Raw genomic sequence first — 230,686 nt, forward strand, 5'->3', positions numbered from 1 at the left:
AAGGTTTGCGCATCCACAAAATGGGCACGCCGGCCGAGCAGGAAGCGGCGATTATCGCGGCACTCAAGGAAGTCGGCCTGGACCCGGACTCGCGTCACCGCTACCCCCACGAATTTTCCGGCGGCCAGCGTCAGCGGATCGCCATCGCCCGTGCGCTGGTGCTCAAACCGCGCCTGATTTTGCTCGACGAACCCACCTCGGCGCTGGACCGCACGGTGCAGCGCCAGGTGGTGGAATTGCTGCGCAGCTTGCAGGCCAAGTACAACTTGACCTACCTGTTTATCAGCCATGACCTGGCGGTGGTGAAGGCGTTGAGTCACCAGTTGATGGTGGTCAAGCATGGGCAGGTGGTGGAACAGGGGGATGCGCGGGCTATTTTTGCGGATCCGCAGCATGCCTATACGCGCCAGTTGTTGGAGGCGGCGTTTTTGGTGCCGGCGAATCAGGTTATTTGAGGTGAACCTGTGGGAGCGGGCTTGCCTGCGATGCAGGCACCTCGGTACATCAGGCATATATCCGGTTGATGCAATCGCAGCGGTGCGGCGATCCGACATGCCAGCTCCCACAGAAAAGCAGATCTGAGCAGATATCGAAGTCTGACTCGGTCAGAAATGTGGGAGCGGGCTTGCTCGCGAATGCAGTGTATCAGCCAATTAATCCATTAACTGACACACTGCATTCGCGAGCAAGCCCGCTCCCACAGTTTGGATCTCCATTTTTCTGAAGAAACGCACTCTGCTCCAGCAAAAAAAGCGCTTTTGACCCAAACACTCAGCTCTTGTAATCCGTATCCGTACGCTCCAACTGCCGAATCAACGCATTCCAATGCCTGGCCACGCCCGGCCCCTCACCATTGCTGAACACCTTGGCCTGCTGCTCCACCTTGGCCACCACCTCGGCCGGCGGGAAGATCAATTGCGCATTCCCCCCTGCCTGCGCCGCAATCTGGATGTTGCACGCGCGCTCCAACCCTTGCAGTTGCTGGAACGCGTGCTCAACGCTTACGCCAGCCGTCAGCAAGCCATGATTACGCAGGATCATCACACTCTTGTCGCCCAAGTCCGCCACCAGCCGCTCACGCTCGTCCAGGTCCAGCGCCACGCCTTCATAACCGTGATACGCCACACGCCCGGAAAACGCGATGGAGTGCTGGGAAATCGGTAACAAGCCGTCCTTCTGTGCCGACACCGCAATACCGTCGCGTGTATGGGTATGCAACACCGCTTGCAGGTCATGGCGCGCCCCGTGAATGGCGCTGTGAATCACGTAACCGGCGTAGTTGATGCCCAGCCCGGTCGGGTCATCGACGATAGTCCCGTCGAGGTCGACCTTGACGAGGTTGGAGGCGCTGATTTCATCAAACAACAGGCCAAAGGCGTTGATCAGGAAATGCTCGTCCGGCCCGGGTACGCGGGCGGAAAAGTGCGTGTAGATGTGATCGGTCCACTTGTACAAGGCCGCCAGCCGATAGGCCGCAGCCAACTTGACCCGCACTTCCCACTCTTCTGGCGTGACGCGCTGACGAACGTTGCTGGAAACACTCGATATCGAGGTGACGCTGCTCATGGCAAAACTTCCTGGATGGCCTTAAGGACTTCCAGGCAGCCTAGGGGATGCCGAAAAATAATAAAAAGCACATTTTAATCTAAGCTAATTATTATTTTTTTTCATATAAATAACAGAGACAACACAGAGCAAATGTGGGAGCGGGCTTGCTCGCGAAGGCGCAGGGTCAGTCAGCATCCATGTAGCTGATACTCCGCTTTCGCGAGCAAGCCCGCTCCCACATAAGCCTCTTTCACTGGAGTTACGCGGCGTCGCGGATCTTATGCAACGAGGCAGCGACCCGCTCGCCAAACGCATCCACCGGCGCTTGCAGGTTGCCGAGGAAATGCGGGTAGATCAGCCACAAATCCATCACCGGCTTGAAGTCCTTGAGCGGCATCACCGCCAGTTGCTCGCGATGCGCGCTGCGCTCCAGCAACGGACGCGGCACCAGACCGAGCCCCAGGCCATCCGCGACAAGGCCCAGTTGCAACTCCGTGCCGAAGGTTTCCAGGTTCACCCGCAACGCCAGGCCCTGGTCCGACAACGTGCGCTGCAACCCCGCACGGAAGCCGCAGCCATCCGGGTTCAGAACCCAGCCGTTCTGATACACATCCGCCAGCTTGCACGGCTTTTTCGGCAACTGGGATTTGGCACAGACCACCACCAGCTCCATCTTGCCGATGGACTCGCCAACGATGTTGTCCGGGAAAATTTTGCCCGCCGGGAACAGCGCCGCCGCCGCATCCAGCTCACCGCGCTCGATCTTGCCGACCAGTTGGCTGCCCCACCCTGTCGCCACTTGGGCGCGTAAATCGGGGTATTCGCTGCGCAAGTGCTTGAGCGCATCGAGCAGCACCACATCACCGATGGTCTGCGGCACGCCCAGGCGCAACAGGCCGGTAGGCGGCGCGTCAGTCGCCACCAGCTCACGCAGGGCGTCCATCTCGCGCAGGATCAGCCGGCATTGTTCATACACCCGGGTACCGATCAGCGTAGGCTTGAGAGGCTTGGTGTTGCGGTCAAACAACTCCACCCCCAGCGCCTGCTCGAAGTTCTGCACACGGCGGGTAATGGCCGGCTGGGTCAGTTGCAGCGACTCGGCGGCATGGCTGATGGACTGGCAACGAATCACTTCGACAAAGGCATCGATATCGTCAATTTTCATTTGGGCCGCACATAGAGAACAGTCATTAAGATGTGCGCCAAGCATAGTTGTCGCCACGCAGCCTGAACAGCCCGCGCTGTGATCGATAACGTCTAACGCTATTCAGACCGGTTCTAAATTACCTCCAGCTATAAGCTAATCATTAAAAAATAGCATATTAACTATAAACATTATGCTTAGATAAACCCATCAACACAGACCGATGGAATTGCCATGACCCAGGCCCGACACCCAGAAAGATTGAGAGCCTTCATAGGCGCCCTGGCGGAATTGATCGACGGCAATCCACGTGAAGGCGACCTGTTGCACCGTGGCGGCAAACTGCTCGCGCAACTGGTCAGCCATGACGACTGGCTCCCCGACGAATATGCCCAACCCAACCCCGAGCGCTACCAGCAATTCCTGTTGCATGCCGACTCGCGCCAGCGCTTCAGCATCGTCAGCTTTGTGTGGGGGCCGGGCCAGACCACGCCGATTCATGACCACCGCGTGTGGGGCCTGATCGGCATGCTGCGCGGTTCGGAGTTTTCCCAAGGCTTTGAGCGCGCGCCCGACGGCAGCCTTGTCGCCGAAGGCAAGCCGGTTCAGTTGGTGCCGGGCCAGGTCGAAGCAGTGTCGCCCAAGGTGGGGGATATCCATCAAGTCAGCAATGCCCACAACGACCAGGTGTCGATCAGCATTCATGTGTACGGCGCCAATATCGGCGCGGTACGCCGCGCGGTGTACCAGCCCGACGGCAGCGAGAAACTGTTTATCTCCGGTTATTCCAACGCCTACCTCCCGAATATCTGGGATTTGTCCAAAGAAAAGAGCCCTGCCCTATGACCACCGTATCGACTCGCCGCTTCGCGCAGATTCGCCAGGCCCTGTTGGATCATCAAGAAGTCGCCCTGGTGGACGTGCGCGAAGAAGCGCCATTTGCCGAAGCCCACCCGTTGTTCGCCGCCAATATCCCGCTCTCCAAACTGGAGCTGGAGGTGTACTCGCGTATTCCACGTCGCGACACCCCAGTCACCGTCTACGACAATGGTGAAGGCCTGGCGGCGCGTGCCGCCGAGCGTTTGCTTGAATTGGGCTACACCGACGTCAGCCTGCTCGAGGGCGGCCTCGACGGCTGGCGCCGCGCCGGTGGCGAGCTGTTTATCGATGTGAACGTGCCGAGCAAAGCCTTTGGTGAGTTGGTCGAGAGCGAGCGCCATACGCCGTCGCTGGCCGCTGAAGAAGTGCAAGCCCTGCTCGACAATCAGGCCGATGTGGTGGTGCTCGACGCCCGCCGCTTCGACGAATACCAGACCATGAGCATTCCCACCGGCATCAGCGTGCCCGGCGCCGAGCTGGTGCTGCGTGCGCGTGAACTGGCACCGGACCCGGCCACTCGCATCATCGTCAACTGCGCCGGGCGTACACGCAGCATTATCGGCACGCAGTCGCTGATCAATGCAGGGGTGGCCAACCCGGTATCCGCCCTGCGCAACGGCACCATCGGCTGGACATTGGCCGGGCAGAAACTCGCCCATGGCCAGTCGCGCCGCTTTGCGCCAACGTCTGAAGAGTACCGCCAGGTTGCCGCCGTGCAGGCGCGCGGCGTCGCCGACAAGGCCCGCGTGGGCCGCGCCACGCTCGCCGACCTGCAAGGCTGGCAGCAGGACGCGACGCGCACCACCTACCTGTTCGATGTGCGCACCCCGGAAGAATTCGAAGCCGGCCACCTCCCAGGCGCGCGCTCGACGCCGGGCGGCCAGTTGGTGCAGGAAACCGACCACGTCGCCAGCGTGCGCGGTGCGCGGCTGGTGTTGGCGGATGACGATGGCGTGCGCGCGAATATGTCCGCGTCCTGGCTGGCTCAGCTGGGCTGGGAAGTGCATGTACTGGATGATCTGCAACCGGCGAACTTCAGCGAAACAGGTGCCTGGGTCGCACCAGTGCCGGCGCCACAGCAAGCCGAACTGATCAGCCCGCACACCCTCGCCGACTGGTTGAGCCACGGCGACACGGCGGTGCTGGATTTCACCCCGAGCGTCAACTACGTCAAACGCCACATCCCCGGTGCCTACTGGGCCTTGCGCGCACAACTGCCCGACGCCCTGGCCAACGTAGCGCCCGCCGAACGCTATGTGCTGACCTGCGGCACCAGCCAGCTGGCGCGCCTGGCGGTGGCCGAAGTCGAAGCCCTGACCGGCAAGCCGGTGTTCCTGCTGCAAGGCGGCACCCTGAACTGGATCGCCGAAAAACTGCCGCTGGAAGAAGGTGAAACACACCTGGCCTCACCGCGCATCGACCGTTACCGCCGGCCGTACGAAGGCACCGACAGCCCGAAAGAGGCTATGCAGGCCTACCTGGACTGGGAGTTCGGCCTGGTCGAACAACTGGCCCGCGACGGCACCCACGGTTTTTATGTGATCTGACCCCTTTTTACAGCCCCCCCACTTTCCACCCACGGCCGACCCCTTCTCCAGGCGGAGGCGACTGAATTCAGTACCTAGCCTGGAGCTACCTTGATGCGCCTGACACTGCCCCTCTTACTGATCGCCCTTCTTTCAGGCATGGCCCACGCCGCGGACCTGCAACCGCTGCGGGTGGCCAACCAGAAGTCCACCATCAAAGCGCTGCTGGAAGTCTCCGGCGAAACCAAAAATGTGCCTTACGAAATCCAGTGGTCGGAGTTCCCCTCCGCCTCGCCGCTGGGTGAAGCCTTGAATGCCGGCGCCGTGGATGTGGGCGCCCTCGGCGACGCACCCTATGTGTTCGCCCTCGGCGCGGGGGCCTCGCTCAAGGTGGTCAGCATCATCCACGCCGAAGGGCGCAACACCACGGCGTTACTGGTGCCCAAGGACTCGCCGATCAAGACCGTGGCCGACCTCAAGGGCAAGAAAATCGTCACCGGGCGCGGCTCCATCGGCCACTACCTGGCGCTCAAGGCCCTGGCCAGCGCGGGCCTGAGCTCCAAGGACGTCGAATTTGTATTCCTGTTGCCGGCCGAGTCGCGCCTGGTGCTGGACAACGGTACCGTTGATGCCTGGGCCACCTGGGACCCCTACACCACCGTCGTCACTTCACAAAGCCAGGCCCGCGTGCTGATCAGCGGCAACAAGCTGTTGAGTAACCACCTGTATTTCGCCGCGACCAGCCAAGCCATCGCCGACAAGCGCGCGCAACTCGATGACTTTGTGGCCCGCGTCGACCGCGCCTATGCCTGGGCCAACGTGCACCCCGATGAATACGCCGCCGCCCAAGCCAGGATCACCGGCCTGCCGCTGGCCGTGCACATTGAAGTCGCCAAGGACACCCACCTGACCCCGGTCACCATCGATGACAGCGTGATCAGCGGCCTGCAAGCCACCGCCGACACCTACCAAAAAGAAGGCCTGATCACCAAACACATCGATGTGTCCCAGGGCTTTGACAAGAGCTTTAACGCCAAGCGCGTCCCGCTGTCCCAAGCCTCACGCTAACAAGGAGCAGAACATGAGCGAGCCACATCAATCAAAGCCGCGCCATTTGAAGCTGGGTGCCATGGTCCACGGTGTCGGCCACGGCTGGGGCGAATGGCGCCACCCGCAGGCGCAACCGAATGCCAGCACGAACTTTGGTTTCTACAAGCAGCAGACTGAGTTGGCCGAAGCCGCCAAATTCGACTTCGTGTTCATCGCCGACAGCCTGCACATCCACGCCAAGTCCAGCCCGCATTACCTCAACCGTTTCGAGCCGCTGACCATCCTCTCGGCCCTGGCGGCGCTGACCACGAACATCGGCCTGGTCGCCACCGTCACCGTCAGCTACACCGAGCCCTACCAGGTTGCCCGGCAGTTCGCGTCCCTGGACCATATCAGCGGCGGCCGTGCCGGCTGGAACGTGGTCACGTCCTGGCTCAGCGGCACCGCCGACAACTTCGGCAAGGCCGAGCACCCGCCGCACGCCGTGCGCTACCGCATCGCCAAGGAACACCTCAATGTGGTCAAGGGCCTGTGGGACTCCTGGGAGGACGACGCCTTTGCCTACAACAAGCAAAGCGGCGAGTTCTTCACCCCGCAAAAACTGCACGCGCTAAACCACAAGGGCGAGTTTTTCTCGGTCAAAGGCCCACTGAACATCGCCCGCTCGCGCCAGGGCCAGCCGGCGATTTTCCAGGCAGGCACCTCGGAAGACGGGCGCAACTTTGCCGCAGAACACGCCGATGCGATCTTTGTGCACGTTGAAAACATCGAAGAAGCCAAAACCTACACCGCTGACTTGAAGCGCCGCGCCAAAGGCTTTGGTCGTGACATCAACAGCCTGTCGATCCTGCCGGGCATCCGCCCGATTGTCGGGCGCGACGAGGCCGAAGTCGAAAGCCGTTATCAGCAGGCCGTGGAGCTGGTGTCCATCGAGGACGCCATCGTCGCCCTCGGTCGCCCGTTCAACGACCATGACTTCAGCCAGTACCCGCTGGACGAACCGTTCCCGGAACTCGGCGACCTGGGCTCCAACAGCCAAAAAGGCGGCTCCGAGCGCATCAAGCAACTGGCCAGGGACGAAGGCCTGACCTTGCGCGAAGTGGCCCTGCGTTTTTCGCGGCCCAAGCGTGATTTTGTCGGTACCCCGCAGCAAGTCGCCGATGCGATCCAGACCTGGTTCGAAACCGGTGCCAGCGACGGTTTCATCATCAACTCGGTACTGCCGGACGGCCTGCAATATTTCACCGAACTGGTGGTACCGGTGTTGCAACAACGCGGTCTGTTCCGCACTGAATACACCGGGCGCACCCTGCGCGACAACCTGGGGCTGGACGTGCCGGCCAACCGTTACAGCGCCGCCGCAGAGACAGAATCGGTGTTGTACGCAGTGAATTAACGCCGGCGTGCTGAGTGAGCGGCTGGATGTCAGCCCATTGCGGGACCGGCAATTCAAGTTATTGCCACCTCTATGACAACCACCCAAACCCCATGTGGGAGCGGGCTTGCTCGCGAATGCGGTGGTTCAGTTAATAAATTCGGTGACTGATACACCGCATTCGCGAGCAAGCCCGCTCCCACATTTTTGACCGAGTACATCTCCATGACTTCACACCCCCCATTACGCTCCGTGGAAGTGGCCAACTTCGAAGCCCTGCTCGAACGCCTCAGCGCCGAACTCGCCACCACTGCCCACCTGTACGACGACAGCGGCGCCTTCCCCCACGCCAACTTCAAATTGCTGCATGACCACGGTCTCGTCGCCCTCACCGTGCCCAAGGCTCTGGGCGGTGGCGGCGCGAGCCTGCCCCAGGCGCGCAAAGCCATCAGCGCGATTGCCAAAGGCGAGCCGTCCACTGCGCTGATCCTGGTCATGCAATACCTGCAACACACCCGCCTGCAAGACAGCAAGACCTGGCCCGAACACCTGCGCGTGCAAGTGGCCGAAGACGCCGTACGCCAGGGCGCGCTGATCAACGCTCTGCGCGTCGAGCCCGACCTCGGCACCCCGGCCCGTGGCGGCCTGCCGGCGACCACGGCCGTGCGCACGGCCGAAGGCTGGCGCATCAGCGGGCGCAAGATCTACTCCACCGGCAGCCACGGCCTGAGCTGGTTCAGCGTGTGGGCGCGCAGCGACGATGCCGACCCGCTGGTCGGTGCCTGGCTGGTGCCCAAAGGCAGCCCCGGCGTGAGCATCATCGACACCTGGGACCACCTGGGCATGCGCGCCACGTGCAGCCATGAAGTGGTGTTCGACAATGTGCTGGTGCCGCTGGACCACGCCGTCAGCGTCAGCCCGTGGAGCGCGCCGTCGCCGGAGCTGGATGGCGAGGGGTTCCTGTGGATGTCGGTGTTGCTGTCGTCGGTCTACGACGCGGTAGCCCAGGCTGCACGGGACTGGCTGGTGAACTGGCTGGAGACGCGCACGCCGTCCAACCTTGGCGCCGCGCTGTCCACCTTGCCACGCTTTCAGGAAACCGTCGGGCATATCGACACCTTGTTGTTCGCCAACCGCAGCCTGCTGGATGCCGCCGCCGACGGCCACACCCCAACGGCCAACGCGGCGCAGTTGAAATACCTGGTGACCGGCAACGCCATCCGCGCCGTCGAGCTGGCCATCGAAGCCTCGGGCAACCCCGGCCTGTCGCGCCACAGCCCGCTGCAACGGCACTACCGCGACGTGCTGTGCAGCCGCGTGCATACCCCGCAAAACGACGCCGTGCTGCAAGGCGTCGGCAAAGCTGTCTTCGCCCAACGTCAGAAGGAACGCACATGAGTCAGGTGATTATCGCCAGCCAGCTGGACGAAGAATTCAACCAGGTGATCCGCGAGCGCCTGGCGCCGCTGCACCCTGAAGCCCAGGTGATTGGCGTACCGGTCGGCGTGCCAAGCGACCTGCCGCCCCACGCCAACATCCTGCTGCTGCGCCCGATCAATGTGCGCGGCTACACCGCACCGCACACCCCGCCACCGGGCTGGCCATACGGCGCGCAGTGGGTGCACCTGGTGTCGTCGGGCATCGACTTCTACCCGCAATGGCTGTTCAACGGCCCGCCGGTGACCACCTCACGGGGCGCTGCCGCCGACAACCTGGCGGAGTTTGCTCTGGCGGCGATCTTTGCCGCCTCCAAGCATTTGCCGGATATCTGGGTGAAGGATGCCCAGTGGAACTTCACCGCGCTTCGCCCGCTCAAGGGCACCACCCTGGGGATTCTCGGGTTTGGCGCAATTGGCAAAAGCCTGGCGCAGAAAGCGCTGGCCTTGGGGATCAATGTGGTCGCGTTGCGGCAAAGCCAGGCGCCATTCGAGGTGGAAGGTGTGGAGGCGGCGAAGGACATTCACGACCTGTTCGCGCGCGCCGATCACCTGGTGCTGGCCGCGCCGCTGACCGAGGCCACGCGGCATATTGTTGACCGCGACGTGCTGGGCAGCGCCAAGCCGGGGCTGCACCTGATCAACATCGCGCGGGGTGGTTTGCTGGATCAGGAGGCATTACTCGAAGCACTGGAGAATGGCCGGATTGGCCTGGCTTCTCTCGATGTGACAGAACCCGAACCGCTGCCGGACGGGCACCCGTTGTACAGCCATCCGCGGGTGAGGTTGTCGCCGCATACCTCGGCAATTTCGACGAACAGCGTGCATGAGATTGCCGATACGTTCCTGGCGAATCTGGAGCGTTATCTGGAGGGTTCGACACTGGCCAACCTCGTCGAACGCTGAATCAAACACCGATCAAAACTGTGGGAGCTGGCTTGCTCGCGAATGCGGCGTGTCAGTCGCCGTATTCATCACTGATAGACCGCATTCGCGAGCAAGCCCGCTCCCACAGGGGTTATGTGTTGCGCCAGTGATTCAACAGCCACTCGCCAGGCGCTCGCGCAAAAACTCCACCAGCGCCTGCACCGGCCGCGAACTCTGGCGGTGCTGGGGATACACCGCCGACAGCGTCAGGGCTTCGGGCGCAAAGTCCTCCAGCACCGTTACCAGCCGCCCGTCTTTCAAGGCATCGGCGACGATAAAGGTCGGCAAGTACGTCACCCCCAGCCCGGCAATCGCCGTGTCGCGCAACAACTCGCCGTTATTGACGCGCATACGCCCGCTGACATTCACCGACTGCAGCTTGCCCTTGATCTGGAAACGCCATTGCACCTGACGGCCATGGCCATAAGGCAGGCAGTCATGGTCGGCCAGGTCTTCGGGTTTGAGCGGCGTGCCGCGCAGGGCCAGGTAGTCGGGGCTGGCGCAGTACACCCGTTGCACGCTGGCGATGCGCCGGGCGATCAGGGTCGAATCCTCAAGGGTGCCGATGCGCAGCACCAGGTCGTAGCCTTCGCCGATCAGGTCCACGGGGCGGTCGCTCAGGTCGACTTCCACCGAGACGTGCGGGTGCCGTTGCAGGAATAACGGCAACAGGCAGCCCAAATGGGCCATGGCAAATGACAAGGGCGCGCTGAGGCGGATAGTGCCGCGCGGCTCGCTGTTCTGGCCGGCGATGCCCTGCTCCACTTGCTCGACGTCACCGAGCAGGCGCAAGGCCGATTCGTAGTAACTCTGGCCCAGTGGCGTGACATCCAGGCGGCGCGTGGAGCGGTTGAGCAGGCGCACGCCCAGGCGGTCTTCCAGCTGGATCAGGCGGCGTCTGACAAATTGCTTGGACAGGCCCAATTGCTCGGCGGCAGCGGTGAAACTGCCGGATTCCATGACCTGGCAAAACAGGCGCATGTCTTCAAAGGGATTCATTGTCGCTACTCGGTGGACATTTGGCGGGTTTATAGCCTGTCGGCGGCCACACCACAAACCAAAATGTGGGAGCTGGCTTGCACAGGGTTGATGCGGTGTTCTGTAAAGCGAGTTATGGAAAACACCTCAAGCGGCCCGGCCATGTCGAACAGGAGGAAATCCGGAAACAGCGCCATGGCCACGGTTTTCATAGAGGGAAGCGTCCATCGGGAAGAAAGGCGGTGGGCATTGTGGCACGCCTTTAACTGTCAATCTGAAAAGGACAGTTATTCAGATTTCAGCTTCTTAATGAATATTTCAGTAACCAGTAATCTTCTTCTCAACGCAAGCGTTCTGTATCTCGCAGCCCACGCTCACTTGAGGACGAAATCATGCTGACCCTTCGCAAAGCTTCCGAACGCGGCGCCGCCAATCACGGTTGGTTGAAGTCGTTTCACACCTTCTCGTTCGCCAACTACTGGAACCCCAACGAGCAGGGTTTTTCCGACCTGCTGGTGATCAACGATGACCGCGTCGCTGCGGGCAAAGGCTTTGGCCAGCACCCGCACCGTGACATGGAGATTTTCTCCTACGTGCTCGACGGCGCCCTGGAACACAAGGACACCCTGGGCACCGGTTCGGTGATTCGCCCCGGCGATGTGCAACTGATGAGCGCCGGCAGTGGCGTGGCGCACAGCGAGTTTAACCACAGCCAGACCCGTGGCGTGCACTTCCTGCAAATCTGGATTGTGCCGAATGAGCCGGGCGCCGAACCGCGCTATCAGCAAGAGCATTTCAGCGAGGCGCAGAAACGCGGGCGCTTGCAGTTGATCATCTCGCCGGAAGGCACCGACGGTTCGCTGCAGGTTCGCCAGGACGCACGGGTGTATGCCGGGCTGTTCAACGGCGACGAAAGCGCGAGCCTGGCGCTGCCGCCCAACCGCCACGTGTACGTGCATGTGGCGCGGGGCAGCGTCGAGGTCAATGGCCAGTGTTTGCAGGAAGGTGACGGCGCCCGAGTGCGGGATGAACGCCAGATTCACCTGAGCCACGGTCAGGATGCCGAGGTGCAGGTATTCGACCTGCGCCCACAGGAACTGCCGCAGATGCCTTGACCATCACTGCGATGATCCGCCCCAAAATGGGTCATCGCTGGCGTCGATAGTCACCATCAGTGCAATGAAGTTCTCTTAAAAAACTCAGCGCGTAACATCAACTCCATACCCAGCGGCACCCAAACTAAAACACTCGGAGCACACCACCATGAAACGCCAAATCTTGCTTAGCCTTGCTTTCTCGGTACTTGCTGCAAATGCTTTTGCCCACCCCGTTGTCGCTGAAGGCGGCGCGGATCGCCTGATGGAAAGCCGTGTTGCCGAAAACGGTTCTGATCGCCTGATCGAGCGTCGTGTCGCCGAAGGTGGTGCGGATCGTCTGCAGGAACGTGGTCTGGCTGAAGGCGGTGCGGATCGTCTGCAAGAGCGTGGCCTGGCTGAAGGCGGTGCGGATCGTCTGCAGGAACGTGGCCTGGCTGAAGGCGGTGCGGATCGTCTGCAGGAACGTGGCCTGGCTGAAGGTGGTTCCGACCGTCTGCACAGCAACAACGCATAACCCTCGCAGTTGGCGAGGCACCCCAAACCGGCCTGATCAGCCGGTTTTTTTTCGCCTTCGATTAATGCAAGTCGCGGTCAACCCACAGCACCGCCTTGCCGATCTGCTGGCGCGCCTCGATGCGTTCATGCACTTGCTGCACGGTTTCCAGTGTGTAATGCCCTTCGATCTCCACGGTCAGCGAGCCTTCCAGCATCGCCGCGAACACCGCGTTGGCACGCCGTTGTACGGTCGGGCCGTCGGCCATGTGGTCGGCCAGGCGCGGACGGGTCAGGAACAACGACCCCGCCTCCCCCAGCTCAATCGGGTCCAGGTCGGTCAACGAGCCGGAAACATTGCCGTAATTGACGATCAGCCCTCGCGTGCGGCAGGCGCGAAAACTGTCGCGCAACGTGGCTTTGCCCACCGAATCGAAGACCACGTCCACGCCCTTCCCGCCCGTCGCCTCCAGGACACGCTCGGCAAACCCGCCGGCGTCATACGTCCAGGCCTGGTGAGCACCGCGTTGCAGGGCAATCGCACATTTCTCGACCGTGCTGCCCGTGGTCAATACCGTCGCGCCCAAACGACGCGCCATTTGCACCAGCAACTGGCCAATGCTGCCGGACGCCGCGTGAATCAAGCAGGTACTGCCGGCCTTTAGCCGCGCCACATCATCAATCAAATAGTGGGCGGTGCACCCTTGAAACATCGCGGCGGCGGCCTGATCGAAGGCAATGGCGTTGGGGATCTGCGCGACTTTCTCAGCCGGCACATTGGCGTACTCGGCATACGCCCCCCACGCGATGCACCAGGCTACCCGGTCGCCAACGGCCAGATGGCTGACACCCGCGCCCACTTCCACCACCACGCCCGCGCCTTCCATGCCCAAGGTGCACGGCAAGCGCACCGGGTAGGTGACCGACTGCGCGTATTTGCCCTGGCGGGTATGGATATCCATGAAATTGATGCCCGCGCAGGCCACCTTGACCAGCACGTGGCCCGGTAAAACCTGGGGTTGGGGGACATCGAGGCGCAAATGTGCGACGTCTGGTCCGCCATAAGCTTGCAAGGTGATGGCTTTCATCGGGGAACAACTCCGTTTGCACTGGGAAGCGGCCATGGTAAAAGGGCTTGCTCAGTAGGAAAATTCCCCAATACCTCCCAGACTCTGTGCGGAAACAACCCGATGTTCGATTGGCAGGACCTGTATTACTTCACCGTACTGGCACGCACGCAGTCGCTGTCAGCGGCTGCCCGCGAATTGCAGGTAGAACATGCTACCGTCGGGCGGCGTGTGGATGCGTTGGAAAAAGCCCTGGGCGTCAAGCTCGTCGACCGTCTGCCACGCAGCCGGCCCCTCACCGCACAAGGCCTGGCCTTGGCAGAACTGGCCGCGGGAATGGGTGAAATAGCCACCGAAGTGATGCGCATGTCGCGGGTAGCCTCCATTGAAATGGCCGGTACGGTTCGGGTCAGTTGCCCGCCTTCCATCGCCAACCATTGCATCGCGCCCCATGTGGCGCGGTTGCGCGCTCAATACCCGCAACTGAACCTGGTGTTGCTGCCTTCCACCCAACTGGCCGCGCTGGACAAAGGTGAAGCCGATATCGCGTTGCGCACCGTGCGCCCGGATGAAGACGCGCTGGTACGGCGCAAGGTCGGCGCGGTGCGCTTTGGCCTGTATGGCTCGCCCGAGTTACAGCAAAAGCCTGCCGCACAGTGGGCGTTTATCGCCTATGACAGCAGCCGCGATCACCTGCCCCAACAGGCTTGGCTGCATCAGTTACGCGGCCCGCGCCCAATCGTGTTTGCCGCCAGCGAACTGATCACCCAACAAATGGCCGCCCGCGCTCACGTTGGCGCGGTAGTGCTGCCCACCTTGGTGGGCGATCACGATCCTTTATTGGCCAGGCTGCCAGCCACAGGCGAGGGCCCGGTGCGCGATATCTGGCTCACGGTGTACCCGGACATGCGCCGTTCGCCATCGGTGAAGGTGGTGATGGAGTTTTTGGTGGCGTGCATAGAAGGTGAGCTTCAACTGCGCCGTTGACGTTTTTTCAGGTTGGCTTCTGCGTCTTCTCTCGCCAGGTAAAGAAACCCTTTACCTTCCTGCACCTTGAACAGCAGCTTCATGCCAACCAGTTTCTCAAGGTCCTTGCGTGCGGTATTTTCCGAAATATCGTAGTCGTGGGTGAGTTCTTTGGGCGTGAATATGCGGCCGGGGTGCTGGAGTACTTTCTTCAAAAAATGCCCCTGCCGGTAATTCAGCTCATTGTTGAGTTCAAACGTATCCAGCCAGCTCATCAGCTCCACGGATTCTCTGCGCTTGGCCTCGAAATACTCCATGAACTCATGCATGGCGCGCTCAATGACGCGTAGCTGATACGTCACGAAATAGGTCAAGTCAAAGGCGTCGGTTTGCGTGTAAATGTATGACCGCCCATATTGCATGGGCGCCTCTTTGAGCAGTGTGCTGATGGAGATGTACTCAAAAGGCCAGTAACCGCTCTTAAGCATGAACCAGTAAAACAAGCAGCGCGCAGTTCGCCCATTACCGTCTCGAAAGGGGTGCTCATAACCCATCATGAAGTGCAGGATCGTGGCCTTCACCACCGGGTGGATAAAATGCCTGCCTTCATGACCATCATGACAATCATTGGCAAACCGGCAGAGCGCCTCCAGCCTGGCAGGCAGCAGCGCCGCCTTGGGAGGCTGATGAACCACTTCATCGCCTGCCCCGCCCACGAAAATGTCATCACTGTCCCGGACCTGACCTGGGCGGGCGTCCGCTTCTTCGATGCCGGCTGTAGCGATAGCCTGAAATTCACAGATCAAGGCAACCGACAGGTTCTCGTCCTTGTTGTACTTGGCATGTTGCATCAGATGATAGTTATTCAGGATCATCCGCTCATCATCGTCCAGAGGCAGGCGCTCCTTGCCCAACATATCCTTCGCAACTTTGCGGGTGGTTGCAGCGCCCTCCAATTGAGCGCTGGAAATCGCCTCCTCCATCATCAATGAATCAACCAGGTAGCGGGTGTTGTCACGGTATTGCGGGGAAGACGCCTTTGCCCCGCCCAACCTGGATGTCACCGATTCCACAGCGTGAATAACCGCGTCGCAAAAATCTGTAGTGGACAAGAAAAAAGGGCTGTCACACTCGCTGCGAAGTTCGAGTGTCTTGCTCCCGAGGGCGCGGGACATTTTGATAGCTGCCCATGCGGCTTCTTTGTTCACGCCCGGCGATGGGTACCGGCGAAATTCGTCCCAATGCAGGTATCGGCCTTTGTCGTCGATGGCCTTGTAAGTGCGGGCCAGCTCAAAAATCTCCAAACCATATTGCTTTAGCAACACAGCGAAATCAGCGGGCTTTTGGATTCTGGCCATCGTTGAAACTCATTTTTTGAAAATTGAGCTGATGGTTGCGCGCGAACCATACAGAGTCAAGCGTTAAACCCCCAGAAACTGTGCCAACGCCTGGCCCAAACCATCAAACACCGCCGCCACCCGCGGCACCCGGCGCATGTCTTGATGCATGGCAATCCACACGTCAACGTCGAACCCCACTTCAGGCAATACCCGCACCAGGCCATGGCGCTGCGCCAATTGGCCGGGGCATGCGCCAATCCCCAGGCCGGCGCGCAAGGCCGCGAATTGCGCCAGGTGGTCGTCGCTGCGAATGACCGTGCGCGCCGCGCTGCAGTCGACACCTTGCTGCTGGAGAAACTCGATGTCTTGCCCGTTGCGGTCGGGCCCGATCAGCGGATAGTCCTGCAACTGGGCCAAACGGTCAGGCGTGCCACATTCGGCGAGCAATTGGGGGGCGGCATACAGGCCGACGCGCAGGTCGCCGACTTTGCGCGTGACCACCGCGGCCTCCGTTGGCCGGCGAATGCGCACGGCGACGTCGGCCTCCTGTTGCGCCAAGGCCTGCAGGCGATTGGAGACACTCAGCTCAATCGCCAGTGCTGGATGGTCGCGCCTCAACGTGCGCAGCATCGGCGGCAACACTTCAACACCCAGTAACTGGCCACTGGTCAGGCGCACGGTGCCACCCGCCATGGCCGCGTCTGCCGAGGCCGCGCGGTTAAAGGCGTTGGCGGCGACGGCCATTGCCTCCACGTGGCCAATCAGCTCTCGCGCCATGTCGGTGGGCAGCAAGCCTTTTGGCGAACGCACAAACAGGCTGACCCCGACGCTCTGCTCCAGCGCCTCTATACGTCGGCGCGCCGTGGCTTGGGCGATCCCCAGCAAACGCGCGGCCCCCGACAGGCTGCCGGTGCGCAGCACGGCGAGAAAGGCACGCTGGGTTTCCCATTGCAGTTGAGGGGGGTTCATACATTTCCTGTGAGCCGCTGGGCAGTTTTGGCGAATGTTCAGCGGGCACCCGCTGAGGCATGCTGGCGAGCATACCCGATGGGCCTTGCGCCCTCTTCTGCCTGAAGGATCAAATTCGATGATTTTCACCGGCCAATGCCGCTGCACCGCCGTCACATACCAACTGGATATGGACGCGTTGCCGGCGATTTACGCCTGCCATTGCAACAGCTGCCAAACCTGGAGCGGCAGTGCATTCGCCCTGCATGCCTTGCTGCCGGCGGATGCGTTGCAGGTGGCCGGCCCCGTCACTCAGTACGCTTATGCGCTTGACGGCCAACGCAGCGAGCATCAGCTTTGCGCCGTGTGCCATACCCGCATCAGCAACACCACCACCGCCGCGCCGGGGTTGCAGGTACTGCGCGTGGGCACCCTGGACAGCAGCCCGTCGCTGCAACCGCTCGCGCATATCTGGGTCTCGCGCAAACAGCCGTGGCTGACCTTGCCCGAGGGCGTCCCGACCTGGCCGCAAAGCCCCACGCCCGAAGCCTTCGCCCAGGCCCTTACGCCTCCCGCGCCTTGACCTTCAAGTGCCGCGCGTACCAAGGGCGCTGCGGCACGCGCTTGAACAGGCCTTTGAGCACACCCTCGTCCGACCCAAAGGTGATGCGCAACGCAAGCTTCATGGTTTCCGGGTCCATCTCCATGGAACGCCCCATCTGCAACCCCGGCGTGGTGCTGCAGCCATGGGTGTCCGGGCCCAGCCACGGATCACTCACTTCCACCCAACGCCCCGGCGCAAACCACTGCACGCCGTTGACTTCAAGCCGGCTGACTTCACCCGGGTTGAAGCGTTCGTGGGCGCGAAACCAGTCTTCGACACGGTCATCGATCCAGCCGTGGAAGTGCCAGAACACCGGGTTGACGTGGGATGAGAACGGGTCGCCGAGAAAATCGTTTTCCGCCGCGTACCAGCGCGCGGCAAAGTCTGCCGGGTCGCGAGCGAAGGGCACCGGCGCGCCATTGGACGGGTCACGGGGCACCGAGGCCCAGCGCATGTGCAGCCAGTCGTGCAAGCCCAGTTCCATTTCGGAGCCCAGTTGGCCGAGGGTCAGTTTGGCCAGGTAGCGCGGGTCGCGGTATTGGGATTCCCAGACCTGAAAGTTGCTGTGGTAGGTCTCGGCCGCTTTGATATCACTGACCCACTGGGTGTAGTCGGCGTCGTCCGGGGCGGACCAGGTGGGCGGCAGCGCGAACCCGTCGCGGTTGTCGAAATAGCGCAAGAAACCCAGGCGGTCGCGCTCCAGCGCTGGTTGAGGCTCAGGAAAAGCCGGCCAAGACGGCAGGTCCTGCATCGAACGCGCCGTGCCCAGCATGTGCCGGTGCATGAAGAAAAAATCGATACCCGAACCATTGCGATCCTTGCGTTTGCCACGGGCGTCACGTTCCTGGCCGCGCGGCCCGGGTTGCCAGCCGATGCCGCGCAGCGCGTCGCGCTTTTCCTCCGACAGCTTGTGCCACTGGTCACGGGTGGCGTGCCACAGTTGGTGAAACAGGCGGTGTTCCGGTGAGATCAGCCAGGCCAGCAGCGTCGGGTTGAGGCCGATGCGCTGGCGGGCTTCGGGAAACAATTGTTTGTGGGCGATAAAACGGTTGTCGCGCTCGGTCAACGCCAAGGGGCGGTCCAGGTCCAGGATCTGCCCGCTGAGGGTGCCGCTGCCGGCATTGCCGAAGTCGGCCCAGACTTCATCCACAGTCATCTTGAATTCATAGGCGGGCACGCCCGCGACCGAGTCGCGGTCGATCAGCCGCCAATACAGCACCTTGCCGTCCCCCGTGAGCAGATCACCCAGCACCCGGTAACGGGGCTCAGCTGGCGCACGCAGGTTTTCGGCGGTGTCCAGATAGCCGCGCAGACCACGGCCACGGGGGGCGATGTCGAGCAATAGCTCAAGGCCTTGCAATGGCAGGCCTTTGAGACCTGCGTCGGCGCCTTCGAAACGCAGGCTCCACACGCCCCTCAGCCGGTTTGCCAGGTGCTGGCCGGCCGTGTCGGCGAGGTCCACCGTGGCTTCACCGGGGGTGATCGGAAATTCTTCGCGCGTCAGCTCGCGATGGGCATAAAAGGCCGCCGGCACGGCAGCGCCGGTCAGCGCCAGGCCTGCGATGAACCCACGTCGAGAGATGGTCATTGTTTACCTTAGGAAACGGCTTGATCAGAGCTAGAACGTTTGCAGCCGCGCAAAATTTACCAACGCGCCCTGCCCGCCTAAATTTCCCCCGCCATCACTCGTTCTTCCCTGATAGCAAAGGCCTCAACTGACTGAGATGGCAATGACAAAACCACGTTCGAAAAAGGCGCTGTATCTGGGCCTGCCACTGGCAGTGGCGGTCTGTGCCGGGGCCGGCTGGCTGGTCTGGGATCACTGGTTCAAGGGCAATGCCGGCTATTCGCTGGAGGTGATCAAGCAGGCCAACGAGATGCAGGACCGCTTGTTGTCCTTTGACAGCCATATCACCGTGCCGCTGGATTTCGGCACCGCAGGCAATGAGGCGGACAAGGACGGCAGCGGCCAGTTCGACCTGGCCAAAGCCAGCCGTGGGCGCCTGTCGGGTGCCGCCCTGACCATTTTCGGCTGGCCGGAAATCTGGAGCGGCGCCAATGCGCCCCATAAGCCAACCGAAGGTTTTGTCGAAGAAGCGCGCCATGAGCAGGAAGTGCGCTACAAAATCATCTCCGGCATGGTGCGCGACTACCCCAACCAGGTGGGCATTGCCTACACCCCGGACGATTTCCGCCGCCTGCATGGCGAAGGCAAGTTTGCCATTTTCATCAGCATGCTCAACGCCTACCCATTGGGCGATGACCTGAACCAGCTGGACCTGTGGACTGCGCGCGGCATGCGCATGTTCGGCTTCAGTTACATCGGCAACAACGCCTGGTCCGACTCATCGCGCCCGCTGCCGTTTTTCAATGACACCCCCGATGCCCTCGAAGGCCTCTCGCCCATCGGCCAGCAGGCGGTGCACCGCCTCAATGACCTTGGGGTGATCATTGATGTGTCGCAGATGTCGACCAAGGCCGTGGAACAAGTCGCCCGGTTGAGCCGCACGCCAATGGTCGCCTCGCACTCGGCGCCGCGCGCCTCGGTGGATATCCCGCGCAACCTCAGCGACAAGGAGTTGCAACTGATCAAGAACAGTGGCGGCGTGGTTCAGGTGGTGGGTTTCCCGGCCTATCTGCGCCCGCTGAGCCAACCGACCCAGGACAAGCTCAATACCCTGCGCGCGCGCTTCGATTTGCCGCCGCTGCCCAACCTCGCCATGGCACTGATGCCGGGTGACGCGATCATCGCCGCGTGGTCCGAGCAGAAGTTCGGCCAGTACGCCAGCGCGCTGTACGCCATCCTCGAAGAGGAGCCCAAGGCAACCCTCAAGGACTTGGGCGATGCCATCGACTACACCGTGCGCAAGATCGGCATTGATCACGTGGGCATCGCGTCGGACTTCAACGACGGCGGCGGCCTCCAGGGCTGGAACGATGTCGGCGAAGTGCGCAACGTCACTGCCGAACTGATTCAGCGCGGCTACTCCGAAGCCGATATCGCCAAGCTGTGGGGAGGCAACTTCCTGCGGGTGTGGGACCAGGTACAAAAAGCCGCCAAGCCATTGGCCAACCGCTAACGACCCGTGAAGTAAGCCCATGACCGACCGCCGTACGTTTCTCAAACAGGCTGGCGTGCTCGTCGCCAGCCTGCCGCTGGGCGCCGCCCTCACCCCTCAGGCCATCGCGGCCACCCCGGCAGGCAACCCCTGGACAGCACTCAAACAGCTGTTCAACCAGGACCCGGATTACCTGCACTTCTCCAACTTTCTCGTGGCCTCGCACCCCAAGCCGGTGCGCGAAGCCATTGAGCGCTACCGTTTGCAGATCGACCGCAACCCCGGGCGCGCCATGGACTGGGACCTGCAGGAAACCTTCAAGCGTGAAGGCCAGGTGCGCGAATGGGCCGGCCGCTACCTGAATGCCAAGCCCGCACAGATAGCCCTCACCGGCAGCACGTCCGAAGGCCTGGCAATGATCTACGGCGGCATCAAGGTGCGGCCCGACCAGGAAATCCTCACCACGGTTCACGAGCACTATGCGACCGAGTTCAGCCTGAATTTCCGTGTCGCGAAGGAAGGCACGCAAGTACGCCGGATCAGCCTGTTCGAGAACGCCGCCCGGGTGTCCGTCGACGAAGTGCTCGGCAATATCAAGCGCAATATCCGCCCCACTACCCGCGTGCTGGGCATGACCTGGGTGCAGTCGGGCAGCGGTGTGAAGCTGCCCATCCGCGAAATCGGCCAACTGGTGGACGAACATAACCGCGACCGTGATGACAAGGACCGCATCCTCTACGTGGTCGACGGCGTCCACGGCTTCGGCGTGGAAAACCTCGATTTCCCGGCGATGAACTGCGACTTCTTTATCGCCGGCACCCACAAATGGATGTTTGGCCCACGGGGCACCGGGCTGGTGTGCGCCCGTGACAGCGAAAACAACTACGTCACGCCGATGGTGCCGACCTTCTCCGAAGACACCAATTTCGCCACCACCATGACCCCCGGCGGCTATCACGCGTTCGAGCATCGCTGGGCCGCCGACGAAGCCTTCAAGCTGCATTTGCAATTGGGCAAGGCGCAGGTGCAGGCACAGATCCACGCACTCAACACCGAGCTGAAAAACCAGTTGCTGGCCCACCCGCAGATTGAGCTGGTGACGCCGCGCAGCCCCGAACTGTCCGCCGGTTTTACCTTTTTCCGGGTCAAGGGCCAGGACAGCGATGACGTGGCGGCCTACATGATGAAAAACCGCGTGGTGATTGACGCGGTGGACCGCGACGTGGGCCCGGTGATTCGCACCGCGCCCGGCCTGCTCAATAGCAGCGACGAGATCCAGCGCTTCATGGCGTTGCTGACGGCGCGCCTGTGACCTTCCTTTTTCCTTTGAACGAGATGCCCGCATGAACCCATCCCGACTCAAACCGCTGACCGCCCTGGCCCTGACCGCCCTGTGCGGCGCATTGCTGCCCAACCTCGCCCACGCTGCCACGCCACAACCCGGCAAAGTGTTCAAGGATTGCAAGGACTGCCCGGAGATGGTGGTGTTGCCAGCCGGCACGTTCACCATGGGCACGCCGGAAGATGAAGTCGGCCGCGAGCCAGATGAAGGCCCGATGCACGACGTGACCTTCGCCAAACCTTTCGCCATGAGCCGCTTCCACGTCACGGCCGGTGAATGGGACAGCTACGTGCGCCAGACCGGCGTCAAGATTGCCAATGGCGATGACCGCCCTGGCCGTGAATGCATCGCCAGCAAGCCACGTTACCCGCAAGGCCCGCGCCAACCGGCGGTATGCATGGACATGGACGACATCAAGGCCTACGTGGCCTGGCTGTCGAAAAAGACCGGCCAGCACTACCACATGGTCAGCGAAGCGCAGCGCGAATACGCCGCCCGCGCCGGCTCCACCGGGCCATTCCCCTTCCCTTTTGATCAAGGCAAGGAATACAGCATCGCCGAGCACGCCAACACCTACGGGCCGGCGGACGGCTACAGCTATTCATCGCCCGTGGGCAGCTACCCGCCGAACGCGTTTGGCATGTACGACATGCACGGTAACGTCTACGAACGGGTCGCCGACTGCGAGCACCCCAACTATGTGGGCGCGCCTACCGACGGCAGCGCGTGGGTTGAGCCAAACTGCGAGTCCTACCAGATTCGCGGCAACGACTGGGGCGAAGCACCGGTGTTCTCGCGCTCGGGCAACCGCAATACCATCTACCCGCAGACACGCGGCGACTGGATTGGCTTCAGGGTGGTACGCGACCTCTGATTCGAACCGCATAAAAAACCGCCGGGTGTGAGCCCGGCGGTTTTTTTATGCCCGGAGAAAGCCGGCACATGTGCCGGCTTCCCGTGGGTCAGCCGATCAGAAGGTCCACTTGGCATTGACCATCGCGTTGCGCGGCTCGCCGTAGGAGCCCGAGTTGAAGGTGCCCATGCCGTCATAGTACTTCTGGTCAAACAGGTTGTTGACGTTCACACCCACAGTCAGGTGCTCGTCGACCTTGTATCTGGCCAACAGGCCGACCACAGCGAATGGATCCTGTGTGGCCTTGTAGTAAGGGCCCGAGTAGTTGATTTGCGACGACGCGTACATCTCGCTTTGCCAGGTCACATTGCCACCAATGGTCAGCTTGCTCCATTCGCCCGGCAGGCGGTAAGTGGTGCCGAACTTGAACAGGTTGATCGGCTGGTTGGTCTGCACGCGGCCACCGTCCTTGTCATGGGACTCGCGGTAAGTGTAGCCACCAAACACGTTCCAGCCGCTGGCCACCTCACCCGAGATCTCGGTTTCGACGCCGCGGGTGTTGGTGCCACTGATGGCCTTGTACACGGTGCGGCCCGATGAGTCCTGGCCCGACTCCTGCGGCGTGTTCTTCTGCTCGATGTCGAACACCGCAATGCTTGCGTTCAGCGCACCGTTGAAGAACTCACCCTTCAAGCCGATTTCGTAGTTGTCACCTTCAAGCGGCGCCAATGAACCGCCCGCTGCGGTTTTGTAGAAGGTCTGCGGCAGGAAGATGCTGGTGTAGCTCGCGTACGCCGAATAGGTGTCGTTCAGCTCGTAGACAATACCGGCATAAGGCGTGACAACCCCGGTCTTCTTGGTCTTGTCGGTCGCCTTGGTGCCATTGAGGTAATTGCTGACTTCGTCTTCCTGGTTCCACCAGCTCAGGCGCGTGCCGAGGATGATGGTCAGTGGGTCGAACGGCTTCAGGCGCAGGGCACCATACATGCCGGTCTGCTGCAAGGTCGTGACGGTGCCACCATCCTTGAAGTACGAACGACGCGGGTACTCATTGCCGTTCCAGTCGAACAGGTTGGCCGACCCGTAGTCGCCATCATCGTTGTGGCTGGAATAGTTGGGGAAGTTCAGGTGAGTGCGCGACGTGCTGGCACCGACGACCAGTTCATGCTCCCGACCGCCCAGGTTGAACGGGCCGGAGGCATAGGTATCGAGCGTATCCTGGGTCTGGTAGCTGTCCAGGCGGTAGATGAATACGCCAGTACCCGCACCGGTTACCGGGTCCGGGTAACCGCCACTGGCGGATGCGCCCTGGCCTTTACGGTAGGAATATTGATGGCTGTAGGCCGTCTTCAGGCTCCAGTCACTGTCCAGCTTGTGGTCAAGCATGGTCGTGAAGTTGTAGCTGGTGTTGTCCATGTAACTCGAGCGCGAAGCCGGGTTGAATGAACGGGGCATGTTGGTTTGCTTGCCATTGCTGAAAAACAGCGGGATATGCCCATAGCTGGTGCCATTGGCATCGTTGTTCTGGTAGTCGAGGCTGGTGCGCAAGGTGGTGCTGTCGTTCAGGTCGATGTCCAGCGCGCCGTACATCACGCGCTTTTCCTGGCTGTACCAGTCGACGAACGAATTCTGCTTCTGATAGGCCGCCACGAAACGCCCGCGCACATTGCCGGTTTCAGTCAACGGGCCGGAAACATCCACTTCGGAACGGTAACGGTCCCACGCCCCGGCTTCGCCGGAAACGTAGCCCTGGAAGTCCTTGGTCGGGCGCTTGCGCACCAGGTTGATGGTGGCAGACGGCGTGCCCGCCCCGCTCATCAGACCGGTAGAGCCACGCACGATTTCCACGCGGTCATAGATCGACATGTCCGAAAGCGGCCCCACGTATTGCTGGGACTCGTTGGCGACCTGCGAAGGAATACCGTCGTACTGGAAGTTCTGGATGGTGAAACCGCGAGAATTGAAATCGTACCGTTCGCTGTCGCGATGGTTGATGCTGATACCCGGGGTGAAGGCCATCACTTCGTTGAGCGTCGACAGATGCTGGTCATCCATCAACTGGCGGGTCACCACGCTCACCGACTGCGGCGTTTCACGCAAGGTCAATGGCAGCTTGGTCGCCGTGCTGGTGGCGCCTGTGGTGTAGGAACCGCTGTTTTCAGTGGTTGCCCCAAGCCCCTCGGCATTGATATTGGTCGCGCCCAGCGTCACGGCTGAGCCACTGGAAGGTGGCATCACGACATAGCTGCCATTGGCCTCGCGGCTGGCCTGCAAGCCACTGCCCGACAACAACCGGGACAGACCGTCATCCACGCTGAACTGCCCCTGCAGCCCGGGGGTGTTGCGTTGGCTGGCCAGGGCCGGGTCGTAGGAAATCGACACGCCGGCAGCCGAGCCGAACTTCATCAGCGCGTCCGATAATTTACCGGCCGGGATCGCAAAGGCCACCTTGCCCGCCTCGCTCTGGGCGAATGCGGCGCTCGGCATCAACGTGGCAGCGGCCGGTACCGCCAGCGCTGCACCCAGCATCATCAGGCGCACGGTCTGCGGCAGTTTCTTCAACGCGTAATGCTTGGGCGTGGACAACCAAAGGGGATAAGGCATCGACAGCAATCCTTGAACAATGAGGCGTGTGATTGGCAGAAATAGCGGCGTCTTTGAGCGCCTCTGGTGGATAAGACGGCTCAGCTAATGAAAACCAGACTCATTTACTTCGATTTTTTTACTTCCCTGTCGGACCGTGCAACGCCCGCCCTCAAGCCACGCAAAAGCCGAAACGCCGCATTCACAAGAAGGCACAAGAGAAAAGTAAAAAAGCAGGCCGTATCAGGAATGAAACGTTGGGGCGAAGGAAAAATTTAGGACCACACCAACAGCCCCGCCCCCGACGGCCTCCACGAACACATTTCGCAGCCGCCCACGCAGCACAACAAGGCTAAATCGCGCCACCCTCGAAACGTCTCCTACAAAAGCCCGCCAGCGACCTGATGGTTCGCCTGGGCACCCACTCGCCCCCAGCACGTAGCCACGTCGCGACCGAGGTAGTTTCATGACTGCAAAACCGCGTAGCGCCCTTCGCGAACTCTTGAGCCTGCTCAAGCCCTATCGCTACACCGTCATCCTGTCGATTCTGTTCGGCATCCTCGGAGGCCTGAGCGTCACTGCGCTGCTGGCCACGGTCAACCAGGGCCTGCACAGCGAATCCGGCCTGACCACCGCCGTGGTCCTGGCGTTTGCCGGGCTGTGCGTGCTGGCCTTGCTCAGCAGCATTGCCGCAGATATCGGCAGCAACTTTGTCGGGCAAAAAGTCATTGCCAAGCTGCGCAAGGACCTGGGCGCCAAGGTGTTGTCGGCGCCGATCGAACAGATCGAGCGCTACCGCAGCCATCGCCTGATTCCGGTGCTGACTCACGACGTCGACACCATCAGCGATTTCGCCTTTGCCTTCGCTCCACTGGCCATTTCCATCACTGTCGTTCTTGGCTGCCTGGGTTACCTGGCGAGCCTGTCGCTGCCGATTTTCCTGATGACGCTACTGGCCATCGGCATCGGCTCGGCCATCCAGTTCGTCGCGCAAGGCAAAGGCATCAAAGGCTTTTATGCCGCACGGGAATCGGAAGACAACCTGCAAAAACACTACTCGGCCATTGCCGAAGGCGCCAAGGAATTGCGCATCCATCGCAAGCGCCGTCACGCCATGCTGACGCGCAACATCCAGGCGACCGCCGACCACATCTGCGACACCCATGTGCGTTCAATCAACATTTTCGTGATCGCCAAGAGCCTGGGCTCGATGCTGTTCTTCGTGGTCATCGGCCTGGCGCTGACCCTGCAATCGTTCTGGCCCAGCAGCAACCCGGCAATGATGAGCGGCTTTGTGCTGGTGCTGCTGTACATGAAAGGCCCATTGGAAAACCTGATCGCCAACCTGCCGATCATCAGCCGCGCGCAGATCGCCTTCCGCCGCATTGCCGACCTGTCCGAACGCTTCTCCTCGCCGGAACCCCACTTGCTGCTTGATGCCGACGAAAGCCGCACCCCCACCCTGCAGCACCTGGAACTGCGCGAGGTGCAATATGCCTTTCCACCCGTGGAGGGCAGCCAGCCGTTCAAGCTGGGCCCGGTGAACCTGACCATCGAGCCTGGCGAAATCCTGTTCATCGTCGGCGAAAACGGCTGCGGCAAGACCACCCTGATCAAACTGCTGCTGGGCCTGTACACCCCGCAGCAAGGTGAAATCCGCCTCAACGGCCGCGCCGTGGATGCACGCGGCCTGGATGATTACCGCCAGATGTTCACCACGATTTTCGCCGACTACTACCTGTTCGACGAACTGGTGCAGAGCGACAAGGCCCTGCCGGACGATGCCAACGGCTACCTGGAGCGTATGGAAATCGCGCACAAGGTCAGCGTGCGCGACGGCGCTTTCACCACCACCGACCTGTCCACCGGCCAACGCAAGCGCCTGGCCTTGATCAACGCCTGGCTCGACGAACGCCCGGTGCTGGTCTTTGACGAGTGGGCGGCCGACCAGGACCCGACGTTCCGTCGTGTGTTCTACACCGAGCTGCTGCCGGACCTGAAGCGCCTGGGCAAGACCATCATCGTCATTTCCCACGACGACCGTTACTTCGATGTCGCCGACCAACTGGTGCGAATGGAAGCCGGACGCGTCATCACCGAAAAAGCCGTCGCCTGATTCCTCCCTCACGGCGAGCGCCCTGCCGCTCGCCGCCTGCCTCTGAAGTCCGCGTCACACCTAAATCTCGTCGGCCATGCTTCGTCTTTCTGACAACGCATATTTACGCAGCCGATGGCGACGAGACCCACCATGAACCCACTGAATCAACTCCCCGACGACGACCTGCTGGCCCTGTTGATGGCCGACGACGCCGGTTCAGAGCATTCCATCAAGGCTCACTCCCATCGCGGCCCCACGCCCCTGTCTTTTGCCCAGCAACGCCTGTGGTTCCTGCAACAGCTTTCGCCCCACAGCAGCGCCTACAACCTGCCCAACGCGCTGCGCCTGCGCGGCACGCTGAACGGCGCCGCGCTGGACACGGCCCTGCAGCAGATTATCGACCGGCACGATGTGCTGAAAACCGCCTTCCAGAGCGTTGATGATCAGCCCCGGCAAATACTCGACCCGCACGCCCGAATCCCGCTGCACAAGGAAGACTTGTCAGGCCTGGCGCCCGAGGCCCGTGCCATCGCCGTCGCTGAACGCCTTGCCGCCGAAGCCCGCGCGCCCTTTGATCTGAGCTGCGCGCCACTGATCCGTGCCACGCTGCTCACCCTCGCACACGATGAGCATGTGCTGCTGTTGAACATGCACCACATCGTTTCGGACGCCTGGTCCAACCCGATCCTGATGCACGACCTGACCCAGGCCTACCAGCGCGCCTGCGAGGGCGACACCACGCCACTGACGCGCCCCGCCATCCAGTACGCCGACTACGCCCGCTGGCAGCGCGAAGACTACCCGAACACGCCTGAGCAACAACGGGCTACCGACTATTGGGCGAATTACCTGGGGCGTGAAATGCCCACGCTGGACCTGCCCACCGATTTTGCGCGCAGCGCCGAACAACGGCACCACGCCGGCAACCTGCACCTGCCCTTGCCCCCAGCCCTGAGCCAACGCTTGCAAAACTTCTGCCAGCAACAGGATCTGACGCCGTTCATCGTGTTGCTGGGCGCCTGGCAACTGTTGCTCAGCCGCTACAGCGGTCAGCAGGCGTTCACCGTCGGCGTCCCAAATGCCGGCCGCAATCAGAGCGAGACCCAGGACCTGGTGGGCTTCTTCGTCAGCAGCCAGATTTACCGCGCCCAACTCACCGACGACCTGACCACCGCTGCGTTCCTCCAGGCCCTGCGCCAGCAATCGCGGGCGGCCATGGAGCACGCCGACTACCCGATTGAACTGATCATCGAGCGCTTGCAACTGCAACGCAGCAGCCAGGCCAACCCGCTGTTCCAGAGCCTGTTCAACTGGCGCGTGAACCAGAACCAACCCACTGCGCTGAAACTGGGCGAGCTGAGCCTCGAGTTCCTGCCGGTGGCGCAACAAGAGGCCAAGTTCGATCTGTCGATGGACGTGGACTACTCGCCGCAGCACATCACTGCAAACATTGAGTACAGCGCAGCGCTGTTCAACCCGGCGACCATCGAGCGCCTGGGCGCGCATTGGCTGCGTTTGCTGCAAAGCCTTATTGAAGCGCCGCAGCAGCGGCTGGGCGAGCTGGCCATGCTGGATCCTGCCGAACAACGGCGGATCACCCACGAATGGAACAACACTGCGACCGCTTACCCGCTGGACCACAGCGTTCAGCAGTTGATCGAAGCCCAGGTTGCCGCCACACCCGAGGCGCCCGCGCTGGTGTTTGCCGATCAACAACTGAGCTATCAGCAACTCAACCGCCGCGCCAACCAGCTCGCCCACCAATTGATCGAGCTGGGCGTCGGCCCGGACTCGCTGGTGGGCATCGCCACCGAACGCAGCGTGGAAATGGTCGTCGGCCTGCTGGCCGTGCTCAAGGCGGGCGGCGCCTACGTGCCGCTGGACCCCGAATACCCGCAGGACCGTCTCAGCTACATGATCGAAGACAGCGGCATCGGCCTGCTGTTGACCCAGCAGCACTTGCTCGCGTCGCTGCCAATCCCAGATGCGTTGCCGGTTTTGGCCCTCGACCAACTGGACGTCAGCCACCACCCCGACACCAACCCCAACGTGGCCGTGGACGGCGAACACCTCGCCTACGTCATCTACACCTCCGGCTCCACCGGCAAGCCCAAGGGCGCCGGCAACCGGCATTCGGCCCTGACCAACCGCCTGTGCTGGATGCAACAGGCATACGGTTTGACGGCCCGTGACACCGTGCTGCAAAAAACCCCGTTCAGCTTCGACGTGTCGGTGTGGGAGTTCTTCTGGCCACTGATGACCGGCGCCCGCCTCGCCGTGGCCGGCCCCGGTGACCATCGCGACCCGGCCACGCTGGTGAGCCTGATTCAGCGCTACCAAGTCAGCACCCTGCACTTCGTGCCGTCGATGCTGCAGGTGTTTTTGCTCGACGAAAACGTCGCCCATTGCACGAGCCTCACGCGCATCGTGTGCAGCGGCGAAGCCTTGCCCGTGGACGCGCAACAGCAGGTCTTCGCCAAGCTGCCGAACGCCGGCCTGTTCAACCTTTACGGCCCCACGGAAGCCGCCATCGACGTGACCCACTGGACTTGCCGCGAAGAAGGCAAGGCCGGTGTGCCGATTGGCCAGCCGATTGCCAACCTCACCACCTACATCCTCGATGCCGAACTGCAACCGGTGCCAGCCGGTGTGATTGGCGAGCTGTACCTGGGCGGCGCAGGCCTGGCCCGGGGTTACCACCGCCGCCCGGCCTTGACCGCCGAGCGCTTCATGACCAGCCCGTTCGGTGACGGCCAGCGCCTGTACCGCACCGGCGATTTGGCCAGTTATCGCCCTGACGGCGTGATCGAATACCGTGGGCGTATCGACCACCAGGTGAAAATCCGTGGCCTGCGCATCGAGCTGGGGGAAATCGAAACCCGCCTGATGGAACTGGACTGCGTGCGCGAAGCCGTGGTCATCGCTGCCGACGGCCAACTGGTCGCGTATGCCGTGCCAACCGAGGCCCGCGAAGCCGATGAGCTGCGCAGCGAAATCAAGCGGCGCCTGGGCGAGCACTTGCCCGACTACATGGTGCCGGCGCAGTTGATCTTCCTTGATCAGTTGCCGCTGAGCCCCAACGGCAAGCTGGAACGCAAGGCCCTGCCAAAGCCGGATGCCAGCCTGTTGCAAAAAACCTACGTGGCGCCGCAGACCCCGCTGGAACAGCAGATCGCGGCCATCTGGCAAGACGTGCTCAAGTGCGACACCGTCGGCTTGCACGATGACTTTTTCGACCTGGGTGGTCATTCATTGCTGGCCACCCAGGTCGTGTCCCGGGTGCGTCACACCCTGAACAGCGATGTGCCGCTGCGCAGCCTGTTCGAGTGCAGCACCTTGCAGGCATTTGTCGCCACCCTGGCGCAGGAACCGGTACGTCACGAGCCGCCGTTGGTGCGCGCCGGGCGCGATCAGCCGCTGCGTCTGTCCTACGCCCAGGAGCGCCAGTGGTTCCTCTGGCAACTGGACCCGCACAGCACGGCCTACCACATCCCGGCGGCCCTGCGCCTGCGGGGCCACCTGGATACCCAGGCGTTGCAACAGAGTTTTGACCGGTTGATCTGCCGTCACGAAAGCCTGCGCACCTCGTTCACTCAAGACGGCGAACGCACCGTGCAGCGGATTGCCGAGCCCACCGGGTTGACCCTCACGTTCGAGTCACGGCCCGGGGCAGATGCAGCAACGATCCAGGCGTGTGTCGAACACGAAATCCGGCAGCTGTTCGACTTGCAGCACGGCCCGTTACTGCGGGTCAAACTGCTGAAACTGGCGGAAGACGACCACGTGTTGATCATCACCCAGCACCATATCGTCTCCGACGGTTGGTCGATCAACGTGATGATCCGCGAGCTGATCTCGCTGTACGCAAGTTTCAGCCAGCAACAGGCCAACAGCCTGCCAGAGCTGCCCATCCAGTACGCCGACTATGGCGTGTGGCAACGCCAGTGGATGGAAGCCGGGGAGCGCGAGCGCCAGCTGGCCTACTGGACTGCGCAGCTGGGCGGTGAGCAGACCGTTCTGGAACTGCCCGCTGACCACGCCCGGCCGTCCGAGCAAAGCTACCGGGGTGCCCAGTTGGACCTGGCACTGGGCAGTGAACTGAATCGAGCACTCAAGCAGCTCGCCCAACAGCAAGGCGTGACCCTGTTCATGCTGTTGCTGGCCTCGTTCCAGACCCTGCTGCATCGCTACAGCGGGCAAACCGATATTCGTGTGGGCGTACCCATCGCCAACCGCAACCGCATGGAAACCGAAGGGCTGATCGGCTTTTTCGTCAACACCCAGGTGCTGCGCACAGAGGTCAACGGCCAGGCGCGGTTTGTCGATGTGCTGCAACAGGTCAAAAGGCATGCCCTGCAGGCCCAGGCCCACCAGGACTTGCCGTTCGAGCAACTGGTGGAAGCGCTGCAACCGGAGCGCAGCCTGAGCCATAGCCCGTTGTTTCAGGTGATGTACAACCATGCCAGCGTGCAGCCGCAAAACAGCGTGACCCTCCCCGGCCTGAGCCTGGAGGTGCTGGAAGGCACGCTGCCGAGCACCCAGTTCGACCTTTCGCTGGACACCAGCGAGTCCGCCGACGACCTGCTCGCCACCCTCACGTATGCCATCGACTTGTTTGAGGCCCCGACCATCCAGCGCCTGGCTGCACATTGGCAGAACCTGCTGCGGGCCATCGTGCACAACCCGCAACAACGCCTGGGTGAACTGGACATGCTTGGCCGGGACGAACGGCATTTGATGTTGCATGCCTGGAGCAGCGCCACGCTTGATTACCCCAGCGAGCAGCGAGTCCATCAGCTGTTTGAAGCGCAGGTGGCGAAGCAACCTTCTGCCCCGGCGCTGTTCTTCGAAACGCATCAATTGAGCTACGCCGAACTCAACGCCCGGGCCAACCGCCTGGCCCGTCATCTGGTCAGCCTGGGCGTTGGCCCCGACGTGCTGGTGGGGATTGCCGTGGAGCGCGGCCTGGACATGATCATCGGCCTGCTGGCGGTGCTCAAGGCCGGTGGCGCCTACGTGCCGCTGGACCCGGAGTACCCGCAGGATCGTCTGCTGTGCATGATCGAAGACAGCGGCACGCAGCTGATCCTGACCCAGAGCCACTTGCGTGAACGCCTGCCGATTCCGGCGTGTGTCGAACCGGTATGCCTGGACCTCAACCAGGCCTGGGCCGAACTGGACGACAGCAACCTGGCCAACCGCGCCCACGCCGGTAACCTGGCGTATGTCATGTTCACCTCGGGCTCCACCGGCCGGCCGAAAGGCGTGGGCATCAACCAGCTTTCGCTGACGCGCCACGCCTACGTGTCGCTGGAATTTTTCAACCTCAATGGCGACGACCGCATCCTGCAGTTTTCCACCTTCAACTTCGACGGTTTCGTCGAGCAGCTGTATCCGGCGCTTATCTGCGGCGCCTCGGTGGTGTTGCGCGGTACCGAGATCTGGGACACCGACACCTTCTACCGTGAACTGATCAAACACCAGATCAGTGTGGTCGATCTGACCACCGCCTATTGGAACCTGCTGGCCAAGGACTTTGCCGCTGCCGGCCCGCGTGATTACGGGCGCCTCAAGCAAGTCCACGCCGGTGGTGAGGCCATGCCGCCGGAAGGCCTCGCCGCATGGGCCCAGGCGGGCCTTGGCCAGGTCAAATTGCTCAACACCTACGGCCCTACCGAGGCGACGGTGACGGTCACGGCACTTGACTGCACGGACTATGTGACAGGCGCCTGCCCGACGCCCCTGACCATGCCCATCGGCAAGGTCCTGGCCGGGCGCAGCATTTACCTGCTGGACGACAGCGGCGCCCCGGCGCCGGTTGGGGTGGTGGGTGAATTAATGATTGGCGGTGAGTTGTTGGCCCGTGGCTATTTCAATCGCCCGGACCTGACCGCCGAACGCTTCATGCCCGACCCGTTCAGCCAGACCGGCGGGCGTCTGTACCGCACCGGCGACCTGGCCCGGTATAACGCCGACGGAGTGATCGAGTACGTTGGCCGGATCGACCACCAGGTGAAGATTCGCGGTTTCCGCATTGAGCTGGGTGAAATCGAAGCGCGGTTGCTGGAGCAGGACGTGGTGCGTGACGCCATTGTCCTCGCGCAACCAGCGGCCGGTGGCCTGCAACTGGTTGGGTATGTAGTGCCCCACAGCACGGCGTTGCCCGAGGCTGAATTACGCCAGTCGATCAAGACCGCCCTGGCCGCCGTGCTACCGGACTACATGGTGCCCGGCTTCCTGATGTTCCTTGATGGGCTGCCTTTGAGCCCGAACGGCAAACTGGACCGCAAGGCCCTGCCGAAGCCCGATGCCAGCCAACAGCAAAACAGCTATGTGGCGCCGCAAACGGCCCTGCAAATCCAGGTCGCCGCGATCTGGCAAAGCGTGCTCAACCTTGAGCAAGTCGGCCTCACCGATGACTTTTTCGCACTGGGTGGGCATTCGTTGCTGGCGACCCAGATCATCTCCAGGGTGCGTCAGGCCCTGAACCTTGACGTCGCCTTGCGCAGCCTGTTTGAACGCAGCGTGCTCGGGGAGTTTGTCGCCGGCCTGAATGGCCCTGCCCGCCAGCACGAACTGCCACTGATACCTGTCGAGCGCAACCACCCATTGCCGCTGTCCTACGCCCAGGAACGCCAGTGGTTCCTCTGGCAACTGGACCCGCACAGCGCCGCTTACCACCTGCCGGCCGCCTTGCGTCTCAAGGGGCCGCTGGATGTGGCAGCGCTGGAGCACGCCTTCAACCAACTGATCGCCCGTCACGAAGTGCTGCGTACCACCTTCGTGGTCGACAGCGAACAGCCCCGGCAAGTCATCGCCGATCAGGCGCCGCTGACCCTCGTGGTCGAAACACTGAACGGCACGCCGGACGATGCCACGCTCAAAGCCTTCGTGGAGCACGAAACCCGGCAACTGTTCGACCTGCAACAAGGCCCGCTGCTGCGCGTGCGGCTGCTGCGCCTGGCGGACGATGAACATGTGCTGGTCATCACCCAGCACCACATCGTGTCCGATGGCTGGTCGGTGCAGTTGATGGTTGAAGAACTGATCGCCCTGTACACCGCCGCCGAGGCCGGGCAGCCTCACGCGCTGGCACCGCTGCCGATCCAGTACGCCGACTACGCCGCCTGGCAACGGCAATGGATGCAGGCCGGTGAACGTGAACGCCAACTGGCCTACTGGACGGCACAATTGGCCGGTGAAAACAGCGTGCTGGAGTTGCCCACCGATCGCCCGCGCCCGGCCGAACAAAGCTACCGGGGTGCGCACCTGGCCCTCACTTTGGCGCCAAGCGTGAGTGACGCGGTGCAGCAGATCGCCCAGCGCCTCGGCGTCACGCCGTTCATGCTGTTGCTGGCGTCATTCCAGACGTTGCTGCACCGCTACAGTGGCCAGAACGACATCCGCGTCGGCGTGCCGATTGCCAACCGCAACCGCGTGGAAACCGAGGGTTTGATCGGCTTCTTCGTCAACACCCAGGTCATGAAGGCCGAGTTCAACGCGAACCTGAGCGGTGAAGCACTGCTGCAACAGGTCAAGCGGCATGCACTGGACGCGCAGGCCCATCAGGACTTGCCATTCGAACAATTGGTAGAGGCGCTGCAACCAGAGCGCAGCCTCAGCCACAACCCACTGTTCCAGGTGATGTTCAACCACCAGAGCGCCGACACCGAGCGCCCGCCACTGCCGTCGGCGCTACAGGTCGAAGGCCTGGACTGGGAAGGCAGCACTGCGCAATTTGACCTGACGCTGAGCACCAGCGAGTCGGCTGATGGCCTGAGTGCAACCCTGACCTACGCCACCGACCTGTTCAACGCGGCCACCGTCGAGCGCCTCGGGCAGCATTGGCAACAGCTGTTGCACGGCCTGATAGCAGACCCCCAGCAGCGGATTGCCGACCTGCCGATGCTGGACCGCGCCGAGCAACAGCAGATTGTCAGCGGGTGGAATAACACCCGAACCGACTATCCACTCGACCGCAGCGTGCAACAGTTGATCGAGGCGCAAGTGGCCGCCACGCCAGAGGCTCCGGCGCTGGTCTTTGGCGATCAACAGCTGAGCTATCAGCAACTCAACCACCGCGCCAACCAGCTCGCCCACCAATTGATCGAGCTGGGCGTCGGCCCGGACTCGCTGGTGGGCATCGCCACCGAACGCAGCCTGGAAATGGTCGTCGGCCTGCTGGCCGTGCTCAAGGCGGGCGGCGCTTACGTGCCGCTGGACCCGGAGTATCCGCAGGACCGCCTCAGCTACATGATCGAAGACAGCGGCATCGGCCTGCTGTTGACCCAGCAGCACTTGCTCGCGTCGCTGCCAATCCCAGATGCGTTGCCGGTTTTGGCCCTCGACCAACTGGACGTCAGCCACCACCCCGACACCAACCCCAACGTGGCCGTGGACGGCGAACACCTCGCCTACGTCATCTACACCTCCGGCTCCACCGGCAAGCCCAAAGGCGCCGGCAACCGGCATTCGGCCCTGACCAATCGCCTGTGCTGGATGCAGCAGGCATACGGTTTGACGGCCCGTGACACCGTGCTGCAAAAAACCCCGTTCAGCTTCGACGTGTCGGTGTGGGAGTTCTTCTGGCCACTGATGACCGGCGCCCGCCTCGCCGTGGCCGGCCCCGGTGATCACCGCGACCCGGCCACGCTGGTGAGCCTGATTCAGCGCTACCAAGTCACCACCCTGCACTTCGTGCCGTCGATGCTGCAGGTGTTTTTGCTCGACGAAAACGTCGCCCATTGCACGAGCCTCACGCGCATCGTGTGCAGCGGCGAAGCCTTGCCCGTGGACGCGCAACAGCAGGTCTTCGCCAAGCTGCCGAACGCCGGCCTGTTCAACCTTTACGGCCCCACCGAAGCCGCCATCGACGTGACCCACTGGACCTGCCGCGAAGAAGGCAAGGCCAGCGTGCCGATCGGTCAACCCATCGCCAACCTCACCACCTACATCCTCGACACCGAGCTGCAACCCGTGCCAGCCGGTGTGATCGGCGAGCTGTACCTGGGCGGCGCAGGCCTGGCCCGGGGTTACCACCGCCGCCCGGCCCTGACCGCCGAGCGCTTCATGACCAGCCCGTTCGGTGACGGCCAGCGCCTGTACCGCACCGGTGACCTGGCCAGTTATCGCGCCGACGGCGTGATCGAATACCGTGGGCGCATCGACCACCAGGTGAAAATCCGTGGCCTGCGCATCGAGCTGGGGGAAATCGAAACCCGCCTGATGGAACTGGACTGCGTGCGCGAAGCCGTGGTCATCGCTGCCGGCGGCCAACTGGTCGCGTATGCCGTGCCGACCGAGGCCCGCGAAGCCGATGAGCTGCGCAGCGAAATCAAGAGAAGGCTGGGCGAGCACCTGCCGGATTACATGGTGCCGGCGCAGCTGATTTTCCTTGATCAGTTGCCGCTGAGCCCCAACGGCAAGCTCGACCGCAAGGCATTACCCAAACCGGACGCCAGCCTGCTGCAAAAAACCTACGTGGCGCCGCAGACCCCGCTGGAACAGCAGATCGCAGCCATCTGGCAAGACGTGCTGAAACGGGAGAAAGTCGGCCTGACCGATAACTTCTTTGAACTGGGCGGTGACTCCATCATCTCCATTCAGGTGGTCAGCCGTGCGCGCCAGCAAGGCATCGCCTTTACCCCCAAGGAACTGTTCCAGCACCAGACCGTGCAAGGCCTGGCGGGCGTGGCCCGCAGCGGCGCGAGCGCCCCGGTGATCGAGCGCGGCCCTGCCACCGGCAGCCTGCCGTTGCTGCCGATTCATCAGGTGTTTTTTCAAACGCCGATCCCCGAGCGTCACCACTGGAACCAGTCGGTGCTGCTCAAAGCCTTGCAACCGCTGCAAGCAGAAGCCCTGCAACGGGCGCTGTACGCCGTGATCGAGCATCACGACGCCCTGCGCTTGAGCTTCGAACAGCAGGCCGAAGGCTGGCGCGCAGATTACCGGCCAATGGCCGACTGGCAACTGCAACAGATCGACGCCAGCGCCGAGCAACTGTCAGACCTGTGCGACCACACCCAGGCCAGCCTCGACCTGCAACACGGCCCGCTGATGCTCGCCCTGTTGATCCACCTGGCCGACGGTACCCAGCGGCTATTGCTGGTGATCCACCACCTGGCCGTGGATGGGGTGTCCTGGCGGATTCTGTTTGAAGACCTGCAAAACGCCTATCAACAGGCCGTCAACCAGCAGGCCGTGCAGTTGCCGGCCCGTACCAGTTCGCTCAAGGCCTGGGCCGAACGCCTGCAACAGCGCGCGCAAAGCCAGGCGTCGAACGAGGAACTGAACAACTGGCTGGCGCGACTCGACAGCAACGCCAGCGACCTGCCCTGCGAACGGCCTCAAGGCAGCCTGGACAACCGCCACAGCCACACACTGCACACGCACCTCGACGCGCAACAGACGCGGCAACTGCTGCAACAGGCCCCCAAGGCCTACCGTACGCAGATCAACGACCTGCTGCTGACCGCCCTGGCGCGCGTCATCAGCCGCTGGACCGGCAACGGGCATTGCCTGATCGAACTGGAAGGCCATGGCCGTGAAGACCTGTTCGAGGACATCGACCTGACCCGCACCGTGGGTTGGTTCACCAGCCTGTTCCCGGTCAAGCTGGTGCCGGCCGCAGGCCTTGGCGATTCGATCAAGCAGATCAAGGAACAACTGCGTGCCATCCCCGACAAAGGCCTGGGCTACGGTGCCCTGCGCTACCTGGGCACGCCGCAGGCACGGGCCAGCCTCGCCGCCCTGCCGACCCCACGCATCACCTTCAACTACCTCGGCCAGTTCGACGGCAGTTTCGATGCCGCACAAGGCGCGCTGCTGGCACCCGCCGCCGAAGGCAGTGGCCGTGAGCAGACCCTCGGTGCTCCGCTGGGTAACTGGCTGAGCCTCAATGGCCAAGTGTATGGCGATGAGCTGACCCTGGGCTGGCAATTCAGCCGCGAGATGTTCGACGAGGCGACCATTGCGGGTCTCGCGGATGACCTCAAACGCGAACTGCTGGCACTGATCGAGCATTGCTGCGACACCGCCAACGTCGGCGTGACGCCTTCCGACTTCCCGCTCGCGCACATCAACCAGGCGCAACTGGACCGGTTGCCGGTGCCGGTGGCGCAGGTCGAAGACCTTTACCCGTTGTCGGCGATGCAACAGGGCATGCTGTTCCACACCCTGGAAGCACCGGAAAGCGCGCTGTATGTGAACCAGATGGCCGTCTCGGTCGCGGGCCTGGACGTTGCACGTTTCACTGCGGCCTGGAATGCCGTGATTGAGCGCCATGAAATCCTGCGCACCGGCTTCTGGGCCGACAGCCAGTTGGCCGAACCGCTGCAAGTGGTGTACCGCAGCGCGAGCCTGCCGGTGCAAATCCTTGACTGGCAGGAGCGTGAGGTCAGCGCGCAAGACCTGGAAACCCTGGCGAGCCAGGAGTGTGCCCGGGGGTTCGAACTGCTGCGCGCGCCCCTCACACGCCTGACACTGGTGCAACTCGACCCGCAGACCCATTACCTGATCTGGACCAGCCACCATATCCTGATGGACGGCTGGTCCAATTCGCGGTTGCTGGGTGAAGTCTTCGCGATCTACAACGGCCAGGCTGCACCGGCCAAGCGCGGGCATTACCGCGACTACATCCGCTGGCTGCAAGAGCAGTCCCAGACGCTGCTGGAGCAGTTCTGGAAGACCAGGCTGCAGGGTTTGAACGGCACCTCGTCGCTGGCCAACAGCCTGTCGCCCAAACCGTCGATGGAACTGCAAGGCCACGCTGCGCTGTACCTCAATTGGGATGCGGTGCAAACCCGTCATCTGCGCGAACAGGCCCAGCGCCTGCGCGTCACGCCGAACACATTGATCCAGGCCACCTGGCTGCTGCTGTTGCAGCGCTACACCGGCCAGGACACCGTGTGCTTCGGCGCCACGGTGGCCGGTCGCCCGGCCAGCCTGCCGGGCTCCGAGGACATGCTCGGGCTGTTTATCAACACCTTGCCGATCATCCAGACCCCGCAGCCGCAGATGCCTGTCACCCAGTGGCTGCAAGCCTTGCAAGCCTACAACCTGGAAGTGCGCGACCACGAGCATGCCTCCCTGGCGGACGTGCAGCGCTGGTCGGGCCAGGGTGGCCAGCCACTGTTCGACAGCATTCTGGTGTTTGAAAACTACCCGGTGGACGAACGCCTGCAAGAAGCCGGGAGAGGCCACTTGAACTTCGGCGACGTCAGCAGCCGCGATGTCACCAACTTCGCCATGGACCTGGCCATCGACCTGGGCGACACCCTGAAGATCGAGTTCCTGTACCTGCGCAACCGCTTCACTGAAGCGGCGACGGCGCAAATCCGCCGCAGCTTTGAAACCCTGCTGCTGGAGCTGCTGAACAACGCCCAGGCCAATGTCGGCAGCCTGAACATGCTCGCCGACGCCGAACAGCAGTCGCTGCTGCAACGTAACGTGCTTTGCCCTGTGACCGCGCCGCGCGCTCACCTGGCGCAGGTGATCCGCCAACACGCGCTGGACCGTCCGGACGCAGTGGCGGTGGTGTGCGACGGTATCGAATTGAGCTACGCCGAACTGGATGCCCGAGCCAATCGCCTGGCCCATTACCTGATGGCCCAGGGCATCGGCGCGGAGATGTTCGTCGGGGTCGCGCTTGAACGGTCGGTGGACGTTATCGTCGCGTTCTACGCGGTGATGAAAACCGGCGCCGCCTACGTGCCGCTGGACATTGATTACCCGCAGGACCGCGTGCAGTGGATCGTCGAAGACTCGGCCATGAGCGTGCTGATCAGCCAGCACGCGCTGCGTTCACGCTTTGAGGGCGTCGGCTGCGCAACGCTGGTCGAATTGGACCGTCTGCCGCTGTCGGATTGGCCGGCGACGTGCCCGCAACCCGAGGTGCACGACGACAACCTGGCCTACCTGATCTACACCTCCGGCTCCACCGGCAAGCCCAAGGGCGTGGCCGTGGCGCATGGGCAGATCCGCATGCATTGCCAGGCGATTGCCGAGCGGTACGAGATGGACAGCAGCACCCGTGAATTGCTCTTCATGTCGTTCGCCTTTGATGGCGCCCAGGAGCGCTGGCTGTCGACCCTGCAAAGCGGCGCTCGCCTGGTGGTGCGCGGCAATCAACTGTGGACGCCGGAAGAAACCTGGCAGGCGCTGCACGCCCACCGCATCAGCATCGCCTGTTTCCCGCCGGCATATCTGCAACAGCTGGCCGAGTACGGCGACAGCCTAAACGAGGCACCACCGCCCGTGCGCATCTACTGCTTTGGCGGGGATGCGGTGGCCGAGGCCAACTTTGAGTTGGTCAAGCGCGTGCTCCAGCCGCAGTTCCTGACCAATGGCTATGGCCCCACCGAAACCGTGGTCACGCCGCTGCTGTGGAAAGTCAGTGCCGAGCAGCGCTGTGAGGCGGTGTATGCGCCGATCGGCACTCGCATCGGCGAACGCACCCTGTATGTGCTGGACGAACACCTCAACCCGGTACCGGATGGCGTGGCAGGCGAGCTGTATATCGGTGGCGAAGGCGTTGCCCGGAGCTATCACCAGCGCCCCGGCCTGAGCGCCGAGCGGTTTGTGGTCGACCCGTTCGCGGCAAACGGCACGCGCCTGTATCGCACCGGCGACCTGGTGCGCCAACGCCCGGATGGCGTCATTGACTACCTCGGCCGCTTGGACAATCAGGTAAAGATTCGTGGCTTCCGCATCGAACTGGGGGAAATTGAATCACGTTTGCGTGACCTCAGCGACGTGCAGGACGCCGTGGTGGTCGCCCGCGATATCGCGGGCGGCAAACAACTGATCGGTTACGTGGTGGCCGATGCCTCGGCCGGCCTGGGTGAGCGCTTGCGCGCCGCGTTGCAGGTGGAACTGCCCGACTACATGGTGCCCGCGCAAATCCTCGTGCTGCAGGCGTTCCCGCTCAACCCCAACGGCAAGCTCGACCGCCTGGCCCTGCCCGACCCGGACTTCAAGGGCCGCGCTTTCGTAGCACCGCGCAACCCGCTGGAAGCCCAGCTGGCGGCGATCTGGCAGGACGTACTGGAACTGGACAGCGTGGGCGTCACCGACAATTTCTTCGAATTGGGCGGTGACTCACTGCGCATTCTCAAGGTGCTGTCGAAAGTGCGCAGTACGCCCGGGATCGGTATTGAGCTGAAGCTGCGGGACATGATCGGTAAGCCGACCATCGCCGAGCTGTCCGGCTTTACCGACGACGAGGCCAGCCTAAACCCGTTGCTGTTGCTCAACAGTGAAACAGCGCACAACCCGCCGCTGTTCTGCCTGCATGCCGGTTTTGGCACGGTGTTCGACTACGAGCCCCTGGCCCGCCGCCTGGACGGGCAGCGCAGTGTCTACGGTCTGCAATGCCGGATGTTGCTGGACCGCCAGTGGGACGATGAATCCCTGGAAGCCATGGCCATTGATTACAGCCAGTACATCCGCCAACAACAGGCCAGCGGCCCGTATCACCTGATGGGCTGGTCACTGGGCGGCACCCTCGCGGTGCTGGTGGCCCAGGAACTGGAAAGCCAGGGCCAGCAGGTGGAATTCCTCGGTCTGGTCGACAGCTTTATCCCGACAGGCGAGGACGTTGTCAGCGATGACTGGAGCGAAGACTTGCGCGGCTTCCTGGCGGTGCTGTTCGGCGTGCCGTGCGAGAGCCTGCCTGCCCTTGAGGTCACAGCGACCACCGGCAGCGAGCGGCTTGAACAACTGATCGCACACGTCCAGGCCGGTGCCGCCGCGCAATCGGTGTATGCCGGGATCAGCGCCGAGGAGCTGGCCCACACCTTCCAGGTGGCGATGAAGCTCAAGGTGCTGTCGACGCGCCTCAACGGTTTGCCGGCCACCCGGGTGCAGGCCGAATGCTGGTGGGCCAAGGCGCTTGCCGGCCAGCCCGCATCGAGCCTGGGCAGCGCGCGCAGCAATGAACAGATCGCAGCCGGCCACTACGACATCCTCAACCACCCGGCCCTGCTGCACGGGTTGTTACAACACCTGGCGCTGCAACCCGTCGTCAGCTGAAACCGTCGCCGCCCCTGATGGTCAGGGGCGGCGCTCCACCCTATTTCGCAAGGAACCTGCAATGCCCCTGGACCCTGATCTCGAAGGCTTTCTGGAGTTGGCACAGATGGGCCGCCTGACCGGCAAAAGCCAACCCATGCACGTACTGAGTGTTGAACAGGCACGGCGCGAATTCGAACAGACGTCGGCCATTCTCGACCCCAGCCCACCGGGTTCGGTGGAGGTGACCGCGCTGACCGTCACGGCACGCGATGGCCATGCACTGCCCGCCCGCCTTTACCGCGCACCGGGCACCGCACCGTTGCCCGTGATTGTGTATTTCCACGGTGGCGGTTATGTGGTGGGCAGCCTCGACTCCCACGACTCCATCTGCCGCCGGCTCGCGGCCAGCGGGCAATACGCGGTCTTCGCGCCCTCCTATCGCCTGGCGCCGGAGGCCATCTTTCCCGCAGCAGTCAATGACAGCCTCGACGCCGCCAACTGGCTGGCCGAGCACGCCGGTAACCTGCAATTGGATCACGATCAAATGATTCTGGCGGGCGACAGTGTGGGGGCCACGCTGGCAACCGTGTTGGCGATCACCGCCGTCAAGGCACCGCAAACTCTGGCGTTCAAACCCCGCGCGCAGTTGCTGTTCTACCCGGTCACCGATACCTCGCGGCAACGTGATTCCCACCGCCACTACGCCGAGGATTATTTGCTGGAAACCGCCACGCTGGACTGGTTCTACCACCACTATTGTCCGCAACCCCAACAGCGCCTCGACTGGCGGGTTTCACCGCTGCTGGCCGATGGGCTGACGGCACTCGCGCCGGCCTATATCAGCCTGGCCGAGTACGACCCACTGCTTGACGAAGGGCAGGCTTACGCCCAGCGACTGGCGGCGAGTGGCACGGCGGTGAACCTGCGCGTGGAGTCAGGGCTGACTCACGACTTTTTGCGCATGAACGGGATCAGCGGTGCCATTGCCGGCATTTATGAAGGGGTGTTGAGGTGGCTGGAAGAACAGCGCCAATCAGCGGCATTTGGCTAACGCAAGAAAGTAAAAGCCGAACAAGGTCACTGTGGTGAGCCCGCTCACCACAGGTTGCTCGTTGCCTGTTCTATCTCTGACTTACGCTAGTTCGAGGCTTGGGTGCCGTTAGCCGGTGGTGAGAGAGCTTGCCCCCTCACCACAAATCATCGGTTACAGACTCGCCTGCGCCTGGCGGGCTTTTTCCATCAGCGCGGCCTTCTCCTGCGGGCTCATTGCATCCAGCCGCAAGCGCGCCTGGGCAATCTTCTCCAACTGCCCCGCGACACCTTCGCGCTCGCGCAGCACCTCTGCCAGCGCTGCAACGCTGGGGTGGTCAAACACCACACCGGGGTGGATCTCGCACTGCAGCAACTTGCGAATACCCGCCACCAGCTTGATCACCAACAGGGAATGCCCGCCGGCGGCAAAGAAGTCCTCGTCGATGCTCAGCCGCTCCAGGCCGATCAACTGCGCCATGCGCGTGGACAACAACGTTTCCAGCGCATCCCGTGGCGCCACATACGCCGCCCGCGAAACCACCGGCTGAGCCTGCTGCAACGCTTTGCGGTCAACCTTGCCGTTGGGCAGGCGCGGCATGCGTTCAAGGCTAAGGATCTGGCGGGGCACCATGGCCGCCGGCAGGCGTTGCGCCAGTTGGGCTTTCAACCCGGCCACGACCTCCTCGCCCGCCGAGGCCCGCACGACCACAAACGCTTGCGGCTCCTCCTGGACCAGCACGACCACCGCCTCACTCACTTCAGGCAATTGCAGCAGTTGCGCTTCGATCTCGCCCAGCTCAACCCGAAAACCCCGCACCTTGACCTGATGATCACGCCGGCCATACAGCTGCACGCCGCCTTCAACCCGGTAACGGGCCAGGTCGCCCGTGCGGTAAAGACGCTCGCCGCCCACCCACGGGCTAGGGATAAACGCTTCACTGTCGGCCTCGGCGTTCAGGTAGCCACGGCACAGCTGTTGGCCACCGATGAACAGCTCGCCGAGCTCGCCCGTCGCCAGCAACTGTGCGTCGGCACCCAGTACAAACACCTGATTGCCGGGCAACACTTGGGTCAACGGCACGCCATGGGCCACGTCTTCACCCGGCGCCAAGGGATGTACCATGACCCCCACGGTCGCTTCGGTCGGGCCGTAGTGGTTGAACACCCGGCAATCGGGCAGCACCTGACGAATGCGCTGCACCAGGCTTGCGCCGATGGCTTCACCGCCCAGCACCAGTGTGCCGGGCAACACGGCGCTCTCGGCTTCCAGCAACGCCGCCAGGTGCGAGGGCACGATCTTCAGGCAATCGATAGCGTGCTCACGCACAAAGCCGGCGAAGCCTTGAGGGTCTTGCAGGGTGGCATCGTCGGCGATATGCAAGGTAGCGCCGTTGTACAGCGCGCCAAACAAGGCAGTGTTGCCCAGGTCTGCCGCTACCGTGGAGCTGAACGCAAAATGGCGGCACGCGCCCAGGCCCAATTGCTGGCTGCTGCTCGCGGTGTAGTTGAGTAACGCACCCTGCTCGATCACCACGCCCTTGGGCTGCCCGGTGGAGCCGGAGGTGAACAGCACGTACGCAACGTCCGTCGCCTGCGGGGAAACCGGCGGTACCACTGGCCCGTCGAACGTCGACGCAGCCAGGTTGAGCACGTTGAACGAAGCCAGCGGGTCGCCCTGGCCCGGCGTGTGTGCGGTCAAAATCAAGCGCGCGTCGGCCTGCCGGGCGATTTGCGCCTGGCGCGCCGCCGGCCATTGCGGGTCCAACGGCACATAAGCCGCGCCCGCGCGCCAGGTGGCGAGAATAGCCACCACCAGCTCCACCGAGCGCGGCAATGCCAGGCCGACAACCGACCCCGCCCCCACGCCCTGGCGCAGCAACTCGGCACTCACGTGTGCGGCGCGGGCCTCCAGTGCGGCGTAGCTGAGCGACTCACCCGCAGCGACCAACGCCACGGCGTCCGGTGTCTGGCGGGCCCACGCGGCGATCCGTTGCGGCAACAGCGGCGCGTTCAACGCTTGCGCCGGGGGATTGAGTGCCAGTAGCCGGCTTTTTTCGTCGGCGTCCAGCAGGTTCAGGCGCGCGATGGTTTCATCCGGTTTGTCGGCAATGCTGTGCAGCAATTGCCGGTATTGGCCCAACAGGGTTTCGATGGCTTGCGGGGTGTAGTGTGCCGGGTTGAAGTCCAGTGATACGCCTTGAGGTTCGCCGGCCACAGTGACGTCCAGCTGCAGTGCCAATTCGAATTCCGGCGCGCGGGCCGGCAGGTCGCTGCCGGTCCATACCAAACCTGCTGCTGCCTGCGGCGCCGTCACCTGCCGGCGGCCAAAGCCGATGGCGGGTTTGGCCTGTTGGGGGAACGACAACGGTGCCAGGTATTCCTGCCAGGTGCAGTGCTGATCCAGCTGCGCGGCCAAAGTGTTTAACAGGTCACGGAATGGGCTGGCCGGGTCGATACGCAGTGCCAGGGGCAGGGTTTTTTCGAACAGGCCCAGGCTGTTGCTGAAGAACTCGTAATCCTGGCGGGCATCGTGGCGCCAGCCTGCGAGGAACGATTCCCGGCCACTGATGCGCGCCAGCAGTACCCACCAGGCGGCTTGCATCAGCACCTCCAGCGGTTGCCCCTGTGTGCGCAAGCGCGCCAGCAGGGACTGATCCAGCGGTACGCTCAAACGCTGCGCGGGCATAACCTCGGTGGACGCCAGGCGATAAGGCAAATCCGGCCCGGCAACCTGCGGTTCGGGGCCTTGCAAATACTGCTGCCAGTACGCCTTGGCGGTGTCGGCGTCTTCGTCGAAGATCACTTCGCCGCGCCATTCCAGGTACTGGGAAAACTGCCCCGGCTCGTCCTCGGCATAGGCTTGCCGCCCATACGCTGCCAGCAGGTCCTGCTGGATCAGGGCCAACGTACCGGCATCGGCCGCATAGCGCGCCACGCCCACCAGCAACTGCCAATGCTCCGTTTCCAGGCGCTGCAGCAACGCACCGATCAGTGGCAACGGCTGTTGCAGCCATTGCTGCTGGCGTGCACTCACTTGTTGCGGCGACGCCACGTCGAGCCATTGGGTCAAGCTCACGGCTTGCGCCTGCGCCACCCGCTGGCGCAGGCCGTGATAGCCGCTGACCGGCGCAAATTGCGCGGCCAGTGCTTCGTGGCGCAGCACCAGGCTGTCCAGCGCGTTCTGCAGGCGCAGCGGGTCCAGCTCGCCACGAATGTCCAGTTTCAGGCAGTGGGCCAGGTCACCCCAGCGTGCGCCCTGCTCGCGTGCATCCAGATGCTGTTGTTGCTCGGCCAGCAACGCCAGCCCTGCGTCCACGCTTCCCTGTTGTGCAGTACTCATGCTCCGGCCTCTTCCTTATCGGTCTCGCGGTGCGCCACGTGCAGCGCACTGCGTTCAATCATTTCGCCCATCGCCACGACAATCTTGCGCGGCCCTTCAAAGGGGTCGCGGGCGTGGGCAGCCAGCATGTTGTCCAGCAGGATTACGTCACCCTTGTGCCAGTCAAACCGCACGGCACAGGCTTCGTACAGCTCGCCCACCAGCGCCATGACCTCGTCTTCAATCGGTGAGCCGTCGCCGTAGTAAACGTGACGGGGCATGCGCTGCTCGCCGAACAGCGCCAGCAGGTCTTCGCGTACATCCGGGTCCAAACAGAAGATGTGATGCAGTTGAACCTGGTTGAAAAAGGTTTTTTCCCCGGTCACCGGGTGCCGGATGATCGCCGGGCACGGCGTGCGGATCTGCAGTTCATCGTTGTCCAGCCAGGTCCACGCGATGCCGGCCGCCAGGCAGCGCGCCTCGACGTCAGCCCGCACGTCAGTCTTGAAAAAGTGCTGCCAGGACACGTCAAGCTTGTCGGCAAAGGTGCGCACGTAAAGCAACCCCTTGTCTTCAAAACGCTGGCGAATCGCGGCCGGCAACTTGAGGTACATCTGCCGGCAGTCCACGACCGGCGTGGCGCCGCCCACCGGCGACGGCTGCTCGCAGAAGAACAGTTGCTTGCGCGGCCAGCGGTCCTGATGGGAGCTTTCGTTGTGGAACAGGATCATTTTCTTTTCGGGGTACGGCGTGGAACGGTAAGTGTTTTTGCCGCCTTCTTTTTTCGGCAAGTCACCGTATTGGCCATACAGGCCTGGCTGCACGGCCTCGGCGAAGGCTTCGAAGTCGTGGATGTCGCGCAGGGCAAACCCGCGGAACAGAATCCCCGCATGGCGCGCCAGCTTTTCTTCAACGAGCGCGCGGTTATCTTTGATCCAGGCCACCAGGTCCAGTCCCGGATCCATGGGCTCCATCAGCAGTGGAAAATCCTGCCCGGGTACCAGCAGCGATTCACGCATCAAGGCGCCGGCGGGCTTGTCGGTACGGCTTTGGTTTTTCTTCAGGAACTTGCCCAGCTTGTCGGCCTTGATGGCTGGCGGTACAGGCGCCGGGGTGGGTTCCAGGGTGTGGGTAGGCATGGTGATATCCCCTAATTGAATGTTCGGATCACACACAATCTGTTCAAGCATTCCCGTCCAGGCGTTGACGAATGACTCGATGCGTTGTTGTTCAAACAGGTCGCTGGCGTACTGCCAGGTACCGTGCAGGCCGCCTGCATCCTCGTCGAGGAACAGGGCCATATCGAATTTGGAATAACCACTGCGGCCTGGCAGCACCTCAACCTCGATCCCGTCCATTCGGCCGCTCTGCACCGGCAGGTTGTTCATCACGAACAGCACCTGTACCAGCGGGTTGAACCCACGTTGGCGCGGACGTGAGGCGGCTTCCACGATCATGTCGAACGGCAGGTCCTGATGGTCAAAGGCGTCCAGCGCGGTGCCTTGGGTGGTGGCGAGGAAAGCACTGAACGGCTGCTGCGCGGCGAAGATCGAACGCAGCGGCAAGATGTTGACGAAGAAGCCGATCAGCCCCTCCAGCTCGGGCTGTTGGCGCCCGGCAACGTCGGCGCCGATCAGCACGTCATCGCTGCCGCTGAGGCGGTGCAGCATGACCTGGAACGCGGCCAGCATCGTGCTGTACAGGGTGACGCCGGCACGCGCCGACAAGGCCTTGAGCCCTTCATGCAACGCAGACGGCAGCGTGAAACTCAGGTCCCGGCCCGCGTGGCTGGGCACTTGTGGCCGAGGCCGATCGGTGGGCAATTGCAACACGCCGCTGTGTCCGGCCAACGCCTGTTCCCAGTAACGCGCTTGCGCCGTCAGCACGCCAGCTTGTTGAAGCTGCTGCTGCCAGTGCGCGTAATCGGAATACTGGATCGGCAAGGCGGGCAGCGGCTCATTCACCCCCGCCGTCGCCCGGCCATAGAGACTCACCAGCTCGTTGACCAGCACCGCCATCGACCAGCCATCGGAGATGATGTGGTGCATCGAATACAGCAAGACGTGTTCGGTAGGCCCCAGCTTGAGCACGTGCCCGCGCAGCAACGGCGCCTGCAACAGGCTGATGGCTTGGCGGGTATTGGCTTCAACGGCGTCGGCGACGCGACGCTGCTGCTCGGCGGGGTCCAGAGACGACAGGTCCAACAGCGGCAAATCCACCTCGACGTGCGCGGCGATCACGGCGAGCGGATCACCCTCCTCATCCGTGATGTAGGCGGTGCGCAGGGTTTCGTGGCGGGCAACCACTTGCGCCAGGCTGCTGACCAGCCGTGGCACCGACAGCTCGCCGCGCAGGCGCACGGCCAGCGGCATGCCATAGGCGCCACTGGCCTGGGAAAGCTGCTCCACTACCCATAGGCGGCGCTGCACCAGCGACAGTGCCGCGCTGGTTTTTTTACCTTGGGCTACCAGTGGAATGTGGGTCGCCGAGCCACCCTGCGCGGTCCTGGCTGCCAATGCAGCCACAAAGTCCGCCAGACGGGGCGCACCGAACAGGTCACGCAAGGTCAGCTCGCAGGCCAGCACCGGCCTCAAGCGCGCGACCACTTGCGTCGCCAGCAACGAGTGCCCGCCCAGCTCGAAAAAGTGATCGTCCAGCCCGACCCGATCCAGCTCCAATACGGTTTGCCACACCTCGGCGACCTGGATTTCCAGAGCCGTTTGCGGCGCCACATAGTCGCTTTGCCGTGCACTGATATCCGGTTGTGGCAGGGCCTTACGGTCCAGCTTGCCGTTGTTGTTCAACGGCAGCGCTTCGAGCATTACCAGGTGAGCGGGCACCATATAAACCGGCAAGGATTCGCCCAACCTCGCTTTCAAAACGGACGCCTCCAGGGGATTCGCCTGTGGCACCACATACGCGACCAGTTGCGCGCCGGTCGGCCCCTGCTGCGCGATCACGGCCGCCTCGCGCACCTCGGGCATGGCTTGCAGGCACGCTTCGATTTCACCCATTTCGATCCGGAACCCGCGGATCTTCACTTGATGGTCAATACGCCCCACGTATTCCAGCGCCGCGTTTTCGTTGTACCGCGCCAGGTCGCCACTGCGGTAGAGCCGTGCCCCCGGCACGCCGGAAAACGGATCCGGCAGGAAGCGTTCAGCCGTCAGCGCCGGGCGGTCGAAATAGCCCTGGGCCAGACCGGCCGAGGCCCCAATGCACAGCTCACCGACGCCGCAGTTCGCCAAGCCTTCAAAACTGCTGTCCAGCACGTACAGCGCGCGCCCTTCGATGGCGCGCCCGATGGGTATGCCATAGGCATCATTGGCATCCGCCAGTTGGCAGTCATGCACGCTGGACACCACGGTGGCTTCGGTCGGGCCATAGGTGTTGAGCAAACGCACGCCGCCCAAACCGGCCGCGTGCCAGGCGCGCACGCCTTCCACGGCCATGGCTTCGCCACCGACATGCACCTGGCGCAGCCGGCCCAGCGTGCGGCCATGGGCGGCACACTCCTTGGCCAGCAGGTACCAATAGGCCGCAGGCAGGTCGGCCAGGGTCACGCCTTGCTCGACGATTTCACGGGCCAGCAGCCCGGCGTCCCACACCTCGTCACCGCGCATGATCAGTGCCGCGCCGACGCACAGCGGTGGGTAGCACTGCTCGACAAACCCGTCGAAGCTGAACGTCGCAAATTGCAGCACGCGGTCGGTGGGTGTCAGCGCACTGTAGTGCGCCGCCGTGTCACAGAACTGGTCGAGCGCGCCGTGGTCGATGGCCACGCCTTTGGGTTGGCCGGTGGAACCGGAGGTATAGATCACATAGGCCAGGTCGGCGGGGGTTGCGTGATTCGGCGGATTGGTCGCCGGGTAGCCCGCCAGTTCTTCGCCGTGTGCGCTGAAGTCCACACGGTTCAGGCCTGGGGGCAATGGCAGGCCCGCGAGCAACCCGGTTTCGCTGAGCAGCAGGCTCAGGCGGCTGTCCGTCAGCATGTAACCGAGGCGCTCGGCCGGGTAGGCAGGGTCCAGCGGCACATAGGCAGCACCGCTTTTGAGCACGGCCAGCAGGCTGACGATCAACTGCGACCCACGCCGCGAAGCCAGGCCCACGCGCTGCCCCGCGCCCACGCCCAGTGCCAGCAGGCGGTGCGCCAGGCGGTTGGCGCGTTGATTGAGCTGCCGATAAGTCAGGCGCTCATCGCCCGCCTGCACCGCCAGCGCATCGGGCGTAGCGTCGGCCTGGGCGGCGATGCGTTCGTGCACGCGCACTTGCCGCTCGGCTGCGCGAGGGGATTGGCTGATCGCAAGCAAGCTGGCTTGCGCGCTTTCGTCGAGCAAGCGCAGGTTGCCAAGCGGCACACGGGCGTCCGCCACCAGTTGCGCCAGTAGGTGTTGCAGGTTGGCGCTCAATTGGGCGACCTGTTGCGCGCTGAAGCGGGCGCGGTCGTAGCTGAACTCCAGGCGCAGGCTGGCACCCAACTCGATGCCCAGGGTCAGCGGGTAGTGGGTGCGCTCGTGGTTGTGCAGCCTGCCGAAGGTCAGCCCGGCGGGGGCGCCCTGTTTCAATGCCTCGGCGACCGGGAAGTTTTCGAACACCAGCAAGGTGTCGAACAGCGCTGTACCTTGCTGGCCGGCCCAGCCCTGGATGTCGTAAAGCGGCGTGTGTTCATGGTCGCGCAGGCGCAGGTTCAGGGCTTGCAGCTCACCGAGCCATTCGGCGGCCGGCCGGGCCGGCGAGGCCGCGCTGATGATCGGCAAGGTGTTGATAAACAGCCCCAGTTGCTGCTCGATTCCCGGCAGCGGCGCCGAACGCCCGGCGACGGTGGCGCCGAACGCCACGCAAGCCTGGCCGGTGTAGCGTTGCAGCAAGAGGGCCCAGGCGCCTTGCAGCACGGTGTTTAGGGTGACTTTATGGTGGCGGGCGCAATCACCGAGGGCACGGGTGAACGCGCTGTCCAGCGTCACGTGATGGTCGGCCATGCCAGTACCGCCCACCGGTGCGCGCAGCGCTTCTGCCAACAAGGTAGGCGCTTGCAACGGTGCCAGCTCGGCTTTCCAGAACGCTTCGCCAGAGGTTTGCTGTTGCAGCCACCCCAGATAATCGCGGAACTGCCCCAAGGGCGCAGGCAACGTTTGGCCTGCGTAGTGGGAGATCACTTCGCCGAGCAGTTGGGCATTGCTCCAGCCGTCCATCAAGATGTGATGGCTGGTAAAGATCAGGTGCCAGGCCGCCCCGGCGCCGCGTACCAGCATCAAGCGAAACAGCGGTGCGCTACTCAGCTCAAACCCGCGCTCACGCTCGGCATCGGCCAGGGCGTCGAAATCGGCATTCGGGTCTTCAATCACCTGCAGTTGCAGGTCCACCTGACGGTGGATGACCTGATGAGCGCTGTCCAGGCCCTGCCAGTGGAAGCTGCTGCGCAGGATGTCATGGCGGTCCAGCGCGGCCTGCCAGGCACGCCCGAAGGCCAGCAGGTCGAGGCCTTCGATGTCCAGGCGCAACTGGTTGATGTAAGCCTGGGCTTCAGGTTCGTACAGGGTGTGGAAGAGCATGCCCTGCTGCATGGGCGACAGCGGGTAAAGGTCGGCGATGGCCGGGCCGGCCACCGGCAAACGGTCCAATTGCTGTTGGCTCAGGCGTGCCAGCGGGAAGTCCGACGGCGTAACCTGCCCGGCGGGCGTGTCGCAGCAATGGCGGATCAACGCCTTGAGTTCAACCGTGTATTCATCCGCCAGGCGCTGGAGTGTCGACGCCTGGAACATCTCGCGGCTGAAGCCCCACTGCAACGCCAGCTCGCCGCCATACACCTGCCCTTCCACCGTCAGCCAGTTGGCCAAAGGCGCTTCGGCGTCCTGAGCCTGGCCGCTGCCTTGAGTGGCGGGGACAAACAGTGCCGATTCATTGAACTGGCGATCAAACTGGCCGAGGTAGTTGAAGGTGATGCGCGGCGCAGCCAGGCCTTCAAGGGTTTCACGCACCTCAGGTGCAGCCAGGTAGCGCAACAGGCCATAGCCCAGGCCCTTGTCGGGTATGGCACGCAGCTGTTCCTTGACCGACTTGATCGCGCTCGACAATTCGCCGTCCGCCTGCAGGCGTACCGGGAACAAGCTGGTGAACCAGCCGACGGTGCGCGTCAGGTCGACGTCGTGGAACAGGTCTTCACGGCCATGGCCTTCCAGCTGGATCAGCGCCGCAGCTTGCCCGCTCCAGCGGCTGATCACACGCGCCAGGGCGGTCAGCAGCAGGTCGTTGACCTGCGTGCGGTACGCTGCCGGCGCGTCTTGCAGCAACTGGCGGGTATAGGCCGCGTCGAGGCGGGTTTCAATTTTGCAGCCCAAGCGGTTTTGCAGCCCGCCTTCAGGGTTGTCGCACGGCAGCTCGGCGTCGGCGGTTTGCGCCTGCCAGTAAGGCAGTTGCTCGCTGAGCGTCAGCGCGCGGGCTTGCAACTGCCCGGCCCAGTGCTGATAGGCGCTGGTCTTGGCCGGCAGCGGCACCTGGCGGCAAGCCTGTTGCAAGTCTTCCAGCAGGATGCGCCACGACACACCGTCAACCACCAGGTGGTGCACCACCAGCAGCAAGCGTTGGGTGCCGTCAGCCATGGCGACCAGAACCGCGCGCAACAACGGGCCGTGCGCCAGGTCGAGGCTGCGCTGGGCTTCGTCACACAGCGCGGCCAACGCGCTGTCGTCTGCGGCAACGGACTGCCACAACACAGGCCCGGTGACCGGCGCGCCATGGGTTTGCTGCCACTCGCCCGCCCGCTGCACAAAGCGCAGGCGCAGGGCGTCGTGATGGTTGATCACTTGCATCAGCGCGGCTTCCAGCCGGGCCGGTTCGAGGTGCTCGCGCGGGGTCAGCAACAAGGACTGGTTCCAGTGATGACGCGCCGGGATCGCCTGGGCAAAAAAGCTGTGCTGTACCGGCGTCAGGATCACTTCGCCGCTGACCGGGCCTTGGTCAATGACACGGGCCTGCTCAAACGCGGCGACCAGCGCCAGGCTGCGGATGCTCTGGTACTGGAACAGGTCGCGCGGGCTGAGGCGAATGCCCGCCTGACGCGCACGGCTGACCACCTGGATGGAGATGATCGAGTCGCCACCCAGCTCAAAAAAGTTGTCTTCAAGGCCAACCTGTTCGACGCCAAGCACATCGACCCAAATCGCCGCCAGGGCTTTTTGCAGGTCGTTTTGCGGCGCGACAAATGCCTGTTGCGGTGCCGCATCCGGCAGTGGCAGGGCTTTGCGGTCCAGCTTGCCATTGGCGGTGACCGGGAGCCTGTCCAGGGTGATCAGGTGCGTCGGCACCATGTATTCCGGCAGGCTCTGGAGCAGCCACGCCTTGAGATCGGCGGGCGCCTGGCTTTCAAGGACCAGGTAGGCAACCAACTGCTTGCCGCCCTGTACCAGCACCACCGCTTCACGCACGCTCGGGTGCTGCATCAGCCGCGTCTCGATTTCCCCCAACTCGATGCGCAAACCGCGCAACTTGACCTGATGGTCGAGGCGCCCCAGGTATTCGATCACGCCGTCGGCACGCTGGCACACGCGGTCGCCAGTGCGGTACAGGCGCTCGCCCGCAATGAACGGGCTCGGCACAAAGCGCTCGGCAGTCAGTGCCGCACGGCGGTGGTAACTGCGGGCCAGGCCTGTGCCGCCCAGGTAGAGTTCGCCGGACACACCGGCCGGTACTGGGTTAAGTTGGGCGTCCAGCACGTAAGTGGCGAGGTTGGCAATCGGACGGCCGATGGGCACGCTGTCGGCGCCTTCGTCGACGCAGGTCCAGTGGGTCACGTCGATTGCAGCTTCGGTCGGCCCGTAGAGATTGTACAAACCGGCGTTTGGCAACTTGGCAAACACTTGCAACTGGGCGTCCAGTGGCAGGGCTTCGCCGCTGCACACGATGCGCTTGAGGCCCGCACAGGCGTGTACGCCCGGCTCGTGAATGAACGCCTGAAGCATCGACGGCACGAAGTGCAAGGTGGTGATGCCGTGGCGGCCAATGGTTTCGATGAGGCGGGCCGGCTCGCGGTGTTCGCCCGGGGCGGCCACCACAAGGCGTGCGCCGGTCATCAATGGCCAGAAAAATTCCCATACCGACACGTCGAAGCTGAACGGGGTCTTCTGCAATACCGCATCGCTCGGCGCCAGGGCGTAAGCCTGCTGCATCCAGCACAACCGGTTGACCAGCGCGCGATGGCTGTTGCCGGCGCCTTTGGGTTTGCCGGTGGAGCCGGAGGTGTAGATCACGTAAGCGAGGTTGAGTGCGTGCACAGCAACCGCTGGCGCTTCAGTGCCGTAGCCTTCAAGCCAATCGTGCGAAGCGTCCAGAGCAATCACCTGGATACCCTCGCCGGGCAAGGAGGCCTGCAGGCTTTGTTGGGTCAGCAGCAACTGAATGCCGCTGTCTTCGATCATGTAGGCGAGGCGGTCCTGGGGGTACTCCGGGTCCAAGGGGACGTAGGCCCCGCCGGCCTTGAGAATGGCCAAAAGAGCGACCACCATTTCGATCGAGCGCTCGACACAGACACCCACCAACACGTCCGGGCCAACCCCCTTTTCGCGCAAGGCGTTGGCCAACCGATTGGCGCGGATATCGAGCTGGGCATAGGTCAACGTGGTTGAGCCGAACACCAGCGCCGGCGCATCCGGCGTACGTCGAACCTGCTGCTCGATCAGTTGATGGAGCGCGCAGTGCGTCGGGTACGCTTGCGCCGTCCGGTTCCAGTCACGCACCAGCACGCGCTGTTCATCGGCATCCAGCATCGGCAATTCGCCAACGCGCCGCTCACCGTCAGCCACCATGGCGTGCAACAGGCTGATCCAGTGCCGCGCCATGCGCTCGATAGACGGCGCGTCAAACAGGTCGTTCGCGTAGGTCAGTGCAGCGTGCAGGGTGCCGGACTTCTCGTAGGTGTCCAGGGTCAGGTCGAATTGTGTGGTGCGGCCCTGCCATTCCACCAGGGCCAGCTCCAGGCCGGATGCGGTGCTGACCGCAGCAATGTCTGCCACCACCGGCTGATGGTTGTACATCACCTGGAACAGCGGCGTATGGCTGAGGCTGCGCTCGATTTTCAAGGCTTCCACCAGGCGCTCGAACGGCAATTCCTGATGAGCCTGGGCACCGAGCGCGTGCTCCTTGATACCTTGCAGCAACTCGGTGACGCGGGTCTGCCCGGTGAGTTCAGTGCGCAAGACCTGGGTGTTGACGAAGAAGCCGATCAGCCCCTCGACTTCACCGCGATTACGGTTGGCAATGGGCACGCCGATGCGGATATCGCCCTGCCCCGTGTAGCGATGCAACAGCACGTTGAACGCACCGAGCAGCAGCATGAACAACGTGACATTGTGTTTTTGCGCACAACTGCGTAGTTGCGCAGCCAGGTCCGGGTCGATGGCAAAATTGTGTCGCGTGCCCTGATAGCTCGGCATGGCCGGGCGCGGGCGGTCGGTGGGCAGTTCCAGCACCGGATGCTCGTCGCCCAGGCGGGCTTGCCAATAGTCCAGCTGGCGCGCCTGTTCCCCCGCTTCCAGCCAGCGGCGCTGCCACAAGGCGTAGTCGCTGTACTGGATCGGCAGCGCCGGCAGTTGCGGCGTGTCATTGCGCTCATGGGCATCGTAAAAACGGATGAACTCGTCGATCAGCACATTCATCGACCAGCCATCGGAGACGATGTGATGCAGCGTCAGCAGCAACACGTGCTCATGATGATCGAGCTTGAGCAATTGCACGCGCAGCAACGGCCCGTGTTCCAGGTCGAAGGGCAGCAGCGATTGGCGGGTGGCGGCCGCGCTGACGGCCTGTTCACGCTCGGCAGGCACCAAGGTGCTCAAATCCAGCGTCTCGATTGCCAGTGACGGTTCGACAGCGACCTGCACCAGGCGGTCGTCGGCCTGACGCTGGAACACGGTGCGCAAGGTTTCATGGCGCAGCACCAGGCTGGCGAACGCCTGCTCCATCGCGCCGAGGTTCAACGCACCCTTGAGCCGTACCGCTCCTGGCAAGTTATAGGCGCCGCTGGCCGGGTCCAGTTGCCAGAGAAACCACATGCGTTGCTGCGCGTAAGACAGTGCCTGGCGATCCTCGACCTCCACCCCTGCCGGAATCGGAAACCGGGAAAAATCCACACCTTCTTTCTGCAAGGCTTGCAGGAACAATTGGCGTTTTTCCAGAGGCAGCCCGATAAACCGGCGAGCAAGTTTCAAGGAGTCTTCAGCATTCATGTGTTGGAGTCCGGAGCAATAGGCAAGTAGCACAAAGGCACGTCGTCCCTATAAAACGAACCGGGGAAGGAAAAATTAGCGGGGGATGGGAGGAGAAAAGCTGGGTGTCATCAAGGGTTACATCAATCTCAGGCAAGGCATGCATGCACGCGCTAGCATTGACGCACACCACTTTTTGCAACTACATTTAGTTACAGGCAAGGAACGCCGTGTCCAAAAATGAAAAGCTGCTGGCCAAACTGCTCAATGAGCACATGGCATTTACCTGGCCTGAACTCGTAACGCTGTTGCGTCGGCTGGGCTACACACAAATTGAAGGGGCAGGAAGCCGCGTCAAATTCGACATCGGTGACCCCAGTGCAATGATCACCTTGCACAAGCCTCACCCCGGCAACGAACTGAGGCACTACATTCGGCGCCAGATCATCGAACAATTGAAATCAGGAGAACTGATTCAGTGAACAACCAACTGAAACACAACGGCTACATCGGCTCTATCGAAGCCAGCCTCGAAGACAACTGCCTGTTCGGCAAGGTTCTGTTCATCAAGGCGCTGGTCAGCTATGAAGGTAAAACCGTCGCCGAACTGGACGCCGCCTTTCGTGAAGCCGTGGACGATTACCTCGCGACGTGCCACAGCTTGGGGCAAACACCGGAAAAGCCCTGCAAAGGCTCGTTCAACGTACGGGTGGGCCATGACCTGCACTTGGCTGCGGCCCTGGCGGCGACCCGCAAGAAAGTCACGCTCAATGATCTGACGCGTCAGGCGCTGAATGAGTTTTTGCAGCACCACGGCGCCGATCCCCATCCGGCGATCGGCTGACTAACCCAGCCGTCGATAGCCCAGCAGTGCCGCCCCCAACACCACCGCGCCCGCCGTCAGCGCCACCCGGAACCCGCTGGTGGCGCCGAAGTGGTCGATCATCCAACCGGAACTGGCCGCGCCAATGGCCACGCCAATGCTCAGGCCGGTGATCAGCCAGGTCATGCCCTCGGTCAGGCGGCTGGGTGGCACGATTTGCTCCACCAGGGCCATGGACACAATCAACGTGGGGGCGAAGAACAACCCGGAGACAAAAACCGCCACGGCCAGCCCGGGGATATGGGCCACCAGCAGTAACGGCAAGGTGGTCAGTGCCGTCGCCACACCACAGAACAGAAACTGCCGGGGCAGTGGCGCCTTGAGCTTGAGCGTGCCGAAGGCCAACCCCGCCAGGCACGAACCAATGGCGTACACCGAGAGCACGATACTCGCCGCCGCCGGTTGGCCCTGATGCTGGGCGAAGGCAACACTGACCACGTCCACCACCCCCACAATCACGCCCATTGCCAGCAGCAGGATCATCAGGATCAGCACCGAAGGCGAGGCGATCAGCCAGCGGCCATGATGATCATGGTGCTCATGCACCGGCGGTTCGGTCTCGCGCTGCAGCACAAAGGTGGTCACGCCCACCGCCAGCAGCAGTGCCGCCACCAGAGGCCCTGCCTCTGGAAACAACACCACGCTCAGGCCTACGGAAATCGGCGGGCCGATGATGAAACACACCTCATCGAGCACTGACTCCAGGGCAAATGCGGTTTGCAGTTTGGGTTGCCCGCGATACAGCTCGGACCAGCGCGCCCGTACCATGGCCGACATGTTCGGCATGCACCCGGCGAGCGCCGCAAACACAAACAACAGCCAGCTCGGGGCCTGCAAGCGCGTGCACAGCAGCAACATCAACAACGCCCCGCCGCCGGTCAGCGCAGCAATCGGCAGCACCCTGCCCTGGCTGTAACGGTCGACCAGCCGTGAAACCTGCGGCGCGCAAAATGCGGTGGCCAGGGCAAACACCGCCGCCACCGCACCCGCCAGCCCATAGCCGCCATGCACTTGCGAGAGCATGGTGATCAAGCCGATCCCGGTCATGGACACCGGCATGCGTGCAAGCATGCCCGCCAGCACAAAAGCGCGTGCGCCACGGACCTGGAACAACTCGGCGTAGGGGTTTGCCATCCTGCTCTACCTCTTCCTCAAGCGCCTTGAAACTTGCTATCTCACAGTATCAAGGCAGAATACATACGACGCGTATGTTCAAATCATGCTTAACATACGCGGCGTATGTCAATCATTCACTCACCCCTGACGAGCCTTTCCCATGAGTCGAGCCCGTGCTGAACAGATCGAAGAGACCCGCGCCCGGCTGATCGCCAGCGCTCGCGAAGCCTTCGCCACGCAGGGGTATGCCCACACGTCGATGGACGACTTTACCGCCCGCGCCGGTTTGACACGGGGTGCGTTGTACCACCACTTTGGTGACAAGAAAGGCTTGTTGGCGGCAGTGGTGGCGCAACTCGACGGCGAGATGGATGCACACTTGCAACGCATCACCGATGAGGCAACCGACCTCTGGGACGGATTCCGCGAACGTTGCCGTGCCTACCTGCGCATGGCACAGGACGCGGAAATTCAGCGCGTTGTTTTACAAGATGCCCCTGCGGTTCTGGGCGCCACTGAATCAAGCCATCAGCAACACTGTGTGGATTCCCTGGCCGCCGTGCTGGAACACCTGATGCGTGAGCGTATCATCGAACCGGCTGCCAGCCAGGCGTTGGCGCGCCTGATCAATGGCAGCCTGGTCAGTACCGCCTTGTGGATCGCTGCCGATGAACACCCGGGCCAGCGGCTGGAAGAAAGCCTGCAAGGGCTGGAACTGTTCCTGCGAGGGTTGAAGCAGTAACCGCCAGCACGCCCGTGCAAAGCGTACACACTTGAGGCAGCCCTTCTCCCGGAGCCCATCATGCAGCGCATCGGTTTCATCACCTTTCCCGGTTTCGGCGTCATGAGCTTCGCTGCGCTGTCCGTCTTCGAGAGTGCCAACAGCGCCGTGGGCAAGGCTCATTACGATGTCAGGCTGCTCTCCGAACAGGGCGGGCCGGTACGCAGTTCCCTGGGCGTGGTGGTGCACACCGAACGCTTCGACGAGACTGCGTTCGACACCGTAATCATCGGTGGCGGCAGTGACCGCGAATTCACCGCACCGCTGCTGGCCTACCTGCGCCACGCCGCCAACCACACACGTCGTCTCGCGGCCACCTGCTCCGGTACGTTTTTTCTGGCACAGGCGGGGTTGCTCGACGGCGTACGGGCGACAACCCACTGGTTCTTTGCCGCAGAATTTCGCGCGCGCTATCCGAAGGTCCAGCTGGAAGAAGAGCGCTTGTTTGTAATTGACGGGTCAATCTGGACCAGCGCCGGCATGACCGCCGGCATTGATCAGGCATTGGCGATGGTTGAAGCCGATCTGGGCCCGGCAGTCGCCCGCGCCGTGTCGAAAACCTTCATTCTTCAGAGCCGCCGCGTCGCAGGCCAGCCGCAACGCTCGGTGCTGCTGGATATGGAACACAAGACCGACCGCATTCAGGCCGCCATGACGTACATGCGCAACAACCTGCATCGCGCCCTGCCGTTGAGTGAACTGGCAGACGCCGCGCACCTGAGCCTGCGCCAGTTCAGCCGCGCGTTTCACGCACAAACCGGGCTTTCACCGGCCAAGGCCGTGGAAAAGCTGCGGATCGAGGCGGCCGTGGCGTTGATCCAGGATGGGCGCCACCCGCTCGACAACATCGCCCGCCAGACCGGGTTTGGCGACAGCGAGCGCATGCGCCGGGCCTTCATTCGCCAATTCGGCGAGCCGCCACGGGTGATACGACGCACGGCGCGAAACCCTGACGAAGCGAACTCAATGTCCAGAAACGAGGGTTAAATGGCCTTTGCCGGTGTTTGAGCTGGCCTAAGCTTGACCTCAGCGACCATCCCCTGAGGAACCCTTATGAAACGTTGTGCACTGGCCGTCGGCGCCCTGTTCTCGTTACTCGCTCTTACCCCTGCTTTCGCGACCCCGCAAGAGGACGAAACCCGGGCGTTCTTCACACGATTTGTCGCGGCGCAAAACGCCCATGACCTCACCCGGATCAGGGCCATGCTCTGGGATTCACCGAAAATGCTCTGGTTTGCCCGGGGCGAAGCCAACTGGGGCCCGGATGCCGTCGTCAGCAAACTCAAGGAGTACTACAAAGGCACCTGGCAACTGCAACCCGACATGAACCACTTCAGTGTGGTGATGCTGAACGACGAGATGGCCCAACTGATGGTGCCGGTCGCCTTTACCCGAGGCCATCCAGGCGAACCCGCTCAGGTGGACACCTTCCTGATCAGCCAGACGTTATTGAAAGGCAAGGACGGCTGGCACGTCGCAAGCATCATGCCGCTGGCCGATACCCACTTCAAATAATCACACCAACCGCTTGATCTGCTTATGCCGCCACACCAGGCGGTAGTAAGCCGTCTGCAACGCCAGCATCGCCAGGTAGGTCACCGGAAACGCCATCCACACCCCTTCCAGGCCGAAATGCGCGTTGAGCAGGTAGGCCATCGGAAGTTCAACGCACAGCACACAGAAGATCGAGATCGCCACCGGCATCAGCACCACGCCGCTGGCGCGCATGATCCCGCCGACCACCGCCTGGAAACCGAAGACCAGGATGCTCCACAGCATGATATGCAGCAGGTGTTCGGCATTGAGTCGCGCGGTATCGTCGGTGATAAACAGCCCCAGCAACCAGTGCGACAACACATAGCCAAGCACAATCAAACCACCCGTGAGGCAGGTGTTGATCATCAGCCCCGTGCGCAGGATCGGCCCGATGCGCTCCAGGCGCCCGGCACCAATGGCCTGGGCCCCGAGGATCGACGCGGTGATCGCAATCGACAGCGCCGGGAACTGCACATAATTGACGATCTGGGTCACCGCGCCATAGGCCGCCGTGGCCTGGGAACCATGGCTGTTGACCAGGGCCAGGATGACCAATTCCGACAGCGACAGCACCACCATCTGCAAGCCGGTGGGCAGGCCGATGCGCAGGACCTTGCCGAGAATGGCGCGGTCCAGGCGCAAGGCGGCGAGCAACTCGCGGTCCGGCGCCATCACGTGGTGTTTATGGCGCAGGCGCAGGACCAGAAACAGCATGGCCGAGGCATTGCCCACCAAGCCTGCGTACACCGCACTCTGAATGCCCATGGGCGGCAGGCCGATCCAGCCGCGAATCAACGCCGGGGTTAACAGCAAGCCAACCAGTGTTGAAACCATCAAGGCCAGCAGCGGCGAAATCGTGTCGCTGACACCCCGCAACAACTGGGTATAGAGGATAAACACCAAAAGCAGCGGCATGATCAGCATCATGACCTGGGCGTAGCCGACTGCGTCGTCCAACACATCGATCGGCGTGCCCAGGGCCTGCAACGCCGGACGCGCAAACAGGCTGCCCAATACGGCCGCGATCAAGCCGACCAGCGCCCCGAGGGTCAGGGTTGCGCCGGTAATCACCTTCACCAGCCCGGTTTCCCGGGCGCCCCACGCCTGCCCGATCAACACCGAAGCGCCAGCGCCCAGCCCGATCACCAAGGCAATGAAAAAAAACACAATGGGGAACATCCCCGACACCGCCGCCAGCGCCTGGGTGCCGAGCATTTGCCCGACATAAATGCCATTCAGCGTGCCGGAAAAACTTTGCAGGAAGTTGGACAGCACCATCGGTGCCAAAAAGATCAGGTAGATCTGCCACAACGGCCGTTTGGGGGTGACTTCCATGGTGGTTCGGGTCCCGGGATTATTGTCAGACGGGGAAAGCATTGCGCGACAGCCAGGCCAGATAGCTGCGTACGTCGTTCGGCCAATGCGCAATCGTGCCTGAAAAAATGGCCGCATCGCTGGCAAACAGCGCCCGCGAGGCGTCTTCGAAACCCGGCAGGTCGCCAGCGATGGCGCTCATGAAACGATAGCTGGCTTCTTTGGCCAAGCGCATCTGGTCACGGGAAGCATGGGCACTGCGCGCTTCATCGACCAATCGGCGCAATGCCGCCGAGGCGCCACCGCGCTGTTGGCCAAGCCATTCCCAGTGGCGCGGCAACAAGGTGACCTCCCGCGCCACCACCCCCAGTTTTGGACGACCAACCGACGGCGCTGCCGCGGGTTCGTCTTCGATCTCGGCAGGTTCCAGTCGCTCGGGGGCATACCCCACTGGCCAGGGGTAGTCGACCTGGCTGCCGGTGGCGTCATCGAAGACCAGGAAACTGCCGGCCACCAACTCAAGGTTTGAGAGGGCGTTGGCAACGTCAGAATAGGCACCGGCTGCGACACGCTGATGACGAACAAAGGCGGTGCAGGCAGGGAGATTTTGCGTAGGCATCTTTTATTACCCGGATGTTATTTGTTTTACCCGGGTTATATTAGTCAAAACAACACCGCTTGCAAGGCTATTGCGCAGAAACTTCCAAGTGGTCCTCGCGCAGCGTCACGTGCATTGCTCGCACTGAAGGTTCACGCAGCACACAGTCGGCAATGGCGGGCTCCAACTCCACCCGCAAGCGCCGGCCCAATGCCCGCGCGCCAAACCGCGCGTCATGCTGACGGCACAGCCATGCCCGCACCGGTTTATCCACGCTCAACGACCGCTGCTGCGCGGCCAGGCGCTGATTGAGTTTGCGCAGTTCCACATCCAGCAATGCCTCCAGCCACTGGCTGTCAATCGGTTCGAACATCAGGATACGGTCAATGCGGTTGAGAAACTCCGGCTCGAAATGCCCATGCAGCGCCTCTTCCAGCACCGCCGCCTCGCCGCGAATGAAGACGCGTAACAGGCGGCGCCAGCCATACGCAAACCTTTGGCGATGGCGCCGCGCCTGCTGCGCACCGATATTGCTGGTCATGAAGATCAGGCTGTTGCGAAAGTCCAGCGTGCGCGTGCCCCCGGCCAAGGCCAGTTGGCCGTTTTCCAGAATGCCGAGCAGGCTGCGTACCACCTCCTGGCTGGCCTTTTCCAGTTCGTCGAACAACACGATCCCCGGCCGGCTGTAAGTGCCCTGGATCAACTCGCTGTTGAACAGGCTGATGCCCTCCTTGCTGCCCACATAACCCGGCGGTGCGCCGGTAAGCGCAGCGGCGTAATGCTCCTGGGCCAGGGTGTGCATGTCGATGCGGCAGAAACTGTCGGCACGGCCGTGCAGCGCCTGGGCCAACAGCCGCACTATTTCAGTCTTGCCGACGCCGGTCGGCCCCATGAACAGGTTGACGCTCAGCGGCCGGTCACGCTCGCCGATGTCGGCCTTGACCACTTTGAGCAGCCCTTCCACCTCGGCCAGCGCGGCGTCCTGCCCCACAATCCGGCTGCGCAACAACGCCATCACCTGGGCCGGTTCAAAGGTAAAACGCATGCCCTACTCCACCGTCTTTTCTTGACCGCCGTGCGGCAGCTGCCCCACCGGGCACTCGGCGACGCCGACCGTGCCGCGGGTAAACTGCTCGACGTTGTCCCGGGCCTTTTGCGCGTCCAGCACCCAGGTGCGATAGAACTCAAACGGGCAATCCGCCACGCCCTTGTCGCCATCGCCCGAGGCGTGCAGGCCGGTGTAGCCACGGTGCAGCAACTTGAACAGATGGTTCTGCGACTGATCATTGGCCCGCGCATCGCGGATCTGCGACACCGACAACTGCGCGTACTGAATGCCCATCTCCTCCTCGCCACATTCACCCAGGGTGCGCCCGTCAAAACCGATGATCGCCGAATGGCCAAAGTACGAATACACCCCGTCAAACCCGGCGGCGTTGGCCACGGCGACATAGCAGTTATTGGCCCAGGCCATGCTCTTGGACATCTGCACTTGCTGCTCCTTGGCCGGGTACATATAGCCCTGGCAGCGCACGATCAGCTCGGCGCCCTTCATCGCGCAGTCGCGCCAGATCTCCGGGTAGTTGCCGTCGTCGCAGATGATCAAGCTGATCTTCATGCCCTTGGGCCCGTCACACACGTAGGTGCGATCCCCCGGGTACCAGCCTTCAATCGGGCACCACGGAATGCACTTGCGGTAACGCTGCACGATTTCACCGAGGTTATTGATCAGCACCAGCGTGTTGTACGGCGCCTTGTGCGGATGCTCTTCGTGGCGCTCACCGGTCAGGGAAAACACGCCCCAGGTGTTGGCCTGGCGGCACGCCGCAGAAAAGATCGCCGTCTCTTCGCCCGGAATGCTCGCGGCAGTGGCCATCATCTCGTCAGGGTCGTACATGATGCCCATGGTGCTGTATTCGGGAAACACCACCAAGTCCATGCCCGGCAGGCCCTGCTTCATGCCGAGGATAATGTCGGCAATCTTTTTCGCGTTATCGATGACCTCAGCCTTGCTGTGCAGGCGCGGCATCTTGTAGTTCACCACCGCGACACCGACGGTGTCGGGGCTGCTGGAAATATCGCCATGACGCATCACAATGCTCCTGGTCTAGTGGCTGATCATCCACGGCCGTGGCCCGGTTTTGGTCTTGAGCCCCAACGGATTGGCTTTGCTGGGTTCGACTTTTTTACTCGTCCCGCAACAGCTACAGCCCGCAGGATGGCGGCGACTCTCCTGATATTCACCCACGGTTTGCGGCGCATGCGCGCTGCGCTCGTTGCCGGCGATGGCCTTGCGCTGGTTGGCTGAAAGAATGCCCAGGGCCGGCGCCGACACCAACAGTTGCCCGCCGGCCGAGGCGCAATACGGGCATTCGCTGGGGTCATGGCGCTGGGCGATGGGGCGCAACATCGTGAAAGTGCCGCAGGTGTCGCAGCTGTATTCGTAGGTCGGCATGGCTACAGGTCCGGGGCGATGGGCAGGTCGATGCTGCCGTCGAGGAATTGGGTCGAGCCGTTTGCGTTGGGGTTGATGTCGAATTCGAAGATTTCCGTAGGCAACCACAAGGTTGCGCAGGCATTTGGAATATCCACCACGCCGCTGATATGCCCCTGCACCGGCGCCGAGCCGAGCAGCGCATAACCCTGGGCGGGCGAGTAGCCGAACTTGGTCAGGTAGTTGATCGCATTCAAGCACGCCTGGCGGTACGCGACGTTGACGTCCAGGTAGTGCTGCTGGCCCTGTTCATCCACCGAGATGCCTTCGAAGATCAGGTAATTCTTGTAGTTCGGCGTGATCGGGCTTGGCTTGAACACCGGGTTCTTGATTCCGTATTTGGCCATGCCGCCCTTGATCAGCTCGACTTTCATGTGCACCCAGCCGGCCATTTCGATGGCGCCGCAAAAGGTGATTTCGCCGTCGCCCTGGCTGAAGTGCAAATCGCCCACCGACAGCCCGGCACCGTTGACGTAGACCGGAAAGAAGATCTTCGAGCCACGGGACAAATCCTTGATATCGCAGTTACCGCCGTGCTCACGCGGCGGCACGGTGCGTGCGCCGGTAGCGGCGGCGTCATCGCGGGCCTGGCCTTTGAGTTTGCCCATGTGCGCAGTGGCAGCGAGCGGTGCGTTGGCCAGCGGAGGCACACGGGTCGGGTTGGTGTCGATCAACGCCTGTTCGCGACGGTTCCAGTCAGCCAACATCACCGGGTCGGGCAGGCAACCGATCAAGCCGGGGTGAATCAGGCCGGCAAAATTCACCCCCGGGATGTGCCGCGAGCTGGTGAACATGCCCTTGAAATCCCAGATGGCTTTTTGTGCGCTGGGAAAGTGATCGGTGAGAAAGCCGCCGCCGTTCTGCCGCGAAAAGAACCCGTTGAAGCCCCACTGCGAGTCCGCCTTGGCGCCGATATCGAGCAGGTCCACCACCAGCAAATCACCCGGCTCGGCGCCGTGTACGCCCACCGGGCCCGAGAGGTAATGCACGGTGGACAGGTCCACATCGCGCACGTCGCTGGCGTCATCATTGTTCTTGATCGCACCGGCGGTCCAGTCATAGGTTTCCAGGATGAAGTCATCCCCCGGCTTCACCCAGCAGGCCATGGGAATATCCGGATGCCAGCGGTTATGAATGTTTTCGTTTTCGGTGACGGGCTGGTTGAGGTCGACTTTGATCAGCGTTTCGGTCATGGGCTGGCTCCTGGACGGATGACGTGTTGCGTTCAATCCAGTCTCAAGCGCGCAGGGCAAACGGAAAATACGTTGGATGACGTATAAAACCCGAGGGTCGCGTTTTATTCCATCAATTCGCTCGATGTCAGGGTCAGCTATTTCTGATTGGACGCACCGCCCGGGGATGGTTAGATTCCGCGAGACAGATAGCTTTTAGCCATCACTCTTAACCCTCTGATTATCGGGCCTTTCATGAAAAAACCTATCTCGTTGGCGATGCGTATCGGACTGGGCTTTGCGTCCACGCTGTCATTGCTGGTGTTGATCACCGCCGTCGGTATCCAACGCGTGGGTTTTATTGACAGCACCCTGAAGGACGTCGGGGAAAAAGCCGCGGTAGCCCAGCGTTATGCGATCAATTTCCGTGGCAGCGTGCACAACCGCGCCATCGCCATTCGCGATGCGGTGCTGGTCAAGGACGCGCCCGCGTTGAACGCGCACCTGGCTGAAATCGATCAACTCAAGCGTGACTACCAGGACTCCGCCGTGATGCTTGACCGCCTGTTCAGCACCCACGCCAGTGCCGAAGAAACCCGCCTGCTGAGCGATATCAAGGCCATCGAAGTGCAAGCCCTGGCCTCCTCCGAGCGCGTGACCACCCTACGCCGCAGCAACGACCTCAACGCCGCTCAGGACCTGTTGCTCGCGCAGACCTCGGGTTATTACACCGAGTGGCTGAAACGCGTCAACGCGCTGATCGACTACGAAGAAGCGCAAATCAAAACACGCCTGGACACGGTACAAGCCGCCGCCAGCCAGTTCGCCCTGCTGATGATCGCCGCCAGCACCGTGGCAATCATTCTGAGCGTGCTGGTGTCGTGGCTGATCATCCGCAAGGTCAAGGCCACCCTCGGCGCCGAGCCTGAGGAAGTGGCCGAGGCGATTCGTCGCTTGGCCAATGGCGATTTGAACCAGCCGATTGAAACCCGCTACCCCGACAGCGTGATGGGCATTCTGAAAAGCGCCCTGTCACGCTTGGGCGACACCATCACCGACGTGCGCGCAGCCGCCCAGGCCCTGCGCCAATCCTCGGTCACCCTGCTGTCGGTGGCCAGCGACAACCGCCAGCAAATCACCCTGCAAACCAGTGAAGCCGAGCATGTGGCCGCCGCGATCACGCAAATGGCCGCCTCGGTCAGCGAGGTCTCGGGCTACGCGTCTGCGGCATCCAAAGCCACGATCCTGGCCGACGCTGAAGTCGACAGCGGTCATCGCCTGGTGGGCGAAGTCAGCACCGCCATCGAAGAGTTGGCGACGATCCTCGACCAAGCCACCACGCGTGTTAACCAAGTGTCCAGCGACAGCGAAAACATCGAAACCGTGATCGAAGTGATCAACGCCATTGCCGCGCAAACCAACCTGCTCGCCTTGAATGCTGCGATTGAAGCGGCACGCGCCGGTGAACACGGTCGGGGCTTTGCAGTGGTGGCGGATGAAGTGCGCTCGCTCGCCACACGCACCCAGGAATCCACTCAGGAAATCCGCGACATGATCGGCAAACTGCAAAGCGGCACCCAGGACGCCGCCGACATCATGCAGCGCAGCCGTAGCCTGGCTCAGGTCACCGTGACACAGACCCGCGACTCCCAGGTGGCGCTGGGCAAGATCAGTCAGGAAGTGGGCGCCATCAACGCGATGAACGCGCAGATTGCCAGTGCCTCGGTGCAGCAGAGCGCGGCGGCTGAAGAGGTGGCGCAGAATGTCACGCGTATCCACAGCTCCACCGTGCAATCGGCGGGCGGCTCCGAAGTGGCGGAAAGCGCCAACCGTGAACTGGCGGAGCTGGCAGACCGCTTGAGCACCAAGGTGGCGTTCTTCAACGTGGCTTAGAGCTTGTCGCGCTTCATTTGCATGGTCAGGGTGAAGCGGTCGGCGGGGTAAACCGACTCCGACACGGCGATCAACGCGCCGACTTCATCACGGTACTGACGCACAATGGCCAGGCCCAGCGCACCGCTCTGGGCCTTCAGGCTCCCGGCCAGTTCGGCGGACAATTGCACCGGCCGCACCTGCTGGTCCACCACCTCAATAGGCCGTGAAAACGCCTTGCCGATCAACGCCGCGATCAACTCATCCGGGTGTTTGCGCGCCTCGGGAATCACTTCGGCAAAGGTCTGTTCGGCGTAGACATCCGTCCAGCACAACGGCGCATTGCCGGCACTGGCATCGACCTTGATGCTCGACACACAGAAGTAATGCCCGCCCGGCTCCAGCCCCAGGCGCCGCGCCAACGCGATGTCGGCGACGAATTCGCGCACGTCCTGAATATCACGGATATGGGTTTCGGCCACTTGCACCAGGTCGGCCACCGAAGCCATCGCCTGGGAATACCCCCCCTTGGGCGATGCAGCCTCGACCCGCGTGCCCACGCGCTTGCGCCGCGACACCATGCCCTGGCCCTGCAACTGGTCGATGGCCGCACGCACCGTGTGGCGGCTCACCGCGTACAGCGAACACAGCTCGAACTCAGTCGGCAACAACGACCCCACCGGGTAATGGCCGCTGCCAATCTGCTCGATCAAGTCCTTGGCCACCGCCGCATAACGCCTCTGGCTCACGCTTTCCATTCTTACCCTCGCTGTCGAGTTGACAGTGTATCAGCACAGGCGTAATCATAATGTACGGACATATTAAATATGTATGGTTTAAAAATAACAATTAGGACTTTCCCATGTCGAGTACCGTTTTTGATTCCGCCCTGTTCCGCGACATGTTCGGCACCGCCGAAATGCGCGGTGTGTTCTCCGATAAAGCCCTGATCGAACGCTACATCGAAGTGGAAGTGGCCCTGGCGCGCGCTGAAGCTCGCTGTGGCGTGATCCCGGCCGAGGCCGCCGAGCAGATCGCTGCGCTGTCCACCTATGCAGCCCTGGACCTGGCGTTGATGCAGCACGAGACCGAGATCGTCGGTTATCCGATCCTGCCGCTGGTTGAACAGTTGTCGAAGATCTGCGGCGACGCAGGCCGCTACGTGCACTGGGGCGCCACCACCCAGGACATCATGGACACCGCCGTGGTCCTGCAAGTGCGTGCCGCATTGGCCATCGTCGAGCGCGATATCCAGACAGTGCGCGGCCTGCTCGCCGGCCTCGCCGCGCGCTACCGTGACACGCCAATGGCCGGTCGCACCCATTTGCAACACGCGCTGCCGATCACGTTTGGCTACAAGTGCGCGGTGTGGCTGAGCATGTTCGACCGCCACGCCGAGCGCCTGGTGGAACTGCGCCCACGGGTAGAAATCGGCCAGTTCGCCGGGGCGGCCGGCACCCTCGCCTCGCTCGGCGACAAGGGCCTGGAAGTGCAGCAAGCGCTGATGGCCGAACTGGGCCTGGGCGTGCCGCAAGCCACCTGGCACGTGGCCCGTGACGGGCTGGCCGAAACCCTGAACTTCCTCGGCCTGGTCACCGGTTCCCTGGGCAAGATCGCCCTGGACATCATGATGATGATGACCAGCGAGCTGGGCGAAGTGTACGAACCGTTCGTCAAGGGCCGTGGCGCCAGCAGCACCATGCCGCAAAAACGCAACCCGATTTCCTGCGAGCTGATGTACGCCGCCGCCAAAGGCGTGCGCCAACACGCCGGGCTGATGCTTGACGCGATGATCCAGGACTTCGAACGCTCCACCGGCCCGTGGCAGGCCGAATGGATCGCCATCCCCGAAGCCTTCGCCCTCAGCGCCGCGTCCCTCGGCCAGGCAACCTTCATGCTCGCCGGGCTGGAAGTGCGCCCCGAGCGCATGCGCAAGAACCTCGACATGACCCAGGGCCTGATCGTTGCCGAAGCCGTGATGATGGGCCTGGCTCCGGCGCTCGGTCGCCAGGTGGCCCACGACGTGGTGTACGCCGCGTGCCGCATGGCCAACGACCAGGGCACCAGCCTGCTCGACGCCCTGCTCGCCCAAGGTGAAGCCACCGCACAACTGGACCTGGCCGAACTGCAACGCCTGACCGACCCGGCCAACTACCTGGGGCTCGCGCCGCAGATGGTGGATATCGCGCTGGCGCGTGAGGGGGCGGTTAAACGCTGACCCCAAAACCAATGGAGTCCCCCTGTGGGAGTGGGCTTGTGTGGGAGCGGGCTTGCTCGCGAATACGGTGGGTCAGCCATGAATGGGGCGGCTGACACTCCGCTTTCGCGAGCAAGCCCGCTCCCACACAAGCCCGCTCCCACAAGAGTTCTCCAACGTTTTCAGAACCATAACAACAACGAGATCACAGACATGTCATCCACCCCCGCCAAAAAACCGCTCTACAAGGACCTGACCTTTCAGGTCGTCGCCGCCATGTTCCTCGGCATTGCCTTTGGCTTTCTCGCCCCGGAACTGGCCGCCAGTTTCAAGATTCTCGGCGACATCTTCCTCAAGCTGATCAAGACCGCCGTCGCACCGCTGGTGTTTTTCACGGTGGTGCACGGCATCGCTTCAGCCGGTGATATCAAGCGCGTCGGCAAGGTTGGCCTGCGTGCGCTGATTTACTTCGAGGTGGTGTCGACCATCGCGCTGGCCATCGGTTTGTTGTGGGGCAACTTGCTGCAAATCGGCTCCGGGATGCACGACGCGCACCCCAGCAGTGCCGCCGCCGCAGCGGCCAGCGCTGCCGTCGCCAAGGGCCATGCGCCCGCCTCGACCATGGACTTCATCTACGGCATCTTCCCCGACAATTTCGTCGGTGCGTTCGCCGGCGGCCAGTTGCTGCAAGTGCTGGTGATCTCGGTGCTGTTCGGCTTCGCCCTGCTGGCGTTGAAGCCGGAGCGTCGTGCAGTGATTGAAGATGGCCTGAACCGCATCTCCGAATGCTTCTTCGAATTCATCAACCTGATCATGAAGTTCGCGCCGCTGGGCGCCTTCGGTTCGGTGGCCTACGCGGTGGGCAGCAACGGCACCGCCGTGCTGATGTCCCTGGCCAACCTGGTGTTGATGTTCTACGTCGGCATCGCCTTTTTTATCTTCGTGGTACTGGGCGCGGTGTGCCGCTTGAGCGGCTTCAGCCTGTGGCGTTTCCTCACCTATATCAAGGATGAAATCTTCATCGTGCTCGGCACGGCCTCATCGGAAAGCGCGCTGCCACGCCTGCTGCAAAAGCTGGAAAAATTCGGCTGCTCCAAACAGAGCGTTGGCCTGGTGCTGCCCACCGGCTACGCCTTCAACCTCGACGGCACCTCGATCTACATGTCGTTGTGCGTGCTGTTTATCGCCAACGCCTACGGCGTGCCGCTGAGCTGGGAGCAACAACTGGGCATCATCGCGATCATGCTCGTCACCTCCAAAGGCGCAGCAGCCGTGTCAGGTGGCAGCTTTGTGGTGTTTGCCGCCACCGTGACCGCCATCGGCGTATTGCCCGCCGAAGGCCTGGCGTTGCTGTTCGGCGTGTACCGCTTCATGTCCATGGCGATTGCCACCTGCAACACCATCGGCAACAGCGTGGCCACCGTGGTGGTGTCCAAATGGTCCGGCGAGTTCTCCCAACAGACCGCCCAGGATGAATACCAACGCGTGCTCGGCCGTGCGGCCGGCGCTGCGCTTTAAGGGGGCCACTGAATGTCCAGTACACGCATCGAACATGACGCCTTCGGCCCGGTGAACATCCCGGCCGAGCGTTACTGGGGCGCACAAACCCAGCGGGCGCTGGAGGTGTTCGGCAGTAAACAGCCGTTCCCCGCCAGCCTGATCCGCGCCTTCGGCCAGCAAAAACGCGCCTGCGCCCGTGCCAACGCACGGCTTGGCACGCTGGCGCCGAGCATCGCCCACGCCATTGAACAGGCCGCACAGGAAGTCGCCGACGGGCATTTTGACGGGCATTTCCCGCTGTCGATCTGGCAGACCGGCTCCGGCACCCAGACCAACATGAACGCCAACGAGGTGATCGCCAACCGCGCCAATCAACAATTGGGCAGTGAGCTGGGCGGCAAGTCCCCGGTGCACCCCAACGATCACGTGAACCGCTCGCAATCCTCCAACGACAGCTTCCCCACGGTGATGCACCTGACCACGGTGCTGGAACTGCGCGGGCGCCTGCTACCCGCCCTTGAGCATTTGCGTGATGAGCTGGCCGCCAGGGCCGAAGCCTGGCAGGACGTGCTGAAAATTGGCCGCACCCACCTGATGGATGCTGTGCCGATGACCCAGGGCCAGGCCTTTGACAGCTTTGCCCAGCAGATCCGGCACGGCATCGCGCGCATCGAAGCCTGCATGCCACGCCTGCGTCTGTTACCTCAAGGCGGCACGGCGGTGGGCACCGGGCTGAACACCCCAGCCGGGTTTGACGTGGCGTTCTGCGAAGAAATCAGCCAACTCACAGGCGAGCGCTTCACTCCCAACCCGTGCAAATTCGAGGGCATGGGCACCCACGATGCGTTGGTGGAAGTCAGCGGCGCGCTGAACGTACTGGCGGTGTCGCTGACCAAGATCGCCAATGACATCCGCCTGCTCGGCTCGGGCCCACGCTGCGGCCTGGGCGAATTGATCGTACCGGACGACGGCCTGACCTCCTCGATCATGCCCGGCAAACGCAACCCGACCATCGCCGAAGTGCTGGTGCAGGCGGCGATGCAGGTGATGGGCAATCACGTCACTGTCACCCTGGCGGGCGCCTCCAGCACCTTCGAGCTGAACGTGGCCAAGCCGGTGTTGATCCACAACCTGCTGCAATCAATCGAGGTGCTGACCGATTGCATCAACCTGTTCAGCCACAAGCTGCTCAACGGCCTTGACGTCAACCGGCCACAATTGGCGCGCAACGTGGAACATTCACTGTTGATGGCCACGGTGCTCAACCCGGTGCTGGGCTATGACCGCGTGGCGCAAATCACCCGCAAGGCGGCGGATGAAGGTTTGTCACCCAAGCAAGCTGCCGTGCAACTGGGCTTCATGAGCGCCGAGGAATACGCGCAACGCGTACGGCCCGAAGCGATGATCCGCCCTACCCCATAGCCGGCGGCATCTGGAACCCGCCGACCACCTCGGCCATGCACTCGGCGAACCTGATCGTGGTGCGGTCCTCAAAAGGCGCGCCAATGATCTGCACACCCACCGGCAGCCCCTGGCGGGTGAGGCCAATGGGCGCGTTGGTGGCCGGCAGGCCCATCAGCGTGGCGGGCGCGATCCATTGGTAGAGGTCGGCGTAATGGCGTTTTTTACCGTCCACCTTCAGGCTGCGCAGGCTGATGACGCTGGAGTGGTCATGGGCAAACGCCGTGGTGAAGGTGGGCGGTGCGAGGATCACGTCGAAGTCGTCGAAGGTCTTGAGGAAGGCTTCGCGCAGGTGCAGGCCGTGCTCATGGGCCAGCAACCAGTCGGCATGGCTCATGCCGGTGCCTTCATAGAACTTGTCAGCATGGCGGGGCATGTCTATTACCCCGCCCAGCACACGCAACACCGGCGCGATCAGGCCCATGAAGCGGCGGCGGGTGGCAGGCAGCGACGCACCCAACTTGGCGCCCAGCTGCAGCAGGTACGCCGCAAACAACCGCTCCAGCGACGCGCCGGCAGGCGCGCCCTGCACCACCTCTACCCCCGCCGCCTCCAATTCCAGACGCAGCTGCCTGTAGGCCTCGGTCATGTCGCTGTCCAGGGGGCAATCGGCGTCTTCGGTCCACAACAGCACGCGAAATGCCTTGAGGGTCGCGCGGCGCGGCGCAGGCAGTTGAACCTGCCCGCCGGCGATGACGTCCAGCAGCACTTGCAGGTCCGCAGCGTTGCGCGCCAACGGGCCAACGACATTCAGGTGCCCTTCTGCCAACTCACCCGGCGCCCCAGGAATATGCCCGCGTTGAGGCACGAGGCCGTACGTGGGTTTATGCCCGTACACCCCGGTGAAGTGCGCCGGGATCCGAATAGAACCGCCAATGTCGCTGCCCAGTTCCAGCGGCGTAAAACCCGCCGCCAACGCCACCGCCGCGCCCCCCGAGGAACCCCCCGGCGTCAGCGCCAGGTTCCAGGGGTTGTGGGTGGTGCCGAACAGGCGGTTGTAGGTCTGGATATCCCCGGCCATCGCCGGCACATTGGTCTTGCCGAACACGATGGCCCCGGCATCTTCCAGGCGCTTGACCGCCGCCGCCGATTTGCGCGGGCGATGGTCCCGCAGCGTCGATGCGCCGGCGGTACACGGCATGCCGAGTACTTCAAAGGTGTCCTTGATGGTCATCGGCAAGCCATGCAAAGGCCCCAACGGCAGGCCATTGCGTACCGCCGTATCGGCCAGATCGGCCTTGAGCCGTGCTTCTTCCAGGTTCAGCGCGACAATACTGTTGAGTGCCGGGTCGAGCATGTCCACGCGAGCGATGTAGCTCTCGAGCAAGGCGCGGCTGCTGAGGCGGCCGGCCGCGATGTCGGCGATCAACTCAGTGGCGCTGCGGTAGGTGCTGTCGGTGCTCACGGTGTTTCACCGCTAACGTGCAACGTGTCGAGGTGCGGCATCAGCACCACGCTTTCCTGTTCATTGGGGTCAGAGCGTGCCACCAGCACCGACACCGGCTCATCGGTATCGTTGTAAGGCTGATGAGGCATGCCTGCCGGAATGTAAAAAAAATCGCCGGGGTGAATGACCGCGTGGCTTTCCAGTTGCTGGCCATACCACACGCTGGACACGCCGCTCAGGGCATAGATCGCGGTTTCATGGCCTTCATGCATATGGGTCCTGGCCCGTGCACCGGCGGGGATGCTGACGATTTGCAGGTTGATCCCGGTGGCGCCCACCGTCTCGGTGGAAATCCCTACGGCGTTATACAGGCCTTGCTTGCCAATCACGGCAGCACGGGGGCGAAGCAGGTGGCAGGTCTTGTTGTCGGTCATCCGGGCAGGCTCGGTGTGTGATCAGGTCTATCGGTAAACACCTGAGCCCGCCGGGTTATTCCATGGTTACTGCACGTTGCGCTCCTGGAAATTAAGCCCCACAAACCTCAGCAACGGTTCGGAGCCCGGTACCCAGAAATCATAATTGTGCGCACCCGGTCGGGTCTGGAACCTGTGGGCGATACCGAGTTTGTTCATCTCCAGGTGCAGCAGCGCATTGCCGAGGAAGAATGGGTCGTTGGTGCCCACGTCGAGGTAGTACCGGGTCTTGCGCAAGTCGTCGACCGGGGTGTGTTTGAGCACATCCAGCACGTTTTTCTGGTGGTATTGCGCGTTCAGGCGCTGCTCGCCGCTCAAACCTTCGCCCCAGGCGTGGCCGTAACGGCGTTCGTAGCCGGCGGCGTCCATCTGGGTGATCTGTTCATCGGTGCGCACCGCCGCACTCATCACAGCGGCCGCGCTGAACAGGTCAGGGTATTTGAAGGCATACATCAGCGAAGCAAATCCGCCCATGGACAACCCGCCCATGGCCCGGAAACGCTTGTCATCGAGGATGCGGTAGCGCTTCTGCATGGCCGGAATGAACTCGTGAATGAACATGGTCTCCCACTGGAACTTGCCGTCAGCGTCGTTCATGAAATACGTGGCGTATTTGTTCTCGGGGTTGCGCAGGCCGTCGGGGGTGATAACGATCATCGCCGGGATGGCGCCCTCAGTGATCAGCCGGTCGAGCAAGGCGCCGAGGTTGTCCTGCACAAACCAGTCGTTGTAACGGCCGTCATCACCGCCATGCATCATGTACAGCACCGGGTAGGACCGCGTGGAATGGCTGTAATCGGGCGGCAGGTAGACCGTGTATTTCACCGCCTGGCCCAGGGTTTTGCTGGCGATCGAGGCGGTATCATCGACGCTGCCGGTTTCTGCATGCGCGGCGAGGCCTGTCAACATCAGGCTGGCAAACAGCACCAGGGCACGGCAAAGGGTATTCAAAGGCATCGCATTGGCTCCAACAGGCTGTTCAAAGGTTAGTTCACCGCACCGGGGGCCCGTATTGAATGCCACCGTGGTTCCACAAGTTGTTCAGGCCGCGGTCAATCGCCAGGGGGGTATCCGGCCCGAACGCACGCGCGAACACTTCGCCGTAATTGCCGACCTGCTTGACGATCTGCACCACCCAGTCCTTCGGCAGTTTCAGGTCCTTGCCATACTCGCCATCGGCACCGAGCAACCGCGCCACATCCGGGTTTTTCGTGGCGCTGGCCTGGGCCTCGACATTCGCCGAGGTCACCCCCGCCTCCTCCGCATTGAGCATCGCAAACAGCGTCCAGCGCACGATGCTGAACCACTCGTCATCGCCCCGGCGCACCGACGGCCCCAGCGGCTCCTTGGAAATGGTCTGCGGCAAAATCACAAAGTCGGACGGCGTGGTCATCTGGCTGCGCTGGGCGTTGAGCTGGGACTTGTCGGCGGTGATCACATCACAGCGCCCGGCCTGCAGCGCCTTGGCGGTTTCTTCGGAGGTGTCGAAGGTGATCGGCGTGTACTTGAGCCCGTGACTGCGGAAAAAATCCGAGGCGTTCAGCTCAGTGGTGGTGCCCGCCTGAATACAGATCGAGGCGCCGTCCAGCTCGTCGGCGCTGGTCACGCCGAGCTTCTTGTTAACCATGAAACCGGCGCCGTCGTAGTAGGTCACGCCGGCAAACACCAGGCCCATGCCGGCATCGCGCGAGCTGGTCCAGGTGGTGCTGCGCGAGAGAATATCGATCTCGCCCGATTGCAGCGCGGCCAAGCGCTCCTTGCCGTTGGTGGGGGTGAAACGCACCTTGTCGGCATCGCCGAAAACCGCTGCGGCCACGGCGCGGCAAAAGTCCACATCCAGGCCCTGTTGCTTGCCATTTTTGTCCGGGACCGAGAAGCCCGGAATGCCGTCAGACACGCCGCACTGGATAAAGCCCTTCTTGTGAATCGCGTCCAGCGTGGCACCGGCCTGTGCCAGGCCACTAAAACCCAGCACCGCGCTCGCGATCATCAACGACTTGAAGGTTTTCATTGCCCATCTCCGTGGTTATCGTGCAGGGAAAACGCCTGTTCGAGGTCAGCGATCAGGTCGTCGACGTGCTCAAGGCCAATGTTGAAACGCACCAGGCGGTCGCCGTACGAGCGCACGTCGCGGCTGAGGTTGAAATGCGGCGCGACCAGGCTGGTCACGCCGCCCCAGCTGTAGCCGATATGGAACAGGCTGAGCCGGTCGATGAAATCCAGCAGCGCTTCACCACTCAGGCCCGCACCGAATACCACCGAAAACACACTGGTGGAGCCCGTGAAATCGCGCTGCCACAGATCATGGCCCGGGCAATCGGGCAGCGCCGGGTGCAGGACTTTGTCAACTTCCGGCCGCCCTTTGAGCCAGTGCGCCACCTGCAGCGTGGCGCTTTGCAAATGGGCCAGGCGCACCCATAAAGTTTGCAAGCCGCGCAGGGCCAGGCTGCAGTCGTCCGGCGAAACCGCCATGCCCAACAGCGAGCGCGCCAGGCCAAGGGCTTGGTAATGGGCGGCGTTGCGGGTGGAAACCGAGCCGAGGAGCAGGTCGCTGTGACCACCGATGTACTTGGTCAACGCCTGGATCGACACGTCCACCCCGTGGGCAAAAGCGTCGAAAAACACGCCGCTGGCATAGGTGTTGTCCAGCGCCAGCACCGCACCGCAGGTGCGCGCCACGGCGGCGATAGCGGGCACGTCCTGGACTTCCATGGTGGCCGAGCCTGGGCTTTCACACCAGATCAGCCGGGTGTTGGGGCGGATCAGCGCAGCGATATCGGCGCCGAGCATCGGGTCGTAGGTCTGCACCGTGATGCCGAGTTTGGCCAACAGTTCACGGGCCAGATCATTGTTGGGGCCGTAAGCGCTTTGCGGCACCAGCACATGGTCGCCCGCCGCACAAAAGGCGAAGTACACCAGCGCAATCGCCGCCTGGCCGCCGGGGGTGATAAAGCAGTGTTCAGCGCCTTCCAGTTCGGCAACGCGCGCGGCCAGCTCAAGGCTGGTCGGCGTGCCGTGCAAGCCGTAGGCGTAGGGCACGCGTTCGGGGCACCAATCGTCACGTACGTCGCGGGCGCTGGCAAACAGCGTGGTGGAGCCGCGATGGGTGGCGGTGGCCAGTGAGCGAAAGCCGGCCGGCGCACGTACGGTGGGGTCGAGCACAGTGGTTTGTCTATGTCGGGGCATGGGGATACCTCCACGTCCAGGTGGCAGGGAAACGAATCGGGGGTGAAGTGGCGCAGCGCGCCGGCCACTTCGAAGGGCTCAAGCGACCTTGGCTTGGCCGAATGGCGCGAGCGCCCGCGCAATGGTGCCGGCCAGGCCGCGACCGCTCAGGTGGCCGGGGTCCATGTCAGGGTTGTAGATGGTGAACTGGATACCAATGGCCTGGGGTGACTGCATGGCCGTGCGCAACGTGGTCGCCAGATCGTCCCACGAGAAACCGTCCGGTTGCGGGTGGTCGCACGCCCACATGATGCCTTGGTCGAGCACGTCCACATCCACGTGAATCCAGAAACCTTCAGGGCCGTCCACCCGCGTCAAATGCGCCACCGCTTCTTCCGCCGCTGTCTCTGTGCCCAGTATGCGCACTTCATTGCGGTTGAACGCCAGCAGCGCTTCGGGGATCGGCTGGCAACGGTTGCGCGCCTGAATCGCGCCATCGCGGTAACCGAACAGCACCACATCCTCATCCCGCAGCAAGGGGCGCCGACCTTCGATATCGGCGACCACCGCCGGGCCGCGGCCCGTGGCGTAGCCCAGGTCGCTGGCCGAGGCAGCGCCGGAGATCGGGTTCTTTTCGGCTTCATAGAAGTCAGCGTGGCCGTCCAGGTAGAACAGCCCGAAACGTCCACGACGGCGCAGCCCCAGCAGTGTGCCAAGCAGGATCGAGCAGTCGCCGCCGATCACCACCGGGAACTCGCCCTTGTCCATCACCTCGCCGACCTTGTCCGCCAGGTTGATCGAGTATTCGTTGATAGCGTGGGGGTTCATGATTTGGGTTTCCGGATCGCGCTCTTCGCGCCACGGTGGCGACTCCACCCGTCCGGCAAGCCGTGCGCCCAAGCGTTGCGCCAATCCGGCCTTGAGCAACGCGTCAGGCATGCGGGCCACGCCCAGGTGAGTGGGAATATGGCCGAGCACGGACGGGGCTTCAATGATTGCGAAGTTACGCATGGAACATCCTCTCTGGTTTCTCTCGGGTTTAATCCACGGCGGCTGGTTTTTCTTTGTGCCGCTACGCCGAGGTCATCGCAGGGAGTGAGCCAATGTCTGTTTTGGATGTGGATATTGGTTTTTTAAAATCGGAATCGGTCATGAATCAATTGTCTATTGACCGAATTATCGCGCCTCTAACAACTGCCTCCCTTCGACAGTGGCTGCGCCACTTAAGCTTATTTGAAGCCTCACTAAGTAAACGCCTCACTTGAGTGCACTTGTAACGTTGAAATGCCCCACTGTGTCGCAAAGTAGCAATGAACTAAAAAGTGATAACCCACACAAAAAATCAATTAAAACCAACGTTATAGGGGATTAAGCAAACAACTATTCCATATTTGACCGACTTCAACCGGCTAAAAACAACATTCCCACACCCACTCCCTCGACTGGCACAGTCACTGCTCTTTTTATCGGCATTCAAGTTTCGTGATCGATATAAGGATCAGGCAACACCATGAACCCACTATTCTCCAACGCCACCAATAGTTATGACGTGGCAATCATCGGCGCCGGCGTCGTAGGGTGCGCCATGGCCCGGCGCTTCACCCTCGAAGGTGCACGGGTGCTGTTGCTGGAAAAAGGCACGGACATTCTTTCGGGCGCCAGCAAAGGTAACAGTGCGATCTTGCACACAGGCTTTGATGCGCCACCGGGCAGCGTCGAGCTGGCGTGCATGCAGGCGGGCTATCAGGAATACCTGGAAATCCACGGGCGCATGAACCTGCCGCTGCTCAAGACTGGCGCCATGGTGGTGGCCTGGAATGAAGACGACCTGGCCAGACTTGACGCCATCCTGCAGCAAGCCCATGCCAATGGCGTGAGCGACGCACGCTTGCTGGGCGCCGAAGACCTTCGCCGCGCAGAACCGCATTTGGCACACGGCGCACGGGGCGCGGTTTCGGTACCCGGGGAGTCCCTGATCGACCCCTGGTCCGCACCGCTCGGTTACCTGCAACAGGCCCTCGCCCATGGCGCCACCGTGCACACCGCCACTGAAGTGGAGGCCGGGCATTTCGACGGCCAGACCTGGCGGCTGTCGACCCACCGTGGCGCCTTCCTGGCCCACACCGTGATCAATTGCGCCGGCTTGTTCGGCGACCGCCTGGAACACCGCCTGCTGGGCAACAGTGCGTTCAGCATCCACCCGCGCAAAGGCCAGTTTGTAGTGTTCGACAAAGCGGCCTCGGCCCTGCTCGGCAACATCATCCTGCCGGTGCCGAATGAGCGCACCAAGGGCATCGTGATCACCCGTACGGTGTTCGGCAACCTGCTGGTCGGGCCCACCGCCGAAGAACAGGACGACCGCGATCACGCCGGGCTGACCCCAGCCGTACTCAACCAACTGATCGACGCCGCCGTAGCGCGCATTCCGGCGCTGGAGAGCATGCCGGTGACAGCGACCTACGCCGCCCTGCGCCCGGCCAGCGAGAAAAAGGAATACCGCATCCATGACAACGCCGGCCAGCACTGGATTACCGTGGGCGGCATCCGCTCCACCGGGCTGACGGCGGCGCTGGGTATCGCGCAGCATGTGTTCGAGCTGTATCGCCAACGCGCGCACCACACGCCCGTGACTCAGTGGGTTTGGCCACATATGCCGAACCTCGCCGAGCACTTGCCCCGGGACTACCAGCAGCCAGGTTTCGGTGAAATCGTCTGTCATTGCGAATGGGTGACCTCGCGGGAAATCCAGGCAGCCTTTGACAGCCCCCTGCCCCCTGGCGACCTCGGCGGTCTCAAGCGTCGCACGCGTGCCTGCATGGGCCGCTGCCAGGGTTTTTACTGCGGCGCACGGGTGGCGCAATTGAGTGCAGGACACCTCGCGCAGCCACTGGCCACGGGAGTTGCCCATGAAGCCTGACTATGTGGACGTGGCGATTATTGGCAGCGGCCCGGCCGGGTTGTCGGCCGCTGTCGAACTGCGGCGCCAGGGCGTGCAGCGTGTGGTGGTGATCGAACGCGAGAACACGCCCGGTGGCGTGCCCCGGCACTGTGGCCATCCGCCGTTTGGTTTTCGCGAGTATGGGCGGATTTACTCGGGCCCCGACTATGCCCGGCGCAACGTCGCCGAAGCCCGCTCGGCCGGGGTCGAACTGCGGCTGGGCCACACCGTGACGCACCTGGGGCAAGGCGGCTGCCTGCACCTGGTCAGCACTGCGGGTGCCGTAACGCTGCAAGCCAAACGTGTGTTGCTCGCCACCGGCGTGCGGGAAACCCCGCGCGCGGCACGCTTGATCGGCGGCGACCGGCCACTGGGCGTCATCAACACCGGCGCACTGCAAGCCTATCTCTACCTGCACAACCTCAAACCCTTTGAACGCCCGTTGATTATCGGTACCGAGCTGGTGAGCCTGTCCTCGATCCTCAGTTGCCGCCGTGCCGGTATCAAACCGGTGGCGATGATTGAGCCTAACGTTCGCGCCACCGCTCGCTGGCCGTTGTCGCTGTTCCCCAGGTTTTGCGGCGTGCCGCTGCATTTTGGCGCGCAGTTGCTGGACATCCATGGCAGCGGCCGTGTGGAAGCCGCCAGCGTGCGCCTGGCCAACGGGCAGTTGGCGCGCTTCGAATGCGATGGCGTGCTGCTCACCGGCAACTTTCTGCCGGAAGCCAGCCTGGTGCGCCAGAGCCACTTGCTGCTGGACCCCAACAGCGGTGGCCCGGTGATCGACCAATACGGGCGCTGCTCGGACCCGGCTTATTTCGCCGCCGGCAACCTGCTGCGCCCGGTGGAAACCGCCGGCTGGTCGTACCGCGAAGGCGCCAGCATCGCGCGCCTGCTCGCCAAGGACTTGCGCGGCGAGATCCCCACGGCCCACCACACCCTCGCCATCCGCTGCCGCGCACCGTTGAAACTCTGCGTGCCCCAGCGTTTCGCGCCGACCGGCGTGGCGGGCCTGGAACACCTGCAATTGCGAGTCAGCCAAGCCACTGAAGGCGAGCTGACCGTGTATGCCGACGGCGTGCCGGTCTGGAGCAAACCCATGGCCTGCCTGCCGGAGCGACGCATCCTGATTCCTGTCGCGGCCCTCAAACTCAACGCCAGCATCCAGCAACTTGATGTCGACTTTGTCGGCCATGCACACGCCACGCCGGCCCAAGGAGACACCCCATGAAAATTGCCGCCCTCGACCAAGGTACCACCAGCACCCGCGTGCTGGTGGCGAGCGATGACGGCTCGGCCGATATCCAGCTCGCCTTGCGCCATCAGCAACATCATCCGCAGCCGGGCTGGGTCGAGCATGACCCGCTGGAGCTGCTCGCCAACCTGCAACGCTGCCTGGAGGCCACCGGGCAGGTGGACGCCATTGGCCTGGCCAACCAGGGTGAAAGTTGCCTGGCGTGGGACGCCATCACCGGCAAACCGCTGTCGCCGGTGATCGTCTGGCAAGACAACCGCACCGGCCCGGCCATTGAAAAACTGCGCGCCGACGGTGGCGAACGCCTGACCCTGGCCCGCGCCGGGCTGGCGCTGGACGCGTATTTTTCCGCGAGCAAACTGGCCTGGATCCTCAACCACTTGCCCGCCGCACAACAGGCGCACACAGCCGGGCGCTTGCGCCTGGGTACGACTGACGCGTGGTTTCTCGACCGCCTGACCGGGGTGTTTGCCACCGACGTCACCACCGCCTCGCGCACCTCGTTGATGAACCTCGCCACCGGGCAATGGGACCCGGACCTGTGCGAGCTGTTTGGCGTGCCCATCGAAACCTTGCCGCCGATTTTCGACACCGTGGGCCATTTCGGTGAAATCGGTGCCACGCCGGTGACGGCCTCGGTGGTCGACCAGCAGGCCTCGCTGTATGGCCACGGCTGCCGCCAACCGGGTGACGCAAAAATCACGTTCGGCACCGGCGCCTTTGCGCTGACCCTGACCGGCGACGAAATCATCCGCGCCCCGGAAAAGGGCTTGCTCGCCACCCTCGCCTGGCAAATCGACGGCAAGCCGGTGTACGCCATGGACGGTGGTGTCTACGACGCCAGTGCCGCCGTGGAATGGGCCGGTCGCCTGGGGTTGTTCACCGACTTTTCCGAGTTGGCCGGCTTCGACCAACCGCCTGCAATCGGCCGCCAATTGGCTTTCGTCCCGGCGCTGTCGGGCCTGGCGTGCCCGCACTGGGACCGCAGCGCCGCAGCATTGTGGGTGGGCATGCACGGCGGCACCACGCGCCACGACATGTGCCAGGCCCTACTCGAAGGCGTGGCCCTGCGCAGCGTTGAAGTGATCAGCGCGATGGACCAGTTCCTCAGTGTCACCGACCGCCTGTCCATCGACGGCGGCCTGGCGCGCAGCCCGTATTTCGCGCAGTTCCTCGCCGACGCGCTGCAACGTTGCATCGTCACCCAACGCTTCGACGAACTCACCGCATTTGGCTGCGCAGCCCTGGCCGCGCGCGGTTTGGGCAAGACCCTGGTCGCGCCGCGCAATACCTGTACCGAGTTCCACCCACGGGTCAGTGCGGCCACCGCCCGGGCCTGGAGGGACACCTTCAGCGATGCCGTCAGCCGCTGTCGCACCTGGAGATAAACCACAGGGAAGTGCATCACCCCGTTAAGCCTCAGGTTTCGCTGGTTGCTCCGCCAACCCGTGCGCCGAGCCTTGTCCTCTGCTTTTTTGAAGGAGACATTCCAATGTCTGACACCCTTTCGAGTCCGCAAGCCGTTTTACCCGATAAAAACGCTGAGAGTGGTACCGGCTACAAGGAACAATTCGAACGTTCCCTGGGCAAGTTCGAATCCTTCGCCGTCGCGTTTTCGTTTATCTCCATCACCACCGGGCTGTTTTCCACCTACGGTTCGGTGCTGGTCTCCAGTGGGCCCATCGGCATGTGGACCTGGCCCATCGCGACCCTCGGCACGCTGTTGGTGGCGCTGGTGTTTGGCTTGCTGGCAAGCAAGATCCCGTTGTCCGGTTTCAGCTACCAGTGGGCCAGTCGCCTGGTCAACCCGGTGCTGGGCTGGTGGTTTGGCTGGATGAGTTTTGCGTTTATCGCCGTGGTGTTGCTGGCGGTGGATTACGGGCTGGCCCAGGTGGCGCTCTTTCCCCTGCTGGGGCTGGATTACTCCCCTGCCGCCGGGGCCATCACCACGGTGGTGGTGCTGTTTATCCAGATGCTGCTGATCATCTGGTCCACGCCGATCCTCACCAAAATCAACAACATGGCGGTGGGCGCGGAAGTGATCGCGATGATCGGCTTGATCGTCGGCATAGGCATCGCCGTGACGGTGTTCGGCAAAGGCCATGCGTCGAATTTGCTGTCCACCGGCATCGCCCCCACAGAGCACTACTACGGCTGGCTCGGCCCGTTCATGCTGTCGGGCTTGCTCGGTGCCTTCACCCTGGTGGGCTGGGAAGCCGCCGCCAACCTGGCCGAAGAAACCCTTAACCCCAAGCAAGTGGTGCCTCGGGCGATGGTCCATGCGGTGCTGGCCAGCGGGGTGATGGGCACGTTGTTCCTGATGGTGATCGGCATGGGCCTGGGCGATCAGGTAGCGGAACTGAGCAAAAGCTCGGCGCCGGTGGCCGACGTGATCCGCATGACCCTGGGTGAAACCCTGAGCAAGATCATTCTGGTGGTGGTGTGCATTGCGATCTTTGCCTGCGGCCTGGTGATCATGACCAGCAACAGCCGCCTGGTCCACGCCATGGCCCGGGACGGGCGCCTGCCGTTTTCCGACGCCCTGAGCTACGTGCCACGCCCCACCGGCGGCCCGCTGTGGGCAACCATCGTGGCCGCGCTGATCCCGATGATCATCGTGCTGAGCTTCTACAGTGACGCCGATGCCCTCACCCAAATCCTCGGCGCCGCGACCCTGTTGCCCGCCCTGCTCTACAGCGCCACGGTGTTGCTGTACATCGGCACTCGCCATAAACAGCTGCACCACGCCGATGACTTCACCCTGGGCAAGTGGGAATGGCCCGTGGTGGCCGGCGCGTGCCTGTGGCTGTTTGTGGAGCTGTGCGTGTTCATGATTCCGGCAGATTTTCGCGTAGCGCAGTTGTATGTGCTGGGCCTGATCGGTGTTGGCGCGGTGGTATTCGCCTGTGTCTGGGTCACCCGGCGCAAGCAGCTGGAACAGATGCCGCCCATGCAGCATTACCTGTAGCTACCACTGCGGTTTAGGGCTGGCAGGCGCCTCATGCACCTCCACATTGGCCCGGGCCAACGCGCTGCCCAGTTCCCCCACGGGCTTTCGATCAATGATCAAACGGTCGATGCGCTCCAGCGGGAACACCTGGAACAAGGCGCTGCGCCCGAGCTTGGACGAGTCGGCAACCACCGTGAGGTAACGCGCGCGGGCAATCATCGCGCGGGCGATTTCAGCCTCTTCGATGGAGAAGTCAAACGCGCCATCCACGCTCAATGCGCCAATGGTGACCACGGCGTGCTCGGCGTTGAACCGCGCGATTTGCTCAAGGGCCAGGGGGCCGCTGTTCTGGTTGGATTCGGGGCGGTACTCACCACCGATCATGAACACCCGATTGCCGCTGGCGCCCATGCTGTCGGCGATTTGCAGGGAGTTGGTGATCACCGTGATGCGGTTCAGGCGCGCCAGTTCGCGGGCGAAAAACAGCGTGGTGGTGCCGGTGTCGATGAGGATGCTGTCGCCGGGCGAATACAGGCCCGCGGCATAACGCGCCACGGCGCGTTTCTCCTGGGAGAACTCGTTCATGCGGGTCTGGAACGCGTTCTCATGCTCGCCGCGCGGGGGCAGCGAAGCACCGCCATGAAACTTGGTGACCTGGCCGCTATCCGCCAGGTCGGCAAGGTCACGGCGAATGGTTTCGTGGGAGGCGCTGAGGGTGCGCGCCAGTTCGTCAACGGAGATGCGTTCACGTTGGCGGAGCAGTTCGAGGATGGAGTGGCGTCGCTCGTTGGGGCGCATGGCGGGCTCTGAAGGTGAGTGGGGACAGCGTCAAAACTAGGTGGGTTCGGTCACCAAATCAACAAATAAACCACACAACCATTTCCATTCATTCAAAAAAACGAGGTATTTATGCGAAAAATCTTTCTCGCCTGCCCTTACAGCCATGCGGACGCGGCGGTGGTTCAAGAGCGGTTTATCGCCTGCAATGCGGTAGCGGCCGGGATTATCGAGGCGGGGCATGCAGTGTTCAGCCAGGTCTCGATGTCACACCCGATCAATCAGGCGTTTGCGGGCAAGGACAGCACCGCGGTTGGCAAGCTGTGGGCGCCGGTGGATGCGGTGTTTATGGAGCTGTTGGAAGAGCTGATCGTGCTGGATTTGCCGGGGTGGGAATTGAGCGGGGGGATCAAGCGCGAGATTGCGTTTTTTGAAGCGAGGGGTCGCCGGGTAAGCTTGTGGTCGCAGGTTGATCAGGAATTCATCTGAGACACCGAGATCAAAATGTGGGAGCAGGCTTGCCTGCTCCCACGCCGGTTAGACCGACAGGTAGCGGCTGATCGTCGCCTCATCCACCCGGTCGCGGGTCTCTTCGATCACGAAACAGCCCTTCTCGATCACCAGGAAGCGGTCGGCGATTTCCAGGGTGAATGACAGCACCTGCTCAGATACGACGATGGTCAGGTCCCGAAGGGTGCGAATCTCTTTGAGGGTGCGCGCGATGTCCTTGATGATCGACGGCTGGATGCCTTCAGTGGGCTCATCGAGCAGCAACACCTTGGGGTTGGTCGCCAATGCGCGAGCAATCGCCAGTTGCTGCTGCTGCCCGCCGGAGAGGTTGCCGCCCTTGCGTGACTGCATGTCATGCAACACCGGAAACAGCGCATACAGATCCTCCGGCACCTTACCCCGCGCGGAAGCAGGCAAACCGGTCTGGATATTTTCCAGCACCGTCATGCTCGGAAAAATCATCCGCCCCTGCGGCACATAAGCGATCCCGCGCGCCACCCGCTCATGGGTTTCCAGCGCCGACACGTCGTGCCCGTCCACACTCACCTGGCCTTTCCACTGCGGCAAAATCCCCATCAGGCTTTTGAACAGCGTGGTCTTGCCCATGCCGTTGCGGCCCATCACCGCGACAATCTCACGCTTGGCCACGTTCAGGTCCAGGTCGTGGAGGATCTGGCTCTGCCCATAGCCGCAGGACAATTGGTCGATCTTGAACATGCCGGACTCCTCAGTGGCCCAAATACACTTCGATGACTTTAGGGTTGCTCTGCACCGACTCCATGCTGCCTTCGGCCAGCACCTTACCCTGGTGCAGCACCGTGACTTTGTGCGCGATGCTTTTGACGAATTCCATGTCGTGCTCGATCACCAGCACCGAACGACCCTGGCTGATGCGGTTGAGCAGCTCGGCCGTTTGCGCGCGCTCGTTGACGCTCATGCCCGCCACCGGTTCATCGAGCATCAGCAGTTCAGGGTCTTGCATCAGCAACATGCCGATTTCCAGCCACTGCTTTTGCCCGTGGGACAACAGGTCGGCCTGCTGTTGCAACAGGTCGCCGAGGAAGATCTCCCGCGCCACCTCTTCCACCCGTGCAACAACCTGGGCGTTGCGCTTGAAGAACAACGCGCCCCACACCTTGCGCCCGGCCGGATAGGACATCTCGAGGTTTTCGAACACCGTGAGGTTTTCGTAGATCGAGGGGTTCTGGAACTTGCGCCCCACGCCTGCCCGCACGATGTTGTACTCGCGCATGGTGGTGAGTTCCTGGCCGTCGAACTGGATGCTGCCGCTGGTGGCGCGGGTCTTGCCGCAGATCAGGTCGAGTACGGTGGTCTTGCCGGCGCCGTTGGGGCCGATCACTACGCGCACCTCGTTGCGGTCGATGTAGAGGTTGAGGTTATCGACCGCCTTGAAACCGTCGAACGATACGGTGAGGCCTTCGATGGCCAACACCGGTTTTTTCATTTCAAAGCCGACGGCGGTCATGGCTGGGTCTCCAGGATTTTGGTTTTAGCCTTGGCTTTGACCGGGGCTTTCACCACCGGTGTACGCCGCAGCAGTTTGGCCAACGCTTGGCGGCCATGGCTCTCCCACAACCCGGCCAGGCCGTTGGGGAAGTACATCACCACGGCAATAAACAGGCCGCCCATCAAATACAGCCACAGCTCGGGGAACGACTCGGAAAAGTAAGTCTTGCCGTAGTTCACCAGCAACGCGCCATACACCGCACCCAGCAGCGACATGCGCCCGCCCACGGCGGCAAAAATCACCATTTCAATCGACGGCACAATGCCCACGAACGAGGGCGACATAAAGCCCACCTGCAAGGCAAACATCGCCCCGCCAATCGCCGAAAAGGCGGCGGCCACGCAGAACACGAAGATCTTGAAACTGGCCACGTCATAGCCGGAAAACCGCACGCGTTCTTCCTTGTCGCGCATCGCCATCAGCAACCGACCGAGCTTGGAAGCAAGGATGAAGCGGCCGATAAAGATGCAGCCAAACAGTAAGCCAGCGTTGATGAAGTAGAGGATCAGCTTGGCGCTGTCGGTGCGCAGGTCCCAGCCGAGCAGGGTCTTGAGGTCGGTAATGCCGTTGACGCCGCCGGTCAGGCCCTGCTGGCCGACGATCAATACCGTAAGGATCAGCGCAATCGCCTGGGTGACGATGGAGAAATACACATCGCCCACACGCCGCTTGAACAGGGCCAGGCCGATCACGAACGCCAGCAGCACCGGCACCGCAATCACCGCCACCAGAGTAAAACTGAAGCTGTGAAACGGCTGCCACAGCCAGGGCAATTCGGTGATCTGGTTCCAGTCCATAAAGTCCGGAATGCCCGGCGTAGACTGGATTTTGGTGCTCTCAGGGTCCGACGCTTCCAGCTTGAGAAACATCGCCATGCAGTAGCCGCCGACGCCGAAAAACACGCCCTGCCCCAGGCTGAGAATGCCGCCATAACCCCAGCACAACACCAGCCCCACCGCGACGAACGCGTACGTCAGGTACTTGCCGACCATGTTCAGGCGGAACGCGTCCAGGGACAGCGGGAATACCACCAGGATCAGCAGCGCCAGCAGCACAATGCCGATCAGGTTTTGCTGGCCGCCCAGCAGCTTGTCTAAAGCCTTCATCTGCTCGCCTCTACTTGCGCACTTTGATGGAGAACAACCCTTGCGGGCGCAGCATCAGGATCAGAATCACCGAGGACAAGGTCAGCACCTTGGCCATCGAGCCACTGAGGAAAAACTCCGACAGCGATTGGGTCTGGGCGATCACAAACGCCGAAGCGATGGTGCCGAACAGGCTTTGCGCGCCGCCGAACACCACCACCAGAAAGGTGTCGACGATGTACTGCGAACCCGCCGTGGGGCCGGTGGAACCGATGGTGGTAAACGCCGCACCCGCCACCCCGGCCACGCCACAACCGAGTGCGAAGGTCATGCGGTCAACCTTGCGCGTGTTGATGCCCACCGCGCGGCTCATCAAGCGGTTCTGCACCGTAGCGCGTACCTGCAAGCCCCAGCGTGAGCGGTAGAGCATCAGGAAGATGGCGGCGGTGAGCAGCAAGGTCAGGCCCATCATGAACAGGCCGTTGCGCGGAATTTCGATGGCGTCGGTGAAGTTCACCGAGCCCATCAGCCAGGCCGGCGGTTCGGCGCTGACTTCACGGGCGCCGAATACCGAGCGGAAGGTTTGCTGCATCACCAGGGACAGCCCCCACGTGGCGAGCAAAGTGTCCAGCGGGCGCTTGTACAAACGGCTGATCATCGCCCACTCCACCAGCCAGCCGACGGCGCCGGCGACCAGGAAAGACAGGGCGATGGCGAAGAAAAAGTAATAGGGCTGAAAGCTCGGCGCAAAGTGCGCGGTGAGGCTGGAACACACGTAGGTGGTGTAGGCGCCGATCGTCAGGAACTCGCCGTGGGCCATGTTGATCACGCCCATCTGGCCAAAGATGATCGCCAGCCCCAATGCCATCAGCAACAGCACGCAGAACACGGACAAGCCGTTGAACCCCTGCATTGCCGCGATGGCTCCAAATTCCGATAGCCATTCCATGATGATGGTCTCCTACAGAGAGATGAAATGCAGACTGCTTTTGCTCTATGTGGGAGCGGGCTTGCTCGCGAATGCGGTGTATCAGTAAGTGAATCAAGTGACTGACTCACCGCATTCGCGAGCAAGCCCGCTCCCACATTTAGACTCGGGTAGGCCAGTTACTTATTGGTAGCCTTTCGGGAACGGGTTCGGCTCGATCAGATCCGACTCGTAGATCACCTTGAACTGCCCGTCAGGCTGCACTTCACCAATGCGCGACTTGCTCCACAGGTGATGGTTTTCGTGGATCTTCACATAGCCTTCCGGCGCGGTTTTCAGCTCGATGCCAGGCGACGCCGCCACGACTTTATCCACGTCGAAACTGCCGGCCTTCTCCACCGCCGCTTTCCACAACCATGGCCCGAGATAGGCGGCCTGGGTCACGTCGCCGATCACGGCATCCTTGCCGTACTTGGCCTTGAAGGCTGCGACGAAAGCTTTGTTGTTCGGGTTGTCCAGGCTTTGGAAGTACTTCATCGAGGCATAGAAACCCGCCATGTTTTCGCCGCCGATGCCGAGCAGTTCGTCTTCAGTCACCGACAGGGTCAGCAGCGTTTGTTTGGATGAGTTCACGCCCGCCGCGTTGAGCTGTTTGTAGAACGCCACGTTGGAGCCACCCACCACCGCTGCGAACACCACATCAGGCTTTTTCAACTTGACCTTGTTGATCAGCGAGCCGAACTGCGTGTTGCCCAGCGGGTAGTAGTCTTCGCCGACGACGGTACCGTGCAGCACGTTTTCAATGTGTTTACGTGCGATCTTCATCGAGGTGCGCGGCCAGATGTAGTCCGAGCCGACCAGGTAGAAGGTCTTGGCGCCCTTGGTCTTGGCGATCCAGTCAAGGCTGGCGAGGATTTGCTGGGTCGCTTCTTGCCCGGTGTAGATCACGTTTTTCGACTGCTCCAGGCCTTCGTAGAAGGTCGGGTAGTAGAGCAAGCCGTTTTCTTTTTCGAAGATCGGCAGCACGGCTTTGCGCGACGCCGAGGTCCAGCAGCCGAACACGGCGGCAACCTTGTCGTTGACCAACAGCTTCTTGGCTTTCTCGGCGAAGGTCGGCCAGTCGGAGGCGCCGTCTTCCTGGATCACCTTGATCTGGCGTCCCAGAATCCCGCCTGAGGCGTTGATCTGCTCGATGGCCAGGCGTTCGGCCTGGATCGAACCGGTCTCGGAAATCGCCATGGTGCCCGTGGCCGAGTGCAGCTGGCCGACGGTGACTTCGGTGGGGGTCACGGCCAGGCCTTCGTTGTCGGCCAGCGCGCCCTGGCTGAACAGAGCGGCGGCCAGCAGCGACAAGGCCAACAGCGGTGTGGAGCGGATCAATCGTAGTGCCATGGGGCGACTCCTCTGCAATGAGGGGGTCAGCATGGCGGCAGGAGGCCAGCGCGGGTATACGCAGCCTGACGTAAGCGAGTACGTCATTTGACGTATGCCGCCGCGCACCGTTTCAGGGCAGGATCCCGATCCCCCATGCACTGGGGATCCCCTGTGGGAGCGGGCTTGCTCGCGAATGCGGTGGATCAGTCAATGCATGTGCAAACTGATCCACCGCATTCGCGAGCAAGCCCGCTCCCACATTTGGACCCTCAGCGTCTGTGAGGGCATGGAATTTGCTCACCCATCATGCCCACCTCCCCCGGAGCCTCCCACCGTGCACCCTCCTTCCGGTACCCAGCGCATCGTCAAGATCCGCCGCGACTACAACACCTGGGTCGCCGACGAGACCATGGAAGACTACGCCCTGCGCTACACGCCCAAGTCCTTTCGCAAATGGTCGGAACTGCGCATCGCCAACACCGCCCTGGGCGCCGTGTCGTTCCTGGCGCTGGAAGCCATCGGCGGCGTGCTGTCCTTGAGTTACGGGTTCACCAATACCTTCTGGGCGATCCTCGCGATAGGCCTGGTGATCTTTCTCACCGGCCTGCCCATCAGCTACTACGCCGCGCGTTACGGCGTGGACATGGACCTGCTGACCCGTGGCGCCGGCTTCGGCTACATCGGCTCCACCATCACCTCATTGATCTACGCCAGCTTCACCTTTCTGTTCTTTGCCCTGGAAGCGGCGATCATGGCCCTGGCACTGGAGCTGTATTTCCATATCCCGCTGGCCATCGCCTATGTGATCTGCTCGCTGCTGGTGATCCCGCTGGTGGCTTACGGCGTGACCCTGATCAGCCGCCTGCAACTGTGGACGCAGCCCATCTGGCTAGTGCTGCTGGTGCTGCCCTATTGTTTTGTGTGGTGGAAAAACCCCGACGCCTTCAGCGACTGGACCAGCTTTGTCGGGCGCAGCGGCGACGCTGGCGGCTTCAACCTGCTGGCGTTCTGCGCCGCCTGCACGGTGGCGTTGTCGCTGGTCACGCAAATCGGCGAGCAAGTGGACTATTTGCGCTTCCTCCCGGAAAAGACCGCCGCCAACCGCAAGCGCTGGTGGGCGGCCCTGCTCTGCGCCGGGCCGGGCTGGATCATCCCCGGTGCGTTGAAAATGTTTGCCGGGGCGTTCCTGGCCTTTCTCGCGTTGCAACATGAAATCCCCATGGAACGCGCCGCCGAGCCGACCCAGATGTACCTGGTCGCCTTCCGCTACGTGTTCAGCTCGCCCGAATGGGCCCTGGGCGCGATGGTGCTGTTTGTGATCATCTCGCAGATGAAGATCAACCTGACCAACGCCTACGCGGGCTCCCTGGCCTGGTCGAACTTCTTCGCCCGCGTCACCCACAGCCATCCGGGCCGCGTGGTGTGGCTGGTGTTCAACGTGGCCATCGCGTTGATGCTGATGGAGCTGGGCGTGTTCGATGTGATCGACCAGGTGCTGGGGCTGTACGCGAACATCGCGATTGCCTGGATCGGCACACTGGTGGCGGACCTGGTGATCAACAAACCGCTGGGGCTGTCGCCCAAACACATCGAGTTCAAGCGCGCGCACCTCTACGACATCAACCCGGTGGGCGTCGGCTCAATGCTGATTGCCTCGTTGCTGTCGATCCTGGCGCACTTCGGCCTGTTCGGCGCCCTGGCCCAGGCGGCACCGCCGTTTGTGGCACTGGGCACGGCATTGATCATGGCGCCGCTGTTGGCCTGGCTGACCCAGGGCAAGTACTACATCGCGCGCACCAGCGCCGTGCACTTGATTCACCCGCTGGCGCCCGCGACCCACGCGGTGTGCGGGCTGTGCAGCAACCCGTTCGAGACCGCAGACATGGCGTTCTGCCCGGCCTACAGCACGCCGATCTGCTCGCTGTGTTGTTCGCTGGACGCGCGTTGCGGCGATCGCTGCAAACCCCACGCGCGCCTCGTCACACAGTTCGAAGGCGTGCTGCGCTGGCTGCTGCCCAATACGCTGATGCCCCGCCTGCACACACGCCTGGCGCATTACCTCGGGCTGTTGCTCGCCCTGGTGTTGATGCTCGCCGGCGCCCTGGCGTTGATCTACGTGCAGGCGGCGCAAGGCTTGCCCCACTCCGAAACCCTGTATCAGGCGTTCTTCAAGGCCTTCCTCACCCTCTCGGTGTTGGCCGCCGTGCTTGCCTGGTGGGTGGTGTTGACCCGCGAAAGCCGTGGCGTGGCCCAGGAAGAGTCCGACCGCCAGACCCTGCTGCTGATGCAGGAAATCGATGCCCACAGCCTCACCGACCAGGCCCTGCAACAGGCCAAGGAAGCCTCGGAGGCCGCGAATGCCGCCAAGAGCCGCTATGTCACGGGGCTGTCCCATGAGCTGCGCACGCCGCTGAACAGCATGCTCGGTTTTACCCAGATCCTGCAGCGTGACAGCGCCATGCCCGAGCAGCATCAGGACGCGCTGGCGACCATCCTGCGCAGCGGCTCGCACCTGGTGTCGCTGATCGACGGCTTGCTCGATGTGGCCAAGATCGAGGCCGGCAAGCTGCGCCTGGAACTCACTGAAATCCCCTTCCCCGAGCTGATCCACGACCTGGAGCAGATGTTCACCCCGCAGGCCCGGGACAAGGGCCTGCGCTTTCGGCTGGACTGCGTGGGCAAGATTCCGGCGGTGGTGCGTGGCGATGAAAAACGTGTGCGGCAGATCCTGATCAACCTGCTGGGCAACGCGGTGAATTTCACCGACAGCGGCGAGGTGTGCCTGCGGGTCAGCTATCGCCATGAAACCGCCAACTTTGAAATTATCGACACGGGCATCGGCATTGACCCGGCGCAGATCGAGCAGATTTTCCAGCCATTCGAACGCGGCGACCTGATGCGCCAGGACAAGGGCGTCGGCCTGGGGCTGACCATCACGCGCATGCTCACCGCCTTGATGGGCGGCGAGTTGCGGGTGACCAGCGAACTCGACAAGGGCACCTGTTTTCAAGTGCGCTTGTTCCTCTCCCAAGTACGCGCACCGCAAGCCGTGGTGCATGTGGAGCACGACATCATCGGTTATCAGGGCGAGCGCCGCCGCATCCTCGTCGTCGATGACCACGTTGACCATCGCAAGGTGCTCAGCGGCATGCTCACGCCGCTGGGGTTTGAAGTGATCCAGGCCAGCAACGGCCAGGAGGCGATCCGCCAGGTGGCGCTGCTGGCGCCCGACCTGATCCTGATGGACCTGTCGATGCCAACGCTGGACGGCTATGAAACCAGCCGCCTGATCCGGCGCAATGCGCTGTCCGCTGCACCGATCATCGTGATCTCGGCCAACGCCTTCACCGACGACCGCGAACGCAGCATTGCCGCTGCCTGCAATGACTACCTGGCCAAACCGGTGCGCACCCCGGAGCTGCTCGGGCGCCTGCAACAGCACCTGGGTTTGCAGTGGTTACGGCGCACCAAAGCCCTTGTGCCGCCGCCATCACCCAGCGTGTTACCCAGCCGCGCTGACCTCGCCGCCCTCATCGAACTCAGCGCCATCGGCTACGTACGCGGCCTGCACGACAAACTCGACACGATCCTGGCACACACCCCGGACACCGCGCCTTTCATCACCAAAGTGCGCGGTTTGCTCAAAGGTTTCCGCCTGGATGAACTCAACCGAACCCTCAAGGAGGCCGAAGATGAATGCACTCACCCGCAGCACTGAACCCGGCGTGGTGCTGATCGTCGATGACACCCCGGACAACCTGGCCATGCTCTCTGACGCCCTCGACGACGCCGGTTACATGGTGCTGGTGGCCCTCGACGGCCTCAGTGCGCTGAACCGCGTGCAACGCCGGCGCCCGGACCTGATCCTGCTGGACGCAATGATGCCCGGCCTGGACGGCTTTGAAACCTGCCGCCGGCTCAAGGCGCAGCCCTCAAGCGCGGACATCCCGGTGGTGTTCATGACCGGGCTGACTGACAGCAAGCACGTCGTGCAGGGGTTTGAGGTGGGTGGCAGTGATTACGTGACCAAACCGATCCAGACCGATGAAGTGTTGGCGCGGGTGGCGGCGCATGTGCGTACGTCGCGTATTTTGTTGTCGGCGCGGGAGGCACAGCAGCCGAGTGTGCTGACGCTGGAGGATGAGCCGGCGCACCGCTTGTTGTCGGCGCGGTTTGCCCTGACGGAACGGGAAGTCGAGGTGCTGCGCTGGGTGGCGTGTGGCAAGACCAATCGGGATATCGGCGACATTTTGGGGTTGAGCCCGAGGACGGTGAACAAGCACCTGGAGCATGTGTATGTGAAGCTCGGCGTGGAAACACGCACCGCTGCAACGTCAGTCGCGTTGGCTGCAATCTGAATGGGTGTGGGGCTTGTGTGGGAGCGGGCTTGCTCGCGAATACGGAGTATCCGTTGACATATCCTTGGCTGACCCACCGCATTCGCGAGCAAGCCCGCTCCCACATTTTAATCCTCATCGTGGCTGAAATCGTTATCCGCCAAAGGTTTGTGAGGGCCGGCGCAGCGTCGGATCAAACGGGTTGATCCGCGGCCCGATCGCCGCCGCTTCGCGCTTCAACAACTCCACCACCATCGGCAACCGCGTTGGCCCCAGCCGGTCGCTGATGGTCGCCACACTCAACGCCGCCACTGCATGCCCGTCGCGGTTGAGGATGGGCACCGCCAGGCCCGCCATGCCTTCGAGCACGCCCGTATTGCGCGCGGCATAGCCCAGGGTGCGCACGTTCTCCACCTCCGAACGCAACAGCACTTCGTCATACAGGTGGAAATCCTTGAGCCGTGGCAGGTTGTAGCGAATCACCGTCTCGCGCTCTTCTTCCGGCAGGAACGCCAGAATCGCCAGGCTGCCCTGCCCCACGCCCAACGCCACGCGCCCGCCGATGTCGCCGGTGAACGTGCGGATCGGGTACGGACCCTCGCTGCGGTCCAGGCAGATGGCGTCGAACCCGCTGCGCGCCAGCAGGAACAGTGAATCCCCCAATGACGCACTCAGGCGCAACATGCTCGGCCGCACCAGGTCACGCAGGTTGCCGGTCTTGCCCGCGTTGGCCGCCAGGGCGAAGAACTCCAGGCTCAGCCGGTAGCGTTTGCTGCGCGCATCCTGCTCGACCATGCCTTCGTCCATCAGGCTGCGCAGCAAACGGTGAGTGGTGGGCTGAGACAAGCCGACTTGCTGCGCGAGTTGGGTCACACGCTCGCCGCCCTCCGGCACGCTACCCAGCACGCGCAGCAGCGCGAACAGCCGGGAGACACCACCGGCACCGACTTCCTTATTATTTTCATTTCGATCAATGGAATTCATAACACTCATTCCCTACATAAATTCCGGTGAGTGAATAAAACTGAAAATACTAGTCCATTCAGTGAAATTCCATCTTCCGCCCATCCTAGTCTTCGTCCTAATCTGCGTCCACAGGGGCGAAATGAACAACTAACGGCAGCCGACTCAAGATCGAGCGCCAACGCACCGGCAAGACCTCATTCGCATCTGCCCAAAACAAAAAAGCGCGTTTCGACGCGACTCAAAAAAGGTGGAACGCACACATGGCTTTTCTCCAACTCAACGCCTTGAGCAAACGCTACGGCGCCGTCGATGCGGTGGTCGCCACTGACCTTGCGGTGGAAAAAGGCGAATTCGTTTCCTTGCTCGGCCCTTCGGGCTGCGGCAAGACCACCACCTTGCAAATGATCGCCGGCTTTGTTGACGTCAGCGGCGGGCAGATCCTGCTCGACGGCCGCGACATCACCCACGCCAAACCCGCCAGCCGTGGCTTGGGCGTGGTGTTCCAGAGCTACGCGCTGTTCCCGCACATGACCGTGCGCGACAACGTCGCCTTCGGCCTGAAGATGCGCAAAGTGCCGGCAGGCGAGATCGCCAGCAAAGTCAAAACCGTCCTTGAACTGGTGCGCCTGGCCCCGCACGCCGACCGCTACCCGCGCGAACTGTCCGGCGGCCAGCGCCAGCGCGTGGCCCTGGCCCGCGCGCTGGTGATCGAACCGCCGGTGCTGCTGCTGGATGAGCCGCTGTCCAACCTCGACGCCAATTTGCGCGAAGAGATGCAGTTTGAAATCCGCCGCATTCAGTGCGCCGTGGGCATCACCACCTTGATGGTCACCCACGACCAGGCCGAAGCCCTGTCCATCAGCGACCGCGTGGTGGTGATGGAGGCCGGGCGCGTGACCCAGATCGACGCGCCATACAAGCTCTACGAACACCCGCGCACACGTTTCATCTCTGACTTCGTGGGCAAGGCCAATCTGCTGCCCGGTGATTACGACCAACTGGGCATCCCGCAAGTACGCCATGAAGCCGGCAACGGCGAGCTGATCCTGAGCCTGCGCCCGGAAAAAATCCAGCTGGTGGACGCAGGCGCTGGTCGCCTGCAAGGCAAGGTTCTCGACAGCTACTTTTTCGGCAGCCAATGGCTGTATCGCATCCACACCCGCCTCGGCGAAATCACCGTGGTGCGCAGCAACGACGGCAGCGCACCGCTGGCCTGCGGCGCCCTTGTGGGCCTGGACTGGCACGCCGACCTGCTGCGCGTGCTGGCGGCGGATGAGGTGCGCGCATGAGCCGGGGCTACCTACTCTCGCTGCCGGCGCTGGTGTTGTTCAGCGGGCTGCTGATACTGCCGCTGCTGATGACGCTGGTGCTGTCGTTCAACGTGTTCGACTACCAGGTGGGCGTGAAGGCCGATGAGTGGACCTTCGCCCATTACCTGTCACTGTTCAGTGATTCCTACTTCTACGAGATCTTCTGGCGCACCTTCTGGATCAGCGCCCTGGTGACGTTGTTGTGCGTGGTGATCGGCGTGCCGGAGGCCTACATCCTCAGCCGGATGGGCACGCCATGGCGCTCGATTTTCCTGATTCTGATCCTCACGCCGCTGCTGATCTCGGTGGTGGTGCGCGCCTTCGGCTGGAGCCTGTTGCTCGGCGCTGACGGGCTGGTGAACCAGTTGATCCAGGCCCTTGGCGGTCGCCCGGTCAAGCTGTTGTACACGCCGTTCGCGGTGGTGATCGCCCTGGTGCACGTGATGCTGCCGTTCATGATCATTCCGGTGTGGACGTCCCTGCAAAAACTCGACCCCTCGGCGGAACAGGCGGCGCTTTCATTGGGTGCCAGCCAGGCCACGGTCATGCGCAAAATCGTGTTGCCGCAGGTGATGCCCGGCGTGTTGTCCGGCACCTTGATTGTGTTTGGCCTCGCGGCCAGCTCGTTTGCAATCCCCGGCCTGCTCGGCGGGCGCCGCCTGAAAATGGTCGCCACCGTGGTGTACGACCAGTACCTCTCGGAACTCAACTGGCCCATGGGCGCGACCATCGCGGTGGTGCTGCTGTTGGTCAACTTGCTGATCATGTTGAGCTGGAACCGCATGGTCGAAAGCCGCTACAAAAAGTCCCTGGGGGTTTAAGCGCATGTCCAGAAACGGTCCTTTGGCCCTCGGCTTTCACGGTTTGGTGGTGCTGTTTATGATGGCGCCGCTGGTGGTGGTGTGCCTGGTGGCCTTCACCCCGGAAAACACCTTGAGCATTCCAACGTCGGGCTTCTCCCTGCGCTGGTTTCGCGCGGTGTTCGAGCGCGCTGACTTTATCCAGGCGTTCTATAACAGCCTGATCCTGGCGTTTACCGCCGCCAGCCTGGCCACCTTGATCGCCGTGCCGGCAGCTCTGGCGATCAGCCGTTATCAGTTCCCGGGGCGCAACTTTTTCAGTGCGCTGTTCCTGTCACCGATCATCATCCCGCACCTGGTGCTGGGCGTGGCGATGCTGCGCCTGTTCGCGCTGATGGGCGTCAACGGCAGCTTTACCTGGCTGATGCTGGCGCACGTGGTGATCATCACCCCGTATGTGCTGCGCCTGGTGCTGGCGGCGGCCATCGGCATTGACCGCAGCGCCGAGCAGGCCGCCGAATCCCTCGGTGCCAGCCGCTTTACGCTGTTTCGCCAGATCACCCTGCCGATGATCCTGCCCGGTGTGGCGGGCGGCTGGTTGCTGGCGTTTATCAACAGTTTCGACGAAGTGACGCTGTCGATCTTCGTCAGCTCGCCGGCCACGCAGACCCTGCCGGTGCGCATGTATGTCTACGCCACCGAGTCCATCGACCCGATGATGGCGGCGGTGTCGGCGCTGGTGATCGCGCTGACCGCCGCGACCATGATTCTGCTCGACCGGGTCTATGGCCTGGACCGCGTGCTGGTGGGGAAACATTGATGGCCCTGTTCAAACGCCTGGCCGAAACCGGACGCCCTGCCGTGGCCTTCACCCTGGACGGTCAACCCGCCAGCGGCTTGCTCGGCGACACGCTGCTGACCGCCGTGCTGACCTGCGCCGAACACCTGCGCGGCAGCGATTTCAGCGCCGAACGGCGCGCCGGGTTCTGTTTGATGGGCGCCTGTCAGGATTGCTGGGTGCGGCTGGAAGACGGGCGCCGCGTGCGCGCCTGCTCGACGCTGCTGGAAGAAGGCCAGGCGATCAGCCGCGACCCGGGGCGCCAGCCATGAAGCCCATCGTGATTGTGGGCGCAGGCCCGGCGGGCATCAGCGCGGCACGCACCCTGCTCGACCATGGCGTCAAAGCGTGTCTGGTGGATGAAAGCCTGCGCGGCGGCGGGCAGATTTACCGGCGTCAGCCGGTGGGTTTCCAACGCAGCGCCAAACAGATTTATGGCTTTGAAGCGAGCAAGGCCGAGGCGGTGCATCGCACGATGGATGAACTGGCGCCCTTGATCGACTATCGGCCGCAAACCCTGGTGTGGAACGCCGAGGACGGCCGCCTCGACCTGCTCGACAACGGCCGGGCCGAGAGCATCGAGTACTCAAAAGTCATCGTCGCCACCGGCGCCACTGACCGCATTCTGCCGGTGCCGGGTTGGACCTTGCCGGGTGTCTACAGCCTCGGCGCGGCGCAGATCGCCTTGAAGTATCAGGGCTGCGCCATCGGTGAGCGCGTGGCGTTTTGTGGCAGCGGGCCGTTGCTGTATCTGGTGGCTTATCAATACGCCAAGGCCGGCGCCAAGGTGGTCGCGGTGCTCGACAGTGCGCCGTTCAGCGCGCAATGCCGCGCGTTGCCGGCGTTGCTGCGGCAACCGGCGACCTTGGCCAAGGGCGTGTATTACCGCGCCTGGCTGACGGCCCATGGGGTCCCCGTGCATCAGGGCGCGACGCTTGAGCAGATTGACGGTGAGCAACGGGTCAAGGGTATCCGCTGGGGCAAGCAAACGCTGGAATGCGACGCCGTGGCCTTCGCCCACGCGCTGCGCAGCGAAACGCAACTGGCGGATTTGCTCGGTTGCGAATTCGCCTGGAACCCCTTGAACCGTGCCTGGTTGCCGCAACGTGACAGCGCGGGACGCAGCAGCGTCAAGGGCGTGTACCTGGCCGGCGACGGCGCTGGAATCATGGGCGCCGATGCGGCGCAAATGGCCGGTGAGCGCGCCGCGTTAGCGGTGTTGGAAGATACCGGAGTTGCCATCGATCATCGCCGCCCTGCTGTGCTTGAACAGCAATTGGCGGGCATCCAGCGCTTTCGCCACGGGTTGGAAACCGCGTTCCCCTTCCCCGAACACTGGGCCGCGCAGGCACCGGATCATTTGATCCTGTGCCGCTGCGAAGAAGTCAGCGTGGGCGATGTGCGCGCCGTGGTAGATGAAGGCCATTGGGAGATCAACCGGGTCAAGGCCCATTGCCGCGTCGGCATGGGCCGTTGTCAGGGCCGGATGTGCGGGCTGGCTGCCGCCGAAATAGTTGCTGAACGCAGCGGTCGCGGGGTTGAACAGGTGGGCCGTCTGCGTGGCCAGGCGCCGATCAAACCACTGCCGTTTGGCGTGGAGGTGCAGCCATGATCGACGCCATCGTTTTGGGCGGAGGGATCGTCGGCGCGTCGGCGGCCTTGATGCTCGCGCAAAAAGGCCAGCGTGTGGCGCTGGTCGAACGCGATTTCTGCGGCTCGCACTCCAGTGGCGTCAACTACGGTGGCGTGCGGCGCCAGGGTCGGCCCTTGCATCAATTGCCGTTGTCACAGCGTTCCCATGAGTTGTGGGCCGACTTGCCGGGGTTGATCGGCATTGACGGCGAATACGTGCGCTCCGGGCATTTGAAACTGGCGCGCAGTCAGGCTGACTTCGCCGCGTTGCAGGCGTATGCCGAGCACACCCGTGGCTTTGGCCTGGGCCTGCAACTGCTGGACTACGCCGAACTGCGCGCACGTTTCCCGTGGGTCGGCGATATCGCGGTCGGCGCCTCGCTGTGCCCTGAAGACGGCCACGCCAACCCCCGACTCGTATCACCCGCCTTCGCCCGCGCCGCACAACGCTGCGGTGCCAGCGTCTTTGAGCAGGCTGAAGTGATTCGAATCGAACACGACGGCCGCCAGTTCCAGGTGCATTGCGCCAACGGTGTGCAGCTGCAAGCACCGTGGCTACTCAACTGTGCGGGCGCCTGGGCGGGCACTGTCGCCGAGCAATTCGGCGAGCCGGTGCCGATCACTTCGGCGCACCCGGCGATGCTGGTCACCGAACCTTTGCCGGTGGTGATGAACGTGAGCACCGGCGTTGAAGGCGGCGGGATTTATGCGCGGCAAGTCGCCCGGGGTAACTGCATCCTCGGCGGCGGGCGCGGTTTTGCCCTTGGCCCGCGGCAAGCCCGCCCGGGCCAGGCGGCGGTGCTGGAAATCCTGCGCAATGCCGGCGAGCTGTACCCGTTTCTCAAGGGTGCCCAGGCCATTCGCACCTGGAGCGGCACCGAAGGTTATCTCCCCGATCATGAACCGGTGATCGGCCCCAGCAGCACCCAACCCGGCCTGCTCCATGGTTTCGGCTTTGCCGGCGCCGGGTTCCAGCTCGGCCCCGCGGTCGGTGAAGCCCTGGCAGAGATTGTCTGCGACGGGGCCAGCCGCCATCCCATCGAAGCGTTTTCCATCCGTCGTTTCCAAGCCTGAGAGGAAAAACATCCATGAACACACGTATCGCGCTGTCCTGCTTGTCCCTCGCGTTGCTCGCCTCTACCGCCCACGCGGCGCCCACGCTGTACCTGGGCATGAACGGCGGCACCATGGAACGGGTCTACGCCGACAAGGTGCTGCCCGCGTTCGAAAAGGCCAACAACGTCAAGGTAGTGATCGTGCCCGGCACCTCGTCGGACATCCTCGCCAAGGTCCAGGCCAACAAAGACAACCCGCAGATGCACGTGATGTTCCTCGACGACGGCATCATGTACCGCGCCATTTCCATGGGCCTGTGCGACAAGCTCACGCCAAATCCGACCCTTGACCAGATTCCGGCCAAAGCCAAAATCAAGGATGAAGCCGTGGCCGTGACCCTCGGCGTCACGGGCCTGGGCTACAACGCCAAGATGTTCAAGGAAAAAGGCTGGGCGGCACCGACCTCGTGGATGGACCTGGCCGACCCGCGCTTCAAGGACAAGGTGGTGTTCCAGTCCCTGGCCTCCTCCACCTTCGGCCTGCACGGCTTCCTGATGTTCAACCGCATCCAGGGCGGCTCCGAAACAGACGTGGAGCCGGGCTTCAAGGCCTGGCCGAAAACCATCGGCCCCAACGTACTGGAATACATCGCCAGCTCGGCGAAGATCTCCGAGATGGTGCAAACCGACGAAGCTGCCATCTTTCCGCTCACACCGACCCAGGTCACCACGCAAAAACTGCTGGGCATTCCGATGGAATACGCGCAACCCAAGGAAGGTGCGGTGGTGCTGAACGTGGCTGAATGCGTGATCGCACGCAATGACCAGCCGGAACTGGCGCAGAAACTTGCAGCCTTCCTGCTGACCGCCGAAGCCCAGGCGCCCGCGCTGGAGGAAGGCGACCAGATCCCGTCAAACCCGACCACGCCAACCACCGACAAGACCCGCGCACGGGTTGAGGCGATGCAGGGTTACTTGCAGACAGCCATTTCGATTGATTGGGACCAGGTGAACCAGGCGCGGCCGGAGTGGAATGCGCGGTGGAGCCGGTCGATCGAGCGCTAACCCTCAGCTGCGTTCCCACGCAGAGCGTGGGAACGATCCTATTCAGGGGGTGGCGCCTTAACGCGTGGCCATCTCCGTCAGCTCTTCGCGGGTACGGCTGATTACGGCACCGGCCTTGAGCAATTCATCAACGGCATTGAGGCCGCCTTCTTCGCAGATGCCCCGGCAGGCCGGCAAGTGCAGCACTACTTCCAGATCGGCCCTGAGCAGCTGCAGCGCGGTGGTTTTGACGCAAAAATCCAGGGCCAGGCCGCCGACGATCACCCGGCTGACGCCATGGGCTTTGAGGTACTCGATCACCCCGGTGGACAATTTGTCGTGCAGGTCGTGATAGCAGGCACCGTAGGGGTGCAGGTCGGGTTCCACGCCTTTCCAGATGAAGTAGTCGTAGTCATACGGGGCGGGCAATTCGTCCAGCAAGGTGAAGCCTTCGGTGCCGGGTACGCAGTGGCTGACCCACGTGATATCGGCATGCGCCAGGCCGGTGGGCTGATACATCTCGCTGCGTTCAGTGACCACCCAGGGTGCCTGCGGTGTATGCGCGTCTTTGCTACCGACGCGGTAGCCGGCGAGGCTGGCCATGTAGTTGAGTTCGGCGCCGATCCGGTCGCCACCTGCCACAGGCAACTCATCCGGGCACAGCGGCGTAAAACTCTTCTGTGGGTCGACGTCGAAGGATGCAATGGCAGATTTCGAGAGGGTCATGACGGTTCTCCTGTGGCCCGGAAATTAAAGTACAGGTCATGTACTTTAATTGCATCCACTGAACGCGGTGGAGAATGGCAGTATCAAGTTGCCGTTCGAGCACAGGCGGGTCGTGGCGTGGGTGCTGAAGCTGAAGCCTGGAGATGTTTACTTCTTTGATCGCAGCGTTGCTGACTGATCCGGCTTTCAATAACAATGAAGATCCAATGTGGGAGCGGGCTTGCTCGCGAATGCGGTCTGTCAGTAACAAATATATCGACTGATTCACCGCATTCGCGAGCAAGCCCGCTCCCACATTTCTGGTCAGCGTACAGTTAATTCATCCAATTGCCGCCATCCACGTTATAGGTCTGGGCCACCACGTAATCGGCGTCTTTGGAGGCCAGGAACACCGCCATGCCAGTCAAATCTTCGGCGGTGCCCATGCGCCCGAACGGCACCTCGGCCCCTACCCGCTTCTTCTTCTCGCCGGGCGCCAGCCCTTCGTGTTTGGCGAACATCGCATCCACGCCATCCCAATGCTCACCGTCGACCACACCCGGCGCAATCGCATTGACGTTGATACCCTGCTTGATCAAGTTCAGCCCCGCCGACTGCGTGAGGCTGATCACCGCAGCCTTGGTCGCGCAGTAGATCGCCACCAACGGCTCACCACGGCGCCCAGCCTGGCTGGCCATGTTGATGATCTTGCCGCCATGGCCCTGGCTGATCATCTGCCGTGCCGCGGCCTGCAAGGTGAACAACGTGCCGGCAACGTTGATCGAGAACAGCCGGTCAAAGCTGTCGCGGGTGATGTCGACGATGGGCGCCAGATCGAACAGCGCCGCGTTGTTGATCAAAATATCCAGCTTGCCGGCCTGGGCCACCACGGCGGCAATTGCACCGTCGATGGAAGCTTGGTCCGTGACGTCCATTGCCACCGCGTAGGCCTGTGGGCCCAACTCGGCAGCGGTGGCCTGGGCGCGTTGCAGGTTGATATCAGCGATGGCAACCGTGGCGCCTTCGGCAATGTAGGCCTGGGCGAAGGCGCGGCCGATCCCGCGCGCCGATCCGGTGATCAGCGCGCTTTTACCTTCCAGTCGTTTCATGGGGAGTCCTGTCAGCGTTATTTAGGGTAGCCGGCGCGTTTCATCTCGCGCTCGGTGGTGGACTGGGCTTCAAGCAGCGCCTGGTCAACCGTCATGCCGCCGGTCAACGCCGCCGAAAACAGCTTGCCAACCGAGGTGCCGATGGCCTGGAATTCGGGGATGGTCACGTACTGGATGCCCACGTACGGCACCGGTTTGGCGGACGGGTGCGCGGGGTCGGCGTGTTTCATCATTTCCAGGGTGACTTGGGCAAACGGCGCGGCTTTCAGGTAAGCCTCGTTGTAAGTGGACTGGCGGGTACCTGGCGGTACGTTGGTGATGCCTTCTTTATCGGCGACCAGCTGGATGTAGTCCTTGGACGTAGCCCAGGTAATAAAGGCTTTGGCGGCGTCCTTGTGCTTGGACGTGGCGGGGATTGCCAGGGACCAGGCGTACAGCCACGAGGAGCCCTTGTCGGTGACTTCGGTCGGGGCGGCGGCAAACCCTACGCTGTCCGCCACCTTGCTCTGGCTCTTGTCGGTGGTGAATGAGCCGGCCACGCTGGCATCGACCCACATCGCGCACTTGCCGCTGTTGAACAGCGCCAGGGTTTCGTTGAAGCCGTTGCTGGACACGCCCGGCGGGCCGTATTTTTTCAGGGTATTGACGTAGAAGTTGGCGGCCGCCGTCCACTCCGGGCTGGTCAGCTCAGGCTTCCACTGCTCATCGAACCACCGCGCGCCAAAGGCGTTGGCCATGGTGCTCAGCAGCGCGATGTTCTCCCCCCAACCGGCCTTGCCGCGCAGGCACAGGCCGTATTGGTCTTTGTCTTTGACGGTGAGCTTGGAGGCGAACTCGCCGAGCTGGGTCCAGGTCGGGTGCGCGGGCATGCTCAAGCCGGCCTGTTTGAACAGGTCGGTGCGGTAGTAGGTCACCGTGCTCTCGCCGTAGAACGGCAAGGCATAGAGCGTGTTATTGACCGACAAGCCCTGGCGCACCGAGGGGAAGATGTCGTCGGCGTCGTAATTGGCCGGCAGTTGGGTCAACGGCTCCAGCCAGTGCTTGGCGCCCCACAGCGGGGTTTCGTAGGTGCCGATGGTCAGCACGTCAAACTGGCCGCCCTGGGTGGCAATATCGGTGGTGAGGCGTTGGCGCAGCACGTTTTCTTCGAGCACCACCCAATTGAGCTTGATGTCCGGATGCTGTTCTTCGAACACCTTGGACAGGCGCTGCATGCGGATCATGTCGCTGTTGTTGACCGTGGCGATGGTCACGGTGTCGGCGGCATGGCTGGGCATGGCCAGTGCCAGGCCGGACAGCAGGAACAGCGCTTGCGGGAGCTTGCCTTTGCAGATCGGGAGCATGGCGGTTTCCACCTGTTGTTTTTGTTGTTGAGCGCCGATTACAGCAGCTCTGCCAACCCCTCACAAACGAATGGCGAATCCTCGGCTGATACTTTTTTAACCTGAGGCCCGCGATCAAAAAAGTATCAGTGCCGGGCGAAACCAGGGGTAGCGCCGACACACCGCAGGCGCGTATTTTGAGGTGATTCCAAGTACAACAAAGAAGCCTCGCCATGCCTGTCAGCCGCGCCCAGCTGTTCGAGCACCGCCCTGCCGAACTCGAAGTCATCCTGCCGGAGCCGGACCATTGCTTTCGCTGGTTCGAGCACGATTACCCCTATGACCTGGCGCGCTGGAACCACCATCCCGAATTTGAAATCCACCTGATTCGCCAAGGCAGCGGCAAGTTGGTGGCGGGCGACTATATCGGCGCCTTTTGTGCCGGGCATGTCGCCTTGATCGGCCCGGACCTGCCCCACGACTGGATCGGCGACCTGGCCCCCGGCGAATACCTGACCGGGCGCGATGTGGTCCTGCAGTTCGACGGCGCCGCCCTGCTCGCCCTGCGAGAGACGCTGCCGGAGCTGGGCGACTTGCAGCAGTTGTTCGACAACGCGCGGCGCGGCCTGGCGTTCAGCGGCGACACGGCCGTGCAAGCGGCCCACTTGATGGAAGCCATCGGCAGCGCCCACGGCCTGCAACGGCTGATTTTGTTCCTGCAACTGCTCGATACGCTGAAGAATGCCCCGCCCCAGCACACCCAGGCTTTGGCCAGCCCCTGCTACGCGCCCACTCTGGACGCGCGTAGCGCCGAACGCATCAACAAGGCCTTCGACTACCTGATGCGTGAACTGACCGGCGACTTGCGCCTGTCGGTCATCGCCCGGCAACTGGACATGAGCGAGCCCGGCTTCTCACGCTTCTTCAAACGCAACACCGGCCACGGTTTCATCGACCTGATGCGCAAGTTCCGCGTACAACGCGCCTGCCGCCTGCTGCTGCAAAGTGATATGTCAGTGGCGGATATCTGCTTTGAAGTGGGCTACGCCAACCTGTCCAACTTCAACCGGCATTTTCGGATCGAGATGAACCAGACGCCCAGCGAATACCGGCGCGAAACCGCGATGCATCTGTTCAACCGCATCGAAAAAATGACACCCAGCCAATTTTGACCAAAAGGTCGACTAATCCCCATTTTTTTCAGGCTGATCAACCCCTTGAACAAAGTTGGTACAACCTGTGCAAACGTTTGCGGAACGAACTTGGCAACCAGGTTCACCCTTACCCGCAGAATCGGGTTCAAACCGCGTACGAATAGGGATTTTCAATGCACCCCACCTCAAGGCGTTCGGCCTGCTTTGGTGTTTCCTTGCTACTGGCCGCCGTTACGGGAGTACTCAGTGCCCCCATTTTGGCGCAGGAACAACCCGTCGATGACTCAGCACAGGGCGAAACCCTAAGCCCTGAAACCAAGAGCCCCGAGGCCAGCCCGGCAAAAAAAGGGGCGTACCTGTCGGACTGGTTCAACCAGGACCTGACATTGATCGGCAGCAAAGACATCAGCTTCGGCCCCAAACCGCAGGATGACGTGTACCTGGAATACGAGTACTTCGGCCGCAAAGGCCCGTTTGAACTATACGGCTACATCGACGTACCGAAGATCCTCGGCATCGGTAACAGTAATGACAAAGGCGCGTGGGACCATGGCTCGCCGGTGTTCATGGAGCACGAGCCGCGTATTTCCATCGATTACCTGGCCGGGCGCAGCCTGGCGATTGGGCCGTTCAAGGAATGGTACGTGGCGTTTGACTGGATCTACGACCACGGCAGCAACAAATCAAACCGCGCCAACACCTTGTACAGCGGCCTGGGCACCGACATCGACACGCACTCGCGGGTCAACCTGTCGGCCAACTTCTACGGGCGCTACCAGTGGGAAAACTACGGCGCGAGCAATGAATATTCGTGGGACGGCTACCGCGCGCAAATGAAGTACATCGTGCCGATCACCAGCTTTGAGAACGGCGCTTCGCTGACCTACATCGGCTTTACCAACCACGACTTCGGTTCAAGCCTGCACAAGGACAACCCGGCGCGTACGGCCAACTCCACCGTGGCCACCAACGTGCTGCTGTATTCGTTCACTCACCTGCGCTTCACCCTGGTCGGCCGTTACTTTCATAACGGCGGCAACTGGGAGGATGGCAGCGAGTTGAATTTTGGCGAGGGCAACTTCCGCGCCCGCTCGGATGGCTGGGGTTACTACGCCGGCGTGGGTTACCAATTCTGATAGAGGAGCTTTAGATGAACACATTCACTCGACTCTCGATGGCCGTGGGCCTGGCGTTGCTGCCGCATGTGGTGTTGGCCGACAGCGCACCGATCAAACCCAAAGTCATGCTGATCACTATGTTCGCCCCCGAGGCGCAAACCTGGATCGACCGCCTGGCACTCAAGCAGGAAGTGCGCGTGCCGGGCTTGTCTGCCGAATACCCGGTGATCCGCTGCAACACCCAGGACGTGTGCCTGCTGGTCACCGGCATGGGCCAGACCAACGCGGCCGCGTCCACCCTGGCGTTGGCCTTGTCGCCCAAATTCGACTTGCGCCAGAGCTACTTCCTGATCGCAGGGATCGCCGGTATCAGCCCGAAACACGGGACCATCGGCACTGCCGCCTGGGCGCATTACCTGGTGGAGTTCGGCACCCAGTGGGAGCTCGATTCGCGCGATGCCCCTAAAGACTGGCCAACCGGTTACATCGGCATCAACACCAAAGGGCCGAACGAGAAACCACCGCTGGACTACAAGACCGAAGTCTTCGAGCTGAACCCGAAGCTGCAAGCCAAGGCATTTGCCCTGTCGCAAAAGGTCGAGCTGACGGAAAGCAAGGAATCGGCAGCCTGGCGCAAACACTACCCGGCCGCACCGGCCAACCAGCCGCCGCAAGTCACCCGCTGCGACACCCTGGCGGGCAACACCTGGTTCTCCGGCACGCGTTTGAGCGAACGCGCTGAAGTGTGGACCAAGTTGCTGACTGATAATAAAGGCGAGTACTGCACCACCCAGCAGGAGGACAACTCCACCTACGAAGCCTTGCTGCGCGCGAGCCGCGAAGGGTTGGTGGATATCCAGCGCCTGGCTGTGGTGCGTGCCGGTTCCGATTTCGACCGCCCGTACCCGGGCTACAGCGAAGTGGATAACCTGCTGAAATACGCAGACCAGGGCGGTTTTGTACCGGCGCTGGAGAACCTGTATCGCACGGGTAATCCGCTGGTACAGGCGATCCTGAAAAACTGGTCGGCGTGGGAAAAAGGCGTTCCAGAGGCCTGAAGAACATCAAGCTGTTGGAGCTGGCTTGCCGGCGATGGCGGTCTGTCAGCCAGTGATTTGTTGACTGGCCCACCGCTATCGCAGGCAAGCCAGCTCCCACATTTTTTAACCGTGTGAACCGCTAGGCCGCTGGATGGGCCGGGAGATTTGTGCTGTCTTGATCATGGTGGAACTTGCGGTCAAACAAGGAGGGGTGAAAGCTGAACGCGGGTTGACCGGCCGGAACCAGGGATCCGGCATACCCGAAGGTATCCCGCGCACTGGTTAAGTCGGACGGTCAAATCCGGTCGCTGAATTGGCAGCGACGGCGGTGAGGTTAGTCAGCCGCCTTCCGAGCCACAACCTGAAACCTGCGTGGGAAACGTCCGATCGACAGATGCTGCTGAAGCCCTGTGGAGATTAAAACCTGTGGGAGCTGGCTTGCCTGCGATAGCGGTCTGTCAGCCAGTGAGTTGTTGGCTGGCCCACCGCTATCGCAGGCAAGCCAGCTCCCACATTTTTATCACCGTGTTAAGGCAGGAAGATGATCTTGTCCGCGCTGCCGCTGTTCACTTCCTCGTAACACTGCACGCCATCAGCCAACGCGAATTCGCGCAGCCCTGTCGGCAGCGGCAGCAAATCTTCATCAAAAAACCGCCCGAATTGCTCCAGCATCACCGCGCACTGTTCGCAGTTGTAGAGCAACGAATTGATCCCCACCACCGAACCACCCTTGCGGTACAGGGCCAGGGCTGGCAGTTGCACATGACCGTCAACCGGCGCCGCAATGATGGCGATACGGCCAAACGGAGCCAAAGCCGCAACCGCCGCCGGCAGCCAGAAACCGGTCGTATCAAAGATTACATCCGCCCCGCCCTTGAACACGGCATTCACCTGCGCACCCAATGCCTCCGGCTGGCCCAAGGCGATGGCATCAAAACCTTGTGCTTTGAGCACTTCAACCTGATCCGCCTTGCGCACCGCCCCCAGCACCTCGGCACCGCGAATCTTCGCCAGCGCCAGCGCCGCACTGCCCACCGCGCCGTTTGCACCGATCACCAGCAAGCGTGTGCCTTTGCCGACACCGCTGCGCTCCAGCGCATCCCAGGCGGTGGTGTACGGCACGCCGAGGCTGGCGGCCTGGGTGAAACTCAAGTGAGTGGGCTTGTGCGCCACGCCCTTGGCCGACACGGTGAGAAATTGCGCGTGGGAACCGTCGGCAAAAAAACCGAGGTCGCGCCCGGTGCCCCAGACTTCCTGGCCGACCAGCTCTTGCGGGCCGTCCACCACCACCCCGGCAAAATCACGCCCGGGAATGCGCGGCAGCGTGGTGTAGGGGAAACGACCGAGCACGTTTTTCACATCGCTGGGGTTCAGGCCGGCGGCTTTGATCTGTACCAGCACTTCACCGGCCGCCGGTACGGGCGTGGCAACGTCTGTGAAGCTCAAGGAAGCGAGGTCGCCGGTGGCGGAAAATTGCAGTGCTTTCATGGCAGATATCCATCGAAGGGAAAAGAGATCAGGACAACCAACCGCTGACCAGCTGCCGGCCCATGGGCCACAGCTGTTCGCCCAGCAACATGCCCATCAGGCCGACCAGCGCGATGGCCGGCGGCGCGGGCGAGCGGAAGTCCAAGGCACCGTAGATCACGCCGACAAACAGGCCGATGGCGAGGGAAATCAGGTAGTTCATGGTGGGTGGCGCCTTGTGGGTTGATGGGCTCAGTGTAGAGAGCCCATTGCGAAAGCATCGGCCAAAGGCTTCAGGATTTCGGCCAACCCGTCAGCCGACGTACTGCGAGGGGGCCACACCCAGTTCCCGGCGGAACATGTCGCTGAAGCTGCTTGGCGAATAGCCCAGGGACCGCGCGATACCGCTCACCGACTGGCCCTGAATCAACTCCGCCACCGCCGTGGCCAGTTGCACCTGGCGGCGCCATTCGGCGAAGCCCATGCCCAGATGGTTCTGGAACAGCCGCGCCAGGGTGCGCACACTGGCCCCGGCGGATTCGGCGTGTTGCTCGAATGGGATCTCCAGGGACGGCGCGGCCATGACCGCCTGACAGGCGTTGATCAAGCGGCGGTCAGCCTCCAGCGGCATGGCGATGCGAATCTGCGAGCGGCGCGCCCGTTGCAGCTCCAGCAAAGCCAAGCCAACCACAGCGTCGTAATAGGCCGAGTCGCCGTTATCACCCTGATCGACCAAGGTAATGATCAGTTCGCGCAACAGTGCGCCAACCTCAATCACCTGTACCTGAGTGTCCAGCGTTGCCGCCAGCGCCGGGCGCAGGTAGATATTGCGCATCTGCAAATCCGAGACCACACGAATGCCGTGCTCAACGCCCGGCGGCAGCCACACGGCGCGTTGCGGAGGCACCACCAACGCTTCGCGGGGCGTCTCGACCCACATCACGCCGCTCATGGCATACAGCAATTGGCCCCAATCATGGCTGTGGGGTTCGATGTACAGCCCACGCGGATACGTACGCGCCAGGGGTTGCACGGGAACGGCGTGATCACTGAGGTCGGGGGGCGCGGCCAGGGCCATGAAGAACACATCAATAAGGGTGAGCGGCCATGGTAATGACCGCCACCCGACAAACCGAGGGATTTTTTGCGTTTTCAGCCGTGGGCAGACTTGGTGCACTCGCAGCCCGTCGCCGAAGCGCAAGGCTCGCCATGGGCATGGTGCTCGGCGCAACCCTTGCAGCAATAGCCTTTACCGTCCTTCATCACCGCATCTTTGCCCAGCACGCATTTGCAGTGGGGGCAGGCACAGGTTTTATCAGCCATGGTCAGACTCCTTTTTCATGGTCGTCCAGGTGCGGCGGGCGCCGTACCTTAAGAGGTGACTATAGAAGAGGATCCGGGGTTCATTTCCTTTAATCGGCCAGGCGGCTATTGCTGCGGTACATGAACACCAGCGCCAGGGCCAGCAACAGCATGGCCAGGATGCGGCTACCCGACAACTCAATGGCCGGGTTGCCCAGCCAGCCGAAGTTGTCGATCAACATGCCCATGCCCAATTGCCCGACGATCACCGCCACCGTCGCCACCGCCGTGCCAACCACCGGCACCGCGCCGACCATGACCATCATGTACACCACCCCGAACAGTGCGCCGGTCAGTTGCCATTTCGGCACATCCAACAGGCTGACGGCCTGAGCGGGTTCGAAGAAAAAAATCAGCAGTGCAGTGGTGATCGCGCCGACTGCAAACGTCAGCAAGCTGCTACGCAACACGCCCACCGTCTGACCCAGGCGCCCGTTGATCGCGGCCTGCACACTCAACACCGCACCGGCGGCAATCACCAGCACCAATAACAAAATCAGGTTCATCGCCTTACCCTCTCGCAATCAGAACAAGCGCCGCCACAATCAACGCCAGGGCTATCCAGCGTTCGCTATTGACCCGCTTGCGCGCAGTGCCGAACCAGCCGAAATGGTCGATCAGCACGCTCTTGCCGACCTGGCCCGACAGGATCGCGATCATCGTCATGGCAATCCCGATATGCGGCGTCGCCAGGGTCAGCACCACCACATACATCGGCCCCAGAAAGCCGCCGATCAGTTGCCAGCGGGGCAAGTCGGTCAGCGCCGGGCCCTGCTGCGGGCCGCTGAACAACAGCAGCAAAAACAGAATGGCCGTACCCACGCCGAAAATACTCAAGGTCGCCCACAAATGGCCCACCTGCACGCCCAACGGCCCGAGCAAGCCCGCTTCGACCGACAGGCCCATGCCTGCCAGGATCACCAGTGGCAGCAACAACAAACGGAGTAGGTTTTTCTTTGGCGTGGCCTGCGCCACAGCCTCGGTAGAACTTGCCTGCATACATCACCTGAGCGTCAAGAAAGGAAACATGGCGCGCATTATCCGGTGGCCGCCTTGTGCGATAAATGGGAGCATGCAGATAACACCTTTGCGCAATACGCACAGCATGGAGCCAGAATGCAGGGTTTGAATGAACTGAGTTTCAAGGCGTTGCGCCTGTTCGTTGCCGTGCTCGACCATGGCAGTTTTTCTGAAGTGGCTCGCCGTGAAGGCTTGGCGCCCTCCTCCATCTCGCGGCAGATCCAGTTGATGGAACAGGCGCTCGGCCAACAGTTGCTCTATCGCCACACCCGCGCGGTCAGCCCCACCGAGGCCGGGCGCCTGCTCGGGCATCACGCACGCTTGATGCTGGAGCAGCTGGAAAGCGCCAGCCAGGCCTTGCAGGAACAGGAAGCCGAGCCCAGCGGGCTGGTGCGCATCAATGCGCCGATGGTGTTTGGCCAGCGCCACCTCTCACCCTGGCTGGGTGAGTTGTGCCGACGCTATCCGAAATTGCAGTTGGATATCCAGCAGACCGACACCTACGTCGACCCGCTGCAAGACGGCACCGACTTGCTGTTTCGCATCGGCGTGCTCAACGACTCCGGCATGCAGGCGCGCATTTTCGCACCCCAGCGCTTTCGTCTCGCCGCCAGCCCCGCCTACCTCGCGCAGCACGGAACGCCCAGGCACCCGGACGAACTGGTGAACCATCAATGCCTGGCCTACAAAGGCATCACCGGCCAGCAGCGCTGGTTCTTTCGCCGAGGTGGCGGCGAGTGGACGCCCTACAGCGTCAAGGGCCCCATCACCGGCAACCACGCCGACACCCTCACCCACGCCGCCGAGCAGGGCCTGGGGCTGGTGGTGTTTCCGTCCTGGCTGATCGGCGAGGGGCTGCGCGCGGGGACCTTGCAGGCGGTGCTGACGGAATACGAGGTGGCGACAACGCTGGAGCCTCAGCAAATAGCGGCTTTGTGGCCGGGCAGCCGGCGGTTGTCGCTGAAGGTGCGCACGGTGATTGATTATTTTGTGGAGTGTTTCGGGACGGTGCCGTATTGGGACAGGTAAGTGGTTTTGACCCAGCGGAGCGTTTCTCGTGAAGAAATTTCCTCATTACGTAAGTAGGCTCATTCTGAATTCACTGGCCACTATTCCTGACGACAGCGTGCAGCATGCAGACTTTGGCGAAATCCTTTTTGGAGAGATGCCATGACTGTCATTTACCACAAGCCATCACGCGCCGAACGAGCCGCTTTAACCAGTAGTCGGGCCATTTTTGATAGCTCACGCAGTTTTGGCTATATTTGGCCAAAACAGGGAGACAACCCAATGATTGTCGTGCCGCTGGGTGAAGCTAAAAATAACCTTTCGAAACTCGTTGATGAGGCCGCGTCCGGCAAAATCATCACCATCGCCAAACACGGGCGTGCAATGGCCCAACTCGTTCCGGTGGGGAAAACCACCGGGCGGCGGATCGGTGCCCTGAAAGGACAACTCGACATCCCCGAAGACTTTGATGCGCCCCTGCCGGACGATCTGCTGGAAGCGTTTGAGGGCAGTCATTCATGAGAGTGCTGCTGGATACTCATATTCTGTTGTGGGCATTGAATGATGATCCCAGGCTATCCAGCAAAGCCCGAAAACTGATTGAAAATGCTGCCGAGATTTACGTCAGTGCTGCAACGTTCTGGGAGATGGCCATCAAGGTTGGCACAGGGAAACTCAATGTAGACCTGGCCCAAATCCACGAGTGTTGCCTGCAAATTGGTTTTATCGAGTTACCCGTCACATCGGAACACGCCATGGCCGTAAAAGACCTTGAACACCACCACAAGGACCCTTTTGACCGGCTGATCGTTGCCGCAGCCATCAGCGAGCCGATGAAGCTTTTGACGGCCGACCCCCACGTTGCTTGCTACACACCCTTGGCATTACTGGTCTAGATCAGCCTCTGAACTCAAAACAAAAACTGCCCGATCAACCAGGCATTCGCGCCACTGATCACCGCAAATAAAAACCACGCCAGCAAGCGCGTGGGCAACCGGTTAACGAAAGGCCCCATCAACTGCTTGTCGTCGGTCATGCGGATCAGCGGGTACAGCGCAAACGGCAACTGCAGGCTGAGCACCACCTGGCTGAGAATCAGCAGTTTGCCGATGGCATCGTCGCCCATCAGCCACACGCCTAAAAACGCAGGGATCAGCGCCAGCCCACGGGTGATCAGGCGCCGCTGCCAGCAGGGAATACGCAGGTTGAGGTAACCCTCCATGATCACTTGGCCAGCGATGGTGCCGGTGAAGGTCGAACTCTGCCCGGAGGCCAGCAAGGCGATGCCGAACAGGATGCTGGCAAAAGCGCCGCCCACCAGGGGGTCGAGCAGGTGGTAGGCGTCCTGAATCTCGACCACTTCCGTATGGCCGGTCTTGTAGAACGCCGCAGCGGCGAGTACCAGAATCGCCGCATTGACCAGCAAAGCCAGGGCCAGGGAGCCAATGGTATCGATACGCGCCAGCTTGACTGCATCCTGCTTGCTGGCGAGGTCTTTGCCGATCAGGCGGGTCTGTACTATCGAGGTGTGCAAGTAGAGGTTATGGGGCATCACCGTGGCGCCCAGAATGCCGATGGCCAGGTACAGCGGCGCGGCGTCGCTGATAGCCGACAGAGACGGGGTGAAACCGCTGAACACGTCCGGCCAGTAAGGCTTGATCAGCACCAGCTCGATGAAGAAACACACGCCGATGGTCGCCACCAGCGCCAGCATGATTGCTTCGAGGCGGCGGAACCCTCGGTTTTGCAGGGCCAAAATCAGTAGAGTGTCGAACGCAGTAATGACGATGCCGGTGGTCAGCGACACGCCGAGCAACAGGTGAAATGCCAACGCGCAGCCGAGCACTTCGGCAAGGTCGGTGGCGATGATGGAGATTTCCGCCAATACCCACTGGGTCCGTGACGATCGTTTGCTGTAGCGTTCACGGCATAGCTGAGCCAGGTCCTTGCCGGTGGCGATACCGAGCCGCGAGCACAGGCACTGCACCGCCATGCCGGCCAGGCTGGCCAGCAATACCACGAACAACAGGCTGTAGCCGTAGCGCGAACCCGCCTCAATGGCCGTGGCCCAGTTGCCCGGGTCCATGTAGCCGATAGAGACCAGCAGGCCGGGGCCGGCGAACATTAGTGCACGCTTGAAGAACGAAGCCTTGGGGTCAACGACCACGGAGCCGGCCACTTCCGGCGGGCAGAACGGGGCGGTGGCGATTTTCGGCAGGCTGAATTTCACGCGGTATCCCAGGCAAACACACAATAATGACGGGAGCTTATCAGTCGGACGCGACCGTGCGCATCACCGTTTCCCGAGGCAAGTCAAAGGTTTCGACCACTTGCACCACCAGGTCCATCTCCTGGTTCAGCGCCTCGCGCTCCATGCGCTGGCGAATCAGGCCGACCACCAGCACCGCCAGGGTGGTAATCGAATAGGCCGGGCCGGAAAACGCCCGCACACCGGTGACCAGCAACATCGCGGCCGCCAGCGCCTGGCCGACCACCGGAATGGCCGTGGCGGCACCACGGCGCAGCATAAACCCGGTGAGCCCCGCCAGCGCCGTGCCGCTCAACGCGGCGGTTGCCGACCGGCCAACGTCGATGCGATTGAACAGCCCCTGCTCCTTTTGTGCCGCCGCCTTGAGCTCCGCGTCGAAGGCTTTGCGGTCGGCGCTGCTGAGCTTGTCCCGGTACTGCTCGATCAGTTTTTCTGCAACCTGCGCCTCGATGTCCGCCAACGCCACGGTCGCAACGGGCTCATCGAATTTGATCCCCAGCCGCTGCGCCACGTCTTCGACGATCTGGCGATAGCTCACGCCATGGCCGCGGGCCAGGTTCATGAAGCTGTCCCCGCCCATGCGCTGCAGTTCGATCGCCAGCTTCAGCGGTTCACGTACGCCGGCATCGATTGAAGCGCTGCGCTTTTGCGCCATCAACTCGGCCAGGAATTTCAGCTCGTCCGGCCGCGCCTGAACGAGTGCCGGAAACAAATCCACGTCTTCTTCGGCAAAACGCACTTCGGTACTGCGTTGGTCAGAACGAATCATGCCGCGCCGCTCCTGCAACAGGTCGGTGTACTGCACCACCGTCTTCAGTTGCGGCCAATACGCGGCGTGATCGAAGGTCGCCAGTTGCACGTTCGTGACTTTGCCCTTGAGCGCAGGCGTGAGCGGGATCGCATAACGGCCAATGCAACGCTCGGCGTCCGGCTTCATCGCCAACGCCCAGTCCTTGCTGGAATAGCAGTTGATCAGCCGCCCCTTCAGTGGCGCCGACACTTCATCCCAAGGGCTCGACGTACATATCGCTCCGCCCATCAGCAGCAAATTGTTCAACGGCAGCTCGCGGGCGACCTCAGGATTGGCCAACACGCTTTTGACCAGAATGCGCGCACCCAGGGAATGGCCAATCAAGTTGATACGCCGTACCGGCAGCGATTCGGCGTGCAGGTAATTGGCCAGTTCAGGCAACAAGGACCGGGCCACTTCATCAACGCGCGCCTCGACACTTTTGTAGTGGTCGAGAAAGTAGGCAATTGCCTTGCCCACGCCCACGGTCGCAGCGCCCAGGCCACCACCGCCAAGCATTGAGGCGATCACCTCCTTGAACGGTGCAAACAGGTTTTCCAGAAAATGCCCTGCCGGCCAGAACAACATCAGGTTGGTCGAGCCTTCGATGCTCGCCAGTTGTTCCTTGAAGTTGCCCAGTTGCTGACGGTTGAAGAACGCGGAGTAACCGTGAACGTAGAGATTGAGCACATCCCCCTGGGGCTCGCCGCACAACAAGAACGTGGGCTGGCGGGTGCGGTGCATTTCATCCCACTGGTGCTGCATGGGCCGGTGACTCCTGGTGACGACGTTCGGCGATAGTAACAAAGCATGAACCGAAGAACGGTGAATCCTGACAGGCGTGGATCAGAACAGTGAGCCGGCCCTGGACTTGGCTAAATAGCGCGCCGGGGAATCGCCCAGGTTGCGGCGAAACACCGCGGTGAAAGCGCTGGAGCTGCTGAACCCCAATGCGAGCGCCACGTCGGTAATGGACACACCGTGGCTCAGTCGCGCCGTCGCCTCCAGCAAACACACCTGCTGGCGCCAGGCGACAAAGGTCATGCCGGTGTTTTCATGAAAATGGCGGGTGAACGTGCGCCGGCTCATGTTCGCCCATTCAGCCATTTCATCAAGGGAAACCGACTGCGTGGGCACCTCCAGAAAGCGCTGGCAGGCCCGCGCCAGGCGCGGCTCGGTGGGCAACGGGGCACTGAGGGGCAGCTCGGGCATCGCGCCGATTTCGTCGACCAACAACGCCAGCACGCTGCGCTGCCGAACGCCCGGGGCCGCCGACGGCTCGAGGGTCAGCGCCGCTTCCAGTAGATGCCTGAGCAAGGGCGACACTTCAAACACCTGGCAGCGGGCCTGTAAACCGGCACGCCTGGCAGCGCCGTCGTCAAGGTAGGTGTTGAGCATGACGACATCGCCACGCATGTGCATTTCGTGGGGCACGCCGCCGGGCACCCAGATCGCCCTTTGTGGCGGCACCACCCAATTGCCGAGGTCGGTGAACATCTTGAGCGCGCCAGTGGAGGCGTACGCGAACTGGCCGCGCGGGTGGGTATGCCGTTCGAACACAGTGCCGGACGGATATTCGTGCAACGTGACCACGGCTTCGGGGTCATTGGCATCAAAGGTCTCAATCATGGCCCGATAGTGTCAAATCTTGGCCTTACATAGCAAGCGGGCCATGCCGTGGCACCCTAGGATTGACGCCCTTGAATTCGCTCTGGAACGCCCATGCGCAAGACACACCTCGCCCTTGCCCTCCTCGTCACGTTGGTCTGGGGCATTAACTTTCCCGTCACCAAACTCGGGTTGCGCTCGATTGACCCGTTTGTGCTGACCGGCATTCGTTTTGCCCTCGCCGCCTTGCCCTGGGTGTTTTTCATCAGGCGCCCGGCCGTCAGGTTCCGTTATGTGGCCGCTTACGGCGTGATATTCGGGCTGGGCATGTGGGGCGTGATCAACTATGGCATTCAGCTCGGGGTAAACCCCGGCATCGCCTCGCTGATCATTCAACTCAGCGTGTTTTTCACCCTGGGTTGGGGTTGCGTGCTGTTCAAGGAGAAAATCCGTCGTGCGCAATGGATCGGCGCGCTCTTCGCGCTGGCGGGTCTGGCAGGCATCATCGTCACCCAGCAAGGCAACGCTGCAGTGCTGGGCGTTTTGATGATCGTGTTGAGCGCCCTGGCCTGGAGCATCGGCAATGTCATCATCAAGGCATCGGGGGTGAAGGAAATCTTTTCGTTCATGGTCTGGGCCAGCCTGTTTCCACCCGTTCCGTTGTTCCTCATGGCCTGGTGGCTGCACGGCAGCAGCGCCTTCTCAGGCTTGGCCGCCAGCCTTGATTTCACCGCCGTACTGTCGATCCTGTTTCAGGTTTATCTGGCCACACATTTTGCGTACTGGGGCTGGAACTCCCTGCTCAAGGCGTACCCGGTTTCAACCGTGGCACCGTTGTCACTGCTGATTCCGGTATTCGGGATTGCCAGCTCGATGTTGATACTGGGCGAACGCATTGCCGTGCCCCACCTGCTGTTCATCGCCGTCATCATTATCGGCCTTGCCGTGGGGCTGTACCGAAAACGCGATTGTGCAAGTGCATAGATAGACTTGGCATAAATTCGGGATTTTGTTCGCGTAACTGCTCAATTAGCCTTTGTCGGGTCTTGAACCGAACCGAGGAAACACCATGAGCACTCCTGAATTTTTCGTCACGCCAGGCTACGGCGATTACATGCGCGAACACCTGCACTACTCGCAAGCGGTCAAGGTCGGTCACCGCGTGGAAACCTCGGGCCAGGGCGGCTGGGATGATGACTTTCAGATTCCCGCCGACATTGCCGAAGAAATCGCCCGGGCATTCCATAATCTGGACCGCACCCTGGCCACTGCGGGTGCGCGCTGGGACCACGTCATTCACGTGAATTCCTACCACGTCGGCGGTTTTCCACCCGAGGTCAATGAGGCGATGGTCACGCAATACCGCCGCTACATGCCAGACCATGCGCCCATCTGGACTCAGGTCGGCGTCGAGGCCCTGGGGTTGCCGACCATGCGCGTCGAGATCCGCGTAACCGCCATCATTGCCTGACGCCGAAGGTGCGAATGATCCACTCGACAAACACCTTGAGCCGTGCGCTCTGATGGCGGTTGGGTGGGTAAAGGATGTGCAGCGGCGTTGCAGGACGTGACCACTCGGGCAACACGCTGACCAACTCGCCGCTGTCGATGTAGTACTGCACGATCGATTTGAAGTGTTGCCCCACGCCAAGGCCGGCGAGCAGCATTTCCTTGAGGCCATTGCCTTCGTTGGTGGAGAAGGCACATTCACCGACTTCAATCCGTCGGCCACCTTTCTCGAAAATCAGCGGCTCGGGCTTGCCCGAACCGGCGAAGAAATATCCCGACTTGAGGTGGTTCGCCTGCAAGTCCTCCGGCGACCCCGGCACGCCCCGGCGCTCCAGGTAACCGGGGGCCGCGCAGGTCAGGTATTCGAGGTCGGCTACCTTGCGCCCGATCATCGTCATGTCATCGAGCTTGCCGGCGCGAATCACACAGTCAACGCCCTCACCGACGATATTGACCGCGCGGTCGCTGATGCCCAGGGCAACGGTAATGTCGGGGTACTCGCGATGAAAATCCACCAGTGCCGGAATCAACAAACAGTTGGCAAACGACGCCGGCGCATCCACCCGCAGGTGCCCGCCCGGCTTGAGGGTTTGCCCGCGTACGGCGCTGTCCACTTCATCCAGCTCTGCCAGCAGACGCCGGGCATGGCCGTAATATTCCAGACCTTCAGAGGTAGGTGCCAAGGCCCGCGTGGTGCGGTGCATCAGCTTGATGCCCAGGTAGGCTTCCAGGTCGGTAATCAGCTTGCTGACGGTGGAACGCGGCAGCGCCAACTGATCGGACGCCCGGCTGAACGAGCCGGTGTCGACAACGCGCACAAAGGCGCGCATGGCGAGGAGTTGATTCATAAGGTGTTCCAATGCGCCATCAGGAGGCGAAGTTATCGATCTTGACCTGTCTATCTGGAAACGTCGCGATGATTTCCAGTTCGCCCCCCATCGCCCGGATGTAATCCCGCAATGTACTGATGTACATAATGCCGTTCAGTTAAGAAGGATCAAGTGTAAAAATTAACCTGTGGCGAGGGAGCTTGCTCCCTCGCCACAGAACAGCGCTCACCCTTAACTGAACGGCATTAGGGCAAGCCCGCTCACCACAGAAAGCCTATTCACATTAACAATCTGCAAAAAAAACCGCCCTTTCGGGCGGTTCAAAGGTGCTCGGCTTTGATCAGAAACCGAGGGAGAAACTGATGGTCATCGCGTGGTCCTTATCGTTGCGCGAGAGTTGGCCCGAGTAGCCCAGGCCCAGCTTGCCGTTCTGGCTGATCTGGTAATCCACGCCGGCTTCCAGCACCGCGCTGTCCTTGGCGATCGGTACGCCTTGGGTGCTGAACGACGCCCCGCCGTTGATGAAGCTCAGGTCGGCGTCGGGTTTGGTGTCACCGAAAGCGTGACGCCAGCCGATGCTGCCCCGAGGGGTGATTTTCGAACCGTTGCCCAGGGTGATGGTCTGGCCGATGCGCACGCCCAAGGTGGAGAAGGTCACGTCCTGATCGGCATCGCCGCGCAGGGCCGCGGAACCGCCCTTCTCTTTGAGGGTATCGCTGTCGTAGTTGACGTAGGCCAGGCCCGCGAACGGTTCCAGGGCCACGCCGCCTGTTTCGAGGGTGTAACCGACCTCACCGAACACCTGTGCACTGCGCGCCTTGTAGTCGGCTTTGAGGCGTTGGCCCACGCCGCCTACGGCGACGTCGCGCTTGCTTTCGATGTCATGCCAGCTGTACGCCACGCCCATGCGGGCCGCGAAAGCTTCCTGCTGATACGCGGTGTAGGCCATCAAGTGGTAGCTGTCGACGTCGGCGCTGGAGTTGCGGCGCTTGGCGTCCAGATCGCTGCGGGTGTAGCCGGCGGCTACACCAACGCGCCAGGCGTCATCCACTTGCTTGTCGGTGCCGAGCAGGAAGCCGCCGAGGTTGCGGTCCAGTTTGGCGGTGTTGCTGTCGCCGCCCATGTGGCCCCAGGTGCCCAGCACGCGCATCCAGCCGACCATTTCGCCATGGCAACCGGCGCTGCTGAGGCGGTTTTCGCTGGGCGCCAGGCTGTTGCGCGGGTCGTCCTCGCGGTAGCAGCCGGGTTGGCGCAGGCGCTCGTTGACCGCGTCACGGATGTAACGTGAATCCTCAAGCATCGCGCTGGCGGTGCTGGCGTGAATTTCACCGGACAAGCTGTCGAAGGCCGCACGTGCCCCGGCCGCATCCGAGTTCAGCAGCGCATTCTGCACATCCGCACCGCCGACCGCCGCACCGCTGCCCAATGCGGCTGCAACACCGCGCTGGTTACGGGTGGCCGCCACGCTGGCATAGCTGACGTTGTTACGGCTCACCGCCAGCGCCACTTGCGTCGGGCTGTAGTTGAGCGAGGTATTGAGGAACGCCAGGTTTTCCAGGTTGGTGGTATTGAAGGTGCCATTGACCGCGCCGGCCGTGAGCAAGGTGTAGGTGGTCGGGCCGGCATACGGGGCCAGGTTGACCACATTCAGCGTGCCGCCCAGGTTCGCGGTGCCGCCAACGGCCAGAGAGCTGGCCACCGATGGCGTGATCACCAGGTTCAGCGCGCCATCGCTGGCGTTGGTGAAGTTACCGGCCACTGTCAGCTTGCCGTTGTCTGGGGTGACCGCACCATGGTTGACGACGGAGCCGACACTGCCGTTACCGGTCAGGCCTGCGCCGCTGGCCACGGTGACTTGCCCGCCGAAGACAGCGCCCGGATTGGCCGCGTTGCCCACTTGCAGCACGCCCTGATCCACCGCCACGGTGCCGCTGAACGACTGGTTGCCGGTCAGCAACAGCGCGCCCGCGCCTTGTTTGACGATGGCACCGGTGCCGGTGAGGTTGCCATTGAACTGGCCATTGTTGGCCTGCACGAACAGCAAGCGTGCATTGTTGACGATCGAACCGCGCAGGCTGGTGGTGTTACCGGCCAACGTACCGCCACTGACGGTGGTGCCGCCGGTGTAGGTGTTGGCGCCGGTCAACAGCAAGGTGCCCGCATCGAGTTTGTTGATGGCGCCGGCGCCGACGATCGGTGCCGAAATTTCCGTGGTAACCCCGGAATTGACCCGCACCGCCGCCGTGCCGGTTGGCGACAGCGTACCGCCGGCGCCTGCCGTCAGCGTGTAGCCGGCGTCAAGGAACTGCAGGCCGGTAAAGCCCTGGTTGCCCACGACGGTAACGGTGCCGCCCTGCCCGCCGAATACGGCGAACTGGTTGTTCGACGCCTGGCCTTGGGTGCCGGTCGGGTCGGTCCAGTTGGTGTCAGGGCCCCAGGTACCGCTGCCACCCGTGATGGTGCCATCCGGGTTGGTGGTGCCGCCGTTCCAGAACTGGATTTGCCCCGGTGTGGTTTGCACCAGCAGGTTGAGTTGGTTGGCCAGCGAGGTTTGCAGGGACAGATTGCCAAAGCCCGCCGGCAGCGAACCCAGGGTCAGGCCGTTGTCCGTCAAGGCGCCGCCGTAACGGAACAGCTGGTACACGCCGATACCGAAACCGCCGGCATCAGTGACATTGAGCGTGCCATCCAGCGTCAGGTTACCCGCCACATTCACTGCGGTCGTGGACGCACCCGGTGCCCCCAGGGCGAAGTTCAGGTTGGTACCCGAAGACAACGCCAGCGATCCGACCGACAGCGGCGTGGCCGCTCCCGCCTTGAGGATCGAACCGTCGGCCATGCTCACCGCCCCGCCCAGGGTGCCGCTGCCGCCGAGGGTCGCGCCATTGGCAACCTGCACCGCGCCGCTGTTCAAGGTGCCGTTGACCAACAGGCTGCCGGCATTGACGTTGGTGTTGCCGGTGAAGGTGTTGTTACCGCTCAGCAGCAAGGCGCCGGTGCCGGTTTTGTTCAACACCCCGGCGCCGGTGAGGTTGCCGGTGTAGGTGCCATCCGTTGCCTGCTCGAAGGTCAGGGTCGCGTTGTTGGCGATGGCCCCTTGCAGGCTGTTGGTGGAGCCGGTGGTGGTGCCGCCGTTCAGGGTGGTGCCGCCGGTATAGGTGTTGGCGCCGGTCAGCAACAGTGCGCCGTTGCCGTTTTTCACCAGGCTGCCGTTGCCGCTGACGACGCCATTCAGGGCCAGGTCATGGTTGCCAGCCAGGGTCAGCGGGCCGCCCAGGTTGATGGCATTGGCCAGTTGCAGGTCGGTGCTGCCGTCCAGTTGCGCAGCGCCGCCGACCGTCAGTGCGCCAGTGCCGAGGGCGGCGTTATTGCCAAGTACCAGTTGGCCGGCATTCAAGCCAGTGCCGCCGGTGTAGGTATTGGCGCCATTGAGGGTCAAGGTTGCCGCACCTTTTTTCAGCAGGCTACCCGCCCCGCTGATGACGCCATTGAGGGTCAGCGCATTGGTGCCGCCAATCGCCAAGGCGCCATTGAGGACCGCAGCGTTGCCCAGCGTCACGGCCGCATTGCTGTCCAGGGTGGTGCCGTCTGCGGTGGTCAAAACACCAGTGCCCAGCGCATTGTTGCTGCCAACCACCAGCGTGCCGCCATTGAGCGCCGTCCCACCGGTGTAGGTGTTGGCGCCGTTGAGCACCAGCGTGCCGGTGTCGAGCTTGGCCAGTGTACCGGCACCGGCCAGGGTCACGCCGAGGGTGGCGGTGGCATTGGGATCAACACGAATCGCCGTGTTGCCGGTACCGCCATTCACCAGGTTAAGCACGCCCGCCGTGCCGGAGGCCAGGTTGTAGCCGTCGGTGACGAACTGCATGCCGGTGATGTTTTGCGTGCCGTCCACGCTCACGTTGCCCGCCGTACCCTGGAACACCGCAAAGCTGTTGTTCCAGTTCTGGTTGAGCGTGCCGTCGACGTTGGTCCAGTTGGTCAGCCCGGTGCCCCAGGTGCCGTTGCCGCCTTCAATGGCGCCGTTGCCGATCAGGTTACCGCCGTCCCAGAACTGCACAGTGGTATTGGGTGCGGTGACCAGCAGGTTGACCTTGTTGCTGATGGCCGTCTGCACTTGCAGGTCGCCCGGGATCACACTGCCCGGCAAGGTGCCGAGGGTCAGGCCGTTGTCCGTCAGCGCCCCGGTGTAATTGATGATGTTGTAGACGCCACTGCCAAAGCCGCCGATATCGGTGACGTTGAGGCTGCCGTCCAGGGTCAGGTTGCCGCCGACATTCAGCAGCCCGCTGCCACCGCCGACCACCGGAGTGCCCAGGCCGACATCCAGGTTGGCGTTGGCGCCGAGTACCAGTGAGCCCACCGACAAGGTGCTGCCGGAGGTCAGGCCGATATGGCCACCGTCGGCCACGGTGACTGCGCCGGTCACAGAACCGGCACCGGTCAGGGTTGCGCCGTTGTTGACCGCCACCGTGCCACTGGCCAGCGAACCGCCGACATTCAAGGTGCCGCCGTTGACGTTCGCAGCGCCAGTGATGCCATTGGTGCCGGTCAGGTTGAGCACGCCGGTGCCGTTTTTATCCAGGCCTCCCGCGCCGTTCAGTGCGCCGGCGAAGGTGTTGTTCAGGTTGCTGCCGCCCACGGCCAAAGTGCTGCCGCCAGCGACTTGGACCACGCCATTGCCAGCCAGGGTATTGAGGTTGGCATTGCCACCCAGGTTCAGGCTGGCGCCGGTACCCACGGTGACGCCCGAGGCATTGCCCAGTGCGCCATTGCCAAGCGTAGTCAGGCTGCCGCCCAACACATTCAACGGGCCGGTAAAGGTGTTGTTGCCAGTGAGCAGCAGGTCTGCCGCGCCGTTTTTGATCAGCGCCGCGTTGCCCGCCAGCACACCGGCAAGGGTCAGGTTGTTATTGCCGGCCACGGTCAGGTCAGCGTTGAGGTTGACGGCGTTGGCCAGCACCAGTGGCGCACTGTTATCCAGCGTACCCGCCCCGGCGACAGTCAAGGCGCCCGAGCCCAGGCCGGCGGCATTGCCGACGGTCAGCGTACCTGCATTCAGGGTGCTGCCGCCGCTGTAGGTATTGGCACCATTGAGCGTCAGGTTGGCGTTGCCGTTCTTGATCAGAGAGCCTGCGCCATCAACTACCCCGTTCAGGCTCAAGTCGTTGCTGCCGCCCACGGTCAGTGCGGCATTGAGGGTGGTGTTATTGGCCAGGGCCACAGCGCTGCCGGTGTCCAGCGTTGCGGCACCGTTGACGGCCAGGTTGCCGCTGCCCAACGCCGCGCCGTTACCCAGCGTCAAGGAACCCGCATTCAATTGGGTGCCCCCGAGGTAACCGTTCGCGCCGTTGAGCGTCAGGTTCGCCGCCCCGCTTTTGGTCAGGCTGCCCGCGCCATTCACCAAACCGTTGAGGGTCAGGTCGGCGCTGCCGAGCACTCCCAGGTTGCCGGCCAGGTTCAGTGTATTGGCCAGGGCCACTGCCGTACTGGTGTCGAGGGTGGTACCGGCGGCCGCGTTCAACGCGCCTGCACCCAGCGCGGTGCTGGAACCCAGGATCAGCCCGCCCGCGTTCAGTGCGGTAGGCCCGGTGTAGGTGTTATTACCATTCAGGGTCAGGCTGGCGATACCGTTTTTGATCAAGCTACCCGCGCCCGCCACGGTGCCTGCCAGGGTCAGCGCATTGCTGCCGCCGAGCGTCAGCGTGCCGTTGACGTTCAGCGCATTCGCCAAGCTGACCGCCGTGTTGCTGTCCAGCGTGGTGCCGTTGGCCGTGGTCAATGTGCCGCTGCCCAACGCACTGTCATTGCCGACCACCAACGTACCGCCATTGAGCGCGGTGCCGCCGGTGTAGGTGTTGACCCCGTTGAGCACCAGGGTGCCGGCATCGAGTTTGGCCAGGGTGCCGCCGCCGTTGAGGGTGACGCCCAGGGTGGCGGTAGCGTTGGGATCGACCCGCACCGCCGTATTGCCGCCGGTGCCGTTGAACAGCGTCAAGGCCCCCGCTGCTCCGCCCACGACGTTATAGCCATCGGTGACAAACTGCAGGCCGGTGATGGCTTGCGCGCCGTCCACGGTGACGGTCCCCGCCGTGCCCTGGAACACCGCAAAGCTGTTCGGTACCCAGGCGGCGTTGAACGAGCCGTTGACGCCGGTCCAGTTGGTGCTGCCGGCGGCCCAGGTCCCGCTGCCGCCGTCGATGGCACCATTGCCGGTGGTCTGGCTGCCGTCCCAGAACTGCACATTGGTGTTGCCATTGACCAGCAGGTTGATCTGGTTGCCGATCGCGGTTTGCAGGTCCAGGTCAGTGGCCGGAATGTTCACCGGCAGGCTGCCCAGTTGCAGGCCATTGTTGGTGAGAAGGCCGGTGTAGTCGATCAGCCGGTAAATGCCGGGGCCGAAGCCGCCGATATCGCTGACATTCAGGGTGCCGTCCAGGGTCAGGTTACCGCCCACGTTGATCAATGCCGTGCCGCCGGTGGACGGCGCGCCAAGGCCCGCGTCCAGGTTGGAATTGGCATTCAGCACCAGCGCGCCCACGTTCAGGGTGCTGCCGGAGTTGACCGCCAGGTGGCCGCCATCCGCGATATTCACACTGCCCAGCACCGTGCCGGTGCCGCCGAGGGTCGCACCGCTGCCGACCCCGACAGTGCCACTGGCCAGCGAGCCATTGACCAGCAAGCTGCCCGCGTTGACCTGCGTGTCGCCGGTCAGCAGGCTAAGGCCGGTCAGGGTCAAGGCGCCGCTGCCCTCTTTGGCAAAGTTGCCCAGGCCTGCCAGTACCCCGCCGAAGGTACTGTTGAGGTTATTGCCACCCACACTCAAGGTGCTGCCGGTGCCGACCGTCGCCAGCCCGCTGCCGGTAAGTTCGCCCAGGCTGGCGGAGCCGCCCAGGTTCAGGGCTGCACCGCCCGTCAGGTTGACCCCGGCGCCAACGCCCAACGCGCCGTTGCCCAGTGTGGTGAGGCTGCCCGATTGCACATCAAACAAACCGCTGAAGGTGTTGTTGCCAGTCAAGGTCAGGTCTGCGGAACCGGTTTTGATCAGGCTGCCGCTGCCCGCTACAACGCCGCCCAGGGTCAAGCTGTTATTGAGGCCGCCTACGGTCAGGCCAGCATTGACGTTGACCGCATTGGCCAGCACCAACGGTGCGCTGTTGTTCAAGGTTGCCGCACCGCCGACCGTCAGCGCGCCGGAGCCCAAAGCCGCTGCGCTGCCCAGGGTCAAGGTGCCCGCGTTCAGCGTGGTGCCGCCCTGGAAGGTATTGATGCCATTGAGCGTCAGGTCTGCAGCGCCGTTTTTGACCAGCGCGCCGGTGCCACTGACGAGGCCGCCCAGCGTCAGGTCATTGTTGCCGGCCGCCGTCAGATTGGCGTTCAGGACCACGCCGTTGCCAACCGTCAGCACCGCGTTGTTATCCAGGCTCGCCGCCCCGCCGACGGTCAGGTTGCCCAGGCCAAGTGCCGCGTTGTTGCCCAGGGTCAAGGTACCGGCATTCAAGGTCGTGCCGCCGAGGAAGCCATTGGCACCATTGAGGGTCAGGTTGGCCGCGCCACTTTTGGTCAGGCTGCCGACACCATTGATGGCGCCGCCCAGGGTCAGGTCAGCGGTGCCGCCGATGCCCAGGTTACCCGCCAGGTTGATGGCATTGCTGACGGTGGTCACTGCGGTGGCATCCAGCGTCGTACCGTTAGCCGTATTCAAGGCGCCGGCACCGAGTGCCGAGTTGGACGCCAGGATCAATCCGCCCGCGTTCAAGGCCACCGGGCCGAGGAAAGTGTTGTTCCCGCCGAGGGTGAGGTTGGCCGCGCCGTTTTTGATCAGGCCGCCCACGCCACCAATCACACCGTTGAGGGCCAGCGCATTGCTGCCGCCGATGTTCAGGTTGCCGTTGAGGGTCACGCCGTTGCCGAGCGCTGCCGCGGTGTTGCTGTCCAGCGTCGTACCGGCTGCCGCCGTCAACACGCCGCTGCCCAGCGCGGTATTGCTGCCAACCACCAGAGTGCCGCCGTCCAGCTGGGTACCGCCGCTGTAGGTGTTGTTTCCGCCGAGGACCAGGGTGCCGGTATCCAGTTTGTTGATCAGCCCGGTACCGTTGATATCCACGCCAATGGTACCGGTAACGCCTGGATCGACACGCACCGCCGTCACACCGACCCCGTTGTTGACCGCCGTCAACACGCCGCCCGTCCCGTTGACCAGGGTGTAGCCGTCGGTCACGAACTGCAGGCCGGTAAAGGCTTGCGCGCCGTCTACCGTCACCGTGCCCGCCGTGCCCTGGAACACTGCGAAGCCACCGCCCCAGGTCTGATTGGTGTTGCCGTCGGCCGAAGTCCAGTTGGTGCCAACGCCGGTCCAGGTGCCCGTACCGCCATTGACGATGCCGTCAGACACTGTGTTGCTGCCATCCCAGAACCGGATGTTCGGCGCGGACACCACCAGGTTGACCTGGTTGCCCACCGAGGTTTGCACCAACAGATCGCCCAGGCCATAACCCGTTGGCGCCGTGGCCACGTTGAGGCCACCGCTGAGCGCGCCGGTGTAGTTGATCAATCGATAGACACCAACACCAAAACCGCCGGCATCAGTGACGTTCAGGTTGCCAGCCAGGGCGACGTTGCCGCCCACGTTCAGCAAGGAAGTGGTCGACGGTGCGCCCAAGGCGACGTCCATGTTCGAGCCGGCATTCAGGGTCAAGCTGCCGGCTGACAAGGTGTTGCCGCTGCTCAGCGCCAGGTGCCCGCCGCTGTTGACATTGACCGCGCCCAACAGCGAGCCGGTGCCAGTCAGGGTGCCGCCGGTATTGACGTTGACAAGGCTGCTGGCCAGCGAGCCGCTGAGGTTCAACGTACCGCCATTGATGGCCGTGTTGCCGGCGAGGCCATTGATGCCGGTGAGGTTGAGGGTGCCGGTACCCACCTTGATCAAACCGCCCGCGCCGCTGAGGTCGCCGTCAAAGGTGCTGGTGGTGTTGACCCCGCCGATAGTGAGATTGGTGCCGCCGCCCAGTTGCACGCCACCCGCGCCGCTCAGGCCCGCCAGGCTGGCATCGACGCCCAGGTTCAGGGAAGCACCGGCACTGACGTTGGCGCCGGAACTGCCACCCAGCGCGTTGGCACTCGCCAGCGTGACGCTGCCGGAAAGCACATCCACGGCCCCGGTGAAGGTGTTGTTGCCGCTCAAGGTCAAATCAGCCAAGCCATTTTTGATCAGGCCACCGGCGCCGCTGACCACGCCGCCAAGGTTCAGGTCGTTGTTGCCGGCAAGAGCCAGGTTGGCGTTCAACGCAATGTCATTGCCCAGGGTGAAGGCTGCGCTGTTATCCAAAGTGGCTGCGCCACCGACGGTTAAAGCACCGCTGCCAAGTGCGCCTGCCGAACCGAGGGTCAAGCTGCCAGCGTTGAGCGTGGTACCGGCGCTGAAGGTGTTCACGCCGTTGAGTGTCAGGTTGCCCACCCCGTTTTTAGTCAAGGTACCCGTACCGCTGACCACGCCGCCGAGGGTCAGGCCATTGGTACCTCCGACACTCAGGCCGGCGTTGAGAATGACGTTGTTGCCCAGGGCAACCGAGGCGTTGCTGTCCAGGATCGCGGCGCCACCGATGGTCAGGTTTCCCACCCCCAAGGCCGAGTTGTTGCCAACGGTCAGGGAGCCTGCGTTGAGGGTGGTACCGCCCAGGAAGCTATTGGCGCCGCTGAGGATCAGGTTGGCCGCGCCGTTTTTGGTCAGGCTGCCAGCGCCATTGATCGCACCGGTGAGGCTGAGGTCCGCGCTGCCGCCAACCCCCAGGTTGCCGGCGAGGTTGACGTTGTTGTTCAGGCTGACGTTCGCATTGGCGTCCAGGGTCGTGCCCCCTGCGGCGTTCAAGGCACCAGAGCCCAATGCCGTGGCAGCCCCCACCACCAACTTGCCCGCATTCAGCGCAGTGTTGCCCAAATAGGAATTGGCGCCATTGAGGACCAGGTCGGCCGTGCCGTTTTTGATCAGCCCGCCGACGCCTGACACCACGCCGCCCAGCGTCATGGCATTGCTGCCACCCAGGGTCACGTTGCCGCCCAGGTTGACGTTGTTAACCAGGTTGACTGCAGCGCTGGCATCTAGCGTGGTGCCGTTTCCTGCGTTCAGCACGCCGGTGCCCAGCGCCGTATCGGAGCCGACTTGCAGCGTCCCCGCGTTCAGTGAGGTGCTGCCGGTGTAGGTGTTGGCTCCGGAGAGGTTGAGGGTCGAGGTACCGGTTTTGATCAAGTTGGCGCCGCCACTGATAACGCCACCCAAGGTCAGGGGGTTGGCGCCGCCTGCCGTCAGGTTGGCATTGAGCGCAATCGCATTGTTGATCGTCAGATTGGTGTTGGTGTTCAGCGTGCCCGCGCCCGCTACGGTCAGCGCGCCGGTGCCCAGTGCGGCGGCGTTGCCCAGGGTGAGCGAACCGGCATTCAATGTGGTGCCGCCCTGGAAGGTGTTGGCACCGTTAAGGGTGACGGCCGCAGCACCGTTCTTGATCAGCGCCGACGCGCCGTCGATCACGCCGCCAAGGGTCAGCCCGTTCGCGCCGGCCAAGGTCAGGTTGGCGCCGAGGTTGATGGCATTGGCCAGGTTGACGCCGCCGCTATTGTCCAGGGTTGCAGCGCCGGTCACGCTCAGTGCGCCGCTGCCCAGCGCCAGGTTGCTGCCGGCATTCAATGTGCCGCCGTTGAGCACGGTGCCGCCCTGGAAAGTATTGACGCCGTTGAGCAGCAGCGCAGAGGCGCCATTCTTGGTCAGGCCGCCAACGCCCGTGATGGCTCCCAACAGGCCCAGGTTCTGGGTGCCGGCAAGCGTCAAATTACCCGCCAGATTCAAGCCATTGTTGAGGATAAGCGCTGCACTGGAATCCAGCGTGGTACCGGCCGCAGCGTTCAACACACCGCCTGCGCCCAGGGCCGTGTTATTCCCCAGGATCAGGGTACCGGCGTTAAGGTCCGTATTGCCGGTGTAGGTGTTGGCGCCACCCAGCGTCAGTGTTGCCGTACCGTTTTTGGTCAGGCTGCCCGCACCGGAAATGATGCCTCCCAGGCCCAACGCCTGGGTACCGCCGAGGGTCAAGGCACCGGTCAAGTTGACCGCGTTAGAGAGATTCACCGCAGTGCTGGTATCCAGTGAAGTTCCCGCCGCCGTATTGAGCGCGCCTGTGCCCAGGGCGGTGCTGGAACCGAGGACCAGGCCACCGCCATTGAGCGTGGTAGCCCCGGTGCGTGTGTTGTTGCCGGTCAACGTCAGCAGGCTTGCGCCGTTTTTGGTCAGGCTGCCGGCCCCTGACATCACGCCACTGAGCGTCAGCGGGTTGGTTCCCGTCAGGGTCAGGTTGCCCGTCAGGGCCATATTGTTGGTCAGTAACGAAGCGCCGCCGGTATCCAGGCTCGCAGTGCCCGTCACATTCAGGCCATTGGTGCCCAAGGCGTTATTGTTGCCCAGCACCAACGTGCCGGCGCCCAGGCTGGTGGTGCCGGTATAGGCCGTGTTGTTGCCATTGAGGGTCAGGCTGCCGGTGCCGGTTTTGGTCAGGTTTGATGACCCGCTGATGACGCCGTCGAGTGTCAAGGCACCCGCGCCAGTGGCAGTCAACGCACTGTTGAGCGTGAATGCGTTGGACAGGTTCACCGTACCTGGCGCCGTCAACACCGCCGCGCCGATGATCGAGACGGCACCGGTACTGAAGGCCTGGCTACTGCCCAGCTGCACCGTGCCACCGTTGAGTGTGGTAGTGCCGCCGTAGGTGTTGGCCGCGCCGAGGGACAATTGGCCTGAGCCAAGCTTGGTCAAACCGCCGGTTCCGGAAATGACTCCGGACAACGTCAAACCGTTGATGCCCTGGACGGTTAACCCCCCCGCCCCCAGGGAAATCAGGTTGGCCAAGTTCAAACCGGCGTTGCTCGCCTGGATGATCCCGCCATTGGAAGTCAGCACGCCGCTGCCGAACACCTGGCTGTTATTGATCTGCGCAACACCGCCATTGAGTGTGGAACTGCCGCTGACCAAAGGCCCTTGCAGGGTCCAGGTACCGCTGTTGATCGTCAGGTTGTTGAAGTTGGTGTAGACGGCACTCGATGCGGTGCCGGTGCCAGTGGTGCCACCGCCCAGACCGACCGGGTTTTGCAGGATCAGTGTGTTGGCACCGGCCGCCCCGCCATCAATCGTGCCCGTCGGGGCGAAGTTCAGGTCAATACCGATCAAGCCGCCAAGGCCGACGCTGACTTGAACGCCATCCCCCACGTTGACACTGGAGCCCGTAATTGCCGTGAAGGTATTGGTGCTGCCCGCCCCCATCGAAACGCCGCCGGTAATGTTACCGGCGTTGGTAAAGTTGTTGCCCGCAGCGGAAGTCTGGAAAGCCACCCGCCCATTGAGGGTGCCGGTGCTGCTGTTGGTCATGTTGACCTGTGAGCCACCGTACACACCCACCACCGGGGTATCGGCCAGCGTAATCCCGCCTACGGACAGGCCGGTTGACGTAATAGTGCCGTTGTTGGTGATGTTGGTCGTACCGGTCGAGCCGTTATTGACCGCAATACCCAACCCGTCGATGCTCGTCAGGTTAAGCCCCAGCAGCATCCCGGTGCCGCGAATGAGCCCGGTGGTATTGTTGATCACATTGATGGTACTGGCCGCACCCGAACCGATAAACGCACCGCCGCTCAACACGGACACCAGCCCCAGCAGCGCCGGGTCCAAGGTCCCGGAGTTGTTAAGGGTGATGTTGTCCCCGGTGAGATTCAGTACCTTGCCCGCCAGCGTCGCATTCATCTGCGCGCCATTGGTCACGTTGACCGTGAGGCCGCTGGTGGCACTGGAGAAATCGTTGAGAAACAGCGGAAGGGTGGGTACACCCGAACAGGTGATGGTTGAACCCGCCGCCGAGCACGTGGCCAACGCCTCGGGACTCGCCAGGCCCACCATCACCCCCACGATGCCCAGGCGGATTGCCATATTCAGAGGGGAAATACGAGAAATACCGGCAGCCGCAAGTCTTCTGTCCACGTTCAACTCCTTCGTGGTTCAAGCCTTTCATCCATGAATGCGCAGAAGCCTTCTTATAAAGATCCACACGCATCGAATTCGAGATGCCTGACCGTGGTGACAACTGATCTAGTTTGTCGAAACGGTAGTAGACCTACAGAAAAGTCATTGAATTAAATGGTATTAATACTTTCGTAAATAGCCTGTAAGAATGGGATTACACCTAACATCCATTGACTATCGCGATAAAAACACAGGTTTCAAAACGTAAAAAAGCGCTCTAATGGCGCCCTGCTGATTGGCTTTAAAGATCCTGGAGTTCGCAATGCCCCATGAAGGCAACCTGTTACAAGCAGCCGTGGTATTCCTGCTCGCCGCTGTGCTGACCGTGCCTTTGGCCAAGCGCCTGCAACTGGGCGCGGTACTGGGCTATCTGTTCGCCGGTGTGATCATCGGCCCGTCGGTATTGGGCCTGGTGGGCAACCCGCAAAGCGTTGCGCAGTTCTCGGAACTGGGTGTGGTGTTGCTGCTGTTCATCATCGGCCTGGAACTGTCACCCAAACGTTTATGGGTGATGCGCAAAGCCGTGTTCGGCGTCGGCCTGGCCCAGGTGTTGCTGACCGGTTTGGTGATGGCGGTGATCGCGCTGTGGCTGTTTGGCCAACCCTGGAACAGCGCGATTGTGCTGGGCCTGGGCCTGGCGCTCTCCTCCACTGCCTTCGGCCTGCAAAGCCTGGCCGAGCGCAAGGAACTCAACCAGCCTCACGGGCGCCTGGCCTTTGCGATTCTGCTGTTCCAGGACATCGCCGCCATCCCGCTGATCGCCATGGTGCCGCTGCTGGCCGGCAGTGATCACCCCGCCACCGAAGCCCAAGGCGCGCAGCACGTGTTGCAGATTCTCGGCAGCATCGCCGTGGTGATCATCGGCGGGCGCTACCTGTTGCGGCCGGTGTTTCGCATCGTAGCCAAAACCGGCCTGCGTGAAGTGTCCACCGCCACCGCGTTGCTGGTGGTGATCGGCACGGCGTGGTTGATGGAACTGGTGGGGGTGTCCATGGCCCTCGGGGCCTTCCTCGCCGGCTTGCTGCTGGCGGACTCGGAATACCGTCACGAACTGGAATCCCAGATCGAGCCGTTCAAGGGCTTGCTGCTGGGCCTGTTCTTTATCAGCGTGGGCATGGGCGCCAACCTCAGCCTGCTGCTCAGCGCGCCACTGGTGGTGATCGGGCTGACGCTGCTGCTGATCGGTTTGAAACTGCCCCTGTTGTACGCCGTGGGCCGGCTGGCAGGTGACCTCAATCGCGAAAGCGCCCTGCGCCTGGGCGTGGTGCTGGCGGCAGGCGGTGAATTTGCCTTTGTAGTGTTCAAGATCGGCCGCGACCAGGGCCTGTTCGAGCCACACCTCTACGACATTCTGGTGCTGACCATCACGCTGTCCATGGCCGTGACCCCGCTGCTGTTGCTGATATGTCCAAAGCTGTTCAAGCCCAAAGCCAAACCCGTGGAAGTACCCGAGGAATACCGCACCATCGAAAGTGATGCACCACGCGTGGTGATCGCGGGCATGGGCCGTATGGGCCAGATCGTCGCGCGGATCCTGCGTGCACAAAACGTCTCGTTCATTGCCCTCGACACCTCGGTGGAAACCATCGAGCTGACCCGCAGCTTCGGCGGCATGCCGGTGTTCTACGGCGACCCCCAACGCCCGGAAATCCTCCACGCGGCCAAGGTCGATCAGGCCGAGTTCTTCGTGATCGCCATGGACGACCCGGAGATCAACATCAAGACCGCCGAACTGGTGCGCAACCTCTACCCGCACATGAAGATCATCGCCCGCGCCCGTAACCGCCAGCACGTTCACCGCCTGGTCGACCTGGACGCCTCGCCGGTGCGCGAAACCTTCTATTCCAGCCTGGAAATGAGCCGCCGTACCCTCGTCGGCCTTGGCTTGACCCAAGCCCAGGCGGATGCGCGCATCACCCGCTTCAAGAACCACGACCTGCAAGTCCTCGCCGCCCAGCACGCGGTATACGACGACGCGGCCAAGGTGATGCAAACCGCCCAGGAAGCCCGGACAGAATTGGCGCGATTGTTTGAGATGGACCGGCTTGAGGAAGAGTCCGACAAGGTGTAAGCCGACGGGTGAACGAAATTGCGAATTTTCTGACAGAATACGCCGCAATTTCGTTCATCACTGGAGCGCTTCATGGCTACTTTCACCAAGACCGCCGCCCTGCTGGCCCTAGCGCTCACCGCCGGCAGCGTACTCGCCGCTACCAAACCGTCAACACAGACCATCTCCACCCTGGACGGCAAGTTCACCTTCAACCTGCCCAAGGCCTACACGGCCGACACCCTGCCCTCCGGCAAGACGGAGGATGGCACCGCCAATACCCAAGGCACCCTATACGCCAACGCGACCACGAAAAGTGTGGTGATCGTCGCCGAAACCGAGCGCAACGACGGGGCAAGCATCAAAGACAACGACCCGCAATTCCTCGATGGCGCCGTGACCGATTTCGTCAAGGACCAGAGCGCCGCGCTCCCGGACTTCAAGAAACAAGGCGAGAAAAAACTGACCTTCAAAGGCCTCGGTTTGCGCCAAGTGGACAGCACGGCCACACAGGGCGGTGGCAAGACCTTGAACTCGACCTTTCTGGGCGGCTCGGGCAACCACCTGCTGGTGATCCAGGCGATTTCCCGCGCGGATGATGTGAAGGGGCATGCCGAATTGGTGAAGCAGATCACCGGCGGTAAGTAACCTGATCGCTCTAGCCACTTAGAACCCATGTGGGAGCTGGCTTGCCTGCGATAGCGATTTACCAGTCAACCCTGCGGTGGCTGATACACCGCTATCGCAGGCAAGCCAGCTCCCACATTTTTTTGACCGTGTTTACTTCAGGCTCTTTTCCAGCCAGGCCTTGAGGTCCTGTATTTCCGCCTCACTCACGGTATGTGGCATGCCCACATACCCATGAAACTCCGGCTTCAACCCCAGCCCCGTCAACACTTCATTCGCCCGGGTTGCCGACACATACGGCAGCGCCTGATCCAGCGTGCCGTGGCCTATAAAGATCGCCAGCTTGTCCAGCGCCGCCTCCGGCTTGAGCTCGGCCTTGAGCACCGGCAACACGCTGCCACTCAACGCCGCAATCCCGCGTACCGACTCCGGCTGACGCAGCCCGACTTCGTAAGCCATGATCGCGCCCTGGCTGAACCCCACCAGAAATACCCGATCGCGTTGAGTGTGGTACTTGGCAGTGGCCTGGGTCACGAAGGCTTCGATCAGTTTGGCGCTGCGTTGCAGGTCAGCGGTTTCGCCGTCGTAATCGCCATCGCCGGGCTTCCTGGCGAACCAGCGATACCCGTTCGAATCCACCGGCATCGGCGCGCGGGCCGACAGGTAAGTCCAGGTCGACGGCAGTTCGTCCTTGATGCCAAACAGGTCTTCCTCGTTACTGCCAAAGCCGTGCAGGAAAATCACCAGCGGCTGGTTACGCGCCTCACTCTGGGTCTGTTCCAGGTACGTCAGCGGCAAGTCCGTGTGCAAGCTGGAATCGGCATGGACGGCACCGGCTGACAACGCCAGCGCCAGGGCAAGCAGTTTGAGCATGGAAAGCGACCTCAAGGTTTGCGCAACAGGTAAGTGTCCATAATCCAGCCATTTTCCAGGCGTGCCGCCTTGCGCACCCGTTGGATTTCGTCAGCCACTTGCGCCACTTTGCCGCTGATCAGGATTTCATCCGGCGTGCCCAGGTAGGCGCCCCAGTAGATGTCCAGGTCTTGATCGGCCACGGTGCGGTAGGAATCTTCGGCGTCGAGCATCACCACCAGCGTGTCGGCATCACTCGCCTGCCCTGCGGCCAGACGGCGCCCGGTGGTGATCTCGATGGAACGGCCGATGCGGTTCAGCGGCACCTTATGCTGCGCGGCCAGGGCCTGCACACTGGTGATGCCAGGGATCACTTCGAACTCAAACTCAGCGCGGCCGCTGGCAAGAATCGCCTGCAGGATACGAATCGTGCTGTCGTACAACGCCGGGTCGCCCCAGGCCAGGAAAGCGCCTACTTCGCCGTCGATCATTTCCTCGTTGATCATGCGCTCGAAGGTCTGCTGCTTGTCGCGGTTCAGATCCTGCACGGCGGTGGTGTAATCAATGTCACCGCGCACGCGCTCGGGGCAGTCAGCCTCGACGAAGCGGTAGCCGGGCTCGCTGATGTAGGTCTCGCAGATCTCGCGGCGCAGGTCGATCAGCTTGTCTTTACTCTGGCCCTTGTCCATCAGGAAAAACACGTCGGTGCGGTTCAGCGCCTTCACGGCCTGCATCGTGATGTAGTCAGGGTTACCGGCGCCAATGCCGATGATCAGGATGCGTTTCATGGGTTGCTCTCATTGCGGGGCGTGGATTTTGCCATGTTCGCGCGCTCAGGCGTGAGTTTCCAGGCGCAGGCGCCACAGGTTGTTGAAACGCAGTTCGGTGGCAGACAGCGGCTCGACGTCGATCCGGTAGAACATCGAGACAGGAAACTGCATGACGTACAGCATGGCGGCGCGGATCACGAAGGGATGGGTGACGGCGACCACATGGCCAGGCTGGGTTTCCAGCGCCTTCATCCATTGCCCGACACGAACACAGAGCTGATCCACCGATTCGCCACCATGGGGCGCACTGGCGCTGTCGGTCATCCAGGCCATCAGTGAATCGCTTTCCAGCTCACGGATGGCCTGACCTTTCCAGCCACCGAAATCGCCATCTCGCAGCGCCCCATCAATGTCTGCGTCATCACCGAACAAGCCTGCCGTCTGCCGGGTTCTGGCTTCGGGCGCGCACATCAGGCGCCGGTTCTTCTTGTAGCGACCCGCCAGGGACAAGGCCGCGCCCTGCCAGTCCATCAAGACGGATTCGTCATCAGGAAACCGCCCCTGTTTTTGAAGGGGCGTGAGGGCATGGCAAATCAGGGTCAAGCGGGTGGCCAGCATCACAATTCACTCTGTTTCGGCGCGCAGTCAGCGTAGACTCGCCAAGTTGTTTCAACATGTTACAACGAACATGAAACAGGAAGCCGGTTCAAACCCGGCGCGGTCGCGCCACTGTATTCGGCCTCACAGCCGTAAGCCAGACCCTGTTTCAGCCCTCTCGCTATCCATTTCGGGACGCGTCATCCCTGGAGGTTTTCATGGCTAACACCGCTGCAACAAACCCTGATGTCTATGTGCCGACCATCCCCCTGGGCGAAATCCTGCCCTGGGCGATCTTCGGCGGCCTGCTGTTGCTGCTGGCGATCTACTTCGTCGGCGCCGAGCAAGGCGCCACGGCCGTGTTCAAAGGCATGTATGTGCACGAGTTTGTGCACGACGGCCGCCACCTGCTGGGTTTCCCCTGCCATTAATTGATAAGAGAGACATGACATGACAGGGCATTTACTCGTACGCGGGATGCTGGTGGGCTTGCTCGCCGGCGTGTTGGCGTTTGGCTTCGCCAAGACCTTTGGTGAGCCGCAGATCGACAAGGCCATCGCCTTTGAAGACCAGATGGCACAGATGCACGGCGATGCGCCGGAAGAAGAACTGGTGAGCCGCGAGGTGCAAAGCACCTTTGGCCTGTTCACCGGCGTGGTGGTGTACAGCGTATCCCTGGGCGGCATCTTCGCCCTGGTGTTCGCCTACTCCCTGGGCCGCATCGGCAAGGTCGGCCCGCGCGGCCTGGCGGCGCTGCTGGCATTGGCGGCCTTCGTCACCCTCATCGTGGTCCCAGGCCTTAAATACCCGGCCAACCCGCCGTCGGTGGGTGACCCCGAGACCATCGCACAGCGCACCAAACTGTTTTTCCTGATGCTGCTGGTATCGGTGGCCGCCGCCGTGATCGCGATCAACGCCGCACGCAAGCTGATCGCCCGCCGTGGCCTCTGGGCCGGCGCCATCCTTGGCGTGGTGCTGTACCTCGTGATCGTGTCGGTGGCCGGCAGCCTGTTCCCGGTGATCAACGAAGTGCCCGAGCAATTCTCCGCCGTATTGCTGTGGAAATTCCGCGTGGCGTCCCTGGGTATCCAACTGGTGCTGTGGACCACCCTGGGCCTGGTATTCGGTGCTGTGGCCGAACGCAAATTGAGCCAGCCACAGGCAAGGTTCAACTCGTAATGCGTTAGATCCCCGGACGGGCCAGGTACCACACCTGATAGCCCGTCCCGGGATGTGCTGCGTCCAGCGCCGCTGCCGACAAGGTGATCCGTATCAAGCGCCAGGCCTGCACATCCAGCGCCAGGAATACCGCGAACGTGTCGCTGCTATCCGCCAGCTGTTGGTTGCGCACTTTCTCCTCGGCCAGGATCGCAGCCCGATCCGCACCCGGCTCCAGCGGCCATTCTTCCCGATACAAACTCAACGCGTTCTGCGCCGGGCCCCGTTGCACGTCCAGCGGCAGCCAGCTCTCGATGTGCGGGCGGCCAAAGCTGTCGAGCACCTTCTGAAAGCGTGCCCCCAGCAAAAAATCAGCGGCCTGCAACGGGTCGGCCCACAGGTACACCGACGAGTACAGGTTGCCCCCACGCTCCTGGCCGATAAACGCCTTGAACAGCAACCCTTCAGCGTGATCCCACAACGGCCCCAACTGTGCTGCGCGGCGGCGAATCACGCCCATGTCGTAATCGGCAGGCAGGCGGTGTGAATACTGTTTGGCAAACATGGCGAAACTCCCGTGCAAGATGAGATTGCAGCTTGCGCAGGGCCGATGATTTCAACAAGATATCATCCGATATAAGTGCAATAAGGAGTTGAAATGACTGATGCACTCAAACCCCTGGATATCGACACCGTACAGGCCTTCGTGCTGGTGGCTGACTTCACCAGTTTCACCCGCGCGGCCGAAGCCCTCGACACCTCGCAGGCCGCCATCAGCCTCAAGCTCAAACGCCTTGAAGAACGCCTCGGTTATCGCCTGCTGGAGCGCACCCCGCGCCATGTAAGGCTGTCGCCCCGGGGCGAGCAGTTCATCGTCGCCGCTCGCGCGTTGCTCAATGCCCATGAACGCGCCTTGGGTGACATGGGCACTCAAGCACCGAGGCGCTTGGTGATCGGCATCAGCGACCACGTGGCGGGGCCGGACTTGCCGTTGTGGCTCAGCCGATTGGCGGCGTATGACCCAATGGTGATTCTTGAAGTGCGCATCGCTTCCTCGCGCGACCTGGTCGCCGCCTTTGATCGCAACGAACTGGACGCGGTGATCGTGCGCAACGAGGGCGACCGCCAGGACGGTGACGTACTGGCGGTGGAGCGCTTCGGCTGGTTTGCCGCACCGACCTGGCAGCACAGCCCGGGCACTCCACTGCGTATGGCGACCATGGCGGCGCCTTGTGGGGTGCGGCATTTGGCAACGCGGGCGCTGGATGAGGCGAACGTGGATTGGACCGAGGTGTTTGTCGGTGGCGGCGTGATGGCCGTGGGCGCAGCGGTCAGCGCGGGGTTGGGGGTGGCCGCCCTCGCCCATCGGGTAGCGCCGGCGGGGGCTGTGGAGGTCGGCGAACAATTCGGATTGCCGGTTTTGCCGGTCAGTGAGGTGGTGCTGTATAGCCGGATCAGCGATGCGCGTTCGCGGGAAACGTTGCGGGCGTTGAGTGCTACGTTTCGCGGGGTGTTGCAGCGGTAGTGGTTTTTTTGGGGGGGGGTGTACATATCCGTTTTTTCGGTGATGGCTGAGATTGGTTCCGCTCTTACAGCGGGTCACTTTGGAAAGGAGCCGGAATGCCGGCCCAGCCCAAAGTAACCAAAGGGCTCTTGCCCCAACACTCGGCACCTCGCCTAGGCTCGGTGTACCCGTAATCCGACAGGAATTTGGGGCTGCTACGCAGCCCAACGCGGGACAAGCCCGCTCACCACAACAGCCCTATCTGCTCGGGTTTATGCGTAGAGTTAAAGTTGTGTAGATACCTATGCTGCGATGGCATCAACCAGGTGTGCCTGTTGGACCGAGTTGTCTGCATCGCAGGCAGGCCAGCTCCCACAGAAAAGCAGAGCCGGACGCGATTAAAATTGTGGGAGCGGGCTTGCTCGCGAATACGGTCTGTCAGTTGACAGATTAATTGACTGATACACCGCATTCGCGAGCAAGCCCGCTCCCACAGTTTGGATCTTCATTTGTCTGAAGGAACGCAATCTACCCTGGCAAAAACAGCGCGTTTGCTTCAACCACTCAGGCCGCCGTGCTCTTGCTTTTGATCTTGGGCGCCCCGTTAAACCAAGCTGGCCGCACGCAGGCTTGAATCCGTGGGCAACCCGGCAGGACGCCGGGTTAGCCGTTACTCAAATAACGGATATGTACTCAAAAAACCCCATCATTCAAACCACTCCCGCCTCCCCTCAAACGTCCCCACAATCAACTCCACAATCACCCGCACCGAATCCAGGTCCCGCACCTGTGCATTCACCGCCAGCCAAACCTGGCGCTGCATGCGCTCATCCAGCAACCCCGGCAACGCCACCAACCCCCGGTCAAAACTGCTCATGTAATGCGGCAACAACCCGATGCACGCGCCACAGCGAATCATCTCCAGCATCAGCGAATACGCCTGCACCTGCACCACCGCCGCCAAGCGTTGCTCCACCACGCGGTTCCAGGGCTGCAACGCATCCACCTGCTCATCCGGCTGCCACTGCACCAGCATGTAGTCTTCAAGATCCTCCAGGCTGTCCGGGCGAGTCGTCAGTCGCGAATAGCGCTTGGCGATGTAGGGCAAATACTGCAACCGTGCCAAGGCCCGCGGCGCTTCAGTCACAAAGCTCGGGCCGGGTGCCGGGCCGTCGGCATCCGACAGCCAGAGCACCACATCTGCCTCTACCGCTTGCAGCGACATCTGGCTGTCGAGGGAAATAATGTCCAGGCGCACGCTGGCATTGCGGCGCAACAAGGCGATCAGGTCGCGCCCCAGAATGTCGTGCAGGATCGGTTCGGCCACCGCCAGGCGAATCAGCGGTTGCTCCACCACCGGCAACCGTCGCTCATTGGCCAGGGCCGCCAACTGCGCTTGCAATTGCTGACCGTCACGGCTCAGCACCAACCCGTTGCCCTGATACGTGAACAACGAATGGCGCACTTGTTCTTCCAACTGCGCCAGGCGCTTGCGCAGCAGTGTCGCCTTGATGTTCAAGCTGCGCGCCGCCTGCATGAAACAGCCACACCGCGCACTCACCAGAAAATAGCGCGCCACCTCCGGTTCGATCTCGTTGGCCAGTGCCAGCCAGGCATTGCGCGGTTCATTCGGCGTACGCCAGGCGGCAGCCCCCTGGGGGGCGGACGGTTCTAGAAATGCCATGGGAGACTCCCTGTCTTGTCGATCTTGTGCATCCATTGCAGGCCCGCGTGGCTACTCCAACGCCTTGTTCAGTTCAGCGCCGTCGATGCTCAAGGTGGCGGTGTTGAGCATGCCTTCCAGGTAAGCCTTGGCGATCTGCTCCTGGCGCTGGGCACGCAAGGCCTGGGTCAGGCGCTCACGCAGTTCATCCAGCGTGGCGGTGCGCGCCGGTTGCTGGCCGGTGAGTTTGAGCACATGGAAGCCCGCCGCGCTTTGCACCACGTCCGAGACTGCGCCGACCTTGAGCCGCGACACCGTGCCGCGCACCTCCGGAACCAGTTGCTGCAACGGTTGCAGGCCTGAATCGCCGCCGTGTTGAGAGGTGCCGGGGTCTTGGGAAAATTGCGTGGCCAGGGCGGCAAAATCCCCCGGCGCAGCCTGGGCCTTGCGGCTCAATTCCTGGGCCTGGCGGCGCACCGTGTCGAGGTTTTGCGGGTCATTGGCCGCGAGAAAAATCTGGCTGACCCGGTACAGCGGTGGCGTCACCCACTCAGACTTGCCGGCGTCATAGGCCTGCTGCAATTCCACCGCGCTGGGGTAGTCGGCCGGTACCTGGCTGACCGACAGCATGTAGTCGCGAAACACGATTTGCTCGGTGGCCGCGCGGGTCTGCTGCTCCACCTCCGGGCGTTGCCGCCAGCCTTGTGCGTCAGCCTGTTCGAGCACGGCTTTTTGCGCCAGGCGTGAACGCAGCCACGCCTCCAGGGCGCTGCGGTTGCCACGCAATTGTTCGCGGGTTTCGGCGGGCAGGCTGGCCAGCACGCCTTGTAATTCGGGCAGATCAATCTGCTGGTTTCCCAGGCGGGCGACCGCCGCGCCACCGCGTTCAAGGTGAGCGGCAGGCGCCGGTTGCTGAGCGGCGACCGGGTCAGTGCCCGGTCGCAGACTCAACCCTACTGCGACGACCAGCACAGTCAGCGCACCGGCGCCGACGAGCAGGGTAGGTTTCTTCACAGGACAGGCGCCTCTTCATCCACCGCAGCCGTGGCAGCCTGGGCTTGCAACTGCGCAGCCTGCTGGCTGTAGTCGCGCAGGTAGACGATGAACTCCTGCAACAGGCGGTCCCACAATTCCAGCTGGCCGCGCAGGTGCGTAGCACCGACGCCGGCCACCACCACATCCATTTCCATCAGCAAAAACTCGCCCTGCAACGACAGCCGCGCAAAGCGCCGCGAAGCATTCCACACCTGGGCCAGGCCTTCGGGCAATTCACCTTGTACACGCAGCGCGCAACTGTAAGTGAAGTCGACAAAGCTGCCCTGCTCCGCCGCCGGGTTACCAAAGCGCACGGCAAAGCCGATGCCCTGGCTGGCGCTGAGCAATTGCACGATACCGTTCTGTTCGGTCTGGTTGACGCGGTAGCCGGCTTCCTGCAGCAGTTCGGTCAGGCTTTTCGGGGTAACGCTGGTGATCAGTTGAACATCGCTCATAGTGTCTCTTCCTTGTTGATCATTGATTAAGGGCGGTGTGCGGAGCATCAAACCGATTAAGGTATAGCTCATCGCCAAAACCCTGGGCGAGTTCCTCGAACTTCACCCGTGCGCCACTGGCGAAAGGCTGACGAATGCTCATCACCTCGGCCACGTCGATTTTTTCGTAGGCCGCCAGGATCTCCCGGGCCACGCCGTACATCTGTTGATTCTTGGCTGAACATTGCTGCACTTGCGTGTCACGTTCAGTCAGTTGCGCCTGCAAACGCGCACGTTCGGTTTCCTTGCCCTTGGCCATCACCAGCAACTCGTCGTAGGCCTTCTTGAACTTGCCGATCTGCTCGTTGCTGGCCGCCACCTGGGCCTGGGCCTGGCTGTGCAGGTTCTGCTGCTGGCCGGCCATTTGCTCGGCCACGCCACGCACCTTGGCCAGTTCAGCCGTCAACTGCTTGATCTGTTCCTGGGCCTGCCTGGCCTGGGCTTCAGCGGCAATACGCGCCGCACTCGCCTGGGCCTGTTCGCTTTGCAGCGCCTGCAACTGCTGGGTGGTGCTGCGCAACTGGGTCCGCAGGCGTTCCTCCATGCCCTCGGCCGACGCGCCGCCGGCAACCAGCACCAGCAACAGCCCGCACACTCTTCGCATGTTCATGTGGCATCTCCCTGCGCATCAGAAGCGCGTGTTGAGTTCCAGTTGCATCACATCGATTTCAAACGGCGCGCCATACACTTCGGAGGCGCTTAACCAACGGGCGCTGGCGTAGATGTTCTTGTCGATGCCGTAGTTACCGCCGATGAAGTAGCCCTTGGCGTTGGTGCCCCCCAGGTGAAACGAGGAGTCGTTGAAGCCGTCGGGCAAGGCATCCGGCTGGATGTATTTGTAGCCGGCCAACACGTTCCAGTCGCCGCGCTTGCGCATCTCGAAGGCATTGCCGAGGGTGAATTGCACCATCGCCGCATTGCCGCCACTTTCAAACTGGCCGTTGCTGTTGATGTTGTTGACGATCTGGCCTTCGCTGCGCTTGAGCATCTCGCCTTTGTCGTAGGCCAGGTTGTGGATGTAGTTGCCCTGGGTGCGCAGCTTGAAGTCGCTGGGCAGCTCGGCGTCCCAGGCCAGGTTCAGGTCCAGCACATCGAACTTGGACGCCAGGCCCACAAACTGCGGCTGCGGGGTCAGGCCGGGGGTCGCCGGGTTCGGGGTGATATCGCGCAGCAGGAACACACTGTTGCCCTTTTGCATGAAGGCCAGACGCGAGCCGTCGGTGTCACACGCCGGTTGGCCGGCCCACGGCCTGCAAGGGCTGGAGCGTTCGCCTTCAATGTCGTCGAAGTGGTAATACGCCACCGCGCCCTTGAGGCTGTTGCTGCGGTTGATCTTCCAGTTGGCGCCGACCTGCCCGCCAAACAGCCATTTGGTGTCGCTGTCTTCCTTGTCGAAACCATTGCTGCTGGCGGCGTCCGAGGTGTACTCCACCGGGAAAGCGCCGAGGGTGCCAAACAGGCCCCACTCGCTGTTCAAGGCATGGTTGAAGTTGGCGGCGATCCCATCGAAGTTCAGGTCCGGGGAATACAGGATGTCAGTGGAATAGAACGGGTTGGCGAAACGCCCGGCGGTGAGCGTCACGTCCTGCGTGGCTTTCCAGCTCAAGTAGCCCTGATCGAGCCAGATATCTTTCTTGCCGAAACCGCCGCCCAGGGTCTGGGTGGTGGACACCGGGTTATTGTCAGAGCCGGTACCGATGCGAATGCCCGCTGTCCATTCCGGCGTAATCACCGCTTTCATGCCCAGGCGTGCGCGCAGGCGAAACAGGTTCTCGCGGTCCTTGTTGGAGTTGAGCAAGGGCGGCAGCTTGGTGTTGGTGTCTTTGTTGACGTCGTACGGGCCGCTTTCATTGAGCTTGGCGTAGTCGACGATTTCATTGCTGTTGTTGCCCGAGAAGTAGCGCGACTCGTCACGCAGGCGAATGTCGCCATCGAAGCTGATGCGCGAGACCCAGTCCGGAAAAGTATTGGGCTGGGCCCAGTTTTCCTGCTTGGCAGTGGCCATGACTTCGGCCTTGACCTGATCGCGAATCTGATCACGCACCGCTTGCGGCACATACTGCACACGCACATCGCCAGGCGCCGCAGCCGGACCGCTGGCAACCACCGGGGCGGCATTGGCTTGCCGCGCCTGCTGGGCTTGTTGCTCCGCCTGGGCGATCAGCCCGTTGGCGGCGTCCTGCGTCAATACACCTTGCTGCACCAGCAGGCGGATCAGGTTGATCGTGACGTTTTCCGACGGCGCGGCCGGGGCCGCCGACGCCTGGCCGACCAGGGTGGCGATGACCATGCCGACCGCCAGGGTCAGTCGATTCACGGGGGAAATCATGTGTACGCAACTCCTGTAAAAAACTGCATGAAAAGGGTTTGATCAATCCGGGCGTCGGCCCTTGAGCGACAGGCGTACCGGCATGGTCACGGCCGCCGGAACGCGTTGTGTGGCATGGGGCGCACGCAAGGCCGCGAGCACTTGCGCATCGGTCTGCGCGTCACCGCTGGACTTCACCAGTTCGGCCCGCGTGACCTGGCCCTCGGCGCTCAACCACAAGTCCGCCTGTACCGCGTAGGCCTTCTTGCGCAACTCGGGGTCGTCTCTGAGCAGGCGTTGAAACACGCCGGCCAAGTACTGTTTGTAAGTCCCGGTGCCCAAACCACCGCCACCGGAACCCGCCATGCCGCCGCCCTTGCCCGCGCCAATGTTGAAACCGTCGTTGCCGGACTGCGCATCGCCGTCGATCTGCATCGGGTTGGCCAAATCGTCGGCAGGCGACGGTGGCGCCTCTTCGGCAGGCTTGACCTCCTCCGGCTCGGGTGTGGGCACCGGTTCCGGGATTTTTTCTTCGACCTGAGGCTCGGGTTCCTTGGGTTTTTCCGGCGGCGGTGGCGGCGGTGGCGGCAGCGGGATAATGGTCGGCACCTTCGGCGCTTCGCGGCGCACGCCACTCATGTCATTGGCCCACTGCCATAAAAACCAGGCCGCCACGGCGCCCAGCAGCAGGCCGACGCCCCACTTCAGCGGGCGCAAGCGTCGTGTGTTTTTCACGGGTAACGGCGGCATCGGGATCTGTGCGGTCATGGCTCAGCCCTGGCTCGGCTTGCCGGTGACCAGCCCGACCTGCGACAGCTCCAGCCGACGCAGCAAGTCGAGCACCTCGATCACCTTCTGGTACTGCACCAGCGCGTCGCCGCGCACGATCACCGGGAAGTCCGGGCTCTGCGCCTTCTCGATGCGCAGGCGCTCTTCCAGCTCGCCGAGGGTCACCGGGTAAGCGTCGAGAAACACCTGGCCGCCGTCATTTACCGAGATGGCCTTGGTCTTGGCCTGGGACAGCGACACCGAGGCACTGGCCTTGGGCAGGTGAATCTGAATGCCCGAGACCTGGGCGGTGGCGGTGAGGATAAACATCACCAGCACCACCATCAGCACGTCCACCAGGGGCGTGATGTTGATGCTGTCCACGGCGGCATCTTCGTCGTCATCGTGGGAGGCGTTTACGGAAGCCATGGCGATTCTCCTCAGGCCGAAACGGCAGCGTGATGCTCACGGCGGTGCGCCGCTTCGCTGGTCTGGCTCTCGCCGTGCATTTCCGCCAGGCGGGTGATGAACTCGTCGACGAACACACGCATGTCGGCGCTGACTTCCTTGTTGCGCGTGATCAGGCGGTTGTAGCCAAACAGTGCCGGGATCGCCACGAACAGGCCCATGGCCGTGGCCAGCAAGGCCGCCGCCATGCCCGGGGCGATGGCATTGATGTTCACGTCACCGGCCATGGCCGTGCCGAGGAACACCACCATGATCCCCAGCACCGTGCCGAGCAGGCCGATGTAAGGGCCACCGGCGATGGCATTCGACAGGGTCGACAGCTTGGCACTCAGCGCCTGGTTCTCGCGGGTACGCACGCCGTCCATGGAGCAACGGATGGCTTCAATGGTGGCCGCCGACACCGATGAGGTGTCAGCGCCCTGGGCACGGCGTGTGCGGATTTCCTTGACCGCCACACGGTACAGCCGCCACAGCGACGAATGCTCCAGGCGCTCGGCCAACAGGGCGTCGTCGTAGTACATCTCCAGGCGCGTGCCGATCTGGGCGAATTGCTCGCGAAACACTTCGTTGGCACTGCTGACACGGCTGACCATGCGGTTCTTGCGCAGCATGATGAACCAGGACTGGAACATCATCGCCACCAGCACCAGGATGATCACCCAGGCATCCACCGGCACCGCCTTGAGCAGGAAGCCCAGGCTGCCGAAACCGAAGCCCGACTGTTCTTCATCCACGCCGTAGACCACCAGTTTCGACTCGGCGCCCTGGGCACTGGCGTCAGCCAGCAACAGCGTGGCCGGGCGCGAGACCTTGGACAGGCGCAACTCGTCCATCGCCCCGGCGAATGGCAGGTGAGCACCGGTCGCCTGCGGCACGTCGGCACCGATGGCCAGTTGAGTGTTGAATGCAGGCATCGCCACCGCGAGGTTGGCGGTTTCGCGGCCATTCACATACAGCGAGATTTTTTCACCCTCGGCGGTGAACGCCAGGTGCTGCCATTGGCCGGGGTTCAACGCTTGGGTCGAAACGGCGCGCTGGCCGTCAACGTCCACAAACGGCGTGCCCTGGTTCAGCCCGAGCAACAGGCTGTGGGCGCCGTCACGCCGGGCCAGCACCACTTGCTCGCCACTGGCCTGGTCCAGGCGCAGCCAGGCGCTGAAGGTGAAGGCGCTGCCGGGGGCATGTTGCAATGACGGGCTGGCCGGCAGCAGCAATGGCTGGCCACCGAACTGCAAGGCACGGCCAATCACGCCGTCGATGCTGGCGCCAGTGGCGTTTGTTGCCGTGTTGGCGTAGGCCGTGGTGTCCCGTGGCGGCGTGCCGTTGGCGCCGTCAAAGTGGTAGAGCGCGGTGTAATTGGGGTCGAAGGTCAGTTGGCCATTGGCGGTGGCCGCAGCTTTTTGATTGCCGTAGTACATCCAGATGTCCTGGCGCTGGCCGCCTTCGACCCTGGGCACATCGACCCAGATCAAGGCCATGCCCATCAGCGGGTCGAAGCTTTCGATCTGGTGGTTGAACACGGTTTTGTCGTCGGCGCTGACAAAGCGCAGGTCAGCGCCGTCGTCCTTCACCCCGTCAAAGGTGAAATTGCCGGTGTGCAGGCGCACCAGCAGCGCGGTACGGCCCAGGGCCTGGTTGATGGCAGCCCCTTGGGCGGTGGTGTCCACGGTGATCTGTTTGCGGTAATGCCAATCGTCCTGCCACCAGGCATGGGCGGTGGCCGGGAGTGTGAAGCCCAGGCAGATCAACAGGCTCAGGAATAGGCGTTGCATGGGTGAAATCTCCGGAAGAAAAGGTCAGAAAGTCGCCTGCACACTGAAGTGCAATCGCGAGTCCTGTTTCTGGGTGTTCGGTCCATCGAGCAGCGGGTAGCCCCAGTCCAGGCTGCCGGATAACCCTTTGCTCAAGCTGGCGCGGGTACCCAGGCCGACGCTGGCCAGGCTGTATTCGTCTTCTTGCTCGGCGAGCGGTTTTTGCAGGCGCAGGCGCGCCCCTTCGGCGAACGCGTAGAAGCGCCACTCCTGCACATAACTGCCGAGAAACTTGGCCAGGGACGGCGTGCGCATTTCCTGGGAGAACAGCACGCCCTCATCCCCGGTGCGTTCTGCCGCGAGGTAGCCGCGCACCGAGGTGGCGCCGCCGGCGGAATATTGTTCGTTGGACACCAGTGGCCCCGAGGCCAGCTGAAAGCCGCCCTTGGACGCGGACTGCCAGTCGTTGCCAAAGGTGTAGGTGTAATTCACGTCGCCCTTGAGCACCGCGAAACTGGGGCTGGCCTTGTAGCGCTTGTACTCGAACTCCTTGGCGTCGCTGCCGTAGCCGAAAAACGCGCGGGTGCCCACCACCAGGTTCAAACCCAGGCTCAGGGCCGATTGCTCGCGGTAGCGATAGCCGTTGTAGCCGAAGGTGAATGGCGCGTATTTGAGCGGCACCTGGTCGTTGTTGCCGCCGAGTTTCAGCTGTTCGTCGAAGTCCTTGAAGTCCACGCCCAAGGAGAACGAATTGGCCCAACTGTCACTGGCCGGCAAACTGTAAATCGCCGAGACACCGTAGGAATGGCCCTTGCCCAGCACATTGCTGCCACCGATGGTGGCGATGTTGCTGTCGGACTGGTAGCCGGAGAACTGCAGCGTCCAGCGTTCGTCCAGCGGCGCGCTGTACGAGCCCGACCAGACCTTGGCATTGCTGCTGTCCTGGGGCGCCGTGAAATAGGTCAGGGAAAGGCTGTGGCCCAATTGCCAGAGGTTGTCGTAACCCACGCTTGCCACCGAACGCAGCTCCTTGGTATCGGCGCTGTAATCGTTGTTCAGGCCAAGGCTGGCGTGCCACGGGTTCTGGTCTTCCACCTGCAAGTCGACGTCCATGGTCCCCGGGCGCTGGCCTTCACGGACCACGGGCGTGACCTGACGCCCGACGCCACGGTTGAGCCCGGCGAGCTGGGTTTGCACGCTGGCAAAATCCGGCACCGCGCCTTCCTTCAGGCCCGGCACTTCCTCGCGGATCTCCACCGGCGAGTAATGCTTGGCGCCCACCACGCGCACGCGGCCGACCTTGGTTTCGCTGACTTGCAAATAGACGATGCCGTCATCGACCTTCTGCTCCGGCAGCTCGACAAACACCGACTGATAGCCGCGCGCCTGGTAGATTTTCTGCAACGCATCGCGGGCGCCTTCGATGTCATCGAGGGTCTTTTGCGGGCCGAGAAACGGATACACCGCCTCTTCAATCGCGGCTGCATCGAGCACGGTATTGCCGCGCACGAAATACTCGTTGACGTCCACCCTGCGCGCTGCGGCCTCGTCCTCGGCAGACGCGGTCTGGGGCAGTGCCCACAGCGTCAGGCACAGCGCCAGCGTTGACTTGAACAGATGCTCCACACCGCCCCCTGGTTTTTCAAAAAAGTTGCGCGCCTTCGCCGATTGCACGGCGTCAGGCCGTTTCAATTGCTGGTGGTCGAAAGATGGCTGTGCCGGGCCAGCCAGGTGTGCAGCAAGGCGAAGTTCAACGAGAACTCCGGCATGTGCAGCAAGGCACCACAAAACACGTCACCGATGATTTTCTGAACGAGTTGCACCGCACGCGGGTTGCTCAACAGCGTGGCGATGTCGCGCTGCAGGACGTGAATGCTCCAGACCTTCTGATTGAGGTCCAGGCCGACGAACCAGCGAAACAGCAGGTTGTAGTTGAGCTGTTCGTGCAGCTGCTGTTCGCTGGGCACCGAGTACAGCAGTTGCAGCAGCAGGATCTGCATCACCGTGTTGGGTGCGATCAGCATGCCGGGTTCGACCTGAAGCCAGTCGCGGTGCTGCTCGAGTACCTCATCGATCTGCGGGCGCAGCAACACCAGCGAGTGGCCTGCGGGGATATAGCTGGAAACTTCTTTGCGCGCGCCCTGCCAGTCTTCCTGGGAGACGATCCACACCCATGGCGCGCCATAGCGGTAGACCGAAACCGGCTTCTTGCGCGCGGCTTCGACGATCTTCGACAGGCGCTGATCGAGCTCCTGCATGCCGACTTTCGAGTAACGTTCCATAGTTCCCATTTGCCCCACTCCTGGCATCCTGCTGACGGCTTTGGAGGCGACATTGGGTCGGCTCCAGCGCGTTACATAGGAGAGACGGGAGTGGGTGGGGGCTACCGAACTTTTGTCATGAAAGCTTCATTTGGGATTGAGTGGGGGGCAATTTTTTTGGCGGGACTTATTGGGGGGATATCCGTTATTTGGGTGATGGCCACTATGGGTTCCGCCCTTACGGCGGGTCACTTTTGAAAAGCGCAAAAGCGGTGCAGTGTGGGAGCTGGCTTGTCGAATCGTCGCACCGCTGCGATGCAGGCACCTAGGTCTTTCAGTTACACCCAGTAGATGCCATCGCAGGCAAGCCAGCTCCCACAGAGAAGCAGATTTGTGCAGATATTTAAGTCTTATTCGGTCAAAAATGTGGGAGCGGGCTTGCCCGCGATGAGGGTGTGTCAGCCAATACATTTGCCACTGATCTACCGCTATCGCGGGGCAAGCCCGCTCACCACAGGATACTTATCGCCTGTTCTACCGAAAGACCTTGAAAGGCATGGCCGTAAGGGCTGAACCCATACCAGCCTTCACCCAAACAACGGATATACACACCAACCCAAACCCAAAAAAAAGGGGCAATCACCGATCGCCCCAAAGCTACAACGAGAGGTCCTTACAAACTGATCTGCCGGCGCTCCTCATCCGTCAACCGCGCCCTCGCCTGTTCACTCAGGGGCCCGGCGCCCAGCACCTGGACCGGGCTGTCCGGGTTGTACGCCGAGGTCTTGCGCTCTGGCTCACGCGGCACCGCCTCGGTACCAAAGCCCAACACCTCCACCGTCACAATCGACGCCCTGCCCTGCTTCGCCGCCGCCTGCTGACTGCGCGCCGCCTCTTGCGCCGCCTGGGACGCCGCCGCCCCCGCCGCACTGGCCGAAGTCATCGCGCCCGTGTTGACGGTCGCCGATACCGGCACACCGGACGACTTGCCCTGGGTCTGAATGTTGGCCGCGTTGACCACGCGCAAAGCCGCGATGTTGACGTTGCCCGACACTCGGATACCCGCCTCCCCCGCATCGATGGTGCCCGCCGGGGCCAACAGGTCGATGTCACCGGCCGGCACTTCGGCGATTGGGGCCAGGGTGGCTATCCCCGCGCCGGAACTCGGCACATTGGGCGACAAGGTCACATTGCCCCAGATGTCATACACCCGCTTGGGCGGGGTGTAGAGCACGGAGGTTTTCGAGCCGCGGCCGGCGTTGATGTCACCGGCATTGGACCAGGCCAGAATCGACCCGCCAAAAGTGGTCATGATGCGGCTCTGGCCGAGCAGGATGCTGCCCTGGGCATACAGTTGAATATCCCCGGCCCCTTGGGTGATCACGCCGGCACTGGCCGGTGGTGCAGTCCCCTCGATACCGAACACTTGTTGCCCGCCCGGCGTGAGCATTTGGATATCGCCGCCAAACCGGGTATGCACCCCGGCGCCGCCATACAGGGTGATGTCGCCGTCATACGCGATCGGATTGCCCGCCACGTCCTTGCCCGGCAACAACCCGTCGATGGCCGCACGGCTGCGTACAAAGCTGCCGGCGCGCGGGCCTGCGGCCAGGTTGAATTCACGGCCGCCCTCGCGCACTTCGGCAAAGTACACCGAGCGGGCGAAGATGCGTTGCTGCTCGGGGCCCAGGCCGGCGAAGTACGCGCGGGCCTGGTCGGCATCACCACTGAAGGCATAGCGTTCCTTGAGCCATTGCAACAGTTCTGCCTCGTAGGCTTTCGCCACCTTGCCGGCCTGCCCGGCCAGGGGTACGCCTTCGACGGCCTGATTGGCGCGGTTCAGGTAGGGGGTGACGAACTTCAGGTAATCCAGGCCATTGGGCCCCACCCCGGCTTCCAGCACGATGGACGCGCCCGGCCGGGAGTCCCCCGCAGCCACCGGCCCCAGGCTTGTGATGGAGGCTTTGTCTTCCATCAACAGGTTGCGCCCGGCACTGACTTCCAGCGTGCCGGGGCCGGCAACGTTGAAGCTGCTGTACACAATGTCGCGCCCGGCCGACACCACCGACACATCCTCAGGGCGGTTGTGAACGAACACATTGCCGCTGCTCTCGCCGCTGTAATTGCCGTTATTGCCCAGCAGCGCAGGGAACACCGTCGGCTGCCCCAGGTAGGTGCCTGAACTGACAATGTCACGCCCCGCCCGCATCCAGACCGGGCCTGCAGATTCATAGCGGACCTGCCCCTGCCGAGCGCCGTTGAACGTGATGATTTCACCACTGCGCAAGCCGACGATATCGCCTTGGCGTGCGTAGAACCTGGCCGGCTCTGCCTGCGCGCCCGGGCGTGCAAGGTCAGTCAGGCTGCGCAAGGCAAACAGGGAAAAGTCGTCCTGCATCGCATCACTGCCCAGGTTGTCGATGACGTTGCCGGTGCCGTTCCTGCCGACAAAGGCTGGCGCGAAAGGCGTCGGTATCGACGCCAGGCTGTCACCGGACTGGTTGACGGCGTAGCCACTGGCGTAGATTGAATCCCCGGCCAACATTGCCAAACGCCCGTTGCTCGACGGCGCCAGCAACAGCGAATACGCCGGATTGTTGGGCTGCGGGCCGACGCCCAGCGCAGACGCACCGAGGTAGATATTGCCGTTGGCGGCGACCACGCCGAGTTTGGAAGGGAAAATAAAACGCCCATCGGTACTCGAGTAATTCTGCTTCTTCAAAGGATCAGCATTGCCACCCGGGCTAAGCGACACGCTCTGCACGCTAGGCGTCAAGCTGCCACCTGCGGAGAACAGGTCGATGGCGGTACGCTCGGTCCACAGCGAAAACCAGGTGGTCCCATTGCCATAGTTCTGGCCGTTGTAATTGAACGCCTGGCTATTTTCGCTGGAGACACGCCCAGGGTCGCCGGCCCCCGCCAACACCAGGTCACCACGGGTCGACAGGCTGGCCGTGGCGTCGCCCAGCATCAGCGTAATCCCGCCGGTGGCCGTGCCCAGGCTGGCGGTGTAGGGCGAATAGGCCCGCGTGTCCTTGGCGTCCTGATTTCCACGGATTCCACCATAGTTCAAGGCAATGCCCCCCAGGCTTCCTGCCTGCAGGTTCAAAGCGCCGCGCAAGTTGGTGAACACACCATTGAGGCTGAGGGTTTCTGCCTTGAAGTCGCCTGACGACACGCTGGCGGCATTCGGTCGCGTTGCACGCGCGTCCAACCCCGGGTTCAAATCCCCGCCCATACGCACATCCAGGTCGCCACCGCCTGTGAGCAGCAATTGCCCGTCAACCATCCGCCCGGTACTGCCCACGGCCAACACCAGCGCCTCGCTGCGGGGTGCCCGCCCGCCGTCGGGAGAACCACGGCGAGCCTGCATGCCGCCATCGCTGCCCAGATCGAGGGTCAAATTGCCGCCGCCCAAAGTGCCCACTCCCGTGAACCCCACCAGGCGCGGTAGCAGGTTTATCTGCGCAACGTCCTCGAAATACTGGTTGGCACCACTGTCGCCCTTCACGTAAGTGCCGAAGTTGACCCACCAACTGGTCGGGATGGGCGTCACACCCGCCGTGTTGCCCGTACCCTGGCGCCACAGCCAGTTACCCAGGTTCGCGCTGTTGAGTTGCACACGGCCGTCGTTGGGCATGGCGTTGTTGGTGAGCGGCGTCCACACGTCGCCGGTCAGGCTGCCGCCCGTGCGCAGCAACACATTGCCGCCCCCGTCGGGATACCAGGCGGCGTAAGGGCTGTTTTTATCGACCAGGCTTTCATAGGCCTTGGCCGCACTGCCCAGTACCGTGCCATCCGCCACGGTGGCGCGGGCCCGGTCGAAGTCGGCGGCAGCATTGCCTGCGCGCGAAGCGCTGGAGGCGCCCGCGGTGTATACGCCGTAGGGTGATTGCATCGACACGTTGCCGGCGGCGATCAGGTCCAGATCCCCTGTACCGGTGCGCAGCACGCTGAAGTGCTGGCCCACGGGCGAAACCTTTTTCACATCGCCGATGGTGATCTTCTCGGGTATCGCCGGAACCGGTTCACCCAGGGACACGCACAGGTCCGGGTCACTGCATTCAGCTTCGTCCTGAGGCGAAACCGGCTGGCCGGGAACAAAGCCGAAGAGCTCGGCGAGGTCGCTCCACACATATTTGACGCGAACACACATGTCCGGCTCATCACACGAGCCCCACTCGGACTCCGGCACCGGCGTACCCGCCTCGACACCGAACAGCTCGGCGGCAAAGTCACTCCAGTACCAGGCCCCGCCCGGCCGGGCCGGTTGCCCCGGCACGATGATTTTCTCGTGCGTTTCGTAAATGCCGTAGTGGGTGTCAGCCAGCGTCAGGTCGCCCGCAAAGGCCGGCTGGATCGCCCGCGTGTCGGCGGCCTGGGTATCGGCACCCGACACCAGCCGCAACGACCACGACTGCGAACCCTCGGCTAGCATCGGCGCCACCGCCCAGTTCTGGCGCGCAGTGGCGCCGGTCACCGTGCGCAACGGCACCGACACCGCACCATTGGGCAACTTCACGTCCGTGCCGTAAGGAATCAGCGCGCCCACCTTGAGCGCCAGGTCGCCGGCCAGTAACACACCGTCGGTCGCACTGCCCGTCACGGCACCCCGGCTGGGCAACGGTACACCCGCCGGCCAAGTCATGGCGCGCAGCGAAGCGGCACCCGCCAGCACCGTGCCGGCCTCCAGTTGCGTGCCGGCGGCCAGCACCACAGGTTGTTGCAGCAACGTACCGGCGGCATACAGCACGTTGCCGGAGGCGTCGTGCACCGCCGCGCTCAACACGGTATTGGCCGGTAAGGTCAGGGGGGCATCGAGGACACCCCGGGTCGGCAACACGGTGCCCTGCGCCAGGGTGGTGGCCTGGATCGGCAATGGATAGTTGAGGGTCTTGCCCGTAGGGAACGCACTGCCATTAGCGAGGACCACGCCAGGGCCGGGCACGATTACATCGGCGCCGAAGCCTTGCACGCCGGGCGTCAACACCCAACCGTTATCGTCTGGTGTCGTGGGGGGCGGCGCAAAGCCGTCGTTGATGCTGCCGTACACATTCAGGTTGCCACCGGTACGCACCACCAGGCTGCCCACTTCGCCCGAACCGTACACCGAGGTCTTCGGCGTGTTGGGGTTGACGCTGGCATAACGGAAACCGGACAGGTCCAGGTCGCCGCTGACCACCAGGTCGCCCGGCGTGACGATTTCCACACCCGGGCGCAAGTGGAAGGCCTCGCTGTAACGGCTGTTGTTCAAGCCCGCGAGCTTGCCCTGCATCAACCCGGTGTTGCTCAAGGCGTTGTTGATAAAGGTTTGAGCAAGGTCGTGTTTCTGCTTCAGGTAATTCTGGTCGATCACCTGGTACGGCCGGCCACTGGCCGAAGGGGCGGTGCCCACCGGTGCATCGGTGTAGCGGGCCACCGCGTTGACCGCGATGGAACGGGCGCCCTGAACGTTGATCCGCCCACTCGCATCGATGGCCACGTCATTGGCATTGAGCCGTGGCGCGTTCAGCTCCAGGGTGCCGCGGGCCACGCCATCGTATTGCCCACGGCCACTGCCCAAAATAGCCGCCGTACCATGGCGCAGGTCGATGCGCACCCCATCGGCCAGGGTCAATTGCCCGTCACCGCTGTTGAGTTCGACCACTGCCCGGTTTGGCGCATCGATGATCTTGCCGTAACTGTCGACCCGCAACGCTGTGCCATGGGCGTCCAGTACCGCGCTGCCGGCCAGGGTCAGGCCCTGTTTGCCGGCCAGGCGAATGCTGCCGACCCGCTCGCCACTGGCATCGACAGTGCCCACCACCGTCAGGCTGCCGTTATCCACCGAGACATTGATTTGGTTGGCCTTGAGTTCATCGCCAATCACCAGGTCGCCCTGCTTGAGCTGGAAGCTGCGCGAACCGAATACCTGCCCCTGGTTCAAGCGCTGGTTCAAGGCGACGAAATCCCCCAACTGCCCGGCGCGGATGTCGACGCCACCGGCCTTGTAGGGCACCAGGGTGCCGCCGGCATCGTAATAGCCGCTGCTGCCGGCGCGAATCTGCCCTTGCAGGTCGACATGGCCCGCACCGGCGTCCACCGCCACGGCCTTGAGCAAACCACCCTGGTTGAATTGGGCGGACAGGTCGATCAGCGAGCCTGCCGCCTGGTGGATGTTGCCACGGCGGCTTTCCAGGCTCACATCGCCGCCCCAGCTGTACTTGCTCACATCGTTGAGCTGCACCTTGCGCCCACTGAGGTCCAGGCGTGAGGCCGCGCCCAGGGTGAGTTCTTCATCGGCGCTCAAGGACAGCTTGCCGCTGGGCAGCACCACCGAAGTGTCCAGGGCCACGTTGTGCCCGGCCAGCTGCAACTCGGCGCCCAAGGCGTCAATAGCCGCCGCTTCCACCGGTGCCGCGCCGCTCGCCGGGGCCTTTACCGTCACGTTGCCACCGGCCGTGATACGGTTCACCGACCCGGCTTCGCCGGTCAGCAACGGCGTGCTGATGTTCAGGTTACCGCCGCTGTAGGCAAAGCCCTTGCCGGCTTCATAGGCACCTTGAGCCTGGTACACCGTCAGGCTGCCTTTGTGGTTGGCGGTGATGCGCTCGCTGGCATTGAGGTTGACGTTGGCAAAGCCCAAGGCCATGCGCCCGTTATTGGCCAGGCTGTCGGGCTGGGCATCGCGGCCATAGCCGAACGCGATACGCCGGGCCTGTACTTGCAGGGTGCCGCTGCCGGTGCCTGCGCCACCGCTGATCACGGCCGGCGGTGCACTGACGTCGCCGCCCCACACCAGGGTGCCGGTCTGGATCAGCGCCACGTCGCTCGCGGCGCCATACCCATAGATTGCCGGTGTGGTCAGCATCAGTTCATCAAGCAGCGACTTGCCCGAACTGTCGAGGGTACTGAGGCTGGCACTGCCGTAAAAATTCAAGGATTGCCCGGCGGTCAGCGCCAGGCTTTGCAGGGCGGGCGCGCCGTTCGTGGTATCGCCACGCAGCAGGCGGTCCAGCACTTGTTGATTAAGGGTCAAGCCCGACGGCAACACGCCACGCGCGGCGGCGTCGGCCAGTGCCGCCGTACTGCCGACGTTGATCCCGCCCACCGCCAGTGCCAGATGGCGGGTGCCGTAGCGTGCGCTGTCGTCCAGAGCAAAACGGTTGGTGGTGGCAAAAACAATCGAGCCCTCGGAATAAAGCGATGTATCACCGCCGCAAGCACCTGGCTTGCATTGGCCGATAAGGATGCTGCCCGGCCCGATAACCCCCTCACCGTTGACCGGCGCCAACATCTGTAAACGCCCGTTGGAGACGGCCAACACGCTGCGGTTACCCGGCCGGTAGATAAAACCGTCATCCGAGTCGTAGGCCGCCTTGCCGCGCCCCAGGGTATTGATCGATGCACCGCTCTCGACTTCAATGGCGCCCCCGGGCCTGCCCGACACCAGGAACACTTCCGGCGCTGCCAGGGTCGCGCCTTGGCGCACGGTGACCGAACTGGCCGTGGTTGCCGCCATGTCCGACCTGACAAAATTGCCGCCCTGGCCATACACCACCGTCATTTCACCGCCCACCACCAAACGGGCAGCCCCCAAGGCGTTCAAGTCACTCGCCCGTACCGACACCATTGACCCGGCAACGCTGGCCTTTGCGGTATCGGAAAGCACCTCGATGTCGCCGCCGGACAATACCGACACAGTGGCACCAAACCCGCCCTCCGCCGGTTTGAACCGCCCCTCACCGTCAAAGCTGAACCCCAGGTCTTTTTGGCCTTCCACCAGACGCAATTTCAGGGTTTTGGCATCGGCTTCAAGCGCCGCGCGTGGCACACCCAGTCGGGCAGCATCGGCCCGCACAAAGTCGGCGTAGGCGGTTTCGTTGTACTGGGAATATTGGCGCAATACAGCGGCCGGCGTGACGATCACCTGGCTCGACAAACTGTCACGGATGCCGGTGCCGGCGACTGACAACACGCCCTCGGTTGACCAGGAACCGTTGTTCATGACCGAGGCGCCGCGCATCGAGCCGCTGGCGAGCGGCGCAGCCAACCCGTTGACTTCCACCCGAAACGCCCCCGGCAACAAGGCGTAAGTGGACGGCAGCAAGGTGTAGGTGCCCGCCGGCAGGCCGGGAACACCGGCCCCGATAGCTATTTGCTGCCCGACCAGCGGCTGCGTCGCCCCCGCTTCCCCCCCACTGGGCGCCACGCCCGGCTGGTTTCCGGGAACAATCGCGTAGATCGGGTTGGTGGCCAGCCCCGGCAAGCTGAAGCGCCCGTCCGTGCCCATTTGTACCAAGGGGTTGTAGCGCGCATCGGTGGAGCCGCCGCGCCCGGAAATGAACGCCGCGCCGAGCAATTGCCCGCCGCCGGAAAGGTCCAGCACCGCATCTTGCTGCACATTCAGTGAACGCCCCGCCAGCTCCACACCCACCGCCATATTGCCGGTGCTGCGGGTGCCGCCGACGCCCAGCAGTTCCACCTGCTGGCCGTCGTATCGCCAGGTCACACCGTCGACGGTTCCGCCATACGGCAGCACCAGCCCACCGGCGCTGACGGAGGTCAGGCTGCCCGGCAGCAGGTTGATCACTTTGGTCGTGCGAGTGATGCCCCCGTCCACGCCCAGGGTGAGGCTGCCCATCGGCGCGCGCAGCACACCGCCCTGCTCAATGGTCGAGGCGTTCAGCGACAAGCTGCCAAACACTGAGTACGGTTGCGCCGGCGCCGTCGTGCCGACCCGGCCGATGCGCAACGTACGCGTCGGGTCGAAGTCGCCTCCGGTGTTGCCGGCCGTCACCTGTGCAACGGCCCCGGTGGCCGGATAAATCTGCGCGGCCACAAGGTCAAGGTCGGCCTGGGTGGTCAAGGCGGTTTTAGTCTTGTCGGTGCTGCGGGCCAGAAAGCGCATGTCCCCCTGGCTGATCAACTGCGCCTGGTCAAAGGCACGTCGGTCCACACCGTTGGCCAACGCCTTGGTGCGCTCGGCATGGGCGCCGAAGTTGACGCTGTCACGCACATCCAGCACGTTCGCGGCCTCAACCCTCAAGCTTCCTGCCGAGTCTTGTGTGGAAACCCCGCCCTGGACCGTCGGGCGCACTGCGCTGTCGGTACCGCTATTGTTGTTACCGACCCCGGCCAGGCGCACGTAGGGTGCCGCCAGCAATACGCGGGACTGCCGGGCTGCACCATCGGTCAAGGCCAGGGCACCTGAATACAGGCTCAGGCTTTGCCCCATTCGCAGCGACACGTCGCCGTCGAAGCTGATCAAACCATTGCTCAGCAGCGACACATTGTCGAAACCACCGGCGTTAACCTGGCCGACCGTCAACCGGCCGTGGCCGTAAGCCAGGCCGCCCGCCACCGCATCGGGCGTGCTGCCCGCCGGTAACGGTGTGCCCGAATCCGCGGCACTGACGATCAGCTCACGGGCCTGGCGCACACGGGCAGCGGCCGAGTCGACGTACAACGGCGCTTCCAACGCAACGTTCAGGCTGCCACCGGCCGCACCGGTGCCGCCGCTGTTGGCCCTGAACGAACCGTCCAGGTACAGGCCATTATTGGAGGCCAGAGAAATGCTGCCGCCACGGCTGGCGACAACACTCGAACCCGCATCGGCCAAGTCCAGCAGCGCCTGGCTGCCAGAGGCGTCCAGGCGTGCGCCTTCGCGCACCACCACGAACAGGTTGGCGGCACTGGCAATGCCGGTGGCCGGGTCGATCACGCCGCCGATCACGATAGTGCCGCCTTGCCCCACCAGGCCGTAGCGTCGGCCAAGGCTGTCGACAGCCGTCGCCGCCCGTGCGGCCACATCCAGTACGGCGTGTTCACCCACCCAGATCGAGCGGTCGTGCCCCTTGGCCTCAACACCATCAGAGACGCCAGGCTGCACACTCACGCCGCCCAGGGTGATGTTGCCGCCCCAGGCATTCAACGTACCGTCCACGGTCAACTGGCCAATACTGCGCACACTGATGGACTGGCCTGGGTCAACGTTGATCACCGCGCCCTGGCCGATACGCGCCTGCACCGTCGCCATCTGCGCGGCGGTGGACAGCGCGGTGCCGGCCTGCAGGCTCAGGCTCGCACCTTGACGTGTGGTCAACTGATGCCGGGTGGGGTTCTCACGGTATTGCGGTGGGGTCCAGGCTTGCAATGCCGTGCGCGGGTCCGCGCCGCTCGCCACGTTTTGCGCGGCGTCATTGAGGCGGTACACCGGCGCAGTCACATTGACCTGCGCCCCGTCGGCGACGAGCAAACCTTCATTGCCGGTGATGTCATAGGCGCCGAAGCCCTTGTTGAAGAACCCGCTGCCCAGTTGCAGGGTACCGGCCCGGGGTGCGGCAGCTTCATCGCTGATCAACACCTTGCCGGCCTGCACACTCAGGCGCCCGCCGCCATTGACCCCATACCCGAGCAACTCGCCATTGAGCACCAGGTTGCCCCGGCTGTCTGCACTGTTTGCGTTCGCCGCCAGCGTCAGGTCGCCGCCCTTGCCGCCGACCAGCTGATTCCTGGCATCCAGTGCCGCACCGGAAGACACGTCCACCCGGCTGCCCGCCGCCAGTGTCACATCGCCGCTGCTGCGCAAGGCCACGCGACCGCCGTTGAGGTAGGGCAACCGGCTGCCATCGTCCACGTTCAACAGCTGGTTGCTCCACAGACCGCGAGTGTCCAGGGACACGCCGCTGTTGACCGTCAAGCTGCCACGACCGCCCAGGGTCACGTCGTTCTTGCCGGTCGGGGTGATCTGGGTAAGGACGTTGCCCAATTGCAGGCTGCCGGAATGCGCGGTGAGGTTGGCATTCACCTCCACCTTCGGACCGTACAGCGTGATATCACCGGCCGGGGCCACTTCCAGTGCGCCATTGACCAGAATCGAGCCAGTGCTGGCGATGTTGATCGCCCCCAGTTTCGCCGCGTTCAAGGCGTCGTTGTCCAGATACAGCGTGGCCGCCCGCTCGGCCGGCAACACGCTGTTCACGTCCAACCCGGCGGCAATGGCCGCCGCGCGCGGCCCCAGCACCACGTTCTTCACCGTGTTGGCATCCGCGCCCAGGGCGTACTGCAACTGCGCGCTGTCCTTGACGTAATACGGCACATAGCTGCCGACCATCAATGCGGCGCCCCGCGCCACGGCTTTTTGCGACTGCAGGTAACCGTCCAGGCCCTTTTGTGCAGCCTGAGTCTGGCGATCGCCCTGGTAGGTGTCGCCGACAATCTGCCCCTCCAGCACTGCGCTGGAGGTACTGACGACCAGGCGCCCGGCATCGCGGCCCACGGTGTAACCGGCCTCGCTGCGTTCACGGGGTGCGATCAACGGGTTGTAGTAATAGTCGGTCACGCCCCAGCGCTGGCTGTGGTCTTCGTAACCCTTGTAGATCCCGCTATAGAGCAGGTCCCCGGGTGCGCTGGACAGCTCATACAAACGCCCGTCCGGGCCTTTGAGCCAGGTTTGCTTGACCTTGCCCGCCTGCACATCGAGGGTGCCGCCCGACAGGTTGATCTGCGAGCCGTTCTGGGTGACCACGTCCTTGCCGCTGAAGGTCACCGTGCCGCCCTGGGCCATCCACTCGCCAATGCCATGGTTGCGGGTGCCCAGATAACCGCCCACCTCCAGCAGGCCGCCGGCGGTGTACCAACGGTCAGTGGCATAACCGTTGGTGCCGGCCGGTACAAAAATCAGGTCGCGCACATCCACCCATACATCGTTGTTGTTGAGCGCCTTGCTGTCACGGTTGCCCGCCGCATCGCGCTGCTCGTTGCCCTGGATGTTGACCTTGACGCTGTTGGACTCCATCGCCAACTTGACCCCGATGGCGCCGGAGACATCGATCACCGCGCCGTCGCGCACCAAGGTGCGTTGCGCGGCCTTGACGCCCACCTGGCCGCCGGTGGCCAGGGTCAACGAGCCGTTGCGAAAATCCACAGTGCCGTCGCTGGTGATCTCCACCAGGGATTGGTCGCGGCGGTAGAGGTCAGCCGGCACTACGTTGCCGGCCTGGTCAACCGACGGTGTGAGCAACCCGGCACGCTGGCCGTCGAGGGCATTGCTGGTATCGAGCACAATCGCGCTGAGGCTGCCCTCGCCCAAGGTCACGCTGGCGTTGTTCCCCGTGCCTTTCAAATGCAGCGTGCCGCGGGCGTCCACCGAGGTGCTGGAGAGCAGCACACCGTTTTGCAGCACCTGCTGGCCGGTCAGGGTGATGTCACCGGTGGAGGCCTGGATCAACCCGCTGTTGCTGGCCTTGCCGCTGCCCGTGACGCTGACTTCATTGCCGCGCGTCGTGGACGTGACATTACCGTCGGTGCTGTAGCCCTTCTTGATCACAAAGCTGTCGCCCGCCGCCAGCGTGGTCTGGCCGCGCGCGGTGGAAATGCTGCCGGCGTTCTCCACCTCTTTGCCGAGCAGCAGCACATAACCGCCACCGGCGGTGGAGGTGGCGGGCACCTGGGTCTGGATCTGCGCGCCGCGCTCGACCGTCACGTTGCCGGCGGCTTGAGTGAAACTCGGTGCGGTAGTGCTTGAGCTGTACAACCCCCTGGCGGTGAACTGCTCATCCGTGAACCCCGTGGCCGCCGCCACCAGATTACGCACGTTAACCTGGCTGCTACCGCTGAACACCACGCCGTTGCCGTTGATGATCATCACCGTGCCGTCGGCCTTGATTGCCCCCTGGATCTGGCTCGGCGCAGTGCTGTTGTTGATCTTGTTGAGCACAGCCCAATCGCTGTTCTGCTGGAACTGCACGGTGGTGTCGCGACCCACGTTGAAGGTTTGCCAGTTGAGGATCGCCTTGTCGGCCGTCTGCTTGATCGACACCAGCGTTTTGCCGTTGGCGTCGGTCTGCACCGGCCCCTCGGCGTTGACGAACAGTGGCTTGCCGTCTGCACCGATCACCGCGTTCAAGCCATTGCCGCCCAGGCCGTTGTGAATGGACTGCGGCCCTGCACTGGCAGTGCTTCTGGCCGCCGCCTGCGCGGCCTGTTGCGCGGCAATCGCCGCCACGCTGGTGTTGAGGTTTTGCAGGGAGCGCTGCAGCTGCTCATTCCCGCGCTGCTGCTGGGACAACGGTGGCGGCGTTCCCGGCGCTACCACACCCGGACGTGCAGTGCCGGCAGCCTGCGCCGCGCCTTTGGCGGCAAACCAGCCCGAACTGAACGCCTGAGGCTGCGCCGCATGCGCGCTACCGGCAAACACCAGCAGCGCAATGACCTGGGCCAAGGGTTTGAGGAGCAACACTTGACCTGCGGTAGCAGGCACCTTGGCGGCGCGGTTGGCAGGCAGCTTCAGTCGGGAACGCATCACTTACAGGTCCTTTTGACGGGGCAGGCGAACGACGGGCGCGCAAACACTGCGCGGCCACGTGTTGTGGTTATTGCTTAAGGCGGTTGCCGGAGGGCGCGACCGAACTGATGTCACACAATGTTCATGTGCTGCGGTTCAACTGGCCGGTCCGGCGGGAAAACGACAAAACCGGCAATGACGCGAAGTCATTGCCGGTCGTGGTGCTAACCCTGTCGAGACGGGGTCTTACTGCGGACGACCAATGCCGTTGCAGACGTTGGTATCACCCAGACGCAAGGTGCTGGTGGTGGCGTAGAAGTTGTCGTGGACAGCTTTCTGCCAGGTGGCGGACAACGGAATGAACGAGTGGCTGCTGACCGCTGCGTTGTTCACGCCGGTGTAGTGGCGGTTCAGGAAGTTACGGATACGTGCGGTGTCGGTGGTGTCTTTGTAGCACTGGCTGAACACCAGGTTGGTGTAGCCCACGATCGGGTAGCCTGCGGTCGGGTTGGCAAACGTCGGCACCCATTTCAACGGATCTTTGGCGTCATTGGTGCCCAGAGCCGGTGGCGCAACAGTATCGAGGGTAACTTGCACGTTGACTTCGGTAGGCAGTGCGCCGTTGATCGAAGCGACAGCAGAGGCGTCGTTGAACTGTGCGTAGTCCGGGCTGACGTAGCCGATGGCGCCGTTGTTGTTGGCGTCGGCAACAGCGGTGGCAACGCCCTGGCTGCCAACCACGCCGATGTAGTTGGTACCGGCAGGTGGGTTGACGGCCGGGTTGAAACCGACAGCCGTGGCGAAGCTGTTGCTGGCAGCAGGCAACAACGTACCGCTGACGGCCTTGAGGTGAGTCGTCAGAATTTCGGTAGTGCCGCTGGTTTCAGTACGGTAAACCACTTTGATCGGCAGGTTCGGACCGGCAACGCCGTCAAACAACACTTCGTTCCAGTTTTTAGTCACACCGGCGAAGATGTTGGCCAGTTGAACACTGGTGAGTTTGAGCGAGGTTTTGCCATTGATGTGGTAAGGCACAGTCACCGAAGTGGCTGCAGCCGGAACCTGAATCAGTGGGCCGAAGGCGGCGCTGCCCTTGACGGTGTCAGCGTTGTAAGCGGCCAGCTCCGTAGCGCTGACGATCGAGTCGCTGCCTGCATAGTCAACGTTGATGCCGGCGGCCAGTTTCAGCTTGGTCGAATCGTTACCGAAGAAGGCCTTCTTGCCGTCGCCGCTGCCAACGCCGATGTAGGCGTTAAAACCCGGGATGGAGGACGCGAGGATGCCAGTACCGGTCGTGGTGCCGTAGAGTTTTTCCGGCAGGGTGGCACCGCCGCCGACCACTGCGGCCATGGATTGGGCCGAAGCCAGTGCTGCAACCGCCAAAGAGGCCGCGATCATAGTGCGCTTAAACATGAAGAATCTCCTTTCGTCGTGTTTGTACGTTTGGGGTAGATGGCTCTTGCATGACGCCATGGCTCCGGTCCCAAGCCGTGTTCCGGGGGTGGCGAGGGGTGAGGCCATGGGTAGGGAATTTCGCAGCCTGCGATGACAGCAAAAGGAAAAAACCTCGGGAGGAAGGGCTTGATTTTGAAAAAGATTCTCGGGTGTTTCGGTCATGGTTTTGAGCGGTTTTGGGCACAGGTGACAGCGAGGTTTCAGCACGGTTTTACCCCCCTGCGCTGCAAGCCACGCAGGCCGTGTGATGACGACCGGAAAATGACAGAACAAGGAACCCGAGGTGGGCCGGGTGGCTTAGGTGACCAGTTGGTTGATTTCAATGATCGGCAGCAGCACCGCCATCACGATCACCAGCACCACGGCGCCCATCACCACGATCATCAGCGGTTCCAGCAAGGCCGTCATGCCCATGGCGCGACGCTCGATGTCCCGCGACAAGGTCTGCGCGGCTCGCTCAAGCATCGGCGGCAGCGAGCCGGTTTTTTCGCCGCTGGCGATCAGGTGAATCAGCACTGGCGGAAAGACCTTTTCCTGCGCCAGCGCCGGGGCCAGGTTGACGCCTTCGCGCACCTTGGCGGTGGCGTCGTTGACGGATTGGCTGAGGCGGTCGTTGGACAACGTCTGGCGCGCCGCTTCCAGTGCGCGCAGTAACGGCACACCGGCACCGCCGAGGATCGCCAGGGTGGAGGCAAACCGCGCGGTGTTCAGGCCCAGCACGAAACGCCCGATCAGCGGCAAACGCAGTACGCGACTGTGCCAGTTCAACCGCGCCACGGGGTTACGCAGGTAGAGGCGCCAACCCCAGAAACCACCCACGATCCCGGCAAAACACAACCAGCCCCAGGCGCGGATGAAATCACTCGCGTTGAGCATCGCCAGGGTCAGCCCCGGCAAATCCTGACGTGCCTGGGAAAACGCGCTGACCACCTGGGGCACCACGTAGCTGAGCAGGAAAATCACAATGCCGATGGACACCAGCCCCACCACACCGGGGTAGATAAACGCGGTCATGATCTTGCCGCGCAAATTGTTGCGTTCTTCGATGTAGTCAGCCAGGCGCTCCATCACCTGGGCCAGGTCGCCGGACTCCTCCCCCGCCGCGATCAACGCGCGGTAGATCGACGGAAAATCCCGTGGCCGTGCTGCCAGCGCATCCGCCAGGCGCATGCCGCCGCGCACATCGGCGCGCACGGCGCTCAGCGTCTGGGCAATGTGTTTTTTCTCGGCCTGCTCCACCGTTGCACTCAGCGCCGCTTCCAATGGCAAGCTGGCACCGAGCAGGCTGGCCAGCTGGCGCGTGGCCCAGGCCAGGTCGTTGTCCGACAGCTTGGCGCTGAACAGGCTGCTGCCTGCCGCCGTCTGCTGATGCCCTTCGATTTTCACCAGCAGTGCGGTCAGGCCTCGCCCCCGCAAGGTGGCAAAGGCTGCGCTCTGGCTGTCGGCCTCGACATGCCCCGCCTCGATTTTTCCGCTGGCATCGGCGGCCTCATAGCGATAGCGATTCATCAGGCGTCCCGTGTCACACGCAGGATTTCTTCGGGCGCGGTGGCGCCGCTGCGCACCCAGCGCTCGCCGTCTTCACGCATGCTAAACATGCCGGCGCGGCGTGCGGCGAGGCGCAAATCCTGCTCCCCGGCGCCGTTGTGGATCAGGCTGCGCACGTCATCGTCGACGCAGAACAGTTCATGGATGCCGGTGCGCCCGCTGTAGCCGACCTGGTTGCACTGCGCGCAACCCACCGGGCGCCAGGTGCCGGGTGCGGCCGGGTCTTCCTGTTTACAATGCGGGCACAGGCGCCGCACCAAGCGCTGGGCCAAAACGCCGAGCAACGACGAAGCCAGCAGGAACGGCTCAACGCCCATGTCGATCAGGCGGTTGACCGCCGACACCGCGTCGTTGGTGTGCAAGGTGGCCAGCACCAGGTGGCCGGTGAGCGAGGCCTGCACAGCGATTTGCGCGGTCTCCAGGTCGCGGATCTCGCCGATCATGATGATGTCCGGGTCCTGACGCAAAATCGCCCGCAACGCGAGGCCGAAGGTCATGTCGATCTTGGCGTTGACCTGGATCTGGCTGATGCCCGGCAGATCGTATTCCACCGGGTCTTCCACGGTGAGGATATTGCTGGTGCTCGCATCCAGCCGCGCCAGCGCCGCGTAGAGGCTGGTGGTCTTGCCGCTGCCGGTGGGCCCGGTGACCAGCACGATGCCGTGGGGCTGGCGGATCAGCGTGTCGAGGCGTGCGAGCAGTTGAGGCTCCATACCGAGGGTTTCCAGCTGCAAGCGCCCGGCCTGTTTGTCGAGCAGGCGCATCACCACGCGCTCGCCATGCCCGGTGGGCACCGTGGACACGCGAATATCGATGGGGCGCCCGGCGACGCGCAAAGCGATGCGCCCGTCCTGCGGCAAGCGTTTTTCGGCGATGTCGAGCTGGGCCATGATCTTGATCCGCGACACCAGCGCGCCATGCAGCGCCTTGCGCGGTGAGACGACGTCACGCAGGGTGCCATCGACGCGGTAGCGCACCACGGAATGGGTTTCGTAGGGCTCGATGTGGATGTCGCTGGCTTCGTCGCGGGCGGCCTGGGTGAGCAAGGCGTTGATCATGCGGATGACGGGCGCGCCGTCCTGGGTGTCGAGCAGGTCGGTGACTTCGGGCATGTCTTGCATCAGGCGGTCGAGGTCGACTTCATTTTCAGCCGCACCCACCACGGCGGCGGCGCTGCCGGTGTCGGCGTAGGCGCTGGTGAGCAGGCAGTCGAGTTCGTCGTCGCGGATGTGTTCGAGGGCGGTGTGCCCGAATTGGCGCTGGACCTCGCTGATGGACCAGCCGGGGGTTGAGGGGCAGATGGTCAGGAGCAGGCCTTGCTCTGCGGGGCGCAGGAGGATGCGGTGGGATTTGGCCCAGGTGTAGGGGAGCAGGCTCATGGGGTTGGCCCTGTTTGTGGGTGTACATATCCGTTGCTGCGGTAACGGCTGGTTAGGGTTCCGCCCTTACGGCGGGTCACTTTGGAAAAGCCCCAAAGTAACCAAAGGGCTCTTGCCCCAACACTCGGCACCTCGCTCACGCTCGGTGTGCCCGTAATCCGACAGGGATTTGGGGGGCCGCCGCCACGCGCCATCCCTGGCGCGTCGCGGCTAAACCGGCGTCCCTGCCGGTTTACCCCCCAAATCCCTGTCGAATTCCGGCCAGCGTGTTTTAACGGGGCGCTCAAGATCAAAAGCCAGATCAAAAGCAAGAGCACGGCGGCCTGACAGCCGGCCTGAGTGGTTAGATCAAAAGCGGTTAAATGTGGGAGCGGGCTTGCTCGCGAAGAGGGAGTGTCAGCAGACACATATGCCAGCTGACCCACCGCATTCGCGAGCAAGTCGAATCGTCGCACCGCCGCTCCCACATTTGGATCTCCATGCATCAGGCAAACACCGATCTGCTCTTGATCTGCTTTTGATCTTGATCTTCGGCGCCCCGTTAAACCACGCTGGCCGAACGCAGGCTTTGGAGCGTGGGCAACCCGGCAGGACGCCGGGTTAGCCGCGATGGGCCAGGGATGGCCCATGGCGGCGGCCCACGCTCCAAAGCCGGAGTGAGGGCACACCGAGCCTAGGCGAGGTGCCGAGTGGTGGGGCGAAGACCTTTTGGTTACTTTTGGGTCTTTCCAAAAGTGACCCGCTGTAAGAGCGGAACCATAGGTGGCCGTTACCGCACCAACGGATATGTACTCACTCACTGAGGCACCGCCCGAATCACCGCCCGCGGCCCCCCCGAAGGAATCGCCTTCTCCACCGCAGGCAACTGCGGCGCCTGCACATCCGGCATCGCCCAGCTGCGCTCCGGCTGCAACCCACCCTGCGCCCGGCGCATGAACTCATAGCGGTTCAACGTAATGCTGCGCCCCGCCCCACTGTCGCGAATAATGTAAGGCCGCAAAAACACCATCAAATTGGTCTTCGTCACACTGCGCTTTTCATTGCGAAACAACGCCCCCAACCCCGGAATGTCCGAAAGCCAAGGCACCGCGTCATTGCTCTGGCTGTAGCCATCCTGCAGCAACCCGCCGAGCACCATGATCTGCCCGTCATCGAGCAAAATACTGGTATCGATCGCACGCTTGTTGGTCACCGTCCCGGCATCCACCGAGGCCCGTGGGTCAACGCTGCTGACCTCCTGGTAAATATCCAGCTTCACCGTGCCACCTTCGGAAATCTGCGGCCGTACGTTGAGCTTGAGCCCCACTTCTTCACGCTGCACGGTCTGGAACGGGTTGTTGCTGGTGCCCCCGCCGCCGGTCACGTAGCTGCCGGTGACAAACGGGATGGTCTGCCCCACAAAAATGCTCGCGGCTTCGTTATCCAGAGTCAGCAGGTTCGGCGTGGACAGCACGTTGGTGCCGCCTTTGCTCTTGAGTGCGCGGGCCAGCACCTTGAGGTCGAGCACCTTGCCGATGCCGGGGATGTCCACCGAGCCATTGACCAGGCCAATGTTCAGGCCCTTGGGCAACACGTCAATGCTGGTCTTGCTGGTGGGCGTGCCATTCAAGCCACTGCCGCCGAGGTTGACCCCGCCAAAGCCCCCCTTGCCACCGAGATTGCCCGCCTGCCACTGCACGCCGAACTCACTGGCGTCGTCTTCGCCGACTTCAACGATCAAGCTTTCGATCACCACTTGCGCGCGGCGTTGGTCGAGCATGTCGATCACTTCCCGCAGGTTGCGGTAAAGCGGGTCGGGCGCGGAGATCAGCAAGGTGTTGGTGGTGGCGTCCGCCTGGATCGTCACGCCACCGGCGCTGAACGCGGTGTTCTGGTCGCTGGGGGTGCTGCCGGTGGAAGGCTTGTCCTGGCTGTAACTTGACGGCACGCCACTGCCGGTGGGCGTACCGCTGCTGTTCTGGGTGTTGCTGTTCTGAGTGCTCTGGCTGTTGCCGCCCATGCTGCTGAGTTTGCCACGGGCCTCGTCGCTGACCCCCGACTCGCTTTCGCCGGTCAACAGCCCGCGCAACGACTGCGCCAGTTTGCCCGCCTGGGCGTTGCGCAGGTACACCACGTGCATGTTGCTGGGGTTGCTCTGGGCGTTGTCGAGTTTGTAGATCAGGTTGCGCGCCAGCTCGGTGCGCTCAGGGCTGCCGGCGCGGATGATGATCGAGTTGGAACGCGGGTCGCCCACCACATTGATCTTCTGCGTCTGGTCGGCACCCTGGGTTTCCAGCAGTTCCGAGACCATCGCTGCGATGTCCACGGCGATGCCGTTCTGCACCTTCACCACGTCGGTGTCGATGGCGCTGGGCGTGTCGATGCCGTTGATGATCTGCGCCACGCGCGTGAGGTTTTCCGCGTAGTCGGTGATGACGATGCTGTTGTTGCCGGGGTAGGCGTTGATCGGGTTGTTCGGCGACACGATAGGCCGCAGCACCGGGATCAGGTTAACCGCGTTTTCGTATTGCAAACGGAACGTGCGGGTCTGCATGCCGCTGCTGCCCGCGCTGTAGATGGGCCCGCCGAGCAGCTTGGCATCGGCCTCCGGTACCACTTGGGCGACGCCGCCCACGTCGACCACGCTGAAGCCCTGCATGCGCAGCGCCGCCAGCAGCATGTCGTAAGCCTGATGCGCCGGCACCTGCCCTTCGCTGACCAGCGTGAGGTTGCCCTTGACCCGGGGGTCGACCAGGAACTGCTGGCCGGTGGCGCGGGACAGCGCACGCACCACCGCCTGGATATCGGCATCGACAAAGTTGAGCTGCACCGGCTGGTCCCCCAACGGGTTGCGCGCCTTCAGCGGTGCCGGGGCGTGGCCGCGTGCGCTGTCTGTCACGGGGTGCTGCACACGGGGCGCCGGGGCGGGCTCGCGCTGGCGGTCAAAAACCGGCTCACCCCTACGGCGGGTATCAGCCAAAGGCTGGCCCAGTTCACTGTCCACCAGCAAAGGCTTGGTCGATTGCGGCGTACTGCACGCGCTCAGGGCCAGCAACAGCAGCGGCGCGACCTTGCGAAACGGCGCGGGGTTGAGGACTGACCACATCATGAAGCTTCCTTAGCGCCAAGCGCCTGATCCATGCGAACGGTCCCGGACACAGTGCCGGCCGAGTTGTCGACGGCGCCCTCAGCACGCTGCAAACGCGCCTCGGACACTTCCAGAGAAAACGAACGGGGGTTACCCAGCAACCAGCCGACCACGGCATCCGCCGGGGCATTGTCGAAGGTCAACCGCCAGCCGCCGGGGGCCAGCGCCTGCAATTGATAACGCCCCTGCAGCCCGGCATTGTCGAGGGCTTGGCGCAACGTGGTTTCGTCAGCCTGGCGCGGGACGGCGATGCCCTGCAACAGCACCTGCAGGGCTTCGGCCTGGGCGCGTAACTTGGGGGTTTCGACTTGCCAGTAATCGATCTTTTTCAACGCGGGCTGCACCAGCACCAGCCAGGTCAGCAGGCTCGCCAAGACCAGCCCGGCACCGCTGAGCATGCGTTTTTCGCGCAAGGCCAGGCCGTTCCAGAACTGCCGGGACTGGCTGCGTAAACGGTGCCACTTATTCATCGCCGGCCTCCGGCGCAATGGCCGTTTCAGCGGGGCCCAGGGTCCAGCCCTGTTCGTCACGGGCGGCACTGAAACCGGCCTCTGCCAACGCCGCCTGCCAATCGCCGTCAACCGCCGGGTTGCGACTGTCGGCAGAAAAGCCGAGGTGCAGGCGCCCCTGTTCGAACGTCAGGTTCTCCACGCTGCCCACCATGAACGGCAAGTGGTTGCCGGCCAGTTGCAACAGGCGGCTGAAGCGTTCGCCGGGGTCTGCTGCCGTACCGGCCTGCCGCGCGGCCAATTGCTGGCGGGCCTGCTGCAAAGGGTTGAGCACCACCGGCAACGCGGGAAACGCCTGACGCACTTGCTGGCTCATCAGGGCCTTGAGGCGCAAGCCTTCGTCGGCCTGGCGCGCAGCGTAGAGGTTGAGGCCAACGGCCCAGATAGCCGTCGCCACGGCCACACACGCCAGCGCCCTGCCCCATCCGCCGCTTGCCCGTTGGTTGAGGCTACTGTGCAAACCCCACGCAGGAGCGGCGCCGCTCCAACGCTGCGGCGCATCGACGAGCTGCGCATCCAGTTGTTCGCCCAGAGCTTGCTGCCCCAGCGGGTGCACCGCGCCTTGTTGCAGGCTGTGGCGCGAAAGCAAATAACCGTCGTGCAAGGCCGCCGTGCCCACCGGCAAGGCGAATGGTGCCGGGTACAGGCCACGCAAGGTCAGCGGCACCTGTGCCAGCACCTGGCCCAGTTGTGAGAGCCCGGCCTTGGGCGCCCAGGCCACCTGCACGCGCCCGTCGCTTTCACGTGGGCCGTGGGCGACGTGCATCTGTTCCACCGCACCGAGGATCAGCGCCTGCGCGGCACACTCCACGGCGGCGACGGTTTTCGCAAGCGGCAATGGCGGCAGTTCCAGGCTTGTGAGCAGGCTGTCACGGGGATGCAAAAAACAGTCTGCCGCCTGGCGCTTTTTGCCCAGCTGTTGCAAAGGCACCTGCCCTTCGGCGACCACTACGCCCCGCTCCAGCCAGGCAAATGTGACAACGCTGTCGACCGTCAGTTGATCAAGCGGCGGCAAACCGATGCGCAAGCGTTTCATACGCCCACCCGCGACCAGATGACCCGGGGCTGGCGGTCTTCCGGCCGGTGCACCAGCGCGTCAATCGTCACCCGGCGTTGCTCGCGACGGGCCTGGCCCTGCAAGCGGAACCATTCGCTGGTGATGCCTACCTGTATCGAGTCCACCGCCACCTGGGGCATGCGCAGCCGGTTGACGAAATCCCCGCGGTTGATGAACCAGTGCCCGCTGTCACGCTCGGCCACCAATGCCTGGGCTTGCGGCACGCTGAGCGCGGGCACGACCGCACTGAGCACTTCGGCGCTGGCCGTATTGCCATTGACCCAGGTATTGGCGGGCAGCACGCTGATATAGGCCTGCATGCGCCGCAGCAAAACCGGGTCAAGCCCATTGAGGCCCGCCAAGTCGTCCAGGCTGCGCAGCATCGGGTATTTGGCGGGCATATCCTGTTGATCATAGGAGGCGATCACGCGCTGGCTGATGTGCCGGCTCACCGCCGGGGCCACGCCAATCAAGCCGCACAGGCGCTCGAACGCCTGTAATTGCTCGGCATCCGGGCGCTGGCGATTGACCAGGTTGCGCAGGTTGAACTTGCCCTGCTCATCCATCAGCCGCCCTTCAAACGCGCCACTCTGGGCGCGGGCCCATGGCTGGTCGAGGCGGGTCAACACGTCTTTCTGGCGTGCGTCCCAGAGCAATTGCCGGCTGTGTTCCAACCCGCCCTGCAGCAACCATTGGCCCTGCACGCGCAGTTGTTCGGCCTCAAGGCTGCGGGTGAACAAGGTCTGGCGCGTGAGCATCGCGCCGGCGATCACCGCCACCACGGCGGCGATCAGCAGCGCGCTGATAATTGCCATGCCGCGCTGCTTCGCCGCTGCGGGCGAATACCCTTTCATGGCCGGCCTTACAACTGCCAGGAGCCGATGTCGGCATTCACGCCGTCGCCATCCGGTTGGCCGTCGGCCCCGAGGGAGAACACGTCGACCTCGCCGTTCGCGCCGGGGTTCAGGTAGTGATAGGGGTTGCCCCAAGGGTCATTCGGCAGGCGCTCCAGGTAGGCGCGCCAGTTGCTGTTTTTCGCATCCGCCGGGCGCTCCACCAACACTTTGAGGCCCTGGTTCATGCTTGGGTAAGTGCCGTGGTCGAGACGGTACAACTTCAACGCCTGCATCAGGCCGCCGATGTCCTGTTTTGCCGCCGTGGCACGTGCCTGGTCCGGGCGGTCAAGCACTTTGGGCACCACCATCGCCGCCAAAATCCCGAGGATGACCACCACCACCATGATCTCGATCAAGGTGAAGCCACGCTGGCCGCGAGGGCCTGGCAATGGGGACGTTAGGCGCGCGATATCCATCTCGACATTCCTTGGCTTGAGTGCAATTCGTGGCGCAGTGTTGCAAGAACACATGTCAGTCGTATTGAAAATCCTCGGGAGGTTTGGTCGCCAATCGGTCAACTCGCGGGGCTAGTCTGCGGGCCTGTTTCCGGGCTTTGAGAACGCCATGCGCAGGCCTCGCAAGGAGCAAGGTTTTACCCTGATTGAAGTGCTGGTGGCGCTGGCGATCATCGCCGTGGCCATGGCCGCCGCCGTGCGCGTGGCCGGGTTGATGACCCAGAGCAATGGCTTGCTGCGCGATAAGTCCATGGCGTTGCTGGCAGCGCAAAGCCGGCTGGCGGAGTTGCAACTGGGCGGGCGTATAAACAGCGGCAAAAAGACCTTTGAGTGCGATCAGGGGCGGCTGACGCTGCGCTGCGAACAAACCGTCAGCGCCGAGGGCCGCCTGTTTCAGGTACGGGTGCTGGTACTCGACGCCAGCCGCGACGCGCCGCCGCTGGCGCGCCTGGAAACACAGGTCATGGCCGAGTGAGCCGGGGCAATGCGGGCGCATCCGGCAGTTTGTCGAGGTTGACGCGTTGCTTCTCGCCGCCGCGTTCGATCTCCACGGCGTCGCCTTCGATGGCCGTCAAGCGCACGCCGGGGCCGAGACGTTCACCCAGTAGAAAACTGCGTGGCGGGCCGTCGTTGAGGCTGAGGATCGCCACCGCGCCGCGGGCGCCAGCCAGTACGCCGGAGACTTTGACCTGCAACGCCGTGGGCGTATTGGAAAACCACTGCAACGCCGGGTTATCGCTGCGCGCCGCCAGCGCCTGGGGCGTGGCTTGGGGCGTACGGGATTCGGCAAACGTCAGCAACAGCGGCGTCCAGATCACCACACCGGCCACCGCCGCGAGCAAGGCCGCAAGCTGCACGCCGTGGGCGGGTGAAAAACGCGGGATGAATGCCATGGCTGGGACCTCCTGTTTGTCCGGGCCTTCAGGCTACAGGCCAATTCCAACGTTTTTATGTCACAACCTCGCCAGTTCAGCAGGTGCCTTACGATGAAACAGCAAGGCTTCACCTTGATCGAGCTGATGGTGGTGCTGGTGATCATCGGCATCGCCAGCGCGGCCATCAGCCTGACGATCAAACCCGACCCGCTGCACCTGCTGCGAAAGGACGCCGAACGCCTGAGCCAGTTGCTCCAGGTGGCCCAGGCCGAAGCCCGCGCTGACGGCCGCCCGATCACCTTGCGCACCGACGCCAAGGGTTTTCGCTTCAACCGCAACAGTGATGACGGCCTGGGCGTCGAGACCTTCAAGGGCGACGCGCAATTGCATCCACGCCCATGGGAAAGCACACCGATGCAAATCACGATTGAGCCCCGCCAAGCCCTGGTACTCACTGCCGAATGGATCAACCCGCCGGTGCGTGTGGTGCTGTCCGACGGCCAACACCGCCTCGGTGTGCAACGTGATGCCGCTGGCCTGATGCGTGTGGAAAACCTGCCATGAAAACCGCTCAGCAAGGCTTCACCCTGATCGAAGTGATGGTGGCGATCATGCTGATGGCCGTGGTCAGCCTGATCGCCTGGCGCGGGCTCGACAGCGTGACCCGCGCCGATCAGCATTTGCAGGCCAGCACCGAGCAGACCGAAGCCCTGCTGCGCGTGTTGAACCAGTTGCAGCGCGACGTCAGCCTGCGCGCCAGCGTCGAACTGAACGCCCCGGGCATGGCCGATGAAGACGCGGCCAAGCCCGCCGGGTTGGCGGCCGTGACCGTGCGCAGCTCCGACACCAAGGGGTTTCGCCTGGAAGTGATTCGCAGCGCGCCTGCCTCCGGTGCGGGCTTGCAACGCGTACGCTGGTGGCTCAAGGGCGACAACCTGTATCGCGCGGCAGCGCCTGCACGGGACCGCTTTCCGCTGCCGGCCGCCAAGGACGGCGTGGTGGTGCTCAGCGGCGTCAGCGACCTGCAAGTGCGAGTGTGGGACACCGATAAAGGCTGGCGGCAGTTGAGCGGCAACCGGCGCGAAGACCCGCTGGGGCTGGAGATCAGCCTGGTGCGCCAGACACCTCAAGGCGTGGAACGCTACCGCCAGGTGTTGGGGCCGTTGAATTGACGCAATACGGGGCCTTGAACATCCGGCGGTTATGCCTGAGTCTAGCGCTGCCACCCTTTCGGAGCACCGCGCCATGACCTCGCCTGCCAACCCTGCGGCCCCCCGTTTCTGGCGCGACCCCAGGCTGCCGTTTATCGAAGCACGGGCCATCGCCGACGGGCGCAAGGTCACTTACGGCCGTCATGCCCATGAGCATTTCTCCATTGGTGCGGTCACCAACGGCTGCAGTTATTACCACTACGGCGCAGACACCTTCGAGATCAGCGCCGGCACGGTGGTGCTGATGAACCCCGGCGATGTGCACGCCTGCAACCCGATCCGCAACAGGCCGTGGTCCTATCAGATGCTGTACCTGGACACCCACTGGCTGACGGACTTGCAGCACCAGTTGGGGTTCAGCACCGACCAGGGTTATCGGCCCTTCAACACGCCCTACACCCGTGACGAGAGCCTCTACAACGGCTTGCTGGAGTTGTACCGTGTGTTAGTGGACGAACACGCCGAACACCTGCAAAAGCAGAGCGCACTGGTGAGTTATTTCAGTGACGTGCAGCAGCGCCTGAACCCCTCCGAAATGCCGCCGCGCGAGGTTAACCACAAACTCGAACGCGCCGCCGAGTACATCCGCGAGCAGTGCAGCCAGCCGTTGAAACTGGAGGACATTTGCCTGGCCGCCGAGCTGTCGCCGTCTTACCTGATCCGCGCGTTCAAACAGTATTACGGGCTGACGCCCCACGCCTTTCTGGTGAACCAGCGCGTCCAGTTTGCCCGCAGCCAGCTGCGCAATGGCGAGTTGATCGCCGACGTGGCGCTGGCCGCGGGGTTTGCCGATCAGGCGCACTTGCAGCGCACCTTCAAGCAGCATTTCGCCGCCACGCCCGGGCAGTACCGCGACGTGCTCAAGCCATCAGCAAATAACCCACACTGGCCACCAGCAACGCGGCCATTGAGCGGTTGAACAGCCGCACGCCCTGGGGATTACCCAGGTAACGCCGTAGAAAAGTACCGGCATACGCCCAGCACGCCACCGACAGGTAGCAGATCACCAGGTACAACGCCGCAAACAGCCAGACCTGGCGAGCGTCGCCGTCGGCCACAAACAAGCCCATCCCGGCCACACACGCCAGCCACGCTTTCGGGTTGAGCCATTGCATGACCGCGCCATACAGCATCGACGGCGCGGTGGCCGTGCCGTCGGCGTTCAACCGGCCATCGTCAGCCGCCAGTTTCCAGGCCATGTACAACAAAAAGGCCACCCCGCCCCACTGGATCAACTGCGTCAGGATCGGCCAGCGCAGCAGCACTTCGTGCAGGCCCAGGCCGATCAGCACCAGCAACAACGTAAAGCCAAGCGCCGCGCCGAATACGTGTTTCTGGCTGGCGGCAAAACCAAAGCGCGCACCGGCGCTTAAGGCGACCACATTGACCGGGCCGGGAGTGATGGAGGTGGCGAGCGCGAAGGCAGCCATGGAGAGGATCAAGCTCATTGCAGTTCCTTTCTATTCGGACGAAAGACGATGGGCTCACGGTAAACAGCAAACACGGGGACCGTATTGAACAAAATCACCCTGGGCGAATGTGTGCTTCACGGCGCTGATCGTTTTGGCGACTCTGGGGGTTGGCGGCAGGTGCCTTATAAGTTTTTATTCCATTGATATAGCTTCATTTTTTTCTGTTAAACCGCCTGTTCCAATAGGAAAAAATGCGTATTTCCCAGGCAAAAGGCGGTGCTAGAGTTCCGGCCCTTGCTCGCTACTCATTGATCACTGCAATAAGGAATCGCCATGTCACGTCGCCTGCTGGCAGCTGCCTGCCTGTTGTTGTCCTTCTCTGCGGCCCAGGCCGCCGAGCGTTGGGAAACCTTGCCGCCAACGCCTGCCCCGGTCGCCGGTGCCCAAACCGGCTACGCCGCCGTAAACGGCATCAAGGTCTACTACACCCGCACCGGCCACGGCTCGCCGGTGGTGCTGTTGCACGGCGGTTTGTCCAACTCCGATTATTGGGGCAACCAGGTCAAGGCCCTGTCGGCCAAACACACGGTGATCAGCCTCGATAGCCGTGGCCACGGGCGCAGCTCGCGCAATGAGCAACCTTACGGGTATGACCTGATGGCTGATGATGTAGTGGCCGTGCTCGACAGCCTGAAGATCCCGCGCGCCGACATCGTCGGCTGGAGCGACGGCGCGATCATCGGCATCGACCTGGCCCTGCGTCACCCGGACCGCATCGGCAAAGTCTTCGCCTTTGCGGCCAACACCCAGACCTCCGGGGTCAAGGATGCGGTCGAGAAAAACCCGAACTTTGCCGCCTTCATCGAACGCGCCGGCAAGGAATACAGCAAGCTGTCGCCGACGCCGAAAGAGTACGACGCGTTTGTCGAGCAGATCAGCCACATGTGGGCCAGCCAACCGAACTGGACCGACGCGCAACTGGCAAGCATCAAGACGCCGATCCTGATTGCCGACGGCGACCATGATGAGGCGATCAAACGCGAACACATCGAGTACATGGCGGCGACCATCCCCGGTGCCGGCTTGTTGATCCTGCCGAACACCAGCCACTTCGCCTTCCTGCAAGACCCGGCGCTGTTCAACGCGGCGGTGCTGAACTTCCTCGACAGCAAATGAAGCCGGTTGCACCTATTTGACGAACAACTCGCGGTCCCGCGCCTTCACATGGCCGGGGCTGTAATAGGCGTCGAACCAGGTCTTCTCGCCCGCCGCCGGTGGCTTGGCCAGGCGCAACGTCTGCAAAGCACCGGGCAGGCTGGCATTGAAGCGAAAGTGGAAATGGTCGAACAGGCGCAAGGCTTCGATGGCGTAGACCACGGCGATCTTGCGGTCTTCGATACGAATCAAATGATCGCCGTTGTTTTTCTCGCCACCGCCGGCGAGGTTGGATGAGCCGGTATACACCGTGGGGTTGGCGCCGTTGAAGTCGGTGACCACGAACTTGTTGTGCACCATGTTCCCTGCATTCCCCGACCATTCCGCCTTGAACGGCGCCGGCGCGTTGCTCGCCAGGTAGCTGAACGGCAACAGCCCCACCGAACCGTCCGGCTTGCGCACCGCCAGTTTGCCGGTGCGCTGGGCCACGCCGTAGGAGAACAGCGAGCGCTGCATCAATGCGTCCAGGGCATCGCGCACTTTGCCATTGATCAGGCTCAGGAACACGATGGAATACAGCACCGAACTGGTGGCCTGTTCGATGCTGGCGGCAATGGGGTCCAACGACAGCGCGCTGTCAGCGTGGGGTGCAAAGCACAGCGAAACTTTCGAGCCGGGCTGGTCGCGCACCACCCACCATTGCTGCGACAGCGGGTTCTTGCGAAACGTCGTCGGCGCCGTCCAGTAGGCGTCGAACACTTCGGCAAACTTGCCGGCCACGGTTTCGTCATCGAACAACAGCACGTTGTTCGCCTGGATGTACAACCCACGCAGGGCAAAGTTGGTGGAACCGCCGAGCACCCGAATCGCTTTGCCGGCGCGGCGTACGATCAACACTTTGTTGTGCTGCTGGCTGGAGAAATGCAGGCGTTTGACCTGCGCCCCGGCGGCGGCCAAACGCGCGGCGCTCAGGCTTTCGCAACTGTCGGCGGCGCCTTGGTCGCCATGGTCATCGATGATCGCCCGCACGCGTGGGCCGAGGCCTTCCAGGCGGCGCAGGATGTCCGGTTCCTTGCTTTCGTAGATCAGCGCGTCGAGGGTCAGTTCGGGGTCATTCGCGACCTGATCGAGCACTTGCAGGATCAACTGCCGCGCTTCAAACCCAAGCCATGCGTAGTTTTTTTCAAACGGCGCCATGTCCAGGTCCAGATAAGCCCTCGGCGCCGAGCGTGCCGGCGGCAGGATGCGTGTTTCATTGTTGAAACGGTCGCCATAGGCCTGCGATGAAGCGAAGCCGCGAGTGAAACCGATGTTCACGAAACCGCTGATCGTTTGCGCCTCCAGGGACACCTGGTTTTCCAGACTCACGCCCTTGCGCAGCGTACCGTCGGCACCCATGTAACAGGCCGTGACGCGGTAGCGGAACAGGCCGGGCAGGATCTCGCTGGGCACGTGGATCCAGCGGAATTTCTGGAACGGCGCCTCGGTGGAGGGAAAAGTGCGCGGCTGTTCGGGCGTGGGTGGGTAATCAAAATGCAGGCGGTTGTGCAGCACGCCCCAATGGTCGGCGCCGGGGTAACGCACCTCGATGCTGAAACCGACAAAGTCAGACGTGGCAAGGTCCGCGGCCAGGTCAAATGCCAACAGCGCAGCGCCCTCCCCGCGATAGAGCTTGAAGGTCAGCCCCTGGAACGTGGTCTTGCTCTCGAAGTCGGCGCTCAAGCGATGTCCTTTGTGCTGGGAGGCGTTGCGTTGAGTCTAGCGCGTGCGGCCCATCAAGCCACTGGCGCCTGGGTGACGATATCGTCAACGCCCAGCACCCGACCGTCTTCAGACACCACCTCGACCTTGCGCAACGGCTTGAGCAAGCGCGCGTCCAACACGCGGGCGCTCTCCACTTCGGGCTCGGTGTACGCCTCGCCCCATTGCGCCAGGGTCACCAACACCGGCATCAAGGCGCGACCTTTGTCGGTTAATTGATATTCACTGCGTGCACCGACTTCGCGGGTTTGGAGCAAGCCATGCTCGACCATGTCTTTGAGGCGCGTGGCGAGGATATTTTTCGCCACGCCCAGGTGCTTTTGGAAATCGCCAAAGCGGGTCACACCGGCGAACGCATCACGGATGATCAGCAGCGTCCACCAATCCCCCACCGCATCCAGCGCGCGGGCGACCGGGCAACCGTCCCCTTCCAGGCATTTGCGTTTCATCGGCGGCCTCCCGGCAGCTTGAAATATTAGGTTGCATTATAGGACCTACACGCGCAGGATAAAAACAGTTTCATTATTAAACCAAAACTGTCGTGTGGAGTGAATCATGGATATTCGTGGAAAAGTGGTACTGGTCACCGGCGCCAATCGTGGCCTGGGCAAAGCCTTCGTCATCGCATTGCTTGAAGCGGGCGCCGCCAAGGTCTACGCCGGCGCACGCGACCCGGCGAGCGTCAACATCCCCGGCAGTACGCCGGTGGCCCTGGACATCACTGACGCGGCCAGCGTGCAACGCGCCGCCGAGCAGTGCACCGACGTCAGCGTGGTGATCAACAATGCCGGTTTCCTCAAGTACGGTTCGCTGCTGGCTGAAGACAGTATCGAAAACCTGCAGCAGCATTTTGAGGTGAACACCTTCGGCACCCTGCGTGTCAGCCGCGCGTTTGCACCGATCCTGGCCAAACAAGGCGGCGGCGCGCTGATCAATATCCTCTCGGTGCTGAGCTGGCTGAGCCCGCCCGGTTCGGGCGGCTACAGCACCTCAAAATCCGCCCAGTGGGGCCTGACCAACGGCCTGCGCGGCGAGTTGCGTGAGCAGAATACCCTGGTGATCGGCGTGCACCCGGCCTACATCGACACCGACATGGTGGCCGACATCCAGGCGCCGAAAAGCACGCCGCAGGACGTGGTCGCCATCACGTTGAAGGCCCTGAGCGAAGACCGTGAAGAGGCGCTGATCACCGACATGACCCACGCCGTCAAAGCCTCGTTGTCCACCGATGCGCCGATCTACCTCAGCCGTTGATCAACGAAAAGTGCGCGCCCACCCCGGCGCGCACACCCTCGCCCACCGCCAGCGCCACCGAACCTGCCGCCAGGGCCGTATCGCCACAGGCGAACACGCCGGCCACGGAGGTCTGGCGCATTTCATCGGTGTGCAGATAAGCGCCCGTGGGGCCATCGAGCAGCTCACAGCCCAATGGCCCCGCCAGCGGGCTGATGCGCGTGCGCGACATCGTGAACACGCCATCAAGGCTGAACACCCGGCCATCGTCCAATTCCACATCGGCCCGCTCGCCGCTGAGCCGCCTGACCAACCCGCTTTGCACCGTGACGCCCCGCCGTTCCAGCTGCGCCTGTTGCTCCGCATCCGGCGTGAAGACGCCATTGGTAAATAACGTGGTGGTGCCCCAGTCCGGCAGCATCAGCGCGTGGTGCATGGCCAGTGGTGAAGTGGCAATGACGCCGATACGGCCCTGGTCCAGCTCGTAGCCGTGACAGTACGGGCAATGAAATACCCGTTTGCCCCAGCGCTCTTCAAGACCTTCGATCGGGGGCAATTCATCCACCACACCGGTGGCGAGGATCAAGCGCCTGGCGCGCAGTTCACCATTGCAGCGGGTTTGAACACTGAAACCGTCCGGCTGTTGCAGCGCTTGCACTGCGGTGTCCTGCACCCAGGTCACGGTTGCGTATTCCATCAACTGGCTGCGCCCTTCGGCGGCGATAACCTGCGGCGGCTGGCCGTCCTGCCCGAGAAAGCCGTGGGACGTGGCCGCAAACCGGTTGCGCCGCTGCCCCGCATCAATCATCAAAACCTGACGGCGCGCACGCGCCAGTTGCAGGCCCGCAGACAGGCCGGCATAGCTGCCGCCCACGATAATGACGTCGTAAATCATGTGTGTGATCTCGTCTTTCGGTGCACCCGGTTGTCCAGGCACTTTCACGGCACACCATAAGTTACATGAAAATAAGGCGTCAAGAGTCTCGCAACTCTTCAGGTTACGAACGATACTTCGCAGCGAATCGACTTGAGGTTTTTTGATGAGAAACGACACCCGGCTTTCGCGCATGCTGCACGTGCTAATCCACATGGGCCGCCATGAAGAGCGCGCCACATCGGAAACCATCGCGCAGATGCTCGGCACCAACCCGGTGGTGGTGCGGCGTACGCTCGGGTTGCTCAAGGAGAAAGGTTACGTGTGCTCGGAAAAGGGCCATCAGGGCGGCTGGACCCTGGGTAAACCCTTGAGTGAAATCACCCTGCTGGAGATTCACCACGCCCTCGGCACGCCGTCGATCTTTGCCATCGGCCTGTCCACCGACCACCCGCAATGCCTGGTGGAGCAAGCCGTGAACGCGGCGCTGACGGATGCCTTCGAACAGGCCCAGGCCCTGCTGTTGCAGCGCCTGGGTGATGTCACCCTGGCGCAGTTGGCAGAGGATTTTGACGAGCGTTACCGCGTGGCGATGCTGCCTTAGCGCTGCGAAGGAATACGGATATCGCCGTCGCGGCACTGCGTCTTCACGCTGCGCGGGCAGCCGGCGAAGGCCAGGTCCTTGGTCAGGCACACGCGCACTTCCGACAGCACCTTGCCCTTGCAGATCACCGCCAGCCCATGGTTGCCCATGCGCGGGTTGCTCTCGCGAAACAACGCTTCGATCTCACGGGCCTGCAATGACGGCGGCGTATTGAACGGCTGTAACTGCGTCGGGATTGTCACCGCACCGAGCGCGGCATCGGTTTTCTCCAGGTAGGCCAATGGCTCAAGCCCGGTGCAGGTGCCGTGTTTGGCCCATTCGTGCCTGAGCAGCGAACGGGTCGGAAACAACGCGGCACCCTTGTCCATTTCTTCGCGGCTCAAGCGCGACTGCGCGTCACACAAGGAAGGCCACCCCCCCTTCGCGTATTGCGGCCACAGGCCGTGCAACACAAAGCCATAGCCCTTGCCCGAACACTGTTCGTTGTCCGGGTGCGTCAGGCAAAACGTCGGCGACCATGACAGCGACAGCACATAAAAATCGAACACGCCCGGCGTCCCTTCGCTGCGCGGCGCCGCCGTTGCGCAGGTGGCGAACGCCAGCCACAACACCATCAGGTATTTCATACGTCTGTTCCTTGAAAAAATCGATCACCCCGCAAGATGAGGGTTGCGCCGCAGCACCTTGTCCAGAATCCGGTCGGTCTTCAATGCCTCGATCGCCAATGAAGGATGCTCGAGTTCACCGCGAATATGCGCATTCATATTCAACACATGGTGCCACTGGATATGCGCATGGCACGGGACTTCCAGCACCTCATCGGTCTCGCCCTCCAGCCGCAACGGCTGGTCTTCGAACACCGCAAAGGTGATACGCCCGCGACTGCCGATCAGCTCGACCTTGTCTTCACGCCGGTCTGCCACAAAGTTCCAGCAGCCCATGCCCAACGCACCCGAGGTGAAGGTCCAGCAGGCCGTCACCGCGTCTTCCGCCGCGTACTTTCCGGCCTGTCGTGCAGTAAAACCGCTGACCTCGACGATGTCCCCGGCCAGGTACTGAAACAGATCAAAGCCGTGGCTGGCCAGGTCGGCAAAGTAACCACCGCCGGCGATGGCCGGGTCGGTACGCCAGTTGGCGGCGTTAGCGTCATCCGCCGCCGCAGGTTTGCACAGGCTCCAGGTGAGCTGACGCAAATCGCCGATGCGCCCCTCCAGCAGCCAGTCACGCACCTGCTGGAAGCGCGGCAGCGAACGGCGATAGTAGGAAACGAACAAGTGCAACCCTGCGCGCTCGAAGGTGCGTTGCATCAACGCACTCTGTTCGGCATTCAGCGACATGGGTTTCTCGACGCAGCAATGCTTGCCGGCGGCGGCCACCCTCAAGCTGTATTCCAGATGGCTGTCGGGCGGTGTGGCGATATACACCGCGTCCACTTCAGGGTCGTCAATCAGGGCCTGGGCATCGGTGTAGAAGCGGGAGATGCCATGGCGCGCCGCATAATCGCGCACGGCGTCCTCGCGGCGCCCCATCACGGCCACCAAGGCGGAGCCAGGCGCTTTGTAGAAAGCCGGCCCACTCTTCAATTCAGTGACGCTGCCACAGCCGATCATGCCCCAACGTACGGTAGTCATCGGTTTTCCTCGTGCGTTTTTTCATCCAGCCGGCAGTATCCACATCCCCCCTCGTCGGCGCCACCGCCGCTTAGCATGACAATTGCATTACACTTTTGTGACATTCATCGGGCTACAGGGAAACTACGGGATGAAAATAAGGGCCACGGTCATTTGCCAACACGAGGGGCACATCCTCTTCGTGCGCAAGGCCAAAGCAAAATGGGCGTTGCCGGGGGGCAAGGTCGAGCCGGATGAACGCCCGGTCGGCGCGGCCGAGCGGGAACTGGAAGAAGAAACCGGGCTGAATGTGGACGGGCTGCTGTATTTGCAGGAGCTGAAGGCCCGCGACACGCTGCATCACGTGTTCGAAGCCTCGGTGGTGAACATCAGCGAAGCCCGGCCTTGCAACGAAATCATCGACTGCCAGTGGCACGCCTACAGCGCCATGGACGAACTCGACACCACCGACGCCACCCGCCACATCGTCAAAGCCTTCCTACGTCGCCTGTAGTTCAGCGCTCTGCCCGCTGGCCTGCAAACCTCGCTTGACCACGCCATTCTCTTTCTGCCGTTCGACAAAGGATCTGACGAACGCGGCAGCGGCTGCCTGCGCCACCGGAACCGCCATGGCCTGGCGAATGGTCATGAAATCATCGTCGACCAAGCGCCACTGCGCCGACACTTTGCCCTGCAGGAAATCGCGCACCCCTGCCGCCGCATCCAGGCCTTGCTCGATAAACCAGTCCACGGCCGCCGCCGACGTTGGCGCGCGGACCAGCTCGGCGTGCTGCAGCGTGCGGCTCAAGTACAAGTCATAGGCCGCGCCCTGACCGACGGCGATCCGTTTGCCCGGTGCGTCCAGCTGCGCCACATGGGTGAAGGCTGAATCCGCCGCCACCAGATAGGTGCCCTTGATCGCCACATAGGGCGCGCTGAAGGCGATTTCCTGCTCGCGTACCGGCTCGATGGCCAGAAAGGCGACGCGCCAAACATCCTCGGCCAATGCGGCAAAGACCTTGCCCGCCGCCTCAAAGGTGATCAACTCCAGCGTCACTCCCAACTCGTCGGCCAAGGCCTCTGCCAGCACCACGGAAACACCTTGGGGCTCACCGCCCGGGCCGCGTTGCGCGAGCACCGGGTTGCCAAAATTGATGGCGGCGCGCAGCACGCCGTCGGGGGCCAGTTGTTGCAGCACTTGCGGGTCAATCATCGAGCGCTCCTTGGCGAGTCCGTTGCACGGTCTTGCGGATCACAAACGGCAACACGCCGCCGTGCTCAAGGTACCCAAGCTCTTGCATTGAGTCGAGGCGCAGGGCCAGAACGGTGCTCGTCACAGCGTTATCGGCGCGGGTGATCTGCAGGGTAATCGGGTTCTCGCCGACCTTCAGCGCGCCCAGCCCCATAAAGTCCAGGCGTTCGCTGCCGTCCAGCGCCAAGTCCTGCACGGTTGCGCCCTCGGCGAACACCAGCGGCAGCACGCCCATGCCGATCAGGTTGCTGCGGTGAATGCGCTCGATACTGCGCGCCACCACCGCTTTGATCCCCAGCAGGCTCAGCACCTTGGCCGCCCAGTCACGGCTTGAGCCGGCGCCGTAGTTGATACCGGCAAACAGCACCGTCGGTGTACCCGCATAGCTTTGCGCGGCGAGGTACAGCGGCAGGTACTCGCTGTGGTCGGCATTCCACGCCCACACACCCCGGCGCGGGGATTGCTGGGCATCCAGCAGGTTGTTCAGGCGCGGGTTGGTAAAGGCGCCGCGCACCATCACTTCATGGTTGCTGCGCCGAGTGGAGTACTGGTTGAAATCCACCTCGGCCTCGCCGCGCTCGCGCAGCCAGGCACCGGCCAGGCTGTCGGGCGGGATGGTGCCGGCCGGCGAGATATGGTCGGTGGTGACGTTATCGCCCAGCACCACCAGTGCCCGCGCATGGCGCACAGACAGGCTCTTCGCGGGTAATGGCTGCACGTCCGCCAGATACTGCGGGCGCCGCAGGTACGTCGAATCCGGGTGCCAGCCAAACCGCACACTGCCATCGGCCTCCAGCGCCTGCCAATGATGCGTGCCCTGCCACAATAGCTCGCCACGCTGGCGAAACAACGCCGGGCGCACCACCTCGGCCACTTGCGCAGCCACCTCGGTATCACTGGGCATCAGCTCGTGCAGATACACCGGTTTGCCCTGAGCATCGATGGCAAGCGGCTGGCTCGACAGGTCGATGTCGATACTCCCGGCAATCGCATAGGCCACGCATAGCGCGGGCGACGCCAGGTAGCCCGCGGGTACATTCGGGTTGACCCGGCCTTCAAAGTTGCGATTGCCCGACAGCACCACCACGCCCTTGAGGCCTTGCCGGGCAAAGCGTTCGACATGGGCCTCCAGGCTGCCCGAATTACCGATGCAGGTCATGCAGCCAAAGCCTGCGAGGTCGAAACCCAGCGCGGCAAAATCCTCCAGCAGCCCCGCCGCCTCCAGATAATCGGCGACCACCCGCGAACCCGGCGACAACGAAGTCTTGACCCACGGCCTGCGCCCCACGCCACGTGCCCGCGCATTACGCGCCAGCAACCCGGCCTGGACCATCTGCGCCGGGTTGGCGGTGTTGGTGCAACTGGTGATCGCCGCCATCACCACGGCGCCGTGGGTCAGCGGGGCATCGAAGGCCGGCTCGAAAAACTGCTGCCCGGATTCGGCCTGCACCTGTTGATAAAACGAAGCCGCGGCATTCGCCAGTGGCTGACGCTGATGGGGCTGATGCGGCCCGGCAACACTCGGCTCGACCTGCGCCAGGTCCAGTTCAATCAACTCATCAAACTGCGGTTGTAGTTCGCCTTCCCGGCGCCACAGGGATTGCGCCGCCATATAAGCCGCGATCTTGGCCAACAAGGGCTTGGGTCGCGCGGTCAATTCCAGGTAAGACAGGGTCTCGTCATCAAACGGGAAAAACACCACGGTGGCGCCGTACTCTGGTGCCATATTCGCCACCGTACCGCGCGCCGCCCAACTCAGGGACGACAACCCGGGCCCGGTGAATTCGACAAACTTGCCGACCATGCTGCGCTGACGCAACAGCTCAGTCACGGTCAACGCCAAATCAGTGGCCGTCACACCAGGGCGCAGCGCGTTGCTCACACGAATGCCCACCACCTGCGGAAACGCAATCGGCACCGGTTCGCCGAGCATCGCCGCCTGCCCTTCCAGCCCGCCCACGCCCCAACCGAGCACGCCGATGGCATTGATCATCGGCGTATGGCTATCGGTCGCCACCATGCAATCAGGGTGCAGCAGTACGCCGCCGTCGGCCGCCGGGCTTTCCCACACCACCTGCGCAATGGCTTCCATGTTCATCTGATGGATGATCCCCGTGCCCGGCGGGATCACCTTGAAGTTATCCAGGCTGGCCTGGGCCCACTTGATAAAGCGGTAGCGCTCACTGTTGCGGCGAAAGTCGATGTCGAGGTTGGCGTCCACCGCGCCCGCTTCGGCGTAGTGCTCGACGATCACCGAATGGTCGATGGTCAGCACCGCCGGAATCGACGGGTTGACCGCCGCCGGGTCGCCGCCCAGTTCCGCCACCACGTCGCGCATCCCGGCGAAATCCGCCAGCGCCGGCAAACAGGTGGTGTCATGGAACATCAGCCGGTTGGGCTGGAACGGCACCTCGCAATCCGGGCCGCTGCCGGTCGCGCGCGCCAGCACCTGCGGCAGGGATGCCGGGGCACAGCGGGCGATGTTTTCCAGCAGGATGCGCACGGCATACGGCAGCCGGTGCAGTTGTTCCGGGGTCAGCAGTTGATGCAGGTCGACATAGGTGTAACGCTGCCCGTCGATGTGCAGGTGGTTGAGATAATCGCTCATAGCTGGCCGAACACCCGTTCGATACGTGCCAGGCCCCAATCGAGTTCTTCGCGGGTGATCGACAACGGCGGTGCAATGCGCAGGACGTTTTCGTGGGTCTCCTTGGTCAGCAGGCCTTCGGCGAGCAGCGCTTCGCAGATCGGCCGCGCGTCGCGGTCCAGCTCCACCCCCACCCACAAACCGCGCCCGCGAATCTCGCGGATCGCCGGGGCATTCATCGCCGTCAGGCGCTCCACCAGGTACTGACCGAGTCTCGCGCTGTTGTCGATCAAGCCTTCTTCTTCCAACACGTTCAGGGCTTCCAGGCCAACGGCGGCGGCCAACGGGTTGCCGCCAAAGGTGGAGCCGTGGCTGCCGGCGTCGAACAGGTCCATGATCGAGTGATCGGCCACAAACGCCGACACCGGCATGATCCCGCCGCCCAGCGCCTTGCCGAGAATCAATGCATCCGGGCGAATGCCCTCGTGCTGGAAGGCGAACCACTTGCCGGTGCGGCCCAGGCCCGACTGGATCTCGTCGAGTATCAGCAGGGTGTTGGTCTCATCGCACAGCTGGCGCAACTCACGCAGGAACCCGGCGGGCGGCACGCGAATGCCGGCTTCACCCTGGATCGGTTCGATCAACACCGCGCAAGTGTCGGCCGTGATGGCCTGGCGGAAGCTTTCGATGTCGCCAAAGCGCGCTTCGGTGAAGCCGTTGCAGAACGGGCCGAAATCGGCCTTGTAATCCGGTTCGGAGGAGAAGCCGACGATGGTCGAAGTGCGCCCGTGAAAGTTGTTGTCGGCCACCACGATGTTCGCCCTGTTGGCGGCAATGCCCTTGACCCGGTAACCCCAACGGCGCGCAGCCTTGATCGCGGTTTCCACCGCCTCGGCGCCGCTGTTCATCGGCAGCGCCGAATCAAACCCGCTGATGCGGCACAGCGCCTTGAGGAAGTTGCCCAGCGGCTCGCTGTAGAACGCACGGGACACCACGCTGATCTTGTCGATCTGCGCCACGGCGGCGGCGCGGATGCGCGGGTGAACATGGCCGTGGCTGACGGCGGAATAGGCCGACATCATGTCCAGGTAACGCGTGCCGTCATCACCAATGGCCCAGACGCCCTCGCCCTTGACGATGACCACCGGCAGCGGCGAATAGTTGTGGGCGCAGAATCGGTTTTCGAGGGTGATTGCCGGGTTGGAGTGCATGGGGTGTCCTGCCTGGTAAAAATCTAATGAACAAAAGAGGTCAACTGTGGGAGCTGGCTTTTTGTGGCGAGCAAGCTTGCTTGCGCTGGGGTGCGAAGCGCCCCCAAAAAAGCCGGCTCCCACAGTGAATTGCATTTCATGGCCTGAAAATCAGGCGCTGAGCAGCTTGCCGCTGCGAATCGGCGTGGCACCGGAAACGCGACCCAGCGGGTCACCGGGTTTCACAAAGCGCACATCGCGGCGCATGTACAGCACGCCAGTGGTGTGGCTGGTGACGGTCACGGCCTGGCCGCTGTGCGGGTCAACGATGTCGAACAACGCCTGCCCCGCTTCGACGCGGCTGCCGACGGCGGCGCGGTGCACCAGCACCCCGGCGCCCGGCGCGTAAAACTGTTCGCTGCCGGCCAAGGGTGTCGCCGGGTTGCGCAAGGCCGGCAACGGGCGCGGCGTGCCTTCAATGGCGCCCAGGTGCGTGAGATAATCGATGATCGCGGTGGCGTCATGCTCGGCCAGCTCATAAGACACATCACGCTGCCCGCGATGCTCAACCGTCACCGCGATGCTGCTGTCCGGAATCGGGAAACGCTCGCCCAACTGCTCGCGCAAGTTCACCCACAACAGGTACAGCGCTTCATCAAAGGAATTGGCCTGGGAATCGGTGGCCAGCAAGGTGGCCTCGGCGCCGATGTAACGCGCCAGCGGTTCGATGGTCGGCCATACCGACTCACCGGTGTAGAGGTGCATCGCCGCCTCGCGGGAGCAATGCAGGTCCAGCACGATGTCGGCGTCGTGGGCCAGCAGCATCAGGGTGTGTTGCAAGGACTGGTATTCGTCCATCGGCTGGGCGGCGCGCAAGCATTCGCCCCAGGCGGTGCGGATCAGCTCGCGGTTGGCGTGGATGTCCTGGCCCAGCAGGTGTTCGACCTTGCCCACAATCGCCTGATACGGCACCGGAAAACCCCGGTTGTAATTGCGCCCGCTGCCCAGTTCAAACCGCCCGCTCGGGGCGCCCATGATGTACTGGCCCAGGCCCGCCGGGTTGGCCACCGCTACCAGCACAACTTCTGCGTTCAGGCGCCCGGCACTTTCCAGCGCCACCAAGTGCCGGCGCAGCTGCGCGGCCACCAGCATCGCCGGGGTTTCATCGGCGTGCAGCGCCGCCTGAATATAGATTTTTCGACCTGCACCCGCCACGCCGTAATGCTCACTGTCCACGTACCTGTGGGTGCCCTGTGTCGCTTGCAGCAAGGGGTGTTGAATAAGTTTCATAAACCGGAAGTCTCGATATTCGAGTGATGGACCTTGAGAAAATATTAACGAGACCGGGTGATCGCCCGTAAGGGCGGCCAGGGCTATCTTGATCTGCAAATCCGATCAACATTTGGGAACCGGCTTCCCGTGGCGAGCGGGCTTGCCCCGCGTTGGGCTGCGAAGCAGCCCCAAAACCAGGCAACGCATGTTGTCTGCAGGAACGCGGTTGCTTCGATGGGGCTGCTACGCAGCCCAACGCGGGACAAGCCCGCTCGCCACAAATAGGCCACAGTTGATCAGACTATTGAGGCCTACCAGAGCGCCAGGGTGTAGCCCAGCATCACGCGGTTTTCGTTGACGTCATTGAAGTAGTTGCCCTTGCTCAGGGCGTTGCGCCAGCGCATCGACACGCCTTTGAACGGCCCGTTCTGCACCACGTAACTGATGTCCAGGTCACGTTCCCATTCACGCCCTTCGCCGTTGAAACCAATCACCTCGGCCGAGTCGCCTTTGGCGTACTTGATGCCCATCAACAGGCCCGGCAAGCCCAGGTCGGCGAAGTTGTAGTCGTAGCGCGCGTGCCAGGCCTGTTCCTTGGTCTGGGTGAAGTTGCTGAACTGGTATTCGGTGAACAGGTAGGTAATCGAGCCGTCCAGGTAGGTAAACGGCGTGGTGCCGTACTGGCGCTGGAAGCCGCCGCCGATGCTGTGGCCGCCGTACTGGTAGGTCAGGCGCGTGCTCAGCGCACTGTTATCGACCTTGCCGGCCAGGCCCGCGCCGTCCTTGTCGGAGTTGAAGTAGCGCACGTCGGTTTTCAGCGTGCCGCCACCGAGGCCGAAGTTGTTCTTGAAGCCCACGTATTGCTGCTGGTAGATGCTGTCCAGCGCGGCAAAGTGGTAGCTGACCAGCGTGTTCGGCGTCAGCGAGTAATCGCCCCCGGCAAAGCGGAACTTGTCGCTCAGGGCGGTGCTTTTGTAGACCTTGCTGACGGTGGTCAGCTTCATGTCTTCGTAGTTGGTGGAGTCGCGATCCTTGGCCTGGTCGATCTGCCCAAGGGTGACTTTGAGGTTGCTGATGTCGTTTGACACCAGTTGCGTACCGCTGAACGACTGCGGAAACAGACGGCTGGTGTTGGGCTGCAAAATCGGCAGGTCCGGCACCAGGTAACCCACGCGCAGTTCGCTCTTGGCAAAGCGCGCCTTGGCGGTCACGCCGAGTTTGGAGTACTCATCGGACACGTTCTTGTCGCTGTCGCGTTGCAGCAACCCCGTACCGGAAAGGCCCGGGCTGGAGTCGAGTTTCACCCCCAGCATGCCGGTCAAGTCCAGGCCGAAACCCACGGTGCCTTCGGTAAAGCCCGACTTGATGCCCAGGATAAAACCCTGGGCCCATTCCGCCCGCATCGACTGCGAGGCGTTCTCCCGGTAGTCACGGTTGAAGTAGTAGTTCTTCAATTCCAGCGTACCGCTGCTGTCCTTGATGAAGTCGGCCTGGGCGGCGAACGGGATCATCCCGCTGCTCACGACGCCTACGCCTGTGATGAGTTGAGTCAGGGATTTTTTCATTTTTTTAAGCTCCTGGCAGTGTCATGGTTGGGGGTTTTTATTGTTCTTCGGACATGGCTTCGCCATTCGCGCCAATCAGCGATTGGCGCGGCAGGTGAAATCAGTCCTGGGTTACAGCGCTAGCGGTACGGGGCCCTGGCGGATGCGGTAGCCACCGTTTTCAAGTTTCTCCAAGGGGCTGGCGGCGGCCAGCAGTTTGCGGGTGTACGGGTGTTGCGGGCGGTCGAAAATCTCGTCACGCGCGCCCATTTCCACCACCCTGCCCTCACTCATCACCGCCACCCGGTGGGCAATGCGCTCCACCGCTGCGAGGTCGTGGGAGATGAAAAGGCAGGCAAAGCCGTACTGCGCCTGCAGGCGTTCGAACAGTTCGAGAATCTGTTTCTGGATGGTCATGTCCAGCGCCGAAATCGGCTCGTCGGCAATCACCAACCGTGGGTGACGCACCAACGCGCGGCCAATCGCGACGCGTTGACGCTGGCCGCCGGACAATTGATGCGGGAAGCGGTCGACAAACTGCTCGGCCAAGCCGATGTCCAGCAGGGTTTTCGTCACGCGCTCACGCTTTTGCTCGGCGCTCATGCCGGGCACATGGCGTAGGGGCTCGGCAAGGATGTCGCCGATTTTCATGCGCGGGTCGAGGGACGAATACGGATCCTGGAAAATCATCTGGCATTGCAGGCGATGTTCGCGGTTGCCGGACTTGAGAATGTCCACGCCTTCAAACTCGATGGCGCCGGCGCAGGCTTTGTTCAGGCCGACAATCGCCCGGCCCAACGTGGTTTTGCCGGAGCCGCTGCCACCGACCAGGGCCAGGGTTTCCCCGGGCGCGATGCTCAGGTTGGCCGAGTGCACCACGCGTTTGAACTGGCTGCGACCCCACAGGCTGCGCGGGCCCGGGTGTTCGATGCACACGTCTTTTACCGTCAGCAGTGGCCCGTCAGCCTTGGGCAAGGCGGCCAGCACACCGCGACGCGGCAAGGCTTCCAGCAGTTGGCGGGTGTACTCGGCCTTGGGCGACAGTAGAATCTGCTCGATCGTGCCCTGCTCCACCGCACGGCCTTCGCGCATCACCACCACCTTGTCGGCGTAACGCGCCACCAGTGACAGGTCGTGGCTGATAAACAGAATCGCCGTGCCCTGCTCGCGGGTCAGGTCGAGCATCAGTTTCAACACGTCCAGTTGCGCCAGGCAGTCCAGCGCCGTGGTCGGTTCGTCGGCAATCAGCAACGCCGGACGCAACAGCATCACCGAGGCGAGCATGATGCGCTGGCGCATGCCGCCGGAGAATTCATGGGGGAACGCCGCCAGGCAGCGCTCGGCGTCTTTGATGCCGATATGCCCGAGCATCTCCAGGCTGCGGGTGCGAATCTGTTCCTCGGTCAGCTTGGTGTGCAAGCGCAGGCCCTCGGCCATTTGCTCGCCGATGCTCATGGACGGGTTCAACGACACCATGGGCTCCTGGAACACCATGCCGATTTTCGCCCCGCGCAACTGGCGCAGTTGCTCGGGCGCCAGGCTGTTGAGGTCGTGGCCCTGGAAGCGTACCTGCCCGCCGCAATGCTCCAGCGGTGGCGGCAACAGGCCGATGGCGGCGCGGGCGGCCATGGTCTTGCCGCTGCCGGACTCGCCGACCAGCGCGACGATTTCGCCCGGTGCGATGGTGAAGCTCAAATCGTTGACCGCCAGCGGGCCGTGGGCGCCGACGCGGATTTTCAGGTGATCGACGGCCAAGAGTACGTCAGTCATGGTCATTTACTCATCCGTGGATCAAGGCGGTCACGCAAGGCGTCGCCACACAGGTTGAACGCCAGCAGCGCCATGGCGATGCAGACCCCGGGAAACAGCCCCAGCCAACTGGCCGTGGCAATGTACGGCCGGCTGGCCGCAAGCATGTTGCCCCAGGTCGCCGCCGGTGGCGGCACGCCCAGGCCGAGGAAACTCAAGGCACTTTCGGCGAGAATTGCCCAGCCAAACATGCTGGTCGCCAGTACACACACCGGCGCTACGCAGTTCGGCGCGATGTGGCGCAGCATGGTGTACAGCTCGGAGTTGCCGATTACTCGCGAGGCTTCCACGAACTCTTTCTCACGCAGCGACAACACCGTGCCGCGCACCACCCGCACCACCGACGGCGTGTAAGCCAGGCTCAGGGCGAAGACGATGCCGTACAGGCTCGGGCCGATGATCGCCATCAAGCCCAGCGCCAACAGAATCCCCGGAAACGCCAGCAGCGCGTCGTTGATCATCATCAGGCCACGGTCGACCCAGCCCCGCAGGAAACCGGCGAGCAGGCCAAGGAAGGTGCCGGCGACAATTGCCAGGCTCACCGTCAACACACTCACCCACAGGCTGGTGTGCGCGCCGATCATCAAGCGGCTCAACACATCGCGGCCATATTCATCGGTGCCCAGCAGGTGCGCGGCGGTCGGTGCCTGCAAGCGTGCCAGCAGGTTCAGCGCCAGCGGGTCACGGGGCGTCCACACCAGGCCCAACGCGGCCATCAACAACAGTAAACCCAGCAGGAACGCACCGATCAGCGCGTTCAACGGCGGCACACGCCAGGCCTTCGGGGCACGCGCCGGCGCCGGCAGCAGCACGTCGGGCGCAACAGGAAGAGGCTTATTCATAACTTAACCCTGGGGTCGAAGAGCGGGTACAGCAGGTCCACCAACAGGTTGACCAGCACATAAATAAAGGTCACCAGCAGCAGGCAGCCTTGCAGCACGGGGTAGTCGCGGGCGTAGATGGCGTCGACCATCAGGCGGCCGATGCCCGGCAGGGTGAACACGGTTTCGAGCACCGCGATGCCGCTGAGCAGGTTGCCGAGGATCAGGCCGATCAGGGTCAAGGTCGGTGCAAACGAGTTGCGCAACGCATGGCGCCACAGCACTGCGCGCTCCGACAAACCCTTGGCCCGGGCGTGGGTGATGTATTCCAGGCGCAGCACTTCAATCGCACTGGCCCGCGCCATACGGGTGATCGCGCCGAGTTCCACCAGCGTCAGGGTGACAATCGGCAGCACGATGAATGTAACGGCCTGCCACGGCGACTGACTGAACGACACATAGCCCACCACCGGCAACCAGCCGAGCTTGATGCCGAATGCGTAGAGCAACAGCAGGCCGAGCCAGAAGCTGGGGATCGACAGCAACAGCGTCGCCGTCGACACCACGCCAAAATCCAGCGCACTGTCCTGCTTCCATGCCGCGAGCAAACCTGCCGGCACCGCGATCAGCGCCGCCAGCAGCACCGAAACCAGCACGATTCCGGCACTCACCTGGAACCTATCCAGAATCAGCGGCAATACCGCCTCATTGGTCGTGATCGAATGCCCCAGGTCACCGCTGAGCACGGCCTTGAGCCAAATCACAAACTGCACCGGCAAAGGCTGGTCCAGCCCCAGCGACGCGCGGGCAACTTCCAGGCTGTGGGCATCGGCCATGTCGCCGAGCATCAACAGCGCCGGGTCACCGGGCACCAGGCGGATGATCGCGAACACCATCAGCGAGATCAGCAACAAGGTCGGGATCGACATCGCCAGGCGTTGAGAAATAAAGCGGAACATCCTCAATTACTCCCGGAAGCGGGGACGCTGACGGTCCACAGGCGCGGCTTGGACACCGGCCAGGTGCGCAGGCCCTTGACGTAGTCACGGCTGGCGGCGATGGCATTGCCGTTGTACATCGGGATCAATGGCACGTCCTTGATCATCTGCTGGTGCAGTTGGTCGAACAGGGCCTGGCGTTTGGTGAGGTCGCCTTCGCGCTGGGCTTCACGCAGCCAGTGCCGGGCATCGGGGTTGTCCCAGACCTTGCGGGCTTCCTTGTCCTTGTCGCCGGTCATCGAATCAAAACTCAGGGCCGGGTCGAGGCGCTCGGAATACGGGAAGGCCATCATCTGGTAGTTGCCGCTCTGGTAGCGTTCAAGCTGGGTGCCCCACTCGAGGGTTTCCAGCTCCAGGTTGATGCCGCTGGCCTTGGCCATGGCTTGCACGAACACGCCCATGTCGAAGATCGCGGCGTAGCGTTTGTTGACGATCAGCTTGATCGGCTCGCCTTTGTAGCCCGCCTCGCGGAGCAATTGCGCGGTCTTGGCCGGATCGAAGGCAAAGCCCTGGTCTTCAATGGCGGTGTGGTAATGGCTGCCGCTGGCGACCATCGAGTTATTCGCCTTGGACCGCCCGCCGGTGAGGGCTTCGACGATTTGCGCGGTGTCCAGCGCGTGGGCGATGGCTTGGCGCAGGCGCACATCTTTAAGCAGCGGGTCGCGGGTCTGGAACAACAAGGCATTGACCGACATGGTGCCGCTGGAGGTCACGCGCACGCCGGGGTTGGCCGCGAGTTCCGTGGCATCCAACGGTGTCACGTCAATCAGCAGGTCGACGTTTTTCGACAGCAAGGCCGCCTTGGCCGCCGCCGGGTCCGGGATCACCAGCAAGCGCACGCGGTCAAGGTGGGCGGTCTTGTTGCCGGTATAGCCGTCGGGTTCTTTTTCATCGCGCGGGGTGTAGTTGGCGTTGCGCAGCAACTCTACGTATTGGCCGGGCTTCCATTCGCCGAGTTGGAACGGGCCGGTACCGACCGGGGCTTTCCAGCTACCGTCGGCATTCAGCGAGTCCGGCGAGAGGATGCCGCTGCCGCCACACTCAGGCAGCGCGGTGCTGGTGAGGAACAGGCCGTTGGGCTTGTCGAGGGTGAACACCACAGTCAGCGGGTCCGGGGCACTCATGTCGACGATTTTCGCGCCGCCATGGCCGTCGAACTCAGGCGCGCAGCGCCATTGGGTCTTGGGGTCGAGGAAGCGCTTCCAGGTCCACAATACTTCGGCGGAGGTCAGCGGCTTGCCGTTCTGGAATTTCACCCCGTCACGCAAGTGGAAGGTGTAACGCAGGCCGTCGTCGGACACTTGCACCTCTTTAGCCAGCAACGGCCCGACGGTGGCGTCTTCGCGGAACGCCACCAGCCCTTCGGTGATGTGCATGATCACCGCGTCGGAATTGGTGTCGCGGTTCACACCCGGGTCGGTGCTGCGAATGTCGGCGTTGAGCGCCACCTTCAAGACACTTTCAGCGTGGGCAGTGCCCATCAGCGCCGCAGACAAGGCGCCTGCCAGGATAAAAGTCTTGTTCATGGATAAATGCACCTTAACTGTTCCTTACGCATGGGTTCGGACGCTGGCAGGACCCAAAAAGAGGCACGGCCGAACTCCTGAATAGTTGTTGTTGTTTTAGTCGCCGTTCACGGTGGGCGAATGTTCCTGGGCCGATCTTATTCTTCACGCGCCAACCTTGAGAAGAACGCTCCAGGTGATCGGGCTCGGGTTTTCCGATCACTGGGCAATTGCGTATCGCAATGCCCTGAGCCTACCGAAAAATCGAGGGTTAAAGCCGTTTACCCACTATCAAAAATAATGAACCTGATCGGCCGAACCGATCTGTGCGCCCGGTAAGCCATCAGATAAGCTGGCCAGCATCCAATAGTTTAGATGCCACGACCGAGGCCACTGCCCATGACTCTCACCCATCTTCGCGCGTTCTGTGCCGTGGTTGAAAAAGGCAGTTTCCGCTCTGCCGCGCGCCAGCTGGACGTGGCACAAAGCACCCTGACCCAATCGATCCAGACCCTGGAAAAAGAACTCGGCGTGGTCTTGCTGCAACGCTCGAACCAAGGCATCAACCTCACCCCCGCCGGCGAAGTGTTCCTGGTGCGTGCGCGCTCCATTACCCTGGACTGCGAACGCGCCCTGCTCGACCTGCAACCCTGGAAAGGCGAACCCGAAGGCAACATCGCCCTGGGCGTCACCTCCGAACCCCTGGCCGAATTGCTGCTGCCGGTGCTGAGCAACTTCACCCAGCGCTTCCCGCGCATTCAAGTGCACGTGGCCAGCGACACCACCAAAGGGCTGGTCGAGAAGGTGCGCGATGGCCGCCTGGACTTTGTGCTGTGCCCGCTGGCGCCGAATGTCACTGACATCGACCTCTCCATCGACCGCCTCTACAGTTCCACCGCCGGGATCATCGCGCGCAAGGGCCACCCGCTGGCCCAGGCCAAATCCGTGCAGGCGCTGGTGGACTGCCAGTGGATCAGCGTGCGCCCCTCCGGCGTGGTCGGCGGCGCGGAAAACCGCCTGGTCGAGCTGTTTCGCACCCAGGGCCTGGCGCCGCCAAAAATCGCGATCACCACCGATTCACTGCTCGAAACCCTGCACATCGTTTCGGAAACCGACTACCTGACCATCGAGCCACGCATGTTGCCGGGGATGAAGCTGTTTTCCAGCGCCCTGACCACCATTGCCATCGAAGAACCGTTGGCGAGCCGCGATGTGTGCCTGATCAGCCGGCGCTCCTCACCCCTGACCAGCGTCAGCCAGGAACTCACCAGCATGCTGATTTCCTATTCGCGGCTGGTGCATCGCAGCCGTTGACCTTTAGCCCACGAGCCTATTCATGCCCCCGATTTCCTACGATGGTTTGCCCCGTACCAGTGCCAGCAGCGTTGGCGTTGACCCCGATCAAGTGGTTGCCTTTCTCGACGCGGTCAAGGCCGCTGGCCTGGACCTGCACGGTTTTATGCTGCACCGCCACGGCCATGTGGTCGCCGAAGGCTGGACCTGGCCGGTGGACCCCAACGAGCCGCGTGTGCTGCATTCCATGGCCAAGAGTTTCACCGGCTGCGCCATTGGCCTGGCGATCGACGAAGGCTTGTTGAAGCTGGATGACCGGTTGGTGAGTTTCTTCCCCGACGAAGTGCCGGCAGACGCCGACCCGCGCCTGGCGGACATGACCGTCGAGCACCTGCTGACCATGCGCACCGGCCACGCCAGCAATACCTCGGGCTCGGTATGGCGCGGGATCGAGACCAGCTGGATTGCCGAATTCTTCAAGATCCCATTGGCTTATGCGCCGGGCACCGACTACGTCTACACCAGCGCGGCGAGCTATATGTTGTCGGCGCTGATCAACCGCGTGACCGGGCAGACCTTGCACGCCTACCTCAAGCCGCGCCTGTTCGCGCCGCTGGATATTCACAACGCGCGCTGGGACATCGGCCCCGACGGCGTGAACCCCGGCGGCAATGGCCTCACGGCCCCCGTGTCGGCGGTGTTGAAACTGGCCGTGCTGCACGCGCAAAACGGCGTGTGGAAGGGTCGGCAAATCCTGCCGCAGGCCTGGGTCAAGGCGGCGACACAACCTCAAGGCGGGCCGAACAGCCGCTACGGTTATCACTGGATGATGAAACCGGGCGGCGCCTTCAGCGCACTGGGCGTGTTTGTGCAAATGGCGGCGGTGTACCGCGAGCATGACGCAACGCTGGTGGTGGTCGGCGGCATGAAGAACTCGGCAGCGATCATTCCGTTTATCGAGCAGTATTTTCCGGCGGTGTTTGGCGGCGGCGGCACGCCCGAGGCGGATGCGCGTTTGGAGGCGCGGTTGGCGAGCATGGCTGAGCAACCACTAATGGTTTCAGCCTGTGCGCTGCCAGCGGATTCCAAGCGCGTGTTTTCGATGGCCGAGAACGGGTTGGGCGTGAAGCAGCTGTCGTTTGATTTTCAAGGTGACGTACTGACCTTTGAATTGACCGACAGCCAGGCCACACACCGCCTGAATGTGGGGGTTGATCATTGGCTGGCAGGCCTGACCAGCATGCCCGGTCGCGCCTTGCACCACGGTTATGAGTTCAACGAGGCGCAGGTCGTAGCGGGCGCTAACTGGCTGGATGCGCGCACGCTGGAAATGACCTGGATCTACCCGCAGACCGCGTTCCGCGATCGGGTGGTGTGCGTGTTTGAGGGTGACACGGTGAGCTTCGCCCGCACCGTCAACGTCAACAGCGCAGAGCGCGAGCAGGCGGTGCTGGTGGGTACAACACAATCCTAAATGTGGGAGCGGGCTTGCTCGCGAATGCGGTGGATCAGTGGATGAATGTATTGACTGACACACCGCATTCGCGAGCAAGCCCGCTCCCACATTTTTTGATCTCTACCCGGTCTTAGAAAAACGCGTGGCTATAGGTCAGGTACAGCCGGTTCTCATCCAGATCCCGCTGCGTCGCCACCGTGCTGCGCAACATCGCATTGCGCCACTGCACCGCAAACCCGGTCAGCGTCTTGCTCTGGAACGCATAGGTGAGCATCACATCGCGCTCCCACTCATGCTGCGGGCCCTGGTCCGATTTGATATCTCCGCCGCGCTGGTACATCACTTGCGACGTCAGCCCCGGCAACCCCAGCGTGGCGAAGTTGAACGCGTGCTGCGCCACCCAAGTGTTCTCACCGGCCCGCTGGAAACGCGCGCCGGTCTGGCGGTCGGTGATCAGGTAAGTCGATGAACCATCGCCCTCGTTGAGAAACGGAAAGTCGCTGGCGCCATTGAGGTGCTGATAACCGAGGCTGAACGCATGCCCGCCCAGGCTGTAGGTGAACAGCCCCGCCAGCACGCGGTTATCGACTTCGCCATTGTTGCGATAACCGCTGCTGCGGTAGCCCTCGGCCCGTCCGGCGGCGCTGCCGTTGGCACCGTCAGAGGTGCTGTCGAAAAAGCGCAAATCACTTTTCAGGCTGCCCACCGGCAAGGTCAGGTTATGCACCAGGCCGACAAAGTGCTGCTGGTAAAAGTCTTCCAGCTCACCGTAGTAGTACTGCAGCAGCAGGTTCGGGCGCACGGTGTAATCCACCCCGGCGTAGTAGAACTGATTGCTGCGCTTGCCCGCGGGGCCGCCGGCGCCGCTGATGGCGAGGTCCTCGTTGTTTGAAGAATTACGGCTTTTTACGCCACTCAGGCGCCCGCCGATCAGGGTGAAGTTTTCAAAATCCTTGGAGGTGGCTTGCCAGCCCTGAAAGGTCTCGGGCAACAGGCGCCCGTCGTTGTAGACCACCACTGGCAGCTTGGGCATCAGGGTGCCGACTTTCAGTTCTGTCTTGGCCACCCGCACTTTGCCGGTCAGGCCCAGGCTGGCGAAATCACTCACCGCGCGGCCGTCGCTGCCGGTGGGGAACACAAACCCGCCCTGGGTCACGCCGTTGGGGTTGCCGTGGGTGCCGCGCCCGGAATCCAGGCGAATGCCGAGCATGCCCAGGGCGTCCACGCCAACGCCGATCGGGCCCTGGGTGTAGCCGGAATTGAAGTTGAGGATAAAACCCTGGCCCCACTCTTCCAGCTTCGAAGGCTGGGCCGGGCCGCTGCGGTTGTCCTGATTGAAATAAACGTTACGCGCTTCGATCTTGGCGTGAGCGTCGTCGAGAAAGCCTTCGGCTTGGGCGGCGGTGGTCAGGGAGAGTAAAAAGCAGGCGCATGCAGGCGCCGCTTGAAATACGGAAGTTTTCATTGGGTGTACCCGTGGCTTTTATTGTTGTGTGGGGTTACAGCATTGATCGGGTGATCAGGTTGGGAGTGCGGTGACTTCAGCCACCGTTTTTTTGCGCTCGGTCATGCGCTGCAACGCGAAGATCGCAATCGAACCCAGCAGCGCCGGGATCGCCAGCACGATGAAAAACACCGATGGCTGCCCCAGTTGCGCGATCAGCCACGCCCCCAGCACCGAACCGATGATCGAGCCGACCCGGCCGTTGGCCATGGCCCAACTCACGCCCGTCGCTCGTGCGGCGGTGGGGTAAATGCTCGCCGACAGCAGGTTCAAACCGTTCTGCGCCCCGGCCACGCCGAAGCCGACCATGAACACCGTAAGCCCCAGCCAAAACGCATCGGCCAGCACAAAACCAATCAACGCGATCACCAGCGCCGAGCCCAGATACGCCAGGCCCAGCACGCGATACGGGCTCACGCGGTCCATCAGCAGTGCCATGAGGATCGCCCCCACCGTGCCCCCCAGCGGCACCATCGCGCCAATTCGCGCAGCGGCGGCGATGTCGTAGCCGGCGTCTTTGAGGATGCTCGGCAGCCAACTGGTCAGCAGGTAGAACACAAACAGCGAGCAGAAAAACGTGCCCCACAGCAACACGGTGCGCAGGGCGCGGTTCTCAATGAACAGTTGCGAAATCGGCGAGCGTACGGCCACCGGGCTTTGCGGTTCGATGAAGGTGATGTCGTGCAGGTCGGTGCGGCCGGTGATCTTGCCCATCACGGTTCGCAGCGCTTCGGTATGGCCCGCGTGGGCCGCCATAAACCGCACCGACTCAGGCAACCGCCAGGCCAGCAACGGCAACAGCAGCAGCGGCACGATCCCGCCGATCATCAACACCCCGCGCCAGCCGAACACCGGAATGATCTGGCTGGCGACCGCACCGCCCAGCGCGAGGCCCGTGGTGAAGCCGCTGTAAGCCAGGGTGACCATGATCATCCGCCGCCGTGCCGGCGAGTACTCGGCGCTCAAGGTGATACAGGTGGGCATCGCGCCGCCCAGGCCGATGCCGGTGAGAAAGCGCAAGGCGGTGAGCATGTCGATGGAGGTGGAATAGGCCGAAGCCAGGGTGCCGAGGCTGAAGATCAGCACCGAGACCAGCAGCACTTTTTTGCGCCCGCAGGCATCGGCGACCGGGCCGAAGATAAACGCGCCGACCATCAGGCCGAACAAACCGGCGCCGAAGGCCGGCGACAATTGAGCCGGTTGCAGGCCCCATTCCTGGCGCAGGGCCGGGGCGATATAGCCGATGACGGCGGTGTCGAACCCGTCCACCAGCACCACCAGAAAACACAGCACCAGCACCATGACCTGGTAGCCGGACACCCTGTTGTTATCGATCATTGCGCCTGGGTTGGCAGTCTTGCTGTTCATCAATGTTCCCCTGTTTTTGGAGTTGTCTTTGGGGTGAGTCAAGTGCACTGCAAAAGCGTGTTTCAGGTTGAAAATACGGCCCCCTGTGGGAGCTGGCTTGCCTGCGATAGCGGTGTGTCATTCACCATTTTTCCGGCAGATGTACCGCCATCGCGGGCAAGCCCGCTCCCACAGGGGTTGGCTTTATCTGTTGGTTAGCGGTTGAGCAGGTCCAGCGCCACATCCACGATCATGTCTTCCTGCCCGCCGACCATGCGGCGTTTGCCCAGCTCCACGAGGATGTCCACGGCCTTGAGGTCATAGCGCTTGGCGGCCACTTCGGCATGGCGCAAAAAGCTCGAATACACCCCGGCATAGCCCAGTGCCAACGTCTCGCGGTCCACCCGCACCGGGCGATCCTGCAACGGCCGCACGATGTCGTCGGCGGCGTCCATCAGCGCGTACAAATCCGTGCCATGGTTCCAGCCCATGCGGTCGGCGGCGGCGATGAACACTTCCAGCGGCGCGTTACCGGCCCCGGCGCCCATGCCGGCGAGGCTGGCGTCGATGCGGTCGCAGCCCTCCTCCACCGCCACAATCGAGTTGGCCACGCCCAACGACAGGTTGTGGTGCGCGTGCATGCCGGTTTCAGTGTCGGGCTGGAGCACGGCTTTCACCGCACGGAAACGCTCGCGAATGTCCTGCATGCTCATGGCGCCCCCGGAGTCCACCACGTAAATGCAGGTGGCGCCGTAGCTTTCCATTTTTTTCGCTTCAAGTGCCAGGTTCTGCGGGCTGGTGAGGTGGCTCATCATCAGAAAGCCCACCGTGTCCATGCCCAGCGTGCGCGCGTATTCAATGTGCTGGCGCGCGCAGTCGGCCTCGGTGCAATGGGTGGCGACGCGCACCACCCGCGCACCGGCGGTGTAGGCGGCTTTAAGGTCGTGCACGGTGCCGATGCCCGGCAACAACAGGGTGGCGACCTTGGCGTGGCTGATCACATCGCTGACCGCCTCGATCCACTCAAGGTCGGTGTGGGCACCAAACCCGTAGTTGAAACTGGAGCCTTGCAGGCCATCACCATGGGCCACTTCGATGGAGTCGACGCGGGCCTTGTCCAGCGCGCGGGCGATGGTTTGCACATGGTCGATGGAATACTGGTGGCGCACCGCGTGGCAGCCGTCGCGCAGCGTCACGTCGCTGATGTAGAGCTTCTTGCCGGGGTTGAAGGTCATGGTGTGAGCCTCACAAAGCCTGCGCCATGCGCTCGGCGGTGGCCAGCGCAGCGGAGGTCATGATGTCGAGATTGCCGGCGTAGGCCGGCAGGTAATGGGCGGCGCCTTCGACTTCAAGGAACACCGTGGTCTTCAAGCCGCTGAAGCGCCCCAGGCCGGGAATGTTCAGCGGCGCCTCGGGAGCGATCACTTCGAATTGCACCTTCTGCTTCAGGCGATAACCCGGCACGTAGGCAGTGACGGCATTCGCCATGTCTTCAATCGACGCCTCCACCTCTGCCTGATCCGCCGCCTCCGACAGCACGTACACCGTGTCGCGCATCATCAACGGCGGCTCCGCCGGGTTGAGCACGATGATCGCCTTGCCCTTGCCCGCACCGCCCACGGCTTCGATGGCCTGCGCGGTGGTCTCGGTGAACTCGTCGATATTCGCGCGGGTGCCGGGCCCGGCGGATTTGCTGCTGATGGACGCAATGATTTCCGCGTAATGCACCTTGGCCACGCGGGACACCGCCGCCACCATCGGAATGGTCGCCTGCCCGCCGCAGGTCACCATGTTCACGTTGAGCGCCGCCAGATTGGCGTCCAGGTTCACCACCGGCACGCAGTACGGGCCAATGGCGGCGGGCGTCAGGTCAATGACGCGAATGCCCGGTTTGTGCTGGCGCAACAAGGCGTCGTTGTCGACATGGGCCGTGGCCGAGGTGGCGTCGAACACAAAATCAATGTCGGCAAACTCGGGCATGCGCACCAAGCCTTCGACACCTTCGTGGGTGGTCGCCACCCCGAGGCGGCGTGCCCGTTCCAGGCCGTCGGAGCCCGCGTCGATGCCGACCATCACCGCCATCTGCAACTGTTTGCCATGGCGCAGGATCTTGATCATCAGGTCGGTGCCGATATTGCCCGAGCCAATGATGGCGACGTTCTTCTTGTCTGTGCTCATGTCAGCGCCCCAAGGCCTTGGCGGTTTTGCCGGCGATACCGAACTGGGTCTTCGGCACTTCGGTGATGATCACCCGCACGGACTCCGGCGGGGCCTGGATCGACGCGACCGCAGCGTTGGTCAATGCCTCGATCAACCGCGCCTTCTGTTCATCGTCGCGGCCTTCAATCAGATACACCTGCATGATGGGCATGGTCGGTTCCTCACTTGGACTGGGAGGCAAAGCGCATGGAAACGCTGCCCAGGTGCTGGTAGCGCACGGTGATCTGGTCACCCGCCTCTACCGCGATGGCTTCGGTGACGCCGCCGGTCATGATGAACGTGCCGGCGGGGAGTTCCTTGCCTTGGGTGGCGAGCATATTGGCGAGCATCGCCACGCTTTGCGCCGGGTGGCCGAGTACGGCGGCACCGGCAGCGGTGGCGACCACTTCGCCGTTTTTCTCCATCACCACGCCCAGGCATTTGAGGTCGATGCCCAATGGGCTGCGCGCCTGGCCGCCCGTGACGAAGCGTGCGGACGAGGTGTTGTCGGCGATCACACTCTTGAGGTCGAAACGGAAGTTTTCATAGCGCGAGTCGATCACTTCAACCGCCGGCAGGATGAAATCGGTGGCGGCCAAGACATCGCCCACGTGCACGCCGGGGCCTTTGAGCGGGTGCTTGAGCACGAAGGCAATTTCGGCTTCAACCTTGGGGTGAATCAGCGAATCCACGTCGATCACCGAGCCGTCGGCGCAGGAGCCGTAGTCGGTGATAAAGCCGTGAATCGGCTCGGTGACGCCCATCTGTTTCATCTTGGCGAAGGACGTGAGGCCCATTTTCAGGCCGACAATACGCACGCCCCGCGCCTCCTTGTTGGCGCGAATTGCATTCTGGATTGCGTAGGCGTCCTCCCAGTCCATGTCCGGGTGGGCATCGGTGATCTTGGCCACGGCCTCACGGTTCAGCTCGGCGTTTTCCAAATGGGTGGCGAGTTCGGCAATGGTTGCTACTGACAGGTTCATGGGGTTGCCCTTCAAACAAATCGGATGGAGGCCGAGCCGATACCGCCCAGGCTCATGCGTAACTGGTCACCGGGCTGCACCGGGACCATGGCGGCCAGGGAGCCGGACAGGATCACTTCGCCCTTCTTCAAGGCGATGCCCAGTTGGCCGAGGGTGTTGGCCAGCCACACCACCGCGTTCGCCGGGTGGCCAAGGGCGGCCGCACCGGCGCCGGTGGCGACGATTTCGCCGTTCTTTTCCAGGGTCATGCCGACGCAGGCCAGGTCGATGTCACGCGGGTCGGCCACACCGTCACCGAGCACAAATGCGGCGGCGGACGCGTTGTCGGCGACGGTATCCTGAATCTTGATTTTCCAGTCCTTGATCCGTGAGTCGACGATCTCGAAGCACGGCATCACATAGGCGGTGACGCGCAGCACGTCGGCGACGGTCACGCCGGGGCCAATCAAGTCTTCCTTCAACACAAAGGCGATTTCACCTTCGGCCTTGGGCGCGATGAAATCCGCGCAGGCCAGCGCGGCACCGTCGTTGACCAGCATGCCGCTGAGCAAGTGGCCAAAGTCCGGCTGGTCCACGCCGAGCATGTTCATCACCACTTGGCTGGTGACGCCGATCTTCTTGCCGATCACGGTTTGCCCGGCGTCGAGACGCGGTTGCAGCATCGCCAACTGGATCTGGTAGGCCTCGGCCACGGTCAATTCGGGGAATTGCTCGGTTAACGGCGCCAAGGGTTTCTTGTCGGTCAACGCCTGATGCAACTGCGCGCCGAGGTGGTTGAGGTGGGTCATGACGGTACTCACAGGCGGATGCACACGTTGCGCAGCTCGGTGTAGAACTCCAGGGAATGCACCCCGCCTTCGCGGCCGATGCCGGATTGCTTGGCGCCGCCGAACGCGGTGCGCAGGTCGCGCAGGAACCACGAATTGATCCAGCAGATGCCCACGTCCAGCGCCGCGCCCATGCGGTGGGCGACTTGCAGGTTTGTGGTCCACACGCTGGCGGCGAGGCCGTAAGGCGTGTCGTTGACCAGGCGCACCACTTCGTCTTCATCGTCGAAGGGCGCGATGTGGCAGCACGGCCCGAAGATTTCTTCGCGGATCACGGAGGAGTCTTCGCTCAAGCCGGTCCAAATGGTTGGCTGTACCCAGGCGCCTTCGGCCAGCTCGGCGGGCATGTCCGGGATGCCGCCGCCGGTCACAACGGTGGCGCCGTCTTTGGCCGCCTGCGCGTAATAGCTCAATACTTTTTGCCGATGGCCGACGGAAACCAGCGGGCCCATGGTCACGCCCGGGGCGTTCGGCGGGCCGACCTTGATGGCTTCGGCGCGCACCTTGAGGGCGGCGACAAACGCGTCAAACAATGGCCGTTGCACGTAGACGCGTTCGGTGCCGAGGCACACCTGGCCGCTGTTTTCGAACACCGCGCGGGCAATGCCGGCCACGGCTTTGTCGAGGTCCGCATCGGCAAAAATCACCCCGGCGTTCTTGCCGCCCAGCTCCAGCGACACCGGGCGCACGCCCTTGGCCGCGGCTTTCATGATGGCCTCGCCGGTGCCGGTTTCGCCGGTGAAGGTGATGCCATCCACGCCTTGATGTTCGGTGAGGAAGGCGCCCGCCGAGTTCTCGCCAAAGCCGTGCACCACGTTGTACACGCCTGGCGGCACACCGGCGTCGCGCATCACTTCGCCGAGCAAGGTGGCGGTGGCCGGGGTTTCTTCCGACGGCTTGACCACCACGGTATTGCCGCAGGCCAGCGCCGGGCCGACTTTCCAGGTCATCAGCAACAAGGGCAGGTTCCACGGGCAGATCACGCCAATCACGCCGCGCGGGTTCCGCACGGCGTAGTTGACCGCCTTGCCGCCGTCGGGGGTGTCCATGGTGAAGCTTTCGGTGGGCACGTTGCGGATCAGGTCGGCGAACACCTTGAAGTTGGCCGCGCCGCGCGGGATATCCAGGTGACTGGCCAGCGCGTGCGGCTTGCCGGTGTCGGCGATTTCCGCGGCGACGAACTCTTCAGCGCGCTGTTCGATGCCGTCGGCGACCTTGTGCAGCAAGGCGGTGCGCTGGGCGATGGTCAACTGGCCCCACGGCCCCTTCAGCGCGGCGCGCGCGGCCTTGACGGCGGCGTCGACTTGCTCGCGACCGGCCTCATGAATTTGACCAATCACGCTGTTGTCGGCCGGGTTGCGGTTGTCGAAGGTACGTACGCCCTCGACCCATTTGTTGTCGATAAAGTTATGAAAGTGCTGTGTCATGGTTAGCGCTCTTCTCTTGTTATCAGGTTCAGCTCGGCGTCGCCGGCGGTGAGGTAGTCCCACATGCGTTCGAAGATTCGGCCGCTGTTGGTGGCGCGCTGGCGGGCTTCTTCAAGGCTTAACAGCGGCGCTGTGTCTGCCACGCCGGCAGCGAGCAATTGCAGTTCGATGCGCGCGGCGTCTTCGAGGTAGAACACCAACGTCAGGGCTTCCACCAGGGAACCGCCGACCACGATGGCGCCATTGCCGCGCATCACCAGGGCCTGGGAGTGGCCGAGGTGTTCGGCAAGGGCAGCGGCTTGCGTGTCGTCGCGCAGCAGTTGCGGGTCATCCCACAGCGGCACGCCGTCCTTGAAATAGGCGCCCATGCCGTGGCGCAACTTGGGCGTAAGCCCGGCGCACGACAGGCTCATCACCTGCCTCGGCATGCTGCGGATCACCGCGTTGACGTCCGGGCGACGCCGGTAAATTTGCTGATGGATGCGCACTTCGCCCAACACCCCTTCCGGCAGCGGGCCGTGCACCGGCACCACGGTGCCGGGCTCGCCGGGCCGGATCAGGCCCATGGGTTTGGCCGCGCACACCAGAAAATGCCCGGCATCCAGGCGCAGGCTGCAATGCCCGTAGGCGTGCACAAAACCGGCGTTGGCCAGGGCGCGCGCGGCCACCCGCACCTCAGCGTGTTGGCTTGCGCGGCTCATGCCTTGAACTCCGGAATGTCGGGTTTGGAACCCCAGGCACAGAACGAGCTGGTGACCAGCGGAAACTGCCGGGGCTGGTGCGTGGCGTCATCTTCCGGGGCGATATGGCTTACACCGGTGGAGTATTCGTAGGTCATGCCGTCCGGCCCTTCGAAGTACAGGAACATCGCTCCCGACGTGGGGTGGCGGCCCGGCCCGAACAGAATCCTGATGCCGCGTTCCTTGAGGAAATACCAGGCGCGCATCACGTCATCGATGCTTTCGACCTGATGGTTGATGTGCTGCACGCCGGCATGGCTGGAGGGGAACAGCGCGATCTTGTGATGCACCTCATCGATGCGCAGCAGCGGCGCTTCGCCGATGCGGTCACTGACGCGGGCGTTGGCCAGCGTGGTCCAAAACACCTCGTCGCGCTTGGCATCGGTGGTGCGCAAACCGATATGGCTGAAGCCGGTGATGCCGGCGTCACGCGTCGCAAAATAACGGCTGCCACTGGCATGCGGGCGCAGCACCAGCTCAATGTTATTGCCGCTGGGATCGCGAAATTGAATCAGCTCGTTGACGTGGCGCACCTCGGCCGCTTCACGGCTGCCATGGCGCACGGCAAAACCGTGGTCTTCGAGCAACTGCGCGGCGTGGTCGAGTTCGCCAAGGCTGGTGACTTCAAACGCGGTGGTGGTTTCGCGCGGGTCGCCTTCGTAGTAGCACAGGGTGTGGTCGCGGCTGTCGGACCGAAAGTAGATAGCGCCGCTGGCCTCGCGCGCCACTTGCAGACCGAGCATCTGCGTGGCGTACAACTTGGCCTGGGCGAGGTCCGCCGTGCCCAGACGCACATAGCGGATGTCATGCAGATTGATCATGAAGGTGCCTCTTGGTTTTATTCTTGTCTGGACACAATCCTCGTCGTCGGGCACAAATAGCAGAAGCAAATTCTGGTTATTCAATCTATTTGATTTGGTTATAGTCATGCGCACGGATCTGAACCTGTTACGCGTTTTGCTGGCCATTCACGACTGCGGCAACGTCACCGCCGCCGCCAAGCGCCTGGGCATCAGCCAACCCGCCGCCAGCGCCGCGCTGTCGCGCCTGCGCCACTCCCTCGGCGACCCCTTGTTCGTGCGCAGCGGCACCGCCATGGAACCCACCCCGAGGGCGCGCAGCATCGTGGAACGCACCCGCGAAGTGATCGCCACCATCGACCAGGAAATCCTCCCCAGCCCCACCTTCGACCCCGCACAAAGCCGCGAAACCTTCACCTTCTGCCTGAGCGAAATCGGCGAAGTGGTCTTCCTCCCCGCCCTCTTCGACCGCCTGCGCAGCGCCGCGCCCCACGCCAAAATCCACTGCCTGAGCCTCGGCCCCAAAGACCTCCACGACGCCCTGCGCGAAGGCCGCGTCGACTCGGCCCTGGGCTACTTCCCCGACCTCGACGCCCCGAACATCTACCAGCAACGCCTGTTCTCCCACGACCTCGTCTGCCTCATCGGCCGCCACCACCGCATCACGGGCCCGCAACTGAGCATGGAAGAATTCTGCACACTGGAACACCTGCAAGTGCGCGACGGCAGCCGCAGCCAGGAGATGTACGAGAGCTTTCTGGCGGAGCAAGGGATCGAGAGGAAAATCGTGGTGCAGATGTCTCACTACATGAGCATGTCGGCGATTATCGAACGGTCGGATTTGATTGCAGTGATGCCGAGGTCGGTGGCGCATATCTATGAGAAACATTCGGCGGTCAGGATGATTGAGCCGCCGGTGGAGATACCGCCGTACAGCTTGAAGCACCATTGGCATGCGCGGAATCAGAAGGACCCGAGGCATTTGTGGTTGAGGAAGGAAGTGGTGGGGATTTTTGGAGGGGAGTGACACCGAGGTGACTGCATCGCAGGCAAGCCAGCTCCCACAGAAAAGCAGATCTGTGAAGGTATTGAAGTTTGACTCGGTCAGAAATGTGGGAGCGGGCTTGCTCGCGAATGCGGTGGGTCAGCCTATTAATTTGTTGACTGATACTCCGCATTCGCGAGCAAGTCGAATCGTCGCACCGCCGCTCCCACAGTTGGATCTCCATACATTTTGGATCTCCATTACCACAGGGAGATCGCAATCTGCTCTAGAAAAAAACAGCGCTTTTGATCCAACCACTCAGGTCGGCTACCAGGCCGCCTTGCTTTAGATTTTGATCTTGATCTGAGGCGCCCCGTTAACCACGCTGGCCGCACGCAGGCTTGAAGCCGTGGGCAACCCGGCAGGACGCCGGGTTAGCCGCGATGGGCCAGGGATGGCCCATGGCGGCGGCCCACGGATTCAAGCCTGAGTGCGGGCACACCGAGCGTGAGCGAGGTGCCGAGTGGTGGGGCGAAGACCTTTTGCTTACTTTTGGCTGGGCCGGCATTCCGGTCTTTCCAAAAGTGAGCCGCCGTAAGGGCGGAACCTATTTCAGCCGTTACCGCAGGAATGGATATGTACTCGTTCCAAAACAGGTGGCCGGCACAAAGGGTGTGGTGACCACACTGGCCCCTTCGCAGCCTCGCTAAAGCTCGACAGCTCCCACAGGGGATCTACTTAGCTCCAACACTGCACCAGCCTTGAAGACTGCGCCTGCCTGGAAGCTCGCGCCTAAACCACCACCTCCTTCTCCAGCACCAACGTAATCCCCGTCTGCGAATACACCTTCGACCACGTATTCATCGTCTTGAAATTATCATGGTTATCCCCATCCGCCGGGTCCATGAAATCCCCGCCCGGGCGCAACATCACATAATGCAGCCCCACCACAAACGTCGTCACCACACACAGCGCCCGACGGTTCGCCGCCATCGGCGGTGGTGCCCCGTGAATCACCGGAAACCCCGCCTTCACACACAACTCTTCACATGCCGGATACAACGTCGCCAACGCCGTCGCCAAAAAACCCTCCATGTAAATGGTCACATTCAACCCCAGCGACCGCGCCGCCAACGCCACACTGTGCGGGTACGAATACCCGGCCTTCGTCGGATCAAACGGCTTGACCACCCCGCCGGTCAGCGCCCCGGAAGTCAGCTTGTACAGCTCGACCTCACACATATTGGTGCGCAACGCATCCGTCGCCGATAGCCCGCCGGGCAACGTAGCGTCCAGCTCGACAGCCGCGCACAACAACGAAGCAGCCCCACAGGAAAAATCAAAAGCCTGTTTCTTTTTAGCAGCCGGCATACACGCACTTCCTTAGAGGTTGTGCGGGCTTAACGGCTTATGAACGGGGTTTATTCCCCGCCGTCTGGATGAATTTTTCTTTAACTTTGGCCTGCCCGCGCTGGTACAGCGCCTCCACCAGTTTTTGCCGCTCATCCTGGGGCAAATTGCTCGCAAACTGCGCCAGGGTGCCGTCCACCATCGCCCGCAGCGATGCGTCAGCCTCACGCGCCTTGGCCAATTGCGCCACCAGCGCATCGCGATCCAGCGTCGGTGCTTCCAGTTGCTTGATCACACCCAGGCGCGCCTCGCGGCCGGCCATGATCAGCGGCTGGCTGTCGGAACGGTTATGGCGCAGCAGCTCGCGCAATTCCTTGCGCCGCTGCGCCGGCAACTTGATCATCGCCTGGCGCAGACCATGTTGGTTGACCACCGCTTCGGCAGGTTTGGCCATCGCCATCCAGTGATAAAGGCCACCGCCCACGCCACCGATCAAAAACACATTGAGCAATACCGAAACGACCAACCAGGGTTTGAGGTTTTTTGGGATCATTGCTCGGTTTCCTCGGCGTTGACGGTGAAGACGACGTCAGCGTCGCCCTGATCGAAGACGCTGGGCAGCACTTCGGATGACAACATCGGCAGCGGCGCGCTCAACGAGGCCACCAGCACCCCGGCGGCGATGCCGGCAATGCCTGCGCCGACCAGGCCTGCGGGCGACAGCCAACTGGCATAGCGCGACCAGAATGACCCGCGTCGCGGCGCCGACTGGCGAATCTGCCGCGCCAGCGCCGGGTCGGCCAGGGCCAGTTCGTAACTGTCCAGGTGAGTGTCCAGCCAGCTCGCTTCGCGCAGCGCCTCACGGGCGCTGGCATTACCGCTGTCGAGCAGCGCCTGGGCCGAGGCCCGCTCGGCAACGGGCCAGCGATTCAAGCGGGCGCCGTAGGCGGAGGCCAACTGCGCAAATCGTTCAGGTGTCATGATTTTCCCCTTCCCTGGCGGGCGAGCCCGGGTGTGTCGGCAAGTTGGCTGCGCAACTGGCGTCGGGCCCGCGACAGCAGGCTCTCCAGTGCCTCGACGCTGATGTTCATCAGGGCCGCGGCGTCGATGTTCGACAGCTCCTGGTAGTACTGCAGCACAATGGCTTCGCGTTGGCGCTCGGGCAAGGCCGCCACGGCGGCGGCCATCCTCGCACTGCGGTCGGCCGTTTCCAACTGTTCTTCCGGGGACGGTGCGCTGTCCGCCAGCTCAAGCACCTCGTCCTCGTCCAGCGGGCGTTCCTTGCGGCGGCGCAAACGGTCATGGCACAGGTTGAGCGCCACGCGGTGCAGCCAAGTGTCGAAACGCGCCTCTCCCGCACGCCAGTTGGCCGCGTGGCGCCAGATCTTCAGGAAACTCTCCTGGGCCACGTCCCTGGCCTCATCGGCATCCCCCAGCAGCCGGCTGGCGAGCGAGAGCAGGCGCGGCAGTTTGCGCGTCACCATTTCGTTGACGGCTGCAGGTTCGTTGTTGCCGATACGCTCCAGTAGCTCAACGTCCGGATCAGTGTCTTTCAATCAGGTAATACTCGGTCCGGGGGCTAGAGGGTGTTCAGTGAATCCAGTGCCCTTCGCGCCAGGCCCAGTTCGGGCCACGGGATTCCCAGTGCCCGGGCTCCCAGCGCCCGCCGCGTTCAACCACTTGCCAGTGGCCCGGCACCCACGCGTAGGCACCGCCTTCCCAACGCCAGTGGCCACGGTCCCAGGCATAGCCCGGGCGTTCAGCGGGGATGATTTCGACACGCTCGGCGGGCGGTGCCTGGCGAATGATCACTTCGGTTTCGGCAAAGCTCGGCGTGCTGACAAGCGCGGTGAAGGCCAGCGGAACAAGCAAGGCATAACGCAATTTGGCCAATGGGCTCATGGCAACTCCTTCAGGCGGCGGGCGAAAATGCACGCCTCTGATGGGTTGAACGGCAAGCACAGAAAAATCCGTCGCAGCCAAGGTGAAGAATTTTCCCGCGAAGGATCGAAGAGAAGTATTGCTCAAGGGATAGCGGCGCTTGATGAAATGTTTGAAAGCCTGCGACGGATTTGTGCAGGTGGCTGCGTTCAACGGTTAACGCAGCACCCACCCAGAGGAAACATCATGCCCCGTCGCCTAACACTGCTTGTCGCCGCCCTGTTGATTGCCAGCCTCAGCGGCTGCGTGATCCTGCCGGAACACCGGCATTGCTGCTGGCGCTACTACGGCGCCGTGTCGACCCAGGCAGACACCGCCAACAGCTAACCCACCGCCGCAAAACCACGCCGCCCAGCCTTGAGCTCGGTGCGCAGTTCGCCAATCAGGTTTGAGATGGAACGGATGCTGTCCAGACCCTGGGGCGAAACCCGGGTGAGCAGCAGATCGACACGGCCGGACGTCGGCTCAAACACGCAGATGCGCAACGAGCCGTCGCTGTTCAGGCTGCAGTCGCAGGACAGCGGCAGAAAGCCCGAGGCCATTATCTGGTTAAGTTCGGTGATGGAAATCATGATAAAGCCCCCGTCCCTGGGTTCTACCCTGTCGGTGTGATGCAACCAGAATAGATAAGGTTTTGCCTGCTACTGAACAATTAATTCAAAAGTGATACCTGCGCCTCATTTTGCCCTGAAAACGCTGGTGCGCTGGCGCCAGAAACCAGGCGCGCGACCTCTCGTCCGGCCGTCTTTGGAGGGCTTGACTCAAGCCACGGATCGCAAGAGGCTCATGGCTCTTTGCCTTCTCACGAGCCACCTTCCATGAGCATCGCCCCCCCGAGCCCGCCCGACAGTGACGTGTACAAAACGCTGCTGGAATCGACCAAGGCCATTCCCTGGCGCATCGACTGGCAAACCATGACCTTCAGCTACATCGGCCCGCAGATCGAAACGCTGCTGGGCTGGACCCCGCAAAGCTGGGTCAGCGTGGATGACTGGGTCGAACGCATGCACCCGGACGACCGTGAATACGTGGTGAATTTCTGCGTGTCGCAGTCCCGTGCCGGGGTGGACCACGAGGCCGATTACCGCGCGCTGACCGCCAATGGCGACTATGTGTGGATTCGCGACGTGGTGCACGTGGTGCGCAAGGACGGCGAAGTGCAAGCGCTGATCGGCTTTATGTTTGATATCAGCGAACGCAAGAAGACCGAAGAGCACCTGATCCGCCTGCAAAAACAGCTGGAGGAATACTCCTTCCAGGACGGCCTCACCGGCATCGCCAACCGTCGCATGTTCGACACTGTGCTGGAGCGCGAGTGGGCCAGCGCCCAGCGCAGCCAATTGCCACTGTCGTTGATCATCCTCGATATCGATTTTTTCAAGCAGTACAACGACCACTACGGGCATATCAAGGGCGATGAAGCCTTGCGCCAAGTGGCGCGCACCTTGTCCCAGGCGGCCAACCGGCCACGGGACTTCATTGCGCGCATTGGTGGTGAGGAGTTTGTGTGGTTGCTGCCGGAAACCGATGCTGCCTCAGCCCGGCAGGTCGCGCGGCGCTGCCTGCATCTGATCTGCCAGCAGCAGATTGAGCACGGTTTTTCCCCGGTGTCCAAGCTCCTGACCTTGAGCCTTGGGGTCGGCACCCGGACCGTAACGCCCGACAGCGACATGCTCGGGTTTGTCGAGGCCGTGGACAAATTGTTGTATCAGGCCAAACGCAATGGCCGTATGCGCGCGGAGTTTGCCGACAGCGAAGTTTGACGCCGGGGTCAAACTCCGGGCAAAAAAAATCCCAAGTAGCTGATGGAAACTTGGGATTTAAAAATGCATAAACCGTGGGAGGTGAACGCCCGGGCATCATATCGATTGTCATAACCTGTAACAAGACCATTTAAATCCTTTCGTCGGATTAAAAACGGCGTAAGTCATTCAATAACCACACGTTTTTTAAGGAAGCCGACAGGTTTAATGCCACTTTTTGGTGCAACTTGGGGTTATAACCCCTTGCACTAAGCCGTTTCATTTCCCTTATTAAAACAAGGTTATTACCTGTTATGGCGCTGTTGTATTGGAATACCGTTCTTTCAATTCCTTGCACGCATCGCCGGGTTCAAGGCCGCCAGGTAGTGCAGCACGCGCAATATTTTCAACTTGCCGGCACAGCGTCAGCCGTTCAGCGGCTTCTTCACGCTGGCGATCAACCTGGGCATTGAGCCGCACAAAATAGGCCCCGAGCAGAACCGCGACGCACACCACCCCGATCACGTAGTAGCGCGATTTGTCGGACGCTGGTGGCTCTGGCGGGTTCATGGCACTAGCTCGCCCTGCTCTTGCGATAACGCACGTCGTCGCCGTCAACGCGGTCTTCCAGGGCCCAACCCAAGCGCCGGTAAAATCCGTTGGCGCGGATCTCTTCGCGCCCATCGGTAATCAGGAACAGCGTTTCATGGCGTTCGAACAAGGCCGCCTCGGTTACCGCCATCAGCTGACGCCCCAGCCCCAGGCCCTCGTAGGCAGGCCGCACAAACATCGCAAACACCTCGCCTTGTGCAAGATCAGCCATGGAGAACGCTGCAGGCTGGCCGTCAACTTCGGCGATCCATACACAAGGCGCTTCACGAATACCCTCAGCCAGCACCTGCGGCGTGATGCCCAAGCCGGCCAATTGCTCGCGGCTCAAATGGTTTTGCTGCACCGAAGTGCGGATGGCAAAGAGCGTGTCGACGTCGTCCTCGGTCGCCACGCGAATCAACATGTGCATACGAGCCTCCAGGGTGAGGGACGCAATTGTATGCAAATAGAAACATAACGATTGTCGTGGATTTGTAAAAACCGGGTTGAGAGGACAAACCGGCTCGGCAGGATATTGGGGATTTAATGGAGGGCCTGTCGAGCTTGCGCGACGCTGCGACAGCGGTAGGTCAGGAAACGTTTCTATGGGTAGTACCGCCGTCTTCGCAGGCAAGCCAGCTCCCACACTGGAACTTCATTACTGGCGCAAGAGTGCCCCGCACGACGCCTCCTGTGGGAGCTGGCTTGCCTGCGATAGCGCCAGATCAGGCGATATCTTCACCGGCAATGCCTCCCCCAGTCACTGAACAGCCCGTTGCTGTCGACGAAACTGCCCCGGTGCCAGACCATGGGCTTTGCGGAAACAGCGGGAAAAGTACGCTTCGTCGGTAAACCCGCAACGCGTGGCAATCACGCCAATCATCTGCTCACTGTTGAGCAACAAGGTGCGCGCCAGTTGCATGCGCCGGTCCAGTACCAGCTGGGAAAATGGCTTGCCGGTTTCCTTGCGCAGCAGGTGGGTCAGGTAGTTTGGCGACAGAAAGGCGGCGGCAGCCGCGTCGGTCAGGTTCAGCGTGGGCTCGTGCACATGTTCGCGGATATAGCTCTGCACCCGCGCCAGCGCGTCTTTGCGCCCGCGCCGCGTTGCATTGTTGGCGGCGAACGCCTGCAGCGGTTCGGCATAGCGCTCACACACCAGGCCAATCAGTTGAAACAGGTAACCCTTGAGCCGCTCGCGGGCGCCGAAAGTGCGCTGGGCATCCAGGGTGCGCATATGCGCCAGCCAGGTTTGCACTTCGTCGAACGCCTCGTCGTCGAGGATGAAATCCAGCTGTTCCTGGAAGCGAAACGGCGACAGTTCCGGCGCCTGGCCAATGGGGATGTCCTCCAGGTCCAGCGGATCACACGTCAATTGCGGCAGAAAGAAAGCCTGGCTGAAGTTGATCAGCATGAACTCACCGTCTTCGGGATGGGGAATCACGTGCAGGCGATGGGGCAGGATAAACGCCAGGGCTTTGCGCGGAAACGGCCGTACGGCGCCACCGATATGTTGCACGGTGTCGCCGCCGAGGTTGATCTGGATCTGGAAGTACTCATGCCGATGAGGGCTGGTCAGCGCCGCCCGCCCGCGTTTGTCGCGGATGTAGAAGTCGGGGCGGTCGCTGCGTTGCTCCATGCCATAAGTGGTGACGCGGGTGCCTGGCATAACGGTTTCTCGAATGGCCTGGGCACCACTTTAGCCTCAACCCTGGCTCAGGGTGAAACTCAACTCGCCCAGCCCTTCGATACCGGCGCTGACCACATCCCCTGACTGCAATACGCCGACACCTGCGGGCGTGCCGGTGAAGATCAGGTCGCCAGGCTTGAGGGCTACCGATTTCGAGGCATGGCTGATCACCTCGCTGACGGACCAGATCTGGTCAGCCAGGTCGCCAACCTGGCGCTGTTCGCCATTGACCTTCAGCCAGATTTTCCCGGTGGAGGGGTGCCCGACTGCGCTCACGGGTTGCAAGGCAAGGGTCGGCGCCGATTCATCAAACGCTTTGGCCCATTCCCACGGCCGCGAGAGCTTTTTCGCCTGGGCTTGCAGGTCGCGGCGCGTCAGATCGATGCCGACGCCATAACCCCAGATGTGGGAAAACGCCTCTTCAGGGCTGATATCCACGCCGCCCTTGCCGATGGCCACCACCAGCTCCACTTCATGGTGCAGGTCGGCGGTCAATGGCGGATAGGCGATCACACCTTCGGCCGATACCACCGCATCTGCCGGTTTCATAAAAAAGAAGGGTGGCTCGCGGTCCGGGTCGTGCCCCATTTCCCGGGCGTGTTCGCTGTAGTTACGGCCCACGCAGAACACGCGGCGCAGTGGAAAGCGCGCGTCGCTGCCCGAAATTGCCAGGGATGGGGTTTGTGCGGGGGTGATTACGTAATCAGTCATGGCTTGTGCCTCTTCGTTTACCTGGCGCCAGTATGGTCAGTGGCGCCCGGGCAAAGTTGGACGGGCTTACGCAGATTTTGCACTGGCCGGTGCTTGCAGGGGCACGACAGGCGGGTATTTGACCCGACGTTCGAGACGGCCAGGCATTGTTTTAAGGGAACACGTTGATCATTTGTTTAGCGAGAGCACTCGCAGCAGATATTCGCGTGGTGTTGCGACAGGGTCAAACGTGTCGGCGTGCACATAAAACGGTTCGACAAAGTGCATCTTGCAGGTGCGTGCAGTTTGTACAAAGGCCGGCATAAAGTCCGACAGCCAATGCATGTTATAACCCGCCGGCCCATACGAGCGCTGCGCACCGCCGGTGGTCAACGCCACCAATAACGGCTTGCCGGCCAAGGCGTAATGCTTGCCCTCGACGCCGCCATGGTGCGCCCAGCCATTCAACAACACATCATCCAGCCACTGTTTCAACAGGCTGGGCATCGAGTACCAGTAGAACGGAAACTGCAGCACGATTGCGCTGGCATCGGCGAGTTTCAGGCGATCCTCTGCCAGCAGCGTATCCGGCAAACCGGCGAAGGTGGCGTGCCGGTAGCGCTCATAGAGGTCGACCACCTCAACAGGTTGCACACCGGACACGCCTTCCAACAGGCTTTTATTCATAACCGATCTATTTAATTCGGGGTGCGCCGCAATAACCACAATCATCGTTCAGTCTGCCTTCACTATTAAGTTATTTTAGTTAGTGGCTGTTGATAGTCATCAACTTGCCAGGCGCAGTGTATAACCAGGCCTGCCTGACGACTTATGATCGTTACTGATACGTGACATGCGTTCAATTGATAAAAAACAGTGGTTAAAGCGCTGAAACTTATTGATTTAACCACTGACCTCTTTTTATTTACGCGCCACTTTATAGCGCAGGCAATCCTGATAAAAACTTTGGCGAATCACCTCCGGCTTTAACCGCGAATGGCTGTCGTAAGTCTGCTCGGTGATACCCATGGCCATCATGCGCATCCACGACTTGGTGAACTTGATGGTCTGGATCTTTTGCCGCGCGGCATACAGTGACACGCCCGACAGCTTGAGTTCCTGGGCCCTTGCGGCAGTGCCGGCGCCCCAACTGCACATGTACTTGTCACCCTCGCGCAGCTCCCGTGCCTGCACGGCAGCCGCGCCGCCCGCCAACGAGCAGGCGATCAGCATGATTCCAACAGTGCGCATTTGCTTCCTCACCTAACCACCTGAAAATAAAAGTGATTCTGGCGAGAATTTTGTTACAAAGGGGCCATTAAATTGCCTTATCGCGCAATGTTTCAGCTCGCCGCTGCTGGAGTGGTGCGGAAGGTAATGCCGAGGCGATTGAAGGCATTCATCAGGGCGATGCCGTAGGTCAGGTCGGCGAGTTCTTTGGCACTGAACTCAGCGGCAGCGGTTGCATAGTCTGCGTCCGAAACAGCGTTGCGGGTCACGGCCTCGGCGAAGGCCAGGGCAATGCGCTCGCGGGGGGTGAATACATTACGGGCGTCGTGCCACACCGGCACCAGCACCAGCTTGTCCACGGCCAGGCCTTGTTTAAGCAAGTCCCGCGAGTGCATGTCGATGCAGAAGGCGCAGCCGTTGATTTGCGAGACGCGCAGGTAAACCAGGTCGATCAGCGCCTTGGGCAGGCCGCTGTTTTGCAGGTAGACATAAACGCCGCCAAAAGCCTTGTAGCCTTCCGGGGATGCTTGGGTGTAATCGAGGCGAGTGGTCATGATGAATCCTGTAGGGGTTGAGTGAAGGGGCCAGTGTGGTCCGCCATGGCTCACCCCTGAAGAGCCATGACTGCGCCTGATACCTGGACCATGATGGCCTAGCCCTTAGGCGCATTTATGGCACTGTTGCCTGGGTCATGAAGCCGTTAGAGTGAAGCCCGCCGCGACCTGGATAAACGTGCCCCATGCAAACCCTGCCACCGCTGGACCCCGCCGCCGCCGAACCTATCTACCGTCAGCTCTATTGGCGCTTTCGCAGGGCGATTGCCGATGGTTTGCTCAAGCCCGGCGAGCGCATTCCCGCCGCGCGGGCGCTGGCCAAGGAGTTGGGGCTGGCACGCGGCACCATCGACAATGCCTACGCCCTGCTCACGGCCGAAGGCTACATCGAGCCCCGTGGCCAGGCGGGCACTGTCGTTGCCAGAGGCGTGCAAACCACCCTGCCCGCCCGCGCAGTGATCGCGCCTTACCAGGCTGCACGGCAACAGCAACCGGTGCTGCCGTTCCAGATGGGCCTGCCCGCGCTCGATGCGTTTCCGCGCAAGATCTGGGCGAAAATCGCCGCCCGCTGTGTACGCGCCACGCAACTGGCGGACATGGCCAACCCACCGGTGCAGGGCTTGCCCGCATTACGCACGGCGATTGCCAGTTACCTGCAAGTGGCCCGGGGCATTGACTGCGCGCCGGAGCAAATCTTCGTCACGGCGGGCTATCGCAACAGCCTCGGCCTGATCACCCACGCCTTGCTCAAGCCTGGCGACACCGTGCAGGTGGAAGACCCCGGCTATCGGCCAACGTACCCGCTGCTGGCGCACTTACAGATTAAAACCCGCCCGGTCCCCGTGGATCAGGACGGCCTGTGCGTGCAGCAACTCGGGGACGCCCGCGCCGTGATTGTCACGCCGGCCCACCAAAGCCCTCTGTGCGTATCGCTGTCATTGCCACGCCGGCTGAACTTGCTGGAGTGGGCCAGCCGCCAGCAGGCCTGGATCATCGAGGACGATTACGACGGCGAGTACCGCTACGTCAGCCGCCCGTTGCCCGCACTGAAAAGCCTCGACCGCGACGGCCGTGTGGTCTATGCCGGCACCTTCAGCAAAGTGCTGTTCCCCGGTATTCGCCTGGCCTATCTGGTGGTACCTGCGGCCCAAGTGGCGCGCTTTGAACAGGTCAGCCAGACCTTCCTCGGCAATAGCCCCGAGCTGACCCAGGCCATCCTCGCCAGCTTTATGGCTGAGGGCCATTTCGCCCGGCATATCCAGCGCATGCGCAAGCTCTATGGTGAACGCCGCGAAGCCACGGCGGCGGGCCTGCGTAAGGTGCTGGGCGAGCATATTTGCATTGATACGCAGCCTGGCGGCATGCACTTGATTCTGCGGCTCAAGGCGTCGCAGTCAGACCGTTTGCTGGTGGCAAAATTGGCGAGCGCGGGCATCTACGCGGAAGCCTTGAGTGAATGGAGTATCCATCAGCAAACCGGCCCCGGCTTACTGCTGGGCTTTGCCAATATCGACTCCCAGGCCCGCTCCGAGGCCCTGGGCCAACGCATTCTGGAATGCCTGATGGCCTAGTCATCCAACCGCCGCTTGGTACTGGCCAGGCAGGCCATCCGGCGCGACACTGCGGTGCTTGCCCCTAACTCTCAGGATCGACCATGCGCAGCCTTACGATTTTCTGCGGTTCCAACTTCGGTACTGACCCGCGTTACGCTGAAGATGCCAAGGCCTTGGGCCGTGAAATCGCCCGGCGTGGCATCCGCCTCGTCTACGGCGGCAGCGCCAAAGGCTTGATGGGCGTGATCGCCGAGAGCGCACTCGCCGAAGGCGGCGAAGTGGTCGGCGTGATCACGCGCTTGCTGCATGACCTGGGGCACATGCACCCAGGCCTCAGCCGCTATGAGGTCACCGACGACATGCGCAGCCGCAAAGCGCGCATGAGCGAAATGGCCGACGCGTTCATCGCCCTGCCCGGCGGCCTGGGCACCTTTGAAGAGTTGCTGGAAGTGATGACCCTGACCCAGTTGGGCGAACACAGCAAAGGCGTGGCCTGCCTGAACACGGCGAACTTCTTCGCGCCGCTGCGCAGCCTGTTCGAGCACGGGGTGAAAGAAGGCTTCATGAAAGCCGAGCACAGCCAGATGCTGCTGCTGGAAGAGAACCCCGGCGCCCTGCTCGATGCCCTTGAGCGGTGGCAGGCGCCGGTGGTCACAAAATGGATCGAACCGGTCACGGGTTAAACCGTTTCGGCCTTGGCGGTGCTGCTCCCGATTCCTGTCGCCAAGGCCTTTTTTCACATCACCACTGGTAGGTCGCGCTCGCCTGCACGGTACGCTGCGAGCCATACCAGCACCACGAATAGGAATAGCACGACGCGACATACTCCTTGTTCGCCAGGTTAGTGGCGTTCAACGCCAGGCGCAGGTTGTCCTTGGGGTTGGCGATGTTCGGGATGTCGTAATGCACCGCCGCATCGACCAGGGTGTAGCCCGGTACTTTCAGGGTATTGGCGGTATCGCCCCAGGACGAACCCACATAACGCACGCCTGCGCCGACGCCGAAACCTTTGAGCTGGCCGTCATGGAAGGTGTAATCCGCCCAGGCCGACGCAGTGTGGCGCGGCACACCGTAGGTGGTGGTGCCTTCGACGGGAATCGCCGGGCCGGTACCGATGTCGCTGATCGGCGCATATTGCACGGTGCTGTTGGACTTGCTCGCGCGGTTGTCCAGGTACGCATAGGCCGCCGTGATGTCGAGGTTATCGTTCAGGCTGGCCTTGCCTTCCAGCTCAAAGCCACGGGATTGCTGCTCGCCGTCCTGGATGCTGCAGCGGCCGTTGCCACACAGGTGCGTGGGGTCCGGGTCCATAGTCGGTACGTTACTCTGGCGCAGATCGAAAATGGCGGCGGTGATAAAGCTGTTGCTGCCGGGCGGCTGGTACTTGATGCCGATTTCATACTGCTTGCCTTCGGTGGGCTTGAACACCGAACCGCCGTAGCCCGTGCCCGACTGCGGGTTGAACGACTCCGCATAGCTGGCATACGGCGCCAGGCCGTTGTCGAACAGGTAGACCAAGCCGACGCGGCCAGTGAAAGCCTTGCTGTCCAGCGACGACTTGCTCTTGGCGCCGCTGCTGAGGGCTTTGGTGGTGCTGTCGGTGCTGGCCCAGTCATAGCGGCCGCCGAGCAACAGCACCCATTGGTCCCACTTCATTTGCTCTTGCAGGTAGACGCCGGTCTGTTCGCTGCGGGAAGTGGCGTCGGTGCTGAACGCGGGCGTGACCACCGGCGCGCCGTAGACCGGGTCGAAGATGTCCAGGGTCGGGCCTTTGCCGTAGCCGGTCTTGGTGTCTGTGGTGATGTTTTGGTAATCGAGGCCCGTCAACAGCGTGTGCTGCAACGGCCCGGTGTCGAATTTGGCTTGCAGCTGGTTGTCGAGGGTATAGGCGTCCATATCGACATCAGCGGCGATGGTCGAGCGGTTGGAGGTGCGGTAATCAGCCTGCAAGTTGCTGTTGTAAATACTGCGGTAGATGCCCTCGGCGCGCATATAGCGGGCGTTCTGGCGCACGGTCCACACGTCGTTGAAGTGGTGCTCGAAGGCGTAGCCGAGGGAGTAATGCTCGCGGTCGCTTTTCTCGAAGCGTTTTTCACCGTCGTAGAAATCCACGTCGATCTTGCGCCCGGTGGGGCTGCGCAACACCGAGCCCCAGGCGGGGACCGAGCCATAGGACGCGCCCTGGGGGTCTTTCTGGAAATGCCCGAGCAAGGTCAGCGAGGTGGCATCGTCCGGGCGCCAGGTGAAGGCACTGGACAGCGATTGGCGGCGGGTTTCGGTGTGCTCGACCTGACCGTCGGCGTCGTCGAAAAGGCCAGCCACGCGGTAGGAATAGATACCTTGATCGTCGATCGGGCCGCTCAGGTCGAAAGTGGTGCGCTTCTTGTTGAAGGTCCCGTATTCCACGCCGACTTCATGAAAGGGTGTGTCCAGCGGGCGTTTGGTGACCATGTTGATCACCCCGCTCGGCGTGCCCTGCCCGTACAGCACCGAGGCCGGGCCGCGCAGCACTTCCACGCGCTCCAGGTCGAACGCGTCCTTTTGCGGCGAGGCGTCACGGCTCGACGGCAAGCGCAGGCCGTCGAGGTAAGTGGCCGGGGCAAAACCACGGATCGTCAATTGGTCAAGACGCGAAGCCGTGGCGCCACGGGTTTCCGGGACTACGGCAGCGCTGTAGCGCAGGATCTGGTTGAGGCTCTCGGCATTCTGTGCGCGCATCTGGTCTTTGGTGACGATGGAAATCGACTGCGGCGTCTCGATCAGCGCGGTGTCGGTCTTGGTGCCCGACAGGCTGCGCGTGGCCACATAACCTGCCACTGGCCCGGTGGGGCTTTCGCTTTGATACGCGCCGTTGATGGTGGTGGCCTGCAACTCCATGGCGCCGCCGTTATCCGGAACGGGCTCCAGGCGGTAGCGTTCGGCAGAAATCTTCAAGGCCTGCAAGCCGCTGCCAGCCAGCAGTTGAGTCAGCGCCACGTCGGTGTCGTATTGCCCGCTCAGCCCCTTGCTGTACTTGCCCCGGGTCAAACTCGCATCAAACGCCAGCACCAGCCCTGCTTGTTCGGCCAGGCTATTGAGCGCCTGGCTCAAGTCCCCGGCGGGGATCGAGAAGCCGCGCAAGGCGCTGCTGCTGTCTTGCGCAAAGGACGGCTGGACGGTCAGCAACGGCACGGCAGCAAAGGCGAACGCCACTGAAAAGGCCAGTGGATGCAAGGGACGAGCAAGGCGCGACATGGGAAATCCTGCGTAATGGAGGTTCTATTAACAGTGACGGCCAAGTCTGTAAATCGGGCAAGGATGAGAGTCATTTTTATTTGTGCAGCTTCCTCGCAATGAGTCGAGTCGCTTTTTTGTGTAGTCCTGCGGGTTAGTTTTTCGCGGTTTTTTCCTGCCTCACGTCATCCCATTCTGATTTTTCCAACCGTTCATCCAGCCACTTTTTACTGCGGCAGACTCCGGCGCCTTGCCCTTTTTTGCCGAGACGTCACGGATGACCAACGCTGCCCACATCGCCCTCATCGAACACGAACTCAACGGCTTTCATCAGAGCCTGACCGAGTATCGCCAGCAGATGAACGCCTGGTATTCGCGCGCGCTGGATTCGGTCAGCCATGCCGCGGATTTGCCCTCGCTGCTGGGGATGGAGCGGGTGTTGCGAGTGGGTGATTCGCAGACCGTGGTGAGCGCCGCTGACCCTGATGTTTTAGGCACCGTGGTGATGTGCCAGCTGGGCGGCGAGCTGAAGATCGAGAGCACGTTTGAGTCGGTGTACGACGTGCCAATCGGCGATATCCCGGTTGAAGTAATCGGGCTGGATGACGGTAGCTCTACCGTGATCATGCTGGACGAACATGGCAAGGGTTCGCACCACTGCTCGGCGGGCAAACGCTATCAGGTGCGGGTGCAAGGCGGCGTTTCCGAGCAGCAGGTGGACGCGCTGTTTGCCTCCTACGCCGGGCTGACGGCGGACCTGGAACAGTGGCTGCGCGCGCAATGGAAAGACTTCAAACCCTGTTGGCAGCAGTCGACCGCCAGCGCAATCGGCAGCGGTGTGTTGGCGGGCAGTTGGGCAGCGATCAAGGAGGTGTGGGACAGCATCAAGCTGGTGCAGGCGATTCTTGAAGACCCGTTGAAGTTCGGCGAGCAGTTGGGTGATCAGGCCGCCAAGTTGGCGCAACTGGCCACCGACGCGCCTCAGGTCATGGAAAAAGCCATGTTGCTGGCCAGTGACGAGGCCGCGCTGTACCTGATGGTGCGCACCGCGATGCTCTGGCTCGACGCACTGCCACCCGGCGAAATGGCCGAGGTGGGGGCCGGGTTTGTGGTGTCGTTGCTGATCGATCTGGTGATTGGCGCGGTGCTGACTATCGCGCTGCCGGCGGCGGGCGTGGCTTATCTGGGGTTGCGGCTGGTCAAGCATGGCGCGCGGATTCTGGAGGCGGCGGTGGGCTTTGTCCGCAGCCTGCTCGGGATTCTGACGAAGTTCATGCAGGCGGTGGATCGCTACAAGGCCGTGGCGGTTCGCGGCGTGGTCGGCGGGCTGAAGCAAGGCACGAT

177 protein-coding genes, 3 pseudogenes and 1 riboswitch (2 of these 181 cut by a window edge) are annotated in these 230,686 nt (G+C 62.6%); of the genes and pseudogenes, 70 read left to right on the forward strand and 110 right to left on the reverse strand.

All coding sequences use genetic code 11. The features are described from left to right. Positions 1-455 carry the 3' end of an ABC transporter ATP-binding protein gene (locus tag AB4P94_RS24090; protein ID WP_395607806.1) on the forward strand. It extends 1,159 nt beyond the left edge of the window, so 455 of the gene's 1,614 nt are visible here — the last part of the coding sequence; its start codon lies off the left edge, out of view; its stop codon occupies positions 453-455. Between the two features lie 316 nt (positions 456-771). On the opposite strand, the gene AB4P94_RS24095 is transcribed toward AB4P94_RS24090, so the two are convergent. Together AB4P94_RS24095 and AB4P94_RS24100 are read right to left on the reverse strand one after the other, a co-directional pair. Next, positions 772-1,566, reverse strand: a complete 795-nt coding sequence (locus AB4P94_RS24095; protein WP_395607807.1) for a class II aldolase/adducin family protein — start codon at positions 1,564-1,566, stop codon at positions 772-774. 241 nt (positions 1,567-1,807) lie between these two features. Continuing rightward, a complete protein-coding gene (locus tag AB4P94_RS24100) occupies positions 1,808-2,713 on the reverse strand; it encodes a LysR family transcriptional regulator (RefSeq protein ID WP_395607808.1) in 906 nt (301 codons plus the stop codon). A gap of 213 nt (positions 2,714-2,926) precedes the next feature. Here AB4P94_RS24100 and AB4P94_RS24105 point away from each other — a divergent pair, with 213 nt between their 5' ends. The 6 genes from AB4P94_RS24105 (at position 2,927) to AB4P94_RS24130 (ending at position 9,864) form a co-directional block, all read left to right on the forward strand. Next, on the forward strand, positions 2,927-3,538 hold the full coding sequence (locus tag AB4P94_RS24105; RefSeq protein ID WP_395607809.1) for a cysteine dioxygenase: 612 nt from the start codon (positions 2,927-2,929) through the stop codon (positions 3,536-3,538). Continuing rightward, positions 3,535-5,118: a rhodanese-related sulfurtransferase gene (locus AB4P94_RS24110; protein WP_395607810.1), complete on the forward strand. Its 1,584-nt coding sequence runs from the start codon at positions 3,535-3,537 to the stop codon at positions 5,116-5,118. Before AB4P94_RS24105 ends, AB4P94_RS24110 begins: the two co-directional genes overlap by 4 nt. Before the next feature lie 93 nt (positions 5,119-5,211). Beyond that, positions 5,212-6,165: an ABC transporter substrate-binding protein gene (locus tag AB4P94_RS24115; RefSeq protein ID WP_395607811.1), complete on the forward strand. Its 954-nt coding sequence runs from the start codon at positions 5,212-5,214 to the stop codon at positions 6,163-6,165. Positions 6,166-6,178: 13 nt separating this feature from the next. Further along, positions 6,179-7,543 carry an LLM class flavin-dependent oxidoreductase gene (locus AB4P94_RS24120; RefSeq protein WP_395607812.1) on the forward strand — a complete coding sequence of 455 codons (1,365 nt, stop codon included), beginning with the start codon at positions 6,179-6,181 and terminating at the stop codon, positions 7,541-7,543. A 198-nt stretch (positions 7,544-7,741) separates the two neighbouring features. Continuing rightward, the gene (locus AB4P94_RS24125; RefSeq protein ID WP_395611383.1) at positions 7,742-8,920 is read left to right on the forward strand and encodes an acyl-CoA dehydrogenase family protein; all 1,179 of its coding nucleotides are present in this window, start codon (positions 7,742-7,744) and stop codon (positions 8,918-8,920) included. Continuing rightward, entirely contained in the window at positions 8,917-9,864 is a 948-nt protein-coding gene (locus AB4P94_RS24130) for a D-isomer specific 2-hydroxyacid dehydrogenase family protein (protein ID WP_395607813.1), read from the forward strand. Before AB4P94_RS24125 ends, AB4P94_RS24130 begins: the two co-directional genes overlap by 4 nt. A 132-nt stretch (positions 9,865-9,996) precedes the next feature. Here AB4P94_RS24130 and AB4P94_RS24135 read toward each other — a convergent pair whose 3' ends face one another. After that, positions 9,997-10,884, reverse strand: a complete 888-nt coding sequence (locus AB4P94_RS24135; protein WP_395607814.1) for a LysR family transcriptional regulator — start codon at positions 10,882-10,884, stop codon at positions 9,997-9,999. 29 nt (positions 10,885-10,913) lie between these two features. Next, complete coding sequence (locus AB4P94_RS24140; protein WP_395611416.1) at positions 10,914-11,075, reverse strand: hypothetical protein; 162 nt, start codon at positions 11,073-11,075, stop codon at positions 10,914-10,916. Positions 11,076-11,255: 180 nt separating this feature from the next. Here AB4P94_RS24140 and AB4P94_RS24145 point away from each other — a divergent pair, with 180 nt between their 5' ends. Together AB4P94_RS24145 and AB4P94_RS24150 are read left to right on the forward strand one after the other, a co-directional pair. After that, complete coding sequence (locus AB4P94_RS24145) at positions 11,256-11,978, forward strand: pirin family protein (RefSeq protein WP_395607815.1); 723 nt, start codon at positions 11,256-11,258, stop codon at positions 11,976-11,978. A gap of 148 nt (positions 11,979-12,126) precedes the next feature. After that, positions 12,127-12,474: a hypothetical protein gene (locus AB4P94_RS24150; protein WP_395607816.1), complete on the forward strand. Its 348-nt coding sequence runs from the start codon at positions 12,127-12,129 to the stop codon at positions 12,472-12,474. A 61-nt stretch (positions 12,475-12,535) separates the two neighbouring features. On the opposite strand, the gene AB4P94_RS24155 is transcribed toward AB4P94_RS24150, so the two are convergent. Next, positions 12,536-13,540 carry a quinone oxidoreductase family protein gene (locus AB4P94_RS24155; RefSeq protein WP_395607817.1) on the reverse strand — a complete coding sequence of 335 codons (1,005 nt, stop codon included), beginning with the start codon at positions 13,538-13,540 and terminating at the stop codon, positions 12,536-12,538. Positions 13,541-13,642: 102 nt separating this feature from the next. Between AB4P94_RS24155 and AB4P94_RS24160 the strand changes: the two genes are divergently transcribed. Continuing rightward, positions 13,643-14,506 carry a LysR family transcriptional regulator gene (locus AB4P94_RS24160; protein ID WP_395607818.1) on the forward strand — a complete coding sequence of 288 codons (864 nt, stop codon included), beginning with the start codon at positions 13,643-13,645 and terminating at the stop codon, positions 14,504-14,506. Here the strand turns inward: AB4P94_RS24160 and AB4P94_RS24165 are convergent. Both AB4P94_RS24165 and AB4P94_RS24170 read right to left on the reverse strand, forming a co-directional pair. Beyond that, entirely contained in the window at positions 14,491-15,843 is a 1,353-nt protein-coding gene (locus tag AB4P94_RS24165) for a Fic family protein (RefSeq protein ID WP_395607819.1), read from the reverse strand. The two genes, AB4P94_RS24160 and AB4P94_RS24165, sit on opposite strands and share 16 nt — an antisense overlap. Before the next feature lie 63 nt (positions 15,844-15,906). Further along, on the reverse strand, positions 15,907-16,794 hold the full coding sequence (locus tag AB4P94_RS24170; protein ID WP_395607820.1) for a LysR family transcriptional regulator: 888 nt from the start codon (positions 16,792-16,794) through the stop codon (positions 15,907-15,909). A gap of 118 nt (positions 16,795-16,912) precedes the next feature. Between AB4P94_RS24170 and AB4P94_RS24175 the strand changes: the two genes are divergently transcribed. After that, complete coding sequence (locus AB4P94_RS24175) at positions 16,913-17,356, forward strand: GFA family protein (protein WP_395607821.1); 444 nt, start codon at positions 16,913-16,915, stop codon at positions 17,354-17,356. Here AB4P94_RS24175 and AB4P94_RS24180 read toward each other — a convergent pair. After that, positions 17,337-18,965: a PvdJ/PvdD/PvdP-like protein gene (locus AB4P94_RS24180; protein ID WP_395607822.1), complete on the reverse strand. Its 1,629-nt coding sequence runs from the start codon at positions 18,963-18,965 to the stop codon at positions 17,337-17,339. The two genes, AB4P94_RS24175 and AB4P94_RS24180, sit on opposite strands and share 20 nt — an antisense overlap. Before the next feature lie 142 nt (positions 18,966-19,107). Here AB4P94_RS24180 and pvdM point away from each other — a divergent pair, with 142 nt between their 5' ends. The 3 genes from pvdM to AB4P94_RS24195 are packed head-to-tail and all read left to right on the forward strand — an operon-like array spanning position 19,108 to position 22,652. After that, a complete protein-coding gene (gene pvdM / locus AB4P94_RS24185) occupies positions 19,108-20,457 on the forward strand; it encodes a pyoverdine-tailoring dipeptidase-like protein PvdM (RefSeq protein WP_395607823.1) in 1,350 nt (449 codons plus the stop codon). Between the two features lie 19 nt (positions 20,458-20,476). After that, entirely contained in the window at positions 20,477-21,748 is a 1,272-nt protein-coding gene (locus AB4P94_RS24190; protein WP_395607824.1) for an aminotransferase class V-fold PLP-dependent enzyme, read from the forward strand. Between the two features lie 31 nt (positions 21,749-21,779). Beyond that, the gene (locus tag AB4P94_RS24195; protein ID WP_395607825.1) at positions 21,780-22,652 is read left to right on the forward strand and encodes a formylglycine-generating enzyme family protein; all 873 of its coding nucleotides are present in this window, start codon (positions 21,780-21,782) and stop codon (positions 22,650-22,652) included. A gap of 96 nt (positions 22,653-22,748) precedes the next feature. Here AB4P94_RS24195 and AB4P94_RS24200 read toward each other — a convergent pair whose 3' ends face one another. After that, positions 22,749-25,235 carry a TonB-dependent siderophore receptor gene (locus AB4P94_RS24200; protein WP_395607826.1) on the reverse strand — a complete coding sequence of 829 codons (2,487 nt, stop codon included), beginning with the start codon at positions 25,233-25,235 and terminating at the stop codon, positions 22,749-22,751. 445 nt (positions 25,236-25,680) lie between these two features. On the opposite strand from AB4P94_RS24200, the gene AB4P94_RS24205 reads away from it, so the two are divergent. The 3 genes from AB4P94_RS24205 to AB4P94_RS24215 all read left to right on the forward strand — a co-directional run bounded on the left by AB4P94_RS24205 (position 25,681) and on the right by AB4P94_RS24215 (position 43,375). Continuing rightward, the gene (locus tag AB4P94_RS24205; protein WP_395607827.1) at positions 25,681-27,330 is read left to right on the forward strand and encodes a cyclic peptide export ABC transporter; all 1,650 of its coding nucleotides are present in this window, start codon (positions 25,681-25,683) and stop codon (positions 27,328-27,330) included. 132 nt (positions 27,331-27,462) lie between these two features. Then, positions 27,463-42,342: a non-ribosomal peptide synthase/polyketide synthase gene (locus tag AB4P94_RS24210; RefSeq protein ID WP_395607828.1), complete on the forward strand. Its 14,880-nt coding sequence runs from the start codon at positions 27,463-27,465 to the stop codon at positions 42,340-42,342. A 61-nt stretch (positions 42,343-42,403) separates the two neighbouring features. Next, positions 42,404-43,375: an alpha/beta hydrolase fold domain-containing protein gene (locus AB4P94_RS24215; RefSeq protein ID WP_395607829.1), complete on the forward strand. Its 972-nt coding sequence runs from the start codon at positions 42,404-42,406 to the stop codon at positions 43,373-43,375. 153 nt (positions 43,376-43,528) lie between these two features. Here AB4P94_RS24215 and AB4P94_RS24220 read toward each other — a convergent pair whose 3' ends face one another. Both AB4P94_RS24220 and AB4P94_RS24225 read right to left on the reverse strand, forming a co-directional pair. Next, the gene (locus AB4P94_RS24220) at positions 43,529-46,696 is read right to left on the reverse strand and encodes an amino acid adenylation domain-containing protein (protein WP_395607830.1); all 3,168 of its coding nucleotides are present in this window, start codon (positions 46,694-46,696) and stop codon (positions 43,529-43,531) included. Next, positions 46,693-56,895: an amino acid adenylation domain-containing protein gene (locus AB4P94_RS24225; RefSeq protein WP_395607831.1), complete on the reverse strand. Its 10,203-nt coding sequence runs from the start codon at positions 56,893-56,895 to the stop codon at positions 46,693-46,695. Before AB4P94_RS24225 ends, AB4P94_RS24220 begins: the two co-directional genes overlap by 4 nt. Positions 56,896-57,104: 209 nt before the next feature. Between AB4P94_RS24225 and AB4P94_RS24230 the strand changes: the two genes are divergently transcribed. Continuing rightward, the gene (locus AB4P94_RS24230) at positions 57,105-57,356 is read left to right on the forward strand and encodes a type II toxin-antitoxin system HicA family toxin (RefSeq protein ID WP_395607832.1); all 252 of its coding nucleotides are present in this window, start codon (positions 57,105-57,107) and stop codon (positions 57,354-57,356) included. Further along, positions 57,353-57,718, forward strand: a complete 366-nt coding sequence (locus AB4P94_RS24235; protein WP_395607833.1) for a type II toxin-antitoxin system HicB family antitoxin — start codon at positions 57,353-57,355, stop codon at positions 57,716-57,718. The genes AB4P94_RS24230 and AB4P94_RS24235 overlap by 4 nt, the downstream gene beginning before the upstream one ends. On the opposite strand, the gene AB4P94_RS24240 is transcribed toward AB4P94_RS24235, so the two are convergent. Further along, positions 57,719-58,891, reverse strand: coding sequence for an MFS transporter (locus tag AB4P94_RS24240; RefSeq protein WP_395607834.1), 1,173 nt, complete (start codon positions 58,889-58,891; stop codon positions 57,719-57,721). A gap of 142 nt (positions 58,892-59,033) precedes the next feature. Between AB4P94_RS24240 and AB4P94_RS24245 the strand changes: the two genes are divergently transcribed. The 3 genes from AB4P94_RS24245 (at position 59,034) to AB4P94_RS24255 (ending at position 61,169) form a co-directional block, all read left to right on the forward strand. Next, entirely contained in the window at positions 59,034-59,615 is a 582-nt protein-coding gene (locus AB4P94_RS24245) for a TetR/AcrR family transcriptional regulator (RefSeq protein WP_395607835.1), read from the forward strand. A 60-nt stretch (positions 59,616-59,675) separates the two neighbouring features. After that, the gene (locus AB4P94_RS24250) at positions 59,676-60,641 is read left to right on the forward strand and encodes a GlxA family transcriptional regulator (RefSeq protein WP_395607836.1); all 966 of its coding nucleotides are present in this window, start codon (positions 59,676-59,678) and stop codon (positions 60,639-60,641) included. Positions 60,642-60,707: 66 nt separating this feature from the next. Next, a complete protein-coding gene (locus tag AB4P94_RS24255; RefSeq protein ID WP_395607837.1) occupies positions 60,708-61,169 on the forward strand; it encodes a DUF4440 domain-containing protein in 462 nt (153 codons plus the stop codon). Here the strand turns inward: AB4P94_RS24255 and AB4P94_RS24260 are convergent, their stop codons facing one another. The 6 genes from AB4P94_RS24260 to fmdA all read right to left on the reverse strand — a co-directional run bounded on the left by AB4P94_RS24260 (position 61,170) and on the right by fmdA (position 66,789). Further along, positions 61,170-62,525 (reverse strand): MATE family efflux transporter, encoded by a 1,356-nt coding sequence (locus AB4P94_RS24260; protein ID WP_395607838.1) that lies wholly within the window; start codon positions 62,523-62,525, stop codon positions 61,170-61,172. A gap of 25 nt (positions 62,526-62,550) precedes the next feature. After that, positions 62,551-63,123, reverse strand: a complete 573-nt coding sequence (locus AB4P94_RS24265) for a DUF2239 family protein (protein ID WP_395607839.1) — start codon at positions 63,121-63,123, stop codon at positions 62,551-62,553. Between the two features lie 67 nt (positions 63,124-63,190). Further along, a complete protein-coding gene (locus tag AB4P94_RS24270) occupies positions 63,191-64,147 on the reverse strand; it encodes an AAA family ATPase (RefSeq protein WP_395607840.1) in 957 nt (318 codons plus the stop codon). A 3-nt stretch (positions 64,148-64,150) separates the two neighbouring features. Next, a complete protein-coding gene (locus AB4P94_RS24275) occupies positions 64,151-65,194 on the reverse strand; it encodes an aliphatic amidase (RefSeq protein ID WP_395607841.1) in 1,044 nt (347 codons plus the stop codon). 15 nt (positions 65,195-65,209) lie between these two features. Beyond that, on the reverse strand, positions 65,210-65,557 hold the full coding sequence (locus AB4P94_RS24280; protein ID WP_395607842.1) for a zinc ribbon domain-containing protein: 348 nt from the start codon (positions 65,555-65,557) through the stop codon (positions 65,210-65,212). 2 nt (positions 65,558-65,559) lie between these two features. Continuing rightward, positions 65,560-66,789: a formamidase gene (gene fmdA / locus AB4P94_RS24285; protein ID WP_395607843.1), complete on the reverse strand. Its 1,230-nt coding sequence runs from the start codon at positions 66,787-66,789 to the stop codon at positions 65,560-65,562. 258 nt (positions 66,790-67,047) lie between these two features. Between fmdA and AB4P94_RS24290 the strand changes: the two are divergent. Together AB4P94_RS24290 and AB4P94_RS24295 are read left to right on the forward strand one after the other, a co-directional pair. Further along, positions 67,048-67,488 (forward strand): annotated as a pseudogene (locus tag AB4P94_RS24290) (methyl-accepting chemotaxis protein); the annotation flags it as partial. A 465-nt stretch (positions 67,489-67,953) separates the two neighbouring features. Beyond that, positions 67,954-68,661: a methyl-accepting chemotaxis protein gene (locus AB4P94_RS24295; protein ID WP_395611384.1), complete on the forward strand. Its 708-nt coding sequence runs from the start codon at positions 67,954-67,956 to the stop codon at positions 68,659-68,661. On the opposite strand, the gene AB4P94_RS24300 is transcribed toward AB4P94_RS24295, so the two are convergent. Next, positions 68,658-69,389, reverse strand: a complete 732-nt coding sequence (locus AB4P94_RS24300; RefSeq protein WP_395607844.1) for a GntR family transcriptional regulator — start codon at positions 69,387-69,389, stop codon at positions 68,658-68,660. The two genes, AB4P94_RS24295 and AB4P94_RS24300, sit on opposite strands and share 4 nt — an antisense overlap. Before the next feature lie 113 nt (positions 69,390-69,502). Here AB4P94_RS24300 and AB4P94_RS24305 point away from each other — a divergent pair, with 113 nt between their 5' ends. From AB4P94_RS24305 to AB4P94_RS24315, 3 genes are all read left to right on the forward strand, one after another. After that, positions 69,503-70,858 carry an adenylosuccinate lyase family protein gene (locus AB4P94_RS24305; protein WP_395607845.1) on the forward strand — a complete coding sequence of 452 codons (1,356 nt, stop codon included), beginning with the start codon at positions 69,503-69,505 and terminating at the stop codon, positions 70,856-70,858. 192 nt (positions 70,859-71,050) lie between these two features. Further along, the gene (locus tag AB4P94_RS24310; RefSeq protein WP_395607846.1) at positions 71,051-72,355 is read left to right on the forward strand and encodes a cation:dicarboxylate symporter family transporter; all 1,305 of its coding nucleotides are present in this window, start codon (positions 71,051-71,053) and stop codon (positions 72,353-72,355) included. 12 nt (positions 72,356-72,367) lie between these two features. Next, positions 72,368-73,759, forward strand: a complete 1,392-nt coding sequence (locus AB4P94_RS24315) for a class II fumarate hydratase (protein ID WP_395607847.1) — start codon at positions 72,368-72,370, stop codon at positions 73,757-73,759. Here the strand turns inward: AB4P94_RS24315 and AB4P94_RS24320 are convergent. The 6 genes from AB4P94_RS24320 to AB4P94_RS24345 all read right to left on the reverse strand — a co-directional run bounded on the left by AB4P94_RS24320 (position 73,749) and on the right by AB4P94_RS24345 (position 79,834). After that, a complete protein-coding gene (locus tag AB4P94_RS24320) occupies positions 73,749-75,203 on the reverse strand; it encodes an amidase family protein (protein ID WP_395607848.1) in 1,455 nt (484 codons plus the stop codon). The genes AB4P94_RS24315 and AB4P94_RS24320 overlap by 11 nt on opposite strands. Next, a complete protein-coding gene (locus tag AB4P94_RS24325; RefSeq protein WP_395607849.1) occupies positions 75,200-75,619 on the reverse strand; it encodes a cupin domain-containing protein in 420 nt (139 codons plus the stop codon). The genes AB4P94_RS24320 and AB4P94_RS24325 overlap by 4 nt, the downstream gene beginning before the upstream one ends. A 66-nt stretch (positions 75,620-75,685) precedes the next feature. Beyond that, positions 75,686-76,615 carry an alpha/beta hydrolase gene (locus AB4P94_RS24330; protein ID WP_395607850.1) on the reverse strand — a complete coding sequence of 310 codons (930 nt, stop codon included), beginning with the start codon at positions 76,613-76,615 and terminating at the stop codon, positions 75,686-75,688. Positions 76,616-76,649: 34 nt separating this feature from the next. Next, the gene (locus tag AB4P94_RS24335) at positions 76,650-77,669 is read right to left on the reverse strand and encodes an amino acid ABC transporter substrate-binding protein (protein WP_395607851.1); all 1,020 of its coding nucleotides are present in this window, start codon (positions 77,667-77,669) and stop codon (positions 76,650-76,652) included. Continuing rightward, entirely contained in the window at positions 77,666-78,844 is a 1,179-nt protein-coding gene (locus AB4P94_RS24340; protein ID WP_395607852.1) for a cystathionine beta-lyase, read from the reverse strand. Before AB4P94_RS24340 ends, AB4P94_RS24335 begins: the two co-directional genes overlap by 4 nt. A 78-nt stretch (positions 78,845-78,922) precedes the next feature. Next, a complete protein-coding gene (locus AB4P94_RS24345; RefSeq protein WP_395607853.1) occupies positions 78,923-79,834 on the reverse strand; it encodes an arginase family protein in 912 nt (303 codons plus the stop codon). Between the two features lie 499 nt (positions 79,835-80,333). On the opposite strand from AB4P94_RS24345, the gene AB4P94_RS24350 reads away from it, so the two are divergent. From AB4P94_RS24350 to AB4P94_RS24365, 4 genes are all read left to right on the forward strand, one after another. Beyond that, positions 80,334-81,740: an NAD(P)/FAD-dependent oxidoreductase gene (locus AB4P94_RS24350; protein WP_395607854.1), complete on the forward strand. Its 1,407-nt coding sequence runs from the start codon at positions 80,334-80,336 to the stop codon at positions 81,738-81,740. Further along, positions 81,730-82,992: an NAD(P)/FAD-dependent oxidoreductase gene (locus AB4P94_RS24355; RefSeq protein WP_395607855.1), complete on the forward strand. Its 1,263-nt coding sequence runs from the start codon at positions 81,730-81,732 to the stop codon at positions 82,990-82,992. Before AB4P94_RS24350 ends, AB4P94_RS24355 begins: the two co-directional genes overlap by 11 nt. Next, positions 82,989-84,404, forward strand: coding sequence for an FGGY family carbohydrate kinase (locus AB4P94_RS24360; RefSeq protein ID WP_395607856.1), 1,416 nt, complete (start codon positions 82,989-82,991; stop codon positions 84,402-84,404). Before AB4P94_RS24355 ends, AB4P94_RS24360 begins: the two co-directional genes overlap by 4 nt. A gap of 104 nt (positions 84,405-84,508) precedes the next feature. Further along, a complete protein-coding gene (locus AB4P94_RS24365; RefSeq protein WP_395607857.1) occupies positions 84,509-85,984 on the forward strand; it encodes an amino acid permease in 1,476 nt (491 codons plus the stop codon). Here the strand turns inward: AB4P94_RS24365 and AB4P94_RS24370 are convergent, their stop codons facing one another. Further along, positions 85,985-86,764, reverse strand: a complete 780-nt coding sequence (locus AB4P94_RS24370) for a DeoR/GlpR family DNA-binding transcription regulator (RefSeq protein WP_395607858.1) — start codon at positions 86,762-86,764, stop codon at positions 85,985-85,987. Between the two features lie 111 nt (positions 86,765-86,875). Here AB4P94_RS24370 and AB4P94_RS24375 point away from each other — a divergent pair, with 111 nt between their 5' ends. Continuing rightward, positions 86,876-87,232, forward strand: coding sequence for a DUF1937 family protein (locus AB4P94_RS24375; RefSeq protein ID WP_395607859.1), 357 nt, complete (start codon positions 86,876-86,878; stop codon positions 87,230-87,232). A 48-nt stretch (positions 87,233-87,280) separates the two neighbouring features. Here AB4P94_RS24375 and urtE read toward each other — a convergent pair whose 3' ends face one another. From urtE to urtA, 5 genes are all read right to left on the reverse strand, one after another. Then, a complete protein-coding gene (urtE, locus tag AB4P94_RS24380; RefSeq protein WP_395607860.1) occupies positions 87,281-87,970 on the reverse strand; it encodes an urea ABC transporter ATP-binding subunit UrtE in 690 nt (229 codons plus the stop codon). A gap of 10 nt (positions 87,971-87,980) precedes the next feature. Then, on the reverse strand, positions 87,981-88,739 hold the full coding sequence (gene urtD / locus AB4P94_RS24385) for an urea ABC transporter ATP-binding protein UrtD (protein ID WP_395607861.1): 759 nt from the start codon (positions 88,737-88,739) through the stop codon (positions 87,981-87,983). Beyond that, on the reverse strand, positions 88,736-89,887 hold the full coding sequence (gene urtC / locus AB4P94_RS24390; protein WP_395607862.1) for an urea ABC transporter permease subunit UrtC: 1,152 nt from the start codon (positions 89,885-89,887) through the stop codon (positions 88,736-88,738). The genes urtD and urtC overlap by 4 nt, the downstream gene beginning before the upstream one ends. A gap of 10 nt (positions 89,888-89,897) precedes the next feature. Beyond that, a complete protein-coding gene (gene urtB / locus AB4P94_RS24395; RefSeq protein WP_053256607.1) occupies positions 89,898-90,815 on the reverse strand; it encodes an urea ABC transporter permease subunit UrtB in 918 nt (305 codons plus the stop codon). 162 nt (positions 90,816-90,977) lie between these two features. Beyond that, the gene (urtA, locus tag AB4P94_RS24400) at positions 90,978-92,186 is read right to left on the reverse strand and encodes an urea ABC transporter substrate-binding protein (RefSeq protein ID WP_395607863.1); all 1,209 of its coding nucleotides are present in this window, start codon (positions 92,184-92,186) and stop codon (positions 90,978-90,980) included. Between the two features lie 316 nt (positions 92,187-92,502). Between urtA and AB4P94_RS24405 the strand changes: the two genes are divergently transcribed. Together AB4P94_RS24405 and AB4P94_RS24410 are read left to right on the forward strand one after the other, a co-directional pair. Beyond that, complete coding sequence (locus tag AB4P94_RS24405; RefSeq protein WP_395607864.1) at positions 92,503-95,886, forward strand: ATP-binding protein; 3,384 nt, start codon at positions 92,503-92,505, stop codon at positions 95,884-95,886. Beyond that, positions 95,861-96,526 carry a response regulator gene (locus tag AB4P94_RS24410; RefSeq protein ID WP_395607865.1) on the forward strand — a complete coding sequence of 222 codons (666 nt, stop codon included), beginning with the start codon at positions 95,861-95,863 and terminating at the stop codon, positions 96,524-96,526. Before AB4P94_RS24405 ends, AB4P94_RS24410 begins: the two co-directional genes overlap by 26 nt. Positions 96,527-96,658: 132 nt before the next feature. On the opposite strand, the gene AB4P94_RS24415 is transcribed toward AB4P94_RS24410, so the two are convergent. Then, on the reverse strand, positions 96,659-97,489 hold the full coding sequence (locus AB4P94_RS24415; RefSeq protein WP_395607866.1) for an IclR family transcriptional regulator: 831 nt from the start codon (positions 97,487-97,489) through the stop codon (positions 96,659-96,661). Positions 97,490-97,731: 242 nt separating this feature from the next. On the opposite strand from AB4P94_RS24415, the gene AB4P94_RS24420 reads away from it, so the two are divergent. From AB4P94_RS24420 to AB4P94_RS24450, 7 genes are read left to right on the forward strand one after another with little or no spacing between them, the layout of a single operon-like run. Beyond that, positions 97,732-98,760 carry an ABC transporter ATP-binding protein gene (locus tag AB4P94_RS24420; RefSeq protein WP_395607867.1) on the forward strand — a complete coding sequence of 343 codons (1,029 nt, stop codon included), beginning with the start codon at positions 97,732-97,734 and terminating at the stop codon, positions 98,758-98,760. Continuing rightward, positions 98,757-99,602: an ABC transporter permease gene (locus tag AB4P94_RS24425; protein WP_395607868.1), complete on the forward strand. Its 846-nt coding sequence runs from the start codon at positions 98,757-98,759 to the stop codon at positions 99,600-99,602. Before AB4P94_RS24420 ends, AB4P94_RS24425 begins: the two co-directional genes overlap by 4 nt. A gap of 4 nt (positions 99,603-99,606) precedes the next feature. Next, on the forward strand, positions 99,607-100,401 hold the full coding sequence (locus AB4P94_RS24430; protein ID WP_078743198.1) for an ABC transporter permease: 795 nt from the start codon (positions 99,607-99,609) through the stop codon (positions 100,399-100,401). Beyond that, the gene (locus tag AB4P94_RS24435; RefSeq protein ID WP_395607869.1) at positions 100,401-100,691 is read left to right on the forward strand and encodes a (2Fe-2S)-binding protein; all 291 of its coding nucleotides are present in this window, start codon (positions 100,401-100,403) and stop codon (positions 100,689-100,691) included. Before AB4P94_RS24430 ends, AB4P94_RS24435 begins: the two co-directional genes overlap by 1 nt. After that, complete coding sequence (locus AB4P94_RS24440) at positions 100,688-102,031, forward strand: FAD-dependent oxidoreductase (protein WP_395607870.1); 1,344 nt, start codon at positions 100,688-100,690, stop codon at positions 102,029-102,031. Before AB4P94_RS24435 ends, AB4P94_RS24440 begins: the two co-directional genes overlap by 4 nt. Further along, positions 102,028-103,125, forward strand: coding sequence for an NAD(P)/FAD-dependent oxidoreductase (locus tag AB4P94_RS24445; protein ID WP_395607871.1), 1,098 nt, complete (start codon positions 102,028-102,030; stop codon positions 103,123-103,125). Before AB4P94_RS24440 ends, AB4P94_RS24445 begins: the two co-directional genes overlap by 4 nt. A 14-nt stretch (positions 103,126-103,139) precedes the next feature. Further along, a complete protein-coding gene (locus AB4P94_RS24450) occupies positions 103,140-104,171 on the forward strand; it encodes an ABC transporter substrate-binding protein (RefSeq protein ID WP_395607872.1) in 1,032 nt (343 codons plus the stop codon). A gap of 57 nt (positions 104,172-104,228) precedes the next feature. Here the strand turns inward: AB4P94_RS24450 and AB4P94_RS24455 are convergent, their stop codons facing one another. The 3 genes from AB4P94_RS24455 to AB4P94_RS24465 all read right to left on the reverse strand — a co-directional run bounded on the left by AB4P94_RS24455 (position 104,229) and on the right by AB4P94_RS24465 (position 107,241). Next, a complete protein-coding gene (locus tag AB4P94_RS24455) occupies positions 104,229-104,876 on the reverse strand; it encodes an isochorismatase family protein (RefSeq protein WP_395607873.1) in 648 nt (215 codons plus the stop codon). Positions 104,877-105,190: 314 nt separating this feature from the next. Next, complete coding sequence (locus tag AB4P94_RS24460; protein WP_395607874.1) at positions 105,191-105,964, reverse strand: L-iditol 2-dehydrogenase; 774 nt, start codon at positions 105,962-105,964, stop codon at positions 105,191-105,193. 17 nt (positions 105,965-105,981) lie between these two features. Next, positions 105,982-107,241: an ABC transporter substrate-binding protein gene (locus AB4P94_RS24465; protein WP_395611385.1), complete on the reverse strand. Its 1,260-nt coding sequence runs from the start codon at positions 107,239-107,241 to the stop codon at positions 105,982-105,984. A gap of 278 nt (positions 107,242-107,519) precedes the next feature. On the opposite strand from AB4P94_RS24465, the gene AB4P94_RS24470 reads away from it, so the two are divergent. From AB4P94_RS24470 to AB4P94_RS24480, 3 genes are all read left to right on the forward strand, one after another. Next, positions 107,520-108,458, forward strand: a complete 939-nt coding sequence (locus tag AB4P94_RS24470; protein WP_395607875.1) for an AraC family transcriptional regulator — start codon at positions 107,520-107,522, stop codon at positions 108,456-108,458. A gap of 155 nt (positions 108,459-108,613) precedes the next feature. Further along, entirely contained in the window at positions 108,614-109,576 is a 963-nt protein-coding gene (locus AB4P94_RS24475; protein WP_395607876.1) for a nucleoside-specific channel-forming protein Tsx, read from the forward strand. A 14-nt stretch (positions 109,577-109,590) separates the two neighbouring features. After that, positions 109,591-110,616: a purine-nucleoside phosphorylase gene (locus AB4P94_RS24480; protein WP_395607877.1), complete on the forward strand. Its 1,026-nt coding sequence runs from the start codon at positions 109,591-109,593 to the stop codon at positions 110,614-110,616. A 510-nt stretch (positions 110,617-111,126) separates the two neighbouring features. On the opposite strand, the gene AB4P94_RS24485 is transcribed toward AB4P94_RS24480, so the two are convergent. The 6 genes from AB4P94_RS24485 to AB4P94_RS24510 all read right to left on the reverse strand — a co-directional run bounded on the left by AB4P94_RS24485 (position 111,127) and on the right by AB4P94_RS24510 (position 114,426). Beyond that, positions 111,127-112,086 (reverse strand): zinc-binding alcohol dehydrogenase family protein, encoded by a 960-nt coding sequence (locus tag AB4P94_RS24485; RefSeq protein WP_395607878.1) that lies wholly within the window; start codon positions 112,084-112,086, stop codon positions 111,127-111,129. Between the two features lie 28 nt (positions 112,087-112,114). After that, the gene (locus AB4P94_RS24490) at positions 112,115-112,288 is read right to left on the reverse strand and encodes a DUF1427 family protein (protein WP_074851542.1); all 174 of its coding nucleotides are present in this window, start codon (positions 112,286-112,288) and stop codon (positions 112,115-112,117) included. Positions 112,289-112,378: 90 nt separating this feature from the next. Continuing rightward, positions 112,379-113,143 carry an AraC family transcriptional regulator gene (locus tag AB4P94_RS24495; protein WP_395607879.1) on the reverse strand — a complete coding sequence of 255 codons (765 nt, stop codon included), beginning with the start codon at positions 113,141-113,143 and terminating at the stop codon, positions 112,379-112,381. 74 nt (positions 113,144-113,217) lie between these two features. Next, complete coding sequence (locus AB4P94_RS24500) at positions 113,218-113,388, reverse strand: metallothionein (protein ID WP_016974542.1); 171 nt, start codon at positions 113,386-113,388, stop codon at positions 113,218-113,220. Positions 113,389-113,477: 89 nt separating this feature from the next. After that, positions 113,478-113,933 (reverse strand): DMT family transporter, encoded by a 456-nt coding sequence (locus tag AB4P94_RS24505; protein ID WP_069787214.1) that lies wholly within the window; start codon positions 113,931-113,933, stop codon positions 113,478-113,480. Positions 113,934-113,937: 4 nt separating this feature from the next. Continuing rightward, positions 113,938-114,426: a DMT family transporter gene (locus AB4P94_RS24510; protein ID WP_395607880.1), complete on the reverse strand. Its 489-nt coding sequence runs from the start codon at positions 114,424-114,426 to the stop codon at positions 113,938-113,940. Between the two features lie 117 nt (positions 114,427-114,543). Between AB4P94_RS24510 and AB4P94_RS24515 the strand changes: the two genes are divergently transcribed. The 3 genes from AB4P94_RS24515 to AB4P94_RS24525 all read left to right on the forward strand — a co-directional run bounded on the left by AB4P94_RS24515 (position 114,544) and on the right by AB4P94_RS24525 (position 116,351). After that, complete coding sequence (locus AB4P94_RS24515; RefSeq protein WP_395607881.1) at positions 114,544-115,476, forward strand: LysR family transcriptional regulator; 933 nt, start codon at positions 114,544-114,546, stop codon at positions 115,474-115,476. Positions 115,477-115,617: 141 nt separating this feature from the next. Continuing rightward, complete coding sequence (locus AB4P94_RS24520) at positions 115,618-115,977, forward strand: type II toxin-antitoxin system Phd/YefM family antitoxin (RefSeq protein ID WP_395607882.1); 360 nt, start codon at positions 115,618-115,620, stop codon at positions 115,975-115,977. Further along, positions 115,974-116,351 (forward strand): type II toxin-antitoxin system VapC family toxin, encoded by a 378-nt coding sequence (locus AB4P94_RS24525; RefSeq protein ID WP_395607883.1) that lies wholly within the window; start codon positions 115,974-115,976, stop codon positions 116,349-116,351. Before AB4P94_RS24520 ends, AB4P94_RS24525 begins: the two co-directional genes overlap by 4 nt. A 14-nt stretch (positions 116,352-116,365) precedes the next feature. Here the strand turns inward: AB4P94_RS24525 and AB4P94_RS24530 are convergent, their stop codons facing one another. The 3 genes from AB4P94_RS24530 to AB4P94_RS24540 all read right to left on the reverse strand — a co-directional run bounded on the left by AB4P94_RS24530 (position 116,366) and on the right by AB4P94_RS24540 (position 120,143). Further along, positions 116,366-117,685 (reverse strand): Nramp family divalent metal transporter, encoded by a 1,320-nt coding sequence (locus AB4P94_RS24530; RefSeq protein WP_395607884.1) that lies wholly within the window; start codon positions 117,683-117,685, stop codon positions 116,366-116,368. Between the two features lie 40 nt (positions 117,686-117,725). After that, the gene (locus AB4P94_RS24535; protein ID WP_395607885.1) at positions 117,726-119,279 is read right to left on the reverse strand and encodes a DUF726 domain-containing protein; all 1,554 of its coding nucleotides are present in this window, start codon (positions 119,277-119,279) and stop codon (positions 117,726-117,728) included. Positions 119,280-119,360: 81 nt separating this feature from the next. After that, positions 119,361-120,143: an AraC family transcriptional regulator gene (locus tag AB4P94_RS24540; RefSeq protein ID WP_395607886.1), complete on the reverse strand. Its 783-nt coding sequence runs from the start codon at positions 120,141-120,143 to the stop codon at positions 119,361-119,363. A 93-nt stretch (positions 120,144-120,236) separates the two neighbouring features. Here AB4P94_RS24540 and AB4P94_RS24545 point away from each other — a divergent pair, with 93 nt between their 5' ends. Next, positions 120,237-121,106: an EamA family transporter gene (locus tag AB4P94_RS24545; RefSeq protein ID WP_395607887.1), complete on the forward strand. Its 870-nt coding sequence runs from the start codon at positions 120,237-120,239 to the stop codon at positions 121,104-121,106. 85 nt (positions 121,107-121,191) lie between these two features. Further along, positions 121,192-121,593, forward strand: coding sequence for a RidA family protein (locus tag AB4P94_RS24550; RefSeq protein ID WP_395607888.1), 402 nt, complete (start codon positions 121,192-121,194; stop codon positions 121,591-121,593). Here the strand turns inward: AB4P94_RS24550 and AB4P94_RS24555 are convergent. The 3 genes and pseudogenes from AB4P94_RS24555 to AB4P94_RS24565 form a co-directional block, all read right to left on the reverse strand. Then, positions 121,583-122,479 carry a LysR family transcriptional regulator gene (locus AB4P94_RS24555; protein WP_395607889.1) on the reverse strand — a complete coding sequence of 299 codons (897 nt, stop codon included), beginning with the start codon at positions 122,477-122,479 and terminating at the stop codon, positions 121,583-121,585. The genes AB4P94_RS24550 and AB4P94_RS24555 overlap by 11 nt on opposite strands. 19 nt (positions 122,480-122,498) lie before the next feature. Then, positions 122,499-122,606: pseudogene (locus AB4P94_RS24560) on the reverse strand (transcriptional regulator); the annotation flags it as partial. Between the two features lie 195 nt (positions 122,607-122,801). Next, a complete protein-coding gene (locus AB4P94_RS24565) occupies positions 122,802-135,425 on the reverse strand; it encodes an autotransporter-associated beta strand repeat-containing protein (protein ID WP_395611386.1) in 12,624 nt (4,207 codons plus the stop codon). A gap of 355 nt (positions 135,426-135,780) precedes the next feature. Here AB4P94_RS24565 and AB4P94_RS24570 point away from each other — a divergent pair, with 355 nt between their 5' ends. Both AB4P94_RS24570 and AB4P94_RS24575 read left to right on the forward strand, forming a co-directional pair. Next, positions 135,781-137,589 carry a monovalent cation:proton antiporter-2 (CPA2) family protein gene (locus tag AB4P94_RS24570; RefSeq protein WP_395607890.1) on the forward strand — a complete coding sequence of 603 codons (1,809 nt, stop codon included), beginning with the start codon at positions 135,781-135,783 and terminating at the stop codon, positions 137,587-137,589. 72 nt (positions 137,590-137,661) lie between these two features. Further along, positions 137,662-138,216, forward strand: a complete 555-nt coding sequence (locus AB4P94_RS24575; protein WP_395607891.1) for a hypothetical protein — start codon at positions 137,662-137,664, stop codon at positions 138,214-138,216. Between the two features lie 132 nt (positions 138,217-138,348). On the opposite strand, the gene AB4P94_RS24580 is transcribed toward AB4P94_RS24575, so the two are convergent. From AB4P94_RS24580 to AB4P94_RS24590, 3 genes are read right to left on the reverse strand one after another with little or no spacing between them, the layout of a single operon-like run. Further along, a complete protein-coding gene (locus AB4P94_RS24580) occupies positions 138,349-139,068 on the reverse strand; it encodes an alpha/beta hydrolase (RefSeq protein ID WP_395607892.1) in 720 nt (239 codons plus the stop codon). Between the two features lie 11 nt (positions 139,069-139,079). Further along, the gene (gene cobF, locus AB4P94_RS24585; RefSeq protein ID WP_395607893.1) at positions 139,080-139,835 is read right to left on the reverse strand and encodes a precorrin-6A synthase (deacetylating); all 756 of its coding nucleotides are present in this window, start codon (positions 139,833-139,835) and stop codon (positions 139,080-139,082) included. A gap of 45 nt (positions 139,836-139,880) precedes the next feature. After that, positions 139,881-140,435 carry a histidine phosphatase family protein gene (locus tag AB4P94_RS24590; protein WP_395607894.1) on the reverse strand — a complete coding sequence of 185 codons (555 nt, stop codon included), beginning with the start codon at positions 140,433-140,435 and terminating at the stop codon, positions 139,881-139,883. A gap of 35 nt (positions 140,436-140,470) precedes the next feature. Then, a riboswitch (cobalamin riboswitch) is annotated at positions 140,471-140,601 on the forward strand. A gap of 31 nt (positions 140,602-140,632) precedes the next feature. On the opposite strand from AB4P94_RS24590, the gene AB4P94_RS24595 reads away from it, so the two are divergent. Both AB4P94_RS24595 and AB4P94_RS24600 read left to right on the forward strand, forming a co-directional pair. Then, positions 140,633-140,845 (forward strand): CbtB domain-containing protein, encoded by a 213-nt coding sequence (locus AB4P94_RS24595; protein ID WP_016974482.1) that lies wholly within the window; start codon positions 140,633-140,635, stop codon positions 140,843-140,845. A 19-nt stretch (positions 140,846-140,864) separates the two neighbouring features. After that, complete coding sequence (locus tag AB4P94_RS24600) at positions 140,865-141,593, forward strand: CbtA family protein (protein ID WP_395607895.1); 729 nt, start codon at positions 140,865-140,867, stop codon at positions 141,591-141,593. Between the two features lie 4 nt (positions 141,594-141,597). Here the strand turns inward: AB4P94_RS24600 and AB4P94_RS24605 are convergent, their stop codons facing one another. Beyond that, positions 141,598-142,137, reverse strand: a complete 540-nt coding sequence (locus tag AB4P94_RS24605; protein WP_395607896.1) for a DUF4865 family protein — start codon at positions 142,135-142,137, stop codon at positions 141,598-141,600. A gap of 93 nt (positions 142,138-142,230) precedes the next feature. Between AB4P94_RS24605 and AB4P94_RS24610 the strand changes: the two genes are divergently transcribed. Continuing rightward, positions 142,231-143,097: a LysR family transcriptional regulator gene (locus AB4P94_RS24610; protein WP_395607897.1), complete on the forward strand. Its 867-nt coding sequence runs from the start codon at positions 142,231-142,233 to the stop codon at positions 143,095-143,097. Positions 143,098-143,782: 685 nt separating this feature from the next. Here the strand turns inward: AB4P94_RS24610 and AB4P94_RS24615 are convergent. The 19 genes and pseudogenes from AB4P94_RS24615 to gspG all read right to left on the reverse strand — a co-directional run bounded on the left by AB4P94_RS24615 (position 143,783) and on the right by gspG (position 177,478). Then, positions 143,783-144,760, reverse strand: a complete 978-nt coding sequence (locus AB4P94_RS24615; RefSeq protein ID WP_395607898.1) for a LysR substrate-binding domain-containing protein — start codon at positions 144,758-144,760, stop codon at positions 143,783-143,785. Between the two features lie 51 nt (positions 144,761-144,811). Continuing rightward, positions 144,812-145,753 (reverse strand): peptidylprolyl isomerase, encoded by a 942-nt coding sequence (locus tag AB4P94_RS24620; protein WP_395607899.1) that lies wholly within the window; start codon positions 145,751-145,753, stop codon positions 144,812-144,814. Continuing rightward, the gene (locus AB4P94_RS24625; protein ID WP_395607900.1) at positions 145,750-146,229 is read right to left on the reverse strand and encodes a YbjN domain-containing protein; all 480 of its coding nucleotides are present in this window, start codon (positions 146,227-146,229) and stop codon (positions 145,750-145,752) included. The genes AB4P94_RS24620 and AB4P94_RS24625 overlap by 4 nt, the downstream gene beginning before the upstream one ends. 19 nt (positions 146,230-146,248) lie before the next feature. Continuing rightward, a complete protein-coding gene (locus AB4P94_RS24630) occupies positions 146,249-146,878 on the reverse strand; it encodes a DNA repair protein (RefSeq protein WP_395607901.1) in 630 nt (209 codons plus the stop codon). A gap of 18 nt (positions 146,879-146,896) precedes the next feature. Further along, the gene (locus AB4P94_RS24635; protein ID WP_395607902.1) at positions 146,897-148,597 is read right to left on the reverse strand and encodes a putative porin; all 1,701 of its coding nucleotides are present in this window, start codon (positions 148,595-148,597) and stop codon (positions 146,897-146,899) included. 42 nt (positions 148,598-148,639) lie between these two features. Continuing rightward, positions 148,640-149,344 carry an energy transducer TonB gene (locus tag AB4P94_RS24640; RefSeq protein WP_395607903.1) on the reverse strand — a complete coding sequence of 235 codons (705 nt, stop codon included), beginning with the start codon at positions 149,342-149,344 and terminating at the stop codon, positions 148,640-148,642. 3 nt (positions 149,345-149,347) lie between these two features. Continuing rightward, complete coding sequence (locus tag AB4P94_RS24645; RefSeq protein WP_395607904.1) at positions 149,348-149,773, reverse strand: ExbD/TolR family protein; 426 nt, start codon at positions 149,771-149,773, stop codon at positions 149,348-149,350. Between the two features lie 11 nt (positions 149,774-149,784). Then, on the reverse strand, positions 149,785-151,584 hold the full coding sequence (locus AB4P94_RS24650; RefSeq protein ID WP_395607905.1) for a DUF2341 domain-containing protein: 1,800 nt from the start codon (positions 151,582-151,584) through the stop codon (positions 149,785-149,787). 24 nt (positions 151,585-151,608) lie between these two features. Next, on the reverse strand, positions 151,609-153,189 hold the full coding sequence (locus AB4P94_RS24655) for a ShlB/FhaC/HecB family hemolysin secretion/activation protein (protein WP_395607906.1): 1,581 nt from the start codon (positions 153,187-153,189) through the stop codon (positions 151,609-151,611). 268 nt (positions 153,190-153,457) lie between these two features. After that, positions 153,458-153,554, reverse strand: a pseudogene (locus tag AB4P94_RS24660) (transposase); the annotation flags it as partial. 943 nt (positions 153,555-154,497) lie between these two features. Then, complete coding sequence (locus AB4P94_RS24665) at positions 154,498-167,109, reverse strand: filamentous haemagglutinin family protein (RefSeq protein WP_395607907.1); 12,612 nt, start codon at positions 167,107-167,109, stop codon at positions 154,498-154,500. A 228-nt stretch (positions 167,110-167,337) separates the two neighbouring features. Then, the gene (locus AB4P94_RS24670) at positions 167,338-168,504 is read right to left on the reverse strand and encodes a substrate-binding domain-containing protein (protein ID WP_395607908.1); all 1,167 of its coding nucleotides are present in this window, start codon (positions 168,502-168,504) and stop codon (positions 167,338-167,340) included. 339 nt (positions 168,505-168,843) lie between these two features. Continuing rightward, the gene (gspF, locus tag AB4P94_RS24675) at positions 168,844-170,055 is read right to left on the reverse strand and encodes a type II secretion system inner membrane protein GspF (protein WP_395607909.1); all 1,212 of its coding nucleotides are present in this window, start codon (positions 170,053-170,055) and stop codon (positions 168,844-168,846) included. After that, positions 170,055-171,473: a type II secretion system ATPase GspE gene (gspE, locus tag AB4P94_RS24680; protein ID WP_395607910.1), complete on the reverse strand. Its 1,419-nt coding sequence runs from the start codon at positions 171,471-171,473 to the stop codon at positions 170,055-170,057. The genes gspF and gspE overlap by 1 nt, the downstream gene beginning before the upstream one ends. A gap of 796 nt (positions 171,474-172,269) precedes the next feature. Further along, positions 172,270-174,561 carry a type II secretion system secretin GspD gene (gspD, locus tag AB4P94_RS24685; protein WP_395607911.1) on the reverse strand — a complete coding sequence of 764 codons (2,292 nt, stop codon included), beginning with the start codon at positions 174,559-174,561 and terminating at the stop codon, positions 172,270-172,272. Next, positions 174,558-175,070, reverse strand: a complete 513-nt coding sequence (gene gspM, locus AB4P94_RS24690; protein ID WP_395607912.1) for a type II secretion system protein GspM — start codon at positions 175,068-175,070, stop codon at positions 174,558-174,560. Before gspM ends, gspD begins: the two co-directional genes overlap by 4 nt. Next, complete coding sequence (gene gspL / locus AB4P94_RS24695; protein ID WP_395607913.1) at positions 175,063-176,145, reverse strand: type II secretion system protein GspL; 1,083 nt, start codon at positions 176,143-176,145, stop codon at positions 175,063-175,065. Before gspL ends, gspM begins: the two co-directional genes overlap by 8 nt. Beyond that, positions 176,142-177,020 (reverse strand): type II secretion system minor pseudopilin GspK, encoded by an 879-nt coding sequence (gene gspK / locus AB4P94_RS24700; RefSeq protein ID WP_395607914.1) that lies wholly within the window; start codon positions 177,018-177,020, stop codon positions 176,142-176,144. Before gspK ends, gspL begins: the two co-directional genes overlap by 4 nt. Positions 177,021-177,028: 8 nt before the next feature. Continuing rightward, positions 177,029-177,478 carry a type II secretion system major pseudopilin GspG gene (gene gspG / locus AB4P94_RS24705; protein WP_065905919.1) on the reverse strand — a complete coding sequence of 150 codons (450 nt, stop codon included), beginning with the start codon at positions 177,476-177,478 and terminating at the stop codon, positions 177,029-177,031. Between the two features lie 148 nt (positions 177,479-177,626). Here gspG and gspI point away from each other — a divergent pair, with 148 nt between their 5' ends. Further along, entirely contained in the window at positions 177,627-177,992 is a 366-nt protein-coding gene (gene gspI / locus AB4P94_RS24710; RefSeq protein WP_395607915.1) for a type II secretion system minor pseudopilin GspI, read from the forward strand. Here the strand turns inward: gspI and AB4P94_RS24715 are convergent. After that, positions 177,979-178,410, reverse strand: a complete 432-nt coding sequence (locus AB4P94_RS24715) for a type II secretion system protein N (protein ID WP_395607916.1) — start codon at positions 178,408-178,410, stop codon at positions 177,979-177,981. The genes gspI and AB4P94_RS24715 overlap by 14 nt on opposite strands. A gap of 93 nt (positions 178,411-178,503) precedes the next feature. On the opposite strand from AB4P94_RS24715, the gene gspH reads away from it, so the two are divergent. The 3 genes from gspH to AB4P94_RS24730 all read left to right on the forward strand — a co-directional run bounded on the left by gspH (position 178,504) and on the right by AB4P94_RS24730 (position 180,522). Next, positions 178,504-178,956: a type II secretion system minor pseudopilin GspH gene (gene gspH, locus AB4P94_RS24720; protein WP_395607917.1), complete on the forward strand. Its 453-nt coding sequence runs from the start codon at positions 178,504-178,506 to the stop codon at positions 178,954-178,956. Next, positions 178,953-179,564 carry a type II secretion system protein GspJ gene (locus AB4P94_RS24725; protein WP_395607918.1) on the forward strand — a complete coding sequence of 204 codons (612 nt, stop codon included), beginning with the start codon at positions 178,953-178,955 and terminating at the stop codon, positions 179,562-179,564. The genes gspH and AB4P94_RS24725 overlap by 4 nt, the downstream gene beginning before the upstream one ends. Before the next feature lie 73 nt (positions 179,565-179,637). After that, positions 179,638-180,522 carry an AraC family transcriptional regulator gene (locus tag AB4P94_RS24730; protein WP_395607919.1) on the forward strand — a complete coding sequence of 295 codons (885 nt, stop codon included), beginning with the start codon at positions 179,638-179,640 and terminating at the stop codon, positions 180,520-180,522. Here AB4P94_RS24730 and AB4P94_RS24735 read toward each other — a convergent pair. Beyond that, entirely contained in the window at positions 180,464-181,051 is a 588-nt protein-coding gene (locus tag AB4P94_RS24735; RefSeq protein ID WP_395607920.1) for a LysE family translocator, read from the reverse strand. The two genes, AB4P94_RS24730 and AB4P94_RS24735, sit on opposite strands and share 59 nt — an antisense overlap. A gap of 297 nt (positions 181,052-181,348) precedes the next feature. Here AB4P94_RS24735 and AB4P94_RS24740 point away from each other — a divergent pair, with 297 nt between their 5' ends. Continuing rightward, positions 181,349-182,191, forward strand: coding sequence for an alpha/beta fold hydrolase (locus AB4P94_RS24740; protein ID WP_395607921.1), 843 nt, complete (start codon positions 181,349-181,351; stop codon positions 182,189-182,191). A gap of 12 nt (positions 182,192-182,203) precedes the next feature. Here the strand turns inward: AB4P94_RS24740 and AB4P94_RS24745 are convergent, their stop codons facing one another. Next, a complete protein-coding gene (locus AB4P94_RS24745) occupies positions 182,204-183,892 on the reverse strand; it encodes a phospholipase D-like domain-containing protein (RefSeq protein WP_395607922.1) in 1,689 nt (562 codons plus the stop codon). Between the two features lie 53 nt (positions 183,893-183,945). After that, complete coding sequence (locus AB4P94_RS24750; protein ID WP_395607923.1) at positions 183,946-184,380, reverse strand: winged helix-turn-helix transcriptional regulator; 435 nt, start codon at positions 184,378-184,380, stop codon at positions 183,946-183,948. Between the two features lie 106 nt (positions 184,381-184,486). On the opposite strand from AB4P94_RS24750, the gene AB4P94_RS24755 reads away from it, so the two are divergent. Further along, positions 184,487-185,185 (forward strand): SDR family oxidoreductase, encoded by a 699-nt coding sequence (locus tag AB4P94_RS24755; RefSeq protein ID WP_395607924.1) that lies wholly within the window; start codon positions 184,487-184,489, stop codon positions 185,183-185,185. Here AB4P94_RS24755 and AB4P94_RS24760 read toward each other — a convergent pair. After that, positions 185,175-186,059, reverse strand: a complete 885-nt coding sequence (locus AB4P94_RS24760) for an NAD(P)/FAD-dependent oxidoreductase (protein ID WP_395607925.1) — start codon at positions 186,057-186,059, stop codon at positions 185,175-185,177. The two genes, AB4P94_RS24755 and AB4P94_RS24760, sit on opposite strands and share 11 nt — an antisense overlap. A 145-nt stretch (positions 186,060-186,204) precedes the next feature. On the opposite strand from AB4P94_RS24760, the gene AB4P94_RS24765 reads away from it, so the two are divergent. Next, a complete protein-coding gene (locus AB4P94_RS24765) occupies positions 186,205-186,642 on the forward strand; it encodes an Rrf2 family transcriptional regulator (protein ID WP_395607926.1) in 438 nt (145 codons plus the stop codon). Here AB4P94_RS24765 and AB4P94_RS24770 read toward each other — a convergent pair. Together AB4P94_RS24770 and AB4P94_RS24775 are read right to left on the reverse strand one after the other, a co-directional pair. Beyond that, positions 186,639-187,268 carry a ribonuclease gene (locus tag AB4P94_RS24770; RefSeq protein WP_395607927.1) on the reverse strand — a complete coding sequence of 210 codons (630 nt, stop codon included), beginning with the start codon at positions 187,266-187,268 and terminating at the stop codon, positions 186,639-186,641. The genes AB4P94_RS24765 and AB4P94_RS24770 overlap by 4 nt on opposite strands. 24 nt (positions 187,269-187,292) lie before the next feature. Continuing rightward, positions 187,293-188,273, reverse strand: coding sequence for a Gfo/Idh/MocA family protein (locus tag AB4P94_RS24775; RefSeq protein WP_395607928.1), 981 nt, complete (start codon positions 188,271-188,273; stop codon positions 187,293-187,295). A gap of 130 nt (positions 188,274-188,403) precedes the next feature. Between AB4P94_RS24775 and AB4P94_RS24780 the strand changes: the two genes are divergently transcribed. Further along, complete coding sequence (locus AB4P94_RS24780; RefSeq protein ID WP_395607929.1) at positions 188,404-188,766, forward strand: NUDIX hydrolase; 363 nt, start codon at positions 188,404-188,406, stop codon at positions 188,764-188,766. On the opposite strand, the gene AB4P94_RS24785 is transcribed toward AB4P94_RS24780, so the two are convergent. The 9 genes from AB4P94_RS24785 to AB4P94_RS24825 all read right to left on the reverse strand — a co-directional run bounded on the left by AB4P94_RS24785 (position 188,752) and on the right by AB4P94_RS24825 (position 201,251). Next, positions 188,752-189,465, reverse strand: coding sequence for a transporter substrate-binding domain-containing protein (locus tag AB4P94_RS24785; protein WP_395607930.1), 714 nt, complete (start codon positions 189,463-189,465; stop codon positions 188,752-188,754). The two genes, AB4P94_RS24780 and AB4P94_RS24785, sit on opposite strands and share 15 nt — an antisense overlap. After that, on the reverse strand, positions 189,458-192,112 hold the full coding sequence (acnA, locus tag AB4P94_RS24790) for an aconitate hydratase AcnA (protein ID WP_395607931.1): 2,655 nt from the start codon (positions 192,110-192,112) through the stop codon (positions 189,458-189,460). The genes AB4P94_RS24785 and acnA overlap by 8 nt, the downstream gene beginning before the upstream one ends. Then, entirely contained in the window at positions 192,109-193,302 is a 1,194-nt protein-coding gene (gene rocD, locus AB4P94_RS24795) for an ornithine--oxo-acid transaminase (protein ID WP_395607932.1), read from the reverse strand. The genes acnA and rocD overlap by 4 nt, the downstream gene beginning before the upstream one ends. Positions 193,303-193,452: 150 nt before the next feature. Beyond that, complete coding sequence (locus tag AB4P94_RS24800) at positions 193,453-194,571, reverse strand: succinylglutamate desuccinylase/aspartoacylase family protein (RefSeq protein WP_395607933.1); 1,119 nt, start codon at positions 194,569-194,571, stop codon at positions 193,453-193,455. 293 nt (positions 194,572-194,864) lie between these two features. Further along, positions 194,865-196,118 (reverse strand): OprD family porin, encoded by a 1,254-nt coding sequence (locus AB4P94_RS24805; protein ID WP_395607934.1) that lies wholly within the window; start codon positions 196,116-196,118, stop codon positions 194,865-194,867. Positions 196,119-196,229: 111 nt separating this feature from the next. Further along, positions 196,230-197,873 carry an ABC transporter ATP-binding protein gene (locus AB4P94_RS24810; RefSeq protein ID WP_395607935.1) on the reverse strand — a complete coding sequence of 548 codons (1,644 nt, stop codon included), beginning with the start codon at positions 197,871-197,873 and terminating at the stop codon, positions 196,230-196,232. Beyond that, on the reverse strand, positions 197,870-198,748 hold the full coding sequence (locus AB4P94_RS24815) for an ABC transporter permease (protein ID WP_395607936.1): 879 nt from the start codon (positions 198,746-198,748) through the stop codon (positions 197,870-197,872). The genes AB4P94_RS24810 and AB4P94_RS24815 overlap by 4 nt, the downstream gene beginning before the upstream one ends. Then, positions 198,745-199,686 carry an ABC transporter permease gene (locus AB4P94_RS24820; RefSeq protein ID WP_395607937.1) on the reverse strand — a complete coding sequence of 314 codons (942 nt, stop codon included), beginning with the start codon at positions 199,684-199,686 and terminating at the stop codon, positions 198,745-198,747. The genes AB4P94_RS24815 and AB4P94_RS24820 overlap by 4 nt, the downstream gene beginning before the upstream one ends. 2 nt (positions 199,687-199,688) lie before the next feature. Then, positions 199,689-201,251, reverse strand: a complete 1,563-nt coding sequence (locus AB4P94_RS24825) for an ABC transporter substrate-binding protein (RefSeq protein WP_395607938.1) — start codon at positions 201,249-201,251, stop codon at positions 199,689-199,691. A 378-nt stretch (positions 201,252-201,629) separates the two neighbouring features. Here AB4P94_RS24825 and AB4P94_RS24830 point away from each other — a divergent pair, with 378 nt between their 5' ends. Together AB4P94_RS24830 and AB4P94_RS24835 are read left to right on the forward strand one after the other, a co-directional pair. Further along, positions 201,630-202,544: a LysR substrate-binding domain-containing protein gene (locus AB4P94_RS24830; RefSeq protein ID WP_395607939.1), complete on the forward strand. Its 915-nt coding sequence runs from the start codon at positions 201,630-201,632 to the stop codon at positions 202,542-202,544. Between the two features lie 22 nt (positions 202,545-202,566). After that, entirely contained in the window at positions 202,567-203,997 is a 1,431-nt protein-coding gene (locus AB4P94_RS24835) for a serine hydrolase domain-containing protein (RefSeq protein WP_395607940.1), read from the forward strand. A gap of 112 nt (positions 203,998-204,109) precedes the next feature. On the opposite strand, the gene AB4P94_RS24840 is transcribed toward AB4P94_RS24835, so the two are convergent. From AB4P94_RS24840 to AB4P94_RS24885, 10 genes are all read right to left on the reverse strand, one after another. Further along, positions 204,110-205,444: an OprD family porin gene (locus AB4P94_RS24840; protein ID WP_395607941.1), complete on the reverse strand. Its 1,335-nt coding sequence runs from the start codon at positions 205,442-205,444 to the stop codon at positions 204,110-204,112. Positions 205,445-205,498: 54 nt separating this feature from the next. Beyond that, on the reverse strand, positions 205,499-206,851 hold the full coding sequence (locus AB4P94_RS24845; RefSeq protein ID WP_395607942.1) for an MFS transporter: 1,353 nt from the start codon (positions 206,849-206,851) through the stop codon (positions 205,499-205,501). Positions 206,852-207,045: 194 nt separating this feature from the next. After that, positions 207,046-208,065, reverse strand: a complete 1,020-nt coding sequence (gene dmpG / locus AB4P94_RS24850; RefSeq protein ID WP_395607943.1) for a 4-hydroxy-2-oxovalerate aldolase — start codon at positions 208,063-208,065, stop codon at positions 207,046-207,048. Positions 208,066-208,075: 10 nt separating this feature from the next. Beyond that, complete coding sequence (locus AB4P94_RS24855; protein ID WP_395607944.1) at positions 208,076-209,008, reverse strand: acetaldehyde dehydrogenase (acetylating); 933 nt, start codon at positions 209,006-209,008, stop codon at positions 208,076-208,078. Position 209,009: 1 nt separating this feature from the next. Continuing rightward, the gene (locus AB4P94_RS24860) at positions 209,010-209,201 is read right to left on the reverse strand and encodes a 4-oxalocrotonate tautomerase family protein (protein WP_395607945.1); all 192 of its coding nucleotides are present in this window, start codon (positions 209,199-209,201) and stop codon (positions 209,010-209,012) included. A 10-nt stretch (positions 209,202-209,211) separates the two neighbouring features. Then, positions 209,212-210,012 carry a 2-oxo-3-hexenedioate decarboxylase gene (dmpH, locus tag AB4P94_RS24865; RefSeq protein WP_395607946.1) on the reverse strand — a complete coding sequence of 267 codons (801 nt, stop codon included), beginning with the start codon at positions 210,010-210,012 and terminating at the stop codon, positions 209,212-209,214. An 11-nt stretch (positions 210,013-210,023) separates the two neighbouring features. Continuing rightward, positions 210,024-210,800, reverse strand: a complete 777-nt coding sequence (gene dmpE, locus AB4P94_RS24870) for a 2-oxopent-4-enoate hydratase (RefSeq protein ID WP_395607947.1) — start codon at positions 210,798-210,800, stop codon at positions 210,024-210,026. Between the two features lie 8 nt (positions 210,801-210,808). Then, positions 210,809-212,266, reverse strand: a complete 1,458-nt coding sequence (locus AB4P94_RS24875) for a 2-hydroxymuconic semialdehyde dehydrogenase (protein WP_395607948.1) — start codon at positions 212,264-212,266, stop codon at positions 210,809-210,811. Between the two features lie 2 nt (positions 212,267-212,268). Continuing rightward, on the reverse strand, positions 212,269-212,967 hold the full coding sequence (locus AB4P94_RS24880) for a class II aldolase/adducin family protein (RefSeq protein WP_395607949.1): 699 nt from the start codon (positions 212,965-212,967) through the stop codon (positions 212,269-212,271). Beyond that, positions 212,964-213,827 (reverse strand): VOC family protein, encoded by an 864-nt coding sequence (locus tag AB4P94_RS24885; protein ID WP_395607950.1) that lies wholly within the window; start codon positions 213,825-213,827, stop codon positions 212,964-212,966. Before AB4P94_RS24885 ends, AB4P94_RS24880 begins: the two co-directional genes overlap by 4 nt. 106 nt (positions 213,828-213,933) lie before the next feature. On the opposite strand from AB4P94_RS24885, the gene AB4P94_RS24890 reads away from it, so the two are divergent. Further along, positions 213,934-214,833 (forward strand): LysR family transcriptional regulator, encoded by a 900-nt coding sequence (locus AB4P94_RS24890; RefSeq protein ID WP_395607951.1) that lies wholly within the window; start codon positions 213,934-213,936, stop codon positions 214,831-214,833. Positions 214,834-215,583: 750 nt separating this feature from the next. On the opposite strand, the gene AB4P94_RS24895 is transcribed toward AB4P94_RS24890, so the two are convergent. The 5 genes from AB4P94_RS24895 to AB4P94_RS24915 are packed head-to-tail and all read right to left on the reverse strand — an operon-like array spanning position 215,584 to position 218,043. Further along, a complete protein-coding gene (locus AB4P94_RS24895) occupies positions 215,584-216,162 on the reverse strand; it encodes a hypothetical protein (protein ID WP_395607952.1) in 579 nt (192 codons plus the stop codon). Between the two features lie 37 nt (positions 216,163-216,199). Beyond that, complete coding sequence (locus AB4P94_RS24900; RefSeq protein WP_395607953.1) at positions 216,200-216,694, reverse strand: periplasmic heavy metal sensor; 495 nt, start codon at positions 216,692-216,694, stop codon at positions 216,200-216,202. After that, positions 216,691-217,122 carry a hypothetical protein gene (locus AB4P94_RS24905; protein WP_395607954.1) on the reverse strand — a complete coding sequence of 144 codons (432 nt, stop codon included), beginning with the start codon at positions 217,120-217,122 and terminating at the stop codon, positions 216,691-216,693. Before AB4P94_RS24905 ends, AB4P94_RS24900 begins: the two co-directional genes overlap by 4 nt. Further along, positions 217,119-217,697: an RNA polymerase sigma factor gene (locus tag AB4P94_RS24910; protein ID WP_395607955.1), complete on the reverse strand. Its 579-nt coding sequence runs from the start codon at positions 217,695-217,697 to the stop codon at positions 217,119-217,121. The genes AB4P94_RS24905 and AB4P94_RS24910 overlap by 4 nt, the downstream gene beginning before the upstream one ends. 34 nt (positions 217,698-217,731) lie before the next feature. After that, entirely contained in the window at positions 217,732-218,043 is a 312-nt protein-coding gene (locus AB4P94_RS24915) for a YXWGXW repeat-containing protein (RefSeq protein ID WP_395607956.1), read from the reverse strand. Positions 218,044-218,268: 225 nt separating this feature from the next. On the opposite strand from AB4P94_RS24915, the gene AB4P94_RS24920 reads away from it, so the two are divergent. Then, positions 218,269-218,409: a hypothetical protein gene (locus AB4P94_RS24920; protein ID WP_395607957.1), complete on the forward strand. Its 141-nt coding sequence runs from the start codon at positions 218,269-218,271 to the stop codon at positions 218,407-218,409. Here AB4P94_RS24920 and AB4P94_RS24925 read toward each other — a convergent pair. Further along, positions 218,406-218,654 carry a DUF1652 domain-containing protein gene (locus AB4P94_RS24925; protein WP_395607958.1) on the reverse strand — a complete coding sequence of 83 codons (249 nt, stop codon included), beginning with the start codon at positions 218,652-218,654 and terminating at the stop codon, positions 218,406-218,408. The genes AB4P94_RS24920 and AB4P94_RS24925 overlap by 4 nt on opposite strands. 246 nt (positions 218,655-218,900) lie before the next feature. On the opposite strand from AB4P94_RS24925, the gene AB4P94_RS24930 reads away from it, so the two are divergent. Beyond that, a complete protein-coding gene (locus AB4P94_RS24930; protein ID WP_395607959.1) occupies positions 218,901-219,845 on the forward strand; it encodes a diguanylate cyclase in 945 nt (314 codons plus the stop codon). A 291-nt stretch (positions 219,846-220,136) separates the two neighbouring features. Here the strand turns inward: AB4P94_RS24930 and AB4P94_RS24935 are convergent, their stop codons facing one another. From AB4P94_RS24935 to AB4P94_RS24965, 7 genes are all read right to left on the reverse strand, one after another. Next, positions 220,137-220,394 (reverse strand): hypothetical protein, encoded by a 258-nt coding sequence (locus AB4P94_RS24935; protein WP_395607960.1) that lies wholly within the window; start codon positions 220,392-220,394, stop codon positions 220,137-220,139. Between the two features lie 4 nt (positions 220,395-220,398). Continuing rightward, positions 220,399-220,845, reverse strand: coding sequence for a GNAT family N-acetyltransferase (locus AB4P94_RS24940; RefSeq protein ID WP_395607961.1), 447 nt, complete (start codon positions 220,843-220,845; stop codon positions 220,399-220,401). Between the two features lie 330 nt (positions 220,846-221,175). Further along, positions 221,176-222,081, reverse strand: coding sequence for a helix-turn-helix transcriptional regulator (locus AB4P94_RS24945; protein ID WP_395607962.1), 906 nt, complete (start codon positions 222,079-222,081; stop codon positions 221,176-221,178). A 36-nt stretch (positions 222,082-222,117) separates the two neighbouring features. Continuing rightward, positions 222,118-222,813 (reverse strand): fumarylacetoacetate hydrolase family protein, encoded by a 696-nt coding sequence (locus AB4P94_RS24950; RefSeq protein WP_395607963.1) that lies wholly within the window; start codon positions 222,811-222,813, stop codon positions 222,118-222,120. Between the two features lie 168 nt (positions 222,814-222,981). Further along, a complete protein-coding gene (locus tag AB4P94_RS24955; protein WP_395607964.1) occupies positions 222,982-223,479 on the reverse strand; it encodes an NAD(P)H-dependent oxidoreductase in 498 nt (165 codons plus the stop codon). 234 nt (positions 223,480-223,713) lie between these two features. Next, a complete protein-coding gene (locus AB4P94_RS24960; protein WP_395607965.1) occupies positions 223,714-224,043 on the reverse strand; it encodes a hypothetical protein in 330 nt (109 codons plus the stop codon). A gap of 92 nt (positions 224,044-224,135) precedes the next feature. Then, the gene (locus AB4P94_RS24965; RefSeq protein WP_395607966.1) at positions 224,136-224,576 is read right to left on the reverse strand and encodes a carboxymuconolactone decarboxylase family protein; all 441 of its coding nucleotides are present in this window, start codon (positions 224,574-224,576) and stop codon (positions 224,136-224,138) included. Between the two features lie 185 nt (positions 224,577-224,761). Between AB4P94_RS24965 and AB4P94_RS24970 the strand changes: the two genes are divergently transcribed. Both AB4P94_RS24970 and AB4P94_RS24975 read left to right on the forward strand, forming a co-directional pair. Further along, positions 224,762-226,147: a PLP-dependent aminotransferase family protein gene (locus AB4P94_RS24970; RefSeq protein ID WP_395607967.1), complete on the forward strand. Its 1,386-nt coding sequence runs from the start codon at positions 224,762-224,764 to the stop codon at positions 226,145-226,147. 83 nt (positions 226,148-226,230) lie between these two features. Beyond that, a complete protein-coding gene (locus tag AB4P94_RS24975; RefSeq protein WP_395607968.1) occupies positions 226,231-226,812 on the forward strand; it encodes a TIGR00730 family Rossman fold protein in 582 nt (193 codons plus the stop codon). 58 nt (positions 226,813-226,870) lie between these two features. Here the strand turns inward: AB4P94_RS24975 and AB4P94_RS24980 are convergent, their stop codons facing one another. Further along, positions 226,871-229,363, reverse strand: coding sequence for a TonB-dependent siderophore receptor (locus tag AB4P94_RS24980; RefSeq protein ID WP_395607969.1), 2,493 nt, complete (start codon positions 229,361-229,363; stop codon positions 226,871-226,873). Positions 229,364-229,619: 256 nt separating this feature from the next. On the opposite strand from AB4P94_RS24980, the gene AB4P94_RS24985 reads away from it, so the two are divergent. Continuing rightward, a protein-coding gene (locus AB4P94_RS24985) for an RHS repeat-associated core domain-containing protein (protein WP_395607970.1) crosses the window boundary here: on the forward strand, positions 229,620-230,686 show its 5' end (the start). Its footprint extends 3,505 nt past the window's final position; 1,067 of the gene's 4,572 nt are visible here — the first part of the coding sequence; the start codon lies at positions 229,620-229,622; its stop codon lies off the right edge, out of view.

It is taken from the genome of Pseudomonas sp. B22129 (genome assembly GCF_044218875.1).
Taxonomy (GTDB): domain Bacteria; phylum Pseudomonadota; class Gammaproteobacteria; order Pseudomonadales; family Pseudomonadaceae; genus Aquipseudomonas.

What these genes read in the sequence shown, in the direction of transcription:
- AB4P94_RS24825 (WP_395607938.1), bottom strand. Translation starts at nt 201,251, where the DNA reads ATGAACAAGACTTTTATCCTGGCAGGCGCCTTGTCTGCGGCGCTGATG.
- AB4P94_RS24605 (WP_395607896.1), bottom strand. Translation starts at nt 142,137, where the DNA reads ATGTTTGCCAAACAGTATTCACACCGCCTGCCTGCCGATTACGACATG.
- AB4P94_RS24375 (WP_395607859.1), top strand. Translation starts at nt 86,876, where the DNA reads ATGCGAAAAATCTTTCTCGCCTGCCCTTACAGCCATGCGGACGCGGCG.
- AB4P94_RS24735 (WP_395607920.1), bottom strand. Translation starts at nt 181,051, where the DNA reads ATGAGCTTGATCCTCTCCATGGCTGCCTTCGCGCTCGCCACCTCCATC.
- AB4P94_RS24140 (WP_395611416.1), bottom strand. Translation starts at nt 11,075, where the DNA reads ATGAAAACCGTGGCCATGGCGCTGTTTCCGGATTTCCTCCTGTTCGAC.
- AB4P94_RS24160 (WP_395607818.1), top strand. Translation starts at nt 13,643, where the DNA reads ATGTTCGATTGGCAGGACCTGTATTACTTCACCGTACTGGCACGCACG.
- AB4P94_RS24630 (WP_395607901.1), bottom strand. Translation starts at nt 146,878, where the DNA reads ATGAACATGCGAAGAGTGTGCGGGCTGTTGCTGGTGCTGGTTGCCGGC.
- AB4P94_RS24880 (WP_395607949.1), bottom strand. Translation starts at nt 212,967, where the DNA reads ATGAGCCGCGCAAGCCAACACGCTGAGGTGCGGGTGGCCGCGCGCGCC.
- AB4P94_RS24835 (WP_395607940.1), top strand. Translation starts at nt 202,567, where the DNA reads ATGCCCCCGATTTCCTACGATGGTTTGCCCCGTACCAGTGCCAGCAGC.
- AB4P94_RS24545 (WP_395607887.1), top strand. Translation starts at nt 120,237, where the DNA reads ATGCGCAAGACACACCTCGCCCTTGCCCTCCTCGTCACGTTGGTCTGG.
- AB4P94_RS24450 (WP_395607872.1), top strand. Translation starts at nt 103,140, where the DNA reads ATGAACACACGTATCGCGCTGTCCTGCTTGTCCCTCGCGTTGCTCGCC.
- AB4P94_RS24435 (WP_395607869.1), top strand. Translation starts at nt 100,401, where the DNA reads ATGGCCCTGTTCAAACGCCTGGCCGAAACCGGACGCCCTGCCGTGGCC.
- AB4P94_RS24250 (WP_395607836.1), top strand. Translation starts at nt 59,676, where the DNA reads ATGCAGCGCATCGGTTTCATCACCTTTCCCGGTTTCGGCGTCATGAGC.
- AB4P94_RS24895 (WP_395607952.1), bottom strand. Translation starts at nt 216,162, where the DNA reads ATGCCGGCTGCTAAAAAGAAACAGGCTTTTGATTTTTCCTGTGGGGCT.
- acnA (WP_395607931.1), bottom strand. Translation starts at nt 192,112, where the DNA reads ATGAGCGATTATCTCAACCACCTGCACATCGACGGGCAGCGTTACACC.
- AB4P94_RS24965 (WP_395607966.1), bottom strand. Translation starts at nt 224,576, where the DNA reads ATGACCACTCGCCTCGATTACACCCAAGCATCCCCGGAAGGCTACAAG.
- AB4P94_RS24885 (WP_395607950.1), bottom strand. Translation starts at nt 213,827, where the DNA reads ATGATCAATCTGCATGACATCCGCTATGTGCGTCTGGGCACGGCGGAC.
- AB4P94_RS24220 (WP_395607830.1), bottom strand. Translation starts at nt 46,696, where the DNA reads ATGAGTACTGCACAACAGGGAAGCGTGGACGCAGGGCTGGCGTTGCTG.
- AB4P94_RS24195 (WP_395607825.1), top strand. Translation starts at nt 21,780, where the DNA reads ATGAACCCATCCCGACTCAAACCGCTGACCGCCCTGGCCCTGACCGCC.
- AB4P94_RS24105 (WP_395607809.1), top strand. Translation starts at nt 2,927, where the DNA reads ATGACCCAGGCCCGACACCCAGAAAGATTGAGAGCCTTCATAGGCGCC.
- AB4P94_RS24330 (WP_395607850.1), bottom strand. Translation starts at nt 76,615, where the DNA reads ATGCCTTTGAATACCCTTTGCCGTGCCCTGGTGCTGTTTGCCAGCCTG.
- AB4P94_RS24730 (WP_395607919.1), top strand. Translation starts at nt 179,638, where the DNA reads ATGACCTCGCCTGCCAACCCTGCGGCCCCCCGTTTCTGGCGCGACCCC.
- AB4P94_RS24475 (WP_395607876.1), top strand. Translation starts at nt 108,614, where the DNA reads ATGCACCCCACCTCAAGGCGTTCGGCCTGCTTTGGTGTTTCCTTGCTA.
- AB4P94_RS24150 (WP_395607816.1), top strand. Translation starts at nt 12,127, where the DNA reads ATGAAACGCCAAATCTTGCTTAGCCTTGCTTTCTCGGTACTTGCTGCA.
- AB4P94_RS24270 (WP_395607840.1), bottom strand. Translation starts at nt 64,147, where the DNA reads ATGCGTTTTACCTTTGAACCGGCCCAGGTGATGGCGTTGTTGCGCAGC.
- AB4P94_RS24255 (WP_395607837.1), top strand. Translation starts at nt 60,708, where the DNA reads ATGAAACGTTGTGCACTGGCCGTCGGCGCCCTGTTCTCGTTACTCGCT.
- AB4P94_RS24100 (WP_395607808.1), bottom strand. Translation starts at nt 2,713, where the DNA reads ATGAAAATTGACGATATCGATGCCTTTGTCGAAGTGATTCGTTGCCAG.
- AB4P94_RS24165 (WP_395607819.1), bottom strand. Translation starts at nt 15,843, where the DNA reads ATGGCCAGAATCCAAAAGCCCGCTGATTTCGCTGTGTTGCTAAAGCAA.
- AB4P94_RS24600 (WP_395607895.1), top strand. Translation starts at nt 140,865, where the DNA reads ATGACAGGGCATTTACTCGTACGCGGGATGCTGGTGGGCTTGCTCGCC.
- gspH (WP_395607917.1), top strand. Translation starts at nt 178,504, where the DNA reads ATGAAACAGCAAGGCTTCACCTTGATCGAGCTGATGGTGGTGCTGGTG.
- dmpH (WP_395607946.1), bottom strand. Translation starts at nt 210,012, where the DNA reads ATGAACCTGTCAGTAGCAACCATTGCCGAACTCGCCACCCATTTGGAA.
- AB4P94_RS24190 (WP_395607824.1), top strand. Translation starts at nt 20,477, where the DNA reads ATGACCGACCGCCGTACGTTTCTCAAACAGGCTGGCGTGCTCGTCGCC.
- AB4P94_RS24650 (WP_395607905.1), bottom strand. Translation starts at nt 151,584, where the DNA reads ATGCAACGCCTATTCCTGAGCCTGTTGATCTGCCTGGGCTTCACACTC.
- AB4P94_RS24495 (WP_395607879.1), bottom strand. Translation starts at nt 113,143, where the DNA reads ATGGCCCTGGCCGCGCCCCCCGACCTCAGTGATCACGCCGTTCCCGTG.
- AB4P94_RS24515 (WP_395607881.1), top strand. Translation starts at nt 114,544, where the DNA reads ATGCAGGGTTTGAATGAACTGAGTTTCAAGGCGTTGCGCCTGTTCGTT.
- AB4P94_RS24930 (WP_395607959.1), top strand. Translation starts at nt 218,901, where the DNA reads ATGAGCATCGCCCCCCCGAGCCCGCCCGACAGTGACGTGTACAAAACG.
- AB4P94_RS24950 (WP_395607963.1), bottom strand. Translation starts at nt 222,813, where the DNA reads ATGACTGATTACGTAATCACCCCCGCACAAACCCCATCCCTGGCAATT.
- AB4P94_RS24485 (WP_395607878.1), bottom strand. Translation starts at nt 112,086, where the DNA reads ATGAAAGCACTGCAATTTTCCGCCACCGGCGACCTCGCTTCCTTGAGC.
- pvdM (WP_395607823.1), top strand. Translation starts at nt 19,108, where the DNA reads ATGACAAAACCACGTTCGAAAAAGGCGCTGTATCTGGGCCTGCCACTG.
- dmpE (WP_395607947.1), bottom strand. Translation starts at nt 210,800, where the DNA reads ATGACCCACCTCAACCACCTCGGCGCGCAGTTGCATCAGGCGTTGACC.
- gspD (WP_395607911.1), bottom strand. Translation starts at nt 174,561, where the DNA reads ATGATGTGGTCAGTCCTCAACCCCGCGCCGTTTCGCAAGGTCGCGCCG.
- AB4P94_RS24725 (WP_395607918.1), top strand. Translation starts at nt 178,953, where the DNA reads ATGAAAACCGCTCAGCAAGGCTTCACCCTGATCGAAGTGATGGTGGCG.
- AB4P94_RS24180 (WP_395607822.1), bottom strand. Translation starts at nt 18,965, where the DNA reads ATGACCATCTCTCGACGTGGGTTCATCGCAGGCCTGGCGCTGACCGGC.
- AB4P94_RS24355 (WP_395607855.1), top strand. Translation starts at nt 81,730, where the DNA reads ATGAAGCCTGACTATGTGGACGTGGCGATTATTGGCAGCGGCCCGGCC.
- AB4P94_RS24460 (WP_395607874.1), bottom strand. Translation starts at nt 105,964, where the DNA reads ATGAAACGACTGGAAGGTAAAAGCGCGCTGATCACCGGATCGGCGCGC.
- AB4P94_RS24855 (WP_395607944.1), bottom strand. Translation starts at nt 209,008, where the DNA reads ATGAGCACAGACAAGAAGAACGTCGCCATCATTGGCTCGGGCAATATC.
- AB4P94_RS24205 (WP_395607827.1), top strand. Translation starts at nt 25,681, where the DNA reads ATGACTGCAAAACCGCGTAGCGCCCTTCGCGAACTCTTGAGCCTGCTC.
- AB4P94_RS24245 (WP_395607835.1), top strand. Translation starts at nt 59,034, where the DNA reads ATGAGTCGAGCCCGTGCTGAACAGATCGAAGAGACCCGCGCCCGGCTG.
- rocD (WP_395607932.1), bottom strand. Translation starts at nt 193,302, where the DNA reads ATGCACTCCAACCCGGCAATCACCCTCGAAAACCGATTCTGCGCCCAC.
- AB4P94_RS24420 (WP_395607867.1), top strand. Translation starts at nt 97,732, where the DNA reads ATGGCTTTTCTCCAACTCAACGCCTTGAGCAAACGCTACGGCGCCGTC.
- AB4P94_RS24525 (WP_395607883.1), top strand. Translation starts at nt 115,974, where the DNA reads ATGAGAGTGCTGCTGGATACTCATATTCTGTTGTGGGCATTGAATGAT.
- AB4P94_RS24500 (WP_016974542.1), bottom strand. Translation starts at nt 113,388, where the DNA reads ATGGCTGATAAAACCTGTGCCTGCCCCCACTGCAAATGCGTGCTGGGC.
- AB4P94_RS24175 (WP_395607821.1), top strand. Translation starts at nt 16,913, where the DNA reads ATGATTTTCACCGGCCAATGCCGCTGCACCGCCGTCACATACCAACTG.
- AB4P94_RS24960 (WP_395607965.1), bottom strand. Translation starts at nt 224,043, where the DNA reads ATGCGCACTGTTGGAATCATGCTGATCGCCTGCTCGTTGGCGGGCGGC.
- AB4P94_RS24590 (WP_395607894.1), bottom strand. Translation starts at nt 140,435, where the DNA reads ATGCTGGCCACCCGCTTGACCCTGATTTGCCATGCCCTCACGCCCCTT.
- AB4P94_RS24135 (WP_395607814.1), bottom strand. Translation starts at nt 10,884, where the DNA reads ATGAATCCCTTTGAAGACATGCGCCTGTTTTGCCAGGTCATGGAATCC.
- AB4P94_RS24765 (WP_395607926.1), top strand. Translation starts at nt 186,205, where the DNA reads ATGAGAAACGACACCCGGCTTTCGCGCATGCTGCACGTGCTAATCCAC.
- AB4P94_RS24275 (WP_395607841.1), bottom strand. Translation starts at nt 65,194, where the DNA reads ATGCGTCATGGCGATATTTCCAGCAGCCCCGACACCGTCGGTGTCGCG.
- gspE (WP_395607910.1), bottom strand. Translation starts at nt 171,473, where the DNA reads ATGAGCCTGCTCCCCTACACCTGGGCCAAATCCCACCGCATCCTCCTG.
- AB4P94_RS24280 (WP_395607842.1), bottom strand. Translation starts at nt 65,557, where the DNA reads ATGCCGACCTACGAATACAGCTGCGACACCTGCGGCACTTTCACGATG.
- AB4P94_RS24130 (WP_395607813.1), top strand. Translation starts at nt 8,917, where the DNA reads ATGAGTCAGGTGATTATCGCCAGCCAGCTGGACGAAGAATTCAACCAG.
- AB4P94_RS24925 (WP_395607958.1), bottom strand. Translation starts at nt 218,654, where the DNA reads ATGATTTCCATCACCGAACTTAACCAGATAATGGCCTCGGGCTTTCTG.
- AB4P94_RS24640 (WP_395607903.1), bottom strand. Translation starts at nt 149,344, where the DNA reads ATGACCGCACAGATCCCGATGCCGCCGTTACCCGTGAAAAACACACGA.
- AB4P94_RS24145 (WP_395607815.1), top strand. Translation starts at nt 11,256, where the DNA reads ATGCTGACCCTTCGCAAAGCTTCCGAACGCGGCGCCGCCAATCACGGT.
- urtB (WP_053256607.1), bottom strand. Translation starts at nt 90,815, where the DNA reads ATGGAATGGCTATCGGAATTTGGAGCCATCGCGGCAATGCAGGGGTTC.
- AB4P94_RS24740 (WP_395607921.1), top strand. Translation starts at nt 181,349, where the DNA reads ATGTCACGTCGCCTGCTGGCAGCTGCCTGCCTGTTGTTGTCCTTCTCT.
- AB4P94_RS24430 (WP_078743198.1), top strand. Translation starts at nt 99,607, where the DNA reads ATGTCCAGAAACGGTCCTTTGGCCCTCGGCTTTCACGGTTTGGTGGTG.
- AB4P94_RS24845 (WP_395607942.1), bottom strand. Translation starts at nt 206,851, where the DNA reads ATGAACAGCAAGACTGCCAACCCAGGCGCAATGATCGATAACAACAGG.
- AB4P94_RS24645 (WP_395607904.1), bottom strand. Translation starts at nt 149,773, where the DNA reads ATGGCTTCCGTAAACGCCTCCCACGATGACGACGAAGATGCCGCCGTG.
- AB4P94_RS24575 (WP_395607891.1), top strand. Translation starts at nt 137,662, where the DNA reads ATGGCTACTTTCACCAAGACCGCCGCCCTGCTGGCCCTAGCGCTCACC.
- AB4P94_RS24975 (WP_395607968.1), top strand. Translation starts at nt 226,231, where the DNA reads ATGCGCAGCCTTACGATTTTCTGCGGTTCCAACTTCGGTACTGACCCG.
- AB4P94_RS24170 (WP_395607820.1), bottom strand. Translation starts at nt 16,794, where the DNA reads ATGAACCCCCCTCAACTGCAATGGGAAACCCAGCGTGCCTTTCTCGCC.
- AB4P94_RS24360 (WP_395607856.1), top strand. Translation starts at nt 82,989, where the DNA reads ATGAAAATTGCCGCCCTCGACCAAGGTACCACCAGCACCCGCGTGCTG.
- AB4P94_RS24335 (WP_395607851.1), bottom strand. Translation starts at nt 77,669, where the DNA reads ATGAAAACCTTCAAGTCGTTGATGATCGCGAGCGCGGTGCTGGGTTTT.
- AB4P94_RS24900 (WP_395607953.1), bottom strand. Translation starts at nt 216,694, where the DNA reads ATGATCCCAAAAAACCTCAAACCCTGGTTGGTCGTTTCGGTATTGCTC.
- AB4P94_RS24830 (WP_395607939.1), top strand. Translation starts at nt 201,630, where the DNA reads ATGACTCTCACCCATCTTCGCGCGTTCTGTGCCGTGGTTGAAAAAGGC.
- AB4P94_RS24755 (WP_395607924.1), top strand. Translation starts at nt 184,487, where the DNA reads ATGGATATTCGTGGAAAAGTGGTACTGGTCACCGGCGCCAATCGTGGC.
- AB4P94_RS24295 (WP_395611384.1), top strand. Translation starts at nt 67,954, where the DNA reads ATGGCCGCCTCGGTCAGCGAGGTCTCGGGCTACGCGTCTGCGGCATCC.
- AB4P94_RS24540 (WP_395607886.1), bottom strand. Translation starts at nt 120,143, where the DNA reads ATGATTGAGACCTTTGATGCCAATGACCCCGAAGCCGTGGTCACGTTG.
- AB4P94_RS24955 (WP_395607964.1), bottom strand. Translation starts at nt 223,479, where the DNA reads ATGAATAAAAGCCTGTTGGAAGGCGTGTCCGGTGTGCAACCTGTTGAG.
- AB4P94_RS24570 (WP_395607890.1), top strand. Translation starts at nt 135,781, where the DNA reads ATGCCCCATGAAGGCAACCTGTTACAAGCAGCCGTGGTATTCCTGCTC.
- gspF (WP_395607909.1), bottom strand. Translation starts at nt 170,055, where the DNA reads ATGAATCGCTATCGCTATGAGGCCGCCGATGCCAGCGGAAAAATCGAG.
- urtE (WP_395607860.1), bottom strand. Translation starts at nt 87,970, where the DNA reads ATGTTCAAGATCGACCAATTGTCCTGCGGCTATGGGCAGAGCCAGATC.
- AB4P94_RS24415 (WP_395607866.1), bottom strand. Translation starts at nt 97,489, where the DNA reads ATGAATTCCATTGATCGAAATGAAAATAATAAGGAAGTCGGTGCCGGT.
- AB4P94_RS24625 (WP_395607900.1), bottom strand. Translation starts at nt 146,229, where the DNA reads ATGAGCGATGTTCAACTGATCACCAGCGTTACCCCGAAAAGCCTGACC.
- AB4P94_RS24595 (WP_016974482.1), top strand. Translation starts at nt 140,633, where the DNA reads ATGGCTAACACCGCTGCAACAAACCCTGATGTCTATGTGCCGACCATC.
- AB4P94_RS24110 (WP_395607810.1), top strand. Translation starts at nt 3,535, where the DNA reads ATGACCACCGTATCGACTCGCCGCTTCGCGCAGATTCGCCAGGCCCTG.
- AB4P94_RS24520 (WP_395607882.1), top strand. Translation starts at nt 115,618, where the DNA reads ATGACTGTCATTTACCACAAGCCATCACGCGCCGAACGAGCCGCTTTA.
- AB4P94_RS24670 (WP_395607908.1), bottom strand. Translation starts at nt 168,504, where the DNA reads ATGTTTAAGCGCACTATGATCGCGGCCTCTTTGGCGGTTGCAGCACTG.
- gspL (WP_395607913.1), bottom strand. Translation starts at nt 176,145, where the DNA reads ATGAAACGCTTGCGCATCGGTTTGCCGCCGCTTGATCAACTGACGGTC.
- AB4P94_RS24470 (WP_395607875.1), top strand. Translation starts at nt 107,520, where the DNA reads ATGCCTGTCAGCCGCGCCCAGCTGTTCGAGCACCGCCCTGCCGAACTC.
- AB4P94_RS24240 (WP_395607834.1), bottom strand. Translation starts at nt 58,891, where the DNA reads ATGGCAAACCCCTACGCCGAGTTGTTCCAGGTCCGTGGCGCACGCGCT.
- AB4P94_RS24915 (WP_395607956.1), bottom strand. Translation starts at nt 218,043, where the DNA reads ATGAGCCCATTGGCCAAATTGCGTTATGCCTTGCTTGTTCCGCTGGCC.
- gspG (WP_065905919.1), bottom strand. Translation starts at nt 177,478, where the DNA reads ATGGATATCGCGCGCCTAACGTCCCCATTGCCAGGCCCTCGCGGCCAG.
- AB4P94_RS24265 (WP_395607839.1), bottom strand. Translation starts at nt 63,123, where the DNA reads ATGCCTACGCAAAATCTCCCTGCCTGCACCGCCTTTGTTCGTCATCAG.
- AB4P94_RS24465 (WP_395611385.1), bottom strand. Translation starts at nt 107,241, where the DNA reads ATGCCCAGCCATGCCGCCGACACCGTGACCATCGCCACGGTCAACAAC.
- AB4P94_RS24555 (WP_395607889.1), bottom strand. Translation starts at nt 122,479, where the DNA reads ATGAATCAACTCCTCGCCATGCGCGCCTTTGTGCGCGTTGTCGACACC.
- AB4P94_RS24815 (WP_395607936.1), bottom strand. Translation starts at nt 198,748, where the DNA reads ATGAATAAGCCTCTTCCTGTTGCGCCCGACGTGCTGCTGCCGGCGCCG.
- AB4P94_RS24260 (WP_395607838.1), bottom strand. Translation starts at nt 62,525, where the DNA reads ATGGAAGTCACCCCCAAACGGCCGTTGTGGCAGATCTACCTGATCTTT.
- AB4P94_RS24805 (WP_395607934.1), bottom strand. Translation starts at nt 196,118, where the DNA reads ATGAAAAAATCCCTGACTCAACTCATCACAGGCGTAGGCGTCGTGAGC.
- gspM (WP_395607912.1), bottom strand. Translation starts at nt 175,070, where the DNA reads ATGAATAAGTGGCACCGTTTACGCAGCCAGTCCCGGCAGTTCTGGAAC.
- AB4P94_RS24935 (WP_395607960.1), bottom strand. Translation starts at nt 220,394, where the DNA reads ATGAACCCGCCAGAGCCACCAGCGTCCGACAAATCGCGCTACTACGTG.
- AB4P94_RS24550 (WP_395607888.1), top strand. Translation starts at nt 121,192, where the DNA reads ATGAGCACTCCTGAATTTTTCGTCACGCCAGGCTACGGCGATTACATG.
- AB4P94_RS24980 (WP_395607969.1), bottom strand. Translation starts at nt 229,363, where the DNA reads ATGTCGCGCCTTGCTCGTCCCTTGCATCCACTGGCCTTTTCAGTGGCG.
- AB4P94_RS24860 (WP_395607945.1), bottom strand. Translation starts at nt 209,201, where the DNA reads ATGCCCATCATGCAGGTGTATCTGATTGAAGGCCGCGACGATGAACAG.
- AB4P94_RS24920 (WP_395607957.1), top strand. Translation starts at nt 218,269, where the DNA reads ATGCCCCGTCGCCTAACACTGCTTGTCGCCGCCCTGTTGATTGCCAGC.
- AB4P94_RS24905 (WP_395607954.1), bottom strand. Translation starts at nt 217,122, where the DNA reads ATGACACCTGAACGATTTGCGCAGTTGGCCTCCGCCTACGGCGCCCGC.
- AB4P94_RS24760 (WP_395607925.1), bottom strand. Translation starts at nt 186,059, where the DNA reads ATGATTTACGACGTCATTATCGTGGGCGGCAGCTATGCCGGCCTGTCT.
- AB4P94_RS24970 (WP_395607967.1), top strand. Translation starts at nt 224,762, where the DNA reads ATGCAAACCCTGCCACCGCTGGACCCCGCCGCCGCCGAACCTATCTAC.
- AB4P94_RS24510 (WP_395607880.1), bottom strand. Translation starts at nt 114,426, where the DNA reads ATGCAGGCAAGTTCTACCGAGGCTGTGGCGCAGGCCACGCCAAAGAAA.
- AB4P94_RS24635 (WP_395607902.1), bottom strand. Translation starts at nt 148,597, where the DNA reads ATGATTTCCCCCGTGAATCGACTGACCCTGGCGGTCGGCATGGTCATC.
- AB4P94_RS24325 (WP_395607849.1), bottom strand. Translation starts at nt 75,619, where the DNA reads ATGACCGACAACAAGACCTGCCACCTGCTTCGCCCCCGTGCTGCCGTG.
- fmdA (WP_395607843.1), bottom strand. Translation starts at nt 66,789, where the DNA reads ATGACCGAAACGCTGATCAAAGTCGACCTCAACCAGCCCGTCACCGAA.
- gspK (WP_395607914.1), bottom strand. Translation starts at nt 177,020, where the DNA reads ATGAAAGGGTATTCGCCCGCAGCGGCGAAGCAGCGCGGCATGGCAATT.
- AB4P94_RS24225 (WP_395607831.1), bottom strand. Translation starts at nt 56,895, where the DNA reads ATGAATGCTGAAGACTCCTTGAAACTTGCTCGCCGGTTTATCGGGCTG.
- AB4P94_RS24785 (WP_395607930.1), bottom strand. Translation starts at nt 189,465, where the DNA reads ATGATTGACCCGCAAGTGCTGCAACAACTGGCCCCCGACGGCGTGCTG.
- AB4P94_RS24800 (WP_395607933.1), bottom strand. Translation starts at nt 194,571, where the DNA reads ATGAAACTTATTCAACACCCCTTGCTGCAAGCGACACAGGGCACCCAC.
- AB4P94_RS24875 (WP_395607948.1), bottom strand. Translation starts at nt 212,266, where the DNA reads ATGACACAGCACTTTCATAACTTTATCGACAACAAATGGGTCGAGGGC.
- urtD (WP_395607861.1), bottom strand. Translation starts at nt 88,739, where the DNA reads ATGACCGCCGTCGGCTTTGAAATGAAAAAACCGGTGTTGGCCATCGAA.
- AB4P94_RS24370 (WP_395607858.1), bottom strand. Translation starts at nt 86,764, where the DNA reads ATGCGCCCCAACGAGCGACGCCACTCCATCCTCGAACTGCTCCGCCAA.
- AB4P94_RS24095 (WP_395607807.1), bottom strand. Translation starts at nt 1,566, where the DNA reads ATGAGCAGCGTCACCTCGATATCGAGTGTTTCCAGCAACGTTCGTCAG.
- AB4P94_RS24115 (WP_395607811.1), top strand. Translation starts at nt 5,212, where the DNA reads ATGCGCCTGACACTGCCCCTCTTACTGATCGCCCTTCTTTCAGGCATG.
- AB4P94_RS24425 (WP_395607868.1), top strand. Translation starts at nt 98,757, where the DNA reads ATGAGCCGGGGCTACCTACTCTCGCTGCCGGCGCTGGTGTTGTTCAGC.
- cobF (WP_395607893.1), bottom strand. Translation starts at nt 139,835, where the DNA reads ATGAAACGCATCCTGATCATCGGCATTGGCGCCGGTAACCCTGACTAC.
- AB4P94_RS24315 (WP_395607847.1), top strand. Translation starts at nt 72,368, where the DNA reads ATGTCCAGTACACGCATCGAACATGACGCCTTCGGCCCGGTGAACATC.
- AB4P94_RS24535 (WP_395607885.1), bottom strand. Translation starts at nt 119,279, where the DNA reads ATGCAGCACCAGTGGGATGAAATGCACCGCACCCGCCAGCCCACGTTC.
- AB4P94_RS24345 (WP_395607853.1), bottom strand. Translation starts at nt 79,834, where the DNA reads ATGCGTAACTTCGCAATCATTGAAGCCCCGTCCGTGCTCGGCCATATT.
- AB4P94_RS24715 (WP_395607916.1), bottom strand. Translation starts at nt 178,410, where the DNA reads ATGGCATTCATCCCGCGTTTTTCACCCGCCCACGGCGTGCAGCTTGCG.
- AB4P94_RS24120 (WP_395607812.1), top strand. Translation starts at nt 6,179, where the DNA reads ATGAGCGAGCCACATCAATCAAAGCCGCGCCATTTGAAGCTGGGTGCC.
- AB4P94_RS24215 (WP_395607829.1), top strand. Translation starts at nt 42,404, where the DNA reads ATGCCCCTGGACCCTGATCTCGAAGGCTTTCTGGAGTTGGCACAGATG.
- AB4P94_RS24210 (WP_395607828.1), top strand. Translation starts at nt 27,463, where the DNA reads ATGAACCCACTGAATCAACTCCCCGACGACGACCTGCTGGCCCTGTTG.
- AB4P94_RS24340 (WP_395607852.1), bottom strand. Translation starts at nt 78,844, where the DNA reads ATGCCCCGACATAGACAAACCACTGTGCTCGACCCCACCGTACGTGCG.
- AB4P94_RS24940 (WP_395607961.1), bottom strand. Translation starts at nt 220,845, where the DNA reads ATGCACATGTTGATTCGCGTGGCGACCGAGGACGACGTCGACACGCTC.
- urtC (WP_395607862.1), bottom strand. Translation starts at nt 89,887, where the DNA reads ATGAAGGCTTTAGACAAGCTGCTGGGCGGCCAGCAAAACCTGATCGGC.
- AB4P94_RS24665 (WP_395607907.1), bottom strand. Translation starts at nt 167,109, where the DNA reads ATGCGTTCCCGACTGAAGCTGCCTGCCAACCGCGCCGCCAAGGTGCCT.
- AB4P94_RS24945 (WP_395607962.1), bottom strand. Translation starts at nt 222,081, where the DNA reads ATGCCAGGCACCCGCGTCACCACTTATGGCATGGAGCAACGCAGCGAC.
- AB4P94_RS24310 (WP_395607846.1), top strand. Translation starts at nt 71,051, where the DNA reads ATGTCATCCACCCCCGCCAAAAAACCGCTCTACAAGGACCTGACCTTT.
- AB4P94_RS24565 (WP_395611386.1), bottom strand. Translation starts at nt 135,425, where the DNA reads ATGGCAATCCGCCTGGGCATCGTGGGGGTGATGGTGGGCCTGGCGAGT.
- AB4P94_RS24445 (WP_395607871.1), top strand. Translation starts at nt 102,028, where the DNA reads ATGATCGACGCCATCGTTTTGGGCGGAGGGATCGTCGGCGCGTCGGCG.
- dmpG (WP_395607943.1), bottom strand. Translation starts at nt 208,065, where the DNA reads ATGACCTTCAACCCCGGCAAGAAGCTCTACATCAGCGACGTGACGCTG.
- AB4P94_RS24615 (WP_395607898.1), bottom strand. Translation starts at nt 144,760, where the DNA reads ATGGCATTTCTAGAACCGTCCGCCCCCCAGGGGGCTGCCGCCTGGCGT.
- AB4P94_RS24350 (WP_395607854.1), top strand. Translation starts at nt 80,334, where the DNA reads ATGAACCCACTATTCTCCAACGCCACCAATAGTTATGACGTGGCAATC.
- AB4P94_RS24155 (WP_395607817.1), bottom strand. Translation starts at nt 13,540, where the DNA reads ATGAAAGCCATCACCTTGCAAGCTTATGGCGGACCAGACGTCGCACAT.
- AB4P94_RS24410 (WP_395607865.1), top strand. Translation starts at nt 95,861, where the DNA reads ATGAATGCACTCACCCGCAGCACTGAACCCGGCGTGGTGCTGATCGTC.
- AB4P94_RS24480 (WP_395607877.1), top strand. Translation starts at nt 109,591, where the DNA reads ATGAACACATTCACTCGACTCTCGATGGCCGTGGGCCTGGCGTTGCTG.
- urtA (WP_395607863.1), bottom strand. Translation starts at nt 92,186, where the DNA reads ATGGCACTACGATTGATCCGCTCCACACCGCTGTTGGCCTTGTCGCTG.
- AB4P94_RS24200 (WP_395607826.1), bottom strand. Translation starts at nt 25,235, where the DNA reads ATGCCTTATCCCCTTTGGTTGTCCACGCCCAAGCATTACGCGTTGAAG.
- AB4P94_RS24505 (WP_069787214.1), bottom strand. Translation starts at nt 113,933, where the DNA reads ATGAACCTGATTTTGTTATTGGTGCTGGTGATTGCCGCCGGTGCGGTG.
- AB4P94_RS24820 (WP_395607937.1), bottom strand. Translation starts at nt 199,686, where the DNA reads ATGTTCCGCTTTATTTCTCAACGCCTGGCGATGTCGATCCCGACCTTG.
- AB4P94_RS24750 (WP_395607923.1), bottom strand. Translation starts at nt 184,380, where the DNA reads ATGAAACGCAAATGCCTGGAAGGGGACGGTTGCCCGGTCGCCCGCGCG.
- gspI (WP_395607915.1), top strand. Translation starts at nt 177,627, where the DNA reads ATGCGCAGGCCTCGCAAGGAGCAAGGTTTTACCCTGATTGAAGTGCTG.
- AB4P94_RS24775 (WP_395607928.1), bottom strand. Translation starts at nt 188,273, where the DNA reads ATGACTACCGTACGTTGGGGCATGATCGGCTGTGGCAGCGTCACTGAA.
- AB4P94_RS24890 (WP_395607951.1), top strand. Translation starts at nt 213,934, where the DNA reads ATGCGCACGGATCTGAACCTGTTACGCGTTTTGCTGGCCATTCACGAC.
- AB4P94_RS24440 (WP_395607870.1), top strand. Translation starts at nt 100,688, where the DNA reads ATGAAGCCCATCGTGATTGTGGGCGCAGGCCCGGCGGGCATCAGCGCG.
- AB4P94_RS24365 (WP_395607857.1), top strand. Translation starts at nt 84,509, where the DNA reads ATGTCTGACACCCTTTCGAGTCCGCAAGCCGTTTTACCCGATAAAAAC.
- AB4P94_RS24305 (WP_395607845.1), top strand. Translation starts at nt 69,503, where the DNA reads ATGTCGAGTACCGTTTTTGATTCCGCCCTGTTCCGCGACATGTTCGGC.
- AB4P94_RS24840 (WP_395607941.1), bottom strand. Translation starts at nt 205,444, where the DNA reads ATGAAAACTTCCGTATTTCAAGCGGCGCCTGCATGCGCCTGCTTTTTA.
- AB4P94_RS24610 (WP_395607897.1), top strand. Translation starts at nt 142,231, where the DNA reads ATGACTGATGCACTCAAACCCCTGGATATCGACACCGTACAGGCCTTC.
- AB4P94_RS24455 (WP_395607873.1), bottom strand. Translation starts at nt 104,876, where the DNA reads ATGACCCTCTCGAAATCTGCCATTGCATCCTTCGACGTCGACCCACAG.
- AB4P94_RS24780 (WP_395607929.1), top strand. Translation starts at nt 188,404, where the DNA reads ATGAAAATAAGGGCCACGGTCATTTGCCAACACGAGGGGCACATCCTC.
- AB4P94_RS24580 (WP_395607892.1), bottom strand. Translation starts at nt 139,068, where the DNA reads ATGCTCAAACTGCTTGCCCTGGCGCTGGCGTTGTCAGCCGGTGCCGTC.
- AB4P94_RS24770 (WP_395607927.1), bottom strand. Translation starts at nt 187,268, where the DNA reads ATGAAATACCTGATGGTGTTGTGGCTGGCGTTCGCCACCTGCGCAACG.
- AB4P94_RS24490 (WP_074851542.1), bottom strand. Translation starts at nt 112,288, where the DNA reads ATGAACTACCTGATTTCCCTCGCCATCGGCCTGTTTGTCGGCGTGATC.
- AB4P94_RS24810 (WP_395607935.1), bottom strand. Translation starts at nt 197,873, where the DNA reads ATGACCATGACTGACGTACTCTTGGCCGTCGATCACCTGAAAATCCGC.